The 229,407-nt window shown below is 43.9% G+C and carries 213 protein-coding genes, 1 tRNA gene and 1 other RNA gene (2 of these 215 running past the window's edge); 102 read left to right on the top strand and 113 right to left on the bottom strand.

Annotated elements, in window-relative coordinates; translation table 11 throughout:
• From AC6H1S_RS10725 to AC6H1S_RS10715, 3 genes are all read left to right on the top strand, one after another.
• Window positions 1-209, top strand: partial view of a hypothetical protein gene (locus AC6H1S_RS10725; RefSeq protein ID WP_199138675.1) — the 3' end only. It extends 304 nt beyond the left edge of the window; the window shows 209 of its 513 coding nt (coding positions 305-513); its start codon lies beyond the left edge, outside the window; its stop codon occupies window positions 207-209.
• A 66-nt stretch (window positions 210-275) separates the two neighbouring features.
• On the top strand, window positions 276-641 hold the full coding sequence (locus AC6H1S_RS10720) for a BlaI/MecI/CopY family transcriptional regulator (protein ID WP_497563595.1): 366 nt from the start codon (window positions 276-278) through the stop codon (window positions 639-641).
• 4 nt (window positions 642-645) lie between these two features.
• Window positions 646-2,145, top strand: a complete 1,500-nt coding sequence (locus AC6H1S_RS10715; RefSeq protein ID WP_497563594.1) for a M56 family metallopeptidase — start codon at window positions 646-648, stop codon at window positions 2,143-2,145.
• A 111-nt stretch (window positions 2,146-2,256) separates the two neighbouring features.
• Here AC6H1S_RS10715 and AC6H1S_RS10710 read toward each other — a convergent pair whose 3' ends face one another.
• From AC6H1S_RS10710 to AC6H1S_RS10685, 6 genes are all read right to left on the bottom strand, one after another.
• On the bottom strand, window positions 2,257-4,911 hold the full coding sequence (locus AC6H1S_RS10710; RefSeq protein WP_497563593.1) for a TonB-dependent receptor: 2,655 nt from the start codon (window positions 4,909-4,911) through the stop codon (window positions 2,257-2,259).
• Between the two features lie 23 nt (window positions 4,912-4,934).
• Entirely contained in the window at window positions 4,935-5,891 is a 957-nt protein-coding gene (locus tag AC6H1S_RS10705; protein WP_497563592.1) for a GLPGLI family protein, read from the bottom strand.
• Between the two features lie 88 nt (window positions 5,892-5,979).
• Complete coding sequence (locus tag AC6H1S_RS10700) at window positions 5,980-6,840, bottom strand: GLPGLI family protein (RefSeq protein ID WP_497563591.1); 861 nt, start codon at window positions 6,838-6,840, stop codon at window positions 5,980-5,982.
• Between the two features lie 13 nt (window positions 6,841-6,853).
• Window positions 6,854-7,687, bottom strand: a complete 834-nt coding sequence (locus AC6H1S_RS10695) for a GLPGLI family protein (RefSeq protein ID WP_199138686.1) — start codon at window positions 7,685-7,687, stop codon at window positions 6,854-6,856.
• 12 nt (window positions 7,688-7,699) lie between these two features.
• Window positions 7,700-8,596, bottom strand: coding sequence for a GLPGLI family protein (locus tag AC6H1S_RS10690; RefSeq protein WP_497563590.1), 897 nt, complete (start codon window positions 8,594-8,596; stop codon window positions 7,700-7,702).
• An 86-nt stretch (window positions 8,597-8,682) separates the two neighbouring features.
• Complete coding sequence (locus tag AC6H1S_RS10685; protein WP_497563589.1) at window positions 8,683-9,570, bottom strand: GLPGLI family protein; 888 nt, start codon at window positions 9,568-9,570, stop codon at window positions 8,683-8,685.
• Between the two features lie 630 nt (window positions 9,571-10,200).
• Here AC6H1S_RS10685 and rplU point away from each other — a divergent pair.
• Together rplU and rpmA are read left to right on the top strand one after the other, a co-directional pair.
• The gene (gene rplU / locus AC6H1S_RS10680) at window positions 10,201-10,512 is read left to right on the top strand and encodes a 50S ribosomal protein L21 (RefSeq protein WP_199138690.1); all 312 of its coding nucleotides are present in this window, start codon (window positions 10,201-10,203) and stop codon (window positions 10,510-10,512) included.
• A gap of 59 nt (window positions 10,513-10,571) precedes the next feature.
• Window positions 10,572-11,024, top strand: coding sequence for a 50S ribosomal protein L27 (rpmA, locus tag AC6H1S_RS10675; protein ID WP_199138691.1), 453 nt, complete (start codon window positions 10,572-10,574; stop codon window positions 11,022-11,024).
• A 59-nt stretch (window positions 11,025-11,083) separates the two neighbouring features.
• Here the strand turns inward: rpmA and AC6H1S_RS10670 are convergent, their stop codons facing one another.
• Entirely contained in the window at window positions 11,084-11,533 is a 450-nt protein-coding gene (locus AC6H1S_RS10670; protein WP_497563588.1) for a hypothetical protein, read from the bottom strand.
• Window positions 11,534-11,728: 195 nt separating this feature from the next.
• Between AC6H1S_RS10670 and AC6H1S_RS10665 the strand changes: the two genes are divergently transcribed.
• Window positions 11,729-12,316, top strand: coding sequence for a TetR/AcrR family transcriptional regulator (locus AC6H1S_RS10665; protein ID WP_497563587.1), 588 nt, complete (start codon window positions 11,729-11,731; stop codon window positions 12,314-12,316).
• On the opposite strand, the gene AC6H1S_RS10660 is transcribed toward AC6H1S_RS10665, so the two are convergent.
• From AC6H1S_RS10660 to AC6H1S_RS10620, 9 genes are all read right to left on the bottom strand, one after another.
• Window positions 12,317-13,279: a polyprenyl synthetase family protein gene (locus tag AC6H1S_RS10660; protein WP_497563586.1), complete on the bottom strand. Its 963-nt coding sequence runs from the start codon at window positions 13,277-13,279 to the stop codon at window positions 12,317-12,319.
• A 3-nt stretch (window positions 13,280-13,282) separates the two neighbouring features.
• On the bottom strand, window positions 13,283-14,473 hold the full coding sequence (locus AC6H1S_RS10655) for a carboxypeptidase-like regulatory domain-containing protein (protein ID WP_199138695.1): 1,191 nt from the start codon (window positions 14,471-14,473) through the stop codon (window positions 13,283-13,285).
• Between the two features lie 11 nt (window positions 14,474-14,484).
• A complete protein-coding gene (rnr, locus tag AC6H1S_RS10650) occupies window positions 14,485-16,617 on the bottom strand; it encodes a ribonuclease R (RefSeq protein WP_497563585.1) in 2,133 nt (710 codons plus the stop codon).
• A 141-nt stretch (window positions 16,618-16,758) separates the two neighbouring features.
• Window positions 16,759-18,483, bottom strand: a complete 1,725-nt coding sequence (locus tag AC6H1S_RS10645; RefSeq protein WP_497563584.1) for an ABC transporter ATP-binding protein — start codon at window positions 18,481-18,483, stop codon at window positions 16,759-16,761.
• Window positions 18,484-19,197 carry a 3'-5' exonuclease gene (locus tag AC6H1S_RS10640; RefSeq protein WP_497563583.1) on the bottom strand — a complete coding sequence of 238 codons (714 nt, stop codon included), beginning with the start codon at window positions 19,195-19,197 and terminating at the stop codon, window positions 18,484-18,486.
• 115 nt (window positions 19,198-19,312) lie between these two features.
• Complete coding sequence (locus tag AC6H1S_RS10635) at window positions 19,313-20,704, bottom strand: arginine decarboxylase (protein ID WP_199138704.1); 1,392 nt, start codon at window positions 20,702-20,704, stop codon at window positions 19,313-19,315.
• Between the two features lie 207 nt (window positions 20,705-20,911).
• Entirely contained in the window at window positions 20,912-21,364 is a 453-nt protein-coding gene (locus tag AC6H1S_RS10630) for a hypothetical protein (RefSeq protein WP_199138706.1), read from the bottom strand.
• Window positions 21,365-21,370: 6 nt separating this feature from the next.
• Window positions 21,371-22,285, bottom strand: a complete 915-nt coding sequence (gene ctlX, locus AC6H1S_RS10625) for a citrulline utilization hydrolase CtlX (protein ID WP_199138708.1) — start codon at window positions 22,283-22,285, stop codon at window positions 21,371-21,373.
• A 170-nt stretch (window positions 22,286-22,455) separates the two neighbouring features.
• Window positions 22,456-23,901, bottom strand: a complete 1,446-nt coding sequence (locus AC6H1S_RS10620; protein ID WP_497563582.1) for an arginine deiminase family protein — start codon at window positions 23,899-23,901, stop codon at window positions 22,456-22,458.
• Between the two features lie 321 nt (window positions 23,902-24,222).
• On the opposite strand from AC6H1S_RS10620, the gene AC6H1S_RS10615 reads away from it, so the two are divergent.
• The 3 genes from AC6H1S_RS10615 to AC6H1S_RS10605 all read left to right on the top strand — a co-directional run bounded on the left by AC6H1S_RS10615 (window position 24,223) and on the right by AC6H1S_RS10605 (window position 27,461).
• Complete coding sequence (locus AC6H1S_RS10615) at window positions 24,223-24,555, top strand: hypothetical protein (protein WP_497563581.1); 333 nt, start codon at window positions 24,223-24,225, stop codon at window positions 24,553-24,555.
• A 318-nt stretch (window positions 24,556-24,873) separates the two neighbouring features.
• A complete protein-coding gene (gene argS, locus AC6H1S_RS10610) occupies window positions 24,874-26,649 on the top strand; it encodes an arginine--tRNA ligase (protein WP_497566028.1) in 1,776 nt (591 codons plus the stop codon).
• 47 nt (window positions 26,650-26,696) lie between these two features.
• A complete protein-coding gene (locus tag AC6H1S_RS10605) occupies window positions 26,697-27,461 on the top strand; it encodes a sulfite exporter TauE/SafE family protein (RefSeq protein ID WP_497563580.1) in 765 nt (254 codons plus the stop codon).
• Between the two features lie 145 nt (window positions 27,462-27,606).
• On the opposite strand, the gene AC6H1S_RS10600 is transcribed toward AC6H1S_RS10605, so the two are convergent.
• Window positions 27,607-28,731 (bottom strand): AI-2E family transporter, encoded by a 1,125-nt coding sequence (locus AC6H1S_RS10600; protein ID WP_199138716.1) that lies wholly within the window; start codon window positions 28,729-28,731, stop codon window positions 27,607-27,609.
• A gap of 223 nt (window positions 28,732-28,954) precedes the next feature.
• On the opposite strand from AC6H1S_RS10600, the gene mnmE reads away from it, so the two are divergent.
• Window positions 28,955-30,316 (top strand): tRNA uridine-5-carboxymethylaminomethyl(34) synthesis GTPase MnmE, encoded by a 1,362-nt coding sequence (mnmE, locus tag AC6H1S_RS10595; protein ID WP_497563579.1) that lies wholly within the window; start codon window positions 28,955-28,957, stop codon window positions 30,314-30,316.
• Between the two features lie 131 nt (window positions 30,317-30,447).
• On the opposite strand, the gene AC6H1S_RS10590 is transcribed toward mnmE, so the two are convergent.
• The gene (locus AC6H1S_RS10590) at window positions 30,448-31,521 is read right to left on the bottom strand and encodes an FISUMP domain-containing protein (RefSeq protein ID WP_497563578.1); all 1,074 of its coding nucleotides are present in this window, start codon (window positions 31,519-31,521) and stop codon (window positions 30,448-30,450) included.
• A 276-nt stretch (window positions 31,522-31,797) separates the two neighbouring features.
• Between AC6H1S_RS10590 and AC6H1S_RS10585 the strand changes: the two genes are divergently transcribed.
• Window positions 31,798-32,820, top strand: a complete 1,023-nt coding sequence (locus AC6H1S_RS10585; protein WP_497563577.1) for an LLM class flavin-dependent oxidoreductase — start codon at window positions 31,798-31,800, stop codon at window positions 32,818-32,820.
• A gap of 139 nt (window positions 32,821-32,959) precedes the next feature.
• On the opposite strand, the gene AC6H1S_RS10580 is transcribed toward AC6H1S_RS10585, so the two are convergent.
• Complete coding sequence (locus tag AC6H1S_RS10580) at window positions 32,960-33,466, bottom strand: pyridoxamine 5'-phosphate oxidase family protein (RefSeq protein WP_497563576.1); 507 nt, start codon at window positions 33,464-33,466, stop codon at window positions 32,960-32,962.
• A 303-nt stretch (window positions 33,467-33,769) separates the two neighbouring features.
• Window positions 33,770-34,339: a dihydrofolate reductase family protein gene (locus tag AC6H1S_RS10575; protein WP_497563575.1), complete on the bottom strand. Its 570-nt coding sequence runs from the start codon at window positions 34,337-34,339 to the stop codon at window positions 33,770-33,772.
• Between the two features lie 354 nt (window positions 34,340-34,693).
• Here AC6H1S_RS10575 and arr point away from each other — a divergent pair, with 354 nt between their 5' ends.
• The gene (gene arr, locus AC6H1S_RS10570; RefSeq protein WP_199139391.1) at window positions 34,694-35,134 is read left to right on the top strand and encodes an NAD(+)--rifampin ADP-ribosyltransferase; all 441 of its coding nucleotides are present in this window, start codon (window positions 34,694-34,696) and stop codon (window positions 35,132-35,134) included.
• Window positions 35,135-35,248: 114 nt separating this feature from the next.
• Here arr and AC6H1S_RS10565 read toward each other — a convergent pair whose 3' ends face one another.
• The 4 genes from AC6H1S_RS10565 to AC6H1S_RS10550 all read right to left on the bottom strand — a co-directional run bounded on the left by AC6H1S_RS10565 (window position 35,249) and on the right by AC6H1S_RS10550 (window position 39,228).
• A complete protein-coding gene (locus AC6H1S_RS10565; protein ID WP_497563574.1) occupies window positions 35,249-36,184 on the bottom strand; it encodes a helix-turn-helix domain-containing protein in 936 nt (311 codons plus the stop codon).
• Window positions 36,177-37,118: an NAD-dependent epimerase/dehydratase family protein gene (locus tag AC6H1S_RS10560; RefSeq protein ID WP_497563573.1), complete on the bottom strand. Its 942-nt coding sequence runs from the start codon at window positions 37,116-37,118 to the stop codon at window positions 36,177-36,179. Before AC6H1S_RS10560 ends, AC6H1S_RS10565 begins: the two co-directional genes overlap by 8 nt.
• Window positions 37,119-37,122: 4 nt before the next feature.
• Entirely contained in the window at window positions 37,123-37,827 is a 705-nt protein-coding gene (locus AC6H1S_RS10555; protein WP_497563572.1) for a type 1 glutamine amidotransferase domain-containing protein, read from the bottom strand.
• A gap of 99 nt (window positions 37,828-37,926) precedes the next feature.
• A complete protein-coding gene (locus AC6H1S_RS10550; protein ID WP_199139385.1) occupies window positions 37,927-39,228 on the bottom strand; it encodes an NRAMP family divalent metal transporter in 1,302 nt (433 codons plus the stop codon).
• Between the two features lie 714 nt (window positions 39,229-39,942).
• Between AC6H1S_RS10550 and AC6H1S_RS10545 the strand changes: the two genes are divergently transcribed.
• Both AC6H1S_RS10545 and AC6H1S_RS10540 read left to right on the top strand, forming a co-directional pair.
• Entirely contained in the window at window positions 39,943-40,134 is a 192-nt protein-coding gene (locus AC6H1S_RS10545; RefSeq protein WP_199139383.1) for a cold-shock protein, read from the top strand.
• 112 nt (window positions 40,135-40,246) lie between these two features.
• A complete protein-coding gene (locus AC6H1S_RS10540) occupies window positions 40,247-40,708 on the top strand; it encodes an NUDIX hydrolase (RefSeq protein ID WP_199139381.1) in 462 nt (153 codons plus the stop codon).
• Window positions 40,709-40,898: 190 nt separating this feature from the next.
• Here the strand turns inward: AC6H1S_RS10540 and AC6H1S_RS10535 are convergent, their stop codons facing one another.
• On the bottom strand, window positions 40,899-41,663 hold the full coding sequence (locus tag AC6H1S_RS10535; RefSeq protein WP_497563571.1) for a carboxylesterase family protein: 765 nt from the start codon (window positions 41,661-41,663) through the stop codon (window positions 40,899-40,901).
• A gap of 228 nt (window positions 41,664-41,891) precedes the next feature.
• Window positions 41,892-44,297: an ABC transporter permease gene (locus AC6H1S_RS10530; protein ID WP_497563570.1), complete on the bottom strand. Its 2,406-nt coding sequence runs from the start codon at window positions 44,295-44,297 to the stop codon at window positions 41,892-41,894.
• A gap of 549 nt (window positions 44,298-44,846) precedes the next feature.
• Here AC6H1S_RS10530 and cmoA point away from each other — a divergent pair.
• Both cmoA and AC6H1S_RS10520 read left to right on the top strand, forming a co-directional pair.
• Complete coding sequence (cmoA, locus tag AC6H1S_RS10525) at window positions 44,847-45,587, top strand: carboxy-S-adenosyl-L-methionine synthase CmoA (RefSeq protein ID WP_497563569.1); 741 nt, start codon at window positions 44,847-44,849, stop codon at window positions 45,585-45,587.
• Between the two features lie 9 nt (window positions 45,588-45,596).
• Window positions 45,597-46,319, top strand: a complete 723-nt coding sequence (locus tag AC6H1S_RS10520) for a methyltransferase family protein (RefSeq protein ID WP_497563568.1) — start codon at window positions 45,597-45,599, stop codon at window positions 46,317-46,319.
• 166 nt (window positions 46,320-46,485) lie between these two features.
• On the opposite strand, the gene AC6H1S_RS10515 is transcribed toward AC6H1S_RS10520, so the two are convergent.
• Window positions 46,486-47,925 (bottom strand): alpha/beta fold hydrolase, encoded by a 1,440-nt coding sequence (locus AC6H1S_RS10515; protein WP_497563567.1) that lies wholly within the window; start codon window positions 47,923-47,925, stop codon window positions 46,486-46,488.
• 63 nt (window positions 47,926-47,988) lie between these two features.
• Complete coding sequence (locus AC6H1S_RS10510) at window positions 47,989-48,798, bottom strand: helix-turn-helix domain-containing protein (protein WP_497563566.1); 810 nt, start codon at window positions 48,796-48,798, stop codon at window positions 47,989-47,991.
• Between the two features lie 329 nt (window positions 48,799-49,127).
• Between AC6H1S_RS10510 and AC6H1S_RS10505 the strand changes: the two genes are divergently transcribed.
• From AC6H1S_RS10505 to AC6H1S_RS10480, 6 genes are all read left to right on the top strand, one after another.
• The gene (locus AC6H1S_RS10505; RefSeq protein ID WP_199139369.1) at window positions 49,128-49,505 is read left to right on the top strand and encodes a BlaI/MecI/CopY family transcriptional regulator; all 378 of its coding nucleotides are present in this window, start codon (window positions 49,128-49,130) and stop codon (window positions 49,503-49,505) included.
• 33 nt (window positions 49,506-49,538) lie between these two features.
• Window positions 49,539-51,557: a M56 family metallopeptidase gene (locus AC6H1S_RS10500; RefSeq protein ID WP_497563565.1), complete on the top strand. Its 2,019-nt coding sequence runs from the start codon at window positions 49,539-49,541 to the stop codon at window positions 51,555-51,557.
• Between the two features lie 31 nt (window positions 51,558-51,588).
• Window positions 51,589-54,039, top strand: a complete 2,451-nt coding sequence (locus AC6H1S_RS10495; protein WP_497563564.1) for an outer membrane beta-barrel protein — start codon at window positions 51,589-51,591, stop codon at window positions 54,037-54,039.
• 191 nt (window positions 54,040-54,230) lie between these two features.
• The gene (locus tag AC6H1S_RS10490) at window positions 54,231-55,082 is read left to right on the top strand and encodes an NAD(P)-dependent oxidoreductase (RefSeq protein ID WP_497563563.1); all 852 of its coding nucleotides are present in this window, start codon (window positions 54,231-54,233) and stop codon (window positions 55,080-55,082) included.
• A 176-nt stretch (window positions 55,083-55,258) separates the two neighbouring features.
• Window positions 55,259-55,441, top strand: a complete 183-nt coding sequence (locus tag AC6H1S_RS10485) for a coproporphyrinogen III oxidase (RefSeq protein WP_199139362.1) — start codon at window positions 55,259-55,261, stop codon at window positions 55,439-55,441.
• A gap of 106 nt (window positions 55,442-55,547) precedes the next feature.
• Window positions 55,548-56,642, top strand: a complete 1,095-nt coding sequence (locus AC6H1S_RS10480; protein ID WP_497563562.1) for a serine hydrolase domain-containing protein — start codon at window positions 55,548-55,550, stop codon at window positions 56,640-56,642.
• Here the strand turns inward: AC6H1S_RS10480 and AC6H1S_RS10475 are convergent, their stop codons facing one another.
• A complete protein-coding gene (locus tag AC6H1S_RS10475; protein ID WP_497563561.1) occupies window positions 56,643-57,359 on the bottom strand; it encodes a L,D-transpeptidase family protein in 717 nt (238 codons plus the stop codon).
• A gap of 8 nt (window positions 57,360-57,367) precedes the next feature.
• Window positions 57,368-57,703 carry a MerR family transcriptional regulator gene (locus AC6H1S_RS10470; RefSeq protein ID WP_199139355.1) on the bottom strand — a complete coding sequence of 112 codons (336 nt, stop codon included), beginning with the start codon at window positions 57,701-57,703 and terminating at the stop codon, window positions 57,368-57,370.
• A gap of 118 nt (window positions 57,704-57,821) precedes the next feature.
• Here AC6H1S_RS10470 and alaS point away from each other — a divergent pair, with 118 nt between their 5' ends.
• Window positions 57,822-60,428, top strand: a complete 2,607-nt coding sequence (alaS, locus tag AC6H1S_RS10465) for an alanine--tRNA ligase (protein WP_497563560.1) — start codon at window positions 57,822-57,824, stop codon at window positions 60,426-60,428.
• A 202-nt stretch (window positions 60,429-60,630) separates the two neighbouring features.
• Here alaS and AC6H1S_RS10460 read toward each other — a convergent pair whose 3' ends face one another.
• Entirely contained in the window at window positions 60,631-61,122 is a 492-nt protein-coding gene (locus tag AC6H1S_RS10460) for a hypothetical protein (RefSeq protein WP_497563559.1), read from the bottom strand.
• An 18-nt stretch (window positions 61,123-61,140) separates the two neighbouring features.
• Complete coding sequence (locus AC6H1S_RS10455) at window positions 61,141-61,599, bottom strand: hypothetical protein (RefSeq protein ID WP_497563558.1); 459 nt, start codon at window positions 61,597-61,599, stop codon at window positions 61,141-61,143.
• 141 nt (window positions 61,600-61,740) lie between these two features.
• Here AC6H1S_RS10455 and gatB point away from each other — a divergent pair, with 141 nt between their 5' ends.
• The 5 genes from gatB (at window position 61,741) to AC6H1S_RS10430 (ending at window position 67,887) form a co-directional block, all read left to right on the top strand.
• Window positions 61,741-63,204 carry an Asp-tRNA(Asn)/Glu-tRNA(Gln) amidotransferase subunit GatB gene (gene gatB, locus AC6H1S_RS10450; protein ID WP_497563557.1) on the top strand — a complete coding sequence of 488 codons (1,464 nt, stop codon included), beginning with the start codon at window positions 61,741-61,743 and terminating at the stop codon, window positions 63,202-63,204.
• A gap of 1 nt (window position 63,205) precedes the next feature.
• Window positions 63,206-64,315: a TlpA disulfide reductase family protein gene (locus AC6H1S_RS10445; protein ID WP_199139345.1), complete on the top strand. Its 1,110-nt coding sequence runs from the start codon at window positions 63,206-63,208 to the stop codon at window positions 64,313-64,315.
• A gap of 103 nt (window positions 64,316-64,418) precedes the next feature.
• Window positions 64,419-65,108, top strand: a complete 690-nt coding sequence (locus AC6H1S_RS10440) for a response regulator transcription factor (protein ID WP_199139343.1) — start codon at window positions 64,419-64,421, stop codon at window positions 65,106-65,108.
• 181 nt (window positions 65,109-65,289) lie between these two features.
• The gene (locus AC6H1S_RS10435; protein ID WP_199139341.1) at window positions 65,290-66,012 is read left to right on the top strand and encodes an RluA family pseudouridine synthase; all 723 of its coding nucleotides are present in this window, start codon (window positions 65,290-65,292) and stop codon (window positions 66,010-66,012) included.
• An 84-nt stretch (window positions 66,013-66,096) separates the two neighbouring features.
• Window positions 66,097-67,887, top strand: a complete 1,791-nt coding sequence (locus tag AC6H1S_RS10430) for a chloride channel protein (protein WP_497563556.1) — start codon at window positions 66,097-66,099, stop codon at window positions 67,885-67,887.
• An 87-nt stretch (window positions 67,888-67,974) separates the two neighbouring features.
• On the opposite strand, the gene AC6H1S_RS10425 is transcribed toward AC6H1S_RS10430, so the two are convergent.
• Window positions 67,975-69,378: a sigma-54-dependent transcriptional regulator gene (locus AC6H1S_RS10425; RefSeq protein ID WP_497563555.1), complete on the bottom strand. Its 1,404-nt coding sequence runs from the start codon at window positions 69,376-69,378 to the stop codon at window positions 67,975-67,977.
• Window positions 69,379-69,436: 58 nt separating this feature from the next.
• Window positions 69,437-69,811: RNase P RNA component class A (gene rnpB, locus AC6H1S_RS10420), an RNA gene on the bottom strand.
• 52 nt (window positions 69,812-69,863) lie between these two features.
• Here rnpB and AC6H1S_RS10415 point away from each other — a divergent pair.
• Window positions 69,864-71,072: a hypothetical protein gene (locus AC6H1S_RS10415; RefSeq protein WP_497563554.1), complete on the top strand. Its 1,209-nt coding sequence runs from the start codon at window positions 69,864-69,866 to the stop codon at window positions 71,070-71,072.
• A 37-nt stretch (window positions 71,073-71,109) separates the two neighbouring features.
• On the opposite strand, the gene AC6H1S_RS10410 is transcribed toward AC6H1S_RS10415, so the two are convergent.
• The 6 genes from AC6H1S_RS10410 to AC6H1S_RS10385 all read right to left on the bottom strand — a co-directional run bounded on the left by AC6H1S_RS10410 (window position 71,110) and on the right by AC6H1S_RS10385 (window position 75,550).
• Window positions 71,110-71,532: a c-type cytochrome gene (locus tag AC6H1S_RS10410; RefSeq protein ID WP_497563553.1), complete on the bottom strand. Its 423-nt coding sequence runs from the start codon at window positions 71,530-71,532 to the stop codon at window positions 71,110-71,112.
• Between the two features lies 1 nt (window position 71,533).
• Complete coding sequence (locus AC6H1S_RS10405) at window positions 71,534-72,187, bottom strand: SCO family protein (RefSeq protein ID WP_199139333.1); 654 nt, start codon at window positions 72,185-72,187, stop codon at window positions 71,534-71,536.
• A gap of 70 nt (window positions 72,188-72,257) precedes the next feature.
• Window positions 72,258-73,238, bottom strand: a complete 981-nt coding sequence (locus AC6H1S_RS10400; RefSeq protein ID WP_497563552.1) for a transporter family protein — start codon at window positions 73,236-73,238, stop codon at window positions 72,258-72,260.
• Window positions 73,228-74,259, bottom strand: coding sequence for a cytochrome-c peroxidase (locus AC6H1S_RS10395; protein ID WP_497563551.1), 1,032 nt, complete (start codon window positions 74,257-74,259; stop codon window positions 73,228-73,230). The genes AC6H1S_RS10400 and AC6H1S_RS10395 overlap by 11 nt, the downstream gene beginning before the upstream one ends.
• 3 nt (window positions 74,260-74,262) lie before the next feature.
• Entirely contained in the window at window positions 74,263-75,036 is a 774-nt protein-coding gene (locus tag AC6H1S_RS10390) for an MbnP family protein (RefSeq protein WP_497563550.1), read from the bottom strand.
• A gap of 136 nt (window positions 75,037-75,172) precedes the next feature.
• Complete coding sequence (locus AC6H1S_RS10385; protein WP_199139329.1) at window positions 75,173-75,550, bottom strand: hypothetical protein; 378 nt, start codon at window positions 75,548-75,550, stop codon at window positions 75,173-75,175.
• Window positions 75,551-75,717: 167 nt separating this feature from the next.
• Here AC6H1S_RS10385 and AC6H1S_RS10380 point away from each other — a divergent pair, with 167 nt between their 5' ends.
• From AC6H1S_RS10380 to AC6H1S_RS10370, 3 genes are all read left to right on the top strand, one after another.
• Window positions 75,718-77,712: a beta-mannosidase gene (locus AC6H1S_RS10380; protein WP_497563549.1), complete on the top strand. Its 1,995-nt coding sequence runs from the start codon at window positions 75,718-75,720 to the stop codon at window positions 77,710-77,712.
• Between the two features lie 214 nt (window positions 77,713-77,926).
• Complete coding sequence (locus tag AC6H1S_RS10375) at window positions 77,927-78,286, top strand: hypothetical protein (RefSeq protein WP_497563548.1); 360 nt, start codon at window positions 77,927-77,929, stop codon at window positions 78,284-78,286.
• A gap of 11 nt (window positions 78,287-78,297) precedes the next feature.
• Complete coding sequence (locus AC6H1S_RS10370; RefSeq protein WP_497563547.1) at window positions 78,298-79,467, top strand: hypothetical protein; 1,170 nt, start codon at window positions 78,298-78,300, stop codon at window positions 79,465-79,467.
• Between the two features lie 814 nt (window positions 79,468-80,281).
• Here AC6H1S_RS10370 and AC6H1S_RS10365 read toward each other — a convergent pair.
• Window positions 80,282-82,015, bottom strand: coding sequence for a phospho-sugar mutase (locus tag AC6H1S_RS10365; protein ID WP_497563546.1), 1,734 nt, complete (start codon window positions 82,013-82,015; stop codon window positions 80,282-80,284).
• A 176-nt stretch (window positions 82,016-82,191) separates the two neighbouring features.
• Between AC6H1S_RS10365 and AC6H1S_RS10360 the strand changes: the two genes are divergently transcribed.
• A complete protein-coding gene (locus AC6H1S_RS10360; RefSeq protein WP_497563545.1) occupies window positions 82,192-83,505 on the top strand; it encodes an aspartate kinase in 1,314 nt (437 codons plus the stop codon).
• A 14-nt stretch (window positions 83,506-83,519) separates the two neighbouring features.
• Here the strand turns inward: AC6H1S_RS10360 and AC6H1S_RS10355 are convergent, their stop codons facing one another.
• Window positions 83,520-83,687, bottom strand: coding sequence for a hypothetical protein (locus AC6H1S_RS10355; RefSeq protein ID WP_199140878.1), 168 nt, complete (start codon window positions 83,685-83,687; stop codon window positions 83,520-83,522).
• A 5-nt stretch (window positions 83,688-83,692) separates the two neighbouring features.
• Between AC6H1S_RS10355 and lysA the strand changes: the two genes are divergently transcribed.
• Window positions 83,693-84,859, top strand: coding sequence for a diaminopimelate decarboxylase (gene lysA / locus AC6H1S_RS10350; protein WP_497566027.1), 1,167 nt, complete (start codon window positions 83,693-83,695; stop codon window positions 84,857-84,859).
• Between the two features lie 87 nt (window positions 84,860-84,946).
• On the opposite strand, the gene AC6H1S_RS10345 is transcribed toward lysA, so the two are convergent.
• The 5 genes from AC6H1S_RS10345 to AC6H1S_RS10325 all read right to left on the bottom strand — a co-directional run bounded on the left by AC6H1S_RS10345 (window position 84,947) and on the right by AC6H1S_RS10325 (window position 89,897).
• Complete coding sequence (locus tag AC6H1S_RS10345; RefSeq protein ID WP_199140880.1) at window positions 84,947-85,159, bottom strand: hypothetical protein; 213 nt, start codon at window positions 85,157-85,159, stop codon at window positions 84,947-84,949.
• Between the two features lie 53 nt (window positions 85,160-85,212).
• Entirely contained in the window at window positions 85,213-85,563 is a 351-nt protein-coding gene (locus tag AC6H1S_RS10340) for a DUF1801 domain-containing protein (protein WP_199140881.1), read from the bottom strand.
• 73 nt (window positions 85,564-85,636) lie between these two features.
• A complete protein-coding gene (locus AC6H1S_RS10335) occupies window positions 85,637-86,017 on the bottom strand; it encodes an SRPBCC domain-containing protein (protein ID WP_199140882.1) in 381 nt (126 codons plus the stop codon).
• The gene (locus AC6H1S_RS10330) at window positions 86,004-88,682 is read right to left on the bottom strand and encodes a DUF3857 domain-containing protein (protein WP_497563544.1); all 2,679 of its coding nucleotides are present in this window, start codon (window positions 88,680-88,682) and stop codon (window positions 86,004-86,006) included. The genes AC6H1S_RS10335 and AC6H1S_RS10330 overlap by 14 nt, the downstream gene beginning before the upstream one ends.
• A gap of 24 nt (window positions 88,683-88,706) precedes the next feature.
• A complete protein-coding gene (locus tag AC6H1S_RS10325; protein ID WP_497563543.1) occupies window positions 88,707-89,897 on the bottom strand; it encodes an acyl-CoA dehydrogenase family protein in 1,191 nt (396 codons plus the stop codon).
• Between the two features lie 127 nt (window positions 89,898-90,024).
• Between AC6H1S_RS10325 and folB the strand changes: the two genes are divergently transcribed.
• Both folB and AC6H1S_RS10315 read left to right on the top strand, forming a co-directional pair.
• Complete coding sequence (folB, locus tag AC6H1S_RS10320) at window positions 90,025-90,390, top strand: dihydroneopterin aldolase (RefSeq protein ID WP_497563542.1); 366 nt, start codon at window positions 90,025-90,027, stop codon at window positions 90,388-90,390.
• Window position 90,391: 1 nt separating this feature from the next.
• Window positions 90,392-91,792, top strand: a complete 1,401-nt coding sequence (locus AC6H1S_RS10315; RefSeq protein WP_497563541.1) for an FAD-binding oxidoreductase — start codon at window positions 90,392-90,394, stop codon at window positions 91,790-91,792.
• Window positions 91,793-91,880: 88 nt separating this feature from the next.
• Here AC6H1S_RS10315 and AC6H1S_RS10310 read toward each other — a convergent pair whose 3' ends face one another.
• Window positions 91,881-92,369 (bottom strand): acyl-CoA thioesterase, encoded by a 489-nt coding sequence (locus tag AC6H1S_RS10310; RefSeq protein ID WP_497563540.1) that lies wholly within the window; start codon window positions 92,367-92,369, stop codon window positions 91,881-91,883.
• Window positions 92,370-92,444: 75 nt separating this feature from the next.
• On the opposite strand from AC6H1S_RS10310, the gene AC6H1S_RS10305 reads away from it, so the two are divergent.
• The 3 genes from AC6H1S_RS10305 to AC6H1S_RS10295 all read left to right on the top strand — a co-directional run bounded on the left by AC6H1S_RS10305 (window position 92,445) and on the right by AC6H1S_RS10295 (window position 95,852).
• Window positions 92,445-92,879, top strand: coding sequence for an Hsp20/alpha crystallin family protein (locus AC6H1S_RS10305; protein ID WP_199140888.1), 435 nt, complete (start codon window positions 92,445-92,447; stop codon window positions 92,877-92,879).
• Between the two features lie 335 nt (window positions 92,880-93,214).
• Window positions 93,215-94,528 carry a nicotinamide mononucleotide adenylyltransferase gene (locus AC6H1S_RS10300; RefSeq protein WP_497563539.1) on the top strand — a complete coding sequence of 438 codons (1,314 nt, stop codon included), beginning with the start codon at window positions 93,215-93,217 and terminating at the stop codon, window positions 94,526-94,528.
• Window positions 94,529-94,886: 358 nt separating this feature from the next.
• The gene (locus AC6H1S_RS10295; protein ID WP_497563538.1) at window positions 94,887-95,852 is read left to right on the top strand and encodes a glycoside hydrolase family 43 protein; all 966 of its coding nucleotides are present in this window, start codon (window positions 94,887-94,889) and stop codon (window positions 95,850-95,852) included.
• A 49-nt stretch (window positions 95,853-95,901) separates the two neighbouring features.
• On the opposite strand, the gene AC6H1S_RS10290 is transcribed toward AC6H1S_RS10295, so the two are convergent.
• Both AC6H1S_RS10290 and AC6H1S_RS10285 read right to left on the bottom strand, forming a co-directional pair.
• A complete protein-coding gene (locus tag AC6H1S_RS10290) occupies window positions 95,902-96,339 on the bottom strand; it encodes a GNAT family N-acetyltransferase (RefSeq protein WP_199140891.1) in 438 nt (145 codons plus the stop codon).
• A 119-nt stretch (window positions 96,340-96,458) separates the two neighbouring features.
• On the bottom strand, window positions 96,459-96,950 hold the full coding sequence (locus AC6H1S_RS10285; protein WP_199140892.1) for a YajQ family cyclic di-GMP-binding protein: 492 nt from the start codon (window positions 96,948-96,950) through the stop codon (window positions 96,459-96,461).
• A gap of 212 nt (window positions 96,951-97,162) precedes the next feature.
• Here AC6H1S_RS10285 and AC6H1S_RS10280 point away from each other — a divergent pair, with 212 nt between their 5' ends.
• From AC6H1S_RS10280 to AC6H1S_RS10270, 3 genes are all read left to right on the top strand, one after another.
• A complete protein-coding gene (locus AC6H1S_RS10280; RefSeq protein ID WP_497563537.1) occupies window positions 97,163-97,747 on the top strand; it encodes a hypothetical protein in 585 nt (194 codons plus the stop codon).
• A 113-nt stretch (window positions 97,748-97,860) separates the two neighbouring features.
• Window positions 97,861-99,918 (top strand): polyphosphate kinase 1, encoded by a 2,058-nt coding sequence (gene ppk1, locus AC6H1S_RS10275; RefSeq protein ID WP_199140894.1) that lies wholly within the window; start codon window positions 97,861-97,863, stop codon window positions 99,916-99,918.
• Window positions 99,919-99,922: 4 nt separating this feature from the next.
• Window positions 99,923-100,807 carry a Ppx/GppA phosphatase family protein gene (locus AC6H1S_RS10270; protein ID WP_199140895.1) on the top strand — a complete coding sequence of 295 codons (885 nt, stop codon included), beginning with the start codon at window positions 99,923-99,925 and terminating at the stop codon, window positions 100,805-100,807.
• A gap of 20 nt (window positions 100,808-100,827) precedes the next feature.
• Here AC6H1S_RS10270 and AC6H1S_RS10265 read toward each other — a convergent pair whose 3' ends face one another.
• The 4 genes from AC6H1S_RS10265 to AC6H1S_RS10250 form a co-directional block, all read right to left on the bottom strand.
• Window positions 100,828-101,433: an alpha-ketoglutarate-dependent dioxygenase AlkB family protein gene (locus tag AC6H1S_RS10265; RefSeq protein WP_497563536.1), complete on the bottom strand. Its 606-nt coding sequence runs from the start codon at window positions 101,431-101,433 to the stop codon at window positions 100,828-100,830.
• Complete coding sequence (locus tag AC6H1S_RS10260; RefSeq protein WP_497563535.1) at window positions 101,420-101,683, bottom strand: Ada metal-binding domain-containing protein; 264 nt, start codon at window positions 101,681-101,683, stop codon at window positions 101,420-101,422. The genes AC6H1S_RS10265 and AC6H1S_RS10260 overlap by 14 nt, the downstream gene beginning before the upstream one ends.
• Before the next feature lie 121 nt (window positions 101,684-101,804).
• Window positions 101,805-102,518: a 2OG-Fe(II) oxygenase gene (locus AC6H1S_RS10255; RefSeq protein WP_497563534.1), complete on the bottom strand. Its 714-nt coding sequence runs from the start codon at window positions 102,516-102,518 to the stop codon at window positions 101,805-101,807.
• Complete coding sequence (locus tag AC6H1S_RS10250) at window positions 102,519-103,367, bottom strand: methylated-DNA--[protein]-cysteine S-methyltransferase (RefSeq protein ID WP_497563533.1); 849 nt, start codon at window positions 103,365-103,367, stop codon at window positions 102,519-102,521.
• Window positions 103,368-103,620: 253 nt separating this feature from the next.
• Between AC6H1S_RS10250 and AC6H1S_RS10245 the strand changes: the two genes are divergently transcribed.
• The 7 genes from AC6H1S_RS10245 to AC6H1S_RS10215 all read left to right on the top strand — a co-directional run bounded on the left by AC6H1S_RS10245 (window position 103,621) and on the right by AC6H1S_RS10215 (window position 109,830).
• Complete coding sequence (locus tag AC6H1S_RS10245; protein ID WP_497563532.1) at window positions 103,621-105,504, top strand: DUF7477 domain-containing protein; 1,884 nt, start codon at window positions 103,621-103,623, stop codon at window positions 105,502-105,504.
• Between the two features lie 20 nt (window positions 105,505-105,524).
• Window positions 105,525-106,160, top strand: a complete 636-nt coding sequence (locus AC6H1S_RS10240) for a hypothetical protein (protein ID WP_199140901.1) — start codon at window positions 105,525-105,527, stop codon at window positions 106,158-106,160.
• Window positions 106,161-106,278: 118 nt separating this feature from the next.
• Window positions 106,279-106,914 (top strand): hypothetical protein, encoded by a 636-nt coding sequence (locus AC6H1S_RS10235; RefSeq protein ID WP_497563531.1) that lies wholly within the window; start codon window positions 106,279-106,281, stop codon window positions 106,912-106,914.
• 5 nt (window positions 106,915-106,919) lie between these two features.
• Window positions 106,920-108,677, top strand: coding sequence for a hypothetical protein (locus AC6H1S_RS10230; RefSeq protein WP_497563530.1), 1,758 nt, complete (start codon window positions 106,920-106,922; stop codon window positions 108,675-108,677).
• 75 nt (window positions 108,678-108,752) lie between these two features.
• Window positions 108,753-109,016 (top strand): hotdog family protein, encoded by a 264-nt coding sequence (locus tag AC6H1S_RS10225; RefSeq protein WP_497563529.1) that lies wholly within the window; start codon window positions 108,753-108,755, stop codon window positions 109,014-109,016.
• An 11-nt stretch (window positions 109,017-109,027) separates the two neighbouring features.
• A complete protein-coding gene (locus tag AC6H1S_RS10220) occupies window positions 109,028-109,540 on the top strand; it encodes a GNAT family N-acetyltransferase (protein WP_497563528.1) in 513 nt (170 codons plus the stop codon).
• Window positions 109,537-109,830 carry a SemiSWEET family transporter gene (locus tag AC6H1S_RS10215; protein WP_199141208.1) on the top strand — a complete coding sequence of 98 codons (294 nt, stop codon included), beginning with the start codon at window positions 109,537-109,539 and terminating at the stop codon, window positions 109,828-109,830. The genes AC6H1S_RS10220 and AC6H1S_RS10215 overlap by 4 nt, the downstream gene beginning before the upstream one ends.
• A gap of 57 nt (window positions 109,831-109,887) precedes the next feature.
• Here AC6H1S_RS10215 and pgl read toward each other — a convergent pair whose 3' ends face one another.
• The 8 genes from pgl to AC6H1S_RS10175 form a co-directional block, all read right to left on the bottom strand.
• Window positions 109,888-110,607, bottom strand: a complete 720-nt coding sequence (gene pgl / locus AC6H1S_RS10210; RefSeq protein WP_497563527.1) for a 6-phosphogluconolactonase — start codon at window positions 110,605-110,607, stop codon at window positions 109,888-109,890.
• 53 nt (window positions 110,608-110,660) lie between these two features.
• Window positions 110,661-112,175 (bottom strand): glucose-6-phosphate dehydrogenase, encoded by a 1,515-nt coding sequence (zwf, locus tag AC6H1S_RS10205; RefSeq protein ID WP_199141210.1) that lies wholly within the window; start codon window positions 112,173-112,175, stop codon window positions 110,661-110,663.
• 81 nt (window positions 112,176-112,256) lie between these two features.
• The gene (gene gnd / locus AC6H1S_RS10200; RefSeq protein WP_497563526.1) at window positions 112,257-113,681 is read right to left on the bottom strand and encodes an NADP-dependent phosphogluconate dehydrogenase; all 1,425 of its coding nucleotides are present in this window, start codon (window positions 113,679-113,681) and stop codon (window positions 112,257-112,259) included.
• Window positions 113,674-114,291 (bottom strand): HAD family hydrolase, encoded by a 618-nt coding sequence (locus AC6H1S_RS10195; protein WP_497563525.1) that lies wholly within the window; start codon window positions 114,289-114,291, stop codon window positions 113,674-113,676. Before AC6H1S_RS10195 ends, gnd begins: the two co-directional genes overlap by 8 nt.
• Before the next feature lie 6 nt (window positions 114,292-114,297).
• Window positions 114,298-115,056: an ROK family protein gene (locus AC6H1S_RS10190; protein ID WP_199141213.1), complete on the bottom strand. Its 759-nt coding sequence runs from the start codon at window positions 115,054-115,056 to the stop codon at window positions 114,298-114,300.
• 140 nt (window positions 115,057-115,196) lie between these two features.
• On the bottom strand, window positions 115,197-116,381 hold the full coding sequence (locus AC6H1S_RS10185) for an acetyltransferase domain-containing protein (protein WP_497563524.1): 1,185 nt from the start codon (window positions 116,379-116,381) through the stop codon (window positions 115,197-115,199).
• A gap of 34 nt (window positions 116,382-116,415) precedes the next feature.
• A complete protein-coding gene (locus tag AC6H1S_RS10180) occupies window positions 116,416-116,724 on the bottom strand; it encodes a hypothetical protein (RefSeq protein ID WP_199141215.1) in 309 nt (102 codons plus the stop codon).
• A 16-nt stretch (window positions 116,725-116,740) separates the two neighbouring features.
• Window positions 116,741-117,247: an anthrone oxygenase family protein gene (locus AC6H1S_RS10175; protein ID WP_497563523.1), complete on the bottom strand. Its 507-nt coding sequence runs from the start codon at window positions 117,245-117,247 to the stop codon at window positions 116,741-116,743.
• Window positions 117,248-117,412: 165 nt separating this feature from the next.
• Between AC6H1S_RS10175 and AC6H1S_RS10170 the strand changes: the two genes are divergently transcribed.
• From AC6H1S_RS10170 to AC6H1S_RS10150, 5 genes are all read left to right on the top strand, one after another.
• Entirely contained in the window at window positions 117,413-117,760 is a 348-nt protein-coding gene (locus AC6H1S_RS10170; protein ID WP_199141217.1) for a hypothetical protein, read from the top strand.
• Window positions 117,757-118,767 carry an ATP-binding protein gene (locus tag AC6H1S_RS10165; RefSeq protein WP_497563522.1) on the top strand — a complete coding sequence of 337 codons (1,011 nt, stop codon included), beginning with the start codon at window positions 117,757-117,759 and terminating at the stop codon, window positions 118,765-118,767. Before AC6H1S_RS10170 ends, AC6H1S_RS10165 begins: the two co-directional genes overlap by 4 nt.
• 180 nt (window positions 118,768-118,947) lie before the next feature.
• The gene (locus AC6H1S_RS10160) at window positions 118,948-119,943 is read left to right on the top strand and encodes an SDR family NAD(P)-dependent oxidoreductase (protein ID WP_199141219.1); all 996 of its coding nucleotides are present in this window, start codon (window positions 118,948-118,950) and stop codon (window positions 119,941-119,943) included.
• Between the two features lie 12 nt (window positions 119,944-119,955).
• The gene (locus AC6H1S_RS10155; protein ID WP_497563521.1) at window positions 119,956-120,684 is read left to right on the top strand and encodes an SDR family oxidoreductase; all 729 of its coding nucleotides are present in this window, start codon (window positions 119,956-119,958) and stop codon (window positions 120,682-120,684) included.
• Window positions 120,685-120,739: 55 nt separating this feature from the next.
• A complete protein-coding gene (locus AC6H1S_RS10150; protein ID WP_497563520.1) occupies window positions 120,740-121,555 on the top strand; it encodes a helix-turn-helix domain-containing protein in 816 nt (271 codons plus the stop codon).
• Between the two features lie 218 nt (window positions 121,556-121,773).
• Here AC6H1S_RS10150 and AC6H1S_RS10145 read toward each other — a convergent pair.
• Window positions 121,774-121,858, bottom strand: a tRNA-Ser gene (locus AC6H1S_RS10145).
• Between the two features lie 294 nt (window positions 121,859-122,152).
• Here AC6H1S_RS10145 and AC6H1S_RS10140 point away from each other — a divergent pair.
• A complete protein-coding gene (locus AC6H1S_RS10140) occupies window positions 122,153-123,706 on the top strand; it encodes a PAS domain-containing sensor histidine kinase (protein ID WP_497563519.1) in 1,554 nt (517 codons plus the stop codon).
• Window positions 123,699-124,094, top strand: a complete 396-nt coding sequence (locus tag AC6H1S_RS10135) for a response regulator (RefSeq protein WP_497563518.1) — start codon at window positions 123,699-123,701, stop codon at window positions 124,092-124,094. Before AC6H1S_RS10140 ends, AC6H1S_RS10135 begins: the two co-directional genes overlap by 8 nt.
• On the opposite strand, the gene AC6H1S_RS10130 is transcribed toward AC6H1S_RS10135, so the two are convergent.
• The 5 genes from AC6H1S_RS10130 to AC6H1S_RS10110 all read right to left on the bottom strand — a co-directional run bounded on the left by AC6H1S_RS10130 (window position 124,058) and on the right by AC6H1S_RS10110 (window position 127,894).
• On the bottom strand, window positions 124,058-124,447 hold the full coding sequence (locus AC6H1S_RS10130; protein ID WP_497563517.1) for a hypothetical protein: 390 nt from the start codon (window positions 124,445-124,447) through the stop codon (window positions 124,058-124,060). The genes AC6H1S_RS10135 and AC6H1S_RS10130 overlap by 37 nt on opposite strands.
• Before the next feature lie 206 nt (window positions 124,448-124,653).
• On the bottom strand, window positions 124,654-125,646 hold the full coding sequence (locus tag AC6H1S_RS10125; RefSeq protein ID WP_497563516.1) for a YihY/virulence factor BrkB family protein: 993 nt from the start codon (window positions 125,644-125,646) through the stop codon (window positions 124,654-124,656).
• Between the two features lie 3 nt (window positions 125,647-125,649).
• Complete coding sequence (locus AC6H1S_RS10120; protein ID WP_497563515.1) at window positions 125,650-126,060, bottom strand: acyl-CoA thioesterase; 411 nt, start codon at window positions 126,058-126,060, stop codon at window positions 125,650-125,652.
• Window positions 126,060-127,115 (bottom strand): endolytic transglycosylase MltG, encoded by a 1,056-nt coding sequence (gene mltG / locus AC6H1S_RS10115; protein ID WP_497563514.1) that lies wholly within the window; start codon window positions 127,113-127,115, stop codon window positions 126,060-126,062. The genes AC6H1S_RS10120 and mltG overlap by 1 nt, the downstream gene beginning before the upstream one ends.
• Before the next feature lie 5 nt (window positions 127,116-127,120).
• Complete coding sequence (locus AC6H1S_RS10110; protein ID WP_199141227.1) at window positions 127,121-127,894, bottom strand: PASTA domain-containing protein; 774 nt, start codon at window positions 127,892-127,894, stop codon at window positions 127,121-127,123.
• 262 nt (window positions 127,895-128,156) lie between these two features.
• Between AC6H1S_RS10110 and AC6H1S_RS10105 the strand changes: the two genes are divergently transcribed.
• Window positions 128,157-129,140 (top strand): D-alanine--D-alanine ligase, encoded by a 984-nt coding sequence (locus tag AC6H1S_RS10105; RefSeq protein ID WP_497563513.1) that lies wholly within the window; start codon window positions 128,157-128,159, stop codon window positions 129,138-129,140.
• A gap of 93 nt (window positions 129,141-129,233) precedes the next feature.
• Here the strand turns inward: AC6H1S_RS10105 and AC6H1S_RS10100 are convergent, their stop codons facing one another.
• A complete protein-coding gene (locus AC6H1S_RS10100; protein ID WP_497563512.1) occupies window positions 129,234-130,655 on the bottom strand; it encodes an MATE family efflux transporter in 1,422 nt (473 codons plus the stop codon).
• Between the two features lie 298 nt (window positions 130,656-130,953).
• On the opposite strand from AC6H1S_RS10100, the gene AC6H1S_RS10095 reads away from it, so the two are divergent.
• A complete protein-coding gene (locus AC6H1S_RS10095) occupies window positions 130,954-131,586 on the top strand; it encodes an ATP-binding cassette domain-containing protein (protein WP_497563511.1) in 633 nt (210 codons plus the stop codon).
• A complete protein-coding gene (locus AC6H1S_RS10090) occupies window positions 131,580-132,674 on the top strand; it encodes a hypothetical protein (protein ID WP_497563510.1) in 1,095 nt (364 codons plus the stop codon). Before AC6H1S_RS10095 ends, AC6H1S_RS10090 begins: the two co-directional genes overlap by 7 nt.
• On the opposite strand, the gene AC6H1S_RS10085 is transcribed toward AC6H1S_RS10090, so the two are convergent.
• Complete coding sequence (locus tag AC6H1S_RS10085) at window positions 132,671-133,090, bottom strand: acyl-CoA thioesterase (RefSeq protein ID WP_497563509.1); 420 nt, start codon at window positions 133,088-133,090, stop codon at window positions 132,671-132,673. The genes AC6H1S_RS10090 and AC6H1S_RS10085 overlap by 4 nt on opposite strands.
• A 131-nt stretch (window positions 133,091-133,221) precedes the next feature.
• Between AC6H1S_RS10085 and AC6H1S_RS10080 the strand changes: the two genes are divergently transcribed.
• Both AC6H1S_RS10080 and AC6H1S_RS10075 read left to right on the top strand, forming a co-directional pair.
• Window positions 133,222-133,527, top strand: a complete 306-nt coding sequence (locus AC6H1S_RS10080; protein ID WP_497563508.1) for an ArsR/SmtB family transcription factor — start codon at window positions 133,222-133,224, stop codon at window positions 133,525-133,527.
• Window positions 133,528-133,552: 25 nt separating this feature from the next.
• A complete protein-coding gene (locus tag AC6H1S_RS10075; protein WP_497563507.1) occupies window positions 133,553-134,563 on the top strand; it encodes an LLM class flavin-dependent oxidoreductase in 1,011 nt (336 codons plus the stop codon).
• A gap of 119 nt (window positions 134,564-134,682) precedes the next feature.
• Here AC6H1S_RS10075 and AC6H1S_RS10070 read toward each other — a convergent pair whose 3' ends face one another.
• Window positions 134,683-135,084 (bottom strand): OsmC family protein, encoded by a 402-nt coding sequence (locus tag AC6H1S_RS10070; protein ID WP_497563506.1) that lies wholly within the window; start codon window positions 135,082-135,084, stop codon window positions 134,683-134,685.
• Window positions 135,085-135,126: 42 nt separating this feature from the next.
• On the opposite strand from AC6H1S_RS10070, the gene AC6H1S_RS10065 reads away from it, so the two are divergent.
• The 4 genes from AC6H1S_RS10065 to AC6H1S_RS10050 all read left to right on the top strand — a co-directional run bounded on the left by AC6H1S_RS10065 (window position 135,127) and on the right by AC6H1S_RS10050 (window position 140,669).
• Window positions 135,127-135,570: a PaaI family thioesterase gene (locus AC6H1S_RS10065; protein WP_199141304.1), complete on the top strand. Its 444-nt coding sequence runs from the start codon at window positions 135,127-135,129 to the stop codon at window positions 135,568-135,570.
• A 95-nt stretch (window positions 135,571-135,665) separates the two neighbouring features.
• Window positions 135,666-135,923, top strand: a complete 258-nt coding sequence (locus AC6H1S_RS10060) for a hypothetical protein (protein ID WP_233165964.1) — start codon at window positions 135,666-135,668, stop codon at window positions 135,921-135,923.
• 116 nt (window positions 135,924-136,039) lie between these two features.
• On the top strand, window positions 136,040-139,228 hold the full coding sequence (locus AC6H1S_RS10055; RefSeq protein ID WP_497563505.1) for a SusC/RagA family TonB-linked outer membrane protein: 3,189 nt from the start codon (window positions 136,040-136,042) through the stop codon (window positions 139,226-139,228).
• Between the two features lie 10 nt (window positions 139,229-139,238).
• The gene (locus AC6H1S_RS10050; protein WP_497563504.1) at window positions 139,239-140,669 is read left to right on the top strand and encodes a SusD/RagB family nutrient-binding outer membrane lipoprotein; all 1,431 of its coding nucleotides are present in this window, start codon (window positions 139,239-139,241) and stop codon (window positions 140,667-140,669) included.
• 90 nt (window positions 140,670-140,759) lie between these two features.
• Here the strand turns inward: AC6H1S_RS10050 and AC6H1S_RS10045 are convergent, their stop codons facing one another.
• The 5 genes from AC6H1S_RS10045 to pyrG form a co-directional block, all read right to left on the bottom strand.
• On the bottom strand, window positions 140,760-142,040 hold the full coding sequence (locus AC6H1S_RS10045; protein ID WP_199141308.1) for a nucleoside recognition domain-containing protein: 1,281 nt from the start codon (window positions 142,038-142,040) through the stop codon (window positions 140,760-140,762).
• 120 nt (window positions 142,041-142,160) lie between these two features.
• A complete protein-coding gene (locus tag AC6H1S_RS10040; protein WP_497563503.1) occupies window positions 142,161-143,318 on the bottom strand; it encodes a M14 family zinc carboxypeptidase in 1,158 nt (385 codons plus the stop codon).
• Between the two features lie 98 nt (window positions 143,319-143,416).
• On the bottom strand, window positions 143,417-146,269 hold the full coding sequence (locus AC6H1S_RS10035; protein ID WP_497563502.1) for a S9 family peptidase: 2,853 nt from the start codon (window positions 146,267-146,269) through the stop codon (window positions 143,417-143,419).
• Window positions 146,270-146,512: 243 nt separating this feature from the next.
• A complete protein-coding gene (yidC, locus tag AC6H1S_RS10030; RefSeq protein ID WP_199141311.1) occupies window positions 146,513-148,312 on the bottom strand; it encodes a membrane protein insertase YidC in 1,800 nt (599 codons plus the stop codon).
• A gap of 18 nt (window positions 148,313-148,330) precedes the next feature.
• Complete coding sequence (gene pyrG / locus AC6H1S_RS10025) at window positions 148,331-149,947, bottom strand: CTP synthase (RefSeq protein WP_497563501.1); 1,617 nt, start codon at window positions 149,945-149,947, stop codon at window positions 148,331-148,333.
• Window positions 149,948-150,252: 305 nt separating this feature from the next.
• Here pyrG and AC6H1S_RS10020 point away from each other — a divergent pair, with 305 nt between their 5' ends.
• Complete coding sequence (locus AC6H1S_RS10020) at window positions 150,253-150,606, top strand: four helix bundle protein (RefSeq protein WP_497563500.1); 354 nt, start codon at window positions 150,253-150,255, stop codon at window positions 150,604-150,606.
• Between the two features lie 168 nt (window positions 150,607-150,774).
• Here the strand turns inward: AC6H1S_RS10020 and AC6H1S_RS10015 are convergent, their stop codons facing one another.
• From AC6H1S_RS10015 to AC6H1S_RS09990, 6 genes are all read right to left on the bottom strand, one after another.
• A complete protein-coding gene (locus AC6H1S_RS10015; RefSeq protein ID WP_497563499.1) occupies window positions 150,775-151,539 on the bottom strand; it encodes a GLPGLI family protein in 765 nt (254 codons plus the stop codon).
• Between the two features lie 10 nt (window positions 151,540-151,549).
• Complete coding sequence (locus AC6H1S_RS10010; RefSeq protein ID WP_497563498.1) at window positions 151,550-154,318, bottom strand: outer membrane beta-barrel protein; 2,769 nt, start codon at window positions 154,316-154,318, stop codon at window positions 151,550-151,552.
• A gap of 199 nt (window positions 154,319-154,517) precedes the next feature.
• A complete protein-coding gene (locus AC6H1S_RS10005) occupies window positions 154,518-155,399 on the bottom strand; it encodes a glycoside hydrolase family 16 protein (protein ID WP_497563497.1) in 882 nt (293 codons plus the stop codon).
• A 55-nt stretch (window positions 155,400-155,454) separates the two neighbouring features.
• A complete protein-coding gene (locus AC6H1S_RS10000; protein ID WP_497563496.1) occupies window positions 155,455-156,858 on the bottom strand; it encodes a PKD domain-containing protein in 1,404 nt (467 codons plus the stop codon).
• Between the two features lie 11 nt (window positions 156,859-156,869).
• Window positions 156,870-158,378 (bottom strand): RagB/SusD family nutrient uptake outer membrane protein, encoded by a 1,509-nt coding sequence (locus tag AC6H1S_RS09995; protein ID WP_497563495.1) that lies wholly within the window; start codon window positions 158,376-158,378, stop codon window positions 156,870-156,872.
• Window positions 158,379-158,389: 11 nt separating this feature from the next.
• Window positions 158,390-161,491: a SusC/RagA family TonB-linked outer membrane protein gene (locus tag AC6H1S_RS09990; protein ID WP_199140732.1), complete on the bottom strand. Its 3,102-nt coding sequence runs from the start codon at window positions 161,489-161,491 to the stop codon at window positions 158,390-158,392.
• 267 nt (window positions 161,492-161,758) lie between these two features.
• On the opposite strand from AC6H1S_RS09990, the gene AC6H1S_RS09985 reads away from it, so the two are divergent.
• A complete protein-coding gene (locus AC6H1S_RS09985; protein ID WP_199140731.1) occupies window positions 161,759-164,644 on the top strand; it encodes a triple tyrosine motif-containing protein in 2,886 nt (961 codons plus the stop codon).
• A gap of 20 nt (window positions 164,645-164,664) precedes the next feature.
• Here the strand turns inward: AC6H1S_RS09985 and AC6H1S_RS09980 are convergent, their stop codons facing one another.
• From AC6H1S_RS09980 to trpS, 4 genes are all read right to left on the bottom strand, one after another.
• Window positions 164,665-165,207 (bottom strand): hypothetical protein, encoded by a 543-nt coding sequence (locus AC6H1S_RS09980; RefSeq protein ID WP_497563494.1) that lies wholly within the window; start codon window positions 165,205-165,207, stop codon window positions 164,665-164,667.
• Between the two features lie 37 nt (window positions 165,208-165,244).
• The gene (gene kdsB, locus AC6H1S_RS09975) at window positions 165,245-165,970 is read right to left on the bottom strand and encodes a 3-deoxy-manno-octulosonate cytidylyltransferase (RefSeq protein ID WP_497563493.1); all 726 of its coding nucleotides are present in this window, start codon (window positions 165,968-165,970) and stop codon (window positions 165,245-165,247) included.
• Window positions 165,971-165,977: 7 nt separating this feature from the next.
• Entirely contained in the window at window positions 165,978-166,592 is a 615-nt protein-coding gene (locus AC6H1S_RS09970; protein ID WP_199140728.1) for a deoxynucleoside kinase, read from the bottom strand.
• 78 nt (window positions 166,593-166,670) lie between these two features.
• Complete coding sequence (trpS, locus tag AC6H1S_RS09965; protein ID WP_497563492.1) at window positions 166,671-167,672, bottom strand: tryptophan--tRNA ligase; 1,002 nt, start codon at window positions 167,670-167,672, stop codon at window positions 166,671-166,673.
• Window positions 167,673-167,837: 165 nt separating this feature from the next.
• Here trpS and AC6H1S_RS09960 point away from each other — a divergent pair, with 165 nt between their 5' ends.
• The 6 genes from AC6H1S_RS09960 to AC6H1S_RS09935 all read left to right on the top strand — a co-directional run bounded on the left by AC6H1S_RS09960 (window position 167,838) and on the right by AC6H1S_RS09935 (window position 170,920).
• Complete coding sequence (locus AC6H1S_RS09960) at window positions 167,838-168,560, top strand: lysophospholipid acyltransferase family protein (protein ID WP_199140726.1); 723 nt, start codon at window positions 167,838-167,840, stop codon at window positions 168,558-168,560.
• A 21-nt stretch (window positions 168,561-168,581) separates the two neighbouring features.
• Entirely contained in the window at window positions 168,582-168,872 is a 291-nt protein-coding gene (gene gatC, locus AC6H1S_RS09955) for an Asp-tRNA(Asn)/Glu-tRNA(Gln) amidotransferase subunit GatC (protein ID WP_497563491.1), read from the top strand.
• Window positions 168,873-168,922: 50 nt separating this feature from the next.
• Window positions 168,923-169,681, top strand: coding sequence for an ABC transporter ATP-binding protein (locus tag AC6H1S_RS09950; RefSeq protein WP_199140724.1), 759 nt, complete (start codon window positions 168,923-168,925; stop codon window positions 169,679-169,681).
• Between the two features lie 90 nt (window positions 169,682-169,771).
• Complete coding sequence (locus AC6H1S_RS09945) at window positions 169,772-170,320, top strand: cob(I)yrinic acid a,c-diamide adenosyltransferase (RefSeq protein ID WP_199140723.1); 549 nt, start codon at window positions 169,772-169,774, stop codon at window positions 170,318-170,320.
• A 95-nt stretch (window positions 170,321-170,415) separates the two neighbouring features.
• Window positions 170,416-170,637 (top strand): DUF2795 domain-containing protein, encoded by a 222-nt coding sequence (locus AC6H1S_RS09940; RefSeq protein ID WP_097129232.1) that lies wholly within the window; start codon window positions 170,416-170,418, stop codon window positions 170,635-170,637.
• Between the two features lie 130 nt (window positions 170,638-170,767).
• Window positions 170,768-170,920, top strand: a complete 153-nt coding sequence (locus AC6H1S_RS09935; protein ID WP_199140722.1) for a lmo0937 family membrane protein — start codon at window positions 170,768-170,770, stop codon at window positions 170,918-170,920.
• A gap of 51 nt (window positions 170,921-170,971) precedes the next feature.
• Here AC6H1S_RS09935 and AC6H1S_RS09930 read toward each other — a convergent pair whose 3' ends face one another.
• Window positions 170,972-171,634, bottom strand: a complete 663-nt coding sequence (locus AC6H1S_RS09930) for a 2-C-methyl-D-erythritol 4-phosphate cytidylyltransferase (protein ID WP_199140721.1) — start codon at window positions 171,632-171,634, stop codon at window positions 170,972-170,974.
• Window positions 171,635-171,709: 75 nt separating this feature from the next.
• Entirely contained in the window at window positions 171,710-172,759 is a 1,050-nt protein-coding gene (queA, locus tag AC6H1S_RS09925; RefSeq protein WP_199140720.1) for a tRNA preQ1(34) S-adenosylmethionine ribosyltransferase-isomerase QueA, read from the bottom strand.
• Window positions 172,760-173,000: 241 nt separating this feature from the next.
• Between queA and AC6H1S_RS09920 the strand changes: the two genes are divergently transcribed.
• Together AC6H1S_RS09920 and AC6H1S_RS09915 are read left to right on the top strand one after the other, a co-directional pair.
• The gene (locus AC6H1S_RS09920; protein WP_199140719.1) at window positions 173,001-174,245 is read left to right on the top strand and encodes an ABC transporter permease; all 1,245 of its coding nucleotides are present in this window, start codon (window positions 173,001-173,003) and stop codon (window positions 174,243-174,245) included.
• A 19-nt stretch (window positions 174,246-174,264) separates the two neighbouring features.
• On the top strand, window positions 174,265-174,759 hold the full coding sequence (locus AC6H1S_RS09915) for a hypothetical protein (RefSeq protein ID WP_497563490.1): 495 nt from the start codon (window positions 174,265-174,267) through the stop codon (window positions 174,757-174,759).
• 92 nt (window positions 174,760-174,851) lie between these two features.
• On the opposite strand, the gene AC6H1S_RS09910 is transcribed toward AC6H1S_RS09915, so the two are convergent.
• A complete protein-coding gene (locus AC6H1S_RS09910; protein WP_199140717.1) occupies window positions 174,852-176,045 on the bottom strand; it encodes a pyridoxal phosphate-dependent aminotransferase in 1,194 nt (397 codons plus the stop codon).
• Between the two features lie 115 nt (window positions 176,046-176,160).
• Here AC6H1S_RS09910 and AC6H1S_RS09905 point away from each other — a divergent pair, with 115 nt between their 5' ends.
• The 5 genes from AC6H1S_RS09905 to AC6H1S_RS09885 are packed head-to-tail and all read left to right on the top strand — an operon-like array spanning window position 176,161 to window position 180,327.
• On the top strand, window positions 176,161-177,138 hold the full coding sequence (locus tag AC6H1S_RS09905; protein WP_199140716.1) for a cation diffusion facilitator family transporter: 978 nt from the start codon (window positions 176,161-176,163) through the stop codon (window positions 177,136-177,138).
• Window positions 177,135-177,572 carry an NUDIX domain-containing protein gene (locus tag AC6H1S_RS09900; RefSeq protein ID WP_497563489.1) on the top strand — a complete coding sequence of 146 codons (438 nt, stop codon included), beginning with the start codon at window positions 177,135-177,137 and terminating at the stop codon, window positions 177,570-177,572. Before AC6H1S_RS09905 ends, AC6H1S_RS09900 begins: the two co-directional genes overlap by 4 nt.
• A 1-nt stretch (window position 177,573) precedes the next feature.
• Entirely contained in the window at window positions 177,574-178,452 is an 879-nt protein-coding gene (locus tag AC6H1S_RS09895) for a CPBP family intramembrane glutamic endopeptidase (protein ID WP_497563488.1), read from the top strand.
• Window positions 178,449-179,717, top strand: a complete 1,269-nt coding sequence (gene bioA / locus AC6H1S_RS09890; RefSeq protein WP_497563487.1) for an adenosylmethionine--8-amino-7-oxononanoate transaminase — start codon at window positions 178,449-178,451, stop codon at window positions 179,715-179,717. The genes AC6H1S_RS09895 and bioA overlap by 4 nt, the downstream gene beginning before the upstream one ends.
• A gap of 1 nt (window position 179,718) precedes the next feature.
• Complete coding sequence (locus AC6H1S_RS09885; RefSeq protein WP_497563486.1) at window positions 179,719-180,327, top strand: hypothetical protein; 609 nt, start codon at window positions 179,719-179,721, stop codon at window positions 180,325-180,327.
• Window positions 180,328-180,362: 35 nt separating this feature from the next.
• Here the strand turns inward: AC6H1S_RS09885 and AC6H1S_RS09880 are convergent, their stop codons facing one another.
• The 5 genes from AC6H1S_RS09880 to AC6H1S_RS09860 are packed head-to-tail and all read right to left on the bottom strand — an operon-like array spanning window position 180,363 to window position 187,245.
• Window positions 180,363-181,469 carry a hypothetical protein gene (locus AC6H1S_RS09880; protein ID WP_497563485.1) on the bottom strand — a complete coding sequence of 369 codons (1,107 nt, stop codon included), beginning with the start codon at window positions 181,467-181,469 and terminating at the stop codon, window positions 180,363-180,365.
• A gap of 20 nt (window positions 181,470-181,489) precedes the next feature.
• Window positions 181,490-182,128, bottom strand: coding sequence for a ligase-associated DNA damage response endonuclease PdeM (gene pdeM, locus AC6H1S_RS09875; protein ID WP_497563484.1), 639 nt, complete (start codon window positions 182,126-182,128; stop codon window positions 181,490-181,492).
• A 4-nt stretch (window positions 182,129-182,132) separates the two neighbouring features.
• Window positions 182,133-184,604 carry a ligase-associated DNA damage response DEXH box helicase gene (locus AC6H1S_RS09870; protein WP_497563483.1) on the bottom strand — a complete coding sequence of 824 codons (2,472 nt, stop codon included), beginning with the start codon at window positions 184,602-184,604 and terminating at the stop codon, window positions 182,133-182,135.
• 20 nt (window positions 184,605-184,624) lie between these two features.
• Entirely contained in the window at window positions 184,625-186,229 is a 1,605-nt protein-coding gene (locus AC6H1S_RS09865) for an ATP-dependent DNA ligase (RefSeq protein ID WP_497563482.1), read from the bottom strand.
• Window positions 186,226-187,245 carry a ligase-associated DNA damage response exonuclease gene (locus tag AC6H1S_RS09860; RefSeq protein WP_199140613.1) on the bottom strand — a complete coding sequence of 340 codons (1,020 nt, stop codon included), beginning with the start codon at window positions 187,243-187,245 and terminating at the stop codon, window positions 186,226-186,228. Before AC6H1S_RS09860 ends, AC6H1S_RS09865 begins: the two co-directional genes overlap by 4 nt.
• A gap of 148 nt (window positions 187,246-187,393) precedes the next feature.
• Between AC6H1S_RS09860 and AC6H1S_RS09855 the strand changes: the two genes are divergently transcribed.
• Together AC6H1S_RS09855 and AC6H1S_RS09850 are read left to right on the top strand one after the other, a co-directional pair.
• Window positions 187,394-188,008, top strand: coding sequence for a hypothetical protein (locus AC6H1S_RS09855; RefSeq protein WP_199140614.1), 615 nt, complete (start codon window positions 187,394-187,396; stop codon window positions 188,006-188,008).
• A complete protein-coding gene (locus tag AC6H1S_RS09850) occupies window positions 188,008-188,712 on the top strand; it encodes a DUF3307 domain-containing protein (protein WP_497563481.1) in 705 nt (234 codons plus the stop codon). The genes AC6H1S_RS09855 and AC6H1S_RS09850 overlap by 1 nt, the downstream gene beginning before the upstream one ends.
• 53 nt (window positions 188,713-188,765) lie before the next feature.
• Here AC6H1S_RS09850 and AC6H1S_RS09845 read toward each other — a convergent pair whose 3' ends face one another.
• From AC6H1S_RS09845 to AC6H1S_RS09815, 7 genes are all read right to left on the bottom strand, one after another.
• The gene (locus tag AC6H1S_RS09845; protein ID WP_497563480.1) at window positions 188,766-190,934 is read right to left on the bottom strand and encodes a S9 family peptidase; all 2,169 of its coding nucleotides are present in this window, start codon (window positions 190,932-190,934) and stop codon (window positions 188,766-188,768) included.
• Between the two features lie 24 nt (window positions 190,935-190,958).
• Entirely contained in the window at window positions 190,959-192,824 is a 1,866-nt protein-coding gene (locus AC6H1S_RS09840; RefSeq protein WP_497563479.1) for an LTA synthase family protein, read from the bottom strand.
• 65 nt (window positions 192,825-192,889) lie between these two features.
• Window positions 192,890-193,570 carry a hypothetical protein gene (locus AC6H1S_RS09835; protein ID WP_199140618.1) on the bottom strand — a complete coding sequence of 227 codons (681 nt, stop codon included), beginning with the start codon at window positions 193,568-193,570 and terminating at the stop codon, window positions 192,890-192,892.
• 22 nt (window positions 193,571-193,592) lie between these two features.
• A complete protein-coding gene (locus AC6H1S_RS09830) occupies window positions 193,593-194,372 on the bottom strand; it encodes an enoyl-CoA hydratase/isomerase family protein (RefSeq protein WP_497563478.1) in 780 nt (259 codons plus the stop codon).
• Between the two features lie 14 nt (window positions 194,373-194,386).
• The gene (locus AC6H1S_RS09825) at window positions 194,387-196,471 is read right to left on the bottom strand and encodes a ComEC/Rec2 family competence protein (RefSeq protein ID WP_497563477.1); all 2,085 of its coding nucleotides are present in this window, start codon (window positions 196,469-196,471) and stop codon (window positions 194,387-194,389) included.
• A gap of 5 nt (window positions 196,472-196,476) precedes the next feature.
• On the bottom strand, window positions 196,477-198,492 hold the full coding sequence (locus AC6H1S_RS09820; RefSeq protein WP_497563476.1) for a helix-hairpin-helix domain-containing protein: 2,016 nt from the start codon (window positions 198,490-198,492) through the stop codon (window positions 196,477-196,479).
• Window positions 198,482-199,288 (bottom strand): PorV/PorQ family protein, encoded by an 807-nt coding sequence (locus tag AC6H1S_RS09815; RefSeq protein WP_497563475.1) that lies wholly within the window; start codon window positions 199,286-199,288, stop codon window positions 198,482-198,484. Before AC6H1S_RS09815 ends, AC6H1S_RS09820 begins: the two co-directional genes overlap by 11 nt.
• A gap of 462 nt (window positions 199,289-199,750) precedes the next feature.
• On the opposite strand from AC6H1S_RS09815, the gene AC6H1S_RS09810 reads away from it, so the two are divergent.
• From AC6H1S_RS09810 to AC6H1S_RS09785, 6 genes are all read left to right on the top strand, one after another.
• On the top strand, window positions 199,751-200,911 hold the full coding sequence (locus AC6H1S_RS09810) for an aldose epimerase family protein (protein WP_497563474.1): 1,161 nt from the start codon (window positions 199,751-199,753) through the stop codon (window positions 200,909-200,911).
• A gap of 57 nt (window positions 200,912-200,968) precedes the next feature.
• On the top strand, window positions 200,969-201,754 hold the full coding sequence (locus tag AC6H1S_RS09805; protein ID WP_497563473.1) for a DUF3050 domain-containing protein: 786 nt from the start codon (window positions 200,969-200,971) through the stop codon (window positions 201,752-201,754).
• Window positions 201,755-201,867: 113 nt separating this feature from the next.
• Window positions 201,868-202,545: a DUF4397 domain-containing protein gene (locus tag AC6H1S_RS09800; protein WP_199140625.1), complete on the top strand. Its 678-nt coding sequence runs from the start codon at window positions 201,868-201,870 to the stop codon at window positions 202,543-202,545.
• Window positions 202,546-202,644: 99 nt separating this feature from the next.
• Window positions 202,645-203,442 (top strand): HipA family kinase, encoded by a 798-nt coding sequence (locus AC6H1S_RS09795; protein ID WP_497563472.1) that lies wholly within the window; start codon window positions 202,645-202,647, stop codon window positions 203,440-203,442.
• Window positions 203,420-203,803 carry a DUF3037 domain-containing protein gene (locus AC6H1S_RS09790; protein ID WP_497563471.1) on the top strand — a complete coding sequence of 128 codons (384 nt, stop codon included), beginning with the start codon at window positions 203,420-203,422 and terminating at the stop codon, window positions 203,801-203,803. Before AC6H1S_RS09795 ends, AC6H1S_RS09790 begins: the two co-directional genes overlap by 23 nt.
• Window positions 203,804-203,842: 39 nt before the next feature.
• Window positions 203,843-203,977, top strand: a complete 135-nt coding sequence (locus AC6H1S_RS09785; RefSeq protein WP_497566026.1) for a DUF4199 family protein — start codon at window positions 203,843-203,845, stop codon at window positions 203,975-203,977.
• Window positions 203,978-204,178: 201 nt separating this feature from the next.
• Here AC6H1S_RS09785 and AC6H1S_RS09780 read toward each other — a convergent pair whose 3' ends face one another.
• Window positions 204,179-205,564 (bottom strand): MBL fold metallo-hydrolase RNA specificity domain-containing protein, encoded by a 1,386-nt coding sequence (locus tag AC6H1S_RS09780; RefSeq protein WP_497563470.1) that lies wholly within the window; start codon window positions 205,562-205,564, stop codon window positions 204,179-204,181.
• Window positions 205,565-205,790: 226 nt separating this feature from the next.
• Between AC6H1S_RS09780 and AC6H1S_RS09775 the strand changes: the two genes are divergently transcribed.
• From AC6H1S_RS09775 to AC6H1S_RS09730, 10 genes are all read left to right on the top strand, one after another.
• Window positions 205,791-206,258, top strand: a complete 468-nt coding sequence (locus tag AC6H1S_RS09775; RefSeq protein WP_497563469.1) for a YMGG-like glycine zipper-containing protein — start codon at window positions 205,791-205,793, stop codon at window positions 206,256-206,258.
• A gap of 223 nt (window positions 206,259-206,481) precedes the next feature.
• Complete coding sequence (locus AC6H1S_RS09770) at window positions 206,482-207,483, top strand: MBL fold metallo-hydrolase (RefSeq protein ID WP_497563468.1); 1,002 nt, start codon at window positions 206,482-206,484, stop codon at window positions 207,481-207,483.
• A gap of 62 nt (window positions 207,484-207,545) precedes the next feature.
• Entirely contained in the window at window positions 207,546-207,923 is a 378-nt protein-coding gene (locus AC6H1S_RS09765; protein ID WP_497563467.1) for a hypothetical protein, read from the top strand.
• The gene (locus AC6H1S_RS09760) at window positions 207,914-208,756 is read left to right on the top strand and encodes a hypothetical protein (RefSeq protein ID WP_497563466.1); all 843 of its coding nucleotides are present in this window, start codon (window positions 207,914-207,916) and stop codon (window positions 208,754-208,756) included. Before AC6H1S_RS09765 ends, AC6H1S_RS09760 begins: the two co-directional genes overlap by 10 nt.
• Window positions 208,757-209,689 carry a tRNA (adenosine(37)-N6)-dimethylallyltransferase MiaA gene (miaA, locus tag AC6H1S_RS09755; RefSeq protein WP_497563465.1) on the top strand — a complete coding sequence of 311 codons (933 nt, stop codon included), beginning with the start codon at window positions 208,757-208,759 and terminating at the stop codon, window positions 209,687-209,689.
• Window positions 209,690-209,704: 15 nt separating this feature from the next.
• Entirely contained in the window at window positions 209,705-210,832 is a 1,128-nt protein-coding gene (locus AC6H1S_RS09750) for a DNA adenine methylase (protein ID WP_497563464.1), read from the top strand.
• A gap of 397 nt (window positions 210,833-211,229) precedes the next feature.
• Window positions 211,230-211,736, top strand: coding sequence for an outer membrane beta-barrel protein (locus AC6H1S_RS09745; RefSeq protein ID WP_199140636.1), 507 nt, complete (start codon window positions 211,230-211,232; stop codon window positions 211,734-211,736).
• Between the two features lie 216 nt (window positions 211,737-211,952).
• Window positions 211,953-212,486, top strand: coding sequence for an outer membrane beta-barrel protein (locus AC6H1S_RS09740; RefSeq protein WP_497563463.1), 534 nt, complete (start codon window positions 211,953-211,955; stop codon window positions 212,484-212,486).
• A gap of 180 nt (window positions 212,487-212,666) precedes the next feature.
• Window positions 212,667-213,203: a DUF3347 domain-containing protein gene (locus AC6H1S_RS09735; protein ID WP_497563462.1), complete on the top strand. Its 537-nt coding sequence runs from the start codon at window positions 212,667-212,669 to the stop codon at window positions 213,201-213,203.
• Between the two features lie 122 nt (window positions 213,204-213,325).
• Entirely contained in the window at window positions 213,326-214,612 is a 1,287-nt protein-coding gene (locus AC6H1S_RS09730) for a citrate synthase (RefSeq protein WP_199141857.1), read from the top strand.
• Between the two features lie 72 nt (window positions 214,613-214,684).
• On the opposite strand, the gene AC6H1S_RS09725 is transcribed toward AC6H1S_RS09730, so the two are convergent.
• The 7 genes from AC6H1S_RS09725 to AC6H1S_RS09695 form a co-directional block, all read right to left on the bottom strand.
• Window positions 214,685-215,806, bottom strand: a complete 1,122-nt coding sequence (locus tag AC6H1S_RS09725; protein WP_497563461.1) for a DUF3667 domain-containing protein — start codon at window positions 215,804-215,806, stop codon at window positions 214,685-214,687.
• A 20-nt stretch (window positions 215,807-215,826) separates the two neighbouring features.
• Window positions 215,827-216,918 carry a DUF3667 domain-containing protein gene (locus tag AC6H1S_RS09720; RefSeq protein WP_199141859.1) on the bottom strand — a complete coding sequence of 364 codons (1,092 nt, stop codon included), beginning with the start codon at window positions 216,916-216,918 and terminating at the stop codon, window positions 215,827-215,829.
• Window positions 216,919-216,934: 16 nt separating this feature from the next.
• On the bottom strand, window positions 216,935-218,317 hold the full coding sequence (locus AC6H1S_RS09715; protein ID WP_497563460.1) for a nucleoside permease: 1,383 nt from the start codon (window positions 218,315-218,317) through the stop codon (window positions 216,935-216,937).
• A 127-nt stretch (window positions 218,318-218,444) separates the two neighbouring features.
• Window positions 218,445-219,320, bottom strand: a complete 876-nt coding sequence (locus AC6H1S_RS09710; protein ID WP_497563459.1) for a TraB/GumN family protein — start codon at window positions 219,318-219,320, stop codon at window positions 218,445-218,447.
• Between the two features lie 18 nt (window positions 219,321-219,338).
• Window positions 219,339-219,956 (bottom strand): bifunctional nuclease family protein, encoded by a 618-nt coding sequence (locus AC6H1S_RS09705; RefSeq protein WP_199140339.1) that lies wholly within the window; start codon window positions 219,954-219,956, stop codon window positions 219,339-219,341.
• Between the two features lie 55 nt (window positions 219,957-220,011).
• On the bottom strand, window positions 220,012-220,980 hold the full coding sequence (locus AC6H1S_RS09700; protein ID WP_497563458.1) for an electron transfer flavoprotein subunit alpha/FixB family protein: 969 nt from the start codon (window positions 220,978-220,980) through the stop codon (window positions 220,012-220,014).
• A 66-nt stretch (window positions 220,981-221,046) separates the two neighbouring features.
• On the bottom strand, window positions 221,047-221,784 hold the full coding sequence (locus AC6H1S_RS09695) for an electron transfer flavoprotein subunit beta/FixA family protein (protein ID WP_497563457.1): 738 nt from the start codon (window positions 221,782-221,784) through the stop codon (window positions 221,047-221,049).
• A 134-nt stretch (window positions 221,785-221,918) separates the two neighbouring features.
• On the opposite strand from AC6H1S_RS09695, the gene AC6H1S_RS09690 reads away from it, so the two are divergent.
• Both AC6H1S_RS09690 and chrA read left to right on the top strand, forming a co-directional pair.
• Window positions 221,919-222,239 (top strand): tetratricopeptide repeat protein, encoded by a 321-nt coding sequence (locus AC6H1S_RS09690; RefSeq protein ID WP_370583481.1) that lies wholly within the window; start codon window positions 221,919-221,921, stop codon window positions 222,237-222,239.
• Between the two features lie 11 nt (window positions 222,240-222,250).
• Entirely contained in the window at window positions 222,251-223,450 is a 1,200-nt protein-coding gene (gene chrA / locus AC6H1S_RS09685; protein WP_497563456.1) for a chromate efflux transporter, read from the top strand.
• 49 nt (window positions 223,451-223,499) lie between these two features.
• Here the strand turns inward: chrA and dnaB are convergent, their stop codons facing one another.
• Window positions 223,500-225,053: a replicative DNA helicase gene (gene dnaB, locus AC6H1S_RS09680; RefSeq protein ID WP_497563455.1), complete on the bottom strand. Its 1,554-nt coding sequence runs from the start codon at window positions 225,051-225,053 to the stop codon at window positions 223,500-223,502.
• 177 nt (window positions 225,054-225,230) lie between these two features.
• On the opposite strand from dnaB, the gene rlmB reads away from it, so the two are divergent.
• Window positions 225,231-225,998: a 23S rRNA (guanosine(2251)-2'-O)-methyltransferase RlmB gene (gene rlmB, locus AC6H1S_RS09675; RefSeq protein WP_199140326.1), complete on the top strand. Its 768-nt coding sequence runs from the start codon at window positions 225,231-225,233 to the stop codon at window positions 225,996-225,998.
• A 179-nt stretch (window positions 225,999-226,177) separates the two neighbouring features.
• Here rlmB and AC6H1S_RS09670 read toward each other — a convergent pair whose 3' ends face one another.
• The 3 genes from AC6H1S_RS09670 to AC6H1S_RS09660 form a co-directional block, all read right to left on the bottom strand.
• A complete protein-coding gene (locus AC6H1S_RS09670) occupies window positions 226,178-226,642 on the bottom strand; it encodes a GNAT family N-acetyltransferase (protein ID WP_199140324.1) in 465 nt (154 codons plus the stop codon).
• An 85-nt stretch (window positions 226,643-226,727) separates the two neighbouring features.
• Window positions 226,728-227,819 (bottom strand): mannose-1-phosphate guanylyltransferase, encoded by a 1,092-nt coding sequence (locus AC6H1S_RS09665; protein WP_497563454.1) that lies wholly within the window; start codon window positions 227,817-227,819, stop codon window positions 226,728-226,730.
• A 20-nt stretch (window positions 227,820-227,839) separates the two neighbouring features.
• Window positions 227,840-228,805 carry a KpsF/GutQ family sugar-phosphate isomerase gene (locus AC6H1S_RS09660; RefSeq protein ID WP_497563453.1) on the bottom strand — a complete coding sequence of 322 codons (966 nt, stop codon included), beginning with the start codon at window positions 228,803-228,805 and terminating at the stop codon, window positions 227,840-227,842.
• An 88-nt stretch (window positions 228,806-228,893) separates the two neighbouring features.
• On the opposite strand from AC6H1S_RS09660, the gene recQ reads away from it, so the two are divergent.
• A protein-coding gene (recQ, locus tag AC6H1S_RS09655) for a DNA helicase RecQ (protein ID WP_199140345.1) crosses the window boundary here: on the top strand, window positions 228,894-229,407 show its 5' portion. Its footprint extends 1,676 nt past the window's final position; only the first 514 of its 2,190 coding nucleotides appear in the window; the start codon lies at window positions 228,894-228,896; the stop codon falls past the right edge of the window.

The raw sequence follows: 229,407 nt of genomic DNA, 5'->3' as shown, positions 1-229,407 counted from the left end.
CCGATGTCATTGCCAATCGCGGCGCCGATTTGAAAAGCAAGCGGGTACTGCGCTACGAAATGGTTTTTAATTATGTAAACAAGACCAAAAAAATCGTTTTTATGAGCGATTACGACGAAAATCCCCAAATTGCGCAAACCGCATCTGCCCTGCAAAAACTGGTAGAAAGCACCATTGCCGAGGCCGAAGACCGCTATACAAACCATTAGTTTACAAAGCTTTTCAAAAATTTTTCGGATTACGGTTTATTTCGTATGTTTACGATATATTCGTAAATGATGGAAAAATTAACTGCGCAGGAAGAAGAAGCGATGCTTGCCGTATGGCAGGCCGGCCCGGGTTTTATCAAAGATTTCATGGATGCCATGCCAGAGCCCAAACCTCCCTATACCACTTTGGCTTCGACTATTAAAAACCTCGAACGCAAGGGCTTTCTAAAAAGCGAGCGTTATGCCAATGCCAATCGCTATAGCGCCAAGGTAAAAGAAGCCGAATATAAAAAGCGTTTCATGAGCGGTTTTGTAAACAGTTATTTCCAGAGTTCGTACAAAGAGCTGGTTGCTTTTTTTGCCAAAGACAAAAAAATCAGTGCCGAAGAACTTAAAGAGATTATCAATCTGATCGAAAACCCTGAAAAGTAATGCTATGCCACACTTTTTTGTCATCTTGCTTAAAATAAACCTGGTGCTTATCCTTTTTGGAGCCACTTATTACCTGGTTTTGCGCCGATTGACCTTTTATACGCTCAACCGTATGTTTTTGGTTTTCGGCATCTTGTTTTCGACCATTTACCCCTTCATTAACCTCACCGATTTTTTTCATAACCAGAAAGCAATCAGTCAAAAGGTGGCTTTTGTTTCAGAGCTTAACCAAAAGGCGGCCACGCTGGTGCCCAGTCAATTTATCGCACTCAACTGGCAATTGCTTACGGTTTTGTTTTATGCAGGTGTAGTGCTCATGGCCTTGAGGTTGCTGGTTCAGTTTATATCGCTGTACAGGATGCACCGCAGGTCGGCACCGGGCCAGGTAGCCAATTATCCGGTAAGGGTATTGGAAGAGCCGGTGAGTCCGTTTTCATTTTGGCAAACCGTTTACATCAACCCGGCAATGCACAAGGAAAAAGAGCTGGCCACCATTTTGGAACATGAAAAAGTACATGTAAAGCAATGGCATTCGCTGGATATTATGCTGGCCGAGCTGAGTGTAGTTTTTTACTGGTTTAATCCTGGGGTTTGGCTGATGAAAAAAGCGGTTAAGGAAAACCTTGAGTTTATTACCGACGAAAAGATACTGAAGAAGGGCGTAGACAGAAAAACATATCAATACAGTTTGTTGGATGTAGGCAATTTAACACCTGCTGTGGCCATTGTGAACAATTTTAACCTGTCCGACCTGAAAAAGCGCATCAAGATGATGAATGCTAAACGTTCGTCGCGTTTAACCCTGAGCCGTTATATGTTTGCATTGCCTGTACTTTTGCTAACCACATTGGCCTTTACGGTAAGCAAAAAAGATATTGGCAAACACTTGGCACCCCTAACGACGGCCATTGCCCATACCATTAGTGCCCATGACACTGCCGAAGTTGTACCACAGCAGCAACAGCAAGCAGTTAGAAAAAGAAAACTTCAAACTGTTGCAGCCCCATCCGATAGCACAACAGTAGCTGGTATCATGTTGAGGCGAATTGATCTCAATGCCGATTCGCTAATAGCCGGCCATGTAGATTTACCCGGATTGTTGGCTGACGAAAAGACAAGGGAAATGCTTGTTGAGGCATTAAAAGGAAAAGTACAAGGTAAAAATACCCTGTTGATTCGTAGAGATACCTTGAGTGGAGCCGGACTGGTAAGAAGCGGAGTAAAAAGCGTAAAAATAGAATTTAAAGGCAAAATGGGCCAACCTCTTGATAGAAGCGAATTTCCAAATGACAAGGTAATTGTAGTTAAAGGCTATGCCACCAAGAAAACACCTAGCGATAGCACCACGATCAATGTTAGCGACCGATTGAATTATTATGTAAACGGCGTAAAAGTGAGTGCGGCAGAAATGAAAAAATCGCTCGAACCCAAACTGGTTAAGGGAATTATACTGAAAAAGAACGATACTCAAGAAACTAATTTCATGATAGAGACCAAACACTAAAACTGTTCCTGCCTAAAATTACAACGGGGATTGCCTATGTATCGCAACGATTTATTCCCAAAGAAAAAGCCCCAGATTTGGGGCTTTTTTCATAGTTGTTTGTTTGGTTATTTAGAAATTAAAGGTGGCTTTGAGCATGGCTACACGCCCCGGAATGTAATAAGTTCCAGAGGTAAGCGAGTTGACGCTCAGGTTAATGGCTTCAAATTTCTTGACGTTGGCTAAATTGGTTACGCCAAATTCCAAGTCGGTTTTGATCTTTACAAACCTGTATCTCACGTTAAGATCGGCAAAAATGTACTTCAGGTCTGGCTGACTGGCTTGGTGCGTAAAAATATGCTCGCCGGTAAGGTTTACGAAAAGGCTTCTGAATAGGGTTGCCGTAAGGGCCGATTGTTGCCTCAGTTGTTGGTATTTGGTTGTAATGGCATCGGCTTTAGACGATTTGCTGGTATTAACCGAGTAGTTGGCGTTGTAAGACCAAGTCATGAAACTAGTCAGCTTAGACTCGATACCGGCCTTATATATCATGGTTTCTGAAGTAAAAGGCAAGAGCTCATTGTTCAATAGCTGGTCAAGTTTGGTTTGGCTAAAGCTTACGGCACCATTAATCGTACTGCGCCAGCTAAACAGGTACTTGCTGCTGTTGGCACTTACAGAGAAGCTCTTAAGCTGGTTAGACAAAGGCAGTACTATTCTTTGCTGGATACTGTTGGTTAGGGTATAAGAAGAAATGGTGTTGAGCGTGGTATTGCTGTAGTTTGCATTGACCGAAAAAAAGAACATCTGCATGGCCTTGCGGAAATTAAAGCCTGCACCTGCGAAGTGGGTCTTTTTCTCCGAAATTGGGGCGTCGTTGGCAAACAGCGAACGGTAGTTCTTCAAGATGGTGCCGCGATAAACCTCATCAAGTCCGCCAAGGTCGTTTTTAAAGCCATAGTTGGCAGTTATGTAGTTTTCGATGCCGGTTTGGTACTTGATGTTAAAGACCGGGTTGATAAAAAACTTTTCGAGGTTTTTATCCAGCGCATGGCTGGCATCGTTATAGTCGATGTTGTTGTAGCTAAGCGGCAAAGCCAGTCCAACTTTAAGTTTATCGCCCGCATATTCGTAATTGGCCTCTGCATAGGTCCTAAACTTGGTCCAGTTTAAATCGTTGGTCATGTCGGCCGAAACCAGCTCGGTGGTTTGGTCGTTTTGGATTCGGTACAGTTCGGAGCCTAGTTTTTGGTTTTGCCAATTGAAGCCAGCCTTATAGGTTTGTGTAAACTTGCCGTTTACCAAGGCAAACGAGAAGTAATTGTTGGTAAACCAGGTAGGAAAGCTGATGTATTGGTTTAATCCCGCATAAGGCGTGTTGTTGTTCAGGATGTTTTCGTTCAAGCCCGGCCTGATGTTGAGGGTTTCTGGCTGCGAACTTCTATCAATGTACGAATAGAAGTTAACCATGGTCGATTTCAGCTTCCTGCGGTAATTAAACTCGTTGGAAATATCGAACATCCGCTGCGATAAAAACTGATTGGCCCCAATGCCGTTAATAAAGACTTCAGAGTTGGTTTTAAACGGGTTGTAATCGGCAATAAAGGTGTTGTTCAGGTAATGCATTTCGGCATTGCTGTTCAGGTTTAGCTGTGCATGTAGTTTTTGTGGATTGATGCTGTTGTTTTGCAACTCGGTATACCTGATGGTTTGACCCGGCAGATAAGTTTCAGAAAACTTGTTGTACTGCTGGTTCCTTTGGTCGTATAAATAAGATACGTTGGCTTTCAGCTGCAAGTCTTGGTTAAACTTAAACAAATTGTTGAGGTTAATCAGTCCGGCTTTATTAAACAGCGAACGGTTTTGGGGCAGGGTAGGTACGCCCGCGGCGCCCGCCGACAAAAAGTTGCCAGGCTTGTCGTTTTCCTGTCTTTTAAAGAAATCATTAAAAGAAGTAAGGTCAATCCCCGGATCAATACCGATGTTGTTGCCCTTGATGTTGTTCAGGAACTTGATGTTTTTCTTAAACATCATGGCATTGAGGTTGCCGTCAAAACGATCTGGCGTGCCTAGGCCTGCTTTGATGTCGCCCATTATTTTGAGCCTAGCCTCGTCTTTCATCACCAGGTTCAGGGCCACATCGTCGCTCATGTTGTTTTTGCGTAGCATTTTAATCGGCTGGTCTTTTTCAATAATCTGAACTTTGTCTACTGCGCCATGCGGAACGCTTTTGGTGGCCACTCCATATTTGTCGTCCAATAAGTTGTCGCCGTCAAAGTAGAAATTGGAAATGCTCTTGCCGTTATAGCTGATCTTTCCATTTTCGGCCACCTCAATGCCAGGCATTTTTTTTAGTACGTCGCCAATGCTACGGTCTTGCTTGTCGGCAAAATCAGAAGTCTTGTAGTTCAGCGTATCTCCGTTTGAAGTGAGAGCCGGCCTGTTTTTAACCACAACTGGCTTTAGGTTGATCTCGCTATCCTGCAGCACCAGGTCGTAGCTTTGGCTAAGGCCGTTTATGGCTATGGCTTTTTTTTCATAGCCGATAATAGTGGCTTCGATGCTCAGGTCCTTGATTTCGTCGCCGAGGCTTAGGCTGTACTCGCCTTTGGAGTCGGTTCTGGTAAAGCTGATGATGTTGCCATCTTTGTCTTTCAGGTTTACGTTGGCCGACACAATGGGAGCACCTTTGCTATCCTTAACTTTTCCTTTGAGCTGTTTTTGGGCAAAAGCCGATACGGTGGCAAACAACAGGAAAAGCAAGGCAAGGGTGTATTGCTTTTTCATGGAATTCGGTTTTAGCGGTGAACTTATTTTTTCTCTGGCAGTTCTATCGGGTTGTTGATGGTGGGTTTGGTTGGGCCTCCAATTCCCGAAGTGCCTGCCGGCCTAATTTGGGTATTCATGTTCATTTTTACCGACCCTTGTATGCCGCTATTGGCCAGTTGAGCATTCAGGAAACCCTGTGGATCTTTGTCGCGCGCCTCTTTGAGCTTGTTGTATTCTTTTTGGCTGGTTTTAATCGCATCGGCAGGCAATTTGATTTCGCTTCCCAGATAAGCATCCGCGGCATCCATACCCATAATTTTAACGGCATTGCCTAAAATAGGTTTTTCTTCTATAGTAGCGGTAATGTTTGTCTCGTCAACCTTGTCTATGCCTGCAAATTGAAACTGTACTTCCTTTTTCTCGTCGTAGGCTTCTACAATCAATCCCGGCAGGCCGTTCAGTTTCCATGGCCCGCTCTGGAAAGGCATGTCGGGTGCGTACCAGGCAATCCAGTTTCTGCCCTTAAAGTGGGCGGTCGCTTTTTGGCAGTGCACGCCCGAAAAGCTCGCTGTGTCTTTGGTGATTTTCCAGTTGATTTTTGGCGCTTCCTCTTCAATCAGGTAGTTGTTAAACAGGCGTTCCTTGGTTATGAACTTGTTTTCCTTTACAAAGAAGAAATAATCTAATGAATTGGTAGGCTTAGAAGAGGTTCTTTTAATGCTGATGTTTTGTGGGCCACCAGCATTATTCCTGATCTGTTCCTGTAGTTGCTGGTTCAAGGCTATTGCGTTGTTCAGCTTGTCGTAGCTGGTGTAAACCGAGGCGTTTTTGCCGATGGCCAAAAGCATGTTCTCGGTGTAGGGCTTGTCGCGCTGGGTGGTGTCTTGAATGTGCGAAAAACTGTATCGTACCCTGGCTAGTGCCTTGTCTGGGTTTTGTGCAAAAACTACAGTTGTAATAGCTGTTGCTAGAATAGTGCTTAAAATAGCTTTCATCATGTTAGGTTTGTTTGTAATTAATTATTCGTAAATCTACGATTAATTCGTAGTATTAGTGATGATTTAACATTTTTTAACGAATAGAAATTTAATAGCCAGATTGGGCTTTAATAAAACCTCTTGGGTCTTTTTGAAAAGCAGCTCTGAGGTTATCCAGCTCTTCTTTGGTGGTCTTAATGACGTTTTTTTGCAGTTTGATGATGTTTTCGAAATAGGCGCCAGCCACATCAGTGCCAATTACCTGGTCGATGGCGTTGATATCGGCAGGGTGGGCATTAGGTCTTTTCCTGATATCATCGGCACGCTGAAAATCGCCTTCCTTGGCATCCGTTATGCCTGCAAACCTGAACCAGGTATCTTTGGATTCATCGTAAGCCTCAATAATCAGTCCAGGTAGGCCATTTAGTTTCCAAGGCCCATAGCGAAAGGGCAGGCTGGGTGCAAACCAAGCTATCCAATTCTTGCCTTCGAAAGTAGCGATGGCTTTTTGGCAATGCACTCCCGAAAAGCTGGCGGTATCTTTGGCAATCTGCCATTTGATTTCGGGTACTTTTTCTTCATAGAGGTAACTTTGCAGGGATATGAATTCCTTGCCAAAAAACCTGTTCTCCTGGGCAAAGTAAAAATAAGAGGTGCGGTACATCCAATTGGTGGCGTTGGCGTCGGTTACAAAAGCTACAGGTTTGTTTGAACCGGCCCTATTGGCAATCATAGCCCTAAATTTCTGGTCTTCGGCCACTTCGTGCCTAATCTTGTCGTAGCTCGTATACAAAGAAGCATCTTTGCCTACAAAAAGGAGCATGTTATGATTAATGACTTTTCCGCTTTTTAAAGTGTCTGCTTTTTGGGTATAGGTATAGCTTACACGGGCCAGCACCTGGTCTGCCTTTTGCGCAAAACCATTGGTGCTAATCCATATCAGCAAGAAAGCTATTGATAATTGTTTCATCTGCTGATTGTAGTTATTTTTTTTCGGGAAGTTCTATAGGGTTATTGGTAACGGTTGGGCCCGCAATGCCAGTCATGCTTTTGCCTATGCGAATTTCTTTGCGGTCGATACCCGTCATTGCCGATGCAAAGCCGACCGGATCCTTTACAGAGAATTCTTTTATTCTAGTGTATTCCTTCATGTCGGTTCTCTTAGCATCTTTGGGCAATTTGATATCGCTTTCATAAAAGTAGCTGTCGCTGTTGGTATTGGCAGCGCTTACCTTGTCCATGCCCGCAAAATGGAACTGTACCTGTTGCTTGTCGTCATAGGCCTCTACAATTAATCCTGGCAGGCCATTCAATTTCCACGGACCACTTTGAAAAGGCAATTCTGGCGCATACCAGGCAATCCAGTTGCGGCCCTTGAAATAGGCGGTGGCTTTTTTGCAGGCAATGCCCGAAAAGCTTGCGGTATCTTTGGTGGTTTTCCAATTTATTTTGGGTGCTTTTTCTTCGGCCAGGTATTCGTTATAGATTTTCTCTTTGATAAAAAACAGGTTTTCCTTCACAAAAAAATAATAGTCTTGCTGCGATACAGGCTTGAATGGGGCATTAGGAGCTGCGGGTTCCGCTTTGGCTTTTCCGTCATCTACCAATTTACGGTTTAGTCGGTCGAGGCTGGTATAGACCGAAGCATTTTTGCCAATCACCAAAAGCATGTTCTCGGTGTAGGGATTGTTCTTTTGGGTAGTGTCTTTGATGTGTACAAAACTGTATTTGACACGTGCTAAAGCCCGATCTGGATTTTGTGCAAAGGCCTGAAGCGAAAGTGCAAAGCATAGGCCGGTAATGAAGCTGGTTTTCATGTTGTTTAGGGTTTAATTATGTTCAGGTAATTCTATTGGATTGTTCAGGGCATTTTTTGAGGCAATTTCTGCCAGTTTACTCGTGCTGCTTATGGTTACGCCACTATTGGTCATTTGTGCCTTTGCAAAACCTATAGGATCTTTTGCCCGGGCTTCCTTCAGCTTGTTAAGCTCGGCTATGCTTGTTCTGATGGCGTCTGCAGGCAACTTGATTTCGTTGCCTGCTAATGCACTGGTAGAAACAGTAACGGTATTTTCTGGGTACAATATCGGTTTAGCGGCCGTTTCTTCCTTGATGTTCTCAAAACCTGCGAAGAGGAACTGCACCTCCTTTTTGTCGTCGTAAGCTTGTATGATTAGCCCAGGCAATCCATTGAGTTTCCATGGCCCGCTTTGAAAGGGGAGTTCTGGTGCGAACCAGGCAATCCAATCCCGACCTTTAAAATGTGCTGTGGCTTTTTTGCAGGCAATCCCCGAAAAGCTGGCCGTATCTTTAGTAATCCTCCAGCTGATTTTGGGCAAAGGCTCTTCGGTAAGATAGATGTTGATGATGAGCTCCCGGGTAAAAAGCTTATTCTCTTTGAAGAAGCTGTACAGCTCAATGGCCGTAGTAGGCTTAACTTTGCCTACGTTGATGCGGATAGGTTCGCCTGGCGCAGTGTTTTTTATCTGTTCCTCAATCTGCCTTTTCCGTTCGATGCCTTGAGTTAGTTTGTCATAGCTGGCATAAACCGAAGCATTTTTGCCAATCAGCAGAGCCATATTCTCGGTGTAGGGATTGGCTTTGTTGGTGGTGTCTCTGATATGCGAGAATGAATAGCTGACTTTTGCGAGTGCTTTTTCTGGCGATTGTGCCCAAGCCATGCTGGTGCAAGAGAAGGCAATAAGGGTGATTTTTAGTAATCTCATGTGAGTAGGGGTGGTTTTATGGCGTCCATTTCTACGAATTTTTCGTAGAAATGGACGCGTTTGACATATGGTGCTTTTGCAATAGGCTAAGGAAGTTCTATGGGATTGTTCATGAAAACTACTTTTTTCGGCATATTGGGCTTGTTTTCGAGCAGCTTTCCGAAAGGCGTTCCGGCAAGTTGTGTTTTGGCAAAACCCATAGGGTCTTCGGCATAGGCCATTTTTAGCCGTTGCATCTCGTCCTTGGTGGTTTTAATGGCAATGGCTTTGCTTGGTAGCTTGATTTGGTTTGTGATTTCGCTAATATCCATCATTTCGCCACTTATTTTAGGGGTTTGGCTTGCAGATTCACGATTGACGGTTTCAAAGCCATTAAATAGAAACTGAACGTCTTTTTTGCTGTCGTAGGCTTCCACGATCAATCCGGGCAGGCCGTTTAGTTTCCATGGGCCGTTTGGAAAGGGGATGCTGGGCGCAAACCATGCCGTCCAGTTTCTGCCTTTGAACAATGCCATGGCTTTTTGGCATTGAAGTCCGGAGAAACTGGCTGTATCTTTGGTGATTTCCCAATTGATGTGCGGGATGTCTTCCTCGGTATAATAGAAATTAATCATCCACTCGCCCACATAGAGCTTATTGATAGCGCGAAAGAAATAAAGATCATACATACTGGTGGGTGTTCTTTTTTGTGCCCGAAAAATTACACCGTTGGTAACGCCACCATTGTTCCTGATCAGCTCGTTATCGCGCTCCATGGCAGCCACTTTTTCTTTAAGCCTGGTTTCGCTGGTATACCACGACGAGCTTTTGCCCATCATCAAGATCATGTCTTCGACATAAGGCATGCTGCGCTTGTTGGTGTCTCTCACATGAATAAAATTGTATTTTACCCTGGCCACTACCGGTTCGGCATTTTGGGCCATTGCCAGTGTTGTAAGCAAGAGGGATAATGCTGTAAACAAGAACCTTTTCATGGGCTAAATTATTTGTATTTCGTAAATCTACGAAATATTCGTAATAAAAGAAAATATTTTGGCTTTTTTATCAGGCACAGCGATCTGGCGGGGGTTAGCAATACAGATTAACTGAAATGCGGCAACTGAATACTGCAAAATGTTCCAGAAAAGCTGTTCAGCTCCATGTTTGGCAATGCCTTGTTATAAAGTACCTCTTTGTTGTTGAATTATTTGTTTTTTAGTTCGTCTGGTACATTTGTCCATTTTGTATTATCCGTCAAAGCAAGTTTACAACTGCATTCCGCCATTCTCTTGGGTTTGTCGAATAAAGAAAAAGCCTATTGTGGTCGCAATGATCTTCTGTTGCCGTTCTATAAATCAAAGCAAAGCATTCTTTGTTGGGTTAATGAAAAGCCGCTCTTTGTGGTCGGTGCCAATTTCTAAAATTTTATCTATCGTCATTAGCTTTTTTTGAACTGATCGTTATATGTGATTACGTGATCGGAAACTCTTCTTGAAAAGAGTCTGTTTATCATGGTTTTAACCGGTACAAATTATTTTGTATATCTATTTGTGTTTGAAAATTAATTGTTCTATATTTGCACCTCGATAAAAAAATAAAAACAAGTCTAAAATAATTATTTAACAATGTACGCAATAGTAAATATAGCAGGACAGCAATTCAAAGTTGCAAAAGACCAGCACCTTTTTGTACACCGTTTACAAGGAGATGAGGGCGCTAGTATTGAATTTGACAATGTATTGTTGGTTGATAATGGTGGTAAGATTACAGTAGGCGTTCCTGCGGTAAAAGGTGCATCGGTTACAGCTAAAATCGTGTCTCATTTAAAAGGTGATAAAGTAATCGTTTTCAAAAAGAAACGTAGAAAAGGTTACAAAAAGAAAAATGGTCACCGCCAGTATTTCACCAAAATCCAGATTGAGAATATCACTCTGTAGTTAATTTTTTGTTTAATTCTGAGATTGGGATTTCCAATCTGTAAAAAATATAAAAGAAAATGGCACATAAAAAAGGAGCCGGTAGTTCGAAAAACGGACGTGAATCGCATAGCAAGCGTTTAGGTATCAAAATTTTTGGTGGTCAACAAGCTATCGCTGGTAACATCATCGTTCGTCAACGTGGTACAAAACACCACCCAGACAAAGGTGTAGGTATTGGTAAAGACCATACTTTGTTCGCTTTGGTACCTGGTATCGTATTGTTCAAAAAGAAACGCGACAACAAATCTTATGTTTCTGTACTTCCAGTTGCTGATGATGCTCCAGTAAAAACTGCAGCACCTAAGAAAGCAGCCAAAGCTGCGAAACCAGTTGTTGAAGCTGCTGCTGAAGCACCAGCCAAAAAAGCACCTGCCGCTAAAAAAGAAGCAGCGCCTAAAGCCGCTAAAGCCCCTGCAAAAAAAGCAGCTAAAGCCGATGACGAAGCTCCAGCTGCAGAAACCGCTGAATAATATTTGTAATACAGCATAAAAAAAGCCGAACATCATTTGTTCGGCTTTTTTGTTTTATGTTATTGATGATGTAGGCCTTGCCTTTTTTCGAAAGCACTCTTGATTTTTTTGGAGGTATGATTTTGATGCACAGCATAATAGAATACTCCACCCGCAAAATAGGCCAATATATCATAAAAATCCGCAGTGTTGTAAGGCGTGAAGTAGGGTAGGCAACCTTCAAAAACCAGCGCCGCAAGTAAAGCAATACTCAGGATTTGATAAAGTGGATATTTAAAAGTTCCATCTGGCACAAAAATTAGTGAACCCAGTACAAACGGAATATGGATAAGCAACGGCACAAAAACAAAATCCGTAAGCCAATTATTAATGAGAGGAATGGGCATTTCCAGTTTGCGCGTGTATCTCACCAATATCCACGAACAGCAATAAAATGCCAAATATCTATCAAAGATCAGTACTATTAGTGAGCGAAAGATGCTGCGGTTATAACTCCGGCTGTGGCGCATAGCAACAACATTAAAAACATTAACCACCCAACATTTTTTCCAGCTTTTTTAAATCTTGAGTCGTTAACGTCTTCTGGAAAGATCGTCATTCTGATTTCATGTAAATTCCTAAAGAACCAATTTTTGCTTTTGCCAGTGCGCATACCTAAAATTTAAATTATTTTCAAATTTAGAACATTTGTTCTAAATTTAGGCATGAAAACCAAAGAAAAAATATTGAATGCCGCATTACAGCTTTACAATGAACAGGGAATCAGGAGTGTTACAACAAGGCATATTGCAGCGAGCATTGGCTTGAGCGGTGGTAATTTACATTATCACTTTAAGCACACCGAGGATATTATAAGGGCTTTATTTAATGAACTTGCTTCGGCTTATGATGATTTGATGCTGAATGCGCAACAGGCTTCGATTAATTTAGCCACTATAGATGCCCTAGCAGCAATCTCCTTCCAACTAGTCAATAAATACCGTTTCATATTCATCAACTTTGTGGAAATAGCGAACTGGATTCCGGAGATTAAAGCCAGTTATAATCAGCTGATCCAAAAAAGGGAACAACAGTTTGTAAGCTTTTTCGATGCTTTGGCTCAACATGGAATTTTTAGGGACGATATCCCAACATCCAATAAACTGGGACTGGTTAAGCAGTTTTTTATCATTAGCGATTTCTGGTTGTCACATAACGAACTTACCCGGCAATATCGAGGAGAGGATGCTTTGAACGATTATAAGAAAACGATCAACCTCTTATTGTGGCCTTATACCAAGCGTTTTGAATAGCTAGTTTTCTCTTTCCATGATTTGCTTTACCAATTGCCTGAAATATACTTTTCTGTTTTCGGATACGGTAATTCCATCAAGCGCTTGGTAAGCTTTTGCCAAATATTTTTCCATTTCTAAATTGGCCAGTTCCTTAACTTGGTAATTGTTGTATAGCTGCGTAACGGCTTTTACCTTCATTTCTGTATTTTCTCGGTTCTCTAAAAGGATAGAAAGTTCTTCGGGATTTAATAACTCCTTTGCCGTGAGGTGTAGGAAGGTTTTTTTATTGGAGATGATGTCGCCGCCCACTTGTTTGCCGAATTTCTCCGGATCGCCATAAACATCTAAAATATCATCTTGCAACTGAAAAGCTACGCCTAAATTCTCCCCGAATTGATAAAGTAATTCTGCATTTTTATCATCGGCACCGCCTACAATGGCGCCCAATTTCATGGCGCCACCCAACAGCACTGCGGTTTTTAGGCGAATCATCTCCAGATATTCTGCGATGGCTACATTATCACGAGTTTCAAATTCCATATCGAGCTGCTGGCCTTCGCAAACGCCTTGTGCAGTTGCATTAAAGGTATCGAGCACGGGTTTGAGTACGCTTACGTCTACTTTGGAAAGATGCTTGTTCGATTCGACCATCATCACATCCCCGCTGAGGATAGCATTGTTGCTGCCCCATTTTTCGTGAACGGTTTGTTTGCCTCTGCGCAAAGGAGCATTGTCCATGATGTCATCGTGTACAAGGGTGAAATTATGGAAGGTTTCTATGGCCAGCGCCACATCCAAGGCCTTGTTGATCTCGTCCGTAAAAAGCTCTGTAGCCATGAGCACCATTACCGGTCTTATTCTTTTGCCACCCAGGCTCATGATATAACGGATGGGCTCATACAAATCGGCAGGGTGTGCTGGATATACTATTTTAGGAATGGCGTTTTCTATGATTTCTTGTAGTTGTGTAGGACTTTGCATTACTTAAGGGTTAGTCATGGTACCGAAAGCAGCTTTGCTTTCCATCATTTTGATAAAAGAATCTTCTAAAGTGGTTTGTTTTACAATGGGGTTGTTCCTCCAAAAGTTGGGGTCGTATTTGATGGATTCGATTACCGTTTTGTCTTTTGTTCGGCGATTAAGCGCCTCAAATTGTTGGTCTTTTAAATCGTTGTCTATGTTGTAAACGGTTAGCAGCGAGCTGATGCCCGGATTGATTTCCCGTCCTTTGACGTTGAGGCTGAGGTACATTTTGGTAGAAACGCTTTCCAGTACCGGAATAGGGTGTGCCGTTCCGTTAAAGGTAGCCACGGTGGTAACAATGGGCGGCAGTTTGGCGCTGGCATGGGAAAGCCTGATGGGCAGATTAAATACGCTGTTTTCCAAGCGGTAGATTTTCGAATCGTCGGTACCCACGTAGTAGGTAGAATTTACGTAATACTGGTTTTTCCGTGCCTTTTTGTATTTGCAGGAAACTACTGCTATTTTTTGGTCGGCCTGTTCGATGTATTTCTCTACATTGATTTCGTAATCGGCCAATGTATTCAGGTTCACGAACTTTCCGCCGTTATCCGGAAAAAGATAACCGCTTACCGTGAAGGTATAATAGGATTGGTTATCGAGTGAAAAGGCAGCCTGTTCGTTTAGTTGGGCAAAGCGGCTTTGTTTGGCAATCCAGCCCTGTACACGTTTGGGACTCCACTGCAGGTCGAAAAAGAGTTCGTAAATCTGGCTGGGCTTGCCATTTAAGGTAGTTAATTGCCTGTAAAAAGCGTTTACATAAGAGTTGTTGTTTTCGTAGGCCTTGGCTTTTTCAAAAGCAGCCTTTAAAATCCGCTGACCCTGATAAGGATCAATGGTTACCGTATTCAAACTGATACTGGCCGGCTTTAGCTTGACGATTATCGGCGTACTGCTGCTTTCCTGCAATACCATGTCGCTGGTTAAATAGCTCACGTGGCTGCAACGCAGCTTGGCCGGATAGGTTGGCGCCTTGAGTACAAAATCGCCGTTTTCGTTGCTTACCGAGGCATTGTTGGTCCCTAAAATACCCACCGATACAAAAGGGATGCCTGTACCAGTAGCTTCGTCAACTATACGGCCCTGCAAAAGGTTTTGTGCCTGGGCAGTAACGACAAAAAAGAGCAATACGATAGAGATGGCCAATTTTTTCATAGGCTGCTAAACTATTGTTGTACTAACGAAAAATCTATTTGTCGCTTAGACAGATCCACTTTCTTTACTTTTATTTGTACTTCGTCGCCCAATTGGTATTTTTTCTTTTTGCGCTGGCCAACTATGCAATAGTTCTTTTCGTCCAATACGTAAAAATCGTCCGAAATGTCGCGCAAACGTACCATGCCTTCGCATTTATTTTCGATAATCTCTACATACATTCCCCATTCTGTAACGCCAGAAATAATGCCCATGTAGGTTTTGCCTACGTTTTCTTCTAGATATTCGGCTTGTTTGTATTTTACCGAAGCCCTTTCGGCATCCGCTGCGCGTTTTTCCATGGCCGACGAGTGTACGCTGGCGGCTTCGTATTCTTCGGCATTGGCCGATTTGCCACCGTCGAGGTAGAGCGCCAGCAAGCGATGTACCATGACATCGGGGTAACGCCTAATTGGCGAGGTAAAGTGGGTATAATAATCGAATGCCAATCCGTAGTGGCTTGTTTTTTTGGTGGTGTAAATGGCTTTGGCCATCGAGCGGATTGCCAATTGGGTCAGGATGTTCTGTTCTTTCTTGCCTTCTACGTCTTCCATCAGGTAATTGAGCGATTTGGCTATTTCCTTATCGCTTTTCATATTGATCTTATAACCAAAACGCGATGCAAAACTGGCGAAATTGTTCAGGTTTTCGAGGTTTGGTGCATCGTGAACGCGGTAAACGAAAGTATATTTTTGTTTGCCTTTTCCTTTTTTGGCAATAAATTCGGCTACTTTTCTGTTGGCTAGCAACATGTAGTCTTCGATAAGCTTATGTGCATCCTTGCGTTCTTTTACATATACGCCGATGGGTTTTCCACTTTCGTCGAGCTTGAATTTTACCTCAGTGCTTTCGAAACTGATGGCGCCGTTTTTAAACTTGCGTTCTCTTAAAATATAGGCAAGTTCGTTGAGCTTGAGGATTTCTTCGGCAAAATCTCCGCTTTTGGCTTCAATTACTTCTTGGGCTTCTTCGTAGGTAAAGCGCCGATCAGAATGGATTACCGTGCGGCCAAACCATTCGTTGTGGATGTTGGCATGTTCGTCTAATTCGAAAACCGCGGCAAAGCAGAGCTTGTCTTCGTGCGGGCGTAGCGAACACACGCCATTGCTGAGGCGCTCGGGCAGCATCGGAATAACGCGGTCTACCAAATATACCGAAGTAGCACGTTCGTAAGCCTCCTTGTCGAGCATGCTTTTGGGCAATACGTAATGCGACACGTCGGCAATGTGAATACCGATTTCGTAATTGCCATTGGGCAGTTTTTTAAAGGAAATGGCATCGTCAAAATCCTTGGCATCAATTGGGTCTATGGTAAAGGTTACCGTATTCCTGAAATCCCTTCTTCCATTGATTTCGGCTTCGCTAACCTGTTCGGGAATGGCATTGGCTTCGGCCTCCACTTCTGGCGGAAAACTGAGCGGAAAACCATATTGAGCCAATATGGCATTCATTTCGGTATTGTTTTCGCCTTGTTCGCCTAAAACATTGATGATTTTCCCGATAGGATTTTTGGCACCTTCGGGCCAATCGGTAATGCTTACCTGAACTTTTTGTCCGTTTCTGGCGCCATTAAGGTCGTTTAAAGGCACAAAGATGTCGTGCAGCATCTTGCGGTCGTCGGGAATAACAAAAGCGAAACGCTCCGATACTTTGGCCACGCCAATAAAATCGGTTTTTAAACGGGTAATGATTTCCACGACTTCGCCTTCGTTTTTACGGCCGGTCTTTTTCTTGAAAACGTAAACCTTTACCTTGTCGCCGTGCAGGGCGTTGCGCAGCTTTCTAGGGGCTACATAAATATCTTTTTCAAACTCATCATCTGGTACAATAAACGCAGAGCCGTCGGCGGTCATGTCAACGGTGCCCACCACGAATGTTTTAAGGTCTTTTAAGCGGAATTTGCCTCTTTCGGGTTGTGTAAAAAGCCCTTTGTTTACCTGTTCTTTTAATACTTCGAGAATGGTATCGGTAGAGGCAACGTCTTTGAGGTTTAGCTTGGCCGCAACTTGCTTATGGTTAAGCGGTACATTTTTGTTTTTTTCGAATATATCGCTAATCAATTGGGTAAGAACCTGTTCGATGTGAGCGGATTTGTTTTTTGCCATAGCTTGTATTTGTGTTGTTCACAATATAGCAAATGTATGTTTAGCTTGGGCTATTTTTGGCGAGAAATAACACGGCTATAACATATTGCAGGGCCTTAAGCTTTAGCATTTGGCCTGATTGGGTCTTGAAAAGCAGGAAAACTAACTGGCTAACGGCGCTGCCGTTTTTCCGGGAATGGCATCAATCAGCTTTTGGGTATAGGCGGCTTTTGGATGGTTATAGATCTCATCCGGAAAACCTTCTTCCTCGATTTTTCCTTTGTTCATCACAATCATCCGGTCTGAAATATGTTTAACTACCGCCAAATCATGCGAAATAAAGATGTAGGTTAAGCCAAATTCCTGTTGCAGTTCGCGCAAAAGATTCAATACTTGGGCTTGTACCGATACATCGAGTGCCGAAACGGATTCGTCGCAGATGATGAATTTGGGCTGCAGGGCCAGGGCACGGGCAATGACGATGCGTTGGCGCTGTCCGCCAGAAAATTCGTGCGGGTAGCGGTCGAAGTGCTCGGGTTTGAGGTTTACTTTTTCGAGCAGGTTCAATACGTGAGTCTTTCTTTCTTGGTCGTTTTTAAAGAGGCCATGTACCTGCAGCGGCTCCATAATGGAGTTTCCTACGGTCATTTTGGGGTTGAGCGACGAGTAGGGGTCTTGAAAGATGATCTGGATATCTCTTCGCATTTTACGGAGTTCGTTTCGGCCCAATTGGGTAAGGTCGGTGCCGTTAAAAAGCAACCTTCCCGAGGTCGGCTCTACCAGGCGCAATATGCTTCTGCCCAAAGTGGTTTTGCCACAGCCCGATTCGCCCACCAAACCCAGCGTTTCGCCAGGATAAACCTTTAAGCTGATGTCGTCGACTGCTTTTACATAGTTTTTGCTCTTGCCGAACAATCCTTTGTTGATGGGGTACCAGGTACAAAGATTTTGTACTTCGAGCAAGGGCTTTTGTTGGTATAGCTGTTCGCGCCTTTGCCTGATTTCTGCTTCGGTAAAGCTGTTGATTTCGAGCTGATGCTGGAGGGCGACATCCTTGTTTTCGTTCAGGAAATCGGCTACGGTGGGCAGCTTTTTTAGTCGCCGTTGCGGAGAGGGCCTACAGGCCAGCAAGCCTTTGGTATAGGGGTGTTGCGGATTTTGGAACAGTTTTTTGGCAGGGCCTTGTTCAACGATATCGCCTTTGTACATCACCAAAAGATCGTCGGCAATTTCGCTGATGACGCCCAAATCATGCGAAATGAAGATGAGGCCCATGTTGCGTTCGGTTTTGAGGCGCAACAATAAATCGAGGATGGTTTTTTGTACGGTTACATCCAGGGCGGTAGTCGGCTCGTCGGCAATGAGCAGTTCGGGATTACAGCTCAAGGCCATGGCGATCATGACACGCTGTTTTTGTCCGCCGGAAAGCTGGTGCGGATAACTTTCGAAAATCTGTTCGGGCCTGGGCAACTGCACCTCCTTAAAAAGGGCAATGGTTTTGCTTTTTGCCGTTTGTCTGTCTATTTTTTGGTGGAGCATGATGGCTTCCTGTACCTGATATCCACAAGTGAATACCGGGTTGAGCGAAGTCATGGGTTCTTGAAAGATCATGGAGATTTTGTTGCCCCTGAAGTTTCTGATTTCGTTATCGGAAAGGCTGAGCAGGCTGCTATGCTCAAAGTCTATTTCGCCGTTGATGTGCGTATTCTTCGAATCGTGCAGGCGCATAATAGAAAAAGAGGTAACCGATTTGCCGGAACCTGATTCGCCCACGATACCCAATACTTTGCCCTTGTCGAGTTTAAAGCTGATTTTGTGTACGGCTTCGGTCCAGGTTTTGTCTTCCTGGCTGTAAAATTCGATGGCGAGTTCTTTAACGTTTAGCATTTACTTCACTAAGGTAATGTTTTCTTCGGGAATTGCCTTCAAGCCTTTAAAGCGCAAAAGGATTTGTGCCGTTGTAATGACATCCTTTTGGCAGTAGGTAACGATACGTGGCAGGTCTTTTTCTTCATAATACACCGCTTTAACCATACTGCCGTCCATATCGTCTTTGGGGGTTGGAATGTTGAATATGGCCGCCAAAAGGATTAGTGAGGTATAGTTTTTATAATCGCCAAATTTCCAGAGTTCCATGGTGTCGATGTGGTTAACCTCCCAAGGTTTTTTGCCTGCAATCTGCAACTGTGGCGGAATAGCAATGCCATTGATCAGCATGCGTCGGCATAGGTAGGGGAAATCGAACTCTTTGCCGTTGTGTGCGCAAAGCAGTTGGTCGGTTCCTTGTTCGCCCAACAGTTTGGCAAAGCTGGTTAAGATTTCGGCTTCATCATGTCCGGCAAAAGAACTTACCCTAAAAAACTGCTGTCTGTTTTGCAGGTGGAAAAAGCCAATGCTGATGCAGATGACCTTGCCAAATTCGGCCCAGATGCCCGCACGATCGTAGAATTCGGCGGCCGTAAACTCGTCTTTGCGCTGCAGCCTGGTTTTGTGTTCCCAAAGTTCCTGCAGGGTTGGGGGCATTTCATCAAAATGCCCGTATTGGGGTATGGTTTCGATATCGATAACGAAAACCTTGTTTAAGTTAACTTCTTTTAACATGAGCGTATTGTTTTTGATAGGTTATACAAGTTAACAAAAAAACCGAAGCTTTCTGCTGTACAACAGGCTCTTAAACAAAAAATCCTTCCCGATTGGAGAAGGATTGCCGTATTTTTTAGGTGTAACCCAGGATTTTGAGTACTTGCTTGCTGTTTTGCTCTTCTCCAAATACCTCGAAGTTGAAAGTTTCGTCTCTGTTGCGCCTGATGATCACGTGCTTCGGACTTGGCAACAAGCAATGGTGTATGCCACCGTAACCACTCAATACCTCTTGGTAAGCACCAGTGTTAAAGAAACCGAGGTATTGCACTTTACGGGTTTTGGGCATAAAAACACTGTTCATGTGTGCTTCCTGGTTGTAATAATCCTGGCCATCGCAGGTAATGCCACCCAGGTTTACGCGCTCGTATTCCGCATCCCAATTGTTAATTGGCAATAGGATATATTTTTGGTTCAGGGCCCAAACATCTGGCAGGTTGGTAATGAAAGAACCATCCAGCATCAGCCATTTTTCGCGGTCGTTTTGTTGCTTGCGGCCCAATACCTTGTATAAGATGCCCGAAGCCTCGGCTACGGTGTATTTGCCAAATTCGGTAATGATATCCGGTTCCATCACCTCGTGCTCAGAGCAGATTTCCTTGATCCGTTTCACGATTTCGTTTACCATGTATTCATAATCGAAATCGAATACCAAACTGTCTTTGAATGGCATACCGCCACCAATATCTAGCGTATCGAGATCAGGATTGATTTTCTTGAACTTGCAGTACAAGGTTACGTACTTCTCCAGCTCGTTCCAGTAGTACGGAGAATCGGTAATACCCGAGTTGATGAAGAAATGGAGCAACTTTACCTTAAAGTTAGGGTTGGCCGATATCTTGTTGTTGTAAAAATCGATCACATCTTCTAAACGAACGCCCAAACGTGAGGTATAGAACTGCGAATCAGGCTGTTCTTCGGCTGCGATACGGATGCCCAGGTTGCAAGGCGTATCCATCTCCACCTCGTCGTCGTACAGGTTGAATTCCTCCTTGTTATCGAGTACCGGAATAATATTTTTATAGCCATCGTGCAGCATATCGATAATGTACTGCTTGTACTGGTAGGTTTTAAAACCGTTGCAGATTACGGTAATGCTCTTGTCGAGCACACCTTTTTTCTCCAATGCATCGATCATCGGCATATCGAAGGCAGAAGAGGTTTCCAAGTGGATGCCGTTTTTGAGGGCTTCTTCTACAATGTGTCTAAAATGCGAGCTTTTGGTGCAATAACAGTATTTGTAATCGCCACGATAGTTGTTCTTGATGATAGCCGTCTGGAACAGCAGTTTAGCCTGCTGTATCTTCTTGCTTACCATAGGCAAATAAGTGAAACGCAATGGCGTACCATAGGTTTCTATCATTTCCATTAAATTTAGATCGTGAAAGTATAGCTCATCGTCTATAACGCTGTAGCCTTCTTGTGGAAAGCCTACGCTCAGATCAAGAAATTCGGAATAACTCTGCATTTATTTACGTTAAATAATTTTTGCAAAAATGTAATTTTAAATTGAGAATTATCCGTTAAAAACAAATTTTTTATGCTGCGAAGCAGTCATTAGTTCGCTTGTCCATTGGCTCATCCGCTTGCTGGTTCATTAGTTCGTTTGGCTGTGCAGAGATTGTGAGGCCGAATTGGGAATAAGTTGGAGTGAAGAAAGCACATTTTCCGCGGTTTAACGCTTTAAAGCGCCCGGTTTAAAATATGACGAATTGAGCGGGATAGAGGTGATATCGCGAGCCAAAACAACAATTTCGGCAGGATTTTCAAGATCGTCTTTTGCCCTGAAACTGATTTTGTATTGCTGGTATTGGTTGGTGTCCAACAAAACGGTTTTCACAATAATGCCAATCTTTTTGCCCAAATTGGGCAATTCCTGTTCAAGTGGAATGCGTTCAGCGTTTTTGATCACTACATCGAGTTGCGAAACCATCGAATCCTTGTTGTTGAATTTACTTCCTTTTAGCTGAACATTTTCGTTTTCCATCAGGATATCCTTAAGCTCAAAGGTCAGAACCTGGTTGGCATGCTGAATGAGCACAGGCGGATTGTCTACCGGCGTTTCATTTTTGGAAATGCAGCTCTGCAACAAAATAGCGGACAACAAGGAGTATAAAATCGAGCGCATTTTGGCTTAGGGTTTAAGTGGCAAATGGATTTCGGCCAGCATGCACCGGGCACTGCCGCCACCGTTGGTTTCGATGGTGTATAGCGGCGCATAAACCAGTCTACAGTATTTTTCCAAAACGGTTATTTGGTTTGGGGTAAGCGACAGGTAGGCTTGTTCCGACATCACCAGCAAACTTTCGCCTTCTTTATTGCTGACCTGCAGCATATTGCCGGCGAAATGGTTCATCTGGTCGAAAGTAATGGAAACGATTTCCTTGCCGTTTTGGCTCAAACTGTCTCTGACCAAGGCCTGTTCGCTTGGGTCGGGAATGGAATCGAAACAAACCACGGCAAACTGATCGCCAATGCACATCATCACGTTGGTATGGTAAATGGGGTAGCCGGTCGAATCGACTGCGCTGAAAACAACAGCCTGATAACCGGTTTTTTCGCAGAAATCGGCCAATACTTCTTGATGGGTTCTGAGCGATAGGCAGGCATAGGCAATTTTGTGGTCGCGATCGAGGACCAAACTACCGGTGCCTTCCAAAAACCGTTCGCTGTTTTCGTAAGTGCTGAGGTCGATAATTTTGCTGATGCCAAATGTTTTGCCCAGGCTTTCCATAATGTCTGATCGGCGTTCGGCCCTGCGGTTCACCGAAAACATAGGGTAGAGGATCACCTCGCCATTGTGGTGAAAAGAAACCCAATTGTTGGGAAAGATCGAATCGGGGGTTTCGGGTTGCAGGGTATCGTTAACCACCGTTACTTCTACGCCGTTTGCACGCAAGAGCGCTACAAAGCCATCAAACTCCTGTAATGCTTTTTGCTGTACATCGCTTGCCGAATTGGCCTGCTGAAATTTGTTGTTGCCAGCCGTCTGCTCGTTAAATTTGAAATCGACAGGGCGGATCATTAAAATATGGTTGGTTGTCTGCATTACTCGATTGTTAGCTGGTTTGTTGTTCGTTTTTTAGTATTAGCTGCATGCATCTTTCGATTATTGCTTCACTTGTTAATTATAAATTGCCATGCCGAGCTAAACGAGGAAACTGAACTTTCAATCTTTAAAATCCCGCTCAAAACTCAGCACCCCCAATCCACAACTTCTTAAATATCATCCCTCAAAATAGGCAAACTCATGCAGTGAAAGCCACCTCGGGCCCTCGAAAGCTCTGCCGATGGCATGAGGATCAGGGTATCGGTTAGGGTATCGGCATTTGCCTTGCCGCTTTCCAAATCCTGGATCAGGTCTTGCACTTTAACCACCTTAAAGCCATTGGCCTCAAAGGCCTCTACCGTTTTGTCGTTGCGGTCGTAGCCCAAAACCACGCCTTCCTTAATGGCCAGGAGGTTACATGAATCGGTCCATTGTTCTCTCGAATCGTATGGAAAGGTGTTGTTGCCACTGTAAATGATTTTTGTAGGTTCAGTGCAGCCCAAATCGTTTTGGCTGATGTCGTTCAGCAAAGCTTCTACATGTTCGAAATATTTAGGCTCACCAGGTTTGTTTTTGTTGAACTGGATGGCTGTAGTAGCTTCCAGTCTTTCGGGTTCCTTTAAGAAATTGATCGGCTCTGAAGCATTGTATTTTGGCGAGTGGGCAATCGAGTTGAGAATAACCCAGGTATTGCGTTTGACCTGCGTAAAAACAGTATCTAAGTGCATGTAATCGCGTTTGCTAGGGATTTTTACTACGGTTACTTTCTCCACTACGTTTTGCTCGAACAACAGTTTGATGGCTTCGTTGGCCCCTTCTTCCGAAGTTCTTTCGCTGCAACCGATCAGCACGTGGTTCGGACTGACCATCATCACATCGCCGCCTTCTAACGTGGTGCGGTAATGGGTTTCTTCGCCCGGCCTTAAAAAATGCTGGGTAGGATCTGGTATTTCGATAATGTTGTGCTGATATGCGGCAAAATACGGATGGTTAAAGAAAATATAACGCATCAGCAAGGTTTCGCGTACACGGGCTTTTTTTGCTGGCTTGTTCAGTAAGATATGCTTATTGATGGTGGTGCCCACATCGCGGGTAAAAATAAGGTTGGGGATAGGCGCGAAAATCATGGTATCATCTGCCAACGTACCCGAAATAAAGATTTCCGCCAGTTCTTGTGGCGGCGTATCCACCAGTTTCAGCTGCAGCTTATAGGTACAGCCCTCAATGGCGGCTACGGCAGCCACCAGTTTCTTTCTGATCGATTCGTTTTCTAATACCTCTGCCAGCAGGTTTTGTACTTCTACAACCGCCTTCGAATTATGGAAGCCCGGATCATTGGGCTTGAAGAAGGCACGGTTGGCCTCTTCCGAATCGATATGCGCCAATTTGCCTTTGATTTTATCGGGGTCGAGAAAATACATCAGCAACTTTACGTAGTAATCATATTCGCCTTTGCGGATGGTATCGAGGTGTACAATGTCTTCAAATAACCAGTCTTGCGCTTTCGACGGAACTACTTTTCCCAAGCCGCTATCTGGGCTATGGATGAGTAATTTACGTAGCCTACCGATTTCTGTATTAACTTTTACCTTGAAATTTTCGTTCTGTGCGCTCATATTTTGGTCTGTATAATGCAAAGCTATCAGATTTTTTGAGAAAGAAAAGTGTTGCTTTGCTGTTTCCTTTTTAGGTTTTGACTACATTTTGTGTTGACGAATTAGGCTTTACCATTTAAAAATGAGTAGGTTGCATTTGTTCTTCGCAACCCATTCGCGAGCATAAATATGTACAATTGGTGAAGGTGGCTTTCTTGTCGTTTGCTTCTAACAAAAATCTGGTTTGTCAAAAAATAGAACATCATTTAAAGCCGAAACAGCGTTTAGAATGACTAAATTGTAAGAAAACAAATAAGTGTAACCCTTAAAATCTAAATTACAATGAAAAAAATTATTTTTATGCTCTTGCTCACCTGTGCCTTTGTAGGTACAACTGTGGAAAAATCTAATGCTTTAGTGCTAAAAAGCGATCCGCCACCAGAGCTCACCTGGTATTGCGGCTCGTTTTATTGGCATGGAAGTGCCGGTCTGCCTGCCGGAACTTACCAAGTGCTTTCTGAGTTATACGGCGACCGTTCTAAAGTAATTTACATCTATAATCAATCTACTGATACGACCTATAATTGCTATTTCAGCACTTATGACGAGACCAACAATGTTGCTTATCTCAATGTAGATGTTCCTAGTGGAAACTTAGGCGCGGTATTCTTGTAGATAGAAAAAGCGCTAGACATTATGGTCTGGCGCTTTTATAATCACCTTTAATCTACAACATCAAGAAACTGGCTTATCCACACCAGCTCTTGCTGTCGTCACCGGCCTTAAAGGCTTTGTTGATGGATTTTTTAACCGGTATTTTCTTAACTAGGTTAACATCGGCGCTTGTATTGCCTCAATAGATTTTACCATAGTGGCTGATTTCTGCTTGTGACAAGTTACTTTACTAGGTATTTCGTAAATAAATAATCTCTTTTGTCGGTCGATTTGGCCTCGGGCTCTTTCAGCTTTACGCTTTATTCGCTATTTTTGGGCATGAATTTTATCATTACCGAAACGCTGAAGGCAATCAAGGAACTTTATAACGAAGAAGTTGCCGAAAGCGTAATCAACCTGCAAGAAACACGCAAAGAATTTGAAGGGCAAGTAACCATTGTTGTTTTTCCGATTGTTCGATTCTCGAAGCAATCGCCCGAAGAAACCGCTAATGCCATCGGCAATTATTTGGTAGAACGGGTAGCGGTGGTAAGCAGTTTTAATGTGGTAAAAGGATTTCTGAACCTGAGCATTGCCGATAGTTATTGGCTCAATTTGCTGAACAGCGATTTGTTGAGCGCCGATTTTGGCCAGATCAAGCCAAACGGCAGAAAGGTGATGGTCGAGTATTCTTCGCCAAACACCAATAAACCTTTGCATTTGGGCCATGTGCGCAACAATTTGTTGGGCTATTCGGTAGCCGAATTGCTGGGTGCGGCGGGTTACGAGGTGATCAAGGTAAACCTGGTTAACGATAGGGGCATCCATATCTGCAAATCGATGCTGGCCTGGCAAAAATGGGGCAATGGCGAAACGCCTGAAAGCTCGGGCTTAAAAGGCGACCACCTGGTAGGCAAATATTATGTGGTGTTTGATAAGGAATATAAGAAGGAAATAGAAGCTTTGGTGGCTCAAGGACAGACCGAAGACGAAGCCAAGAAAAATGCACCATTGATTAAGGAAGCGCAACAAATGCTCTTGGCCTGGGAAGCAGGCGACGAAGCGGTAATTGCACTTTGGAGAAAAATGAACGGCTGGGTTTACGATGGCTTTGCCGTAACCTACCAAAAGCTCGGCGTAGATTTTGACAAGTATTATTACGAAAGCAATACTTACCTGTTGGGCAAAGACACGGTTGAAGAGGGCTTGGCCAAAGGCGTTTTCTTTAAAAAAGAAGATGGCTCGGTTTGGATAGACCTGACTGCTGAAGGCCTCGACCAAAAATTGGTACTGCGTGCCGACGGTACTTCAGTGTACATTACCCAAGACTTGGGGACGGCCCAAATGAAGTACGACGATTTCCACATGGACGAGTCGATCTATGTGGTGGGCAACGAACAGGATTACCATTTTAAGGTATTGTTCCTCATTTTGGAGAAATTGGGCAAAAGCTGGGCCAAAGGCCTGCACCACCTGTCGTATGGCATGGTTGATTTGCCAAGCGGCAAAATGAAGAGTAGGGAAGGAACAGTAGTAGATGCCGACGACCTGATTGCCGAAATGGTTGAAACCGCTCGAGAAAAAACCGAAACCCTAGGCAAAACCAACGATTTTACCGATGCCGAAAAAACAGAATTGTACAATAATATAGGTTTAGGCGCTTTAAAATATTTCCTGTTAAAGGTAGAGCCTAAGAAGCGCTTGTTGTTCGATCCGTCAGAATCGATTGATTTTCAGGGCAACACGGGGCCATTTATTCAATATACCCACGCCAGGATCAAATCGTTGTTAAGCAAGGCGAATTATCAACTCACGGCCGACAGTTCGCTGTACAGCGTTGATTTGGCGCCTACCGAATTGGAAATGATCATGCTGTTGGCCAAATATCCTGAAGAATTGGTGAATGCCGCCAAGGCATACAGCCCAGCGTTTATGGCCAACTACCTTTACGAAGTGGCCAAGTTGTTTAATAAGTTCTATCACGAAACTCCACCCATTGTAAGGGAAGAGAACCAATTGCTTAAGCAGCACCGCTTGAATATCTGCAGACTTACCGCCGATGTGCTTAAAAAAGGTACGCAGCTCTTGGGAATCCAGGTGCCAGAAAGAATGTAGTTTATCAGCTGATTGCAAATCAAGAACCGCCAACTGAAAATTGAGAAATGGCTCAAGAATTAGCGCTGCTTTGTTTGGCTGCTTTTGCGGCTGGCTTTATTGATGCCATCGTAGGTGGAGGTGGCCTGTTGCAAACACCTGCCATTCTGCTTGTTTTGCCCCATTATCCGGTTGCTACCTTGTTGGGAACCACCAAGATCCCTTCGTTGGCAGGCACCAGTATTGCCGCCTATAAATACAGCAAACAGGTTAAGTTTAACCTAAAAATATTGGTGGCTTGTGCGTCGATGGCGTTTTTGGCCGCCTTGTTGGGAGCCTATTCGGTAAGTATGATTAACAACCAGGTTATTAAGCCGGTTATTTTGGTGGTGCTTATCGGCGTAGCCGTTTATACTTATTTTAACAAACAGTTTGGTATCCAGCAACACAAGAGTCATTCAACTGCCAAGCAAGTGGCTTTGGCCACAGGTTTTGGACTGATCATTGGCTTTTATGATGGATTAATCGGCCCTGGAACGGGTTCTTTTCTGATCTTGGTGTTCATTGCCGTATTGGGTTTCGATTTTGTTGGGGCCAGTGCCCATGCCAAGATGGTTAACCTGGCTACGAACATGGCGGCTATTCTTTATTTCAGCTCTACCGGGCACATCTTATTCCAGTACGCTTTGCCTATGGCTGTTTTTAATATTGCCGGTGCATTTTTTGGCGCAAGATTGGCCTTACTTAAAGGCAATAAGTTTGTGCGTGTTTTTTTCCTGATTGTGGTATTTGGTACGATATTGAAATTTGCTTTCGAGTTGTTGAAACATTAGCTCGTTTGTTGATTATGCAATATCCAACTGCAAACTGTCAATCCCTTTGTGAATTACCACCTTAAACGCCTAAGTTTAGCTAAGTGCTATGTTACCTATTTGGTGTTCAATGGCAAACTGCCAACTATCAACTGTCAATTGAAAATTACTCTTTATCAATTACACCAGATTTTGTATGCACAAGGCTCTTTTTTCTGAATTTTGGAAAACTCATCGGGCTTTTGCTCGGTCTTTCGTCGCCCAATAAAACACCCCACTGCTTGAATGATTCGGTACGGTCGAAAATGATTTTGAGTACCGCAATGATGGGCAGGGAGAGGAACATGCCAGACACACCCGCTATGGCACCGCCAATCAGCACGCCCAAAATAGAAAACAAGGCATTGATCTTGACTTTAGAGCCCACAATTCGGGGCATCAGGATATTGTTGTCTAAGAATTGAACGGCCGCAATAACGCCCAATACGGTTAGTACCGGCCAAAGCTCGGTTGACGAGGTGAGCGTAAGCAATACGCCTATCACGTTGCCAATCAAGGCCCCCACATAGGGAATAAGGTTTAAAATGGCAAAAATAACCCCAATCAGTAAAGCATGCTTGATGCCGAAAAGCATGAGCAAGCCGCCCAAAAGCACGGTCATATAGGTAATTTGTATCAATAAGCCTACCAAGTAGCTTTTAATGATTGATTCGGTTTCGAAAACCGCTTCCTTCACCTTGGGGTGATCGGCGGGCTTAAACCACATGAAGGTAAAACGGAGCAGAATATCCTTATAAAAGAGAATCAGGTAGATGTAAATAGGCAAGAGGCCTACAAATACGAAAACGCCACTCAGGGTTACGGCAGCACCACTTGCCGCACGGCCGCCAACAGCAAGCAGATCGTCGCTTTTTTCTTTCAAAAAGGCTTCCTGCTTGGTGATTTCTACTCCCGAAATTTCTTTGATCCATTGCTTGAGCGATTGCAGGTGATTGGCTACATTTTGCTTGATCTGCGGAAAATCGTCGACTAAAATGCCGATCTGTGCCGAAAAGAACCATACAATGCCAGCAATGAAAATCAGTACAAAAAGAATGGGTAGGATAATGGAAATGGATTCGGGTACTTTGTACTTTCTCAGAAAGCGGTAGATAGGCAAAAGCATGATGCTGATAAAAAATGCCATGATAACCGGCATGATAATGTCTCGGCCTAGAATTAAGATGGTGGCAACCAGTACAATGCCCAATAATTCGATAGATCGCTTTACAGTTAGTGGTAGTTCCTTCATAGCATAGATAGTTTTGTGTTTTTCCCTTTAAGTAACACGAATATAGCAAATTTGTTTGCGCCTATGGTGCATTGGCTTATCAGTTCATTGGTTCTTTGGATCATTGGTTATTTTAAACTGACGATTGTTATTCTTCCTTAAACCTTCCACCTTTCACCTTCACCTTTGGCCTTTCGGCTTTAGCCTTTAATTTGCCTATCTTTGCATTTTTCTATTCATGCACATGAGCTACACTACAGATACCATTATTGCTTTGTCTACGCCTCCAGGAAGTGGCGCCATTGGCGTGATCCGCTTGTCGGGACCCGATGCCGTTAAGTTGACCAATCAGGTTTTTAAGGGCAAGGATTTGACCCAACAGGCTACGCACACCTTGCATTTTGGACTGATTAAGGATGGCGATAGCATCATAGATGAGGTGGTAGTAGGCTTGTACATTGCGCCTAAATCGTACACCAAAGAAAATGTGGTAGAAATTTCGTGCCATGGTTCCAATTACATTATTCAGCAGATTTTGAATTTGTTGATCAGAAAAGGGGCGAGGGCAGCCAAGCCGGGCGAGTTTACTCTCCGTGCCTTTTTAAACGGCGCTTTCGATTTGAGTCAGGCAGAGGCGGTGGCCGATTTGATTGCTTCTGACAGCAAGGCTTCGCACGATGTGGCCCTGCAGCAGATGCGCGGTGGCTTTGCCAACGAATTGAAGGGTTTGCGCGAACAACTGATCCATTTTGCCTCGATGATTGAACTGGAACTCGATTTTGCCGAAGAAGATGTAGAATTTGCCAACCGTGAGCAATTGCGCAACCTGATTATGCAGATCAATAAGGTCTTGTACCGTTTGATTGCTTCTTTCGAGATGGGCAATGTGTTGAAGAATGGCGTACCTATTGTAATTGCCGGTCGACCAAACGTAGGCAAATCGACCTTGCTCAACGCCTTGCTGAACGAAGAAAGAGCCATTGTGTCTGATATTGCCGGTACTACCCGCGATACCATTGAAGACGAACTGAACATTGAGGGTATGATTTTCCGATTTATCGACACGGCAGGCATCCGCGAAACTGCCGACGTGATTGAAGCCAAAGGAGTAGAGCGTACCTTGGAGCGCATGAAGCAGGCCAAGCTGATCATTTACATGGTCGATGCCCTGCAAAGCTCGGAAGACTTGGAAACGCAGCTTTCAGAGCTGAAGCAACTGAATATTCCTTACCTGCCCCTCATCAATAAGGCCGATTTGCTAACGCCTGAAAAGCGTGAGGCTTTTGAACAGCAGGAAGTATTGTTCCTGGCCGCCAAAGAAGGTGTGGGTATAGACGAATTGAAACAGCAACTATTGGCTAAGGTTAACCTGCATCACATCAATACCAGCGAAACCTTGGTGAGCAACATCCGCCACGTGGAGGCCCTTAAAAATACCGAAGCCGCTTTGCAACGGGTATTGCAGAACATTGACAATCCCGTAACTTCCGATTTCTTGGCCATGGACATTAAACAGGCCTTGCATTACCTCGGCGAAATTACGGGCACCGTTACGACCGATGACTTGCTGGAAAATATTTTTAGCAAGTTTTGTATCGGAAAGTAAACGCACAAAATCAGATAAATGAAAAAAAGTAAAACCGCTTATAAATCAATTATAAGCGGTTTTTTGTGGGTACGATCGGTCGGTAGGTTCTGGTATTTGGCTTCGAATTTAGAACGGTGTGGTAGTAACTATCAGTCTTTCACCAGCCTTACCGCACAGCCGGTCGTCTTGCTATAGTCGGTTACCCGGGGTTCGCTGTATTTGTTGAAGTCAAGATAATAGGCAAAGCTATCGCCCGGTTTGGCGGTTCTCGACCACCAGTAGCTTAGCCATATCCCATATTTGAAAGACTGGCCACCGCCATACTCGTCGCCACCGGCGCTGCCGCTGGTAAGCAGGTTCAGGCCAGATGAGTTATCGCCATTGCCATGTGCAAAATTGTACGAGTCCTTTATGTCCCAGCCAGAGAGACCGCGCATTTTTTTCCCGGCGACCTTTTCGCCTCCCAAGGCATTGATAAGCGTCAGAAATTCCCTTGAGCTAGGTACATGCCAACCCGCCGGAGCCAGGCCACGCGGATCGGAAACGGCATAGAAATTATAGAGTTTTCCGTATTTTTTATCGTTGTTGCTATCGAAATTAAGGTAGCAATAGGCAGGGATCTTTTCGCGGCTTACTTTTTCCCATTCCTTCTGGTTTGCCGCATAATAGATCGGATCTCCGTTCCTATAAGTGCTTACGTTGAGGTTTGTGGTGGTCCAGATCTGGTCGCCGATTTTTACCGGTCCGGTGATTTCTGGAGAGGCGTTATAGATTTCCTTCAGCTGTGCTCCCGGTGCGCTGTTGCAGGCCCACACGAAGTTGGTAGGCTGTATGCCGCCACTTCTTTTCAGAGCCTCTTTGGTTGCGATTTCATCGGCCGCTTCCTTGGTTTTTGCAACTCCCCAACCGAAGGCGGTGCCCACGTTGCCGTTAATGGTACGGTAGGCGGCGCAGCCTGGCCCCGAATAGGTCAGTACAATTGTGCATGCGCCTCCGCGTTTGTTGCATTCGGCCACAGCTCTATTTTCGGCTTCGGCCCTGTTGGGCTGATCGAAAGAAAAGCCATAATAAAAGCCGTTTGACCGATCTACAGCTAGGGCTCCGTATTTGGTCTGGGCGGTGGCTGGCGCTTTTGTCGGCGTTTTTTTGACCTGGGCGATTGAATTTTCCATCAAGAGGAATTGCACGAGCAATGCCATCCATACTAGTTTGCTTATCTTCATACGTGTCGTTTTTTGTTTATTCCGATAAATTTATCAGTCGGCACATTTGTAATCAATACCTAATTTTTGGTATTCTTTTTTGATCCTGGCCATTGTTCTGTCCTGGTCTTTTGGCAAGAACCTTTTGAGCTAAAAGTGGCTTTGATTCGCTGTGAGCGCTTCTGTCGCATGGAGCAGGTTGGTTAGCAGTAAGCTATTTCTTAGTGTTCTTGGTTTTGACTGTCAAGTGACCTCGTTCTCAGGAATGATTGTTTACATTTGAGTAAATTCTTTACCATGAAAAAAATAGGATTTTTATCGTTTGGACATTGGTCTAACCACCCCTCATACCAAACCCGCACTGCGGGAGATACCTTGCTGCAGTCGATCGACCTTGCTGTAGCTGCCGAAGAGATCGGCTTGGATGGCGCCTACTTCCGGGTTCATCATTTTGCCAAGCAGCTCGCTTCTCCATTTCCGTTGCTTTCGGCCATTGGCGCCAAAACGTCGAAGATCGAGATCGGTACGGGAGTGATTGACATGCGCTATGAAAATCCGCTCTATATGGTAGAAGATGCAGGAGCTGCCGACCTGATATCGGGTGGCAGGTTGCAATTGGGCATCAGTAGGGGTTCGCCCGAACAGGTGATCGATGGATGGAGGTATTTCGGATATTCGCCCAATGAAGGAGAGAATGATGCCGACATGGGCAGGCAAAAGGCCTTGGAATTTTTGGAGCGGTTAAAAGGCCAGGGTTTTGCGCAACCCAACCCCAACCCGATGTTTCCCAATCCACCAGGACTTTTAAGGCTCGAACCTTATTCGCGGGGACTGCGTGAACGCATTTGGTGGGGTGCAGCTTCGAATGCCACCGCGGTATGGGCGGCAGAAAACGGGATGTACCTTCAAAGCTCGACCTTGAAATTCGATGAAAATGGCAAACCCTTTCATATCCAACAGGCCGAGCAAATTAGGCTGTATAAAGAAGCCTGGAAGAAAGCAGGCCATGATCGCGAGCCAAGGGTATCGGTGAGCCGTTCGATATTTGCCATCATGAACGAACAGGATAGGTACTATTTTGGCGGACAAGGCAAAGATTCAGACAGTTTCGGCTATATCGAACCTACGCAAAGAGCGGTTTTTGGTAAAAGCTATGCCGCAGAACCTGATGTGCTGCTCAAGGAACTGGCGCTCGATGAGGCGCTACAGGAAGCAGATACTATACTATTAACCATTCCAAATACCTTGGGCGTTGATTACAACGTTCATGTGCTGTCCTCTATTCTTGAGCATGTTGCCCCCGGACTAGGCTGGAGATAGGAATGCAGACAGCTTCCAGCTAAGAATTTTGGAGAACATGATTAGGCGAGAAAGGTTCGCTGCTGATTTTTGCTTTGGGAACTGAAACAAACAACATTTATTTCCGTTCCGGCCCTTAAGGTAAGTTTGTCTTCGATGGCTAAACCGCTAAATCGCCCTCTCGTCCAATGTCCATTTTTGCGCCCGAAATGGCACTGGCCGCCACTTTTAAAAAGGTAACCAATTTGCCTGCTTTGTTATCCCAATAATGGGCTTCTAAGGGGGTTACTTTCAGCACCCTTATATTCGGGTCTTCTTTGCCGCCTTCAAACCAGGCCTCTATAATTTTGTTCCAATATTTGTCTATCCGATTGCGGTCGCTCGAAATTTCCGCAGTGCCACTGAGGCTTAAAAAAGCATAGTTTTTAACGTCGGAGTAAAGCAGGCTGGTTTTATTGTTTTGTAAAAGATTTTGGTGCGACTGGCTTTTGGCCGCAATCAAAAACCATATATTTCCTTCATCGTCAACCTCTTGTCGACTCATTGGGACAGCATGGATATACTCGCTTCCTGATTCGTTGGAACAGAGTATTCCAATGTCGATATCATCTATCATTTTCTTCAGTTTCGAGATGGCTTCTTCGTTTTTTAAGTTTTCTACGCTCATGTTTAGGAGATTGATGTGGCTAATATTTTTTGAATTGGTAGACCCCGGATTTTGAATGTAGCCAAGTCTTATTTCTTGGACAGTCCTTTCGAGGTTTCTTAGGTTAAAAACAGCTAAAACCGAAAATGGTTCTATTCATTGCACGTAAAATTCTAGACCTAGCGAAAGGGGGAGGTCGCCAGTAAGGAAAAAGCGCAGGAAAATCATCCTATTGCTAGGAATAAAATTCTTTTAAAAAGAAATGTGGCGGCATCACTTGGAAGTCGGCAATCCTTAATTTTCAAAAACTTACAAGTTATGTGCCTACTTTTTCATTTCATGATGCAAGCAGACCACTCCCGAACTGAATACTTGTGTTTTTACGAGCTTGAGGGGCTGTTTTGCCTGGATGCCCTCGAAAACAGGAATACCTTCGCCCAAAAGTACCGGATTAACAAATAGCCAGCATTCGTCGATGAGGTTTTCTTTAAGCAAGGCATGGGCCGTACTTGGGCTTCCAAACAACAGGATTTCTCCGCTTGTGTCCTGTTTGATTTTGAGGAGTTCTGCAGCGTAATTTGCTCCGATGACAGTCGTGTTGGCAAATTTGGTCTGGTCTAGGGTGTTTGAAAGGACTATTTTGTGTGCAGTCTTATACCAGGCGGCATGTTCGATGTCATGTTTGCTCGCCCCGGGCTGGTCGGCAGCGGTAGGCCAGTAGCTTTCCATCATCTCAAAAGTGGTTCGGCCGTAAAGCGCGGTATGGGTCGCGGCAATCCTTTCCGCTACATAGTCAAAAATCTCTTGATCTACATGAATCCAGTTCATTTCGCCTTTAGTGCCTGCTGCAAAGCCATCCAGTGAGCTATGCATGAATAGTACAATCTTTCCCATGTTTTTTGTATTTGCTTTGTGTTTGGTACAAATCTCGCATAAATGTAGTAGATTAGATTGGCCTGAAAAAGACAAATTTTGGGGGTGTTCGGGACAAATGCTGTCGTTGTTCTGTTTTGCTCTGTTAATCTTTCACAATATTCTTCAAACATATTTACAGCTAATGGTTGAAAAGGCATGCGATAGAAGTCCTTGCCTTGATAAAGCCATTTTTATAATAGGAAGGTTTTCAAACGGAAGACCCGAAATTATAAAAAAAGACATCTTCAACTTGCTTATAAATTTATGATATATGGTTACAAGTGGTAACTTTATCATGAGCTAATGCCCAAATAAAACATACAAGAATTGCCAATGCATCATCCTCAAAACGAACAATCCTCTGCGCCTACACACAGCCCTTTTGCACAGACTTTTTTTCACGGGACCAAGGCCGATCTTAAAATCGGCGATTACATCAGCCCAGGCTATCCATGCAATTATGCCGACAGGAAGCTGAGCCATGTGTACGTAGCCGCTACGTTAACGGCTGCAATTTGGGGTGCAGAATTGGCCCAAGGCGATGGCAAACAACGCATCTATTTGGTAGAAGCAACAGGAGCGGTTGAAGACGATCCCAACGTAACCGATAAAAAATTTCCGGGAAACCCAACCATGTCTTATCGTTCGGTACATCCTTTCAGAGTAATAGGCGAGGTGGCCAGCTGGATGGCACATACGCCGGAACAGGTTAAGGCCATGCAACACGGTCTCGAAAAATTGACGAGACAAGGGCTAAATCATATTATAGATTGATGGGTCGCCTCGCATAGCCACATATCAAGACTTTTCGCTTTACGTAGTTGAGGGTGGGTTGTTAGGATAAACTCTTAAAAAGCCCTGCCATGAAGTTTTTTATGGAACGGTCGCTCAGTTAAACGACTGTCGAAATGCCAACGGAGAAACAGCCGTTCTGTTTTTGAACAACCGGTGGAAAGATTGCGGATGCTCGAAACCCAACTGATAAGCAATTTCTGATACCGATAGCTGGGTGGTCGACAATAATTCTTTGGCCTTGCCAATCAACCGGTTTTGGATGTGCTGTTGCGTGGTTTGTCCAGTTTGTACCCGAAGCATATCGCTCAGGTAATTGGGACTAAGGTGCAAGTGGTCGGCGATAAGCTGAACCGTTGGGATGCCATTTGTAGCCAGCTTTTCGTGGGTAAAATAATCGTCGAGCAGAATTTCTAGTTTGCTTAGCAAATCGCTGCTGACTTTTTTCCTGGTCAAAAATTGACGGTTATAAAAACGGTCGCAATACTTGAGCAGCAGTTCTAGGTTAGCAATCAGCAGATCCTGCGTAAAAGCATCAATGTTGGCCTCTATTTCCCTGTCTATGTTCGCTATGATATCCATGATAGACTTTTCTTCCTTTTCAGAAAGATGCAACGCTTCGTTGCTGGCGTACGCGAAATAGCCATAGCTTTTAACTTGTGTGGCTAAGGCATAGCCATACAAAAAATCGGGATGTACAGCCAATACAAAGCCCTTTACTTCGGCCAGCAAAATATCATCAAACTGCAAAACCTGTCCTGGAGCAATAAAATACATGATCCCTTCTGCAAAATCATAATATTGCTGCCCGTATCTGCATTTGTTGCCTGCGCAATCCTTTTTCAGTGCTACCACATAAAAATCGGTAGTGATGGCGCTGAGCACTGTTTCTGGAGCAATTTGAATTTGGTTGAAGTCAAATACGCTGATCAGTGGATTTGAAGGCCCTTTCAAATTCAAGAGTCTATGTAGGGCGGTAATTGAGGTGATGTTGCTGGGTACTTTCATGTAATCTAACGCCAATTTACTCATGCTTGCTTGCTTCTTGTTCGTTTTTTATTTGCTTTATACCTTGTATGAAGCTGGTGGGCCTGAAATCGGGAAAATGTTTCCTGAATTTGCTATCGTCAAAAATATTGTTGTGCTCGTATCTCGGCAATAATTCCTGTAGTTCTTTTAGCCGGCTGTTCAATATGGCGCCCATCTTAAAAAAGAATTTGGGGATGACGGTATATTGCAACGGTTTGCCATATACTTCCGATGCCATCGCAATCAGCTGTTTATAAGTGGGCCTGTTCTCGTCGATCGGCAAATGCCAGGTTTGGCCAAACGCATCGGGGGTATTTCCAATCAAAGCCGTGGCCCTGCTGGCATCAGGTGTCCAGATCAGGCTTCTCGCTTTGTCGTCTCTCAACGGAACTTTAAGCTTTTTGTTGGCCTTTGCATTATCAAACAGCAATGAATTGGTGATGCTCTGCGTTTTGCCCGGACCATAAAATTCGGGCGCGCGGCAAATAACGGCTTCCAGCCGGCCAGTCTCCATTGCTTTGAGTAACAGGCTGGCCATTTCGCTTCTTACTTGGCCTTTGCGCCCTACGGGCTCGAATGGCGTTTGCTCGGTCAGCACGCGCCCGTCTTGCGGATACATGTAGGTATTATCGAAAAACACCAGCTTGGCGCCATTGATTATGCAGGCATCGATTACGTTTTGGGTAATTTGCAAAAATTGTTTTTCCCACAAGGCCGAATCCATGGGCAGTCCCAAGGTAAAATAGGCTATTTCGCTGTCTTTAACTGCGGCTATAGCATTTGCTCTTACTGACAGGTCGGCCATCAAAATATGGTCGGTATCGTTTACTTTTTGAGGTTTACGGCCTACAATCCGGATATCGGAAGTAAAGTCTCTTTTTAGCGCCCTGGCCAGTTCTTCGCCAATTTGTCCGTTGGCACCCAGTATGGTTTGCATAGCTTTATCGGTTTGAGTTGTTGTCCAGTTCACGCATCACTACTTTTGCCATTTTCTTAGAGCTGAAGGGGTTTTGTCCGGTTATTAAATTTCCGTCAACCACTACATGAGCGGTCATGGGGATAAAAGCTTTCCTATAATCGGGCCCTCTTTCTTTCAAACTGGCTTCCAAGTTAAAAGGAACTTCCTTTTTCCTGCTGGCCAGGCTTTCTTCAAACCAATTGAAACCCGTTATGGTTTTTCCTTTGATCAACAATGTGTCGTCGGTCAATTTAACATTGAGCAGGCCACAAACCCCATGGCAAATAGCGGCTACCATTTTTCCGTTTTCATATTGTCTGCTAACCAGGGCTTGCAAAGCTTTATTGTTGGGAAAATCGTACATGGTACCATGACCACCGGCCAGGTAAACCAAATCAAATTCGTCGTTTAATACTTCTGTTAAAGGCTTGCTGTGCTTTAAAAGCTCCATAAATCGGCTATCGTTCAGGTAGGCCTTGGTCATGCCATCGAGCATAAAGCTTTTGAGGCTTTCGGGGTCGATGGGTATGGAGCCGCCGTTGGGACTTGCGATGGTCATGGCGTAGCCTTTTGCAATGGCTGCATGGTAAATATGCGTAAGTTCGCTGAGCCATAAACCGGTAGCCAGTTTGCCACTGGCATATTGGCTGGTATTGGTTGCAACCAATAATATTTTTAGCTTGTCCATCTTTCTATTTTATGATAGTACAAAGTTCCGGGCCCATGTTAAGAAATACGTAACCCAATTAACTAAAGTTGTAACACAATCTCTGTTGTGTGCTCGGGTTTAGCTCCAAGTGGTAAAGAATAGGGCAATGGCAGCCGCACCCATGATAAAAAAGGTAATCCACAACAAGGTTTTAGATAGCCAGCCACTTTTGTATTCGCCCATGATTTTATCGCTGGCTGCAATCTTAACAATCAGAAACAACAGCGGAACGGCAGCTACGCCATTGATTACAGCCGTATAAACCAATGCTTTTACGGGGTCAATGCCGATAAAATTGATGGTTAGGCCAATGAGCGTAGAAACAATGATGACCGCATAAAAACCATAGGCTTTCTGAAGCTTGAGGTTGAGGCTGGCGCTCCAGTTAAAAGCTTCTGACACAGCATAGGCTGCTGAGCCCGAAAGCACCGGAACGGCAAGCATGCCAAGCCCGATAATACCCACAGAAAATATCAGTTTGGCCAGATAGCCCGAATGTTCGAAAGAATGGACCAATGGCTCGAGCGCCTTGGCGGCATCGGCGGCATCCTTAATATCGGTTACGCCACTGTTATGCAAAACCGTAGCGCCTACCAAAAGGATGCACCAGGTGGTAAATTCGGAAATGATCATGCCCATATTATTGTCTTTGCGCATGGCATGGATATGTGGCCAGCCAATCCGTGGTTTTCCATCCCTGAATAATCCTTTGGCCTGTTCTTCTTCTACTTCTTGCGAGGCCTGCCAGAAAAACATGTAGGGCGTAATGGTGGTGCCGAATACGCCTGTAATGATAAACAGGAAATCGAAAGAAAACTCGAAGTGTGGCACTATGGTTGCCTTAAGTACCGTTGGCCAAGGCTGGTCGATAATAAATACCGTAATAGGGTAGGCCAACAAGGCCAGTGCCAGCCACTTCAGTATTTTAGAATACGCCCGATAGCTGGTAAAGATTTCGAGCAGGAGCACCGTAGTGGTAAAAAACAAGGTAAGCACCACAAAATGAACCGGAACCAACAACTGCGCAGCCGCGGCCATGGCTCCAATATCGGCCCCAATATTAATGGTATTGGCCACCACCACCAAACCCACTACGGCATAAAGCACCTTTCGGCTATAATGCTCTTTAATAACGGCTGCCAGGCCTTTTCCGGTTACCAAGCCTATTCTGGCACAGGCTTCCTGCACGGCCGTCATAAATGGAAGCATGTACAAAGCGGTCCATAACTGTCCGTAGCCGAATTGTGCGCCTGTTTGCGAATAGGTGGCAATACCCGAAGGATCATCGTCGGCAGCGCCGGTAGTTAATCCAGGCCCCAAGAGGCCAAAGAATTTTTTTATTTTTCTTATCCGGAATTTCGAATTGTGCTTTACAGGCATAAGCAGAAAGTAGTTAAGCTAATGGTTAACTAAATATACTATCTAAATTTCAACAATAACAGATATTTCATTTAAATCAAATTAGTAAGCTATAAGTTAACCATATCGATCTGCTTATGGCAATACATGGCCGGCGGCAAACTGAAACAGTTACATAGTATATAAGCGCTCGGACGTAAATGAAAGTTTAAGCAGTCAACAAAAAAAGGTCCTGTTTTAAAACAGAACCTCATTAATGTTTAAAAAAAACGAAGTTGAAAGCCACAAGGCTTGCTATACGCTTGGCATACCAAAGGTAATTATGAGGTAGCGAATCGATACTTGAGCCCCCAAGCTTATATCTTTAATGTCTAGTGCGCTTTATCGCTAGTGTCTCTTTTGGCGAAGAAAGTTAAAGAAAAGGCAGTAATTAAGATAACTGCACAGATACTGGCCAAAGTTACAAGTAGAATAAGTCCGTCTGTTGATTGTGGTCCCATAGTTGATTTATTGTTTTGATAGGCAAATCTACTAAAACCAGCTTAGCTCCTGAAGAAATTTGTATTTTTTTTAAAATCAGGCTTTGTAGCCATTGTGTTGCCTCAAAGGTGTTTAAAGCCGGTATTTGCTGCAAACGACTGGTGTAAAATTAAAGCGCTGTGGTAGGTTTTGAATAATAAAAAATTGGTTATCAATAAATTATGTTACCTTTGGGTATAATTTAAATAAAATATAATGCAACAAGGAACAGTAAAATTTTTCAATGAGACAAAAGGTTTTGGATTTATCGTGCCAGCAAATGGCGATTCTGAAATCTTTGTTCATGTTTCAGGCCTATTAGATAACATTCGCGAGAATGATACCGTAAGCTATGACGTAGAGCAAGGTAAAAAAGGCCTAAACGCAATTAATGTTAAGATCAGCTAATTAGAATCCTTCATAAATTGGTAAAAGCATCCAGCGTAAAGTTGGATGCTTTTTTTATGGGCTTTATCAAGGAAAAATCATGGTATATGGGGTTAATTGAGTAACTTGGATCATGCAAGAAAGCGCAGGGATATTAGGCTACAAACAAGCTGATAATGGCCTCATGTTTTTTCTCGTCCATCCGGGAGGTCCGTTTTTTGCCAAAAAAGATTTAGGCGCTTGGACCATACCCAAAGGCCTGATCGAAAATGGCGAAGACCCTTTGCAGGCGGCTGTTAGGGAGTTTGCCGAAGAAGTTGGCTTTACACCAGAAGGAGATTTTATGCCATTGGGCAGCGTTAAGCAACAGGGGGGTAAAATAGTCCATGCCTTTGCTCTCGCATTTGAATTCGATGCCAGCCAATTGTCGAGCAATACTTTCAGCCTGGAATGGCCACCACGCTCGGGCAAAATGACCACTTTTGCCGAAGTAGACCGCGCCGACTGGTTTGATTTGGCCACGGCTCAAGAAAAAATCAATCCCGCACAGGCCGATTTCCTCTTGCGTTTGCTCGAACTCGAAAAAAATGGCTAATCGAACCAATTATGGTTCACGTTCCAGGTAATGCGATGGGCTGTCGATGTAATTGGCTCGGGCATCTGTTCCCTTTTCAAATTCGAGGCGTAAACTGTCAGGCAATCGTTCAAATACTTTTTTAAAATAAGCATTCTTGGTTAATTGCTTTGCGTAAAAATTTTAACTTCAAAAAACTAAACACTCAAACTTATTTTTTGCTTTGGGCAAACAGCCAGTCGAATAGTTCGGGCTCGGCATAGGCTTTATCCCAGCTGTTGTGCTTAATGCCGGGATATTCGGTATATTTTGGTTTTCCTCCCCGTTGCCTAAGCGCATCGACCATCATCCGGGTATATTTTACATCGTTTACATCATCTTGGTTGCCATGAAAGGCCCAAATCGGGGTACGGTAAATCCGTCTGGCTGTTGCCGTGTCGGCCACGGCACATATCGGGATTGCGCCAGCAAATAGCTTGGGTTTTCGCGCTAGGAAATCGAAAGTGGCCTCGCCACCCATAGAATTGCCCATCACATAAATTCTGTTGCGGTCTATTGGCAATTGCTGTTGCAAGTTGGCCAATAAAGCCAGAGCCGAAGCCGTGCTTTTGGTAGGCTTGACAGTTGCCGAAAGGCTTTTCGGAAATTCGGGGAATTTTACCCAAACATCATTGCCCGGACATTGAGGCACCAAAATGAAACAATGATAAGCTGCTCGGCCTTGAGCCGTTAACAAAGCTTTCGGAAGGTTAACGATTTGTTTTTGATTGTCGTTGCCCCGAACGCCCATGCCGTGCAGAAAGAGGAGCAAGGGATATTTTTGCTTAGGATTGTAATTTTGAGGGTAAAGCAAGCGGTAGGGCAGACTGTCTTGCCGGGTTTGGTATACTGCTTTTTCAAAAACAGGAAGCTCTTGCGCCTGAAGCAACGAAGCAAAGGCCATCAGCATGAACACCGTGATATAAGATTTCCTCATCTCCAAAAATAGAAAATTAGTTGATGGATTTGTTGATTCGTTTCAAGTGGCCCGACTTTAAATGGGTTTCTGGCTTAGCCAAAAAGCAAAATTGGCTATTTGCACAATATTTCGTTCAAAAGATCGTCTAATAGTAGGAGAGCGTTAATTTGAAAGCGGGAATCGTCTACGGATGGTTACCGCTTTTTTGTGGTCAGGTGGTAATGCTGGAAAGTTGAAATCGTTCACCTATTCGTATTTCAGGGCATTTATTGGGTTTGATACCGCGGTTTTGTAAGCCCTGAAACTTACCGTAACCACCAAGATGAGTACCGACGATAAACCTGCCCAAATAAAAGGCTGCCAAGGAAAATCGATCTTGTAGGCAAAAGTCTGCAACCATTTGGTCAGCAAAATATAAGACAAAGGCCAGGCAATGAGGTTGGCAATCAGCATCATCTTTACAAATGAATGGTTCAGTTGCTTAACCAGCTCGACAGTGGTGGCGCCAAGTACCTTACGAATGGCCATTTCCTTGGTTCGCTGTACAGCTACAAAAGAAATCAGCGAGAAAAGCCCAAAGCAGGAAATAAAGATGGCAATTCCGGTAAACGTGCTGAGCAGGGTGGCCGTTTTTTCTTCTACCAGGTAATAATTGGCAATATACTGGTCGTAAAAGCTTGGCTGTTCGTAAAACTGGTTCGGAAAAAACGAACTGAAGTCGTTGGCAATTGCTTTGAGGGTAGCTTGCATATGCGATGGCGCAAGTTTAACAAACAAGGTTTGGTACTCGTCTTTGCTGGTATAAAGCACAACAGGAGTAATTTCGCCATGCAATGAAAGGTTGTTGAAATTTTGCACCACGCCAATAATTGGCGCATTTGCCCTTTTGTTCAGCTTCAGCATTTTGCCTATGGCTTCATCAGGCTTTTTAAAGTTAAGCTGATGAAGCATGGTTTCGTTCAGGATGTAGCCGGTAGTTGTATCGGTTTTGCTCAATGGCTTTCCGGCAAGAAGCCGCAAGCCAAAGAGTTTAAAGTAATCTTCGTCGGCTGGTTTGTTGCAGACTAAAAAATCTCCTTTCTCTGGCGAATTGTTGAGGTAAAAACTGGTGAAATTATTGGAAGAGGTACTGGGCGCCGTGTAAGCATAGCTAACCATTTCTATGCCGCTATTGGCCATGAGTTTTTGCTTGAACGAGGCAAAGCGCAGCTTGCTCAGGCTGTCGCTCGGCACATTAAGTTGGACGATGGCCCTGTCGTTAAAGCCCAAAGGCTTGTTTTTAAAGAAATTGATCTGTTTAACCACAATCAGCGTGGCAATAATCAGTACCAGCGTTACACTGAATTGCAGCACCACCAATATGTTTCTAAGGCTAAACGCATCAACTTTTTGGGCTCTTATCTTGCTTTTTAGTGCGCTGATAGGGTTGTAGCCCGATATGATAAGCGCTGGGTACGTACCCGCCAAAAAGCTGATACAGACCCACAAAGTAAAAATAAACACCAACAAAACAGGATATTGCTGAACATTGAACGAAATCTGCTGGTCGAGAAAATTGCCGACAATGGGCAGGCAGGTTTCGGTCAGGATGCAGGCTATGATAATGGCTATGAGCGTAATGATAAAAGTCTCGCCCAAAAACCTCACCATTAACTGCTTGCGGGTACTGCCCAATACTTTTCTAACACCTACTTCCTTCGATCGGCTTACGGCCTGTGCCGTAGCCATGTTGATGAAATTGATACAGGCGATGAGCAATAAGAACGCACCGATGATTTTTAGGGCGTTTAACTGGCCATTGGTGTAATGCTTGCCCGAGAAAGTGCCATAGTTATCGTCGGTATGGATGGTTGCAAAGCTTTGGAATTCGTGGGTGTTGGATAAGGGATCTTTCGGATCGTAATATTTCTTGGTAAAGGTACTTAATTGTTGCTGCAGGCTGGCCATATCGGTGCCTGGTTTAGCCAACACATAGCAGTGGTGCCCTTGATCTACCGAATTCCAGCGGGTACTTGTTGCATTGTAATAATTTTGGAACGAAACCGCCACATGAATGGGGAAGTCGGAGTTTGACGGAATATCCTTCATAATGCCCGTTACCTCATAGAGCCGGTCGTCGCCTGCCAACTTGAGTTTTTTGCCCATCGCATTTTGCCAGTTTCCGAAATACTTAACCGCAGTACTCTGGGTAAGCGCCATGTGTAGGGGGGCATTGAGCGAGCTGGGACTGCCCATGAGCCAAGGGAAATTCAAAATTTCGAAAAACGCTGGATCGATATAAAAGAGACTGCCATATTCCCTAAAATGTTGTTTAATAGTGCCGTTGCTTTCTGGAACATCCACCACTTGAAATGATTGGGCAATATTGGCCACTTTTTCCAGTTGCGGAAATTCGGCCCTCAGCGCATTGGCCATTGGCGCAGGAACGCCCATCATTGGATTTCTTACGCCTTTGTTATTGCCAATAGACACTACACGATAAGTGCGGTTGGCTTTGGGATGGAAGTTGTCGGCGCTCAGCCATTGGTGTATAAAAAGGAAGATGATCAATACACAGGTTAGACTGATGGCTAAGCCGATGATGTTAAAAATGGCATATCCTCTATGTTTCCAAAGGTTGCGAAAGGCTATTTTGAGGTTAAGTGCAAACATGTTTGTTTAATTTTTACTGTTTATAGCGAAGCTGATGCCAAATTGATAAAATGTTTTATCTGGTTTATTATGAGTGTTTTAAGGTTGATTTGGGTTGGGGTTGATGTTCGTAATCGGACAATTACTGTGCGCCATCGGACAAACTTGTTTAACCTGTTTTGGTTGTTTTAAAGCATTTGGGCAAGTTATCAAAAAAAATGGCATTGCACTGCCATAAAGCGGTAGGCAGCTTGTTCTTATTTAGAGGCTTAAAACCGGTTTGCTAAAAAAATATTCAGGGCAGCACAATATTTGCCCAAAAGAATCGCTTATGTACATGAGAGCGTTAATTTAAGCGGGAACAGTCTTCGGATCGTTCCCGCTTTCTTGTTGAGACCAGCCACTCGCTTTTCTGTAATATTTATGTTGCAAAATCCGGTTTCTTAAACTATTTAGCCCAGTGTTTGTCAGATGTAGGTATTACGTAAACAGATAGTTAGCAATAGCTTACAGGTCAGGTAATGCACATAAGGGACGGAACCGATTAACTGGAAAAAGATTGACGACTAGATGAGCAAAAACCCGCAGGTAGATAAGGTATTTAGCGAGGAAATCAAAAAACCTTCAGATTTCAAATTTGGTGCAACGGTAGCCAACGCATTCGACGACATGGTAGAACGCTCGGTACCATTTTACAACGAAATACAACGCATGATCATTGAACTGGCGGCCGAACACGCCATGCCGCATACGCAGGTAATCGATTTGGGATGTTCTACCGGAACCACTATGATCGGCCTCGATCCCCATGTAGCAAAAAACATCAGGTTTGTAGGTGTTGACGATTCGGCCGAAATGCTCAAAAAATGTGAAGCCAAGCTTAAAGAAGCCAGGTTTGAACGTAATTATGAACTGGTGCTGGCCGATTTGCACAACGAACTGCAGATTGAGAATGCTTCGGTGGTTATTCTCTGCTTAACCTTACAGTTTGTAAGGCCAATTTATAGAGAACGCCTGCTCAGGAAAATTTACGATGCATTGGTGCCGGGAGGCGTATTGATTATTTCGGAAAAAATATTGGCCGAAGACAGCCTGTTCAACAGAAACTTTATCAAATACTACTACGATTACAAGCGCCGCAACCAATACAGCGAATTGGAGATTTCGCAAAAGCGCGAAGCCCTCGAAAATGTGCTAATTCCTTATAAGTTGAGCGAGAATTTCAAGATTTTAAAGGAAGCTGGCTTTCAGCATGTAGAAAACTTCTTTAAATGGTACAATTTTTCGGGATTTATTGCCATCAAGAACTAATCAACCGATATGATCGCAATTGGCAATTTCTTTTTCAGGTATCGTAATTTCTTGTTTATCTTTCTCTACCTGGCCTTGTTTATTCCTTCGCCAAAAATCTTTAGGGCAAGCGTATTTGGCCCAGATTATTACTTTTATCCGTTAATTATGGGGCTGAGTGTGACTATAATCGGACAGCTCATTCGCGGAGTGACCATTGCATTGGCCTATATTGTACGTGGTGGCAAAGACAAAAAGGTACACGCCGATGGCTTGGTAACCGAAGGCTTTTTTAGCCATTGCCGTAATCCTCTGTATGTAGGTAATATCCTAATGTTGCTTGGCGTAGGTTTGTTGATCAATTCGCTATTGTTTGTGGCTGTTTTGATGCCCTTGTTTCTTTTTATCTACCAAGCCATTGTTCTGGCCGAAGAAAATTTTTTACGCAACAAGTTTGGCGCCCAGTTCGATGAATATTGCAACAGGGTTAGCCGTTGGCTGATTAACTTTCGAGGCATGGGCAAAACCATTTCGAGCATGCGCTTTAACGGCAAGCGTTGGCTCATTAAAGAATACAATACGCAAACCATTTGGCTGTTGGGCATTTTTGTCATCCTGTTGTTCTATTACCCGCAAATAACCCAAGGCAATATCGGGCTAAGAAATGCCTTGGCTGTGGCAGGTGGCGTTTTTTTAGCGGTGTACTACCTGCTGATCCGTTACCTTAAAAAGAGTGGCACCTGGGTTGGCTAGAAAATAATAGTCGACAGTGGTTACAAACGACGAAACAATCTCTTTAAGTTAAGGATAGATGGCACATCCCCACTAGCGATGTTATTTGCTTTCCACTTTCCACCTTTCCACCTTCCACCTTCCTACCTTCCACCCTCTACTTTCTACCTTCCGCCTTCCAACCTCCTCACTCCACCTTAATATTCGGGTCATTCGAAACCAGCTTTTGGTAAGGGTTTTTCAAAAATTGATCGAGAAAATCTGAATTGGCATTTCCAAAACCGGCGCCATGTCCGCGGTTATGCACGATGAGCAATTGCGCATTAGGCATGGTTTTTTTAATTAGACGGTTATAAAACGGCCTGCAAAAAGGATCGGCATCACCAGCCGAAGCCAGTACCGGTATTTTGCTATAAAGCGTTCCTTTCATGTACGAAGGGGCTGGTTTTACCTTCCAGCAGTTGCATAGCGCCTGATTAACGTTGTTAAAAGGATATCCGGCAAACCAGGGCAGGTCTTTTTCTTGTTGCTTAATCAGCTTGGGGTTGGCATAAGCAATCTGCTCGCTGCAGTAAACCGAATAGCGCATGCCTAAAGTGTAGCCTGGATTGCCGGCAAAAACTCCGTCTAATACCGCTTTCACATACGAATCGTGCTTGCCACTGGTAATTTCGTAAATGGCAAAAGGTACGCCCTTGAGTTGGCTGGGGTTCATGCGGGTAAAAATAGCATCCAGCAGTTCGGCTTTGCCATAGGTGATCGTCAGCCTTTCGTTGCTTCCCTTTTCCTGGTAGCTGATGGTAAAGCGCTTGTTGGTTATCGAAGTGAAATAATCCTGAAATCGTTTTTTCAGGTTGCCGTAAAGCGCCTTGTTGGTCGAATCGGCCTCGCAATTGGCAAAAACCTGATCCAAAGCCTCGTTCATGTTAAACAAAGCATGTTCTTCGTAGTTAACATAGCTCGGCAAAGGACTGTTTAAAATCAGGGTTCGCACCATCTCAGGATAGAGGCGCGCTACGGTAAGCATTAGCCCGCCGCTGTACGAAATGCCGACCAAGTTGAGCTGTTTGAGGTGAAGGGCAGCCCTAAGGTCGTTGATGTCGGCCGCGCTTTCTACAGTGTTATAGGCCGAAAGATCGATACCTTGACCAGTCAGTCTTTGCCGCATTTGCTGGGTAGCGATAAGCATCAGGCTGTCTTTGCTGAGGTTTTCGCGGTAAGAACGCTTAAGGGCTTCTTCAATTTCCGGGCTTTCGAGCGCAGGAATTGATTTTTGGGTGCCACGCTGATCAAAGGCAATAAAACCGCCATATTTTAAAAAACCAGAGGTGGCATTGATTTCGGAAATATAGGAAATGGTGCTGTAACCTGGGCCACCAGTGGTATATAAGCTCACGTTTTGTGTAGAATCTGCATCGGCTTTGCGTGCAAATACAAATGGCACCTTTATTTTCCGGCCCTTAGGCTTTTGCCTATTTTCGGGTACCACCAAATAGCCGCATTGGGCAATTACGCCTTCTCCAATTTTTATGGGACACAACATAGGTTCAATTTCAGCCTGATAGCCTTGGGCATTGGCCAATTGAACCATCAGGGAAAGATACAGTAGGACGATGAAAACTCTCATAATATTCTTTTTGAACAAAGAAACGCCAATTGCAAACACCGGTAAAGTAAAAATCGGACAATCTTAATTGAGTTGCCTGCCCAATCGCTGGCCTGTAAAATTGTATACGTCCTTGTAAAAATGGCTGCGGTCATAATAGCCATATGCATAAGGGTTAAAGTTTGGCGTATCTGCAATGTAGGCGGTTAGTGCTGTTCTGGCCCTGAGCATAGCCATGTAGGTTTTGGGACTGGCGCCCACGGTTTGCGTAAAATAACGGTAAAGGCTTTTATCGGTTAAGGCCAGTTGCCGAGCCAGTTCGCTGTTTTTGTTGGCCAGGCCAGAACTGGCAAACAGGGCGATGGCTTTTTGCACATAGGTATAATCATGGCCAACTTTGTTTTTTTGATAGAGCTTGCCTAAAAAGAAAGCTTCCAGCAGTTTGATACGGTCTATAAAATCGCTGAGATTTTTGAGTTTTTGCAGGATGGTGTAGGGGATAAGCTCGGTTGCTTCTAAAATCTGGCTACCGATTTGCGCCTGACTGGTGCCAAATAGGGCTTCGATAGCGCCTGGGAAGAACTTGATGGTGAAAATATTGTCGGTTGGCAGATTTCGACGCTCTATAATTTCGTTGCGCAATACCAGAACGTCTGTCTGCTGGTCTACGTTTTTCCAGTCACTTCCGTTTTTTAAAAAATAGGGCGAACCCAGATTGATCCAAATAGTAGGGGTATAGCTGGGAAAGAGCTTTACGGTAAACTCTTCGCTTGCTACGTAGCTTTGGGTGGCCGCGAGCGAGGTTTCCGAAAAGAACTCGATATAGGTCGAGAGCTCTTCGCATGGTTGTTCAAACTCATAAAGCTTTTTTATGTTTTCGAAAATCTCGGTCATGCTTTAATGCTAATCTACCGTATATGACGCTAAATAAAAAAAATAGTTACGCTACAGCGTAAGAAGGGTCAAAACCAAGGTTTCAATAAAGAGGCAACTTCATTGGGCTAAGGGGGTGCTAATTGATGGCAAAAAGGAAATATTGTGTGGTACATTGAAATAGTTCTTGCCTAAAATTTTCGTTTGGGTGCCCTTGGTTTGTAAGGCTGGGGATATTTTTTTCAAAATAAAATCGCTCTTTAAAATGCCTATTCACATTATTTAAAATTTTTCTCAAAAAAATTCATCCTAATATTTGCATCGTACGAAAAGTATCGTACCTTTGGAATATGGAAAATATATCAACTGGAAAGCAACTGCCTGAACCAACAAAGGCCGAACTTGAGATTTTACAAGTGCTGTGGGAATTCGGTCCGTCGACAGTTCGTTTTGTGAACGAGCAACTAAATCTGCAAAAAGACGTCAATTATACATCGACCCTGAAGCAGATGCAGATCATGACCGAGAAGGGGATATTAAAAAGAGACGAAAGCCAGATGAAGCACATTTATATTCCGGTAGAAGCAGAAGAGAAAACAAAAGACCAATTGTTAGACCGTTTCGTGAACACCTTGTACAAAGGTTCCGCTTCGCGCCTGATGATGCAGCTGTTGGGCAATGAAAAAATCTCTAAAGAAGAAATAGAAGCCATCAAAAAGATGTTGTAACCAATAAACAGATTAAACCTTAAGAACCACACCATGAAATCTCTATTTGTTAACCTTATTCCCGAAAACTGGCTCCATGCCATTGGCGCTTCCTTGTTCCATTCGCTATGGATTGGCGTTGTATTGTCGGTTATTACCGCTTTCTTGCTATCATTTTCACGTAAGTCGAGTTCGGCAATGCGTTATAAGCTTTTGGTAGGTTGCCTGTTGCTTTTTGTAGCGGGTGTTGGCGCCAGCTTTATATACGAACTGGGCAATGGAACAGCCACGTTGGCCACACCTGTTGCAAACCAAACAAGTGCACAGCCCATTGTTGCCCAACAGGTGGCCACCATGGTACCTACAGGCAATCAGTTTGACTTTAAGATCCACAACCTCATGGATTTGTGGAATGCCTATTCGGCACAAATCGTATTGATATGGTTTTTGATTATTTGTGCCAAAAGCATCCATTTATGGGTAGGCTTAAGCGGCATTGCCTTTTTAAAGAAGAACCAGACTTTCGATGCAGGCAAGTTTTGGGAGGTAAAAGTGATAGAGATTGGCCACAAACTGGGCCTGAGCAAAACCATTAAGCTGGTACAGTCGGGCATTGCCAAGGTACCCATGGTGGTTGGCCATTTTAAACCGGTTATCCTTTTGCCGTTGGGCTTGATCAATGGCTTGAGCATTGTAGAAGTAGAAGCTATTTTGGCGCATGAGCTGGCACACGTAAAAAGGCGCGATTATTTGGTAAACCTGTTGCAGAATTTGTTGGAAATCGTGTTTTTCTTCAACCCTGCCGTACTATGGATGTCTAAACTGATCAGAACGGAAAGAGAGCACTGCTGCGACGATTTGGCCCTGCAATGCGTAGGCGACAAAAAGAACTATGTGAATGCCTTGCTGTACTGCCAGGAATTTCAGGCTAGTGCTCCAGGCTATGCCATGGCGCTTACGGGTGGCAAAAACCAATTGTTGGATCGCGTAAAGAGAATGTTGTTCGATACGAGAGCTAGTTTAAACAAGATGGAAAAGGCAATTCTGGCTATGGCCCTGGTAACGGTTTTTTTGTGTTCGGCCGCCTTTACACAGGTACATACGGCTATGGCTGCCGGATCATTAAACAGCATCGGTCTTTTTCAAGACAAGCCTAAAAAACAGCAAAACGCCACCCAAAACCAGAAGAACAATATAAAGCCTAAGGCTGGTTCAAGCCAAAAAACCGTCATCAAAGAACATGAAGTGGTAACTAAGAACGGTGTAGTAGTAAAGAATGAGTATAGAGAAGTTAATGCCGAAGACAAGGCACGATATATAGCCGATAGCCTTCATTACGAAAAAAATAAAGCGCAATACGAGGCACGTTATATAGCCGATAGTCTCAACTACGAGAAACATAAAGCGCTATACAAACAGAACAGCGCCGATTACAAAAGAATGCAGGAAGATGCCAAAAAGCAACGACAATACTATGAGCAGGAAAAGCGCTATAGTAGAAGCCAGCAATTGCTTGACCAACGTGCAAGGTCACAAAGCGAAATAGAACGTAAAGCAGCTGAAATAGATAGAAAAAGGGCTGAGATTGATAAACAAATGGCAGCTGGCTATAGGATGCAAAATACCAATAGCAATAGGAATCACAGGCTCGATTCGGCCAAAAGAAAACTATCGCCGCTTGCCAAGCCCCTGCCAAGCCCAAGAGCCCCGCATACACCAGCCACGCCTTTAACTCCTTTGCATGGAAACCTCAATGTTCCGGCAGCAGTTAATCCACCTGCGGTGCCAGTTGCTCCTAAAACATCAACCAAGGTAGGCAGAACCACCGAAAGTATTTCGGTAACCGATGGTGGCGATATGAGCGGCAAGGAATTTTCTGATCAGGTGAACCGCGAAATGTTAAAAGATGGCATCATCAAAACCACAAACAACTTGAGTTATCGCCTAGATGGAACCAGTTTTATGGTAAATGGACAGGCCATTGATGCAGAAACACATCAAAAATACAAAACCAAATACCTGAAAAAGCCAGGAACGGCACTGGTTTACAATTACGAAGTGCGTTCTAAATAATCACCTTACCCAAACTAACTTTCCTCAATTTATGAAACTGAAATTACTGGCTTTTTTAGCCATCTGGATAAATATTGCCCTAACCGTTCGTGCCCAGCAGCCCGTAGCCAAAATATATGGCACCGTAAAAGACAACGATGGCAAAAAAATTGAATATGCTACCGTGGCCTTGTATCGGGCAAAAGATTCGGTATTGGTCAAAAGCGCCTTTACCGAAGCCGATGGCAAATTTGGCTTTGAGCAATTGGCCTACAATACCTACCTGATCAGGATTGCAGCCATGGGCTATGGCAGCTACAAAAGCGCGCCGTTGCAAATGGATGCCGCCCAGCAAAACATCGACCTTGGCGATATCAGGTTAAGCGCAACGGCCAATACCCTCAAAGAAGTAAACATTACGCAGAAAAAGGCATTTGTAGAACGTAAAATAGACCGGACGGTGGTTAATGTAGATGCATTGATTTCAAATGCGGGCACTACGGCACTCGATGTACTGAGCAAGTCGCCAGGAGTTTTGGTTGATCAAGATGGAGGCATTAGCCTGAAAGGCAAAAAAGGCGTAAATGTTTTTATCGATGACAAACCTGCTTATTTATCCGGTGCCGATTTGGAGAACTACCTCAAATCCCTGCCATCTTCAGCCATCGATCAGATCGAACTCATGACCAATCCGCCAGCCAAGTACGATGCAGCGGGCAATGCGGGCGTGATCAACATCAAAACCAAAAAAAGCAAAGTGGTAGGCTTTAACGGCGGTTTGAACCTAGGTCTGAACCAGGGCGAACTAACCCGCTCTAACAACAGCTTCAATTTCAATTACCGCAACAACAAAATCAACCTGTTTGGCAACCTGAGCTATAACCTGAACAACAGTTTTACCGATCTTGACCTGAACCGCGTTTACAAAAACCCAGATCAAAGCGTAAAATCGTTCTTTAACCAGAACAGTTATTTCAAAAGGCATGGCAATACCTTTAACCTTAAAACAGGCTTAGACTTTTATGCTTCGGAGCAAACCACTTGGGGTGTAGTGCTCAGTGGCATGAACCGGGCTTCGAACCAGGTCAACAACAATACCAGCAACCTTTTTAATCCGGCCATGCAGCCCGATTCGATTATCGTTGCCCGAAATGTAGACGATATCCACTTCAAAAATGGAGGCGTTAACCTCAACATGAGGCACAAATTCAAGAAGGAAGGAAGTGAGCTTACTTTCGATGCCGATTACATTGCCTATCGCAACCAAACCGACCAGGTGTATTACAACTATAGCTATTTTGCCGATAGAACCCTCAAATCGCATGATATTTTGAGTGGCAATCTTCCTTCAAACATCGATATCTATTCGTTAAAAACCGATTACAGCTATCCCCTGGGCAAAACCTGGAAATTGGCATCAGGCCTGAAAACCAGTTATACCAAAACCGACAATACCGCCGATTACCGCAATACGGTAAATGATGTAACTACGCCCGACTACAACAAAAGCAACCACTTTTTGTACAAGGAAAACATCAATGCCGCTTACCTGAACATGAGCAGCGAAGGCAAACGGTTTTCGGTGCAGGCCGGTTTGCGCTTAGAAAATACGGTTTCCGACGGCCATCAGCTGGGCAATGCCATGAAACCCGATTCGAGTTTCAAAAGAAGCTACACCAGTTTGTTTCCTACTTTTTACCTGACCTATAAACTCGATACTTCGGGCCACCACCAATTGGGATTCAATTATGGCAAACGGATAGACAGGCCTTATTATCAGGACTTGAATCCTTTTTTCTCGCCCTTAGACAAGTTTACCTATTACGTAGGAAACCCTTTCCTGAAGCCTGCCTACACGCAGAGTATTGAAATTTCGCACAGCTTTAAAAACATGCTAACCACTACGTTTAGCTTCAGCAGCATTAAAGACGATGTAAACGAAACCATCGAAATTGTGGATGGAACCTATTACAGCAGGCCTGGAAACGTGGGAAAAAAGAAAATCCTGAGTCTTTCGATGGATGGGAATTTTGACCTCACCAAATGGCTCAGCATTCATGCCTATGCCGAATTTTCAAATTTCCGATCCAAAACCGATTTCTATACCGGGTTCTTAAAAACCAACGGAAACCTATTTGCCGGAAATACCAATGTACAGCTCAAATTTACGCCTACCTGGAGCGGCGAATTGAACTACAGGTACCAAAGCAGCTTTCGCGATGTGCAGTTTGATATAGGCTCCTTGCAAGAAGCCGGATTGGCCGTGCAAAAAAAGCTGTCGCAAAAAACCACTTTGAAATTGGCCATGAACGATATTTTCAGGACACGTGTGTTCAATGGCGTAATCAACAACCTGGCTAATACCGAAGCCAATTGGCGCAATAGAAGCGATTCTAGAAATGTGGCCTTGAGCTTGAGTTATCGTTTCGGAAAAAACTTCTCTACCAAGGCTAGAAGTGAACAATCTGGTGCAGAAAGCGAGAAAAACAGGGTTAAAAATTAGTTTAGTTCGTATAAAATCGTCGTGCAGGACTTGGCTTGGGATAAAACCTGGGCCAATGTCTGATGTCGATATACCTGTAGGATGCCGCTTAGGCATTTTTTTATGGTTATCTGTTCAGGTTTGCCGTTGGTGGCGGTTATTGCTTAGACAATCCATAACTTTGCGGTTTCCAGCCTTTCAACACTACAAAAATGGAACAAATACAAATCGGCTGGATAGGCCTGGGTAAAATGGGCATTCCTATGGCCGGTAACTTAATGAGGGCAGGGTATCCCGTTTCGGTATACAATAGAAATCAGGCTAAAGCCGATACCTTATTGCAAGAAGGGGCTATGTGGGCTAATTCGCCCGCCGAGCTCATTCAAAAAGCAACGGTTGTGTTTTTAATGGTAAGCGATGATGCGGCGGTTAAGGAGGTTTTCAGCGCCCAAAACGGATTGCTTTCCAATGATCTAACCGGTAAGGTTGTGGTCAACATGAGCACGGTTTCTCCGCAAATCAGCAGGGAAATGGCCGAATTATGCCAGCAAAATGGGGCTTCCTATCTCGATGCACCGGTATCTGGCAGCGTAAAGCAGGCCCAGGAAGGCTCGTTGGTAATCATGGTGGGCGGCAAGGAGGAAACAACAGCACAAGTAAGACCATTGTTTGATGTGCTGGGCAAAATGGCTTTATGGCTAGGCCCTGCAGGGGCAGAAAACGCGGCCAAATTGGCCATCAATAGTTTGCTGGCACTTTACGCTTTGGGTTTGGCCGAAACCGTTGTATTTGCCCGTAATCAAGGCATTCAAGTTGCCGATTTGCTGCAATTGCTCAATAATGGTGCGTTAAGCAATGTATTTACCAAAATAAAAGGCGATGCCATTCTACAGGATAATTACGAAGCGGCCTTTGCCCTTAAGCACATTGTAAAAGACCTCGGATTGGCCAAAAACGAAGGCCTGCAGTCGCCGTTGGCGCAAACGGCTTTCGCTACGTTTGAAGCTGCCAATAACCAATTGGCAGAAGAAGACCTCATTGCTATTATCAAAAAGCTGGATTAAATAAGTGTAAACCAAATAATTAAAATTCTTTGTTTAATGGCATTTTTTTAAGAAAACCTAATCCTTTCTTTTGAAAGTAGGTTGTAAAATAATTAAAACTTTTTCGAGCCAAAGTTTATTTAATAGATAAGCTGCTATTTAATAAGAGAATAATTATTAACCTTAAAGAAATAACAATGAAATTCAAATTTTTAATAGTACTTGCCATAGCCGGTATGGCTATGGTGGGATGTAGCTCGAGCAAAAGCGGCAACGGAACCATGGATTCGTCGGCAGTAGACAGTTCAAGAAGGGACTCGATGCTGAAAGATACCACTAAAACACCTCCCGATACCACTAAAAAGCAAGGTAATCCATAAATATTTTGCCTATTAAAATAAATGCACCAGTCGCTATCGACTGGTGCATTTATAGTTTATGGCCACCAGATTAAACCTTTTCTGGATTTTGGCATCTTTAATAGTAATGAAAGCATTTAAAATCTCCCTGCTCTGCTTGCTTTGCCTTGGTGCGCTGCAAGGCAAAGCCCAATACAACTTTAGTAAGGTAGACAGTTGGCTTGATGCCAATGTAGACGATCTTGGTGGCCGTGCCTTCATCATGGTTTATAAGGACGGCAAGGTGATCTATTCCAATTCGGCCAACCAGCAAAACCTAAGGCAGAAAATAGCCACACGCATGATGGCGCGCAAACAAAACCTCACCGTTGGTAATGGCGATTACAATGCCCAAACCCAATTGCCCATTGCCAGTTGCAGCAAGTGGCTCAGCGCCGCCTTGGTCATGACCTTTGTTGACGAAGGCAAACTTAAGCTAAGCGATACGGTAGGCCGGTTTTTGCCGGTATTGAGTCAGAACGGAAAGGGGAACATTACCGTTAGCCAATGCCTTTCACACCTCACGGGCATCAAAGCTACTGCTTTACGGGATGATCTTGCGGAGATGAGAAAAGCCAACAGTATGGATGAAACTATCGCCTTTATTGCGGCTTTACCCATGGAGGGCCAACCCGGCAAAGTATTTCATTACAGCAATGTTGGTTTGCAAATAGCAGGAGCTGTGCTGGAAAAAATAAGTGGCAAGAGCTTCGAATCCCTGTTTCAAGAACGAATTGCGCAGCCTTTAGGCATGCAGCATACAACTTATGGCCAGAAAAAGGTGGTTTTGCCCGCAGGTGGCGCCAGCAGTACCGCCGAAGATTACAGCAGCTTTTTGACCATGATCCAAAATAAAGGACTTTATAAGGGCAAAAGGATTTTAAGCGAAGCCAGCATTGCCCAGATGCAGGTAAACCGTATAACGCCCGATGTAAAAGTAGCTTATACCCCTGCAGAAGCTGGCGCCGGTTTGGGTTATGGCTACGGCGAGTGGGTAACCAAAAGCTCTACCTTGGCCAATTTGAGCCCTTATGTCAGCAGTCCGGGTTTGTTTGGCAGTTTTCCGTTATTGGAGAAGGACCATGGCTACATCGCCGTTTTAATGACTTACAACCTGAAAAATAAAGGCAGGCAAGCGCAGTACGAAGCCCTGAGGCAATTGATTAATGAAGCTGTAAAATAGTTATTTCTTGATTTCAATGGGCGTATCTTGGTAAACCAATTCCCTAAATTGGGCCATGTCGGCATTGCTTAAAGCTACGCAGCCATTGGTCCAGTCTTTTTTCTTTTTTTCGCCTTTAGAAGTGCCGTGCACCATGATGTTGCTGCCCGGTGTTAGTCCCTTGGCTTTGGCCCTTGCCGAATCGATTTTGTTAGGGTAGGAAATGTGGAAAGAATGAAAGGTAGAACTGTTCCATTTTTGCCAGTCCAGCGTATAAGTTCCTTCAGGCGTACGGCCATCGCCTTCATATTCTTTTTGGCCTACCGGATTAGGGCCGAGCGCAACAGGAAAGGTTTTTACGGTTTTGCCGTCTTTTAGCAAATACATCTTTCGCTCGCTTTTAACCACCAGTACCTTATTCACCTGATCGCGGCGCCTAAAGTTTTCTTCTGCTAGGGCGATGGCTTCTTCGTAGCTTTTTTTCATTCCCCATTTTAATATCGACTTCACAGAGAAGAGTATCTTGAGGTACTTCTTGGTTTGGCCCGTCGTATCGCCGGTTATTTTTTTATAAGCTAAATAATCGGCTAAATCGCCTTGCGTAACTACAATGTTTTGCTGTTTGGCAAAGGCTGACGAAGTGTCGGCAACCAAAACCTTGGCCCTCGGGTCGTTTTGGGCACCAGAATGGCACGAAACGCATAAGACTGCTATCAAAAACAAAAGGTACCTGAGCATGGCGGTTATTAGATTTCTTCGTTCAATTTAAGCAAAAAATCTTTCAGGCGTTCTAAAGAGGCAATGACCTTCTGGTTTTCCTTCACGTCGCTGCTGTTGTTTTTGAGGTGTTCTTTGGCCCCTTTTAGGGTAAAGCCTTTTTCGTCTACCAGGTGGAAGATGATCTTCAGGTTTTCAATATCTTCAGGTGTAAAAAGCCGGTTTCCCTTCTTGTTTTTCTTGGGCTGCAGCACGTCGAATTCCTTTTCGTAGAACCTGATTTGCGAAGCATTTACGCCAAACATTTCGGTAACCTCGCCCATGGTATAATACATTTTATTGATTTCTCTCTCTTTGTACGGCATGTTCTAAACTGATAATGAGTAATTTGTGGCTTTTATTTGAAGTGTTCAAATGTAAAGGGATTTTAGTAGAATACCGCAATAAAATTTTAATTTTGTTCTCCTAAATTTTCTACACGAGATGACAGCAAAAGAAATAAGACAAACCTATCTGAGTTTTTTCAAAAGCAAACAACATCATATTGTTCCGTCGGCGCCCATCGTGGTTAAAAACGATCCAACCCTCATGTTTACCAACGCCGGCATGAACCAGTTTAAAGATTTGTTTTTGGGCGAGGCTGCCATCAAATATCCGCGCGTTGCCGATACCCAACGCTGTTTACGCGTTTCGGGCAAGCACAACGATTTAGAGGAGGTGGGTATCGATACCTACCACCATACCATGTTCGAAATGCTGGGCAACTGGAGCTTTGGCGATTATTTCAAAAAAGAAGCCATTGCCTGGAGCTGGGAACTGCTGACCGAAGTCTACAAAATTCCGAAAGACCAATTGTACGTGTCTATTTTTGAAGGCGATGAGAAGGAAGGCCTGCCACGCGATACAGAAGCTTACGAGCTTTGGAAGCAATATGTACCCGAAGACCGCATCATTTTAGGCAATAAGAAAGATAATTTCTGGGAAATGGGCGATACAGGGCCTTGCGGACCTTGCTCTGAAATCCACGTCGATTGCCGCGGTGCCGAAGAACGTATGGATGGCAAGGGCAAAGACCTCGTTAATGCCGACCATCCCCAGGTTATCGAAATCTGGAACAATGTATTTATGCAGTTTAACCGCTTAAAAGATGGTTCGTTAAAACCGCTTCCGGCACAACATGTAGATACCGGCATGGGTTTTGAGCGTTTGGTACGCGTGCTGCAAGGCAAATCGTCAAACTACGATACCGATGTTTTCCAGCCATTGATCCAGTTTGTGGCCGATAAATGTGGTATCGCCTATGGCAATGCCGAACAAACCGATATCGCCATGCGCGTAATGGCCGATCATATCCGTGCCATTTCTTTTGTTATAGCCGATGGCCAATTGCCATCAAACAACAAGGCAGGCTATGTGATCCGTCGCATTTTGCGCAGGGCCGTTCGCTATGCCTATACTTTCTTGAACCTTAAGGAGCCTTTCCTTAACCAGTTGGTACCCGTATTGGCCGAACAGTTTAAGGGTGTTTTTGATGAGCTTTACCTGCAAAAAGACTTTGTACAAAAAGTGGTTTTAGAAGAGGAAGTTTCCTTCTTGAGAACTTTAGCCACAGGTATACAACGATTTGAGCGTTACGAAACTAAAGATACTATTGATGGCGATTTTGCTTTCGAGTTATATGATACTTTTGGCTTCCCGATCGATTTAACCGAACTCATGGCCAGAGAAAAAGGCTGGTCGGTAGATATGGAAGGCTTTAACAAAGCCCTAGAAGCGCAAAAGAACCGGTCGCGTGCGGCAACGGCCATCGATACCGAAGATTGGGTCATTGTTAATGAAGGCAACGACACCGAATTTGTAGGCTACGACGATTTTGAGGCTGAAACCGAAATTTTAAAATACAGAAAGATCAATGCCAAAGGCAAGGAGCAATACCAGATCGTGTTGCGCCAAACGCCATTTTATGCCGAAAGTGGTGGTCAGGTAGGCGATACCGGCCGTTTGGAAGACCACAGCCGCCTGTTTTCGGTAGCCATTACCGACACAAAAAAAGAAAACGGCATTGTTGTGCATTATGCCGATACCTTACCAACCGATGTAGAAGGCAGGTTTTGGGCCGTAATTGACGAAGACAAACGCGCTCTGACGGAAGATAACCACTCGGCTACGCACTTGTTGCACGCCGCGCTTAAAAAAGTATTGGGTACACATGTAAACCAGAAAGGAAGTTTGGTTAATGCCGATTACCTGCGTTTCGATTTTTCTCATTTTGCCAAAATCGGCGACGAAGATTTACAAGCTATAGAGCATATCGTAAATGGAAAAATAAGAGAGAACATTGTGCTTAAAGAGCAAAGAAACGTACCTTACGATGAGGCCATTAGTTCGGGCGTAACGGCGCTGTTTGGCGAAAAATACGGCGATTTTGTACGGATGATTACCTTCGATGACCATTTTTCAAAAGAGCTTTGCGGCGGTACGCACGTAAAGGCCACCGGACAGATCGGTTATTTCAAAATTGTGTCAGAAAGCGCCGTAGCGGCAGGTGTTCGTCGTATTGAGGCCATTACGGCGGCTAAAGCCGAAGAGTTCATTGTTAACCAAAGCAAGGAAATCAATCAATTAAAAGGACTCCTAAAGGGCAACCAGAGCATGAGCGCTGCGGTGCAGGCTTTGATTGATGAAAATGCCAAACTGAAAAAAGAAGTAGAGAAAAGCATTTTGGCCAAAGCCGGCGATATGAAACAAGACATCGCAGCCAAAGCTGAAAACATCAACGGAGTTAATTTCATTGCAGCGCATGTAGATTTGCCCAACGCCGAAGCCGTAAAAAACCTGGCTTTCGAAGTAAAAGCCATGGTGCCACATCTTTATTTGGTGTTAACTACGCTGATTGATGCCAAGCCCGGTATTACCGTCATGATTTCAGAAGATACCGTAAGTGAACAGCTAAACGCAGCCAAAATTGTACGCGAATTAGGCAAGGAAATCCAGGGTGGCGGCGGCGGGCAACCGTTTTATGCAACTGCAGGTGGTAAAAATGCCGAAGGATTAGAGCAAGTATTAATTAAGGCCAAAACCTTTTTATAAAATAACCCAACAGTCGAAGGTCTCTTTTTTCGTGCATTATTTTTATTTGCTCAACATATGAGTAAATTATAAATCATGATAAAAGTATTGAAATACAGATGTTTATATATTTTTTTGGGTATATGGCCTTCGCAATTGTGTTAACCAGCATAGAAATCAAAAGGGCTTCAATAATTTGAAGCCCTTTTGATTTGATTTAGGGTTAATGTTTGCCTTTGCCATGGCCTTTTCCATGTCCATTGTTTCCGTTGCCATAAAGCTTTTTGGCTTGTCCGGGAGGCATACCATGCGGATGACCCTTTACAACGTAGTACTTTTTGTCGTTGCTGTTTCTGATGACCATTTGTCTGCCACCCCAGTTTTTGTACTTCACATATTTAACCCGGTCATCGTTAAAGTTTAAATAAGGCCTGTCTCTGTTAATGACTACCTTATAGCCATTATAAAGATCGTAATTGTTATATCGGGCAGGTAAGGCAGTACTGAAGATCCAGCGACCACCATCCAAATAAACGAATTGGCGCTTAGGTACGTAATAGTAGCTCTCTATATCGGGCAAATAGTAATATTCGGCATAATCATAGCCCGTTGGGCCCCATAAAGGTTGCGAGCCGATATTGATGTTTACGTTTATCTGTGCCTTGGCGCTTACTGATGCAATTCCGAGCATGAGTAAGAATATTAGCTTTTTCATGTTTGTTCTATTTAAAGATTAGTGTCTATGGCCTTTGCCGCCTCCATGGTTGCCACGGCCGTGTTTGTCGAACCTTTGCTCGTGTCTTTCGTAGCTAACGCTACGGTATTGTGGTCGGCCGAATGCCAAATGCCTGGCTACTGGCCTCGAATAATTTGTATAAACACGACGTTCTAAATAAGGATGTGGCCTGTTGATGACTATTTTTCTGGCATTATAAAGGTTATAGCTGCGGTACCTGCTAGGCAAATAAGCTCTATGCACCCATCTGTTTCGTTCCAGGTAAACAAACTGGCGGGTTGGCACATAATAGTAGCTGTTGATTTCTGGCAGGTAATAGTAATCTACATAATCGTAGCCTCGAGGACCCCATTGTGGCTGTGCGCCAATGTTGATGCTTACGCTAACTTGTGCTTTTGCAGGTTGGTACAGGGCACTGGCCAAGCCAACTGCTGCGATTAGGATGAACTTTTTCATAATTTTCGATTTTGCGTGTACCAACGTAAATCCAATTCTGTGCCACAACCAGAATATTACCTTATTTCAATAAAATTGATACATTTTTCATTTATATTTGGCAAGCATTCAATGCCCATTTAAACAGAAAATTGCCTATTAATGAGTACAAAAACTGCCACGGAAAGTGTAAGCTATGAATTGGTTTCTGGACTGGAAATCCATGTACAGTTAAATACACAATCTAAGATCTTTTCATCAGATAGTGCTGTTTTTGGGGCTGGTCCGAACCAGCATATTTCGGCAGTTTCCTTGGCTTTGCCGGGCGCTTTGCCCAAGCTCAACAAAGAGGTAGTGGCCAAAGCCATCAGGATAGGCCTGGCGCTCAATTGCCAGATCAATCAATACAATTTCTTCGATCGCAAGAATTATTTCTATGCCGATTTGCCCAAGGGCTACCAGATTACCCAGGATAACAGTCCGATTTGTAAAAATGGCCATCTGGATGTGGTATTGGCCAATGGCGAAGAAAAACGTATTGGCATTAATCGAATCCACTTGGAAGAAGATGCCGGAAAAAGCCTGCACGATCAGGATCCGCAGTATTCTTATGTTGATCTGAATAGGGCAGGCGTACCGCTGATCGAAATTGTAACCGAACCTGATGTGCGTTCGGCAGAAGAGGCGGCGGCCTTGCTAACCGAAATCAGGAAACTGGTGCGCCACCTGGATGTGAGCGATGGCAATATGGAAGAAGGTTCCCTGCGCTGCGATGCCAATATCTCTATCCGCAAAAAAGGAGAAAACAGTTTTGGAACACGTTGCGAAGTAAAAAACTTAAATTCAATACGTAATGTGCGCCGTGCCATGGATTTTGAATTTGGCCGTCAGGTTGAGGTGCTTAAAGCCGGCGGAGTCATTAAGCAAAGCACCTTGAATTTTGACGCAGATGCGGGTACTACTTCGCCGATGCGTACCAAGGAAGAAGCCAACGACTACCGTTATTTTCCCGATCCAGACCTGCCTCCTGTAGTCATTTCCGACGAGTGGCTTAGCGAAATCAAGGCCAATATGCCTGCTTTGCCCAATGAAATAGCCAAACGGTTGATGGCCGAACTTAACCTGAATAAAGCCGAAGCCAACATGCTGGCCGAAGACAGCGAGCTGTTGCAGTATTTTGAACAGGGCAGGGCCGCGGTCAATCAGCCCAAAAGTTTAATCAATTGGTTGCTTGGCGCCATCAGGTCTTTGCTAAGCGAACAGGAGATTGGTATAGCCGATTATCCGGTAATGCCCCAGCAGCTGGCGCAGGTAATCAACCTGGTTGATGCCAAAAAAATCAGTCAGCAAAATGCCTTGCAGCAGTTATTGCCGGCCTTGGCCAAGCAGCCGGGGCAGGATGCAGCCAACCTTGCCGAACAGCTCAATTTGCTGATCGTTGAAAATACCGACGAGTTAAACCTGTTTATCGAAGAAGTATTGGCCAAATATGCACCACAGGTACAGGCATACAAAACCGGTAAAAAAGGCGTTTTAGGATTGTTTGTTGGCGAGGTCATGAAATTGGCCAAAGGAAAGGCAGATGCCAAGAAAATCAGTGACCTAATTATAGAAAAATTAAAATAACATGAAGAAATTAAGCTACGTCTTGGGTTTAGCCCTGGCCTTAACCGCCTGTAAAGACAATACCAAGTTTGTAATTGATGGGAAGATAGAAAACCCGGGAGCCGAGAAAAAAGTATTTCTCTATGGCATGGGCGACAATAACATGAAAGTGTTGGATTCGACCACGCTTTCCGAAAAAGGAGAATTCAAATTCAGCAGCGTATCGCCCGAAGCCAACTTTTTTAGGGTAAACATCGGTACCAGCGAATATATTTTGGTAGCCAAGAATGGCGATAAAGTTGATTTTAAGGCCGATTTGAACAATCAAAAGCACGATTATACCATGAGTGGCGCAGAAGATGCCGATAAGCTGATGGAATTTAACAAGCTAAAAACAAGCTATAGCGACAAAATAGAAGTCATTAAAGCCGATTTTGAGAAAAAAGTGGCCGCCAATCCGGCCGAGCGCGAGGCTTTGGTAGCGCAACTTTCGCCAGTATACATGAAGGCGGTTGATGATTTGAACAAGGCGATCGTAAAGTTTGCTTTAGACAATACCAAATCGCTGGTAAGTTTTTATGCCATCAGCCTGATCAATCCAACTGGAAACGAAGATTCGATGGTTGCCTATGCTGAAAAGGTTGACGAAAACCTGAAAAAGAACAACAGTGCAGTTAAAAACTTTGTTGAGAAGGTAAGCAAGCTCAAAGCCGTACAGATAGGGCAGCAAGCTCCTGATTTTACCATTAACGGATTAGACGGCAAGCCTGTGCATTTGGCCGATTTTAAAGGAAAATATGTATTGCTCGATTTCTGGGCATCGTGGTGCGGACCATGCAGGAATGAAAATCCAAATGTGGTTAAAGCCTACAACAAATACAAAAACAGGAACTTTACCATCTTGGGCATTTCCCTCGATAAGGACAAGAGCGCTTGGGAACAGGCCATTAAACAAGACGGGTTGACTTGGAACCATGCCGGCGAATTGAAGGATTTTGAAGGTCCAACGGTAAGATTGTACCAAGTAGAAGCCATTCCAAGTTCGTTCCTTTTAGATCCCAATGGCAAAATCGTGGCCAAGAATCTCAGAGGCGAGGAATTGGATGCTTTCTTAAACAAAACCTTACCTTAAGCCTAAATCAATGTTAAAAATATTACATGTATTAACAATTTGTTAACTTCGCTTTAACGTTGTAGTACAATTGTATTCTTACTTTCGTAATAAAAAATAAACGATGAGTACAGCCAAACAAAAGATATTAATTGTTGATGATGAGCCGGATATTTTAGAGCTGATCGAATATAATTTAAAGAAGGAAGGGTACCAGGTATTTTTAGCAAGCAACGGCCAAGATGGCATTTCAGTAGCTAAAAAGGTACATCCCGATTTGATTATCCTCGATATCATGATGCCTAAAATGGACGGGATTGAGGCTTGCCGTTTAATGCGGGCCATTCCGGAATTCAAAAATACTTTTATGGTGTTTTTAACTGCGAGAAGCGAAGAATACTCAGAGATTGCTGGTTTTAACGTAGGTGCCGACGATTATATTGCCAAGCCGATTAAACCAAGGGCTTTGGTGAGCCGTATCAATGCCATATTGCGCAGAAATGCCAGTGGCGACGAGGTTTCTGATAACAAAGTAGAAATTGGCGATTTGGTGATCGATAGAGAAGCCTATTTGGTATTTAAAGATGGCGAAAAGGTAATCTTGGCCAAAAAGGAATTCGAATTGTTGTACCTGTTGGCCTCTAAGCCAGGCAAGGTTTACACCCGCGAGGCTATTCTGAAAAACATTTGGGAAGATTCGGTGGTGGTAACCAACCGCACCATCGACGTGCATATCCGTAAATTGAGAGAAAAATTAGGCGAGAACTATGTAGCAACCGTAAAAGGGGTGGGCTATAAGTTCGAACTTTCTTAAGGCATAACATATTCTGTAATGAAAAGCCTTGGCCTTAAAGCCAAGGCTTTTTTGTTTTCCATTACGGTGAACAGGAATAACAAAGCCTATTTGAAAGAGGGCATGCCAACGAATGAACCAAAGCCTAATGAGCCAATGAACAGATAAAATTCGTACTTTTGCAGAAATATTCAATTACTGAGTGAAATATCCTGCATTTAAAGACCTGATCCTTTTTGAAAACGATGATTACATCGTGGTAAATAAACCTCCGTTTATAGCTTCGCTTGACGAGCGCAGCGCGGCCGGCGAAATCAACATTTTGCGCATGGCCAAGCAATACGTAGACGATGCGCAGGTTTGCCATCGACTGGATAAGGAAACTTCAGGTGCCATTGTTATCGCCAAGCACCCCGAGGCCTATCGGTCGCTTTCTATGCAGTTTGAACGCAGAAAGGTAAACAAGATTTACCATGCCGTAGTCGATGGGCAGTTTCAGTTCGATAACCTTTTTGTCGATTTGCCTATTTTGAACGACGGCAATAAAAACGTAACCATCGATAGGCAAGAAGGTAAGCGTGCCGAAACCTATTTCAACTCTTTAAAATACTATAAGCATTATACTTTGGTAGAATGTAAGCCTGTTACCGGCAGGATGCACCAGATACGCATCCACCTGGCTACGCAGCGTGCGGCCATTTGTGGCGATTCCATGTACCGTGGCAAACCGGTATTTCTATCGAACATTAAAAAAGGCTACCGCTTGGCAAAAGACGAAGAAGAACAGCCCATTATGAAGCGTTTTGCGTTGCATGCCAAGCAGATTACCTTTAAGGGCTTAGACGGTCAGGACATTACGGTAGAGGCGTCCTATCCGAAAGATTTTGCCACGCTGTTGAAGCTGCTCGATAAATTCGACGCGTAAAAAAGCATGGTAAAAATAGGCTGTCAGTAAATGGCTCTATCATACGCTCTATATTTATTTGATAACCCAAATCAACCTTGTCTGATGTATGCAGGATTTATAACCAATATTAATCGGCTTAATGAGTATAGAAAAAGCAAAATCTCCAACAGGAATTTCCTGGTTGTTGCGGCCCTGATCGTTGGCGTTTTGGCCGGCTTGGCAGCGGCGCTGCTCAAAACGATTACCCACCATATCGAAAAATTTTTACAAACAGACCTGCATTGGCAATACAAGTACTATTTATACTTGCTGTTTCCCCTAATCGGTATTTTTCTTTCGGTGGCTTATGTACGCCGCTTTATCAGAAAAGGCAAGTTCGAAACCGGTTTAACGCCATTGCTGTATACCATTTCCAGAAATTCGAGCAAGTTGGAGCTCCATAATTCCTATTCGCAGATTATTACCGCGGCGTTAACCGTAGGTTTTGGTGGTTCTACCGGACTGGAGGCGCCTATCGTAACCAGTGGTTCTACCATAGGCTCGGCAGTGGGCCGTTTTTTAGGCCTTTCTTACCGCGAGATTACGCTTTTGCTGGCTTGTGGCGCAGCAGGGGCCATAGCAGGGGCTTTTAACAGCCCCATTGCGGGAATTGTATTTGCCATAGAAATCCTATTGCCCGAATTCACCATTCCGGCGTTTATACCTTTGCTTTTATCGGCGGCTACGGCAGCGGTTGTGGCCAGGTTCTTTTACAACGAACAATTGTTCTACCTGGTAACCGAAGGCTGGGAGGTAAACGCATTGGGGTTTTATGTGGTTTTGGCAGGCCTAATCGGCTTGTTCTCAATTTATTTTGGCAAGGCCAATTATGCCATCAAGGGCTTTTTCTATAAAATCAAGCATCCCTACAAAAAGGTGGTTATTGGCGGATTGATGCTGGGTGCCTTGGTCTTTCTGTTTCCAACCTTATACGGCGAAGGCTATATCACCATCAAAAGCCTTTTAAAAGGCGATACTACAGCGGTGATCAACAACAGTATATTTGCAGATTATAGTGTTTTTCCAGCTGTTATTCTTCTTTTTACAGTTGTTACCGTGTTTGCCAAGTCGGTGGCTACGCTGGTTACCTTGGGTGCTGGCGGTAATGGAGGTATTTTTGCACCTAGTTTGATTATCGGCGGATTGATCGGCTTTAGTGTGGCTTTTAGTATCAATACGTTGGGGATAGCCCAGGTAAATACCGCCAATTTTATCGTGGCTGGCATGGCGGCATCGTTGGGGTCGATTATGCATGCGCCTTTAACGGGTATCTTTTTGATTGCCGAAATTACTGGAGGCTATGTGCTGATGGTGCCTTTAATGATTACTACGGCTATTGCCTATCTCATTAACCGCAGTGCCAATAAGTATTCCATTTATACCAAGCCTTTGGCTGATAAAGGCCAGCTTTCGCACCACGAAGACAAAGACACTACGGTATTGAACATGATGAAATTGCGTTACCTGATCGAAAAGGATTACCTGGTGTTAAAGCAGGGCGATTTGATCAAAGATAGGATGGGGGAAGTGCTGCAATCGAAGCGCAACCTGTTTCCGGTAGTTGATGCGCATGGAAAACTCTTTGGCTTGCTGTATGTGGAAGATATCCTGAAGGTAGCTGTTGGACAATCTATAGACGAAACCTTAACTATTGACGAATTGGTACGGCCCGCACCACAATTATTGCCCATTGATGCCGATATGAAGCAGGTGCTTCAGCTGATGGAAAATGAAAACCTGTGGATTTTGCCAGTAGTTGACCACCAGGAACAATATGTTGGCTTTGTTTCTAAAACGGCCATATTCAATAAATACAGGGCCATGTTGAGCCGTCAGGCCGATTATTTAAGTTAACAGGAGCTAAGCTAAAGCGGCCAAAATAAAAAAGCCAGTAATTTTAAATTTAAAACTACTGGCTTTTGACTTCGGACTAATGCTTGTTTATTCGCTTCTTTTTAAGCCGAATTTTTCAATTTTGCTATAGAGGTGACTTCGTTGGATTTCGATGTCGTCGGCTGTTTTAGAAACGTTCCAGTTGTTTTTTTCCAGCTTGAACTTGATAAATTCTTTCTCGGCGTGGTCTTTATAATCCTGAAAGTTCGAAAACTTGTCGTAATCTATTGCCGAGCCTCCATGCGTAGCGGTGGCGTGTCCATTGCCGTTTGCGGCGCCTATATTGGTGCCTCCAGTGGGGTTGGCAAAGGCCACAACATCATTCTCGGTGATGACTTTATCGCTTAAGATGATCAAACGCTCAATCATGTTGTGCAGTTCGCGTACGTTACCGGTCCATGGCAGGCCTTTAAGCGCGTTCATGGCGGCATCGTTTATTTTCTTTACCGGCATACCGTAGTCGTTGCAGATTTCTTCTAAGAAGTGTTGTGCAATAACCGGAATATCATCGGTACGTTCTGTTAGGTGCGGTACGTGGATATTGATTACGTTGAGGCGATGATAAAGGTCCATCCTAAAATTGCCGTCTTCAATTTCTTTTAAGAGGTCTTTGTTGGTGGCGGCAATTACGCGTACGTTTACATCCAATTCTTTTTCGCCGCCCACACGGGTTATTTTATGCTCCTGCAGGGCTCGCAATACCTTGGCTTGGGCCGAAAGGCTCATGTCGCCGATTTCATCTAAAAACAAGGTGCCACCATTGGCCAGCTCGAATTTGCCGATACGTTGTTTAACGGCAGAAGTAAACGAGCCTTTCTCGTGGCCAAACAATTCGCTTTCGATGAGCTCTGAAGGTATAGCCGCACAGTTCACCTCAATTAAAGGGCTTTCTGCACGGTTCGATTTTTCATGGATCCATCTCGCCACCAGCTCTTTTCCACTTCCGTTGGCACCGGTAATCAATACGCGGGCTTCGGTAGGGGCTACACGGTCGATGGTTTCCTTGATTCGGCTGATGCTTTCAGAATCGCCAAGGATATGACGGGTTTTGCTTACTTTTCGCTTTAAAACCTTGGTTTCGGTAACCAAAGTACCGCGGTCTAAGGCATTGCGAACCGTAATTAAAAGCCTGTTAAGATCAGGTGGTTTGGACACAAAGTCGAACGCGCCTTTTTTGCTGGCTTCTATGGCTGTTTCTACGGTTCCATGGCCAGATATCATGATAAACGGCAGGTCTGGCTTTAAGGCAAGTGCATTTTCAAGCACTTCCATACCGTCCATTTTGTTCATTTTGATGTCGCAAAGGACAAGGTCGTAGTTGTTCTTTTTGATGAGCTCCAGTCCGTCTATGCCGTTGTCTATATCGTCAACGTCGTAGCTTTCGTATTCCAAAATTTCGCGCAAGGTACTCCTTATCGCCCGCTCATCATCAATTATCAGCAATTTTGCCATAGGTGTGTTCTTCTTTTTAACTTTTCGCTAATATATTGTTTTTATTTAATCGTCAAATAAAAAATGCAAACCGGTAAGCCGGGTTCTGTCCCCGATAAATCGGGTTTCTATCATTAATCTAGTATAAATGTTGCCATTTATCTCTAACGACCTACCCACTAACATCAGGCGAGCAGCCCTACATGCGTTAGCCTATTTGGTCTTTCAACTCCCGGGGTTTACCAAAACGCTAATCACTTAGCGAGCTCGTGAGCTCTTACCTCACGTTTTCACCCTTATCCCGATCAGATCGGGACGGTATATTTTCTGTGGCACTTTCCGTCACTCAGGTCTTCAATCCCAAGTTCCTTCCCGTTAGGAAGCGAGATGCTCTATGTTGCCCGGACTTTCCTCCTTTCTATTTAACTAGAACGGCGATAGAATGGTTTGCATTTATGCAAAGATAACCATTATATTTAATGATAATATCATAACGCTCATCCCAAATGGAAGGTTTAGCCACTGAAAAAGCCAAATTGGCTTCGCAATCCAATACCGTCTCGCCCCAGCACAGCACCAATGGAGCCTATCTGGTTGATAACAGGCCAAGTTCTGGCCATGCGGTTATACAGAGGGTTAAGGGCCTCGAAAAGGGAAAGCATGTGCAGGTAAATAATGGTAGAGTACCTTGGTACGGACAGATTGTTGACGTTAAAGGCGATAAATATGTGATACGTTTAGGTGGTGGAGGCGAACACGATCTGCACGAAGTTGCACAGGAATACGTAGAGCTTCACCCCATTTTTGCGGCCATGAGCAAGAAGAGAACCTTGGATCTTGATGGGCAGCATGGCACTAATTCGCCTGGAAACGTGAAATCGTTGGCCCAAGGTTTAGATTACCAGAAGCAGTTGGCTGGTGGTGGCGATGCCACGCAGTATAGCGGACCTGGATTTTATTATTTCCCGAAAACGGCTTCGATGGACAAAGATGCCAAGGGATATGGCCATAGCCATAAGCTGGATATCTATACAACCGGTCTCCACGCGGAAACCCAGTTAAATGATGATTCATCGGAGGTTTTAAGAGACAGTGCCAGCTTGAAAACCGGTTTAAGAGGCTTGCAGGCCCGTACATTGGAGCTAACCTCGACTAATCATCCGATGAACATGTGGACCCATCGTGATAGCGATCAAGGAACAGAGAAAGTAATCAGACCTCATCTTTATGATCGTGGAGAGCTGATCAACGCCTTAAAAGTGGCGGCTGCGTTGCCGGTAGCTGGTCATGCCAAGGATTATTTGGACAGCAGGAAAAAACATGATGAAGAGTTTTCGCTCAGATTGAACGACGAGGGTACTGCTTATGGAAATAGTGAAGCACCCGCAGATGACGTAGAGAAGATGGATCTAGCCGGAAACCATAAGTTTGCGGATTGGGAGAATGAAAATAGGCCTGGCCACTTCATTATAGAAAAGAAGTATGGCGATTTAAAAATGCCTTATGCCGTTTTTAAAGTGTTGGTTAATGTAGCCGAATTTGATTTTAAGGCCCGGCCACACGATCCATCAAAAGCCTCAGCTCCTCAGGTCATGAGTATGGGCGATAGCCTTGGCGAATCTATCCTGCCTTCAAAATCGGAATTGGATGCTATTATTAAGGCCGCGGTAAAGGCCAATCCCAATTGGTATCATGCAGATGACCATGAAAAATAATAACACTTGCTAAGCTTTTAAAACTTAGCAAGTATGATTATTTACAGTTCTGCAGGTCGGCGGTAACCTTTTGGTAATCGTACATGCCTTGGTTGTTGCCAAACGAGTTGGTAATGTAAACTATCACCTGAGCCAAATCGATATCGTGCAAGTTCGGAAAATCGGGCATTTTGCCTTGGTAAGCTTTGCCGTTGATGGTCATAGCTTCGTTGGTGCCGTTTTTGATGATACAGGCCAGTTTAGCCTTGTTTTGTTTTAAAAACACGGTATCGGTTAATGGTGGCGCCAGTTGGCCCAAACCCTCGCCGTTTTCGCCATGGCAGTTTTGGCAATAGGTTTTATACAGATCCTTGCCGTTGGACATATACTTGGCTTTTTCTATTTCGCTGGCATCTTGGCAGGAATAAACGATAGCGACTACAGTAAGCCAGAAAACGGTAAATAGAATGGTTTTACGCATGTTATTCTTTTTCGGCCAATAAAGTAGCAATGTCTTTTTTCAGCTTTTCTACCTCTTCGGTTTTCGTGCCGTCGTAAGCGCCACGCATGCGTTTGTGCTTGTCGACCAATACCAGCCAACCTTGGTGGATGTAGCCGTCTTTGGCTGTGCTGTCTTCTTGTACGGCTACCAGGTAATTATGTTCGGCCAGGTGATAGATTTCGTCTTTGCTGCCATAAACAAAAGTCCATTTTTGGGTATTTACACCCAGTTTTTCGGCATATTTTTTCAATACGGAAGGTTTATCGTATTTAAAATCAATGGTATGCGACAAGAAAGCCACTTCGGGATTGTCTTTGTAGGCCTCGTAAACTGTTTTAAGGTTACGGTGCATGGTTGGGCAAATGGTAGTGCACGAGGTAAAGAAGAAATCGGCCACATAAATTTTATCCTTAAACTGGTCTTGCGTAATGACTACACTGTCCTGGTTAAGCAATTTGAAATCAGGAATGGTTTGGTATACGGTATCTATGCTTTCGTGGCCATCTTTGTCCTTGATCACCTTTGCTTCCCGCTGACCATAAAAAGGCAATTTCTTATTGTTGTTGCAGGCGGCTAAGCCAAAGGCAAGTGCTATAGAAAAACCTGCAATGGCGATGTTTTTAAATTTGATCATGATGATTAAAATTTAGTTTACAAACATACGCTAAACGTGTAAGATGTTCAGCGTATGCCTGACGATTTGTTTAAGATTTTAATAAATAATACAATTGGTTGATGTTATAGGTAATGCCCAAGTAAATCTTGGCTGCGCTTTGTGGATGGTCGGTTTTGGCCTGCCACATATTGGTTTGCATGCCCAGGTTCAACGCAATATTTTTGTAGTACAGGTCGGCGCCGATGCCGCCCATCAGGTTGTTCATTTCGTGCTCTCCGGTTTTGATTCCCTTATAGGTTTCGCCGGCCGAATTTTCGTAGAAGAACTGTACCGATGGCATAACCTGCCAGTTTTTGCTCAACTTTTGGGTGTAAAAGAAGTTGAGAAAAGTAGTACTGCTATTGGCAATTCCTTCGCGTTCGCTGTTTTCTCCATTTATTTTGTACGAAGTATTCAGGCTCATGCCGAATTTTTTGAAGCCCAACAGGTAATTGGCGTAAATAAAGCCATCGGTACTGCCGGTTCCGGGTTGCATCAGGGCCGAATAACGGATACCGTCTAAGGTCTTGATGTTGTTTTTCCCGGTAGGCAACTTGAGGCCTGCACCTACAATTAAACGCTGGTTAAGCACAGGCTGATCCAGTTTTCTGATCAGGTGATAACCCGCATACAGGTTGATGTCGCCCATGCCCGAAATGGAAGAAGTATAGCCGTTATAGCGCTCGCTGTTCGAATTGTAGGGAATGATGGCATTTAATTCGATACGTTTGTGCAAAAAATAACGGCCTCGCAGTTCCATGGTGCGGTATGCTTCATAATCTTCCGGATTGTTGTTGTGACCGGTTAACGGTTGACTTCTGTCGTCTTTCGGTATAAAGAAACTGCTTCCCCGTGGAAAAAACTGATGGCTTTGGCCTCGATAACCGTTAAATGAACGGTAGCGGTACAGCAAGCCAAAACTGCTCTGGTTATCGTAAGGCGTTAGCCCCATAAAGCAGCCGCAGATATCGCAGGCAAAAGCACTGGTGCTGCTCAGACATAAGGCGAGAAGCAGAAATTTACTCCTCACTAAAGATTTTATTTTTGATGAATTCATCGTCGCTTAGTGTTTTTAGAAAAGAAATGATTTGTTGTTTTTGCGTAACCGACAGGGCTATACCCGTTTTGAGCAAAGGATCTAAGTTTGGCGCCCGTTGTATGCCACTGTTATAGTGTTCCAAAACCTTTTCTAGGGTGTTGAAACGGCCATCGTGCATGTAAGGCGCTGATAACTCGATGTTTCTCAAGGTTGGAACCCTGAATTTGCCTTTGTCGCTCTCCAATCCGATAATAATTTTACGCCCTTCGTCGGCACCGTTTATATCCAGGCCATTGCTTCGGTAGCTGAGGTCGGTAAACAAGGGCTCTTGATGGCAACTGGCGCATTTAGCCTTAAATAGCTCGTAACCCTGTTGCTCGTCGGCTGTAAAGGCATATTGTTGCGGATTGCGCATGATTTTGTCGTACTTGCTGTTGGCCGATACCATTGTTGCCGTAAATTGAGCAAGGGCTCTTAACAGGTTTTGCGAAGTGATAGAATTTTGCCCAAAAGCATCGGTAAAAAGCTGTGGATAAGGGTTGGTTCCCTTCAAAAAGCTCACAATGGTATTCAGGTCGGTTGCCATTTCGCAGGCATCGGTAATGGCGTTTACAGGTACAATTTCGAGATTTTTGGCACCGCCATCCCAGAAAAATTCTTTTTGCCAAGCCAAGTTGAACAACACCGGTGCATTGCGTTTGCCTAAACAATTGTTAACGCCATGGCTTACATTATGGTCAAGCTGGGCAAAAGCCGCAAACTGCTGATGGCAACTCCCGCACGATACGCTTTTATCGGCCGAGAGCCTGACATCGTAAAACAGCTTTTTGCCCAATGCAAACGCTTTATTGCTTAATGGGTTACCCTCAAAGTTGTAGGTTGGCGAAGGGAAATTGGCCGGCTTTACAAAAACGATTGGTTCTTCTGCCGGCTTGCTGGCTTCCCGTTTGCTGCAGGCATAAAGCAGCACCAAACCCGCCAGCAGGCCAAGATATATTTTAATATGCTTCATAGCCTAATTATGGATATGGTCTAACTGAAATAGGCCATCTGCATAATTATCGGCTACAATAACCGAGTTGGCACCACCCATGGTAAAGTTCAGGTTGCCGAATTTGATGTTTTGTTTGCCGGTAAATAAACTGGCCACATTAACTTTAAAATGGAGCTGTGGTTTTTTGTCTGCCCTGATCCTCAGCGGATTGGCTGCGCTAAACGAGGTGCTGAACGTTCTGATGGTGTTATTCGGGTCCACAATGCCTCCAATGTGGAAAGTAAGGCTTTTATTGGTTGCGGTCGATTGTGGCGAAGTGCCCTCAAACTTAACGAAGATATAGCCGCTGTTCCAGGTCCAGAACATGCCTAGTGCCGGATCTAGGGCGCCGGTTTGCGCACCAGCCAGGTTTCTTTCCTTGTCTACGCCGATGAGGAAGGAAATTTTGGTATAATCGCCGACAGGGACGTTGTTAAGGCTGTTGAGCAGGCTTGCGGGTTTAGAAGCATCAACCAGCATATAGCTTTCGGGTGCACTGTAAACCGAGCCGTCGGCTTTGGTCAGTTTGATATTGCTGACGTAATATTTGAATACCGACACATTAAAGCTGTCGCCATTGGCATTGGTGTAGTTTTGGGTTTCCAATACAAGCGGATTGCCGTTTACGACGTTGTCGAACTCGAGGGTAAAAGCGCCTTTTTCGTCAGCTGGCGTAACGGTTTCGTTTTTTTTGCAAGAAGTCAATACAAGGGTAAAAAGCGCAACAAATGCGATGGATATATTTTTGATATTCATTTTTTAAAAGTTAATAAGGTTAAGGCATGAAATGCCCATCAATTGAGTTGTAAAATCAATAGGTAGCATGGGCTGGTTGCATAGCAAAGCCATCTCGCCAAAACGGGCGACTGCAATTAGCCAGAAAATGATGGGATTAGCCCAACTGGGGCGGATGGAAGATGGATACAGCCGTTTGAATAGGCTTTTTCTGCAAATAGTTAGGTACGGCCGTGGCCAAACGAACTTCTACAACCGGCGCTAAAAAAGCAACGGTTTCTGGAGCCAGGCTTTCGATCATCCTTTTTAGGGTTTCCTGATCCTGCTTGTTCTTTTGCTCCAGTTCTTTCAATTTAATGTCCATAAAACACTTACCTTCACAATGCAGTTCGGGCTTGTCTTTGTTGGTACATAAAACGGAGGAAATGTAGGCCTTGTTAAAGGCATAAGAAGTGGCCAACAGCCAATAGTTGAAGCAGTTGGTGCTTATACCAACGACTAAAAAAATTGCGATGAGTTTTCTGTAGCCAGCCATTGGGCGCAAAAGTAGGAATTAATTCGTTGCTAAGCCATAAAAAAATGGATGTTTTTGAGGTGGTTTGCAATACATGTATTTGGGTTCCCGTCCGGCCATCAAACCTTAGGCCATCTAGTAGTTTAACCTTTGTCATAAATCTCCAGAATTTTGCCATCTTTAAGGCTATGAAAAACAAGTACACCCAATTTGCTTTGATGTTGCTCCTTGCGTTTTTTGTTTGCAGGGCAGATGCACAGGTAATTGTCCAAAAACTCAATGCCAACTGGCAGTTTCAGGAGCAGGACGAGGCCAAATGGTACCCGGCAAAGGTTCCGGGCGAAGTGCATACCGATTTGTTGCGCAACCAGCTCATTCCCGATCCCTTTTATCGTGACAATGAGAAAAAGGTGCAATGGATAGAGCGAGAAAATTGGGATTACAAAAGCAGTTTTGGGGTTGAAGCGCGGGTTTTCGGTCAAAAGCAGGTCGAGTTGGTTTTTGATGGCTTAGATACCTATGCTGATGTATATTTAAACGGAAAACTTATTTTGCAGGCCGATAACATGTTCCGCCAATGGCGTATAGACGTTAAAAAATGGCTCAAGGCTAAAGATAATCAACTGCGCATTAGGTTTTATTCGGCCCAGAACAAAGTCGATTCGATGGCCAAAGCCGATTTGCCTTTTGTTATTCCAGACAATCCGCGGGCCTATGTGCGCAAGGCCCAATTTCATTTTGGCTGGGACTGGGGTCCGAAGCTGACCGGTTGTGGCATTTGGAAAGAAGTTCGCCTGGAGGCCTATAACCAAAAACCTGCCGAAAAGCCTTTTGTGGCCCCGGTTCAGGTAGAATTGGTCCAAAAACCTGATGACAAAGGCAGTTCATTTTATTTTAGCATCAACGGAAAGCCAACTTACATGAAAGGGGCCAACTATATTCCCTCGGATGCCTTTGTAACGCGGATGAAAAAATCTGATTATCGGAAAATGTTATTGATGGCCAAAGATGCCCATATGAACATGTTGCGCGTTTGGGGAGGTGGCATTTACGAATCAGACGATTTTTATAACCTCTGCGATTCGCTGGGCATTTACGTTTGGCAGGATTTTATGTTTGCGGGTACTATGGTGCCGGGCGACAAGCATTTTATCGATAATGTGCGGGAAGAGGTGAAATATCAGGTAAAGCGGCTGAGGCATCATAAAAGTATTGTGGTATGGTGTGGCAACAACGAAATTGACGAAGCTTTTAACCGTTGGGGTTGGCAAAGCCAGTTCAGGCTACGGCCAAAAGATTCGGTTAAGCTTTGGCAGGATTATACCCAGTTATTCAGAGACAGCATTCCGAAATGGATTAAGGAAGCGGGCGATGCAAGACCTTATGTCAGTACCTCGCCAAAATATGGGTGGGGTGTTAAAACCAGCATTACCGAAGGCGACAGCCATTATTGGGGCACTTGGTGGGGTGGCGAAGATTTTGAAGTGTTTGAAAATAAAACCGGCCGTTTTGTTAGCGAATACGGCATGCAGGCCATGCCCAACTATTCAAGTATCCTGGCCTTTACGCAATCGCAAGACAGGTATTTGGCTTCCGATGTGATGCAAAGCCACCAAAAGGCGGGAAATGGCTATCAAAAATTGAATGGCTACCTCAAAAATTACATGATCGATGAAAGTCGGATTGGCAAACTGTCGGTGGAGGACTATACCTACCTGACCCAATGCGTGCAGTATTATGGCTTTAAAAACATGATTTTGATCCACCGGAGCAAAGAACCTTATAACATGGGTACTTTGCTGTGGCAATTGAACGATTGCTGGCCAGTAGCCAGTTGGAGTATTACCGATTACTACCACCGTGCGCCCAAAGCGGCCTGGTATGCCGTAAAAGAGGCTTATCGCGACGATGTGAGACCAGCCAGAGATACCGTTAGGCCTAAAGATTTAAAATTGAGCGATCCACAAATCACGTATCGGGTTAAGGGCAACCAGATCGTGCTAAGAGCCAAGGCCTTTGCCAAATATGTTTTTGTAGATATAGCAGGCTATACAGGCAAATTGAGCGATAACTATTTCGATTTGGAACCTGGTAAAGAAAAGGTCATCACCTTCGACGCGAAGGATTTGGTTGGTCAAAAGCCTGTTGTAAAGATCAAATCGCTTTGGGAAGTAGTGAGGTAATTTGTCAATCCTCCTCATCGCGGTCCTGAACACCAACACAGGGTCTGTCTCGATTGAGATCCACATTGACTATTAATATGATTATAAAAGATTGCCCGAATGCCAACTCATGCACAATATATTTGTCTATATTTAAATATAAATTTAAGCGATGCGGTTCACTCTTCTCATGGTATGCTGTTTGTTTTGTTTGGCAAGTTTCGGACAAACAAAATTGATTTCTTTTAAAAGTCACAGTGGCAACAGCCGAAATTTTAGAACTACAGTTGAAAAGGATCTTTTTGATATTGGGAGGTCTAATTTTGGAATTGTAGAAAGAAACATCAATAAGATAGATACTGTTGTAAAGAAGAATAATAAGCTGATTGTTTTTAAAAGCGAAACCAAAGAAGTAAACGGAAGGGTGTGGCGGACCGCTTTTAAAAAAGATACCTTAAGCCTGTCGAAAACTTTTTTGGAGATAAAGAGCATCGATTCGCTAAAAAATGCATTAAAGAAGAAATACGTTGGCTACCTGGTCAATAACCTACAATTTATAGATCTTGACAAAGAGAATAAGCTAAACAAAAAGTAGGGCAAGGGGATATGAATGCTTTTAAAAAAGGCTTTACAGAGATATTGGCTTTGTTTTCTTTACTGGCATTTGTTTTTATTCCCTTAACTTTTAACGGTAAGGATTTTCAGTTCCGCCTTACACTGTTTTTATTTCAAAAGCCTGTAGAACTTATACAGGAACAGCTATTCGCAAATGGAATCAGAAATATAGATTTTTCTTCTGATACGATAGGGCTTAATCTTTTATTGCTCTTGCTTTTTTTGCTGGCAATAATTGTAGTTGTTGGGCAAAAGCTGCTAAAAATAAAAACTTCTGTTTTTGTACGCCTATTTTATGCTTGCTCGCCTTACTACATAGGCCTTGTTTTATTGAAATACGGAATTGATAAAGTGCTGTTGCAACAATTTTCTACACCAGAAGCCAACATCCTTTACACGCCTTTTGGCAATTTAGACAAGGATATTTTGTTATGGAGTACCTTTGGCACTTCTAAATTTTATAACGTTGCCATAGGATTTGTTGAAGTTTTTGTAGCCCTGCTTTTATTTTTTAGAAGCACCAGGCTTGTTGGCTTCTACATGTCGCTTGCTTTATTTTTAAATATCTGCATCATTAATTTTGGTTTTGACATATCGGTTAAAACCTTTTCGTTGTTTTTGCTTTTGGTAATTACGATTAATATTTCACCATCGCTTAAACAGGTATATGCCTTTTTTGTAAGGCAGCAATTCGTTCAGCTCAAATCAGATCAGGAGGCTTTAAAACTACCTAATCATCACTTTGTCAAGCCTGTTTTATTGTTGTGCATTGGCTGGTATATCCTATCGCCCATAGCATGGGCTTTTAACAGTAGCACTCAACTAAGCCCTTTTAACGGAGCCTATGAGGTAATTAACAAAACAGGAGAGAGGAACAGGTTTAAAAAGGTTTTCTTTCATAAAAACAATTACATCATCTTTCAGGCTGAAAACGATACAATGATAGACTATCATTATCAACTCGATACTGCTTCTAAATCGCTGGTGTTGCAAGACTACCACAATAATCAGGTTAATGTTGGCTATTCAGCTGACGAAAAAGCCCACCTCATTCTTCGATTTAAGGATTGTGACCAAGAATTTGTGCTTAACCCAATTAATTGGCAAACTTTGCCAGCGTTAAAAGACGGTATCCACTATACGATTGACGAAATTAAATAAGGGCTTATCTTTTTTTGTTTTGCAAATTTATTGGTGCCGGAATCGAGGCAATTGCAGTTGTTTTTGTAGGTTCTTTTAAACCTGCATGTATGAACCGTTAAAGTTTACTTTTCAAGCACACGGACTTTTTGTGGTTTTTATCTCCTTTTTTCGTAGGCATCATCAATTTCTTTAGAGCGCTGGTCAGGTTCAGTCCACGCTTCACACTCAGATTAGACGGTAATGGCAAGATAAGAAAGCTCAACAAAATTTACCATAACAAAATCATTATTGGAATAGGTGGTTTGTCTTGCTGCTCCACAAAAATGTAATAAAAATACATTTTATGGCTATATCGCCTTCAGGTTCTCTGCCAATGGCAACAGTGAGGTCCAAAACAATCCAATTGTTTTGGATTTTCTTAGCCAAGAATAAACCAGTTGCCTTTTTGTAAGCTTTGATGAAGAAAAGGCCTTTGTTTAAGGTTTGGATTTCTTCATCGTAAGCTTTCTTGTTAAAGGTTTTAAGGTGCAAATTGCCTCTAATTGCCCTTTATGGCAGTAAGGTAAAGGGGAAAAGCGTTGGCTGTTTCAAGGGGTAATTGATAAGAAGAGGCATTTAGGAAGATTGCTAAATAAGAAAATAATGTAATTGCATATTGTTAGTGAAGAATACCAACAATAGCGTTAAAGATGGCTTTACTCAATTACCCTAAATTATATCGGACCATTGGTGATGATTACAAAAAAGGTTGGCATAAAGACCAACCTTGAGATAGTTTTAAAGAAAAATGCCGGGTCGGTGTCCGGTATGATGTTTCTATAGGACTTTTATTTTACGCCTGCAGATCCTCCATAATGGTTTTGATCTTGGCATTGAGTTTTTCTTCCGTGGCTTTAAATTCTGCCTTATTGGCCAAGGGCTCATTTACGCTGCAGTAGAACTTGATTTTAGGCTCAGTGCCACTCGGACGGGCCGAAATAATGCTGCCGTCGGCAGTAATGAACTGCAATACATCCGATTTAGGGAAACCTAATTCCTTGCTCGATCCGGCCTTAATGTCGGTTTCCTTGTTCAGTTCATAGTCTTTGAGGGTTACTACGTCAGAACCACCCAATTTGGCAGGCGGGTTGTTCCTGAATTTCTCCATCATGGCCTTGATTTCTTCGGCTCCGGTTTTGCCTTTTTTGGTGATTGATACCAAATCTTCCTTGTACATACCATAAGTAACATACATATCGATCATAGCTTGGTATAAGCTGCTGCCTTTGTCTTTGTAAAAAGCAGTCATTTCGGCAATAAAAGCACAAGAAACCACCGCATCCTTATCCCTTACCAAATCGCCCACCAAATAGCCATAGCTTTCTTCGCCACCGGCGATAAACGTTTTTTGGCCTTCTAAGCTGGTCATTACCTGGCCAATCCATTTAAATCCGGTTAAGGTGTTGAAATACTCTACGTTTTTGGCATCGCAAATGGCTTTAATCAGGCTGGTGGTTACAATCGTACTCACTACATATTCCTTGCCCGTTAACTTGCCTTTTTCCTGCCAAGCGGTTAAGATGTAGTTGATGAGCAAGCTTCCCGTTTGGTTGCCGTTAAGCAATACAAATTCGCCATCGTTGTTTTTTACGGCAATACCCACGCGGTCGGCATCAGGGTCGGTAGCCAATACCAGGTCGGCATCAATTTCAGCCGCTTTTTTCAGGGCTAACGTCAAGGCCTCCTTTTCTTCGGGATTAGGATAAACCACGGTAGGGAAGTTGCCGTCGGGCTTGCTCTGCTCTTCTACAATGGTTACATTGGTAAAGCCAAACTGCGCCAAGGCTTTGGGTACCAGGGTAATCCCCGTTCCGTGGATGGGAGAATATACGATTTTAAGGTCGTGCTCACGCTGAATAGCATCTGGCGAAACCGAAAGCGCGGTGATTTTATCTAAGTAAAGCTGATCGATGGCTTCACCAATCAGTTCGATATTGCTGTCTATACGTTCAAATTTTACTTCGTCAATGTTTTGGATGGCGGCTACTTCGGCCATCACCATTTTATCGTCGGGCGAAGTAAACTGGCCACCGTCGTTGCCATAAGCCTTATAACCGTTATACTCTTTCGGGTTGTGCGAGGCCGTGAGCATTACACCGCTTTTGCAGCCTAAGTGACGAATGGCAAAAGAAAGCTCAGGCGTTGGCCTCAAAGCTTCGAAAAAATAAACATGGATGCCGTTTGCCGAAAACACATCGGCTGTAATTTGGGCAAAGTAGTCAGAGTTGTTGCGGCTGTCGTGTGCAATGGCTACACTGATTTTCTCGTCCGGATATTTTTTGTTCAGGTAATTGGAAAGCCCTTGGGTGGCTGTTCCTATGGTGTACTTGTTGATCCGGTTAGAGCCTGGTCCCATGATTCCACGCAGGCCTCCGGTGCCAAATTCGAGGCTTTTGTAAAAAGAGTCGGTCAGTTCGGTAAAAGCTTCGCTATCAAGCAACGATTGGATGTTATCCTTGGTGGCCTGGTCGTAATTGCCCTTAAGCCATTGATTAATAGTGTTTAATGTAGATTGTTCTAGTTGCATACACAAATCTGGTTGATGTTTGATATAAGACAAAACAAAATTAAAATTGTTCGTTCTGGGTTAAAACGCTTCATAGTCAGAATTTTATTTTGTGAGTTTAGCGGAAATTAGCCGTCTTTTCTTTAATTTCACGCCCCGTTACAATATTAAGAAAAATACCTATTCTAAAAATTAAAATGAAAATATTAAAATTCGGAGGCACGTCTGTTGGAAGCCCTGAGCGCATGAAAAAACTGTTGGATATCATCAATCCGGCAGAGGAGCAAATCGTCGTATTATCAGCCATGTCTGGTACTACCAATAGTTTGGTTGAAATTTCAGGAAAGCTGCTCAAGGGTGATAAGAAGGAGGCCATCGAATTAATCAACAGCCTGCACCAAAAATACAACGAAGTGGTGGAAGAGCTTTTGCCGGCAGGCGATTTTAGGGAGCAGGGACAGGAAGTAGTCGATTATCATTTCAATTTCCTGACCGGTTTGTCCAACGATCTGTTTACCCATATCGAAGACAAAGTGGTATTGGCGCAAGGCGAGTTGTTGTCGACCACCTTGTACCACATCTATTTAAAATCCATCGGCGTGCCATCGGTTTTGTTGCCGGCACTCGATTTTATGAAAATAGACGAAGACAACGAACCCGATATTCCGTTTACCACCGCCCATTTAGCCCCGTTGCTAGAGAAACATAAAGGCAATCAGCTTTTCATTACCCAAGGCTTTATTTGTCGCAATAGTTTTGGCGAGGTAGACAACCTGCGCCGTGGTGGCAGCGACTATACCGCCTCTTTGCTGGGTGCCGCCATTATGGCCGAAGAAGTGCAGATCTGGACCGACATTGACGGCATGCACAACAACGATCCCCGTATTGTAAAAGGTACCAAGCCCATTTCGCATCTGTCGTTTGACGAGGCGGCCGAGCTGGCTTATTTCGGTGCCAAAATCCTGCATCCGCAATCGGTTTTTCCGGCACAGAAATACAAAATTCCGGTTCGTTTGCTCAATACCATGGAGCCTAAGGCTGCGGGAACGGTGATCAGTACCGAAAGCGAAAAAGGAAAAATCAAGTCTATCGCCGCTAAAGATGGCATTACGGCCATCAAGATCCAGTCGAGCCGCATGTTGTTGGCTTATGGTTTCTTGAGAAGGATTTTCGAAATCTTCGAGCGCTTTAAAACCCCGATTGATATGATTACCACCTCTGAGGTAGCCGTATCGTTGACCATTGATTTTACGGACAACCTGGATGAAATTGTAAAAGAACTGAATTCTTTTGGCAGCGTAGAGATTGATAAAGACCAAACCATCGTTTGTGTAGTGGGCGATTTTGGTGCAGAGAAACACGGCTATGCGGCCAAGGTGCTGGATTCGATCAAGCATATTCCGGTAAGGATGATCTCTTACGGTGGCAGCGCCTATAACATTTCGTTGCTGGTAGGGACCGAAAACAAAACCGAAGCTTTAAGAAGCCTGCACGACCGTATTTTCGAATAATCGATGCCGATGCCTTACTTGAAGAAATAATAAACAAAAATAATAAACAACAAAAGCAGGATAGAAAGCCTGACCCTTCTTTCAAATTCGCGTCGTGTGATGTTTTTTACCCGATAATCGAGGTAATTGATGGCATATATGCCGGCTAAGAAGATGAGGAATACTGTGAATAGAAATTTCAACGATGATGTTTTCCGATAAAGATAGAGCACATTTTTCTAATTTAGAAACGCCGTTTTATTATTACGACCTTAATTTGCTGCAAAGCACTTTAACGGCCTGTGCAACAGCGGCCAGCGCTTATCGGTTTCATGTGCACTATGCCATGAAAGCCAATTTTAATCCTAAGGTCTTAGCCAAAATCAAAGATGCGGGCTTTGGCGCCGATTGCGTGAGCGGAGGCGAGGTGAAAAAAGCCATCGAAGTGGGCTTTGCCAAAGAAAAGGTAGTGTTTGCAGGCGTGGGCAAATCAGACAGGGAAATTAACGATGCCCTTGACCTAGATATTTTTTGCTTCAATGTCGAATCGATCCAGGAACTGCAGGTCATTAACGAGCTGGCCGAAAAGAAGCAGAAAAAAGCCAAGGTGGCTATCCGTATCAATCCCAATGTAGACGCGCATACGCATGCCAACATTACAACCGGGTTGGACGAGAACAAATTCGGCATCAATTCGTGGGATATGCCGGCCTGTGCCAATATCCTGAATATTTCGGCCAATTTAGAGTTTGTGGGAATCCATTTTCATATCGGCTCGCAGATTACCAATTTAGATGTTTATAAAAACCTTTGTACACGCGTAAACGAATTTGCTGCCTGGTTTGAAGACCATGGCTTTAAAGTGAGCATACTTAACGTGGGTGGGGGGTTAGGTATCGATTATTATTATCCTGATCAACAAATTCCCGATTTTGAGGCTTATTTTAAGATTTTTGCTGATTTCTTGGAAGTAAAACCTTACCAAGAAGTACACTTTGAACTGGGTAGGGCATTGGTAGGACAAAGTGCTTCGCTCGTTTCGAGAGTGTTGTATGTGAAGAATGGCAAAAAGAAAAATTTTATCGTGCTGGATGCCGGCATGACCGAGCTGATGCGACCGGCTTTATATCAAGCCTATCACAAAATAGAGAATATATCACAAGCTAAAATCGAAAATCAGCCGGCTAAAATCAAATACGATGTAGTTGGACCAATTTGCGAAAGCACCGATTGCTTTGGCAAAGAAGTAGAATTGCCAGAAAGCTTCAGGAATGACTTGATTGCCATTAGGAGTGCTGGTGCCTATGGCGAAGTAATGGCATCGCATTATAACCTGCGCGAAACCATAGCTACGGTTACCAACGAAGACTTGTAAGCAAATACACTTGCGAAGTTTTAAAACTTCGCAAGTGCATTTCAATAAATTTCGAAATCAAGTAGGCTCGTTCTACACCTTCTACCTTTACTTCTTCTTTGATCCTACAAAAACAACGACGCCTGCAATCAGTACAATGCCGCCTACATAAGGAGGCCAGTTTACGGTTTTTTGTTTGTCGGCCGAAACCTGAATTGGGCCAGCGTCTATCACTTTTTCTTTTTTGGTATAGGTGAAACCTGTCCACGCCAGCATGATAATACCTATGATCATTAAAATAACTCCAATTGTTCTTCCCATAATGTAATTAGCTTAATTAATTAGCTATAGAACAGTTGGAAGCCGTTAAGGTTTTATTTATTACGAATGGCGATGGCCTGGGTTAGGATATCGCTGATGTATTGCATGGGCAGGTCTGCGTTAGGGTCAATAGGCAGGATTTTGATTTTGCTCCTGTTTTCTTGGATCAGTGCGGGATGGCTCATCAGGCTGCCATCCATAAAACCAAGGTAAGGTTGCCCGGTTTTTTTGTCTATCCGGGTATAACAAAACATTTTGCCTTTGTAGTAAAAGAAGGGAAAATTGAATTTCCATTCTTTGGTAATCTGCCGATCGTGACCAGCGATGACGTCTCTGAGCGCGAGCAGGCAGCTTCTCAGCGGTTCATCCTTACTGAGGTAGTATTTGTCGAGCTTGCTGATCATGGTCAATGGTTGGAGTCTAACAGCGGCAGGCTATAGTAAATAGCTAACCGCTAAAATCACTTTCGAGACCAAGCTATTCATTTTCGAAAAAATCGGCAAGCCCGCCTAGGAAATATTCTTGAATGCCTTCGGTAAAATCCTCAAAATCCTCATCTGGAATGTTGGTTTGCCTAAACTCCAACGATGTTCCCTTGCCATCGGGATGCAATTTGATGGTTACGATAGAAGGTTCTCCATCGCCAAAATACCATTGCTGTACAATTTTCTTGTTGGGTTCAAACTCCAGGTTTTTGCCTACGATATCGCCATCCCAAAAAGAAAACTCGGTGTTCGGCTCTTCTGTAAATTCTACTTCGGCACCAGTCCATAGCTGGATGCTCTGTGCTTTGGTCAAGGCCAAATAAACCTCGTCTGGCGGTGCAGGCAGAGGTTGGTATTTTTTAAAGTCTTTCATTGTTTTCTTGTTGTGTTTGTTCGTTCGCTTTTGGTATGCTTTGTCCCTCTGGGTTGGCCATTGGCACATTAATATTACGCGAAAGATCCATAATTAGTGCGTTGCGCCATTCGGAGGCTGGGTAAGTAAATACAAAAGTCTGTTTTACCCTGCTCGATTTGATAAAATAGGCAATCCAGAGCGCCGACATGATCAGCTGAAAAACAAGCGTTCTGATGTTTTTAAATACGTCGTAATCCAAAGTTGTTTTGGCATTCAGCATTGCAATTAAAATCACATCGATGAAAATAACCACCAAATAAACCGTTCTGTAAATAATAAAATAGCTAGGAAATGACTTCATGCGTTTAAAGAACATAATCAGCATAAAAATGCTAAATACGAAAGCAAATACATTCATGATGCATTCGAAAATATTGGTCGCTTTATATAGCAGAGCTCCACTGCCGTTCAGGCTTTTGGCGATATCCCATGTGCTTTGGTCGAAAGTTCCTGAACTGAATATGGCAAAAAGCAACCCTATTGGTCCAGAAACCATACCTATGGCCAACAAAACCAGCCATCCCCCGATAGGCAAGGCGTTTTTGATTTCTTCCAGCTGATAGGTTCCCTTTCTGTAATACAAAAACAGGCCAAGTAAGGTAGCCAGAATCAAGGTAAAAAGGCCTATTGCTACCATTAGGCCATTAACGTCGGCATTATCTGCGCTTGTAGCGCCACCGTTCCAATACAAACTATAGCTGCTGTTGTTGATGATGCTCGTACGGTCCTTGATGTATTGTTGGATAGCCGTTGCGGGAATCTCTTCGGCCAGGTTGCTGTAGTCGTAATCGAAAGTGAGTGTATCGCCTTCATGCCTGATATCGTATTTAAAACTGTAGTAAGGCTGGCTGATGTCTCCCTTTTCGTCGTCCAGTTTCCATTTGTCAGGCAAAATCACTTTTAAAGTCTGATGGACATTTAAAGGATATTTGAGCGCCATTGGAAAATTTCTGCTCCTGTTTAGTTTTCTCAACTCGCCCGATATCAAGTCGCCATAGAAATTGGCATTGAATTTTGTGGGTGTTTCTGGGTCTTTCTGCCAAAAATTCTCTATCTCATACTTTTCGACCAGCTTAACGACATTATTTTTCTCATCGTCGATGATTTCCATGTTTTTAACCGATACAATGCCTGGATAGAATTTGGCATAGTACGCCGCAAAGTTTTTTTCCAACTCGTCGGCACCTGAGGAACTGATTTCGCTCCGGATATCGTCGGCACAATTGGCTGTGTAAGTTGTTCTGATTTCGAACTCAGACTTGCTGCCGTCTAAAGTATCCGCCAGTTTAATGGTCGACTGCGAATTGATTTTTCCTTTGGGATTGCTTTTAACCAACTCGAGCCTGTCGTTGCCCGGTTTTACCACCAGTACATTGGCCGTATAAGGAAAGTAAATGTCTTTAATTGGTCCACGCTGCTCGGAAATGGTAGGATCTATCCAAATTTTCCGCCCTTCAAATTCAACCACAACTATGGCATGGTTAAATGCACCAGGTGTAGGCAACAGGTTTTTAGTTTTTTCTTTGAGGTAGGTGCTCAAATAAACGGGGTAAGCCGTAATGCCATTTGATTTGAGCAGGTTGATCAATAAAATGGATTTGTCTTTGCAATCGCCATAGCGTTGCTTTAGTACTTTTTCAGGCGAATTGGGCCGATGCGAATATTCGCCCATCTCTATTCCCATATACCTTACCTGATCTTGCACAAACCTGGTAGCTAACTCTAAATAAGTTGTCGCATTGCCTTTTGCTGCTTCTTTGAGCTCTTTGACCTTGCTGTTGAAAGCAGGCGCAGCGCTGAGGTCGTAGGCATTGATTTGCAGGGCCCAATCCACAATGTCTTTCCAGCTTTTGTATTCACTTACCTGCACGCGACCCAAAGGGTCATACCACGTTGGCTCAAAATCCTGTGTTTGGAAGGTATTGGTGAGCTGGCCTTGCCATTCGTATACTTTTAAATCGCCTTTGGTTTTCGTTTTTAATGCAGGTACCTTATTGTAGTCCCTGAACTGGAGTGCCCGATCTTTGTGTGCGATGAGGTTGGTATAAATGTTCACAATTTTGCTGCCACCCTCAAAATAGAAATGATTGTAATAATTATTGCCAAAAACAGGGTTCTCTCCCTTTAAGGTATAGGCATATTCGATGCGATCGCCTTTTCTTACATCGTCTAAAATAAGATAGGCATTAAAAGTGCCGCTATAAATAAATCTCGAAAGCTCCTTTTCGTTTTGAATAACCTTGAAAGCACTGGCTTTGAGCTTATCGATGGGCTGGTTATTGCGCCAAACGATTACTTTATGGAAAGTGAGTTGCTGGTAGGAGGGGTCGTAGGTTACACTGATTTCGGAACCGTTTTGTGCACCATTATCAGCAGCAATTTCCCTCATTAGGTGGGTATACTGTTGCTTGGTTTCTATATTTTGCTGCAACTCGTACAACGACAGGTAATAGCCGCCCTGAATATCCCTACTGGCCAGTTTTTGGTCAGAAACGGTTATTTTCTCGAGCCATTCGGGTTCTTTTTTATCAACAGAAAAGCCTTGCCGTTGGGCAAAGCTAGTTAGGTTTATAAATATTAATAGGGCTGCAAGTAAGACTTTTCGAGGCGTAATATTTAGCATTAGTTGTTAAAGGTAGGTGGTTTTTTATTTAAAGGCGTTTAATCCGGTTACGTCCATACCGGTAATGAGTAGGTGTACATCGTGCGTACCTTCGTAGGTGACCACCGATTCGAGGTTCATCATGTGGCGCATAATCGAGTATTCGCCGGTAATGCCCATGCCACCCAACATCTGGCGTGCGTTGCGGGCGATATCCAAGGCAATTTCCACGCTGTTGCGTTTGGCCATCGAAATTTGTTCGGCACTGGCCCTGTTTTCGCTTTTCAACATGCCCAATCGCCATACCAGCAATTGGCCTTTGGTAATTTCGGTAATCATTTCGGCCAGTTTCTTTTGTTGCAACTGAAAGCCTCCAATGGGCTTGCCGAACTGGATACGCTCTTTCGAATAACGCAGCGCAGTGTCATAACAGTCCATAGCGGCGCCCAAGGCACCCCAAGCAATGCCGTAACGGGCCTGGTTGAGACAACCTAACGGACCTTTCAATCCCTTAATATCTGGAAACACGTTTTCTTTGGGAACCTTCACGTTGTCGAATACCAATTCGCCGGTAGCCGATGCCCTTAGGCTCCACTTGCCATGGGTTTCTGGCGTGGTAAAGCCTTCCATGCCGCGTTCCAAAATCATGCCTCTTATTTTGCCTTCCTCGTCTTTGGCCCAAACCACGGCAATATCGGCAAAAGGCGCATTGGAAATCCACATTTTGGCGCCGTTCAGTACAAAATGGTCGCCTTTGTCTTTGATGTTGCTCACCATGCCGCCGGGGTTAGAGCCAAAATCAGGCTCGGTTAAGCCAAAACAGCCCATCAGTTCGCCCGTGGCCAATTTGGGGAGGTATTTTTTGCGTTGTTCTTCTGTGCCGTAAGCATAAATAGGGTACATCACCAAAGAGCCCTGCACCGAAGCTGTTGAACGGATGCCCGAGTCGCCACGTTCAATTTCCTGCATAATGATTCCGTAGGCCGTGTAATCAAGTCCGGCGCCACCATACTCAACCGGAATGGTCGGGCCAAAGGCGCCAATTTCGCCAAGTCCTTTGATCAGGTGTTTGGGAAATTCGGCACGTTGTGCAAAATCCTCGATAATAGGGCTCACTTCTTTCTTTACCCAATCTCTTACCGTTGAACGGATTAGCAGGTGTTCTTCAGATAAAAGTTCGTCCAATTGGTAATAATCTGGTGCTTCGTAAAGGTCTTTTTTGGCTGATTTGTTCATGCTTTACACTATATTTGGTTATACGATGTGATGAAACCAAAGGTAATAATTTAAAGAATTGAGTAGTTAAAACCGTTCAAAAAATTAATTTTGCCCAGTATTTGTTGCTTTAAATCGTTTAAACCTCATGTTTGTACAGACCGTAGCCTTAAGAGACGTCAAATTTTATGCTTTTCACGGGTTCTATCCCGAAGAACAGCTCATCGGAAACCACTTTTTGGTAGATGTTGAGGCTACATTTGTTCCGCAGGAAGGCCATACGGAAGACCTGTCCAATACCGTAAATTACGAAGTAATAAATACCATAGTTGGGTACGAAATGCAGCGTACCCAAAAACTGCTGGAAACGGTAGTCAAAAATATCATAGCCACTTTGATCGAAACCTATCCGTTTGTGCAAACCTTAACGGTGGGCATCAGAAAGCTGCACCCGCCCATGCCTGGCGAAATAGGCCATTCGTTTGTTCAGTTAAGTTATACTTCGCCCCAATAAAATGCAATACACTCCAATTACCAGTTCAATTTTAGCCGCTATTGAAGAAGCTGTTGGCGCAGCTAATGTTTTTGTGGATCAAGAATCGCTGCAGCACTATGCGCACGACGAAACCGAAGATCTTCGCTATTTTCCGGAAGTAGTGGTTAAACCCAAAGATACGGCCAGTATTTCGGCTTTGCTTAAGCTGTGCAACGAAAACCATGTTCCGGTTACGCCAAGAGGCGGAGGTACCGGATTAAGTGGTGGCGCCTTGCCGGTTTACGGAGGCGTTTTGCTGTCGATGGAGCGTTTCAATTCGATTATAGCCATTGATATGGAAAACCTGCAGGCCACGGTTGAGCCTGGGGTAATTACCGAGGTGTTTATGAACGCCGTTGCTGAAAAAGGCCTGTTGTATCCCGTTGATCCGAGCAGCAAAGGCTCTTGCTTTATTGGAGGCAATGTAGCACATGGTTCTGGCGGACCAAGGGTGGTGAAATACGGAACCATTAGGGAATATATCCTTAACCTGGAAGTGGTATTGGCCAATGGCGATGTGATTTGGACGGGTGCCAATACGCTTAAATATGCCTCAGGCTATAACCTTACCCAATTGATGATCGGCTCTGAAGGCACGTTGGGGGTGGTTACCAAGATTGTAACCAAATTAATTCCGGCCAGTACCCAAAGTGTGCTTATGTTGGGTTCTTTTGCCACCAACGAATCGGCCTGTGCCGCGGTTTCGGCTATTTTTAGGGCCGGCATTACACCATCGGCTTTAGAGTTTATGGAACGCAAGGGCGTGGAGTGGGTTATTCAGTTTGACGACATCAAGTTTGATCTTCAAGATGGAGCGAATGCCTTTTTGATGATCGAGTTTGACGGCGATGATTTGGATACGATATTCAAGGATTGCGAAAAGGTAAACCTGGTGCTCGAAGAACACGGCTGTACCGAAGTGCTCTTTGCCGATACTGCTCAGCAAAAAGAAGATTTATGGCGCATGCGCAGAACCATGGCCGAGTCTGTGAAGTCTAATTCGGTTTATAAAGAGGAAGATACGGTGGTGCCAAGGGCAGCTTTGCCTCAATTGATCAATGGCATTAAGGAAATTGGAGGCAAATATGGTTTTGAGAGCGTTTGTTATGGACATGCTGGCGATGGTAACCTGCACATCAATATCATAAAAGCCGGTATGAGCGATGAAGACTGGAAATACAAGCTCAAAGACGGAATTGTAGAAATATTCGAACTGACTACGGCCTTGGGAGGCACTATTTCGGGCGAGCATGGCATTGGTTTGGTACAAAAAGACTATATGCCCATTAAGTACAGCGAAATCCATTTGAACCTGATGCGCAATATCAAAAAGGTTTTTGATCCGAACGGAATTTTAAATCCTGGTAAAATGACGCCTTGATTCGGTTTTCAGTTGTCAGTTTCCGGTTTCCAGTTGACGGGTGACTAGTCCTCCAGTCAGCTAATGAACCAGTGACGCCAATGGACAATTATACCGAGAGCTGTTCAAATTCAATCATTTTGCTTCTTTCTTTGTCTGGTATGGCGGTAGGGCTTTTGGTGGCATAGTCAAAGGTTACGCATACCGTTTTGCCTTTGCTACACAGGATTTCCTTTCCATTTACGGTTTTAACAATCAGGTATTCGAGATCGAAGCTCTTGTTGCCTATTCTTGAAGTGCGTACATACATGCTCACTTTGTCTTCCAGGAAAATAGGGGCAATATAGTCTATCGAAGCCTGACCTATCACCACACCGGTGCTTTGCCAATCCCAGTTAATTGCATGTTTCCAGTATTTGGTGCGTCCAATTTCCATATAAGTAAAATAGATGGCATTGTTGACATGGCCCATCACATCGAGGTCGGCAAAACGAAGCTCGAGGTTCGTTTTGTACTTGAAACTGTCGAGATTACCGAATGTTTCTGACTTTTTGTCTTGTTGTTTTTCTTTTTTGTGCCAAAATGTCTTAAAAAACATAAATATAAGGTTTGGAATAGGGTTTGAATAAGGACAGTTATAATTTGAAATACAAAATAAACGGAGGAATATAAAATGACTTTAGTAAAATTCAACAACAAAACCAGAAACACCGCACCTTATTTTAACAATGTATTCGACTCTTTGTTTAACGATGCCTTAAATAAAAACTATGGCGTAAACAAGGTGCCTCATGTAAACATTTATGAAGGTGCCAACGAATACAAAATCGAATTGGCGGCTCCAGGCTTGAGCAAGGAAGATTTTAAAATCGATTTGAAAAAAGACAACCTTTCGGTTTGGGTAGAGAAAAAGACCGAAAATACCGACGTGCAAAAAGATTTCACCCGTAAAGAATTTGAATATACCTCATTTGCAAGGTCGTTCGTGTTGCCAGAAGGCGTTGATGCCGACCAGATTACAGCAACTTATGTGGATGGCATCTTAACCATCACCATCGGTAAAAAAGACGAAGCTAAATTGGCACACAAAGAAATTGTAGTTTCATAATACAATAGTTTGATTTTGAGTTTAAGGTTGATAAGGGCACACCGGATGGTGTAGCCCTTATCTTTTTTATTGGCCTGCTCGTTTTGCCAACTTGATCTGGAGTGTTGTATAAAAAAGGTCCTTCAGCTTCGGGCTTCCGGCTATTGCTTTCAACTTTTAGTCGTTTTTCTTTCTCATGGACATCAATAAGGGTGACACCCGGACATCCTGCAAGTTGCGGCCTTAAAACTTCAGCTTTGAGCTTTATGCGCTCAGCATTCTACGTTCCTTTCCGTTCTGTGTATTTAGAACCGTTATTAGTTGATTTTCGGTATAATTTCTTATATTTTTGCAGCATGGAAAGAGAAATCCTTGATACCAAGCGTAAAGCCTTAAAAATAAACCTCAACGAACAGATTTACGGCACGTTTGCAGAGATAGGAGCCGGGCAGGAGGTGGCCCGAAACTTTTTTACGGCAGGGGCGGCTTCAGGTACCGTTGCCAAAACCATGTCGGCCTACGACATGACTTTTAGCGATGCCATTTATGGGGCAGAGCCATCCGGGCGCTATGTGAGCCAAAACAGGCTGCAACGCATGCTCGATCATGAATTTGGCTTGTTGAACGAACGCCTTTCTGGCGAAAAATATGAAAGCCGTACCTTCTTTGCTTTCGCCAATACCGTTACTACCCTCAATTTTAAGCGTACAAACGAACCCCATGGCTGGATAGGAATACGTTTTCAAACCGAACCTGGAGGCTTGCCCAACGAAATCTTTTTCCACGTGCGCCTGCTCGATACCGATGTGAATATGCAGCAACGCGTATTGGGCATTATTGGCGTAAACCTGGTTTATGCGGCGTTTTATCACTTTGAAGACCCTAAGCTGATGATCGAATCGTTGGCAGACAACCTTACGGTCGGATCGGTAGAAATTGATCTGATTTCGGTAAAAGGACCTGCTTTTGGCGAGGTGAACAATATTTTGCTCAACCTGTACCTGATCATGAAGGATTTTTCGGCTGCTGCGATTTTCGATGCCGAAGGACATCCCCGCCAGGCCAAAGACCTGCTTTATAAAAAAGATATTATGATTTTGCGGACCAAATACGGTCAAAAGTCCAACCCCAACTTTAATCTTTTTAACAAAGCTACCGAACAGTTTATCCGTACCAACGATGTGGAGTCGGGCAATTTGAGCGTGCTGATCGAAGTGCTGCTCACCAATGTACTGACCGACGAGCAGGAAACGCCCGACGATATCGACCTGGAAGCCGTAGCCAAAAGGGCCGAAGACATGTGCAATACCGGTAACCTGGTTATTGTGTCTAATTTTACCCGTCATAACAGGTTAGCCAAGTACCTGGATCGTTGCCGACCAAAAAGCGTGGGGATTTCGACCAATATCAACAACCTTAAATTCGTATTCAACTCGACCAATTTTGGCGAGAACTACTCTAGTCAATTATTGGCTTATGTAAGCGACATGTTTACCAAGAACGTAAAGCTTTTTGCCTATCCATTTATGGACAAAAAAAGCAATACGGTAATTACCACGTGCAACATGCCCGTAACACCAGAAGCCAAGCCTCTATTCGATTTCCTGTTGGTTAACGGCTATATCACCGATATCAAAGACTACAGCGAAGAAGATGTGAAAACAGCTTAGAAGATAACATCGCGTACCTGAAATCAAGCATACATAGGCCACAGATTACCCAATTAACGTCGGGCAGGCCCAATCCGTCCATCTTTTTGGCCAAGTCCATCACACTACGCAAATCGCTGTACGCACTTCGATGAATATAAGTTACAGATTAAAAATCCTGTTGCTCGCTTAAACTATATTAAGCCATAGATTAACAGATTTATTTGGTGGGAATGGATACGCCTAGCCCAATTACCCTTGGGCCGGTCTAATCTGTGGCTCATCACACTACGCAAATCGCTATACGCACTATTATAAAATATAAGTTACCAATCGAAATTCTGTTGTTTGCTTAAATAGGATGTCGTATCTTGGTAAAATGAGACTAAATCGATTTATTATTGCTCTTCTCTTCGCATTCCCAGTTTTGGTTAATGCCCAAACTTCCGGCAATCCTGTTTTTCCAGGATGGTATGCTGATCCAGAAGCCGTTATCTTTGGCAAAACCTATTGGATTTATCCTACCTATTCGGCTAAATACAGAGAGCAGGTTTTTATGGATGCCTTTTCATCTAAGGATTTGATTACCTGGACTAAACATCCGCGCATTATCGATACGGCTGCCATTAAATGGGCCAACAAGGCCATGTGGGCGCCTTCCATTACCCAAAAAGACGGCAAGTACTACCTGTTTTTTGGTGCCAACGATATTCAAAGCGATCAAGAAGTGGGCGGCATAGGCGTAGCGGTAGCCGATAAACCCGAAGGCCCGTACAAAGACCACCTGGGCAAGCCCTTGGTCGATAAGTTTTATAACAAGGCACAGCCGATTGACCAGTTTGTGTTTAAAGATAAAGACGGGCAGTACTACCTCATTTACGGAGGCTGGTCGCATTGCAATATAGCCAAGCTGAATAGCGATTTCAGTGGTTTTGTGCCTTTTGCCGATGGCACTACCTTTAAGGAAATTACCCCAGAGGGCTATACAGAAGGCCCTTTCATGTTCATCAGAAACGGCAAGTACTATTTCATGTGGTCTGAAGGCGGCTGGACGGGGCCCGATTATTTTGTGGCCTATGCCGTGGCCGATTCGCCGATGGGACCTTTCAAGCGCGTTGGCAGAATATTGAAGCAAGATCCGGCAATAGCCACAGGAGCAGGCCATCATTCGATTATGCACGATGCCAAGAAAGACTTATGGTACATTGTTTACCACAGGAGGCCATTGGGCGAAACCGACGGCAACCACCGGGTTACCTGTATTGATTTGATGACTTTTGACAAAGACGGGATGATCAATCCGGTAAAGATTAGCAAAGAAGGGGTGAAGAAGAATAAGTTGTAGGCTAGAAAGCTAAAAGACTAAAGCTAAAAGGCAATAGACCAAAGGCTTTTTACTCCCCATAAATATTTGGCACTACAATAGCCATTTGTCTTTCGGGATTTTCGAGGGCTTTGAAACCGAACTGTTCATAAAGTCCGTGGGCGTCTAAAGTCGCTAGGTGATAGCGTCTCAAGCCTTGCAAATCGGGATGAAAAAGCATCAGCGACATCAGTTTTTTAGACAGCCCTAAGCCCCGGTAATCGTTTTTTACATAGACATCACAGAGGTAGGCGTAGGTAGCCTTGTCGGTTACCCAACGTGCAAAGCCTGCCTGGGCTCCGTCTTTATAAATGCCAAAACAGAGCGAATTTTCGATTGCCCTTTTAACGATCTCGAACGGAATGTTTTTGGCCCAATAAGATTCCTGGCTCAGGTATTGGTGTACCGCTTTGATGTCGACCAAATTCCTGTCGTCCGAAAAAATAAAGCCATTTTCTTGAATTTCCATGTTTGAGAAGGTGGAAGGTTAAAGGGATGAAGATGAAATGGGAATAGAGAATAGGTAAATCAGGGAATAGTTCTTTTAACCTAAAACGTATAACCTACAACTCATAACACACAACTCAATTAATTCCTCATGTTAATAAACTGTAGGGGCTGGCCAAAATCCTCGCCACGGCACAAAGAAATCACGCTCTGCAAATCGTCGATGTTTTTGCCTTGTACGCGAACTTGATCATCCATCATAGAAGCCTGCACCTTGAGCTTGCTGTCTTTGATTTTGGCAACGATTTTCTTGGCGGCTTCCTTGTCAATTCCCTCCTTGATCTTGATCTCTTTTCTGATCATATTGCCCGATGCGATATGTTCTTTTCCAAAATCCAAACTTTTAGGATCTAAATTTTGTTTCATCATGCGAGAGATGATCGAATCGGTGATGGCTTTTAAGCGCATGTCATCTTCGGTTACAATGGTAACCTGATTGGTTTTTTTATCCAAGTCGATGGTGCTTTTAGAACCGTTGAAATCGTAGCGGTTTAAGATCTCTTTTTTGGCATTGTTGATGGCGTTGTCTAAGGTCTGCGCGTCTACTTTGCTTACAATATCAAAACTGGGCATAGGGTTAGCTTTAGTTAAAGAAATTAGTTAGATTTAATACATCAATAAGATGAGGCTACAAAAAACGCTAAAAAATAGGTGAAACCATCATGATTTTACAATAAAATCGAAAAAGATGGTCGGTAGCCGGTAAAAATCGGCAAATTTAGAGGAGCCAAAGATCTCGTAGATATAAATAAAAACAAAAAATACCTTACATAACTCCAAAACAAATGAAAGTCAGTAAAACCAAAGCTAAGAAAAAGACGGCTAAGAAAGTTGTCAAAAAACAAATAGAGCAAAGTTTAACCGAAAAATTCCTGGAAGCGGTTAAAGGCCTGGGCCATAACGCCGAACTTATTGCCGATGATATCGCCAAGGCCAGTAAGGTAGCGGCCAGAAAGCTCTCTAAAAAGTTTAAGGAAGTAAAGGAAACCGTAGCGCATAAAATAGAAGACTTGAAAGCACCCGAAGTTGCAGCACCGGTAAAAACCGCAAAAAAAGCAGTGGCCAAAACGGTTAAAAAAGCAACCAAGCCAGTTGCAAAGACTGTTAAAAAAGCCGTAGCCAAGGCAAGCCCAGCGGTAAGCAGCGTAAAAGTAGAGAGCATCGCCAGTGAGCAAAAAGTGGCGGCAGCCATGACAAAGCCACCGGTAAAGCAAGCCACAGTTCAACCCAAAGCTACGGAAAGTAAAACAGCCGCCAACAAGGCTAAAGATACGCAAAAGGCAGTGGTAAAGGCAGTTACCAATAATCCGGTAAAAAAAGTGGCGGCCAAAGCCATCCCCGCCAAGAAAAATACCACGGCCAAGAAATAGCCTTGGTTAATTCTTTTGGAGAGATTAGTTTATAATTAACACTAACTTAACACTGAAATTCGCAGATTTGAAAATCCGCTGATTAATTCGGGGGATTTTTTTGATTCGACTACATGGCTAAAAAAAAGCTACCATTTTTAAATAGAGAGATCAGTTGGCTATATTTTAATGAAAGAGTATTGCAAGAGGCTGCCGATGAGACAGTTCCTTTAATTGAGCGCATTAAATTCCTGTCTATCTTTTCTTCTAACCTGGAAGAGTTTTACCGGGTAAGGGTAGCAACGCTAAGTCGTTTGGTTAACCTGAACGAAAAAGCCAAGGCCTTGCTGGGCTTTAACCCCAAAAAGGTGCTCAATGAAATCAAAAACATTGTAGTAAAACACGAGCGTAAGTTCGAAGCCCTGTTTCAGGCTACTTTGATCAACGAGCTGGCCCAAAACCGTATTTTTATTTTAAACGATACCCAGCTGAATGTGGCCAGGGGCGAGTTTGTAAGGAACCATTTCAGGGACAAGATCCTGTCTAACCTGGTTCCGATCATGATCGATCTGAACGATCCTTTTCCTGAGCTCAAGGACCGCTATCTTTATTTTTTTGTAAGACTGAAGAAAAAAGGGGCCAAGAAAGGCGAAAAGTATGCCCTGATTGAATTGCCTGAAAACCTGCCCCGCTTTTTGGTGCTGCCAGAAACCAACGGACTAAAGTTCATCATCCTGGCCGAAGACATTATCAAATATTGCTTAGATGATATCTTTTATGTGTTCAACTACAACCAGATCGAAGCTTTTTCCATCCAGCTTACCCGAGATGCCGAATTGGATATAGACAAAAACGTGAGCGATAAATTTATCGAAGAGCTCAAAAACAGTTTGGATAAACGTAGAAAAGGAAAGCCGATGCGTCTGCTGTACGATGCCGAAATGCCTTTCGAAATGTTGAGCGTTTTGGTCAACAAGATGAAAATAGAAGCCGAAGGCCTTATTCCCGGCAACCGCTATCATCGTTTCGGCGATTTTATTGCTTTTCCTAACGTAGGCTCGAGCGATTTGGAGTATGCGCCCACCATTCCGTTAAAAGTTCATGGCCTGCATCGTACCGAAAGTATTTTCAATAAGCTGCACAGCAGGGATTACGTGGTTAACCTGCCTTACCAATCGTACGATTACATCATTCTGTTTCTAAGAGAGGCGGCCATCGACCCTAAAGTAACCGAAATCAACATTACGCTGTATCGTTTAGCCGAAAATTCGAAGGTAGTCAATGCCCTGATCAATGCTGCCAAAAACGGGAAGAAAGTAAATTGCCTGGTCGAGCTGAAGGCCAGGTTCGACGAAAAGGCCAACATTTTTTGGACCAACCGCCTGATGGAAGAAGGCGTAAACGTAAACTATGGCCTCACCGATTACAAGGTGCACTCTAAAATTTGCCTGGTTAAGCGCATGGAAAAGGGCAAGGCCGTTTATTACGCCAATTTGGCCACCGGCAACTTTAACGAAAAAACTGCCCGCATTTATTGCGATCATAGCATATTTACCGCCAAGAAAGAAATTACGCAAGATCTGCTCAAACTGTTCAATGCCTTGAACAAACGTACGGTGGTTAAGGATTTCAAACACCTGATTGTATCGCCCTTGGAATCCAGAAACAAAATGTATGCGCTTATTAATCGCGAAATGCGTTTTGCCAAAGCTGGCAAGCCGGCTTATATGATTTTAAAGGTCAATAGCCTGGCTGATGAGGGCATCGTGCAGAAACTTTACGACGCCAGCAATGCCGGTGTACAGATCAGGCTGATTGTGCGCGGCATTTGCTGCCTGGTTCCTGGAATACCTGGTTTTAGCGAAAACATCACGGTAATCAGCATTATCGATAAGTTTTTGGAACATGCCCGCGTTTTTATTTTTGGCAATAATGGCAAGGAAGAAATGTTCCTTTCGTCGGCCGATTTAATGAGCCGCAATTTCGAACACCGGGTAGAAGTAGGATTTCCGGTACTTGACGAGAGCGTAAGGCAGGAAATTAGGGATATTATCGAATTCCAGTTGCAAGACAATGTAAAGGCCCGCGACATTACCAAGCTAAACAATAACAAATACCATAAAAACCGTTTGAGCACCAAAATAAGGGCTCAGGTTCAAACCTATAACTACCTCAAAAACAAACACCAGTAAATCCATGCTAAGATACGCCGCCATCGATATAGGTTCTAATGCCGTTAGACTGCTCATTGCCGACATTACCCAAAACGAAAAGGGTTACGGATTTAAGAAGAATACCTTGGTTAGGGTGCCTTTGCGCCTTGGCGACGATGCTTTTTTGGATCACAAAATCTCGCCGAAAAAAATCGACGACCTGATCAAAACCATGAGCGCCTTTAAAAACCTGATGGACGTTTATCATGTGTCTTCGTATTTGGCTTGTGCAACTTCTGCCATGCGCGAAGCCGAAAACGGGGCAGAGATTATCAAAACCATCAAAGCCAAAACAGATATCGATCTTGAAATTATAGAAGGGCAACGCGAGGCGAATATCATCTACTCCAACCATATCGAACAAAACCTCGATAGCAAAAAAAACTACCTCTATATTGATGTAGGTGGTGGCAGTACCGAGCTTTCGGTGTTTGTAAACAAGCAACCCTTGGCTTCTAAGTCTTTCAATATTGGTACCATCCGCATTTTGGATAACCAAGATAAGGACGAAACCTGGGACGAAATGAAAGACTGGGTAAAGGCCAATACTAAAGACCTGAAAAATCTGGCCGGCATTGGTACCGGAGGCAATATCAACAAGCTTTTCCGCATGTCGGGCGAGAAAGAAGACCTGCCGCTAACCTTTTTAAAGCTTAAAACCATGTACAACGAGTTGAATTCGTATTCGTTGAAAGAGCGCATCAGCCTGCTCAAATTGAACCAAGACCGGGCTGATGTAATTATTCCGGCCTGCGAAATCTACCTCACCCTGATGAAATGGACGGGCATTAAGCAAATTTATGTGCCCAAAGTAGGTATGGTTGATGGAATTATCAATTTGCTGATCGAAGAGAACCTGGAATTGTAAAGCGGCTTCGCACCGGCATCTTAAACAATCATCCTGAATGTAAGGTTGATCCTGGCCCTGTTCACCAGTTTGGTAGGGGGCAACCGATGCAACCAGTGGGTTTGTGTGGTGCCTTTCATCACCAGTAAACTGCCGTTTTCTAATAATAGCGATACTGTTTCCTTGCTCTGCTTATGCTTGAAGGCAAATTTGCGTTCGGCACCAAAGCTTAAAGAGGCAATGGCTCCGTCTTTTTTCAGGTCCTTTTCTGCGTCGCTATGCCAAGCCATCCCCTCATCGCCGTTATGGTAAAGGTTAAGCAGGCACGAATTGAATTGTTCGCCTGATTTCTCCTCAACCAAGGCTTTAAGTACCAGCAATTCGCTTGTCCAGGGCAATGCCTGTTTGGTTACTTTAGAGTAGGTGTATGCAAAAGGCTTATCGCCATACCAGGCCACCTTGCGTTTGGTTAAAATGTGTTTGCCATAGATGATGGCTTCGTCATTTTTCCAGTCGATGCTTTGTAACAGGATTTGAAAGTATTCCTTTGCCTTATGGGGAGGCAAAACCTTGCCATAGTAATTAACGATGCCATCTTTTGGCAGCCAATTGGTTTTGGTATCGATTGAGGGGCTAAACAAGTCCATTTTTCCAGTTTTGGTAGTCGCGCAACAGGCAACGTGCGCAAGGCCGATAGCCCAAATTTACGGCTTCTGTTGCAGATTGAAAGAAAACACGGTTCTCGCTTTTCATTCTTTTACCCGATGGGCAGGTGAGCAATCCGTAGATTTTCAGTTTTTTATGGCCAGCCAGTTTGATATCGCCATTTATGCGCAATTCGGCCAGTTTTTTAAGTTGCGCATAAGGAGAATTTCCAAGAGATAAGTGTTCCTTCATTGGCTAATTAGAGGATTGGTTTATTGGTGAGTGTATTCGTGATCATTTTCTTCCCCATGCCTCCTCCAAGGGGACAAGATTTATCCTAGCCCAACCATGGACTATCAGCTATAGACTAAAACTAGCTAAGCGCATCGTGAAAAATGATGCCCAAGGTATGCCGTTCGCCATGATGTACTTCGCTTACGCCATGGCGCATAGCCGTACGGTAATAGCCCCTGTTGCCTTTGGTTGGCCTAAAATTAGTGGTGAAGGCAAGTATGTCGCCCCTTTTAGGCTTCAATACAATGGCTTTAGATTGTGCCCGCAGGTTTTGTTGGGTCAGCACAAATTCGCCACCTGTATAATCCTGTTCGGGTTCGTTAAGGAACAACAAAATCTGGATGGGGAAGAAGGTATCGCCGTAAAGATCCTGATGCAGGGTATTGAAACCGCCTTTTCCATATTTTAAAATTAAAGCTGTGGCTTTTTGTTGTCCGTTTTCGTGGCAGCTGCTTAAAAAATCTTCATGTCGGGTGGGATAATGAATGTCGATATTCAAGGCCCGCATCCAAGTATTGGCAATGGGCGCCAGCAATTGATAAAAATGTGTTCTTATTGTTTGGATAGCTTCTGGCAAGGGATAGTCAAAGTATTTGTATTCGCCCAAACCAAAACGGTAACGTTCCATAATAACCGTTTTTCGGTAATGCTCTTTTTGGGGATATAAATCAATTAAATCTTTACACATTTTAGCCGATAAAAGCGCTGGGATCAAGGCATAGCCTCGTTCGTTCATGTCTTCCGTCAGTTTGTTGGCATTGATATCCGCCAGTTTTTTCAGTAGACTTTCCATTTAGTTTGCCGTTTCGATTTGTGCGGCTTCCCAACCCAGCATGGCGTTTTTCCTGATCTGCCCCCAGTGGTATTGGCCAAAATGGCCCGACGATTGGATAACGCGGTGGCAGGGAATGAGAAAAGCAATCGGATTGTCGCCAACAGCAGAACCGACAGCCCTCGAGGCATTGGGATGGCCAATGGCCTTTGCCAAATTGCCATAGGTGGTGAGCTGGCCAAGAGGCACTTTGAGTAGGGTTTCCCATACTTTGAGCTGAAAAGGCGTGCCTTTCAGGTGCAGTTTGATTTTTGAAGGCTCGCTCCAGTTCTGTTCGAAAATTTGCAAGGCTGATTCCTGTATTTCGTCCTTTTTGAGTTGATAACCGGCCAAAGGAAATTGTTTTTTCAGCTCGTCAAATGCTTGGGATTCATTATCGGCAAAGGCCATGTAGCATACGCCTTTTGTGGTGGAGGCAATGAGTAGCTGCCCGAATGGCGTTTGGGCGTAGCTGTAATTGATGTGCAGGTTTTCGCCTCCGTTTTTAAATTCGCCAGGAGTCATGCCTTCTACATTGACAAAAAGATCGTGCAAACGCCCGGTACCCGATAAGCCGGTTTGTAAGGCCACCTCGAACAAGGTAGACTGCTGGTCTTTCAATACCTGCTTGGCATAATTGAGGTTGAGATACTGCAGGAATTTTTTCGGACTTACCCCGGCCCATTCGCTAAACAATCGCTGGAAATGAAAAGGGCTCAGGTTTACTTTTTCGGCCACCTCGTCTAAATCGGGTTGCGATTTGAAGTTCTCTTTCAGGTAGCTGATGGCTTTGGCTATGCGGTAGTAATTGATATGGGCTTGCGTATTCATTTTTCTCATTTTTTGATTACTCAAATTTAGCTCATGCTGTGCTGGCCTGAAACCCGAAACTTGCTGACTTGAACTTTAAGCTGCCGTAAAATCACCCTCAAAATAACGCTTTTTTACGGTTAAGCATTACACAATGGCTGATTAATTTTGGGGGTGATTGAGGTACAGACCCCGAAAAATACAAACTAGTTTGTATTTTATTTATTGAGGTGGGTGTCTAGCTTTGATTGTTTTAAAAACCTGTGTTACGCTCATGAAAAAGATATTTTATCTTTTGCTGGTTCTCGGCTTTGCCCAATTGGCCAATGCGCAGAATTGCCCTCAAGGTACGGTTCAATTAACCTTTAGTCCGGCCCAAAATGTACAGGTTGTGGCTTGCAAGCAAAGCGAGGTAAGCTTGGGCAAACAAAGTGTGTTTTGGGGCGTGAAAAACCTAACCAACGATAAGCTTTATGTGAAGTTTGTGAAAGTGGTAACCACCACTTGTGGCAAGGTATTAAGGTCTAACGGCGATACTTACCTTAAACCTGGCGAATTTGTAGGTGGAACTACTTTCTCTGGCGAAATTACCTTCGAAACACAAGTTTGGAAGGAAGATTGCAACGCACCGAAAAACCGTATCCAGTCTATTGCCTACGAAGGCCTAACGGTTCGAAATATTGCTGAGGAAGAACGTAAAAAGGAACAGCAGCAACGTACGGCCGATATACCCAAAACCAATCAGAGCCCGGCCACAGCCCCTAAAACTGCCGTTAGCCAAGCTGCAGCGCCTGGTGGCAGTGCGCCTAGGCCACAAGAACAGCCCCGACAGCCACAGGTATCGCCACAGCAACTTGCCCAACAGCAGCAAAGGCAACAACTTGTACAGCAGCAGTTAAACCAGCTGAGCCAAAAAAGCCAGGCCCAGGCCAATGTAGCCAATAGTTTGCTGAGTGGCTTGGCTTCGGTTTTAAACAGCAGCCAGGTTAGAAATGCTAAGCGGAATATTGCATCAGACAACGACGAAAGGGATAGGAGGTTCAACGAGTTAAAAAATCTGTTGAAAGAAGGCAATGGCCATTTGATAGAATGCAGCAGCTGCGATGGCGAAGGATATACCGAATGCAGGGTTTGCGATGGCGAAGGAGAAAAAAAATGCTCGAGCTGCAATGGCAAAGGCGGAGAGACCTGTCCGGTTTGCAAAGGTTCTGGTAAAGGAGCTTTTAACATGGCCTGTACTTATTGTTTTGGCAAAGGCAGCAAAGACTGCCTGATTTGTGGCAATACGGGAAAAGAACTGTGTACCACCTGCAACGGCTTGGGCAAGAGATTTTGTACGTCTTGCAGTGGCACCGGACAAAAGTTTGAACGCGAATATGGGCAACCCAGCGAGCCTAGTCCGGCGTACAACCCTGTAGCTGCAGCGCCTACGCCCAGTTACAGCGCACCGGTTGCCAGGGTGGTTCCTTTTGAAATGCAGACTTTTCAACTCGATTTTAGTCAAGATTGGCTAAAGAAAAAATGGAACGAAGAGCAGTACAATATTACCAATATCCTGTCTAAAAACGGCAAGTATACTTTGGTCATGTCAACCAATTCAGGTTATACAGCACAGCTCTACCGTACCAAAAAAGCATTTCCTGCAGATACGATTAAGAAATACTGGGGTTTGGGCTACCATATTACCGATTTAACCGCCGACCCCACCAATGGCTGGCGAGTGGTACTTTCTAAAAACTCTGGGCTAAACGGCCAATCTTACAAATACGATACTACGATACCAGCTGCCTACATCAAGCAATATTGGGATAAGGATTATTACATTACCTCGCTCGCTTCAGATAAAAATGGAACTTGGGCAGTGGTCATGTCAACTGCAGCACCATATACCGCACAGTATTATCAATACGAAAAATCAATTCCAACCACATTCATCAAAACCTATTGGGACAAGAACTACTACATCACCAGCGCCACGGCGAATAAAGGAACATGGCTGGTAGTTGTATCGCAAACGCCCTTATACAAGGGTCAGGTTTATCGAATAAGCGATGCTTTTCCTGCCGATTGGGTAAAGGAATATTGGGACAAAGGTTATCGGATTACCACGATTGCGGAGTCGGGCAAATGGTTTGTGGTAATGTCGCTGTTTAACTAGGTAAATCAAAAAACATGAACATGAAAAAGATGTGGATAGGGCTGTTTATCGTAATGGCCATTTCTTGCAAAAAAGACAACAAGGAAGAGGAGCAGGCTGTGGCAACAGATCCTATCATCTCCTTTTACAATACCGATGCTGCCGTAGCCTTGCCGGTTAAGGTTTACATCGATGACCAGTTTGTGGGCAACAGCAATTCGGTATATATGCCGCAACATGTGCCTGATTGTGGCAAAATGGATATCAACTTTAAAGCATCGGCAGGCAATCATACTTTTGCCTTGGTAGCGAACGATGGCTATTTTACTACGGGTACTTTTAAAGCCACAGCCAATAGCTGCTTAAAGATCGAATATCGTGGCAGCAATTTTACCAGCATCAATTATGGGACAAAAAATGGCACGCTGAGCATTATGAGTGGCATTTTAAATGCCAATCCGATTGATGTGTGGATTGATAACAGCTTTGTAGGCCGATTGCAGAGTGCGGCCATTGCCTACAGGTGCGGCGAAAATAGGTCGGGGGTAGTAATCAGCCTGCAGTTGGCGCCTGGCACGCATACTTTCAAAGCTGTAGAAAGCGGTACGAATAGAACATGGACAGGCAGTCGTAACATCATTGCCAATGCCTGCCAGCCTTTGTCTTTTGGATTGTAATCTTTTGACCGGGCAAACAGAATGTATTTGATTTCTTAAAAGGCCGAAAGCTACTTGCAACTTAGCAGTAATATTAGCAACACTAATTAAGCAACGATAATATAAATCTCAAAACAAAATGAAAAAACGCGTTACTTTCCTATCAATTATTGTTTTCATGAGTGCGATGTATGGTGCATTTGCCCAAGAACGCACTACTTCCAATTCCAGCACACAAAAGAAACAGGATGAACTGATGAAGGTGAACTATCAGCCTGTTCATTTGATTGCCAATATTGGCAAAACCGATGAAAATACCTATACCAACTTTGGGATTGAACTTAATGCTTCCAGACGGCTGATCAACTATGTGAATTATGGGGTAGGTTTGGCCTATTACCGTTTCGAATGGAGCAATAATGGTGGTTTTGACAATGTTCCCTATCCCTATGTGGCCACACAATCCAATTCTTTTGAACCAAGCGCCTTTTTATCTGCATACCTGCCGCTCAATAAAGTGTTGGGCAATGCCGATCGCAGCAGCGTGGGCTTCTTCCCTTATGTGAGTGCGGGTGCTTTTTTTAGAAGTTCAAGCATTAACACAGATACGAGAACTTCTACCACGTCGGGTACTACATCTTCTGCTGATAGTGCAACCGATTTTGGGTTTTACAATATTGTTGGGGTCGACTATAAATTTAAGAAAAGTATAGGCCTATCATTGGCTACCCAAAAATTCAATTCGTTTTGGTTTGGTGTTAATTTTCAGTTCTGAAACAAATGAAAAATGGTAATTGGATAAAAAGGATATGTTTTGTATTGCTGTTGTTCGCTTCTTTAGGAGCAAGAGCGCAGCAGCTTAAAATGCCGGAAGTACCCAAGGGCGATACCAAGGGTTGTACGATAAATGGCAATTACACGCCTGTAGGGGCATTTCAGAAGAACTTTCCAAATTTTTTGAATGATGGAAAGTATGATTTCGATAGTGAAACCATAATTAAAGGCAAAGGTCTTGATGATGAGTGTTTTTATGGCGATTATGAAAAGTTATTGAAATTCGACAACCTCCAATACCCGGCTAGAGCTTTTGAAACAAATGGCGACCTCTCTAAATTTGGCAAGTTAAGGGTTAAGCTCTGTACAAGCCTCGAAACCGGGGCCAAATTTCATTTAGACGATAAAAATTACATTCGTACAAATTTTGAGCTACAGTATCAGAAAGCATATGAACTTAACGACAATGCCAATGCGGCTTATGCCAAAACGAACGAGTTTTATAAGAATACTGTAGGCAACTACCTCCGATCAAAAAAGGCAAATGCGATTGTGTTTTCTGAATTAGGTACCACAGTGAATGCCGATACTATCATCAGCGAAGATGAGGTTATCCTTCAATTCGAATATATACAAAGTAGCGTATGGTTGCAGAAAGCCACTGCAGAACGTTTTCCTTCTTACTCGTTATACAAGTTGCTCATTAAGAATACAGATGGAGATACCTTAAAAACTTATGGGCAGGCTGTTTTTTTTGATGCCAATCATTCCAAGTTCTCTAGGCCAAAATTAACCGAGCACTTGGTGTTTGCAACTACTTTTGGCCCTGCAGTAGCAAATCTGATCAATCAATTTATAGCTGATGAAGCCCTCAAGCAGAAGATTTATGCGGAGCATGAAGCCAAGTCGAAAAAGATGAAAGCAAATAGTTATTATGCGGGCCTTGTAGCCTTGAAAAATAAGTATTGCGCCTTGCAGGACAGAAAAAATATGCTGAATATCATATTGGCAGATATTGGCTTTAAACAAGATATGCTAAATGCAGGCATTCAAGGTTCGCAACAAGGCTTAACCGACATGTCTACTTTAAACGGCAATTCTGGAGGTTCGATGCTCGCAGGATTGATTACCGGAATGATAACCAAATCGTCGGAGAAAAAGCAATTGGAAAAGACAAAATCCATTACTGGTTTTGCAAAAAAAGAGCTGAACGATATTATGGCAAAAGAAGATCTCTTTATTAAAGATATTTCGGCATCATTGCTTTACCCGTCTGATTTTTTTGCCTTGTTAAAAAACAAGGACAAGGCTACTGTGCAGTTAAAGCATATTCTTGATAATATTCTAGAGAGTTCAACAAACATCGATTATAACTTAAATGCAACGTATAAGAGCTTGAACAATACCTATATCAATGGATTGGCCAATAGTTTTCAGGCTGCAATGCAAAGTTCGGTTGCAAGTGCTATTTCAAACGGTCCATCTGTTGCCAATGGCGGCCATGCGGCACCCAATGCCGATTGCAGCAAACAATCGGAAGCCGAGTGGAAAGCAACACAGGAATATGCCAAGTGTAAAAATCAAACCATGGTCAATACAAGTCAGGCCAGTTGCGAAAGGGCCAAAGCAAAACTTATAGAAATTACGTTGAAAAATTGCAGGTCTAAGTTGCCTCCCAATGAAATAAAGGCATTGGAGCAGACCAGGCAGCAACTTTTGCAAAGAGCTGCTCAAATGGACAGTGGGGCATTCAGGATGAATTAAAGATGAGGAAGGCGCCAAGAATAGGGGATGTTTTTAGGCACGATTTCATGTTTGCCGACGATCAGGTATTGGCTTATGCTGCGTTGTTCCATCAGTGTCTTTTCCAAGATCTACGGAACGCTTCTTTATCCCGAAGGGCATATTTTAATTAGCCAATCGACCAAATATATTAAGCCCGTGTTTACGGCAACCAGCTATACCGCGGTAATGACAACAAAAGAACTGTTGCCGGCAAAAAACAGGGTAGTTTATCAAAATGATATTATCGACAGGTACACGGGCGAACTAAAAGTAACAGGCGAGGCTGTTTTAATGAATAAACTGTACTATAACTGGTAAGTACGATAGCCATGGACAACAAATTAGACACCATCAGCATCAGGTTGGCGCTCGACGAGGATTTTGAAACGATTTATGCCATCTGGCTCGATGGAATTGAAAATTCATTTGATAAGAAAGCCATCGACGAACAAGCCGTCAGGCAGAAATTCAGGTCCAATTTTCAAGAACGTCAGGGTATTTTTAATTATTGGCTTGCTGTTGATGGCGAACAGAACATCTTGGGCTGGCAATCGCTCATCAGGTACTCTAACAATCCTTTTAGGCAAGATACCTATGCCGAGAGCAGCACCTATATTGCCAAGCACACCAGAACCCAGGGCATAGGAAAACTATTGCTCGAACACATGTTAAAAGAAGCGGAAAAAAGCAAATTGGAATATGTGATTGGCTTTGTTTCGCTAACCAACGCGGCCGCCAGAAAGATTACTGAAGAAACCGGATGGATGGAGGTCGGCATTATTCCACCCCCAAAAAAGGGAGATTATATTTTTCCTAAATCTTTTTTAGTAAGGCCGGTATGACACGAGAGGTACTGATCCAGTTGGTTGGGGCGCTTACGCTTATCGCGTCTTATGCAATTAAACTCATCGGCTTTCCTGAACAGATCCAAAAAATCAGAAAATCCAAATCAACGAGCGGTATTTCAAAATCATTATTCGTCACCTCTTTCGTCTCTTTTGTGCTTTGGACCATCTATGGCCTGTTAAAGAATGATTGGGTAATTGTTTGGGCGCAAGGCTTAGGCGCTTTGGTTGGCGGAATTCTTTTGTTCTATATGTGGAAGTACGGCAACAGAAAGAGTGATTTTTAAATCAGACATCATCAAAAAGCCAAACAAATTATTTGTTTGGCTTTGAGTTAAACGCAATTAGAGTAAGCTAGTAGCCGCTTTGTCGGTAAACCAATCTAAATGGCCGTTTACTGGTGCAATGAGTTGCGAAGGATAAAGGTCGTAGTTTTTTTCGCCTTTGCCCAATACATGGCTCAAGGCATTGGCTTTGCCTTCGCCAAAAGTAAGGAAAGCCACATTTTTGGCTTGGTTGATCAGTGGAGCTGTAAAGCTCACGCGATAGGTATCGAGTTTTTCTACAAATACGGCCGCTACAGTTTTGGCCGTGTTTTTTACCAAATCGGTATGCGGGAAGATTGATGCTGTGTGTGCATCATCGCCCATGCCCAGCAAAATCAGGTCGAAAATGATTTCCTGGCCATCAAAATGCTCATCCAGGGCTTTTTTATACGCTCCTGCGGCTTCGGCTGGTGGCAAAGTGGTGTCTACATAAAAAATATGCGATTCTGGCGTCTGCAAGTTGTCGAAAAGATTTTCTTTGGCCATTAAGCCGTTGTAGTCCTTATGGTTGGGCAGTACGGCTCTTTCGTCGCCAAAAAAGAAATAAACTTTGCTCCAGTCTATCTGGTCTTTGTAAGTAGTTGAAAGCGCCTGATATAATGTTTTTGGCGAATTGCCACCCGTTAGCACAAAATCGAATCTGCCTTTGGCCACAATAGCTTCATTGGCGATTTTGATGATGTAATGGGACAGCTTTTCGAACAGCTCGGCGGTGGTATCGTAAATATGTAGCTTCATTTGATCTTGGTTTAGCCATGGCAAGTCCAAAACTGACCTGCCATGCCGTTGAATTATTCTTTTTCTTTGATGGGTAGCGTAAACCAGTGAAAACCATCTCTTGCAATCAGGGCTTCTGCTTCTTCCGGACCCCAGCTATCGGCTGGATAATTAGGGAAGTTTAACGAAGTTTTATTTTCCCAAGTATTGATAATCGGCATCACCAATTCCCAAGCGGCTTCTACCTGATCGCCACGCATAAACAAGGTCTGATCGCCTTCCATGGCATCAAGCAATAAGGTTTCGTAGGCTTCGGGGGTATCGGTATCGTAAGTGCCTTTGTAATCGAACACCATATCCACAGGGTTCAGCACCATATCAACGCCAGGTCTCTTGGCCTGTACCTGCAAGCGGATGCTCATTTCGGGTTGCAAACTGATGATCAAACGGTTTTGTTGCCAGATTTCGGCCACATTAGAAGAAAAAATATGGTGTGGTACGTCCTTAAACTGGATGGTAATGAGCGAAGAAGTTTGGTTCAGGCGTTTTCCGGTTCTGAGGTAAAAAGGAACGCCTTGCCAGCGCCAATTGTCGATGTGGAATTTAATGGCCGCAAAAGTTTCGGTATTCGAGTGTGGATCAACGGCATTTTCATGGCGATAGCTTGGTACTTCCTTGCCGGCTACCCAGCCTTTGCCATATTGGCCGCGAACCGCATTGTAGCTTACTTCTTCAGGCCTAAACGGACGCATGGCTTTCAGTACCTCCACTTTTCTATCCCTGATTTCGTCGGCATCAAAAGAAATAGGTGCTTCCATACCTACCAAGCACAATAATTGCAACAAGTGGTTCTGGATCATGTCTCTCAAAGCGCCAGAACCTTCGTAATAGCCTCCACGGTCGCCTACGCCCAATTGCTCGGTTACCGAAATCTGCACATGGTCGATGTAGTTGCGGTTCCAAAGCGGTTCGAACAGCGAGTTGGCAAAGCGGAAAGCCATCATGTTTTGTACGGTTTCCTTGCCCAGGTAATGGTCTATACGGTAAATCTGCTTTTCGGTAAAAATGCCGTCCAGCAGCAGGTTAAGCTCTTTGGCGCTCTCCAAATCGTGGCCAAATGGTTTTTCTACCACAATGCGGCTGTTGCTTTCGTTGCCGGTTAGCTTGTATTTTTTGAGACATTCGGCGATGAGCGGAAAGAAGTTAGGCGCTACAGCCAAGTAATAGATAACCTGGGTATCTTCGCCAAATTCGCCCTTATACTTTTCGATGTTTTCTTTCAGGTCTTCGAAAGTTTTTTGCGAGGTAATGTCGATTGGGCAATAGTGGATGTTAACCACAAATTTCTCCCATTGATCGGCCTTTACCTTGCCGTTTCTCGAAAACTCGTTAATGCTGTCGAGCAGTTCCTGCTGATATTTCTCATCAGTAAATTCAGTTCTTCCGGTTCCAATGATGGAGAACTTTTCGGGCATGTACCCCTCGGTGTACAAGTTGTACAGGGCAGGGGCCAGCTTGCGTTTGTTTAAGTCGCCAGTACCACCAAAAATGATAAATATGGTTGGTTTTAGATTACTTGCTTTTTTCATTGTTTTTGAGTTGTGATGAATCGATTGTGTGCCTGTTCGGCCACAAGGGTTCATGATATATCGTGCTTTCGCTGTCGTCTGTTAGTCGTTCTTTTGGTTCCAATCGGCATGGAAAATGCCTTCGCTATCAATTCTTTCAAAAGTATGGGCACCAAAAAAATCGCGTTGGGCCTGGGTTAGGTTAGATGGCATGCGACCGGTTTTCAAAGTATCGAAATAGGTAAGTGCCGAGGCGAAGGCCGGGATGCCAATACCTGCTTCAACTGCGGCGCTGATCACGGTACGCGTACCTTTTAAACTCTGCTTAATCTTGGTTTGAATGGCCGGATCGGCATATAAATGTGCCAATTCGGGGTTTTTGCTGTAGGCCTGGTAAATGTCTTCCAAAAATTCGGCCCTGATGATGCAGCCGCCTCTCCATATTTTGGCAATCTCGGCCAGGTTAAGCTCATATTTGTATTCGATAGAAGCCTGGGTAAGCAGGTGCATGCCTTGTGCGTAGGCAGCCACCATGGCAAAATAGAAAGCTTCTTCCAGGTGCGCAATAAAATCGCCCTCGGCTTTGATGGGGCTTGATGGGCCGAAGGCCTCGCCAAGTGCTACCCGAAGTGTTTTAAGCTTAGAAAGGTTTCTGGTCGAAACAGCCGCATCAATGGTCGGAATAGGCACCTCAATGTCCATCGCCACCTGCGAAGTCCATTTGCCGGTTCCTTTTGATTTGGCTTCGTCTTTGATCTCGTCGACCAACAAGTTGCCCGTTTTTACATCTTTAAACAAGAAGACATCTTTGGTAATTTCCATTAAGAACGATTGCAAACGGCCTTTGTTCCAATTGTCGAATACCTTTTGGATTTGTTGGTTATCGTAGTTCAACCCGTTTTTCAGGATTTCGTAAGTTTCGGCCAATAGCTCCATAATGGCGTACTCGATGCCGTTATGGGTCATTTTAACAAAGTGGCCAGAAGCACCCGGACCGATATAGGTTACGCAGGGATCGCCATTTACTTTTGCCGAAACGGCTTCCAGCATCTCCTTGACTACGGCATAAGCCTGTTTGTCGCCACCTGGCATTAGGCTAGGTCCAAATCTGGCGCCTTCTTCGCCACCAGAAATACCCATGCCGAAAAAGTGCAGGCCTTTGTCTTTCAGTTCCAACGATCTTCTGCTGGTATCTGTAAAATGCGAGTTTCCGCTGTCTATAATGATGTCGCCTTTGTCTAAAAGTGGTTCCAATTCCAAAATCACACTGTCAACAATAGGGCCGGCAGGCACTAAAAGGATAACCGTTCGCGGAGTTTGCAAACTTTGTACAAATGCCTTGATGTCTGAAAATCCCTTGAGGTTATGGGCTTTGCCATCCTCTTCAAAGATCTGGATCATCTTTTCGCTTTTGTCGTATCCGGTTACCGCAAAGCCGTGATCGGCCATATTCAAGAGCAAATTACGTCCCATGGTGCCTAGGCCAACCATGCCAAAAGCGTAGGGTGCTGTTTTGTCGTTATTCATGTGTGGATTGATTTATACTTTCTAAAATTGTTTTACTTTGTTCAAAGCCTTCGTGCACAAAGGCATGAATGCCCATTTGTTTGGCAATGGCCACGTGGATGGCCCTGTCGTCGAAATAAAGGCAGTGTTTGGGCTCTACATGGGCAATGCCCAAGGCCAGTTTGAAGATACATGGGTCGGGTTTAGAATAACCCACTTCGCAAGAAGAAATAAAGGCATCGAAAAGTTGGTCGAGCCCAAATTTGTCTATCCGGTAATCGTTAAATTCCTTGCCCTCGTTGTTGACCGCAAAAACCCTGATCTGGCTTTTTTGTTTCCATTCGATGAGCCAGGGCAAAAAATGGGGCAGCAAGGTTGATTTGGAAAACATAAATGCCCTGAAATCAGCTTTGCTAAATGAGCGTGTCTTGTTAAAAACAACCGAATCCAAATATTGCTCAAGGTTTAATTTTCCGTTTTCGAAAAGCGGAAAAGCCACCGAATGGTCTTTTTCGAAAGGGATGGGGTCTAGCCCGAACCGGTCTACCGCTTCCATTCTGGCTTGGTGGTTCCAGCCATCGCTTAACAGCACGCCCCCAATATCCAAGAAGAGCAGCTTAATGTCTTTCATCAGTGTTTATTTTTTATCGGGATAAGTAGTATGAACATGGTATTTTTCTTTGGCCTGCCACAATTTGGCGCCACCTTTAATGCCATCCTTGTTAGAAACCAGTTTAATGTTGTCGTCTAGCTTGAAGTTGATTTCGTTGGAATTGCCTCCGCCTATATACAGCATATCGTAGTTAAATACGGTTTTATAGGTAGCAATGATGTTTTGCAAACGCTTGTTCCATTTTTTCTTGCCAACTTTTTCAAATCCGCGGTCGCCAATATAGTCGTCATAGTCTTCTTTTTTGGTAACCGGCAGATGCGAAAGCTCCAAATGGGGCAGTAGTTCGCCATCAAAGAGCAAAGAAGTGCCAAAGCCGGTACCCAGGGTAAATACGATTTCGAAGCCTTTGCCACTTACAATGCCCAATCCCTGCTGGTCGGCATCGTTAATGAGGCGGACGGGCTTGCCAAACAGGTTGCTTACCTTTTGGGCCAGGTCTACCTTGTTCCATTGGTCTGGCGCCAAGTTTGGTGCCGTTTGTACTACGCCACATTTTACATAGCCCGGAAAACCGATGGATATCTTGCCAAAATCAGACAAGTCTTTGGTCAGGCTTTCGATAGCCTCTAAAACGGCCTGTGGCGTAGATTTTTTTGGAGTAGGGGTCTTTTTAAAATCGGTTAGCAATTTGCCCTGCTGACTAAGGATACAAGCCTTGATGTTGGTGCCACCGATATCGATAGATAAAATATTGCCTTGAGGTACTTTGTTTTGTTGAGGCATAAGCGCTGCTGTTTGATATGTTTTGATCAAAAACCGTTATTGGTATCAAACAAACAAAAATACAACCATTAAGTTAGCTATACGATAATATTTGTGTAATAAGTTGGGGTTAATTATTAACAAAAATGAACAATTGTGGATTAAAGATAGCGCAGCCACCACTGTTTGTGGTTAGCCTTGTATTTTTTGAACCAAACACATGGCCGATAAAGAAATGCCACTACATTAAGCCAAATGAAGTAAACGATTGGCAGGCCAAAACCAAAATCGAGCGGCCTGAACAAAAATGGTATTTGTGGCGTAACGATATCCTTTGCGCCATAGCCACTTGCGAAGAAAACTATAACTACCAAAAAATGAATCACATAAAAATGCAAAACATAATAGAAAAATGGTACGCTGCCATATACGGTCATTATTCGAGCAAACCAATTTTTGGCGTTTTCTATGCCTGATAGCAACATTAAAGCAGGGCCAAGCGTCATGCCGTAATATTGTAAGGAAGGCGGGTACTTGCTTACGTTAAAAAAGGAGAAAATGGTTTGCAATGCGTTGCTGTAGATTATCCGTGGCGCTGGGTTGCCATATAAATTGAAGTAGCGAAGAAAGAGAAACAATGCGAAAAGTCCCAATCCCGTATAAAACAAGAGGCGTTTTCTCCGTTGTGCATCAAATTGGGCATTGTACCATTGTCCAATCGAAAAACCAAGAAACATGGCGCTCGTCCAAGGCAACACGGCATACAGTATGCCTAAAGTATGGTTGCTGCCGACGGGCACAAACATGGCGCTTGTAGTGAAAAAGGCTGCAAATAGGCCACCCCCTAAAGTATGGATGTCGGGTGCAGCTATATAATTGAATAGATTAAGGCCAAAGAAAAGCAACAAGCCAACGATCAGTACTAATCGATGCGAAATCCGGCTGCAAATGCCCAACAAAATCATGCTCCAGCCAATGGCCCAAATAACCTGCAGGATAATGAAATTGTAAAAAGGATTAAAAGTCAAGCCTAAAGTAATGACAAGTACTTCTACCACAATAAGCCATAGGCCCCGCTTGATGAGAAAGGAACTGGCTTCTTTGGGGCTTTTGTTTTTTGCAGACAAATAGGCCGAAACCCCCGAAAGAAAAACGAAAGTTGGGGCACAGAAATGGGTAATCCAGCGGGTAAAGAAAAGGAAAATATGGGTGTTTTCCGGATTCATCGGATCGGTAGTGATGCCTCCATTGTGAAAGAAATCACGTGTATGGTCCAAGGCCATGATCACCATTACCAGCCCTCTTAAAATATCGATAGAAAGGATACGTTTACTGTCTGCAGTCATGAGCGCGTGGCATTTATCAACTAAGATAGGCTATTTAGCTAAAAATTAAAACCTTAGGTTTTTTGCTGACCATGCTGCCTATCAGTTCGTTGGTTTCGATGTGCTTGAAATAAAGCGGTTGACCGTCCTTGATTTTCTTTTTGAGGCAGCAATATAGATAAAGGCATTTGATCCAATTGAGTGCAGAGGCCTTGTCTTTCCAAATTTGAGGATAAAGCCACACCTCGTTGTTTACAATGTTGATCAGGTTTTTGGCTTCCAACTCCTTTACATTGGCTATAATTTGCGCGGTTTGTTGCGCAATATTGGTTTTTACGGCTACCTTTTTATTGGCGTAAATCATGTCCAAATATAGGCAATCATTTGCTTTGGTTAAAAATGCAGGCTATAGCCGTTAGGGAAAAGCAGGCAATCGATGCCCAGGTACGCAGGGCATGCCAGGCAGTCCAGCTGGTTTCGAACAGGGCTCTTTGCTTGGCCAGTTGTTCGGGCGTAGCAGTACCAAGGTCAAATTTGGCTAAGGCATCGTTTAAGGGTACATTGCCCAAGGCAGTTACGCCAAAAACGGCAATGATATACAGCAAGCTGGCGCTGAGCAAAAGCCAAAATCTTAGGGATGGTGCTGGTGTATAGCTGAAATAGGTACTTAAAGGCAACAGTATCAATGTGCCAATAAAACTGCAAAAGAATGCCGGATTGAGGATGGCGCGGTTAATAGCCTGCATGGCCGATAAATAGCCGAAATCGTTCAAGGCCTTTAAACCCGGATTTACCGAGCAGGAATAGCCGTAAAACAAACCCGCAATCAAACCGCAGGCAATGGTGGTCAAGGCCAAAATTAAGATGCTCATGCTTGTTCCTTTCATGCTTTGTCAAACTTAGCGAATTTAATGCGCGGCTACAAGATGTACCTTTTCCAAAACCGGTTTCGGAAGCGGGTGGATGTTCATAATTTTTACATTTGATTTGGTGAACCTATTTAGGGATATATTTGCGAAACCGGCATGGGAAAACCAAAATAAATAAATTTTATGAAAGATGGCGTTAAATATACAGTTAGCCTAAGCTTTGAGGAAATCAAATTGCCTCCGTTTCAAGACATCCTGATTTTGGGCCGGGATGGGGCGCAGGGGCGAATAGGCCTTTCAAGATCTTTCGAGTTGCTTATTCCCAACGGTTTTGAAACTATTCTGATAGACGAAGACAACGTAGAGGCCATTTTTGTTAACAAAAAAATCCTACGGAAACTTCCTATCGACCGCTTAGTTGCCCTGCTTCAAGAAAAAGTATTCCCCTTTGTGTCAAAAGAAGAATTGATTAGGGTCGACTGCCGAATAAACATCGCTCTCAATAATATTGAATTAGAACATCGAACATGATCAGTCAGCTATTTAGAAGAGAATTTAAAACCGTTGGTGCCTACGATGGAACGGTAACGGCCAAAAAAATGGTTCAGGAAAGCGGTGCGGTAATTGTAATGGAAGACAATGTGCCCCTGGGTTTGTTGTCGACTGAAGATTTGGCCGCCAAACAATATAACCTGGTTATCGATTGTTTGTCGGAAAAACCAAAAATCGATATCGATCAGCCCTTGGCCGAGGTAATCGATCTGATGAAGAAATGCCGGGTAGATGCGCTGCCTGTTTACGATGGCGGTAAATTGATTGGCATTATCCATAAAAACGATATCCTCGATTATTTTGTACAGTCGATAGAAATGCAGCAGGCTGCGGTTCAGCAAATCGTTCACGATCTTAAAAACCCGATTTCCAATATCAGCGGCCTGCACGAGCTTCTCGGGCAAAATATTCGGAAGGATGAGAACAAGGCCTTGCTGGCCTACTCGCAACAGGCTTGCGATCATGCTACAGAAATCTTGAACAACATCCTGCTTGCCGAACGCAATAACAATGGTACGGCAAGCAAAGATAAAATAGAGCTTGGCAGCTTTTTAACCGATTGTTTCGCCGAAATAAAAGGCAATGCAAGCCTAAAGGAAATCAAATTGGTGAACCATATTGCTCAGGAGCCTTATTGGGTGCTAACCGACCGCAGAAAATTGGCACGTGTTATCCATAACCTGCTATCCAATGCCTTGAAGTTTACCTCGGAGGGAGGAGAAATTGCCCTATCTTTGGCAATCGAGGCCAAACAATACACCATTGCCATTGCCGATACCGGCGTAGGCATTCCATTGGTTATCCAACCTTTTATTTTTCAGAAATTTACGTTGGCCAACCGCTTAGGCACCTGTGGCGAAAATTCAACCGGCCTGGGCTTGTTTATTACCAAAGAACTCGTTGAGCAATTGGGCGGCCATATCGACTTTAAGAGCATGGAGGGTGCGGGTACCACTTTCTTCCTTCAGTTTAATTTGCAAGATTAAGGACCTAGAATTAGCCTTTCAGATGTTGAATGGCTAGTTGCCAATAGGGTGGTCGCAGCTTTTTAAAGGCCATGCTTCTTAATGGTATGACATTTTCAGCAAAGTAAATTGACATTTACAACAAAACATACTTGCCAATTCCAAGGTAATTTTGTCTTATAACATTAAATCATAAAAAAAATGAGACAAAGTAATTATCAAGGAGCGTTGCAGCAACCGGTAGGTTCTGGATTTAACGCCAAATCAACTGCAGCAGAAGTGATGCAAGGCCTAAATCTTTCAGGTAAAACCGCAATCGTAACAGGAGGCCATACCGGCATCGGCCTGGAGACTACAAAAAGGCTTGCCGAGGCTGGGGCATCAGTTGTTGTGCTGGCAAGAGACATTGAAAAAGCGAGACAGAATCTAGCCGGAATTAAGGATGTAACCATCGCGGAGATGGACTTTATGGTTCCTGATTCTATCGACGCATTTGCTGACCAATTCATTGCCTCGGCAAAGCCCCTACACCTGCTTATCAACAATGCAGGCATCATGTGGGTGCCCTTGCGCAGGGATGCACGTGGCATTGAATCGCAACTGGCTACCAATTACCTGGGCCATTATCACCTTACAGCGAGATTGTTTCCGGCACTAAAAAAAGCCAATGGAGCCAGGGTAATCAATCTTTCTTCGCTTGGCCACCAGTTTGGCGATTTCAATTTTGAAGATCCGAATTTTCTGCATCACGCGTACGAAACCCTACAGGCTTACGGCCAATCGAAAACAGCAACCAACCTTTTTTCGCTTGAGCTCGACCAGCTGGCCAAAGAATTTAAGGTAAGGGCCTATGCGGTTCATCCAGGCTCGATCGGTGGCACCGAGCTGGCCAGAGAAGCTTCGTTGGAACAGTTTCAGCAGCTGGGCTATCTGGATGCTAACGGTAACATGAAGCCAGAGGTAGCAGCACAGCTCAAAACCATACCACAAGGCGCGGCAACAACCGTTTGGTGTGCCACAAGCGCGCTACTCGATGAAATAGGTGGCGTTTATTGCGAAGATGTAGAAGTGGCAAAATTGGCCACAGGAGATTCTGTCGAGGCCTCGGGCGTTAAAGCCTACTCGCTCGACGAACATCGCGCCAAGAAGCTTTGGCGGTTAAGCGAAGAACTTACAGGGGTATATTTTGAATTTTAACATCGCCACATCATGAAAAAATTTGAAGGAAAAATAGCCCTGATAACCGGAGGTAACAGCGGCATAGGTTATGCAACAGCAAAAGAACTTATTGCCGAAGGCGCAACCGTAATTATAACCGGCCGACGAAAGGAAGCCGTTGAAAAAGCCGCACTTGAACTGAATGCCATTGCCATGGTGGCCGACCAGTCTGATGTGGCCGCGATTAAAAGCTTGGCCGAAAAGGTAGGGCATCAATTTGGAAAGCTGGACATCGTGTTGGTCAATGCCGGAATTACCAAAACTGCGCTGATCGAGTCGACCTCGGAAGAATTGTTTGACGAGGTGATGAATGTAAATTTTAAAGGCGCTTTCTTTACGCTGAGCAGCTTTATTCCCTTGCTCAACCATCATGCTTCGGTCATTCTGCTGTCTTCCAGTTCGGCACACATTTCGCCAAGAACCGCCTCGGTGTATGCGGCAAGCAAATCGGCGCTGAATACCTTGATGAAAATTGCGGCACTAGAGCTTGCAGATCGAAAAATCAGGGTCAACGCCGTAAGTCCAGGTCCGGTAAGTACCGAAATTATGCAGAAGATGGGGCTTGACAATAAGCGTGAACAGCTCATGCTAAATTCAATTCCTTTGCAACGGTTCGGCACGGCCAACGAAGTAGCCAAACTGATTTGCTACATAGCCAGCCAGGATGCTGCCTTTATAACAGGATCAGAATTTTTGATTGATGGCGGACAAAGCGCCTGAGGCCTTTAGCCTAGCAAGCGCCATAAATCTTTTTTATATTTACAGAAATACCAGTATGGAACACATCTCGAAATACCTCACCAAAGAAATCAAGCTATCCAGTTATGAAGACAAGCTTTTCAAGTCCGACCTGATGTTTGATGACCACATGCTGGTATGGTTCATTTCTGGCGAGACCAAGATTATCCAGGCCGACAAAACCTATCATTTTCAAACTGGCGACATTTTCTTGATCCCACGCAACCTATTGGCCACGATTATCAATTATCCAAAAGGAGGCTTGCCCCATCAAACAGTGGTCATGCATTTGTCTGCCGAGCGCTTGAAGCATTTTTATGAGAAGGTAGAGTTCTCCCAAAATATTATTCCAGAGCAGCGTTTATACCGATTCAGCAATCATCCCTTGTTGCAGAGCTGCATGGCCTCGCTTGTCCCTTATTTTGATGTAAGGGGCGAATTTCCGGAAGAAATAGCCTCGCTGAAGATTACCGAGGCTATTTCAATTCTCCGGTCTATTGATCGGAGCGTTGATAACGTACTGGCTAATTTTAACGAGCCCGGCAAGGTTGATCTGGTAGGTTTTATGGAGAAGAACTTCATGTTTAACCTGCCTTTAGAAAAATTGGGTTACTTAACCGGTAGGAGCCTTTCTACCTTTAACCGCGATTTTAAAAAGCATTATAGGACAACGCCACAAAAGTGGATGATTGATAAAAGACTCGAATTGGCCTATTATCACTTGGCAGAAAGAAAGAAAAAAGCGAAGGATGTTTACCTGGAAGTTGGATTTGAAGACCTGTCGCATTTTTCGTTTGCCTTTAAAAAGAAATACGGGATAGCACCCACGCAATTGAGGCCGGTCTTGGACTGAATATCGCAAGAATTAAGGTGAAATAAAGTTAATCTTTTTTCGATGCGACAATAAGATTGGCGTGAAATATTTCGATTCAATCGTCATCAAATGAATGCCTGCTTGTATATTGTCCGATTTATTTTGAAGAAAAAAGCCTGATTTATGCAATTTGCTGAAGGCGAATAGGGAATATTTTTGGCAAAAAAAAGAGGGCCTTTTGATAAAGACCCTCTCGGCGGAGAGTGAGGGATTCGAACCCCCGGACCTGTTACAGTCAACAGTTTTCAAGACTGCCGCAATCGACCACTCTGCCAACTCTCCGGCGCAAAAGTACAAACTCTAATTAATTCTACAAACTCCGATGTAATCTTTTTTGTGTTGTATGGCTAAGCGCCTATAAATGAAGCAGAAAATTTTAAGATTTTTTTAACCTGGGCTTAACAAATCCTTGTTTCTACTAAAAAAAAATGCCGGTTAAAAAAAATAAAAAAAATCTGTTAGGCATCTAAATCCGCCGATGAATCGTAGATATCTACGGTACAAAGCAAACAAAATAGTTATAATACCAGTTTATACACCTAGAAAAAATTAGTATAAATTAATATTCGATACCTTTTGAAATCACCTAACAACCATGGATTCTCCCTTAGCAAGGAAACACTGAGGCAGGATTTCGAGCTGCTGACCAAAGCGCTCAATTCGTCTACATCTGGAATTATCATTACCGACAATACGCAACCGGATAACCCTATTATTTTCTGCAATGCCGCTTTTGAAAAGATCAGCGGCTACACTAGGTCGGAGATTATAGGTCACAACTGCAGGTTTTTGCAGCAGCAAGATCGCGCCCAACCGGCCAGGGCCGTAATTGCCGAGGCCGTGAAGGAAGGTAAAGAGTGCACGATAGAAATACGCAATTACCATAAAAACGGAAATCTGTTTTGGAATGAGCTTTACATGTCGCCCGTAACCGACGAGAACGGTGCAATAACCCACTTCATAGGTATTCAGAACGACATTACGGCCAGGAAGAAAATTGAACTCGACCTGCAGGACCAAAAAGACAGCATGGAAAGGAAGATTGCCGAACGCACTTCGGAACTGCGAGACAGCGAGGCCTTCCTAACCAGTATCATCCAAACCGTGCGCGAAGGCCTGCTGGTACTCGATCGCAATTTCAAAGTCATCAGCGCCAACGATCACTTTTTGCGTACGTTTAAGGTAAGTGCTCAAGAAACCATAGGCAAAATGCTTTACGACCTCGGTAACGGACAGTGGAACATAGAGCGTTTAAAAGAATTGCTGATTAGGATTTTGCCTACCAACAATCCTGTAATCGATTTTGAAGTAGCGCACGATTTTCCCCATATCGGTAAAAAATTGATGTTGCTCAATGCCTACCGTATTGAATTGGAAGGCCAATATAAAGACCAGATTTTGCTGGCCATTGAAGATATTACCGAGAGAAGGGAGATCGAAAGGAGAAAAGACGATTTTCTATCTATCGCCAGCCACGAACTTAAAACGCCACTCACCACCATCAAGGGTTTTGTACAGGCCTTAGAACGCATGAAACCGGCCAACGCCAGCGAAAAATATAGCCAAACCCTGCAAAAGGTAGCGCTTTATGTAGACCGGCTCAATAGCTTGATCACCGATCTGTTGGATGTATCGCGGATCCAATCGGGCAATATTGAATTGCATAACGAGCTTTTCGATTTCGACAAAATGGTAAAGGAGGCGGTTGAAAATCTACAGGCTTCCACGGGGTCGCACCAAATCAAGATCAAGGGAACTGCAGGAACCGAAGTTTTAGGCGACGAGGGACACATTATTCAGGTGATCAATAACCTGATCTCCAACGCCATCAAATATGCGCCTAATTCGTCAGAAGTTTTGGTCTATGTGTCTAAAGTGAGCGATTATGTGAAAGTATCTGTAACCGACTACGGCTTGGGTATCAGCGCCGAAGACCAGCAGAGTGTATTTGAAAGGTTTTTTAGGGGTGGCGACATCCAAAAGCGCTTTCCAGGTATGGGTATAGGACTTTACATCTGTGAGCAAATTGTGAAAAACCATGACGGTACCATATGGGTGGAGAGTGAAAAGGGCAAGGGGTCGACGTTCAGTTTTACCTTACCGATTAGCAGGGAGGTGAATAATGGATAGGAAAAAAATCTTGATTTGCGATGATGATGAAGGCATCACCGATATGCTTGAGCTGGTTTTGGAAGAAACAGGCCATGAAATCATCACCGAAACCAATAGCCTTAATATCAAGTCGATTTTAAAGGAGGATTTGCCAGACCTCATCCTGCTCGATTTGTGGATGCCGGTTCTTTCTGGAGATCAGGTGCTTAAAACCTTGCGCGCCGATGAAAACACGAAACAGCTGCCCGTAATTGTGATATCGGCCAGTCGCGATGGAAAGGAAATTGCATTGGATGCCGGAGCGACGGATTTTGTGGCCAAACCATTTGATATCGACGAGCTGCTTCATAAAATTGAAAAATACCTTAACTACGATTTTTTAAAGATCGAAAATAAAAATCCGTAACCTAAAGCGGTAAGGAGCAGGAAAAGCATGATTTGTTGGTCTAGAAAGACCTCGGCATAGCCAATGGATTGGATATCGGGGTCGCTAGACAAAGTAAGTATGGCAACGATAACAATTGCAATGGCGAGCAAGGTGAGCACAGCATAGGAAACAACATTGTGCAACCATTTCTTTTTGGCTATAATCGATTGAAGGATAAAGCCCCACAACAAAAAGGCAACCCATACGAGGGGACTGATCATTAAAAAGAATAAGCCTCCATAGCCACTTGAGGCACCAGGACCGGCCACAAGCGCAATGGTCAGCAAAATGGTGATGATAAGCGCCAGGAAAAGATGTTGTTTGAGTTTCATTGGTTTATTTAAGGCAAATTTATCTTCAACGGCAAAGGCCGTAATTCCTAAAGGGTAAAGCCATAAGTTTGCACGCTCTTTGTTCGTGAAGAACGGCAATGGTTCATCAGTTCATTGGCTGATTAGTCGTGAGCTGATAAATGGTTCAATTGCTCAGCTGTTTAATTGCAAACTGCCTACCTATCCAATTTTAACTGAAACTGGTTTTAGGACTTCTCCAGCTTCTCTTCAACAGGCATGTTTTTCTTAAACAGGTTGAAATTCGGCCTGATAATCTTTACGCTCCGCTTAGAAAGGTCTACACTGGCATTGAGCTCAAAGCCAATCAGCAGGATCAACGAATTCAGGTAAAGCCAGATCATCACCACAATTAAAGTGCCGATAGAGCCGTATATCTTGTTGTAGGCGCTAAAATTATTGATGTAGAAGGAAAATCCCCAAATGGTAAGAAAAGCGAGTATGGTGGCCAGCCAAGAGCCTGCACTAAAGAATTTCCATTTTTTAGCGTGTGCCGGACCATAACGGTACAGAATCGAGACCGTCAAGAAATACAACGTTCCCAGTAAAGTCCACTGCGTGAGCTGTATGGCGTAAGCAGTAAGGTTGCCCTTGTAATGGAGCTCGTTTTTTAAATAGGTCAGCAAGATTTCTCCAAGTGCCATCGCGATGATGCAAACAATTACGGAGAAAGCGATAATCACAGTCAAAAGCACCGCAACCAACCGGCGTTTAAGCCAGCTGCGGGTCTCTACAATAAGCGACGACTTGTTAAAGGCTTTCATCAAATTATGTACGCCATTGGTGGCAAAAAAGAGCGATAGTACAAAACCGATAGACAACAATCGACCATTTTGGATATTTACGATTTCATTCAGTGTGTTTTCGAAAGCCAAAAAGGCATTTTCGGGCAAAACCAGGGCAATGAGCGCCATCAGTTGTCCCTGAAAGCCAATTCGCTTCGGGATGTAGGGAATGAGCGTAAACAGGAAGATAATGGCCGGGAAGATGGCCAGCAAAAAATTATAGGCCAACGATGAAGCCTTGTTCACCAAAGTGTCTTTGCCAATTTCCCTAAAAAAGAAAGTAGCCACGGTGTAGATAGGCAAGGGGCTAAAACCAGGCAATACACAGACTTTGGTCCATTCGATAAATAAAGAATAGAACTGCAGTTTTAACAATTGTCTGTGTATCCAGTTCATGGGCTAGGTAAAATATGGCCTTACGTTTTTCATGAAGCTTTCGGGTGGCGGGCAGGGCCTGCGCGTTTGCTTGTTCACAAAAACCAATAAGGTGCTGCCGGTATTGATCAGTTCATTGGCTTCATTATAAATCTCGTATTCAACATTCAATCTCACGGTTGGCAATGTCTTTACAATAGATTTGATGGTAAGCACCTGATTGTAAAGTGCCGGCTTGATAAATTTGGCATGCATCTCTGAAATCGGCAACATAACGCCATCAGCTTCCATCGATTCATAGCTCATGCCCGAGCAGGCCTCAAAACATTCGGTTCTGGCCAGCTCATAATACTGGGCATAATTGCCATGATGTACCACGCCCATTTGGTCGGTTTCGGCGTAACGGACCCTTACTTTGCTCTCGTATACGAACATTATTTGAAGATATTACGTTTGTTTAAAGCCTCTCTGTATTTCTTGGCATTGATTTCGTGCTGTGCCTGCGTTTCGGCAAAATTGTGGTAGCCGGAAAAGTCTTCTTTGGCGCACATGTAAATGTAGTTGTTCTTTTCTGGGTTCAAAACCGCATCAATCGCCTTAATACTAGGCATGGTGATGGGCCCAGGGGGCAGACCGGCATATTTGTAGGTATTGTATTTCGAATTTACCGCCAATAGCGCATTGGTTACCCTTTTTACCGTAAAATCGTCGTTGGCAAAAATTACCGTAGGGTCTGCCTGCAACAAAATGCCACGGTTTAAGCGGTTGAGGTACAAACCGGCAATTGTAGGCATTTCTTTGTCGTAAAGGGCTTCAGAATCTACAATAGAGGCCAAGATGGTAACCTGGATGGGGTTGAGGTTAAGGGCGGCTGCTTTGCGCTTGCGCTCGTCGTTCCAAAATTTGACATATTCCTTTTGCATTTTTTCAAAGAAATCCATCGGACTGATATTCCAATACAGCTCGTAAGTATTGGGAATGAACATGGTGTAGATGTTATCGCTATTGAAACCGTATTTTGCGATCAGATCGGCCGAATCGATAACCTTGATGAAAGCCAGGGAGTCGGACTCCATGTTTTTGGCCAGGTAGGCCGCGAAGTTTTCTTTTTTCCTGATGTTCTGGAATTTTAGTTTCACGGCATCTTGATTGCCCGCTTTGATTTTGTTGATCAACGTACGGTTATTCATGCCTTCTTTTACGGCATAGCGACCCGGTTTCAGGTTGTTGGCCAAATTCATCTTTTCGGCTGCGGTTTTAAATGAGCCGATGTTGTTCAACGCTTCTTTTTCTTCTAGTTCTTTGAGCAATTGGTCGAAAGAACTACCGGTTCTCACAAAAACATAGGCCGTTTTGCCGCTTACGTTTGGTGCAAAATAGGTAGAATACAGTTTGATGCCATAAAATCCGGCAATAAGCAATACAACTAGGGCAATGCCTAGTAAAATTTTGGTGTTCTTTTTCACTGGTTTTTTATTTTCGGTGCTCATTAGGCTTATTGTTTAGGTTTGTTAGATAGGATGATATTGATTGGCGTGCCGATTTTTACTTTGGTTAGGGTATCGGCCACCGCCGGATACTGGCTCACGATCACTGCATTTGCGGTATCGGTAATGGCACCTTCGTAGGTAATTGTTCCGAGGCTTAGCATGAGACCTTTGAGCGAGAAGCGCGCTTCGTCTATGGTAAGTCCGTTCAGGTTGGGCAGCTCGATGTCTTCATTGCCCCGGCCGTCGCCAAGGATCAGGCTTACCCTCGACCCGGTAGGCAGTATTTCTCCTGCCTTTATTGGCTGGCCCCCAAATAAGGCGCCGAGCACTACGTCTCTGGCAACGTCTGGTTTGTAGGTGGTGTCGCCCAGTTTTAAGCGATAGCTTTCTAAAATGGCCTGGGCCTCTCTCAACGATTTGGCTTCTATATCGGGAAATTTCACATTCGGAGCCTGCGAAGTATTAATGGTCAGGTAAATGGTTCTGTTGGCCTTTACAAAAGTGTTGGCATCAGGGTCTTGATCGGTTACAATGCCTGGGGGTTTGTCCATCATGTACACCGAATCGAGCTCGTAGCGCAGGCCTAGTTCTTCCAGTTTGCTAACCGCTTGTGCGACGGTAAGCCCCTTAACCTCCGGCACGTTCAAGCCTTCGCCATGCTTGGTGTAGAAACGCAGACTAAAAAAAGCGATCAGCAACAGGCCGACAACGGTACCAATGGCACCCAATAAATTATTCCTAAAAGATCTTGTTTTAAGGTACGCAGTAAAATTGCCCATTTATGTTGTTAAGTGATGGAATGTATAATGCCCAAATTTAGCTTAAAAAAATATTTTATCTCAATTAAAATCGAAACAGCCTAAAGTGAACGGACAATCCGTAAAATTAATTGTTCCATTACTAAACTGTTTTATATTTTTGGAGCAAATTCCAAGCCTAATTTTCAATTTGGCATGAATTTGTCATGATTTTGCCTGTTTCGGAAAATAAGATAAGAAATAAGGGCTGCTCCATGGCCATTGAAATACAAATGATAAACTGATGAAAAAAACGATCGCATTATTAACAGGAGGTACAACCGGCGAATGGGTGGTATCTGTGAAAAGCGCCGCTACCATAGCGCAAAACCTCGACCCTCAAAAATATGAGGTCTATAAAATAATGCTTTCCGAAAACGGGTGGTTCTACGAGCCTGCCGATTCCGTAAAAATTGAAGTCGACAAGAACGATTTCTCGCTGACTCTGAATGGCAGGAAAATAAAATTTGATGGGGTTTTTATCGCCATTCACGGTTCGCCGGGCGAGGACGGCAAGCTGCAGGGTTATTTCGACATGATTGGTTTGCCTTATACCACCTGCAATGCCCTTACTTCGGCCATTACCATGAACAAAGGCTATACCAAGGCTATTGTAAACGGCATCAGGCATTTGCACGTGGCCAAATCTGTACAGATTTTTAAAGATGGCGATTATAGCCTAGACGATATCAAAAAACAGCTTAAGCTGCCCTATTTTGTAAAGCCCAACAATGGCGGCAGCAGCATTGGCATGAGCAAGGTAAAACACGCCGATGATCTGGAAGAGGCCTTGGTGAAGGCATTTAAAGAAGACAGCCAAATCCTGATTGAAGAATTTGTGGAAGGCAGGGAATTTTCGGTAGGTGTTTTTCGAGCCAAAGGGAAAATAACCGTACTGCCTGCTACCGAGGTTATTCCGGCTAATGAGTTTTTCGATTTTGAAGCCAAATATACGCCAGGCGCCACCGAAGAAATTACGCCGGGCCGAATGACCGAAGAAGAGCAAAGCAGGGTAGAAGAAGTGGTAGCATCGGTTTACGAGCGGTTAAACTGTAGAGGCGTAGTTCGTATCGACTATTTCTTGGAGCACCAAACGGGTAATTTTTACTTCATCGAAATCAATACCATCCCGGGACAAACCGCTACCAGCTTTATTCCGCAACAAGTAGCGGCCATGGGCATGCAATTGAAAGATTTCTACACCCAAATTATCGAAGAGACGGTTTAAAACTGATTTAATCAAAAAGGCCTGGAAATTTTCCAGGCCTTTTTTAGCGAATGAATCGCTTTACGCCAAATGCCTAATCAAATTTCCGGCCTCCTAAACCATCGTTTTCTTCCATTTGCCACGCTTAAACAAGATAAAGGCGGCTATGGTGATGCCTACTTCGGCTACTGGGATGGCAATAAATACGCCTGTTGGGCCCATTTCGAGGTATTTTGCCAAAAAGAAGGCAAAAGGAATCTGGAACAGCCAAAAAGCTACCACATTGATTTTGGTTGGTGTCCAGGTATCGCCTGCACCGTTAAATGCACTGGTCAGCACCATGCCTACGCCATATAAAACAAAACCATAGCTTAAAATTCTTAAGGCTTCTGTAGTAACGCGTTTAACCTGCTCATCTATTGTAAAAAATGAAGCGAAGATCGATCCGCAGGTCAAGAAAAGCACCATAACTAAGCCCATAAAAACAACAATATATTTCATGGTTACAAATACCGAGCGCTCCGCGCGGTCTAAATGCCCGGCACCCATGTTTTGTCCAACCAAAGTGGCGGCTGCGTTGCTTAGTCCCCAGGCTGGTAGCATGAAGAACATCATGAGCCTTAGCGCGGTTTGATAGCCCGCCGAACCATGGTCGCCACCAGTTGTTGCTACCAATTCGGCCAGGAAGATCCAGCTGCAAGAGGCAATGACGAATTGTAAGATACCTGGTGCCGCAACTTTAATGATGGCGCGAATCTGTTCCCAATCGGGAGTAAAGTAGGCCAATTTTACTTTTAAGGCGCTGCTGCCGCGTGCCAGCCTGAATACCTGATAGGCTACGCCCAAACCACGCCCAATTGCAGTAGCCATGGCGGCGCCGGTTAAGCCAAATGCGGGAATTGGTCCCCAGCCCCTGATCAGAAGCGGACAAAGCAAAATATTGGCCGCGTTGGCAATCATTAAGCTCTGCATGGCGATAGAAGCATTGCCTGCACCTCTAAAAATGCCATTAATTAGAAACAGGAGCATGATAACGGTGCTGCTGCCCATCATAATGCGAACAAAGGTTATCCCCTGTTGGGCAGTCGCATCGCTGGCCCCCATGAGCAATAGGATTTCTTTGGCAAAGATGAAGCCCAACACGCTGATGATTACATTGACCAGCATGGCAATAATGATAGTTTGCATACCGGCTTTGGCGGCTGCGGCCGGATTTTTCTCGCCGATGCGCCTAGCCACTACTGCAGTAGCGGCCATGCTCATGCCTATGGCCAAAGAATAAATAATGGTCAACACCGACTCGGTTAAGCCTACCGTTTGAATGGCATTGCTGCTATTGGGCAAATGCCCCACAAAGTAAAGGTCGACCAAGGCAAATACCGATTCCATCATCATCTCGAGCATCATCGGAATGGCCAACAACACAATGGCCTTGCGTATGCTGATGCTTGTATAATCGGTTTCCTTGCCAATAATGGCCTGCCATAAAATGGTTAAAAAATTAGAAAAACCACTAGTCTTAGTAGATTCTGACATAAAATATGAAGTGAAAATGTAAGTGTAAAACCATGAAGCACAAAAAGATGTGCCTAGTTAATAGATTTGCCGAGAAATAGAGTCCTTGCTTGTAAAGCTAACGGGTGCGGACTACGGAAGCTATCATGGTTCTGTAGGTTTATGGAACAAAAATAGAAAAAAAACAGAACTTGCAAATAAAATTAGCAAAATCAAAGGATTAAGTTTGCGTAAAGCCAGGCCGAAGTTAAGTTTGTGCTTCTCAACCTGGTTTTTGTAACAATTTTTGGTTTCTGCCATCAAATTTTAAAATTAAACCTTGACTAAGCTCGTACTTCAGCACATCCGAAAGCCATATGGGAGCCATGTGGTACTTCAGTTTGATCATTGGGAAATCGATAAGGGTGTTTATTGGCTTAAAGGTGGAAACGGAACTGGAAAAACGACGCTTTTTAGGGTTATTACCGGTCAAACTCCTTTTAGTGGAACGGTAAAGCTGAACAATATCGATTTACGGCAAGATCCGGTTGCTTTCCGCTCGCAAATCAGTTATGCCGAAGCAGAGCCCCAATATCCCTTGTTTATTACCGGAAAGGAGCTATTGGACTTTTATTGCGAAACCAGAAAGGGTACCCAGGCTGAGGCCATAGAACTGGCCAAGCTTTTCGAACTGGAAATCTTTCTGCTACAACCAATAGGAGGCTATTCGAGTGGCATGCTTAAAAAACTCTCCCTGGTTTGTGCCTTTATTGGCGATGTTGATTTTTACATCCTCGACGAGCCTTTGATTACCATAGATGTGGCCTCGGCGCATAAGCTCTACGAACTGATCAAAACCAAAGTGGCTCAAGGCAAGAGCTTTTTGCTTTCGTCGCATCAGCAAATCGATCCCGAAAAATTGAGCCCAGATGGAGTTTTCGAAATCCGAGGCAAACAAATCGTGGCATGCTAAAACTTCTGTACAAAACCATAGGCCGTGCTTTTTACCAGCAACATGCCGGACTTTTTTTGGTCGTTTTTTACCTGTTGTTTGGTGCTGTTGAAGGTTCACAACTGATTAGCTACCATAAGGCCTTATTGCTGGCCTTTTGTACCTCGCCATTGGCTTTGTTGCTGTTACTGGGCATCTGGATTTTATATGCGCTTAAATGTGAGTTTTTTGTAAAGCAAAAGCTTAAACAGGAAAACTTTCTATTTGCAAACAACCTGACCGTATTGCCTAAAAACAATCAGATTTGGGTTTGGCTAAAAATGTATGTCTTGTTGCTTTTGCCTATTTTAGGCTATGCTTTGCTCTTGTTACTGATGGCGTTAAGCCATGGCCATTACTTAACGTTTATGGCTGTTGCGCTATTCTTGCCATTGCTGTTGCTGCTCCTTGCTCTTTCCGCTTTTAACCACCATAATTATGCTTTTAGGATAACCAAAAGGTGGGTAAAGTTGCCCATGCTTAAGATTAAAAGGCCTTTTTGGACCTGGCCGTTGTTTTACCTGCTTAACGAACAACGCCTCATGCTGGTTTTGTGCAAAGTGGTATCGTTTGTGTTTTTAAAAGGCATGCTGTGGATGTTTGCCGATGTAGGTCCAGATAGCCGCGTTTACCTTACTGCTGCTATGACGGTGGTACTGAGTCATTCGGTGGTATTGCTCAATTTGGTGAAATTTGAAGCCAATTACCTTTCTTTTGCCAAAGGATTGCCTATTAGTGCCTTTAGCAAGCTGGGGCAGTGGCTTGGCGTGGTGTGTTTGCTGTTATCGCCCGAAATGATCTTGTTTGTTTGGCTAGTTAAGTTCGATTGGGCACAGTGTTTTGCCATTCTGTTTTACCTTTTGAGTGCCATGCTCTGCCTGCTTGCCTTGGTTTATTGGCTCAAGGCAAATATGGACAATTACCTCAAATGCTTGCTGTTTTTCTTTTTTGTCAGCATGTGGATGATACTGGCGGGCCAATTCCTGGTTTTCAGCCTATTGTTGTTGGGTTTGGGCAATTGGGGTTTGGTATGGAAATATAACAGGACAGATCTGCGCGAAATAGCTTAAATACTATAGGTAGCGATCATTTCTTCGTTTACCTTGCACGAGCGTTGAGTAGTCAAATCGATCATTACGTAATCGAAAACGCCATCTGAAGCTATCTTGCCCGTTTTTTGGTTAACGATTTCGAACTGTACGCTGCAGCCTTTTTCGTTGATTTCGAGAATTCCGGTTCTGATCAGCATTTTATCGCCCATCACCAATGGACGCTTAAAGGCGATATTTACGTTGCTTACGACCCAGCCATAACCTTGCTCGGCAAATTTCTCCCAACTCATGCCATAAAAACGGTCCATCTGTTCGTAACGAGCCGCCAATACGTAATCGAGGTATTTGCTGTTGTGCACGTGGTTAAACATGTCAATGTCGTCTGGACGAACGCTAAGCTCGCTTTCGAAGATGCTGTATTGGTTTTTTTCCATCCCTGCAAAAATAAGTTAAAGGTATTGATATTTAAACTTTGGTTTTGCGTTTAAGGCCTATATTGATCAGATTCCTGTCATCTAATCAGGTTAAATAGAAATATCGAGAAAACCCGATATATATTTGTGCCATGGATCAGGTAGAGATATTCAAAGCCCTTGCTAACAAAGCCCGTTTACAGATATTGAACTGGCTCAAAGAACCCGAAAAGCATTTTCCCGACTACAAGGCCTCTTGTGGCGACAACAGCGTTGGTGTTTGCGTGGGCCATATTCAGCGTAAAAGCGGTTTGACCCAATCTACCGTTTCCGAATATTTGGCCGTATTGCAAAGGGCTGGATTGGTTAATGCTACTCGCATAGGCCAGTGGACCTATTATCAAAGAAATGAAATTGCCATTAAGGCCTTGGGCCAGTTGATTGCAACATCACTTTAATGTGTTGTGATTTAAATAAACGAATATGAGTACAAGAGAATTAGCAAAGCTTCCTTTTTCGGTTTTGGATTTAGCGACGGTTGTAGAAGGCAAAACCATAGCCGATACTTTTAAAAATAGCGTTGAACTGGCGCAACATACAGAAAAACTAGGCTATCTGCGTTATTGGCTAGCCGAACACCATAACATGATCAGTGTGGCCAGCTCGGCAACATCGGTATTGATCGGACATATTGCTGACCATACCCGTACAATTAGGGTAGGTTCGGGAGGGATCATGCTGCCCAACCATTCGCCATTGATTGTGGCCGAACAGTTTGGAACGCTGGCTACGCTTTATCCCGGACGGATAGATTTGGGATTGGGTAGGGCTCCCGGTACAGATCAGCTGACTTCGATGGAAATTAGGGGCGAACGTTTTGCGGCACCACATCATTTTCCGCAAGACGTGATGAAGCTGCAAAGATATCTTTCGAGCACCAATAGCAATAGCAAAGTACGCGCCATACCTGGCGAGGGCACAGAAGTGCCGATTTGGATTTTGGGCTCGAGTACCGAAAGTGCACATTTGGCTGCTTCTTATGGCTTGCCATATGCCTTTGCCAGTCATTTTGCACCCACTTATTTTTTGGAGGCGCTACAGCTTTACAAACAGAATTTCCGTCCTTCGGCTGTGCTTAAAGAGCCTTATGTGATTTCCTGCGTGAATGTAATTGCAGCGCCAACCGATGAAGAAGCCGAATATTTATCTACCTCGTTAAAGCAACTTTTCATGGGCATTGTAACCGGAAAACGCAGGTTGTTACAGCCTCCGGTAGCCACTATGGACGACATCTGGGATCCGATGGAAGAACAGGCCGTAAACCAGATGTTGGCAGTCGCTTTTATCGGAGGACCAGCAACTTTGGCTACGCAAATGCGATCGTTTTTGGCCCAGACCCAAATTGACGAAGTGATGGTAACCTCGCATATCTACGATCATGAGGCAAGGTTAAGGTCGTATCAGTTGTTTGCCGAGGTGCTTAAGAAAGGCTAGATCGATAGTCTGTATAGTCGATTGTTGGTTGGTTGGCCGTTGGTGAAGAACACCAATGGCTGCTTTGTCAGTTTGGCGCGAGAACTTTGCAACATTCAACTTTACAGCCTACAAAATTTTTAACTGGTTAAGATTCGGATAGGATTGCTTAACAGCTTATGGATGGGGCATTTGTCGGCAATTTGCATCAGGCGTTCCCTTTGCTCATGCGTTAAGGCGCCTGTAAATTCTATTTTTCGGCTAATGGTGGTTTCTTGGCTCATCTGCTCTTCCTTGCAAATGGCCAGGTCTACTTTAATGGCTTCCAAAGGAAATTCCTTACGGTCGGCATACATTCTGATGGTAATGGCTGTACAGCTACCCAAACTAGCCAAAAGCAGGGCGCCCGGTTGCATGCCCTCATCGGTGCCGCCCAGTTCGGCTGGTTCGTCGGCGTAGATCAGGTGTCCGTTAGCAAATACCTTTGTTTTATATTTTGATCGGTCTAATTCGGTGATGGCTGTAATTTGCGCGCTGCTCATATTTGTAGTTTAATGCCTAAATTTACCGTAAACATAGCATAAATGGAAAAACAAAGTGAAGCACAGCAACGATTATTGATATTTCAGTCGTTTACCGGAAAAGAAATCAGCCAGTCTCCCTCTCATTTTATGAACTGGCTCAAGCCCACCTTAATCAGCGCCGAAAAAGGCAGCCTGCATTGCAGCTATGTGGTAAGAAAGGAAATGACTAATCCCTACGGTATTTTGCATGGCGGTATTACAGCAGGCATCATCGACGATTTAATCGGTGCTACGGTATACATTTTAGGCCTCAATGATCGTTATACTACTGTTAACAACAGCATCGATTATTTTGCCCCCGCTAGTGAAGGCGATACCGTGACCGCCAAAACAGCCATCGTGAAACAGGGCAGGTCCATTATCAATCTGCAGTGCGAAATATGGCTGCCTGCTAAAAACCGCCTTATGGCCAAAGGTTATTCCAATATGCTAAATATTGGTTAAGCGAATGTAAATCAGTTTTTTAGCGTAGATTTAACTTTGGCTAAACATTTAGGTCGTAGATTTGTTGTACAGTTATCCCTAAACTAAATATAGCCATGTTGAACGATTATTTAAACCTCCAGTTTGATGTTAAAGGCAAGACCTTTAAAGGCTTTTGCATGAGAATCCACGACGATTTTCATTTAACCTATGCCGTTATTCTTGAAGATTGCCATTCGTTCTGCGTTTGGCTCGACAATAAAACTTCGAAATGGTATTCTTCTAAATTCACTAACCTCGACCAGAGTATTTTAGATCAAATCATCAATAAGATCGACGTGAAGGAAGAAACCAGCCATTTGAGCTTTTCTTAAGCTCAAAACTATGGCTATTATTTGGATTTGTTTTGATTCTCAATAGGCCTGTTGCTTGAGGTTAAGTTAACGGAATTTCTTAATTTCCTTACAACTTAAACTTTAATTAACAGACTATGAACAGAAAATCTATTCTTTTTCTCATTGGATTTTTGCTGTTCGCTTTGGTAAGCTATGCCCAAAAAATCGTAAAGGGCAAAGTAACCGATAGCGAAGGAGGCACTCCAATTCCCGGGGTAAGCGTGCTGGTAAAAGGCACGGCCACCGGCGTAACTACCCAGCCCGATGGCGGCTTCGTGGTTAATGTACCCGCCGGGGGTACGACCTTGATTTTTAAATACCTCGGCTTCGAAACACAGGAAATTGTTATTGGCAACCGCACCGAAATTAATGTGGCAATGGTGGGCAGTGCCCAAACCCTCGAAGGTGTGGTTGTAACTGCCCTGGGCATTAAGCGCAGCGAAAAATCGGTAGGTTACGCCACGCAACAGGTAAAAGGCGATAACCTGACCATGACCAAGGAACAGAACGTAATTGGCTCGCTGGCCGGAAAGGTAGCCGGCGTGCAAGTGACAGGTTCGTCGGGCGCCAATATGGGCGGTACGCAAAAAATCAAGATCAGGAGCGTAAATTCTATTACTGGTGGCGGCCAGGCATTGATGGTGGTTGATGGTACGCCGATTGCCCAGAGCAATTTTGGAGGCGATGCCAACGGCGTTGATTATGGCAACGTTTCGCAAGACATTAATCCAGAGGATATCGACAATATCAGTATCCTCAAAGGCCCTGCGGCCGCGGCACTGTATGGAATCAGAGGCCAATACGGTGTGATTTTAATTACCACCAAAAAAGGAGCCAAGGGAGCCAAAAAGGTGAGTATCAGTGTTAATTCTGCTTTTACGGTTGATAAAGTCGCCAATTTTCTTCCCCTTCAAAATGTTTACGGCGTAGGTAATAACCAAACCTTCCAAACGCTGTCGAACGGCCAGAAATATGTAAACGGAAACGACGAAAGCTGGGGACCAAAAATGGACGGCACACCGGTGCGCATGTTCTTTAGTTTCTATCCGCAAGATCCGGAATTTGGCCAGCTCATGCCTTTTGTGCCACAACCCAACAACATCAAGGACTTTTATGAAACCGGGCAGAACATCAACAATGGCATTTCGGTTACCGGTGGCAACGAAAACATGAATTACAGGCTGAGCTATAACAACGCCTATACCAACGGAGTAATTCCGAATACCTGGCTGAAGCGAAATAATTTGAGCCTGAGTTCGTCCCTCAATGTTACGGACAAATTTAGCGTAGGCGCCAATGTCAATTATGCCAACAACAAGGGCCAACGTCCTACACAAGGCTACCAGGGCTCGTTTACGGGGGCTACGCAATGGTTTCAGCGTAATATCGACATCAACAGGCTGCGCAACTACAAATATGCCGATGGTACCATTTTAAACTGGAACGTTAACCCGAATACAACTACAGGTATTATTACCAACAACAGGCCAAGCGATTGGAACAACCCATTTTTTGATGCTTATGAAGTATTGAACAACGACGACCGCGACCGTTTGTTCGGCGACGTTAATGCTTCGTATCAGGTTTTGCCAGAATTGAAACTGAGCGGTTTTGTGCGTTCGGATATGTATACGCAAAATATCACACACAAAGAGGCCTTGGGAGGCAGGTTGGTTGATGGTTATCAGGTAGGCAAATACCAGAACACCGAAAACAACTATGAGTTTTTGGCGCAGTACAACAAAAACATCGATGATTTTTCGATGAATGTAAATTTGGGTGCGAACTTGTATACCCTTAAATATTCGCAACAGTACCAAGCTACAGTAGGTGGCTTGTCGAGCCCGGGATTTTACTCGGCAGCGGCCTCTGTCGATCGTCCGGTAAGCACCTCATTTATCAGGCAGAAACAGGTAAGAAGTGTGTATGCCATGGGATCTTTTGGCTACAAAGACACTTATTTTATCGATGCCTCTATTCGTAACGATATTTCTTCGGCATTGCCCGACAACAACAATTCGTATTGGTACCCATCGGTATCTGGAAGTTTTGTATTTAGCGAATTGGCCAAATGGAAGCCATTGAGCTTTGGTAAGCTTAGGGCCAGCTATGCTATTGCAGGGTCAGACCTCAGTCCTTATCAAACCATATTTACCTACAGTCCAGGAGCCAATTATCCTTCTACTTCAGGTTCGATCAATACGCTATTTGTTCCCGATAAGCTTAAAAACCCTTTAATCAAGCCCTCTTTTGCCAATTCTTTTGAAGTGGGTTTAGACCTCAAGTTTTTCAGCAACCGCTTAGGAATGGAGTTTACTTATTACAACCAGGCCAACAAAAACCAGATTATCGACCTGTCTGTTTCTGGAGCTAGTGGTTTCGATCAAACCGTGGTTAATGCGGGCTTGATCAGGAACAAAGGTATTGAGCTTTCGTTGAACGGACGCCCGATACAATCGAAGTTCTTTGCCTGGGAAACCAGCATCAACCTGGCTCGAAACAAGAACAAAATTGAAGAGCTTTATCCAGGAATTAATGTATTGCAGAATGATTTGGCTACTTATTCGAGCCAAACCATTTACCTCAATTCGACCGTGGGCAGGTCTTTTGGCAATTTGGTTGGGCCGGGTTATAAAATCGATCCGGGAACCGGAAAAGTGCTTTTGGGTACCGATAACATGCCTTTGTTTGATACGGCGAAGGATTTTGGTAGCGTAATCCCTGATTTTACCGGCGGTTTTCAGAATACCTTTAAGATCTGGAGGTTTGATTTGGGCGCCATGATCGATTTCCAAAAAGGCGGACAGTTTTTCAGCTGGTCTAAAATGCTTTCGGCCAAATCGGGCCAGGCTTTTGAAACCGCGGCGCTTAACGATAAAGGCTTTAACGTTCGCGATGCCATTGCTGCCGGAGGCGGCGTAAAAATAAATGGTATTTCGCAGGCAACCGGACAGGAAGTAACGGCTTATGTGGATGCCAGAACCTATTTCAGAACCAATTTGGGCACGCGTATTTACGACGAATGGATTTATAGCGCTTCTTACATCAAGCTGCGCGAAATAAGCGTAGGCTATAATTTCGAACCGCAACTGTTGGCCAAAACACCTTTTAAAACAGCTAAAATTTCTTTCATTGCACGTAATCCGGTTATGATTTGGCAAAAGGCGCCAAAGGGAGTTGATCCGTCCGAATTATCGTCGGGTAGTGCATCCATTAGCTGGATTGAAAAGGGAGAACTACAAACCGTACGTTCTTTCGGTGTTAACCTTAACCTTACCTTCTAATTTTAAGTTTATGAAAAATAGCTATAAATCAATTTGCAGCGGCTTGTTAATGGCCTTAGCGCTGAGCAGCTGCGAAAAATTTGATAAATCCATCAATACCGATCCCAATAGCCCAACCAAGGCATCGGGAACACAGCTGATTGCCAATGCAGAGCTTTACCTGCCCGGCCTCAGCTCGTCGCCTTACGGCGTACATTATCCGCAGTACCTTTCCAATACTTCGTTTACCGACAACAGCAGGTACGTAACGGTTAATTTTAATTTTTCTGGCCTATATACCGGTCCGCTGATGAATCTGGAAAATGTAATCAACAATACTACCTTAGATGCCAACGAAGGCCCAGTAGTGAACCAGATAGCGGTGGCCAAAATTCTAAAAGCCTATTTTTTCTGGCACATGACCGATAGGTGGGGCGATTTGCCTTATTCGGAAGCTTTAAAGGGAGATGCCAATTTCACGCCTAAATACGATAAGCAGCAAATCATTTACAGCCGTATGTTTACCTTATTGGACGAAGCCAATGCTGCCATTGTAGCCGGAGGCAATATCAAAAACGATATCGTCTATGGTGGCGATGTTGGCAAATGGAAAAGATTGGGCAATACCATCCATGCCTTGATGGCGCTGCGCCTGAGCAAGGTAGACCCTGCAACGGGAGCCACAGAATTTAACAAGGCAGTAACCAATGGTATGATGACGGCCAATACCGATAACCTTGCTTATCCGCATTTGGCCGACCAGAATAACGAAAATTATTGGTACAACCAGTTTACACGCTTGGGCCGGAATTGGTACGCGGTAAGTAAACCGCTGGTAGATTATATGTTGGCTGTAAACGATCCGCGTTTGCCGGTATTTGCCAATAAAAACAGCGCCGGAAACTATGTAGGGCTTGATTATGGCTTGCCGGGCTCGGTAACCGTGGTTATTAACAACTATTCGTTACTGGGCAGCAATTTGCGTTTACAGAATTCGCCCGTGACGTTGGTTACCTATGCGCAGTCGCTGTTTGCCTTGGCAGAAGCGGCCAAAATTGGCTGGATTACCGGAAGCGATGTAACGGCCAAAGCCAATTACGATAAAGCCATCGAGTTTTCTATCCGCCAGTGGAACAACAACGATATCAGTGTCCTGCCTGCCTATATGGCCAATGCCGAGGTAGCTTATACACCAGCAGATGCCTTGCGCAAAATAGGCAACCAGCGTTGGGTACATCTGTTCTTACATGGCTACGAAGGCTGGGCCGAATGGAGGAGAACTGGTTTTCCGAACTTTTTGGCACCAGCACCCAACAACAACGGCATACAGATCCCAAGGAGGGAGGGCTATCCAACGCAAGAAAGATCGATCAATACAGCAAGTTATAATAATGCGGTAAGTGGCTTTCCTTATGGCGGTGCCGACGACCTGAATGCAAGGGTATGGTGGGATAAACCCTAACGAAGAATAAAGACCATAGTCTATAAGTCTTATGCTAATTAAAAAAGCCGTTCTCGACCAAGAACGGCTTTTTTTAGGATTGATATTTAATTACTTGAAATTCCCGAAGAAAAGATAAGCTAGTCCTATTGCAGTACAAACGCCAACCAAATCGGCCAACAACATGGCACCAACTGCGTAACGGGTATTTTTGATGCTCACCGAGCCAAAGTAAACCGCTATGACATAGAAAGTAGTGTCAGAAGCGCCCTGAAAAACGCCGGAAAGCTTGCTGGCAAAAGAATCGGCGCCATAGGCCGTCATTGTGTCTACCATCATGCCCCGGGCAGCACCACCACTCAAAGGCCTGATCAAAGCTGTAGGCAAGGCGTTTACAAAGCGGGTATCAGCACCCACCCAAACAAAAAATTGGGTAATACCATTCATAATTACATCAAACGTGCCACTGGTTCTCAGCATACTTACAGCAACCAATATGCCCACCAGGTAAGGAACGATTTTAATGGCAGTGTCAAAACCATTTTTGGCACCTTCGATGAAAGCATCGAAAATGTCGATTTTTTTATAAACACCACCAAGTACAATCAGCAAGAATATGAGCAAAATCATGCCATTGCTCAATATGCCCGAAAATGATTTGATGCCGGTCGAATCCAGCGAAGCTACGTACAATACCAACGCGGCAATGATAACCGACAAGCCTAATACCCAGGCAATAATGGCCGGTTGCAGCAAATTGATTTTCTGTTTAAAGGAAACAATGAGCATGGCAGCCATAGTGCCTATAAAGGTTACAATGAGGCAGGGAATGAAGATATCGGTTGGATCACTGGCATTTTGCGATGCCCGTATGGCGATAACGCTTACCGGAATTAGGTTTAAACCGGCGGCATGCAAACACAAAAACATGATTTGCGAATTGCTTGCCACATCTTTATTCGGGTTAAGTTCTTGCAGACTGGCCATGGCTTTTAGGCCGAAAGGTGTAGCGGCGTTGTCCAAGCCCAGCAAATTGGCCGAAAAATTCATGATCATGTGCCCCATAGAAGGATGGTCTTTCGGAATTTCTGGAAAAAGCTTCGAAAAGAATGGTGCCACAATCCTCGATAACAACCTGATGCCTCCTGCTTTCTCGGCAATGCTCATAAAGCCGATAAAAAGGGCAAGCACGCCAATCAGCTTTAAACAGAGCTCTACGGCAGTCCAACAAGTTGGAATGATGCCATCAACTTTGGTCAGGTTGGTCGGGTCGTCGGCTTTGCCGGTTACCATCCAGCTGAATATTTCGGTTTGTCCAAAAAAGAAACACTTGATGCAAGCCACCACAATGGCAACAATGATAAATCCCGACCAAATTCTGCTTAATGCCATTAATCTGTTTGTTTAGTTTGTTATGGTTTAGCCATTTTGATAAACGGCGTGGTTAAATTTAGATACTTTACCGAAATATCTGAAATAAATACGCAAATCGCACAAAAGTGGTACAAATAACTAGGCTTGTTGAATTTTTCCGTCAGTAAAAGCTAAGATCAAGGTCGAATTTTCGAACAATTGAAACGAAGCATTTTCGTATAAACGCACATCGCCCCGTAACTGTAGGTTAGGCTGGTTAAACACGGTATAGGCATCGCAGTAGCTTAAATCGCCAATGTCTTGGATGCTGTAGGTTTTCACAGTGCTTTGGCCATCACTTGCCGGGCATTCGTCGTAATTAATGCCTATGCTCACTTCAATTCCATCGAGTATCAGTCCATGGATGAGGATATGAAAAATCTGCTTGTTGTTTTTGGGGATGGCAAAATAGTTGTCGAGCGCCTGTTTTTGATAATCGCCACTGGCTATGGCCGATAAACCGGCGAGGATGGCCCCGAAATAGAATTTCCGGATTTCCTGTTTTTCGAAATCGTCTTTATAACCTCCTGCTTCTATCAAAATGGTTGAGGTACCTAGTTTTTGGAAGTTATCGCCAAAAGCACGGGGTTCAAACTCATCATCAAACAGGCCAATATGCCGAGGCACAATTTGATCCAGGTGTTTGTACATTTCGGCAATCACCAGCATGGCGTTTTTCCGGGTTTCGTCAATGCTCAGTTCTTGATCAAAAGCGGGTGCCAAAAAAGAGAGGGTTGCAGGCTTGAGGCTGCCGCTTACGCTCCACAGCGTGAGCTGATCGTGCAGGTTAAAGCCAAAATGGGGTTGGATTGTAGCCTGGCAGGTTTTCAGGATTTTGGCTTCGGCGGTAGCTTCTTTTAAAAAATCGCGGTTAATGTCTATCTGCTGCGCATTTCTTCTGGTAAAGGCTGCTGCGCCATCGGGATTAACCATGGGGATGATGTGCAGTTGGCAATTTTCAGCAATCTGTTGTACAACAGGATTATCGCTTTGCAGGAAATTAAACAAATCGAACAAAGCCATGGTACCCGTAGCCTCGTCGCCGTGCATTTGGCTCCACAACATGACCTTAATCGGCCCATGCCCCCAAGTAATTTGGTTAATGCTTCGGCCCTTCACCGAAAGGCCAATTTGCTTTTGTTCAAACTGTTTGGGCAACTGTGCAAGCAATCGGCTCACATCGCCATGCTTGAAGAAGCGGTTTGACAATTCTTTTTCTTTAAACTGATCGAAATTTTGGAGGATTGGTGCTATCATGGTCGTTCAATCAAAATTACATAAAAAAGAGGCAATCCTTTTTAAAGATTGTCTCTTTTGGTTCATTGGTGATGAACTCATAGGAGCCGAGCACCAAACTAAGGTTTTTCGTCGGTTAACTCAAAGCCCCAGGTTTTTCCTTTTTCTGTAGCAGGAATGCCGCTTACCATCCATACCGGTGCTTTTGCACCTTTTAAATAGTAATCAAAAAATTGCTGCTCACGGATTTGGATATCTTTTCTGTTTTGGCGTTGTACCAGGTTGTGGGCTTCATTGTTGTAGTTTAACAACCAGGCTGGTTTGCCCAAACGCTTAAGTCCGGTAAACATTTCAATGCCTTGGTACCATGGCACGGCGCCATCGGCATCGTTAGACATGATGACCACCGGTGTAGTTACTTTTGGCAAATTGAACAACGGAGAGTTCTCGATGTACAGTTCTGGTTTTTCCCAAAGTGTAGCACCGATACGGCTTTGCGTTTTTTCGTATTGGAACTGTCTGTTCATGCCGCTTTCCCAACGGATGCCACCATAGGCAGAAGTCATGTTTACTACTGGTGCACCAGCCCAAGCCGCGGCATACATGTTGGTAGCTGTAATGAGATGGGCAACTTGGTAACCACCCCAGCTTTGACCCTGAATACCGATTTTGCTGCCGTCAACCCATGCATTTTTCTTTAGGCTCTCCACGCCAGAGTTGATGAACTCTTCGGCCGATTTGCCCGGGTGTCCCGTCTCGTAGCTAATGTCTGGTGCGAAAACCAAGTAGCCATTGCTTACAAAGAAAGGAATGTTTAAGCGCGATGGGGTAGGCGAAGGTGCATTGTAGGTATATAATCCGTCAGAAAGTTTTTCGTAGAAATAAACGATCATCGGATATTTTTTATTCGGATCGAAGTTTTCTGGCTTATACAGAATGCCTTCAGATTTATAGCCTTTTGGCGTAGTCCATTTAACCAGTTCGGCAGTTCCCCAGTTGTAGTTGGCCTGTTGCGGGTTGGTGTTGCTTAACTTGGTTGCGGTTTTAAGCTGGTCTTTAGAAATGTAAACATCAGGAGAGTTTACGTAGCTGCCTTTGTCGAAAATATAGACCTCGGCATCTTTGGCTTTAACCAGGTTTGAGTATTTGGCTGGTGCCATCACCACCAACTCTGGTGCCTTCTCGTTGTTGATGGCTTTGCGGTAAAAACCATTTTCTTTAGTGGTATTGTTAAAGGCATCTAACCACAGCACATCTTTTTTGGTAAAGAATCGGGCTTCTGGATCAACCCTTTCGGCACGGAAAGTAATGTTGTTTTGGCGACCAAAACCATTGGTGATGTTTTTAGGCGCTGTTTTTCCGTCTGGAGAAAACGCCCATATATCATAACGATCGTATAAATACACCAATTTGTCTTCTTCCAGCCATCCGGCCGAGCCATAGCTGTTTGGCAAATCTGGAACATCGTTATCTTCATCGTAGAATTTAACGGTCATACCGGCGTTGAGTGCCACGGTTTTGCCTGTTGCAATTTGGTAGCTGTTCCAAAGTGCTGTTTTCTTATCGAAATAAAGGATATAATTGCCGCCTGGCGAAGGAGCAGCAATGCCGTTAAGGCCTTCCAGGATTTTTTTGCGCGCACCTGTTTTGGTATCAACCAGGTAATAATCGCGTTGCGAACCGCCGGTCCATTGCGAGGCAATGCGGTTGCCATAATCTGTAGAAGCCAATACAAAATTGGCATCGCCTTCTTTAACCAAGCTGGCATCTGGTAATTTAACGTCGGTTAAGGGCACAATCTTGGCATCAGCGCTATAGATATCGATTACGGTCAGGTAGTTTTTCTTGAGGTCTCTATCCAGGTTTTTCAACTGCATAGGCTGCAAATAATCGTCTTTGTAGCCCCAGATATCAAGCTTCGCGTTTTCGAAATCTACCAAGGTGGTATCTTTTGGTTTTTTGATTGGTGCAATGCCGAAGAACAATTTATTGCCGTCTTTGCTGAAGTTTAATCGGCTGTCGCCACTTACGGCAAATTTAGTTGGCATGCCTGGCATGTCTTCGTCAACCAAAATCTGTGCGGTATCTAAAGTAAGCGAGTTGTAATACACATTGAAATCCTTGATTTCGGCTTTTTCTGGACTAGTTTCGCCTAAAAATGCCAAGTGCTCACTGTCATCGTCGAAAGTAAAGCCTTTAAAGTTGCCTTTGCCTTTAACCAAGGTTTTCAGAATGCCTTTTTCGGTATTCAACAAAAACACGCCCTGAGGTGCATTTTTTTCTTTTTTGGAGCCGGTACAGGCAAAAACCAATAGTTTGCCGTCTTTGCTAAAGCTAAAGTCGCTTACAAACTTGTACACGCGCTCTTGTCCAGTGGCCAGGTTTTTGACAATCAGGTCGGTACCTTCTTTAGCCGCGCCTCCGGCAGGCTCGTCGTCGGCAAAAAAGTAGTCCTGGTCATTTTTATTTGATTCGCCTCCCTGTGTGGCAGGTTTGGCTTTTTTGCTGGTGTCGGGTGCTTTTTCTAGGCTATAAGCCAACAATGGAGCACCATTTTCAGGAAACTTGAACGATTTAACGCGAGGGATTTTGGTTACGGCCAAGGTAGTGAGGTTGGCTATGCCCAAAGTATCTTTGGTCATTTCGTCTGGTTTTTTCTTTTTGATCTTTGCCATTCTGGTATCCTTGAAAAAAGGTTTGATGGCAAAAGCAGCAAACTTAGAATCGGCACTAAACTGCGCAAAGCTTGCCCTTGGCACTTTTATTTTTTGTGCAGTTACGGTTTCCTGTAGGTAGAGGTTGGCGTCGCCTTCTTGTTGGTTAACGCTATAGGCAGCCCACAGCCCATTTTTTGTCAGCTGTTTGGCACCTATGTTTTCCCAAGTGTCGTAAACCGAATGGTCTAATGGTCTTTTTTGGGCGTAAGCCACGCTGGCAAACAATAAAAAAAGTAAGGTTAGTTTTTTTTGCATAATTTAAATCAGTTATAGGGTGTTTGGCCTTATCGAAACTTAAAAATTGTAAAATTTATGCACATTATTGAATCTGTACGTCAAATTTTACAAAAAATCATACACCTGCCGAATTTCGCCTTTTGCTTTTGGCAGTTTGAAGACAGGTAGCCTTTGACCGATCGTTGTTTTTAACTTGAGGTTGATGGCCCAGTACAAAAAAAAAGCATCCCGGAGGATGCTTTTTTTTAAATATAATGAAGCTTATTTTTTGTTTTTTTGTTGAGCCTGCGCTTGTTGCTGTGCTCTCATGTATTCGTCTAAACGAGCTTGGAACTTAGATTTTTTCTTCTCGGCTTGAGGCTTTGTTTTGTTTTCCTGCAAAATAGCATGGATTTTTTCGTCGTTAACCATTCTTCTGATCAAGAATTGTTGCAAGAAGGTTAACATGTTAGCCAAGAAATAATAATAGTTCAAACCTGATGGGTAGCTGTTCAACACGCCCAAGAAAATAATCGGCATAATGTAGCCAATGTATTTCATCTGACCGGTTGCACCCGAAATCTGGTTGTTGAAGTAGGTATAGATCAGTGTCGAAATCGTCATCAAGATACACATCAAGCTCAAGTGGTCGCCAATGAATGGTACGTTAAAGCCGAATTTGATGAAATCGTCGTACGTAGAAAGATCCTTCATCCATAAAAAGCTTTCGCCCCTCAATTCGAACAAGTTCGGGAAGAAGAAGAAGAAAGCCATTACAAAAGGCAACTGCAGCAACATTGGCAAACAACCACCCAACGGATTTACGCCTACCTTTTTGTACAGCTTCAGGTATTCCTGTTGCAATAGGGTAGGATTGTCTTCGCCTACTTTGGCTTTGATTTCGTCCATTTCTGGTTTCAAAATCCTCATTTTAGCCATCGAGATATACGATTTGTAGGTTAATGGCGACATGGCCAGCTTAAGCAGGATAGTCAGTACCAAAATAATCAGTCCGTAGCCCCAGCCAAAACTTTCCAGCAAGTTGAAAACCGGCAATACAATAAACCTGTTGATGTATTTTAATGGCCAGTAGCCCATGTCAACTTGTTTTTCCAATTCGTGGCCTTGTTCTTTTAGGGTAGAGAACTTGTTGTCGCCGAAATAGAAAGTCATCGGATAGCTCTGGGTGGCCAATTGACTAAAAGGCAATTGCATATTGGCGCCGTACCATTTTATTTTTCCTGGCTCGGTACTTACTTTCACCTCTAGGTTTCCTTTTTCGAAGGCTGTTTGTGGAATAAGTACAGCCGAGAAGAAGTGCTCCTTGAATGAAAACCACTCGATTTTGCCTTCTTTCAGCTCAAGCTTCTCGTCTTTGTGCAAACTCAGGTGGTCGGGCGTTTTTTCTACATACTTGAAATAAGGGCCAGAATGCTCTTGTTCTTTTTTGGCAGATTTTTCCTGCTCCAGTAAAGTAGCTTCCCAGTTCAGGCTGATGTTGTTGCCTTGAACTACTTGGTTTAAGCCGTTGAGGTTGATGTTGAAGTCTACATTGTTGCCTTTTGGCTTTAAGCTATAGCTGAACTCGATGTATTTGTCGCCACTATAGTTGGCACGCATGGTGATGTTGCCTGCGTTTTGTGTAGCGGTAAAATATAAATTGTTGGTGTTTACGATTTTGCCATCAATGTTGAGGTTAAGGCCGAATTTGTTGTCGTTGCCATCAAACAAGATCAGTGGCTTGCCACCATAAGTATGTTCGCCTTTAATTTCTACCGACTGGATTTTACCACCCAAGTTGGTCAATGTCAATTTCAGGTTTTCGTTTTCCAATACCGAAGTTTGGGCAGTGCCACTGATGTTGGCGCCAAACGGGCCTTTAAGCGCGGCCGAATCTGGTTTTGCAGGACTTGTTTCAACTTTATTTTGGGCAGCAGCCTTAGCGCCAACTTTCTTGAGCGAGTCTGCTGTTATTTTTTCTCTTTCCTTCTTGATTTCGGCCTCACTAGGCTTCATGAAAAAAACAGCTGCTCCCAAAATTACCATGATCAGGAACAGACCTGTAAATGTATTTCTATCCATTATGTTGTTTTAAACGTATTAATTTGCTTTTTTCTTGGCATGCTCCATTGCAGCGGCGACAAATTTAACAAAAAGTGGGTGAGGATTTGCAACTGTTGACTTTAATTCTGGATGAAACTGTCCACCGATAAAGAAAGGATGGTTTTTAAGTTCGATAATTTCTACCAAATTGCTGTCTGGATTGATGCCAGAAGCTACCATTCCGGCCTCTTCATATTGGTTCAGGTAGGCATTGTTAAATTCGTAACGATGTCTGTGTCTTTCGGTAATGTGCTGCTTGCCATAGGCGTTGTAGGCCTTGGTGCCTTTTTTGATATCGCATGGATAGGCGCCCAAACGCATGGTGCCACCTTTGGTGGTGATGTTTTTTTGGTCTTCCATCATGTTGATGACCGGATGTTCGGTGTTTTCGTCGATTTCGGTGGTATTGGCGTTTTCTAGGCCCAATACATGTCGACCATACTCGATAACGGCACATTGCATGCCCAAGCAGATACCAAAGAAAGGAATTTCGTTTTCGCGAACGTATTTAATGGCTTCTATTTTGCCTTCAATGCCACGGCTGCCAAATCCAGGAGCTACCAATACACCTTGCAAGTGGCCCAGTTTTTCTTTTACATTTTCTGGATAGATACTTTCAGAAGGAATAAATTCTACACGCACCTTGCACTCGTTTTTGGCGCCGGCATGAATAAAGGCCTCGCTGATTGATTTGTAGGCATCAGGTAGTTCTACGTATTTACCTACCAGTCCAATCCTTACCTCGGCAGTAGGATTTTTTAAGCGGCCTAGGAAATCTTTCCAGCTTTCCATGTCGGGCTCGTGCTTTTGAGGCAGCTTTAATTTGGTCAATACCGTTTTGTCCAGTTGTTCTTTCATCATCAACAGAGGCACGCTGTAAATAGAGGATGCATCTATCGATTCGATGACGGCATTGATGTTAACGTTACAGAAAAGAGCGATTTTTTTTCTGATATCGGCGCTGATGTGGTGTTCGGTACGGCAAACCAGGATATCCGGCTGAATTCCGTATTCCAATAAGGCCTTAACCGAGTGTTGTGTAGGCTTGGTTTTAAGCTCGCCGGCAGCTGCCAGGAAAGGAATCAAGGTGAGGTGGATAACGATGGCGTTTGAAGAGCCTTCTTCCCATTTAAACTGGCGTACAGCCTCGATAAACGGCAAGGATTCGATGTCGCCTACGGTACCGCCAAGTTCGGTAATCACAATGTCGTAATTGCCGCTTTCGCCCAATATGCGCATGTTGCGTTTAATCTCGTCGGTAATGTGGGGCACTACTTGTACGGTTTTGCCCAAATAATCGCCCTGACGTTCTTTGTTGATCACATTTTGGTAAATGCGCCCAGTGGTGATGTTGTTGGCTTGTGAGGTAGGCGTATTGAGGAAACGTTCATAATGGCCTAAGTCTAAGTCTGTTTCCGCACCATCTTCGGTTACATAACACTCGCCGTGCTCATAAGGGTTCAATGTACCCGGATCGATGTTGATGTAAGGGTCGAATTTTTGGATGGTTACCCGGTAACCTCTGGCTTGTAAAAGTTTGGCCAATGAAGCGGAGATGATGCCCTTACCTAATGAGGAAGTAACACCGCCCGTAACAAAAATATACTTAGTCATGTTTGAGAATTTGTGAAATTAATAGGGCTTTATGGCCTTTTTAATTGTTTTTGTACGGGATACAAAGGTACATAAAATTCTGATTTCGGAGCGCAAATATTGTAAATAAATTATTTTGGTCGAATGGTCCATTGTCCATGGTTGATGGTTCTGATTCGCAAGTAAACATTGATTAAACAGTTAAAAATAATACTTAAACGGAAAAAAATTCTTATGTGGTTTTATGCCTTTTAGCTGATGGTTAATTATTTAAAAGTTTCTAAAAAAGAGATTTTGGATTTTTATATTTAATAAAAATCGATGGCATGCCTTTCAAATTTGAGACCTTAAAAGTGTGGGAAGTTTCCTTAAACTTGAGTAATGAGATTGATTTGCTAGCCAAAAAAATTCCAAAAATTGAATGGTTTAGCTTGAGTAAACAAATCAAGAAAGCAGCTGATTCTGTTAATTTGAATATTGCAGAAGGATGTATTGGTCAGTCTAATGTGGAATTTAAACGATTTCTTACCTATTCGCTTCGTTCGGCATTTGAAGTGGTGAGCTGTTTGTTTATGGCTTTAAAGAGAAGTTATATCTCTGATTCTGAATTCGGGAAGTTTTATAAGGAATATGATGAACTCTGCAGAATGATTTCTAAACTGAGATCCTCCTTGTCATAATATAGGTTATTGGCGATAGTTAGAATAGTCTATAGCTAGTAGCTTATAGTCCATGTTTACCTTTATGTCAATTCAATCCTAACAATTGGACCATCGACTATAGACTATAGACCATTGACCATAGACTATCAACTAGGGGCCATCGACCATGGACTAATTATTTATCAGCTACAAAATCAATCCATAAATCTCCTTTTTGATTTCTTCTATCTTGCGCGGATTTTTCTTGTCGTCGTAGCGGGTATAAAGGTCTACCAGTTTCTTGAAGTCTTTTTCGTTATCCGCTTTTTTGCCTTTACTGGGCTCAGTAATGCTCATCACGGGTACATTTACGGCTTCTACCTTGGTGGCAAACCAGGTGGTATTGTAACGTGGAATAGCTAACCCCAAAATCATGCCCGGCAAACCGGTAAATCCTTCTGGACCGCCTTTGAACAAAATATCGTCGGTATAAAAAGCCACCACATACACGGTATCGTTAATGACGCCGATGGCTTTGCGGCAATCGTAACCAGCTATTTTGCGTACATCGTGCATAATTTTCCAATTCACATGGGGTACAGTGTCGGTCAGGATGTAGTCTTCGCCCATGATTGGTTTTTTGATGATCCTGGTGCCTTTGCTCAAGTCGGTATACATTTGAGCGGTATTCTCTCCCGAAGCAAACATGAACATGTTGTCGCTTATCTGGCTCTCTTTTTTCTGCGCCTTGTACAGCGAAGTGGTTTCGTTAAAAGCATATTCCCAAAATGAGCTGACGTATTTTTTCATTTTATCCTTGGCATCGTCTGATAGCCAGGTGTTGTCGGCCATTTGTCGCTGCAGGTTCACTTTTTTCTCGAAGGTAACCTTGGCACTGCTAACAAAAACCTGTTGGGCTTTAACGCCAAGCAGGCCCAAGGTCAATAAGGTAGTTATGATTGCTGTTTTCATTTGTGTACTGTTATTTGGCGGCTTTGGCAAAGTTGCCGCTCAGGTTGTAGGTTAAACCAATCAGGATGTATCTCGGAATGTAGCTGAAAGTGGTTTCGTTAATATAGTTGCCACCAACATAGCGGTTGTAGCCTATTTTTTGGTTCAGGATGTCGGATACGGAAAGCTTCATTTCAAGCGCATCGGTTGGCAGCATCTTTTTGGAGATATAGCAGTTCCAAAGCGCTACGTTAAGCGGCGTATTGAACGATTGGTTGGCCGGTCTGTACGACAACGAAATGCTGGTGTTGAACTCGGTTTTATAAGGCAATTGGATGGTGCCGCTAATTTCGTGGTTGTGGGTATAGCTTTTGCCATTGTTGATAGATCCCAACGAAGCATTGCTGTTGAGGAAAGTAACCGACGGATTATAATTAACCTGAACCTTATCAGTATAGTAGCTGAAGCCTGGCCTTATGTTCAGCTGACCGTTAAAGTTCTTGTTCAGCTTGTTGTTGAGGATAGACACGTAGTTGGAACTGTTATAGCTGACGCTGAAACTGGTTCGGAAATGCAACTTGCTGAAACCTTTTTGATAAGAGGCGCTGGCATAGATGCTGTTATTGCCGTTAAGGTTGGTATAGCTGCTGATGGTTTTGTTAAACTCATCTACCGTTTGGGTGCTTGCAATGGCATTTCTGGTAAAATTATAGCTCACGTAACCATAAATAAACTGTTCCGACTTAAACTGATACGAATTGAAATTGAGCCCGATGCTATTGTTGAACGATGGCTTGAGGTTTAGATTTCCTACCACCTGGTACAAAGGATTGTTGATTTGCCTGATCGGCTGCAACTGATCAAGGCTCGGCTGACTGGTATAGCCGTTGTAATTGAGCGAGAGACTGGTGCTTTTGCTGATTTTATAATTGAAATTTCCTCTGGGTGCCCAGTTCAGGTAATTCCTGTTAAACTTGTTGTTGCGGTCTATATCGTCTAGCTCAAAGCTGGTTTGGGTAGCTTCAACGCCGCCAGAAATAGAGAATTTTTGTGCGCGGTACTGCAGTACCACTTTGCCGATGTTGGAGAAATTGTTAAAATCGAAATTGTTGCTAAGCGAATCGATGGGCTTTCTGTTTTGTAAATTGTCGTAAACCATACGGTTGCTGCTCGAAATAACGGTTTTAAAGCTGTAGGCGGTTTGCAGTTGCCATTTCTTGCCCAAAGGTTCGGTATACGATATACGCGTACCCAACGAAGTTTGCTTACTGGCGTTATCCTTAAACAAGTCGAGGTTTTCGGTTCGGTTCATTTGGCCTTGGTCGTTGTAGTAATTGGTTACGTTGAGGCTGTTTTCGATGCCTTGGCTATTTTGTGTTTCGGGTTGCAGGTCAACAGATAAGGTTCTGCCTTTTTTCTTCGATTTGCGGGTGTAGTTAATGTTGCCGTTAAACAGCTCGCTATCGGTATCGGTACTGTTTTGCTGGTTGTTTTTGCTTACGAACAAGCCCTGGTCATTAAGCGATTGGTTGTAATTGGTCGAATTGTTCTTGTTGAAATTGGTTTTGCCCGAAAAAGAGATTTTCATGGTCGATAGCGAATCCAAAGTAATATCTACGTTTCCTTTGACCGATTGCCCACCCTTATTGCTGTTTTCGGTCGAAGTGCCCGAACTGAAAAAGCTGGTGCCATTGGGCAATAAACGCTGACCGTTAGAGGTTCTGTTGTCGGTAACCTTGGTATCGGTGTTTTTATAGTTGAGCTTGAGACCCAGTTTGTTCTGGTTCCATTTATCAGAAAAGTGTGCGCCATAGGCACTGTAGTTGGGCAGGCCATTGGTAGGAGAGAAGTAGTCGTCGTCGTCGCCACCATAAGAAATCATCATCGTGCTGCCATCATCGCCTACTTCAATAACATCGTAATCGTTGCCTTTGAGCTTTGACATGGCCGAAGTAACCTTCGAATCCTGGTTAAGGTTGGTGGTATTGCCATAAACGGCGGCCTTGAGCTTGCCTTTGTAAACGCCAAGCATGCCGCCCAGGTTTTTGTAGTGGTCGAGATCGCTATTGGCATCGAGGGTGGAGAGATAACCGTTTTTGGCATTTTCTTTCAGCTTGATGTTGATGATTTTGTCTTTTTTTCCATCGTCTATTCCGGTAAGCTCGGCCTCCTTGCTTTTCTTGTCGTAAACCTGCACCTCCGATACTGCGCTTGCCTTGAGGTACTTGGTGGCCAGCAACGGATCATCGCCAAAAAATTCTTCGCCTTCTACCAATACGGTGTTTACCTCTTCTCCGGCGGCCTTGATGGCGCCATTTTTGTCGACTTCGATGCCGGGCAACCTGCGCAGAAGATCCTGTACATTGGCATTGGGCTTAACGGCAAAACTATCGGCTTGGTAAACAATGGTGTCGCCCTTCATCCTGATGGCTTCTTTTTGCGCCCTTACAATAACCTCGTTCAGCAAAAAGGTTTTGGTTTCCATGTGGATGGGACCCAAGTTGAATTTGGAGCTATCGGTTAGTCGGATATCCCGTATAAAATCGGCCATTTTGGGATAAGAGATGAGCAGGCTGTAATCGCCTTTCTGAAGGTTGGTCAATTCGAACTCGCCCTGGGCATTGGCCCTTACCGATTTGACAAGAATTGAATCCTTGCTGCTGATCAGTAGAATTGAGCTGTTTTGAAGCTTCCTTTTTTCGATGGTATCTACAACAGCTCCCTTAATGCTGGCTTTTTGGGCAAATGCTTGGCATACGGAAAGCGCTAGTAAAACTAACAGAAGTAGTTTTTTTGACATAAGAAGACGTTAATTGGTAGGTTGTTTTTTTGCTTGGTTAAGCGAAAGTAGCTGAAAAAAAGTCGCTTAATTGTTAAAAACTGTTAATTCTTAAATTCTTAGTTCAAATGCTTTCAAAATGCAGTTTTATTGAGGCGATGTAAAAAAAATGCCCGGCGCAAAGTCCGGGCATGAATTGGGATGATTTAAATGGGGAGAATTATTTATCGATCATTTTGTAGTAGCGCACATAGTCTACATCCAGTTTTTGCGGAAAAATGGTATCGTCTATGCCCTGTGCGCCACCCCAATCGCCACCAATGGCCAAATTCATGAGCAGGTGGAAGCGCTTGTCGAAAGGCCAAACCTTGTAGCCGGTACCTTCGTTTACAAATTCGAATACCAACACATTGTCATAGTAGCCCCTAACGGCATAAGGAGTCCAGTCTACACGGTAAAGGTGAAAGGCTGTACTGGCATCTGGGATCATCTTGGTACTTGTTTTCTGCGTATTGATTTTAAAGTAATAGGCTTCGGTATGCGTAGTGAAATGCACATTGTTTTGGTCGTAGCCTACATGCTCCATAATATCTATTTCGCCAGATTTTGGCCAATCGCCATAGGCACGGTCGGTAGGTAGCATCCAAATGGCCGGCCAGGTTCCTCTGCCGGTTGGCAGCTTGGCTTTGATTTCAAAACGGCCATAAAGCACATCGAGTTTGTTCCGGCTCACCAAACGGGCTGAGGTATAGCTCATGCCATTCATATTTTCTTTGCGTGCGGTGATGCTGAGCAGGCCATTGCCAACGCTTACGTTGTTGATCGAGTTGGTATAGTACTGCTTTTCGTTGTTGCCCCAGCCGCTTCCGCCAAGGTCGTAATCCCATTTGTCTGTAGCCGGCAAACCGGTATAGTCGAATTCGTCGGCCCAGGTCGGTGTACTTTCAAAAGACCAGTTCTTGTCTTCAACCGTTACGGGTTTTGGCGGAATAATGATAGCTTCTTCAACATCTTTGCCCGACGAGCACGACTGGCACGACATGATCGAGCCGACGGAAAGCGCCATCAGGAAATATCCCTTTTTTATTTTTTTTATCATCATAATGGGTAGGATTAGTACTGTCTGGCCCTTTGCTTAAGACCAGACAGTAATTTTGTTATTTAAATTCGAAGTCGTCGATATAGAAAATACCTGGATTTGGATGTCCTTCGCCACCCAGCTGTACCACGATCTTGTCGTATAAAGTTTGGCTTGCCCAGCCCGAATAGTCGAATTCCAACTGTACCCAGGTGTTATACTGGGCAGGTGTAATGGTTTTAACCACTTCGAGCTGTGTTTGCCAAGCATTGCCACCCAACAACGAATTCTGGAGCTTGATGGAAACGGTAGGGGCTACTTTTGTAAAATCGTTGCCACCCGGGAAGAATACCTTCAATCTGATTTTGTTTTTGGTGCTTAAATCGAAGCGATATGGCAAGGTAATGTTCAAATTGCCGTATTGGCCATCGTTGCCGGTTCTTTTTTCGTAATAGCCCACCTTGGCCGAAGTATTTACAGGGAATTTAGCCGGGTTGTCGTAAGCCCTGGTATAGTCCATGTTTTCTGCTGTCCATGCCATTCCTGGTGTGCTTTGAAAATCGTCTTCCAAATTGGCGGCCTGCAGTGGTTTTTGCACCACTGGCCTCACATAGCCTTTTCTGATGAGCTTGAGGTACCATGCGTTGCCTGGATTGGCTTTGTCTAAGCACCTGAGCCACATTTCATCATCGGTTAAGCTTAAAATCTGGTATTGCGATACACCTAAGTAGTAGGCAATAAAGCCATTGTTGCTAATGGTGATGTATTTTACGCCATTAACGGTGGTTACCAGCCAGGTCATGTTGGTTGGTGGGGTATAGTTTACGGTTGGATCGTTGCTTCCTGTCGGACCGCCAATGCCTGGTGCGTTCGAAGCATTGGCAAAGGTAGTTCCATTATTGGCATAGGTGTATTTAAGCCCATTCATGTTAAAGGTCATTTCGTCATCGTAAAAACCAGTACCATTTTTCTCGTTCGGGCCTGCCTGATACCAGTTTGGAGTTTGCAATCCGATTTCGCCCACGCCCAAGTGTCCCTGTTGGGTTTGGTCTATTACCCAGGTTTTACCATTGGTATTGGATAAGCCTCCCGATAGGGTAGTGAAGGCAGGATCGGTAAGCATGGCCGGATTGGTAGCCGCAATGGTGATGGTTTTGGTGCTCGAAGCATAGCCGCCATCGGTTACAATGGTTAATTTAACCGTGTAGGTTCCGGCCAAAGGATAGGAAGCCTGGGCCGTATTGCCTTCGGCGGTGGCGCCATTGCCAAAATCCCAAATGGCTTTAAAGCCCGGAGAGGCATTTTTAAAGTCGATGATATTGGGATTACCTGCCGTTGGCGTAAAGGTAAATTGTACCTGATCGCTGGTTGGCGGCGTTCCCAATTGCTTGTTATCGTCGTTTTTCTTACAGGCACTGAGTGTTAACATCAAGGCCAAACCTAGCCAAAGCGATGTTTTTATCATGTTTTTTATTGATTTCATTTTGCTAGCGATTAATTATAACCTGGATTTTGTTTGATAATGCCCTTGGTCACATCGATTTCTGTTTGTGGGATAGGCAAATATTCGCTCTTGTTGGCTTTAAAACCCACCGGACCCAATACGGCAACCGCCTTGCCGGTGCGTACCAAATCGAAGAAGCGGTGGCCTTCGGTAGCCAGTTCCAATCTGCGCTCGTTGTAGATATTGTCTAGCGTAGCTGGTACCGAAGCCAGGCCAACTCTGGCTCTTACGGCATCGAGCAGCTCTTTGGCTCGGGTAGGGTTGCTGCCTGCTTTAACCAAGGCTTCAGCTTCCATCAGGTAAGTATCGGCCAGGCGCATTTCTATTTCGTTAATCGGCCAGTTTTGTTCGGCCACGCCACTTGCCGAACGATAGGCTTTTAACGGTGCATATTTTTTAATGAAATAATCGGTGTTTTGGTAACGGGCGTTGTAGGTGGCACCGGCGGCTTTTAGCGCTTTGCCATCAATAATGGTGGCATCAAAGCGGGGATCAGTTTTCAAGGCATTAACCAAATCCAGGGTAACCGGGCAAAAGCCCCAACCGCTCGAATAAGTGTCGCCGTTGTAGCTGTCCATACCTACAAATTGGGTGCCTACGTTGCCTTCGCCACCGTTGATCCAACCCCAATCGGTCCAAGCAGCATTGTTCGAATGCGGGATTTCCAAAATCGATTCCGAATTGAATTTATTGGCTGGATTAAAGATGTCGGCATAGTTAGGCATTAACGAATAACCATAAACATTGCCGATTTTGTTTACGTCTTCAAAAAGCGTGATGGCTTCGGCTAGCTTGGCATTGTCGTTTTGGTAAAGCAATACCTTGGCCAGTTGTGCCTTGGCTGCGCCTTGCGATATCCTACCTTTTTCTGCGGCCGAGATGGTAGCCGGAAGGCCTGGATAGGCTTCTCTAAGGTCTTTTTCAATTTGGGCATAGATTTGTGCCGGCGAAGCCTGGGTTTGCGTATACAGCTCGCTGGTGGCCAACACATTGGTGATGAGCGGCACCCTACCAAACCATCTTACCAAATCGAAGTAAAAATAGGCTCTTAAAAATTTCGCTTCGGCTATTACTCTCGTTTTAAAGGCCGGGCTCAGGGTAGTCGATTTGTCGATTTTGCTCAAAATAAGGTTGGCCCTGTTAATTCCGGTGAAGTTCTTAGACCAAAGGCCGCCTTGCGGGCCAACCCTCGAATCCATGTTGAAATTATCGTAAGCTACCCAGTTTGGCTGATCGGAAGCATTACTGCCACCAGCCCAACAATCGTCTGATGCGGCGCTGAGCAGCGGCATTTTCATGGTGTAGCCACCTGTTGTGCCCCATTGCATCACGTCGTAAACGGCAATTACGCCCTGCATCACTTCGGTTTCGTTCCTGTAAAAATTGTCTTCAAGTGCTGTGCCTTTTGGGGTCAGTTCTAAGAAGTCCTTTTTGCATGCACTAAAAACCAGCATCATTGCAACTATTGCAATTGTACTTTTGAAATATCTTTTTTTCATTGTTCTTCTCGTTAAAATCCAACATTAATACCTGCAAAAAACGTTCTGGCTTGTGGATAGAAGCCACGGTCTACGCCATAGCTGCCACCGCCAATTTCTGGGTCATAGCCAGTGTATTTGGTTAGGGTGAGCAAGTTGTTGGCCATTACATAGAACCTCACTTTGTTCAAGCTCGCTTTTTTAACCAAGTTGGTTGGCAAGGTATAGCCGATTTGAAGGGTTTTGATCCTGAAGTAAGAACCGCTTTCTAAAAATAGGCTAGACACACGGCTGTAGTTTTTGTTGTCGTCTTGTAAGGTCAGCCTTGGCATGCTGTTGCTGGTGCCTTCGCCGGTCCATCGGTCTAAAATGGCCGTGGTGTAGTTGGCGGTAGGCAAGTCGAACCTTCTCAAGGCATTAAAGATCTGGTTGCCCGCTACGCCAGTTCCCAAAAGTACCATATCAAAGCCTTTGTACGATGCGTTGAAAGTAAAGCCATAAGTGAAATCAGGGGTTGGATCGCCAATGATCTCGCGGTCGTTATCGCTGATTACGCCATCGCCATTCAGGTCGATGAATTTGATGTCGCCTGGTTTGGCATTGGGCTGGATCAGGTTGCCTGCACTGTTTTTGTAATTGTTGATTTGTGCCTGGTTTTGGAACAAGCCGTCGCTTCTATAGCCATAGAACGAACCGATGGCATAGCCCACTTTGGTACGGGTCACTTCCAATCCCTGTGGCGTTACGGTTTGTCCGCCCAAGAAGTCTTTGTCGGCCCCCAGGTAATCGATTCTGTTTTTCAGGAAAGCACCATTAGCCGCCACCCTGAAAGAAAAATCGCCAATTTTCTTGTTGTAGCCCAGTTCCAGTTCGAAACCTTTGTTAGAAAGATCGGCAATGTTGCCAATAGGACCGGTGTTGCCCACATAGCCCGGAACGGCAATTTGCAGCAACATGCCAGTGGTTTTTTTATGATACCAATCGGCAGTCAAGGTGAAATCGCGGAATAGGGTAGCATCTAAGCCAATATCCAGAGAAGAGGTTTGTTCCCATTTCAAGTCTGGATTAGACAAGGCATCGGGACTTACCCCATTGGTCAAGCCTGCAGAGGTTCCCAAAGTGTAGTTGCGGCCACCGCTTACGGTTGATAAATACCTGAAATCGCCGATATTATCGTTACCGGTTACGCCGTAAGAACCCCTTAATTTCAAGAAGCTTACATAAGGATTTTGCGGAAAGAAGCTTTCCCTACTGGCTACCCAACCCACAGAACCTCCAGGAAAATAGCCGTACTTGTTGTTCGGTCCAAAGCGCGACGAACCGTCTCTACGGATGATCCCCGTAAACAGATATTTTTGATCAAAATCGTAGGTAACGCGAGCAAACATCGAGTTGAGGGTATTTAAATATTCGCCTCCATAAAATACATCGTTTGCCCTAGGTACTGGAAACTGTAAGGAAGCATCCTTAATATTGTTAACCGGAATGCCTTCTTTGCTGCCTCCCTGGGTTTGGCCTTTGTTTTTCTGCGCCGAATAGCCCAACAATACCGTGAAATTATGCTTGTCGATGGCTTTGGTATAGCTCAGTGTGTTTTCTAGCGACCAAAATAAACCTCTATTTGAGTTCCTGGTGTAGGAAGTAATGGTTCTTTGGTTGATAGAATTGAGGTAATAAATAGGCGAGAAGGATTCGTCGCCCCAGAAAGCCAAATCTACGCCGCCTTGCGAACGGGCTTTTAAACCTTTGATGATTTCGATTTCTGCAAAGGCATTGGCCACTACTTTATCCGACCAGCCGTTGCCCTGTGCAACAGCCAAAGCGGCAATCGGGTTTAAAATTTCAGATTGCGCATAGTCTGAAATGCCATAAGGAAAGCCTTGCGCATTTCTAACTACCGGATTGTTTACATAAACAGGCAGGTTATACCTCGCCGGATTGGTTTCTACAATAGGGGTTAAAGGATCCATGTTGATGGCCCTGTTCAATGGCGAACCGTATTCGGTATTGGTGCCTACTCCCACAGAATTGGTACGGGTATAGCCAATGGTTTGGCCAAACTTGAGCACCTTGGTTAGTTGGTGCTCGGAATTGAAACGGGCGGTAAACCTTTTGTATTTCGAATTGCTGGTGGCTACAATACCATCTTGGTCTAAATAGCCGAATGAACTGTAATAGGTTGATTTGTCGTTGCCGCCGCTAATGCTCAATTCGTGGTTCTGGATTTTTGCACTGTTGTTAAATACGGCGGCCTGCCAGTTGGTGCCTTCGCCATATTGCGCCGGGTTTGGAAAACGAGGCGCATTGCTAGGATTGGCGGCAAACTGGGCTTCGTTATACAAAGTGGCATATTGCGTGGCATTGAGCAAAGAAAGCTTTCTTGATGGGGCCTGCGTACCTAAATAGGTATTGTAATTTACCGCCATGCGACCGTTTTTTGCTCCTTTTTTGGTAGTCACAATAACAACGCCATTGGCTGCTCTTGCACCATAGATGGCTGCCGAGGCGGCATCTTTCAGTACTTCGATCGATTCGATATCAGCTTGGTTCAGGTAATCGATACCACCGCCAATCTGCACACCGTCAACGATGTATAAAGCATCGCTGTTATTGATGGAAGTGGTACCCCTAACACGCAAGGTGGCTCCGTCGCCAGGCTGGCCCGAACTGGTGGTAATGGTTAAACCAGCTGTACGGCCTTGCAACGATTGTTCTAAACGCTGCACAGGCATGTTTTCGAGGTCGGAACCCTTTACCTGCGATATGGCACCGGTTACAATGCTTTTCTTTTGGGTGCCGTAGCCCACCACTACCACCTGCTCCAAATCGTTTTGCGATTCGGTTAAGGCTATGTTGATAGGCTGGTTGCTGTTAACGGCAACGGTTTGTGTAGCCATGCCGATTTGGGAGAATTCGAGGATGGTGCCAGCCTTTGGTACCTTGATCCTGAAATTTCCATTTTGGTCGGTAGCTACACCGGTGTTTGTACCTTGGATTTTCACGGAAACACCAGGAATAGGAGATCCATCACTTTTGGAAGTAACCTTTCCTGATACATCAATTTCCTGTGCACGCACGCTCAAGGCAAAGAGCATGGAAAACAGCAGAAGAATGAACGTAGATTTTCCTTTCATAACAAATAAATTAAGTTTACAATTTGGTTAGTTGATGGCCGTCGTTGTGGGATGATTAAAAGCCTGTTATGGCGACGGTCATTGTAACAAATATATAGGGTGCAGTTGCCTAGAAGGAAAAAAGCGTCCACTACAATACCCATACAAAAGCAACTTTTTTCTTTAAAAACAGCAAGAATGGGCAATATGACACCACAACAAGGAGATTTTTCTTATCTTGAAGATTGTTGTTAACCAAATAAATTTACTCGAGCTGATTTGAAAGATATGAGAAAGTCTTTTTTTGTCTTTTGGATAATTTTTTCATCTGTTTTCTGTTTAAGGGCACAGGACCGGATCGGCCTGCCACAGGTAATAAGCTATAGCAATCTTACCTACAAGGGCGGTACGCAAAACTGGGATATTGCCCAAGATAAATTGGGCATATTGTACTTTGCCAATAATGAAGGCCTCATTACCTTTAACGGGTCTTATTGGAAGCACTATTCATTGCCCAACCAAACCATTGTACGTTCGGTCAAAATCGGTGCCGATGGAAAAATCTATGTAGGCGGACAAGACGAGATCGGCTATTTTTCGCCCAATGCCAACGGTGCATTGGTTTATCATTCGCTCAAGAAGTTTATTCCTATTGGAGAAAAGCAATTTGCCGACGTATGGAATATCGTAATTAATGGTCAGGAGGTTTATTTCCGCACGGTTAATAAGATTTTCCGGCTAAAGAACAATAAAATAGATGTTTATACCAGTTACACCACTTGGGTATACATGGGCTTGGCTAATAACGAAGTGATGGCCCACGACGTGAAAATAGGGCTTAAGGTATTCAAGAATGGCCAATGGGATATCAGGTGCAGGGATAAACGGCTTTTAAACACCAGTATTACTTCCATACTCCCATACCGCGGAGATACGCTGTTGCTGACTACGCTCAAAGACGGCCTGTTTTTGCTGAAGGATTCAATATTGATTCCTAAAAAAACGCCGCTCGACAAGACCTTTTACAACGACAGGATCAATGGTGCCATCCAAATCAATCAAGATCTTTATGCCTTGGGCACCACCTCATCGGCTTTGATGATCATCAATAAGAAAGGAGAGCTTAACCAGCAATTTTCTTATGCGGAAGGCCTGAATAACAACAACATCAGAAGCATCTTATTAGATCAGCACCAGAACCTATGGCTGGGGTTAGACGATGGCATTGCGTTTATCGCCTTTAACAGTGCCATCAAGCACATCTATCCCGATAAGAACAAGCAAGTGTCTAGCTATGCCAGCAGGATTTTTGACAATAAACTATATATTGGTACTTCCAATGGACTGTTTGCAGCGCCCATAGAAGCCAAACAACAGGATTTGAGCGAATCGCATGCCCAGTTTAAGGAAGTAAGCAATACCAAGGGGCAAACCTGGGGCCTTAGCGAAGTTTATAACCATTTGCTGCTGGCAAATGAAGACGGTGCTTCGGTAATTGAAGGCTACCAGGCAAAATCGCTTTACCGCGAACTGGGCACCTGGCTCTATGCGCCTTTAGGCTACAGCAGCGATCGCTTGCTGGCCGTAGCAGGCACTTACACAGGCCTGCAACTGCTGGGCTACCAAAACAACGAATTTAGCCTGCTTTCTACCTTGTCGGCCATTAACGAACCGTTGCGGTTCATTTCCATAGACGACAAACTGAATTGCGTATGGGCATCGCACCCTTACCGGGGCATATTTAAACTCGATCTTTCGGCAGATAGACGGAAAATCGTAAAAACTACCTTGTTTACCCAAAATGAGGGATTGCCACGTGCTTTGTACAATTATATTTTCTGGTTTAGGGGCCGACCTGTTGCCACCACCATAGATGGCGTATACGAGTTCGATGCCCAAAAGAACAGGTTTTATCCAAGTCCTTTTTTCAGGCCTATTTTTAAGCACATTTCCATTCAGTACCTGAAAGAAGACTTGGATGGCAATTTGTGGTATGTTACCTTAAAAAAAGTGGGGGTAGTCGATTTTAAGAAAAAATCGGGCAACCGTAATTTCAGCATTGTAGAATTTCCGGAACTGACCACTAAAATCGTGGCAGGCTTCGAGCATATTTACCCTTATAACGAACGCAATATCTTCATGGGAGGCAACAAAGGCCTTATCCATTTGGATTACAAGAAATACGCCGCTAATATTTACCGGCCCAATGTACTTTTGGGACAGATCAGTTTTCCGGGCAAAGCCGATAGCATTTTATTTGGCGGCTACTTTGCAAATGGTACGCAATCCCAGTTGAAGGGTAGAAAACGATTGGGCTACGATTACAATTCCCTACATTTCGAATATGCTTCTACCTTGTTCGAACAAAGGGAGAATATCGAATTCAGCTACCAGCTCAAAGGCTACGACGAAGCGTGGTCGGCCTGGAGCAGCAAAAGCGAAAAAGACTACACCAATTTGGGGCCGGGCAGCTATATTTTTAAGGTGAAGGCCCGTAACAACCTGGGCAACGAATCGGAGGTGGCCAGCTATAGCTTTACCATTGCACCTGCTTGGTACCGAAGCAATTTAGCCTATGTGTTTTATTTTATCCTGTTTATTTTCCTTTTGTACTTGCTCATTAAATACCAGGAAAAAGAGCATCAGAAACAGCAAGACAAGCTCAGACAGCAACACCAGCTGGAGATAGAACGAAACGAACAGCAGATTACGAAACTTCAAAAGAAACAGCTGGAAGCCGAAGTGGAGTTTAAAAATAAGGAACTGGCCTCGGCTACCATGCACCTGGTGCAAAGGGGCAAGCTGTTGTCGAAAATAGGCGACGAGCTTTTGCCTTTGGTACAGCAAACTACAAACAAAGATAGCGCCGATGATATCAAGAAAGTAATTCGCCTGCTGAACGAGGCCAAAAAACTAGATCACGACTGGGAGCAGTTTGCTATTCACTTTGACCATGTGCATGCCAATTTTTTAAGCAACCTGAAAGAAAAATATCCGAACCTCAGTCCAAGCGATTTGAAGCTTTGTGCCTATTTAAAACTTAACTTATCTTCAAAAGAAATTGCTCAATTGCTAAATATTACGCCGAGAGCGGTAGAGGTAAGCCGTTATCGCTTGCGTAAGAAACTAGGACTTACCCCCGATGTAAATCTTTTCGATTTTTTATTTAAATAAATGGATTAAATAACTGAATGTTATTTTTTTAACTGGCAACAGTTGTAGTAAATCTTTACCTTTTTATCTTTTGCCGACCAGGCAATGTATACTTTGTCGTCTTTACCGGTACTGTAATCGAAACCGTTGAGGCCGCTTTGTTTCAGCTCCTCGTAAAAGGCTTTGTCGGGTACGTTTTCGTCTGGCTTTTCGTCGGGCATTACGGCCGGCACCAAAAAGTGTTCTTCTTCAAAAAAATCATTTACCTCGTCTTGCAAAAACTTGATTTTATCGTCTTCTTTTTTGAGTTCGGCACTGGCCAGGAAACCTTTGAGCAGGTCGGCAGCCTTCATTTCTTTCTCGTAGATTTTTTCGCCCTTAAAATTGGTAATGGTGAAGAAAAGGCTCATGTCTTTAGAGGTTTTGCCTTTGAGCACAATCTTGAAAGTATCTTGCTGCAGTGTATCGGTAAAAGGCTGCAGGGAGGTTTTTTCCAGATTTCCAGTTACCTGTTTGGCAGATTCGGACGTGCAGCTGGCAAAAGCCACGATCAGCACCAAAAGAGAAAGCGATGCAAGTTTCATAGTTGAAAAGTTTGGGGCCTAAGATAAAAAATTAGCTTTAAAAAACTATTTTTTGCAGGTCTTCAGGCGTATCGATGGCAATGGTTTCGAGTGCTGTTGTTTTGGTTTGGATGGCGTATCCATTTTCTATCCAGCGCAGCTGCTCTAAGCTTTCGGCAAGTTCTAAGCTAGAGGGTGGCAGTTGCGTAATGGCCAGCAAAGTAGCGATGCGATAGCCATAAATACCAATATGCTTGTAAAACTGATGGGCTTTGGTCCAGTTTTCTCTTTCAGCGCCACGGATAAAGGGAATGGGGTTGCGACTGAAATAAATCGCTTTGCCTTGTGCGTTAAGCACTACCTTGGGCAGATTGGCGTTAAAAAGCTCTTCTTCGGAATGGATCTCTTTAATTAGCGTGGCCAGTTCTACTTTTTCATCGTCAAAACAAGAGGCTACCAGGGCAATCTGGGCAGGATCTATAAAAGGTTCGTCGCCTTGGATATTGATCACCACATCAAAGCCAGTGACCTGTTGGGCAACTTCGGCACAACGATCGGTACCGCTTTGGTGCTGCGAACCTGTAAGCACGTATTGGCCGCCAAAGCGTTCTACTTCCTTGGCTATCCGTTCATCGTCGGTTGCAACCACTACCTTGGCCAAATTGGCCAAGGAGGCCTGTTCGTAAACCCGCTGGATCATCGTTTTGCCGTTGATGTCGGCCAAGGGCTTGCCCGGAAAGCGGGTAGAGGCGTAACGTGCTGGTATGATGCCTAGGATTTTCATGGACAGCTTAAAACAACCCGTTGATTTCGGCTTCTATCGATTGGATAACCGTACCCAAATCTTCAGGATTGTTGGTGAAATCCAATTTATCTTTATCCAAGATGAGCAGTTTACCCAAATTATAGCCTTTAATCCAAGCCTCGTATTTTTCGTTTAGTTTAGAAAGATAGTCGATACGGATGCTGGCTTCGTATTCGCGGCCACGGCGTTGGATATTGTTGACCAAAGTAGGCACCGAAGCCCTCAAATACACCAACAAATCAGGTGGCTTGATAAAAGAGGTAATGTTATCGAAAATAGCCCGGTAGTTTTCGTGGTCCCTGCTGGTCATCAGGCCCATTTCATGCAGGTTTTCGGCAAAAATATGCGCGTCCTCATAAATGGTGCGGTCTTGGATTACATTGCGTTTATTGGCTTCGATCTCTACGATCTGCTGAAAACGGCTGTTCAGGAAATAGATCTGCAGGTTAAAGCTCCAGCGTTTCATGTCGCTGTAAAAATCTTCCAGGTAAGGATTGTTGTCTACTGCCTCGTACAGTGCTTCCCAACCGTAGTTTTTGGCCAGCAGACCTGTTAACGTAGTTTTTCCGGCACCTATATTTCCAACTATTGCTATATGCATATTTCTTGATGTGAGATTTTAGATAGGAGAGGCTAGGCTTTTTTGGAAGCCGATGTCTCGTAGCTCAAATCTATTAAATTAAAAACTTTTAAATCCAATTATTTCGCGTACTTCCCTGATTGTTTTTTGGGCGCTTTCCCTGGCCTTTAAAGCACCATGCTTGGCCACCTGACGCAAATAGGCCGTGTCGGCCGCAATTTCGTTGATGCGTTCGCGCATCGGAGCCGTGGTCACGATCATATCTTCGGCCAGCTGTTTTTTGAAATCGCCATAGCGGATGGCCATTCTGTTGTACTGCTCTTCAAAATGGGCCAAGGTATCAGCCGACGAAACGATCTTCATCAAATCGAACAGGTTTTGGATAGCTTCTGGCTTCTCCTGGTTTTCGGCAGTAGGGCCGCTATCGGTCACTGCCCTCGAAACTTTTTTGCGGATTACCTCCGGACTGTCCGATAAATAAACCGCATTGCCTTCACCCTCAGATTTGCCCATTTTGCCTTTGCCGTCTAACCCGGGTACCTTAACCAGGTTGTTCGAATAGCTGAACGCGTAAGGCTCAGGGAAATATTCGTTGCTGTACAAACGGTTAAATCGGTTGCCAAAAGTACGGGCCATTTCCAAGTGCTGCTCCTGGTCTTTGCCTACTGGCACCTTGGTGGCACGGTGGATCAGGATATCGGCAGCCATGAGTACCGGATAGGTAAGCAAGCCGGCATTTACATTGTCGGGGTTGGCACGAACCTTATCCTTAAACGAAGTGGCACGCTCCAGTTCGCCCAAATAAGCATTCATGTTCAGGTACAAATAAAGCTCGGAAACTTCTGGAACGTCAGATTGGATATAAATGGTGGTGGTTTCTGGGTCGATACCACAAGCCAAATACTCAACCAACACCTGTTTAATATTGCCATGCAGATCCTGTGGCGTAGGGTGCGTGGTTAAAGAGTGCAGATCGGCGATAAAAAAATAGCAATTGTACTCGTGTTGCATCTGTACAAAGTTTTTTACCGCACCATAATAATTTCCTATATGTAATTTTCCTGTAGAGCGGATACCGCTTACAACCGTTTCTTTGATCATGGCCCGAAATTAAGAAAAAACCTTAAAAGTTTAGGGGTTCATTGCCTAACTGTTTTATTGTTGAATAATTTAATTGTAGACTGGTAAGCTGATTGGTTGCTTGGCTTAGTCGAGAACTGAAAACTAATTTTAGAACTATTCGCTAAAATTGTATTTTTGGTTTCCATGATAAAATTGCTCAAAAAGATCCACCAGGTTTATTTTTCCTGTAGCCTTCTGTTTTTCTATTTCCTTTTTTGGCCGTTTTATTATTTAACCAGCCGCAGCCCCAAATACTATGGCATCCTCAATAAATTCAGGACTGCGCACAGCTTTTTATGCTGTGCCTTGGCAGGCGTTTTCTTTAAGTTTGATCTAGCGCAACAGCTAGATGAAAAACAGACCTATATTTTTTGTGCCAACCATAGCTCCAACCTCGATATCATGGCGCTTTGCGTGTTGGCCAAAGGGCGCTATCATTTTATGGGCAAGGAGGAATTGTTGAAAAACCCGATTTTGGGGCTCTTTTTTCGCACCATAGATATTGCGGTAAACAGGGAGAGCAAGATTTCCTCGTTCAGGGCATTTAAAAGGGCCGGCGATAATCTAGAAAACGGCATGAGCCTTATCATCTTTCCAGAAGGCAGGATTGACGACCGTTATCCTCCGCAGTTGCAGGAGTTTAAGAATGGCCCTTTCAGGTTGGCCATCGAGAAAAATATTCCAATCGTGCCGGTAAGCATAACCAACATTTGGAAGGTGCTGTGGGACAACGGCATGAAATATGGCACCAGGCCGGGTATTGTAAATATTTATGTGCACCAGCCCATATTAACCAACAGCTTGGTGGCCGAAGGCGCCGATGCGTTAAAAGAAGAAGTGTTTAAGAAAATAGGAAGCAAACTTTAAAAATCTTAATATAACTAAAGGATGAAGATAGATCAGCAAACAGTGTATAAGGTGGCAGATTTGGCGCGCATTGAAATTGCAGCTAACGAAGTTGATACATTGACGGTAGAGATGAACAAGATTCTTACTTTTATGGAAAAGCTGAACGAACTCGACACCACAGGCGTAAAACCTCTGGTTTACATGAACGAAAGTGCAAACGTGTGGAGAGAAGACGTGGTGAAACAGGAAATCGACACTGCCGATGGACTGAAAAACGCAGCCAGGCATAACGAAAGTTTTTTCTTTGTGCCTAAAATCATAGAAAAATAAGTAGAGGCTGTAACATTGCATAGACAAAGCAGGTCTAAAAAGAAAAAACGATGGAGAAATCACTCATTATCATCAATGACATAGGACGTAAATACGTTATCGGTTCAGAAGTAATTCATGCGTTAAAATCAGTAAGCCTTACCATAGAAAAAGGAGAGTTTGTAGCCTTGATGGGCCCATCTGGTTCTGGTAAATCGACCTTGATGAATATTTTGGGCTGTTTAGATACGCCCAGCAAAGGCGATTATATCTTGAACGGGGTTAACGTAAGCCACATGTCTGATAATGAACTGGCCGAAGTACGTAACAAAGAAATCGGCTTTGTTTTCCAGACTTTTAACCTTTTGCCACGTTCAACTTCCTTGGATAATGTGGCCCTGCCTCTGATTTATGCAGGTGCCAGCAAAAGAGAGCGCGACGAACGGGCAACCAAGGCGCTCGAAAACGTAGGCCTAGGCAATCGGATTACCCACAAGCCCAACGAGCTTTCGGGGGGGCAGCGCCAGCGTGTGGCTGTAGCAAGGGCCTTGATCAATAATCCTTCTATTATCCTGGCCGATGAGCCAACGGGTAACCTAGATACCAAAACCTCAATCGAAATCATGGGGCTTTTAGAAGAGATCCATAGCAAAGGTAACACCATTATTCTGGTAACCCACGAGGAGGATATTGCACAACATGCTCATCGTATCGTGCGTATGCGCGATGGCCTGATCGAAAAGGACTACATCAATGAGGATATCAAAACCGTTTCGCCGCGTTTAAGCAATTTAGAGGCTAAAGGCGACGATTTCGAGAGCATACAATAAGGTTTTTAAGGAATGAGGCAAAAGGCATGAAGTGACAAGCTCGCGCCTTCGACCTTCAACCTTCGACCTTCGACCTTCAACCTTACAGCAATGAAAATCTATACCAAAACCGGCGATAAGGGCCAAACGTCGCTCATTGGCGGTACCAGGGTACCCAAATATCACGTACGCATCGAGAGCTACGGAACAGTTGATGAGCTGAATTCCTACATCGGACTGATCAGGTGTCAGGCTATTGATGCCCACCATCAGCAGATTTTAAAGGAGATCCAAGACAGGTTATTCACAATTGGCTCGTCGTTGGCTTCAGACCCCGAACGTTCGAAAATGAAAATCCCCGATCTTTTAGAAAGCGATATCACGCTTTTGGAGCGGGAGATGGACCAAATGAACGAAGTGCTGCCCGAATTGAAACATTTTATACTGCCGGGTGGAAATACCGTGGTATCTTATTGTCATTTAGCACGTTGCGTGTGCAGGCGGGCCGAAAGACTGGCGGTGCAACTGGCGGCCGACAGTTTTGTTGACAGCAATATTACAATTTATTTGAACAGATTGAGCGATTATTTATTTGTTTTGGCCAGAAAACTGAATGCTGATGCTAAAACAGAAGAAAACATCTGGATACCACGGATTTAAATTGGTGGAAAAAAATATTTGTTTTGCTCATTTTTTTTAGCATACTTTTGCCAACTCAGAAAGTTGAATTATAAATATTAAGTAATATAAGTAATATGTATTGGACATTAGAACTCGCATCGCACTTGGAAGACGCTCCATGGCCTGCAACAAAAGACGAATTAATTGATTACGCTATTCGTTCAGGTGCACCTGTTGAGGTGATTGAAAATTTACAAGCCTTGGAAGATGATGGCGAGCCTTACGAAACGATCGAAGAGATTTGGCCAGACTATCCTACCAAAGACGACTTCTTTTTTAACGAAGACGAATATTAAAGTGCTTAACAGAAACATTTAAAAGCCCCCGATATCATCGGGGGCTTTTTATTTTTTAGAACAATTTTAGTTTACTTGTTGTTAATGCTATAAAATCAAAAGAATTAACAATCACTTAAAAACTAAAACTATGGGAAATCTACTTTATGTTATAGCAGTTATTCTGGTTATTATTTGGGCCATTAGCTTCTTGGGAGGCTATTATACTGGTGGCATTATCCATGCCTTGCTGGTTATCGCTATTATTGCAATTATCCTAAGGGTTATCAAAGGCGCCGCCTAATGACTAAAGTATACTTTGGCAATGCCGACAAAGGTGTTGCCAAAGTTATGGCTACCTAAGCAGAAAGTGGGCTAGCTCCAGGTCTTCCGGAAACGTGATCTTTAAATTGTTGCGTTCGCCTTCGATCAAATTGATTTTAAATCCGGCTTTTTCCACCACCGAAGCATCGTCAGTAAACTTGGCCCGATAAGACTGTTGGTAGGCTTTGCGCAACTGGCTGATTTCGAAAGTTTGTGGTGTTTGCACCAATACCAGCTCATCGCGGTTAATGATTTTGCTCTGGTCGCCTTTTAGCCTCCTTACCGAATCGCTGGGCTTGATACAACATACGGCGTTGCCGTTTTCTTCGGCTTCTTCAAAAGTGCGTGTAATCAGTTTTTGGCTTACCAAAGGCCTTACGGCATCGTGTATGGCAATAATTCCATCACCTTTAATGGCCATCAAGCCATTGCGTACCGAATGGAATCGTTGTTCGCCTCCTCTTACCAACAGGTGGGGTATGTCAAAATTGTATTGCGTACAAAGGTCGTCCCATTGCTGGTGCAGGTCGGGATGCAATACTAAAATAAGTTCGGGTTTGAAGTTTGAATGATGGAAAGCCGAAAGGGTGTGCATAAGCACAGGCTGATTGCCCAGCAACAAAAACTGCTTGGCTACGGGGTTCTGCATTCTTTTGCCAGAACCACCTCCGACAATTATTGCATAATATTTCATCAGCCAGATTTGAGATTAAGAAATGAGATATGAGGTATAACGCTCAAATCCCACTTCTCAATACCAATGTCTTTTTTAAATAATCAACATGGCATCGCCATAGCTGTAGAAACGGTATTTCTCTTTTACGGCAACGTTATAGGCATTCATTACGTTTTCGTAGCCGCCAAATGCACTTACCATCATCAATAAAGTAGATTCAGGCGTGTGGAAGTTGGTAATCATACAATTGGCAATGCTAAAATCGTAAGGAGGGAAGATGAACTTGCTGGTCCAGTCGTTGGCTTCTTTCAGTCTTCTGTTGGCCGAAACCGCCGATTCGATGGCACGCATTGAAGTGGTACCTACCGCACAAACCCTTCTCTTATCGTCGAGTGCCTTGTTTACGGTATTTACTGCGGCCGATTCGATAATGAACTGTTCCGAATCCATCTTGTGCTTGGTCAGATCTTCAACTTCTACCGGCCTGAAAGTACCCAAGCCTACGTGCAAGGTTACTTCGGCAAAATTAACGCCTTTCAGTTCTAGGCGCTTCATCAGTTCGCGGCTAAAGTGCAAGCCTGCGGTAGGAGCCGCCACTGCACCTTCGTGTTTGGCGAAAATCGTTTGGTAACGCTCTTTGTCTTGCGCCGTTGCTTTGCGTTTGATGTATTTTGGAAGTGGGGTTTCGCCCAATATTTCTACGTTTTTTCTGAATTCTTCATCAGTTCCGTCAAAAAGGAAACGAATGGTGCGGCCACGGGAAGTCGTGTTGTCAACTACCTCGGCAACCAAAAGGTCGTCATCGCCAAAATAAAGCTTGTTGCCTACGCGTATTTTACGGGCAGGGTCAACCAATACATCCCAAAGGCGTAGTTCTTTGTTCAGCTCACGTAACAAAAATACCTCGATGGTGGCACCGGTTTTTTCCTTGTTGCCATACAAACGGGCAGGAAATACCTTAGTGTTGTTCAAGATCATTACGTCCTTGTCATCAAAATAGCCTAAAATATCTTTAAAAATTTTGTGCTCAATTTGGCCAGTGTCTTTATGTAAAACCATTAATCTGGCTTCGTCCCTTTGTTCGGCAGGGGTGTTGGCTAAAAGCGAATCTGGTAAATTGAACTTAAATTGAGATAACTTCATATTTTCTTGGATGTAAATTAGGGCGCAAATTTACGAAATATAATTTTGTTTTTACAATATAATAATTATGGATGGGCGTAATAGAATGATAGAATGAGGGAATGATTGGGTTAATGAATGACAGAATGATAGAATGTTGGACTTAGCGTCAAGAACCTTTGGTGTGCCGTTGCAAATGTATTTTTTATAATATACTCGCACAACTGTAACCTTTTATGGTATTTTTGGTCTAAATAGCATGATGATGATTTTTAGACTAATAGGCGAGAGCTTCAGGTTTGCCTGGGATGCACTCCGCCAGAACAAACTGAGGACCGCACTTTCCCTATTGGGGATCACTATTGGTATATTTCTCATCATTGCCGTATTAACCGGCGTTGATACAATGCGCAATAAAATCCAGGCCAGTGTTGACAAACTGGGGTCCAATACGCTGTTTGTGCAGAAGTGGCCATGGCTATTCGGCGATAATTATCCTTGGTGGAAATACATGAACCGTCCGCAGCCTTCGCTAAGGGATTACGAATCGCTTAAAGACCGCATGGAAATGGCCAAGGGCGTTTGTTTCGAAACATCGGCCAGTAACCGGACCATTAAATACCATAGCAATTCTGTAGAAGGAGCCAGTCTTAATGCCGCCAGTCAGGAGTACGACCGCACTTGGAACCTCGAATTTCAGGACGGCCGTTATTTTACCGATAACGAAGGACGCAACGGCTCGCCAGTTTGTGTTTTAGGCGCCGATATTGCCGATGGTTTGTTTAATGGAGAAGAGCCTTTAGGCAAGCAGATCAAGGTAATGGGGCGCCGCTTAACCGTGGTTGGCGTATTTAAAAAAGAGGGCGACGATATGCTCGGCATGTCGCAAGATAAAAACGTATTGATTCCGCTTAACCTGGCCAAAGGTCTGTTCGATGTGCAAGACGACCGCTACAATCCGCAGGTAACGGTAAGGGGCAAGGATAATATCAGCCTGGATGAGGTTGAGGCTGAATTAAGGGGGCAGATGCGCTCTATACACAGGCTCAGGCCAGGCGAAGAAGACGATTTTTCTTTGAATAAAACCACCATGCTGTCTAACCAGCTGGATATTATGTTTGGCGTGGTTAAGGTTGCCGGCTGGGTAATCGGAGGGTTCTCTATCCTGGTTGGCGGTTTCGGTATTGCCAACATCATGTTCGTTTCGGTAAAAGAGCGGACCAACATCATCGGTATCCAAAAATCGCTGGGCGCCAAAAATTATTTTATCTTATTGCAGTTTATATTCGAATCGGTAGTGTTGTGCCTGTTGGGCGGGGCGTTTGGCCTCGGACTGGTGTACCTGCTCACCCTGGTGTTTACCTACGGGGCCAAGGTAGAGGTCATTTTGTATATGAGCAACATCGTGCTCGGTATAGGCGTATCGGTAATTATCGGATTGATTTCCGGATTTTGGCCGGCCTATTCAGCTTCGAGGTTAGATCCGGTAGAGGCGATCAGATCTTAATTTTGAATACTTATTTAAAATGGAAGAACTTCGTTATAGCTTAATGGGTGTTGAGAAGTTGAGTACTATCACCCAGCAGCTTATAGAATGGGATTTTTCTGAGCTATATGGGATAGGCTTTTATAGGGGACATGATAAATACGCTCATATCGAAATAAAGGTATATCCAACAGATGCCAATGTTGATTACCTACATTGGAACGTTATTCATGCCTTGCTCCCTAATCAAGAAATAAAAAGTGCACAAGATGCGTTAAATCCATATGTAAAATTTATCGGAAATTATTTAAGCGCAATCAAAAATAAAAGAGTGAATCTTGTTTTTGAAATAGCCAGAGTTGGTTTTTCAGCAACAGATAGCTGGACAAAGGCTTGTGGAACAGCATATATTGACGCATTTGTTAGTGCATTTGATCAAGACAAGTTCAATAGGGCAAAAGAAATAAGCGATTTATATTTCGCCGATGAAACACAGATTAGAAACGCTGTAAATTCTGCAAATAAACCTTGGTAGACTACTATGTTAAAAATTTAGTATCAAAAAACTAAAAAAAGAGGCCCGCAATTGCAGGCCTCTTTTTTGTTATAATTAAATTAATGGTTTGCTTAAACCAATTGAGCCAAAGCTTCACCAATTCTTTTAACGGCTAGCCTCAATTGCTCTTCAGATGCGGCATAAGAAATACGGATGCAGTCTTCGTTGCCAAAAGCCTCGCCGGTTACCAGCGAAACGTGCGCTTCGTTTAAAAGGTAAAGGCACAATTCTTCGGCGTTGTTGATAGGCGTTCCGTTAAAGCTTTTGCCAAAATAGCTTTTCACTTCTGGGAAGAAATAAAAAGCACCATCTGGCAGGTTCACTTTTACATTCGGAATGGCTTTCAACAAATCGTAAACGATGTCTCTGCGTTTCCTGAATTCTTCGCGCATGCTCAAAACGGTTTCTAGTCCGCCTTCGTAAGCAGCAAGCGCTGCGCGTTGGCTGATAGAAGAAGTTCCAGAAGTGATCTGCCCCTGCATTTTGTCGCAGGCCGCGGCAATTTCTTTGTTGGCGGCCATGTAACCTACTCTCCATCCAGTCATGGCGTACGATTTAGAAAAACCGTTGATTACCACTACACGGTCTTTGATCGAATCGAACGATGCGATAGAAGCGTGCTCGTTTACGAAGTTGATGTGCTCGTAAATTTCGTCGGAGATGATGAAGATATTGGGGTGCTTTTCGAACACGGCCACCAAGGCAGCCAGCTCTTCCTTGCTGTATACCGAGCCGGTTGGGTTGCAAGGCGAAGAGAACATGAACAATTTGGTTTTTGGCGTAATGGCCTCTTCCAATTGTTGTGCGGTTATTTTAAAGTTCTGTTCTACGGTGGCGTTGATGAATACGGTTTTGCCTTCGGCCAGTTTGATCATTTCTGAGTAAGATACCCAATAAGGTGTAGGTACGATCACTTCGTCGTCTGGATCGATGAGGCACATGACGGCATTAGCCAAGCTTTGTTTGGCACCAGTAGAAACCACAATCTGGTCGATTTCATAACTCAGGCCATTTTCTCTTTGAAGCTTCGCTGTAATTGCCTTTCGCAAATCTGGATAGCCGGAAACCGGTGTGTAGTAGGAGTAGTTTTCGTCGATTGCTTTTTTAGCAGCGGCCTTTACATTGTCCGGCGTAAAAAAGTCGGGTTCTCCAAAGCTTAAATTGATTACATCAATCCCTTTGGCAGCTAATTCTCTACCTAACTTTGCCATTTTGATGGTCTGAGATTCGGATAGGTTACGGATTCTTCTAGATAAAAATGTCATAATGATTTGAGTGAAAGCGCAAATATAAAAACCTGAGCGAATTTTGGGTCAAAAAATAACAATTTTCATAAAACCTGAGCATTAAACTGTAATTTTGGGTCTAAAATTTCCTCAATTGCAACCAAAAAAGAAGGCTATACTGATTTCGCTATGTGTAAGCATTGCTTTGATGCTGGCCAAATTTGTAGCTTATTTTCTCACAGGTTCTAACGCCATCCTTACCGATGCGGCCGAAAGTATCGTCAATGTATTGGCCAGTTCCTTTGCTTTTTACAGTATTTACCTGGCTACCTTGCCCAAAGACGAAAATCATCCCTATGGACATGGCAAAGTTGAATTTTTTTCGGCTTTTTTAGAGGGCATTCTCATCGGCCTTGCAGGAATTATCATCATCTTCAAGTCAACTTACGACCTCATTTATCCGAATGAAATCAAACAGTTGGTTGATGGAGCCATTATCATCGGTGCCACTGGCGTCATCAATGCTTTGGTGGGCTATTACCTCATCAATACTGGCAAAAAGAACAATTCGATTACTTTGGAGGCCGATGGCAAGCACCTGCTTACCGATTCGGTGAGCAGCGCCGGACTGGTGGTGGGCATTATCCTGATCCAGCTAACGGGTTTTTATTGGCTGGATGGCGTAATTTCTATTGGTCTGGGTTTGTATATCATTTTTAACGGCTACAAGCTGACCCGGAAATCGGTAGGCGGGCTTATGGACGAAAGCAATATGGAGCTGGTGAAGGATATTGTAGTTATTCTACAAAATAACCGTCAGGATAGCTGGATAGACATCCATAATTTGAGGGCGCAGCAATACGGGGCCGATTTGCACATCGATTGCCATGTTACGTTGCCCTATTATTTTGATCTTACTGCCGTGCATCAGGAAATTTCGAACATAGATCAACTCATCAACGTTTCGGGCTCTCGCCAAACCGAACTTTTTATCCATGCCGACCCTTGTTTGCCGGCCTGCTGCAATTATTGCAAAATGCAGAACTGCGGCGTAAGGCAAGAGGCTTTCAGGGCAGAAATTGCCTGGAACATGGAAAATGTAACCAAAAACCAAAAGCACTTTAATCAATGAGTTATTTTAACGTAAGGGTATATGGCCTGCTCATTAACGAAAGCAATGAGGTGCTGCTGAGCGACGAATATGAATACGGACAGTACTTTACGAAATTTCCGGGTGGTGGCGTAGAGCTGGGCGAAGGATTGATCGATGCCTTGAAACGCGAGTTTGTGGAAGAATGCAATGCGGCCATAGAGGTTGTAAGCCATTTTTATACCACCGATTTCTACGAAAAATCGTCGTTTAACGAAAGCCAGCTCATCAGCGTCTATTATATTGTAAAGGCGGTAAATTCGTTGGCACTGGATATTAAAACAACCGTTTTTGATTTCTCGGCCGGTAGCACGCAGTCTTTCAGGTGGGCAAACATCAGCACCCTCAGCTTAGACGAGATTACTTTCAAAACCGACAAAACGGTGGTTGCCTTACTCAAAAATACGCTCGCCTAAAATGCAAAGACCTGTTTTATACTACCTGGCACCGATTATAAAAATTATACTGTTCCTGTTTTTTATTGTTTTGTGGGTAATCCCCGTTGCCATGGTTTTTGGATTTAGCTTTCTTCCTTTGGCCGGGAGTGGCTTTGACATTGAGCTTTATTGGGAGCTTGGTATGGTACTGGCTATTTTAGGCAGTTTACAAATGGTCTTTTTTATATTTAAAATTGATTTTTGGACTGTCTTTGTCAGGAAAATAGGCGCATTTTCAGGTTTTTTAAAGGGAACGTTGATCGGGTTTTTGCTCATTGCGTTTTGTGGAGGTATTTTATGGGCCAATGGTAATGTTCGCTTTGCTATGGGCAGCATCAGTTTCATTACCTTGGCGGTCTATTTGTTTTATTTCATACTGGTCGCCGTTTTTGAAGAGCTGATGTTCCGTACCTATCCCTTGTTTGTGTTAGCCGAAAGCTATCGCATAGCTGTTGCAATAATCATTAACAGCATTGGTTTTGGACTGGTACACCTGGCCAATCCGGGTTATACGCCCCTGGCGTTTCTCAATATCGTGTTGGCTGGAACGCTGTTTGCTGTTTTTACCCTGATAAAACGAAATGTAAGCTGGGCCATCGGCATCCATTTCGGATGGAATTTTGCCCAAGGCGTATTATTGGGCTATAAAGTAAGCGGATTAGCTACAGAACGGGCCTTGATAGCCCAGCCCATTGGCAAAGCCTATCTTTCGGGAGGGGATTTTGGCATAGAGGGTTCTGTTTTTTGTACCCTAATCTTGTCGATTTTAATAAGCTGGATGTTGTACCGTTATCGGATTGCACCAGTAGTAACTTGGGCTTTTGAAGAAGTCCATGAAGAAAAGGAGCGAATAGCATGAATTTAGTAGAAAGAGACCAAAAAGTAATATGGCATCCTTATACCCAGATGAAGAATGCCTTGACACCCATTTCCATTACCCATGGCGAAGGTGTTTACCTGTATGCCGAAGATGGCAAAAAATATATAGATGCCGTTTCATCGTGGTGGGTAACTATTCACGGCCATGCGCATCCACATATTGCGCAAAAAGTAGCCGCACAGCTGCAAACCCTCGAACACGTCATTTTTGCGGGCTTTACGCACGAACCAGCCGTAACCCTGGCCGAGCGGTTGTTGCCTTTGTTGCCAGGCCAGCAAGAAAAGGCTTTTTACAGCGACAACGGCTCTACAGCGGTAGAAGTAGCCCTGAAAATGTGTTTGCAATACTGGAACAATAAAGGCAATACCACCAAGAAAAAAGTGCTGGCCTTTAAAGATGCTTACCATGGCGATACTTTTGGGGCGATGTCGGTTAGTGGCCGGAGCATTTTTACACATCCTTTTGCCGAACTGCTTTTTGATGTGGAGTTTATCGACCTGCCAACGGCCGAAAACATGGCAGCCCTACAAGCTAAAATCCAAAACTTAAAATCCCAGCTGGCTTGTTTTATCTTCGAACCTTTGATATTAGGTGCCGGTGGCATGTTGATGTACGAAGCTGAGCATTTGGATCAATTGTTGGCTACCTGTGCCGAAAACGAAGTACTGACCATTGCCGACGAGGTAATGACTGGTTTTGGTCGAACCGGAACCTTTTTCGCTACCGAACAGCTAAGCAACAGGCCCGATATTTTCTGTTTGAGCAAAGGCCTAACCGGAGGCACCATGCCTATGGGGCTTACTACCTGCAATGCCAAAATATTCGAGGCTTTTTTAAGCGAAGACAAATTGAAAACGCTTTACCATGGACACTCGTTTACGGCCAATCCGGTGGCCTGCGCCGCTTCATTGGCCAGCTTGGATATTTTGCTGGAACCGGCAACTTTGGCCAACATCAAAAGGGTAGAAGCCCAGCATCGCCAGTTTTTTGAAAAGGTCAAGGACCATCCCAAACTGCGCAATGTGCGCCAAACCGGAACCATTATTGCGCTGGAGTGGGAAACCGGCAACGATACGTCTTACCTCAGTGGCTTGAGAGATCGCTTGTACACCTACTTTTTAGTTAAGGGAATTATCTTGAGACCCTTAGGCAATATTATTTACATCTTACCTCCGTATGTCATTTCTAACGATGATTTGGCGTACATTTACCGCACTATTCAACAAGCTTTAGACGAAATATAACATGCAACTTTCTTCGATTTTAGAAAATATAGTTAACGATAACCAACTGCATTCCAAATGGTTGAATACTTTGTCGTACATGGAAAATGCAGGTGCTAAAAAGATATCGGCTTCTGAGCACAAAGAAGAAGTCACGCTGCTGATTTTGAAGCATGCGGCTGAAGAACACCGTCATGCCTACTACCTGAAAAAGCAATTGGCCAAGCTCGACGAGAATTTATGCAAAACCTATACCAATGCCGAATTGCTGGTGCCCGATCACACCCGTTTTTACCTCAATACGCTCGACGTACAAGTGTGCAGGTATTTGAAAAAACATTTCAGCTTGAGTGGTTTCGACCTGAAGTTTGCCGCCTATCTTTTTGTAACCTATGCTATTGAAGTTAGGGCAGATGAGCTTTACCCGATTTATCAGCAGATTTTGACAGCTAAGGCAAGCAAGGTGACCGTAAAATCGATTATTTTGGAAGAAGAAGGCCACTTGGAAGAAATGCTGAACCAATTACGCGAATTTTCGCCAGACTGGGAACAGCATGCCGAAGCCATTATCCAAATTGAGCAGCAAATGTTTAATGACTGGATGCAGAGCTTGGCAAAAGTGGTCAATTAATCAGCTAGTTAGCCACAGCCTAAGTAAAATTGATTTTACTGATTTTCAATCAGCTCTCTCAGTCCATGGTTGAGGTTTTTAAGGTCGAGCTTAAATTCCTTTTCGTACACTTCGTTCATATCGGTATAAGCCATTAGGCGCTTCAAACCCTTTATGCCGTCTTTTTTATAAATGACGTTGCACAACAGGCCCTGTATAGAACTTAAAGGATTGGTGTAGTTATCCATAAAGTAAAATTCTTGGGGTTTGTTCAAGTTAATTTCGGGGTGGTTTTTCAGGTATGCCTTAACCCGCCTGATGTGCCACGAAAGGCTTTGCCCCATAGAACCACCGTAAAATACAGCCAAGCCTTCGTTTAACGGTGATTTGGGATGTAGAGGGTTGAGGTAAATATGCACAATTTCGTGGAAGTAGTTTTCGCCATTGCCGGCGCCGTACACGATATTGTCTGTTTGGTTTGAAAGACCAGAGGGTTTCTCCCTGTTACCTAGGCCTAATGTAAAATCGAAACCCCTGATCTGTTGTATTTCATCGTAGGTAGGAGCAAAAACATACTCGATTTGTATGGGCTTGAGCTCCCAGTCCTTCTCTAGTCTTTCTATTTGCCTAATCAGGCTATCGGCTCTTTTTTGATTGAAAATATGCTTTTTGGGAAAAGTATAATGGATATTTCGGAGGTCTTTGTGTTGCCAGCCCTGTTTGTAGAAAGTAATGGGTTTTACAAAATGCAATTGCTGGTTCTTGTCTTTTTTGATGATGTGATTAGAGATATACATCACATTCAAAATCTTTAGGGTATCAATCCAGCCGCCAACAGATTTTAGGATGACTATGTCGTTTGCCAAGGGCTTGACATAAGTAATGGTTTTGATGGGTGCCATGGCGTAGATCGGATAATCGCCACCGATGCCATAAATAGAAAGATCTGGTATTTTGTACCTTTTGCAATCTTCTTCGCTCCAATATTTCTTAAAATCGGGCAGTTTTTTGCCTTTAAATTCGCTCATGTAGTCCGCATAGAATTTAAGGGCCGATTTAATCGTAAGGTCTGTAGTGTCTACTCCGGGATTGATATTGAGCTGCGCGTCTGCCTGTAAGCCGCAAACAATCGAAAAGAATAAAATAGCGAAGATTTTTCTCATGGGGCCAAATATATAAATAACTATACTTTAATCACTTTTGAAGGTGTAATGGCAAATATTTGGTCGTTAGTTTTGGGCCTGATCATGCTGAGGCCTGTAAAGGCGCTAAAGGCTGGCAGTACGGCATAATCTGCGCCGAAATAAAAGCAGGGAAAACGCAGGCTTTGCTTGGCTTTGCCCAATAGGGTTATTCCTGGGTGGATATGCCCGCTGATGGGATAAAGCGCTTCTTCCTTGCACTTTACAAAATCGTGGATGAAACAAAACTTAGTGGTACAATAGCTCGGGTCGTAGATTTTGATGCCCAGATGATGATAGCTTTGTTCGTCAAGCTGATCATGATTGCCCTTTACCAGTACAAATTCGATTGGGTTATATTGCTGTTTCCAATGTGCAAAATCGTCTACTTCGGTGTTGTGGTCGTGGTGAAACATATCGCCGTTAATGAGCAGTATTTTGGGCTGGAATTTTTCGAGCAAGCTGCTGAGCCTCTGCAGGTCGCTTTGCGCCAAGGTGGTAGGCACCTGTATGCCGGCTTTTCTAAAATGCGCCGATTTGCCCAAATGAAGGTCGCTGATAGCCAAGAGCTGTTCTTTTGGAAAAAAAACGGCCCGTTCTTTGGTTAATATCAATTCTTCTTCTTTGAGGGTAATGATCATGTTTTTACTTGAAAACTTCGCCTTTCATCCGCTCGATGCGCTGTTCTAATTCTTCCGAACTCATGTTTGCCCTCAGGCTGTCGACCTTGATGGGGAAAGACAAGGGGGTAAACCTCTGTGGATAAGTAATTACAATTAGACTTTGCTGTATACGATGTAGGGCGGCCGCCAAACGGGGTTCTTCCAATTGCTGGTAAAACACTTCGTCGTAAGCTTGGCGCAAAAGTAGGTTATGCCTGTCAAAATCGCTAAATACGTTGAAAAATAGGCCCGCCGACGATTGCAGGTGCCTGTTGGCGACGTATTTGCCCGGATAGCCCTGAAAAACCAGGCCTGCAATGCAGGCAATATCCCTGAACTTGCGACGAGCCATTTCTGTGGCGTTGATACTCAGGGCAATATCTTCGGTAAGGTTGTTGGGCGAGAAAACTTCGTAGGCAATCGCATCGTCCATCGGGATTTCGATGTCGCTCAACAGCTCGAAGCCGTAATCGTTCATGGCTATAGAAAAGGTAATTGGGACCAATTTGCCCAAGCGATAGGCTACCAGAGCGGCCAATATTTCGTGTACCAGCCGGCCTTCGAAAGGATAGGCAAAAAGGTGGAAGCCTTCTTTGTTGTTGATCATTTCGATGAGCAGTTCGTTGTTTTGGGGCACATGCGAACGTTCCTGCTGGACCAAGAATAAGGGGCGTACCACGTCAAGCTCTTCTTCCGGCTGGCTGGGTTCGAGTACCTCATTGTATTTTTTGCGCAAAACCATACCTAAATTCGAAGAAAGGGGCAACCGTCCGCCCATCCAACTGGGAGAAATGGCTTTATTTCTTTTGCTTTTGCGCACCATTACGGTCATGTCTTTTAGCTGGATAAACTCTAAAATCCGTCCAGCTAAAGTAAAGCTGTCTCCGGGTTTAAGTTTCGATATAAAATATTCTTCAACCATGCCAACATAGCCTCCGGTCAGAAATTTGACTTTGAGCATGGCTTCGCTCACAATGGTACCGATATGCAGGCGGTGCCTCATGGCAATCTGTCGGCTTTTTACTTTCCAAAGCCCGTCTTTTTCGTCTCTCACCACTTTTTTAAACTCCTGGTAGGCGCTCAAACTATCGCCGCCAGAAGTGATGAACTGCATTATCCAGGCCCATTCTTCGGGCAGCAGCAGCTTGAAGGCATTGGTTTGCTTGATTTCTTCGTAAATGGTTTGGTCGTCGAAACCATCGCCTATGGCCAAGGTAACCAGGTATTGGATCAGCGTATCGAACACCATAATTACGGGCTCCCTGCTTTCGATGTTGTGGTATTTGGCGGCTTCCTTAATGGCGGCGGCTTCTACCAGTTCGAGGGCATGGGTGGGCAAAAAATAGATTTTGGAAGTTTGGCCGGGCGAGTGGCCCGAACGGCCGGCCCTTTGCAGGAAACGGGCTACACCTTTGGGCGATCCTACCTGTACAACGGTATCGACAGGCTTAAAATCTACGCCCAAATCGAGTGACGAGGTGGCGATAACGGCTTTGAGCAGGCCGGTATGCAGCGATTCTTCGATCCAGTTTCGCAGCTCGAAATCTATCGATCCGTGGTGGATGGCAATACGCCCGGCTAAGTCTGGCTCGATGTTGAGCAGGTGCTGGTACCACATTTCCGCCTGTCCGCGTGTATTGGTAAAAATGAGCGTGGTTTTGCTCTTTGCTATAATGGGTAGGAGCTTGTAAGCCAGTTTGAGGCCTAAATGCCCAGCCCAGGGCAAGGTTTCGATATCGTCGGGCAAAATAGATTTAATGGCGATTTTCTTTTCCAGCCTGGCCCTGACGATTACTTTCTTGGCCCCGGCTTCAGGCGCGATTACTTCGAGTGCTTCTTCAATATTGCCAATGGTAGCCGATATACCCCAAACCCTCAGCTTCTCATTGTTGCTAGCTTTCTGCAGCCCCTTGATGCGCGATATGGCCAATTCTACCAATACGCCTCTTTTGCTGCCCAATAGTTCATGCCATTCGTCGGCTACAATGCATTTTAGGTTTTTGAACAGGGAAGTTGAGCCTTTTTGGGCCAACATGAGGTGCAGGCTTTCGGGGGTGATGAGCAGAACTTCGGGCAGGTTTTTCTTCTGTTGCAGTTTTTCGGCCTGCGTGGTATCGCCATTTCTGACGCCAACGGTCCAATCCAACTCCAATTCGAACAGTACTTCGCGCATGGCCCGGGCAATATCCTTGGCTAGTGAACGCAGGGGCGTAATCCAAATGAGCTGCAGGCCTTTGCTATACTTAGAATCTATGGGGTCGGCTTCGGCATTAAGCCCTGCTATTACTGCTGCCAAAAACAATGAAAAGGTTTTGCCAAAGCCGGTTGGTGCGTTTACCAAGCCGCTATAGCCCTGCAGGTAATAGTTCCAGGCCTCTTGCTGAAAATCGAAAGGCTTCTTTTTGCTCGCTTTGAGCCAGGCAACTATTTTCTGGTAACCTACTGTTTTTTGCATCGCAATACGAATATAAGACTTTAAGGCTTTAACGTTTCGGCAGCCACCAATAATTGCTTCAAATCTTCCAGGGTATTGATTTCGTCTGCTTTTTTGTCTTTTCGCCACCTGGCGATACGCGGAAAACGGAGAGCCAATCCGGCTTTGTGGCGTTTGCTTTCGGCTATACCTTCAAAAGCGATTTCGAACACAAGTTCGGGCTTTACGGTGCGTACGGGACCAAATTTCTCGATGGCATTTTTGTTCACAAAGCTGTTTACTTCCTTAATTTCCTTGTCGGTAAGGCCAGAATAAGCCTTGGCTATGGTAATGAGCTGATTGCCATCACGCACGGCAAAGGTATAGTCGGTGTAGAAATTGGCGCGTCTGCCACTTCCTTTTTGGGCGTAAATCATCACGGTATCTACGGTGTATGGGTTGATTTTCCATTTCCACCAATCGCCACGCTTACGGCCGGTGTGAAAAACAGAATCCAGTTTTTTGAGCATGATACCCTCGCTATTGATGGCTCTCGAATTTAACCTTTGCTCAGCCAGTTCTTCCCAAGTGGCAAACGCTACAAGCGGAGACAGCATGACGATTTGTTTGGTTTCGAGCTTTTCAACCAGGCTGGCAAGCAGGGTACGCCTTTGTGCCAGGGGATATTGCCTGATGTCTTCGCCTTGGTATTCTAAAATGTCGTAAGTGAAAAATCCGATGGGCGCGTGTTGCAATTGCGTTTTGCTGATGGTTTTCCGGTTTAGCCGTTGCTGCAGCGTACTGAATGATTGTACCTTGCCTTCTTTTACCGAGAGGATTTCGCCATCCAACACGATGCCGTCTTCCAATTCGTCTTTTAAAAAATGAAGTTCGGGAAACTGTTCGGTAACCAGTTCTTCGCCCCGCGACCATATAAACAGTTCGCCATTGCGCTTCACAATTTGTCCGCGGATGCCATCCCATTTCCATTCGGCCTGCCAGGCTGCCGGATCGCCCAGGTTTTCGGGTTCTGTATCTAAGGCATAAGCCAGGCAAAAAGGATAGGGCCAGGAGTTGTCGGTATTGACGTGGCTTCCCGAAGTCAGTACTTCATAAGTGATTTTGTGGGGTTGCCATTTGCCCATGATGCTGTGCATGATTTTGCTGCTCTCTTGTCTGGTTTGCTTGGCAATGGCATTAACGAGCATTTTATTGGAAACCCCGATGCGGAAATTTCCGGAAATAAGCTTGTTGAAGATGAAACGTTCTTGGGTATTGAGGCTGTTCCAGGCATTAGTAACGTATGTTTTTTTGGCTTCATCGTCTTTTTGAGCCAATTCGGCCAGTTCGGCCACCCATTGGTGCAAGGGTTTGGCTATGTTTTGGGCAGCTGGTGGCAAAACAAGGGCAATGGTTTCGCTTAGGTCGCCTACGTTGTGGTAGCTTTCGGTAAAAAGCCATTCGGGCAACTGGCTCAATTCAATGGCCCATTGCTTAATCAAGGCGGTATTTACCGGTCTTTTTGGCTTTTTTCCGGTAAACATAGCAATCACATAGGGCTTGTCCCTGTCATCAGCTTCGTTAAAATAGGCTACTAAGGCTTCTATTTTATCGTTGGTTTTGTTGCTGAGCTCGAGTTCTTGTATCAGTTGGGCAAAACGTTTCAATTCGTGTTTTCTATCAGGTTAATCAGGCTTTCGTCGTCGTCGCTGCCATACTTGGTGGTTACTTCTTCGGCACCGATTCCAATTTCGTTCAGGTATTTGGCAAAAACCGCCGACGAGCCATGGGTAACAAATACTTTTTCGGCACCCGTGGCCTTAATTGCGGTCAATAGGCCGGGCCAGTCGGCATGATCGCTCAGGGCAAAACCTGCATCCGCGCTTCGCCATCTTCTGCCTGCACGTACCATCATCCAGCCCGAGCAGATACCTGTAGCGGGTTGTTGCAGGCTTTTGATCCATTTGCCATCGGCCAAGGCTGGTGGAACGATTACGACTCCCTTTTGCATTTCTTCTTTTTTGGTTTCGGAGGTTATTCTGATGGTGTTGGGCAGGTCTACGCCGGCCGCTTTAAAGCCGTCGTTCAAATTGGCAATGGATTGATGCACATAAATTGGGTAGTTACCGGCCAGGTTTTTGATGAGCCGTTGTGCCTTGCCCAAGCTGTAGGCTATCAGGATACTTGTTTTGCCTTTGAGGTGGTTAATAGCTATCCAGTCTCTCATCTGTTCGAAAATCAGTTCCTGAGGCTGCCAGTGGTAAATGGGTAGGCCAAAAGTACTCTCGGTTACAAAAGTATGGCATTTTACAGGTTCGAAAGCAGTACTGATGCCATCGTATTCTATTTTGTAATCGCCCGAAACCACGCATATTTCGCCTTTGTAGGCCAATTTGACTTGTGCTGAACCTATGACGTGTCCAGCTGGATGCAGGCTTAGTTTAACCCCGTTAATGTCTATTTCTTCGTGGTAAGGCAATGTTTGTACATTATCGCTCAGGCCATAACGTTGTTGTAGTATAGGCTTGGTTAGTTCGTGGCAGAGGTAGTTTTTATTGCCCCATTTCACATGGTCGGCATGGCCGTGGGTTGTTACCGCATAATCAACCGGATGCCAAGGATCGATGTAGAAATTGCCTTGGGGGCAATAAATGCCTTTATTGGTAAATTTGATTATTGCCATAGCTATATTAACGTATATTGTCCATACAAAGTTTGGGGTCGGGCATGGGGCCGATTACATTTATTATCGGGTATTTAGCCGATAAATTAAAATATCGGGTATTTAGCCGATAATTGGAAATATCGGGTATTTAGCCGATATTAGTAAAATGATAGCAGTAATTACAGGAGATATAGTCAATTCGAGGGTATTGCCCGACGAATGGATCGGTACCTTGAAATCGGCTTTAGAGCATCTATTGGGCAAAAAAAAGCCAAAATGGGAAATTTTTAGAGGCGATAGCTTTCAGGTAGAACTGAGCCCCGAAGATGCCTTGCTTAATGCCATTTACATTAAGGCTTGTATCAAAACCCTGAAAAAGGCAGATGTGCGCATTGGCATTGGCTTGGGCAAGAAAAGTATTGATTCGGCTAAGGTTACAGAAGCCAATGGCGAGGCTTTTATCAGCTCGGGTATGGCTTTTGATAACCTCAAGCTCTATAAAACCAATATGGCCATTAAAACACCTTGGCCTGATTTTGACGATGATTTTAACTTTTCCATCCGCTTGGCGCTGATTGCGATGGATAACTGGGGGCAGATAGGTGCCGAAATGGTAAAATATGCCATCGAAAATCAGGAAACCAAGCAAGACCAGATTGCCAAGATATCGGGGAGGAGCCAATCGTCGGTTAGCGAAGCCTTAAAAAGGGCCCATTACACAGAAATTATGGAGCTCGAAAACAGATATAGAAACCGGATTGTTCAACTCATTAAAAGATAATGGAAATAGCCTTGCTTAAACTTTTGCTGGCACATGTACTGGGCGATTTTGTGCTGCAACCCGATGCCTGGGTGGCAGAAAAGGAACGCATCAAGCTCAAATCGCCGAAGCTTTACCTGCATGTTGCCATCCACATGGCCTTGATTTTTGTGGTTTTTATGTCTTTTGCCGTTTGGCCATTGGCTTTGCTTATCGGTTTGCTGCACGGAATAATAGATGCGATTAAGCTGCTTTTTCAGAAAGCCGGCACCAAAAGAATTTGGTTCTTTGCCGATCAGGCTTTGCATATCGCTGTCATTTTAGGCTGTTGGAATTATTTCTACCAGCCCCACGTGAGCCTTGCTTTCTTGCAAAGCAACCAATTTTGGCTGTTGTTGCTTGGCGCTTTGTTCTTAACTACGCCAGCTGCGGTATTGATTAGGGTAATCATTGCCAAATGGATACCCACGGGTGGCGGAACGGCTTCGCTGCAAAATGCGGGCAAGTTTATCGGCATTTTAGAAAGATTGCTGATTTATCTTTTCGTATGTACCAACCATTTTGAAGCGGTAGGCTTTTTGCTGGCCGCCAAATCTATTTTCAGGTTTGGCGATTTAAAGGATGCCCACGATATCAAACTTACCGAATATGTGCTGATTGGCACGTTGCTAAGTTTCGGTACGGCACTGCTTGTAGCCATGGCCGTGCTTCATATCGAAATTTAACTTTACAAAAAAAGGCCTCTACGTTTAGCAGAGGCCTTTTTTAGGGTAGTTGTTTATCTTCCTCCCGGAGGACAGTTTTCTTTTAAGAATTTGGTATAGGTTAAAGAAAGGTGTTCGCTGGTGCCCGGACCTTCAGAAATGCTGTGGGTACGGTTAGGGTAGCTCATCATTTGAAATACTTTCTTGTTTTTGATCAGTTCGTTGATCAGCATTTCGGCGTTTTGGTAGTGTACGTTATCATCGCCGGTGCCATGGATATACAATAAATTGCCTTGCAGATTTTTGGCATAGGTAATTGGCGATCCCTTTACATAAGCCTCGGTGCTCGGAAATGGCGTACCCATGTAACGCTCTTGGTAAATGTTATCGTAGGTAAGCTGGTTGCCCACGGCCGCAATGGCGATTCCTGTTTTGTAGATCTCAGGATATTGGAACATGAGGTTAAGGGTAGAAGAACCGCCGCCACTCCAGCCCCAAACCGCCACACGGTCTTTATCCATAAAAGCATTGGTAGCCAAGAGTTTTTTAGCGGCCATTGCCTGATCGCGGATATTGATAACGCCAATGTTTTTGTAAATGCTTTTGCGCCAGTTAGCTCCTTTGGGCACGGGTGCGCCACGGTTGTCCATCGAAATGTAGATGTAGCCGTCTTTGGCCATATCGCCGGCATACAAGAAGTTTCTGCCTGCGCCAAACGTATCGCCAGCGGTTTGCGAAGCAGGCTCGCCATAAACATAAAATACAACAGGGTATTTTTTGGTAGCATCGAAATTGTCAGGTTTTTTCATCCATCCGTCCATTTCCACACCATCTTCGGTAGTTACTTTAAAGAATTCTACCTTGTTTTTTGAAGGTTGTTGCTTAGCCAACTGGTTGGTAATGCTGCCCTCCATGGTTAAAGGGTTGTTGGTTTTAAAATTCATCCACTCGGTAACAGGGCTTACAGTAGCACTGTTGTAGCTGTGGCGGGCAAATAAGCCATTAGGCGAAATAGAATAGCTGTGCGTACCCGGTAAAACCGATGGTGTAACCATTTCTAGTTTGCCTTTGCCATCCAATTTGGTTTTATAAAGGTATTTTTGGGTCGCATTGGTAGGCGAGGCCATGAAATAAACGGTGTTCTCTTTTTCGTCTATCAGGCTTACGCTGATTACATCATAGTTGCCTTTGGTAATCAACGATTTTTTTTTGCCGTCCTTGCTGATGCGGTAAAGGTGTGTCCAGCCGTCTTTTTCGCTTTGCCAAACAAACTCCTTGTTGCCGTTAAGCCAAACCCAGCCATCGGTAGCATCGATCCAAGCTTTGTCGTTTTCTTTGTAAACCTGGCTTACTTTGCCTGTTCCGGCATCGGCAACAAACAAAATGCTTTCGTTTTGCTGACGGTTCAGTTGTTGCAAAATTACTTCGTTGCTGTTCGGAATCCATTCCATGCGTGGAATGTAATGCTGCACATTGTCGCCCGGGATGGCCAGCCAATTGGTTTTCGCCGTTGCAATGTCTACAATTCCGATTTTGCAGGCTGAAGGATCTTGGCCAACTTTTGGATATTCAACCGGAATGGTGAAAGAATAGATCGAATCGGTGTTGTTGATCATCAAAAAGTTTTTGATTTTGGTGGCATCTATTTGCCAGTAGGCGATAGATTTTCCATCAGGGCTCCACCTAAAACCATCCAAACAGGCAAACTCTTCTTCGTAAACCCAATCAAAGGTACCGTTAATCATTCTTGAAGTGCCGTCGGTAGTTAAGGCTTTCGAAGTGCCGGTTGCCAAATCTTCTACATACAGGTTGTGTCCGCTTACATAGGCTACTTTCGAGCCGTCGGGCGAGAATTTGGCAAACATGAGCGAAGAGGCGGGCTTGTCTTTGCCAATCTGGGTCAGTTTGTTGTTGGCTATATCGGCTACCCAATAATCGCCACGGCTATCCTGGCGCCAAACTTTTTTGGTATTGGTGTAAATCAGCGCCTTGGTGCCATCGTCGCTCAGCTGAAAGCTTCGTACCGGAATTGTCTTGCCGTTTGTGGTTAGCAATTCTCTGCTGATTACTGTTTTCCTGTCGCTTTTGGGCAAGGTAATCATTACGATTTCTCCACCAGCGTTCTGGTAATAGCCACTGCCGTCTTTGGTCCAGTTAATACCGCCACGGCCTTGTGCCTTTGCCTGGTAGTTGCCCAACAAAGCAACAACCGCTACGGCCATTAAATACTTGGTTATTTTCATATATAATTTATAGTTGTGTGCATTTTAGAGTTTGATAAATTGCTGATAAACAGTTTGTAGGTAGGATTGGCCTAATTTAAGATTTTTATCGGTCTGCGCTGTGTTCTTCGGATCGTCGTTATACAAAATGCTTTTGCCGATGTTGTCGAAAGTAACGCAGTGCCCCTCGTTAACAAAGCCCAGCCCGTTGTCCCAGCTGAAGAATGCAAAATGTGGCGAATAGGGGTTGAGCAGGTTTTTACTCCAGGTAAAATCCTTTGCATTGATGCCTAACTGTGCCAATAAGGTAGCTGCAATATCCTGCTGGCTTCCAGTTTGGTTAAAGGCTTTTCCCTTAAATTCGTCTTTAATCACATCGCCATAAAAAAGCAAGGGAATGTGATAGCGTTGTGGCTCAAAAACTTCGAACTTGTTTTTCGGATACAAGTGTCCATGATCGGCCACAAAAATAAAGAGGGTATTGGCGTACCAAGGCTGTTTTTTGGCATTGAGCAGGTAGGCGTTGATACAAGAATCGGTATAGTAGGCCGTGCTCTTAAATTTTTGGATGATGTCTTTATCCCCGAATTTTTGCCTAACCGGCAATTCAAAAGGCTCGTGGTTGGTTAACGAAAGAATGGTAGAAAAAAACGGCTGTTTTTCCTGGTTCATGGCTTGCAGCTGTTTGTTGAAAACCAGGGCGTCGTAAGCGCCCCATTTAGAGTTCATGTCTTTTTTGTCGAAGCTGTTCTTGTCGGTCAGTTTTTGGTAATTATGGCTCAGAATAAAAGCCTTGTAATTATCGAACTCTGATTCGCCACCATAAAAAAACGAAGTCTGATAGCCATTTTGAAATAGTTTTTGACTAATGGCTGGTATTTTTTGCATTTTTTCGGGCCATTTCACAATGCTTCCGGTTCCGAGGGTAGGAAAGCCCGTTAACGTGCCGATTAGTCCTTTGTCCGTACGGTTGCCCGCCGCGTAAATCTGGCTAAACAATACGCCGTCCTTGATCATGTTGTCGAAGTTGGGCGTAATTCCATCTTCGTTGCCCAAAGTCTTGGTAAGATCTGCAGTAAAGCTCTCGAGTATAAAGAGAACAATGTTTGGCTTGTTGTTTTTGAGGATAGCAACGGTAGTGTCTTTGGGTACCTTGTACAATTCGGCTACGGTTTGCTGAGCTTGGGCATCATCAAAATAGCGGTATGGATTTTTGTTGGTTTTGGTAGAGGCCAAAATGCTCGATACCAAATTCCATTCGGTATTGAGAGAGGCATGGTTCAAAATCTCGTTTTTAGAGAAATAGGCCATGCTTTGGCTGTTCGGAGCAACATCTACACCACCTCTGATGATGAGGAAGTTAACACCCAAAAGTAAAACAGCTACCACAACTTTAAGCCAGATTGGCGTTTGAACGAAAGTAATTTTCTCTCTGATGAGCACCCGATGCAGGTAAAGGCCAACCAGCAGCAAAGCAGTGAATACGATAGCACTCAGCAACAATGGCGATGAAGCGCTTGAAGCCAGGGCCTCATTCGGCGTATCGAAAACAAAAGCAAGTACCTTGGCATTGATTTTACTGCCCCATTCGCGGTAAACGTTAAAGTTGATGGTGGCTAACAGACTGAACAACGCTAGGAGCACGATATCGTATATCCTCAGCCATTTCAATTCCACTTGGCGTTTCTTGCCCAGATACCAAAAAATAAAGACTAGCAAAGGAATGATGGTGATGTAGGCGGCCATAGAAAAATCAAGCCGCAGGGCATGGTAAAAGGTGGCTAGCTTCTCATCGAGAGGGATGTCGCGCAGTTTTTTGTGGAAGATGAACAGAAAGATAAATCTTTCGAAGGCAAAAAACAGGAGCCACAAAATAAAAAAACGGACAAAAAAAATCAGGCTTTTAAACATTGGCCACTAATTTAGTAAAAAAGCCAATATAAAAGCCTGATTTGAACAAATGCGTTGCTTAGCGACTATTCGCCACCGCCATTTTGCATGGCCATAATTTCTTCCATGGTTTTTACTTCGTAACCGCTAGGAACATCTAAAGTAAGCGGACCAACTTTTTCTTCGGCTGCATTTTTCAGGGTTAAAGTGGTTTTAACACCATTTTGGAAACGAGTAAATTTCAACAAAGCGCCTTTTACATCTTTAAAGTCTTCGCCAGAGAAACCTGCAGGCAATTCAAGTTCTGTAGTAGCCCAAAGCTCATAATTTCCACCTTTATCGTCTTTGTAGGTGTATTTTTCGGCGTTATAGGCCCCAATCATTTTTTTCTCGCCAGTGGCTTTGAAATCGCTCAGTTTTGGAGAGTTTGCTTTTGCTTTTTCGTAATCTTCTTTGCCTTGTTTCACGGCGAACTGCATTTGCGCTACAGGAACGTCAATCAAAATCAACCCGTTGTTGGTGGTGCCATCGCGCAATACCGTAATGGTAGCCGGACCTTGTTCCAGTTCCATTTTAGAAATGGTACCGTTAAATTTAACTTTGGTTTCCTTAGGCAACTGAGCGGCCATCGGCTCTTGCTCTGGAGTGAGGCCATACTCTAAAGTATAGGTGATCGAGCCTTCGTTTATTTTTTTCTGGGCGTGGGCACCAACTGCGGTAGCGATTAAAATTGCGGCCAAAACGCCCGTTTTCATGAATTTGAACATAGTATTAGTTTTAGAATTTATTTTACCATTTAATTTTTTCTTTATTCAGGAAAGAAGCCACTCCTTTTTTGAAATCGTCGCTTTCTCTCACCCTGGCATTTAGCTGTACCGCTTTTTCCAAGCTTTGGTCTAGCCAAGGATTTGTCGTTCTATTGATCAGCTCCTTGGTCACTGCCAAGGAATTTGCCGATGTGTTGTTACACAAATCTAATGCAAAATCATTTACCTTTTGAGCAATCTCTTCCTTTTTTGTTACAAAAGTTATCAAATTAAAGGCAAGGGCCTGCTCGGCCGAAAAGAGCTCGCCGGTTAGTAATAGGCGTTTGGCAATGGTTTCGCTTGTTTTGCGCATCAGAAAGCAGGCTACAATGGCCGGAACAAAACCCAGCTTCACTTCCGTATAACCAAAATTAGCCTCAGGAACCGAAAAAATAACATCGCATACGGCAGCCAATCCACAACCTCCGGCTATGGCATGGCCTTCAACCTGTGCAATAACTATTTTGGGCAACTCGTAGATGGTGGTAAAAAGCTTTTTGAGGTGATTAGAATCAGCCAGATTTTCTTCATAGCTGTTCTGCTGTAGCTGTTGCAGGTAGGCCAAATCGGCACCGGCACTAAATACAGCCCCGTTTGCTTTGAGTACCACTACTTTTACATCCTCCTCTTCGGCGGCGCGCAGCAAACAGGCAGTCAGTTCGCTCACCAGCTCCGGATTTAGAGCATTTCGCTTCTCCGTTCGGTTTAAGGTAATGGTGGCAATCCTGTTGGCTGTTTGGTATAAAACAAGTGCTTCGTTCATATTTTTTTGGTCAGCTAAAAGTCGATCAAATATGAATTATTTTTCTTTAAAATATGGACGGATAGGCCAATTTTATTTGCTTCGGCCTCATAGCGCCTGATTTGGTCGTCTTTAAGGCTGGCATCGATAAGAAGTTCGGAAAAGACGAGCTCCTGCCTCAACTCTACCAATTTTCGATTGAAACCCCGATGAATCCATACCAGGTCGAACCGGGGCAATTGGCCGATTTTTTTGGAGTTAAATGAAGAATCGAGCAATAGCAGTTGATAAGAGCCAAAGCGTAGCTGATGTTCTTTTTTTGTCCAATATTTCATAGCGGTATCTTGGTCGAATTTCAGGAATGTAAGCTTGTTGAGCTGCAATTGTTCAAGAGCCGGCCCGACGTAGAATTTAAAGGACTTGTCGGTTGTGTTCAAATCGCTAACCACTAATGCGTTTTTACCTTTAATAAAGGCCATGGCATAGTTTTTTCGGAGGCTGAAGCCTATGATTTTTTGCTGTTGAGCTGTTTGGATGTGCCGGTAAACAAAGGTCGACTGCAAGACTATGCTCAAGGCCAAGGCTACAAATAGTCCTTGTTTTTGGTAACGTGCCAAGGCAAAGACTAGGCTTCCGAGCGCGAAACTGAGCAGCACCAATTGCCCTTGGCTGATCCAAATTCCATTAATGCCGGCAAAGGGCAGGTGGGCAATCCACTGGAGACCATGGTTGGTAAAATTGATGAGCCATTCGAACAAAGGAGCCAGAAAGTACAGCCTGAGCATCAAAATTATAATGCCCAAGTACATCAATACGGTAATGGGCAAGAGGATAAACAGGTTACTGATGATGAAATACAAGGGAAACTGATGGAAATAATAGATGCTGGACGGAAAAGTAGCCAGCTGTGCGGCTAAACTAATAGCCGTGGCCGACCATAGTTTGTCTAGCCATTTATTTTTAAAATAAAACCATCGGTAGATTTTGGGTTGCAGATAAATCAAGCCAAAAACGGCTAAAAAGGAAAGCTCAAAGCCTACATCCCAAAGTAGCAAAGGGTCGTAAACGAGTAAACAAAAAGCGGTAAAAGCTATGATGTTGTAAGCATTGGTGCTTCTATTGAGCGATTTGGCAATAATGTAAATGCTCAGCATCACGGCCGATCTGAGCACGGAAGGCGAAAGGCCTGTTAATAGCGCATAGTACCAGATAAGTAGGCAGATGAGCAATAGTTTAACGATTTTTAAAATTGGTTTGCGTTCTAAAAAGAACAAGGCCCAATTCAGAAAAATGTAGATAATTCCTACATGCATGCCTGAAACAGAGAGCGCATGTATAGTTCCGGTTTTGCTGTAGGCCGCTAGGGTTTCTGGACTCAGATCAGATCGATAACCCAAAATCAGGGTAGAAGCTACAGCAAAGGCTTCATCGTTATGGATAAGGTTTCGGTATACCGATACTTGTTTTTGCCTCAGGGTAATGGCGTATTTTAGTATGGGATTTCCACCTTGGCTATGGAGCTGAACCAACTGATTCTGATTCATAAAAACCTGATGATAGATGTTTTGATGGGCTAGCCAAGCCTTAAAGTTAAATTCGGCGGGGTTATAAGGCGGTTCTATTTCCTGATGTTGCGAAAATAGAAGTATCTCGTCTCCATAATTGAGCTTGATGGGCCGGTTTTTGTTCAGCCTCAGTCCAACCAGTAATTTGCCGTTTCGCAACTGCCAGCTGTTTTGCTGATAGCCCTGGCCAACGGTTAACTGAAAGCGCATGATGAAGCCGTTTGTTTGAGGCTCGTTGCTGATATGCCCCTTAAGGTAGGTGGGGCTATATTTGCCAAAATAATGCCTGTTTAAAGATTGTTTGTTGAGCAAAAAAACCGAAATGCCAAAAAAACAACAGAAAACATAAAATAACAAGCCCGTAATGCCCTTGTAATGGTATATTCTCCATTTTTTATAAAACAGATGGGTAAGCCATAGCCCAGTTAACAAGGCAATGGCCAATATGACCGGCAAATAACTAGGAAACCAATCGGGCAAATGGTAGCCTAGTACTAGTCCGGCCAGGAAAGGGAAAAGCACCCTCACAAAAACGATTTCGCCTTTAAAAGTCAAAACAATCAGAATTGGTAGCGAAATTGCAGTTTAATATCGCTTTTTTTGTTGCCTTCAATTTCATCTAGACCGGAGCCAACAGTGCCTGCTCTGGGGTAAAATGAAAAGGCATACCTGCCCCAAATGTCCAGGCGCTTGAGCAGTTTGTACTTCAGGTTCAGGTAGTTTCTCCAACCTTTGCCACTATACATGCCAAAGCTGAAGCTGTACAGCACATCATCTTCATAAGCATATATTCGGCTGTTAAAAGAGGGGATATTGAAATAGGCAATCCTTATGTTTCCTGATAATCTGGTTCTCAGTGGCTTATAACTCATATCCTGGTAGGCGAGATAGCCAAATTCTGCACCGCTTGCGCCCTTGTGATATTGCGATACCTCCAAGCGATTTTGAAAGCCAATCGATCTGTTCAGTTGCCAGTTTACATCTGCCCTGTACGATTCCTTTTTTACCTCGTCGAGGTAATTGATGGGAACAGCCAGGTCTGTATTTTGCTGTTTCAGCTCGCTCTTGTAGCGCAGCTGGATTTTGAAGGTTTTGCTCGGCATATAGCTCAACTGCCCCAAAACCTCATACCCATCTGATGGTGCATCAATCCTGAATTTTAGCCAAGGAAATTTAAAATAATCGGCATAGACTGCAATGGCCCACGATTTGGCAGGATATAAGTTTAATCCAACATACAAACCCCTTTCATTCGTGGCGCGGGTTGCTTCGGCCATTGCCTGGTTAAAAAAGTTGTGGTAGTTGCTGGCATAGTTGCGGTAAAGTACAACTGCCGACGCTTTTGCCGACAGGCTGATCAAAGCACCATTTACATAAGCCAGGCCACTTTGCAGGCTTTTGGCAATTTCGCCAAAAAGATAAAAGTTTCGATAAATGTACGTGTAGTGCAAGCCTAGGTTGGTCAGTGTTTTTCCCGAAAAATCATCATAGCGATATGGAGATGTTTCGGCTGTAAAAGCACGGTTGTAATTGGTACGGTGGGCAATCAGGCCAATATTGAGGTTGTTTCTTTGGTACTGTAATGCGCCACCAAAAAACAATTGGGTTAAACGGTTCCTGTTTTTGATTTCACTCTCCGTTCGATGATAGCCCGTTTCATTGATGGTGGTAAGCACTTCTTCGCCTTCGTTGTTCAGGCTTAAACTGGCATCGAGCTTTCTGTAAGATAAAAATCCGGTAAAAACCAGGTACTTGGTTAATGTAACGGTTGTTGCCAGTCCGCGTAAGAAAGCATATTCGTTGGCCGAGTGATAAGGTCTCAATCCGAGGTCTTTTTTGGCAACACTGGTTACATCAGGAGCCTTGCCAAATGCAAATCCCGACCAAAGGGTTAATCCCTGGCCAAATTGCAGGCTATAATCGCCTAAAACTATTTTGTTAAACCTCCAGGTATTAAAAATTGCCAAGTGGGCCGATTTAAAGTCGGCACCCCACTTTTCTCCCGCATCTTTTTCAGCAATCAAGCCGGCGTCTATCCGTTGGGCAAAATTGTATTTGTAACGCAGCAGCAAACGTTCTGGCGTGCCCAAATATTTGCTTCCGGTTAGCTTGGAGAAGCCCTTTGGCATGTCTAATGTCCGTCCGGCTCGAATAAATAGGTCGTTTTCGCCAAATAAGCGTAGGTTCTTCAAAGTAGGTTTCCTCATCAGGCTATTATTTGCTATAGCAACAAAAGGCAATAGCCGTGTTATGGTTTCCGCATCAAAATTGGGAATACTTTGCAGTTCGAGTACGTCAATGAAAGGCCCATTGGCTTTGAGGTAGGCGAAGAAATTACTGATTTGCAGGGGCGAAAGAAAAACCAGGCTTTTTAATTCTTCTGCATGGGTTTGGTTCAGGTTGATGGGATGTTTGCTGAAATAGATCAAGCGGTCTTCCAGTTCAAAAAGGTCGTAATCTTCAGGTAGGTTTTCTGCCAGGCTCTCCATCAAGTCTTTGATAAAACCCGCTTCGGCCGTTTGCGCCCTAACGATATTGCTATACAAGAAAAGCATCAATAAAACTCTAAAATACATAACCCAAAGTAATTTGAGGCGAGTAGCCCAGGTAAGGATCGCTGGCTACGGCCATGTCTAACATGAATTTTTTATAGTGGAGGCCAAAGCCGGCATACTGCTTAAAGGGCTTGGCCGTTAAACCGCCACGCAGGCTGAATAGCGCTAGCAGTTGGTAATCTATACCGATGGCCACATCAATCGGAAGATGCAGTGTCTTGCTCAAATCACTAGTAAGCAGCACCTTATCGCTGACGAGATACGAGAACCCCAGATGAAAAGAGGTCGGAATAATGAGCTTAACCGCTGGGCCCTTGTATGCCTGAAGCGCCGGATTATCGATGTAAAAACCAAGCAAAAGCTGCTTATTGAAGCGATAAAGAAAGCCTACATCCAAAGAAAATGCCGAAGTTGCGCCATAGTTGTCGATTTTAAGCTGATGGTAATTCCCCTTGAGTCCAATGGCCAGTTGTCGGCCGAACTTTTTAACCATGGCCAAGCTGGCCCTGATTTCGTTGTATTCGGCAATGCCATAGCGGTCTAAGCCAATCCCAATGCTGTTTTTTTGAAAAGGAATGGCAATGGCAATGGCCTGTCGACTGAGTTCGGTGGCAAAAAGATACTTGGTGTAATCAATGGCCGCCACTATTTTCGGAATCCCAGAGATGCCTGCCGGATTGCCCTGTATGCTCCAAACATCTTCAATGGCATTGCCGTTATTGCCCATGGCAGCCAGCCTTGCGCCTAAATGGGCTTGCGCAAGGCCATTAGCAACACTACCTTGTAGCATTGCTAGGCATAGTAATATTCTGTTCATAGGTAAGGTAAGCCTAATTTACAGAATATAAATGATATAAAAATTAAATATTTAAAATTTTATTCTTTTAAAACTTAATATTCAAAATTAAATTTTTAATTCTTTCCCATCCACGCATGTGTCCACATGCGCTTGTGCACCGGAATGGCGATTAGCCGATCGATCGTGATGTTTTTAACTGTCCACTATTGCTGCGTAATAGGATTTGGGCGGCTCAAATCCAGATTGATCCTGCTTAAAATATATTTAATTTAATGCCTTTATAATTAGCAAGTTAGTTTAATAGAATTTCTCTATTCTTTAATTTGTTTATCCGTATGAAATGTTTTTTGGTCCAAATCATGAAAGCCAAGGACTTAAGCTGGCGTTATGGATAAATAAATCGATTTAGTTTTGCTATTTAAGCTCGTACTGCCTACATTTAATTTATATTTAATCCTCCCAACCAAATTTATTCCTGATATGAATATTAAAAAACATCATTTTTTTGTTTTCCTGATTCTTGGGGCCTTGGCGGCCTGTCATTCATCAAATCGGGAAACTGCTAACGAGCAGCCAACAGCAGGCAATGGCTTAACGGCCGATTCTTTTAAAACGACCATTGATGGCAAAGCGGTTGCACTTTACAGGTTGGTTAACGCCAAGCATATGGAAGCCAATTTTACCAATTATGGTGGACGTTTGGTTGGTTTACTAGTACCCAATAAAGCTGGAAAACTGGTTGATGTAGTGGTGGGAATGCCGAGTGCAAAAGCCTATCAAGAAGCCACAGAGCCTTATTTTGGGGCTACCATTGGCCGCTATGGCAATCGTATTGCCAAAGGTAGATTTAAACTGGATGGCCAAGTTTATACCTTGTTTGCTAATAATGGACCTAATACCCTGCATGGCGGCAAAAAAGGGTTTCAATATGTAGTTTGGGATGCCAAGCAGCCCAATGCCCATACGCTGGAGCTTAGCTATCTTTCAAAAGATATGGAGGAGGGCTTTCCGGGCAATTTAAAAGTCAAAGTAACCTATACTTTGACAGATGATAACGAGTTGAAAATGGATTATGAGGCTACGACCGATAAAAATACGGTTGTAAACTTGACCAATCATGCTTTTTTCAACCTTAATGGCGAGGGCAGTGGCGATATCCTCAAACACAGCCTGCAGCTTTATGCCAATTATTTCCTGCCAGTCGATTCAACTTTGATCCCATCTGGCAAATTACAGCAGGTAGCCGGTACACCTTTCGATTTTACGCAGCCGCAGCCTATCGGCAGCCGTATCAACCAGCAAAACGAACAGCTGGCTTTTGGCAAAGGCTATGACCATAACTATGTGCTCAACAAAACCAAAGCCTTGGGCATGTATCACGCCGCAACGGTTAAAGGCGATAAATCTGGAATCGTTATGGATATTTATACCCAAGAGCCTGGTTTGCAGTTTTATAGCGGTAATTTTATGCAAAGTAAAAATACCTTTAAATCGGGTGCAAAAGACGGTTTTAGGACGGCATTTTGTCTAGAAACGCAACATTTTCCTGATTCGCCCAACCAGTCCAACTTTCCGAGCACCATGCTTGGGCCTGCTCAGGTTTATCGGACGAGTTCCGTTTATAAATTTTCGAATAATTGATTTTTGGCTGACATCAGGCCCGGCAAAGAAGCTTAGCTTTGCGGTTTTAGTCGAGTTATGAACAAACACATCGAACGTATCCAGGTTGCCATCGAACCGTTGAGGCAACAAATTGTGAACCATCCGGTTTATGGTGTAATCGAAAGCGTGGAAGACCTGCGCCTGTTTATGCAGTACCATATTTTTGCCGTATGGGATTTTATGTCGCTTTTAAAGGCGCTGCAAAATAATTTGACTTGTACCTCCGTACCTTGGTTTCCTACCGGCAACGCGGCCACAAGGCATCTCATTAACGAGATTGTGGTAGGCGAGGAGTCGGATGTGGACGAGCATGGCCAACGCAAAAGCCATTTTGAGCTTTATTTGGAAGCCATGGAACAGTGTGGCGCAAGTACAGCCAGCATCAATCAGTTTATTGGCTCGTTAAAGGCCGATGGAGACTTCGAAAAAGCCTATGCCACATCGGATACACCAATGGCTGCCCGTCAGTTTGTAGATTTTACCTTTAGCGTAATCCATAGCCAGAAAGCCTACCTACAGGCCGGTATTTTCACTTTCGGTCGCGAAGACCTGATCCCGTCGATGTTCTTGGCTATTATTAAAGATATGGCGCTCGATTTTCCGGAGCAGATCAGCATCTTTAAATACTATTTGGAAAGACATATCGAAGTTGACGGTGACCACCATAGCCATTTGGCTCTGGAAATGACAGCTTTGCTTTGTGGAGACGACGAACAGAAATGGACCGAAGTTGGTGCGGCCATCAGCGAATCATTGCAGCAACGCATTCAGCTCTGGAATGAAGTGCACAAAGAAATTTGTAAAACGAAAGCCATTGCGTAAATTGCAGGAGCAAAGCTTTAGCACTTATAGTAATAAAAAGATGTTTTTGAGTGCTATTGGCTTGGTATTTGAGGCATAAAATTGCTTAATGATTAAAAATTATGAAAACATTTATGAATAGGACATCATCCGGTCTGCTGGCAGCAGTCTGTATGGTTGCAGTATTGGTTTCGTCTTGTAAAAAGAACGATGACCCTGTAGTGGTTAGTGGCGATGCCAAAATCAAAGTTGTAAATGCGGTACAAGGCTCCAACGCCCAGGATTTTTATCAAGGGAGTACCAAATTAACCACTACAGCCTTGGCTTATGGAGATGCCAGTGATTACTTTACGGTAAAAGCAGGTTCAAGTACCATTTCTTTTAAGGATGCAACTACCGCTACTTTAAAAGCTTCGGCCAATGTAGGCATGAATACCAATGGCTCTTATACTGCATTTTATTATACCGATGCTTCTGGCGCTGGTCAAATTACAGGTTTTGGCGACGATAATACGGCTCCGGCATCAGGTAAGGCTAAAGTAAGGTTTATGAACTTGGGCTCGGCTTTCAACAACTCGGTCAATATTATCATTAGCGGAGGGTCGGCTTTAATCAATGGCCTGCAATATGGCAATGTATCGGCTTATAACTTAATAGATGCCAATGTCAATGCCTTAACGGTATCAATTGTAGGTTCGGGAACCACAACTGTTATTCCAGCTTCCACTTTCCAATCGGGTAAGGTTTACACGGTTTGGTTTGATGCCGCTAATTCGACAACAGCGAACTATCACGTGATTTTACACAACTAAAATTCTTTTTTTGAAAGAAGAAAGCATTGCCATTCCGGCAATGCTTTTTTTATGCCGGAGCCATTTAAAATTTGTTATTTTTGGTCCTTATCATTTCAAATGGATCAGCAACAATCCTTACAGTTAAGAACCGTCAATGTGACCCGCTATGTAACGCCATTACGCGAGGGAGGTTCTATGCCTGCCATTGCCGAAGCAGACGACGGCTTTTTGTATGTGCTTAAGTTTAGGGGTGCCGGACAGGGCCATAAAGCGCTCATCTCCGAAATTATTGGTGGAGAATTGGCCAGGGCTTTGGGCCTTAAGGTACCAGAACTTGTTTTTGCCAACCTCGACGAGGCTTTTGGCAGAACCGAACCTGACGAAGAGATACAAGACCTGCTGAAGGCAAGCGTAGGCCTTAACCTGGCCTTACATTACCTTTCAGGCGCAATCACTTACGACCCGACAGTGGCCACGATTGACCCGTTGCTGGCTTCGAAAATCGTGTGGCTCGATTGTCTGCTCACCAATATGGACAGAACTGCACGCAATACCAATATGCTTTTCTGGCATAAGGAGCTTTGGCTTATCGATCATGGCGCATCGCTCTATTTCCACCATTCGTGGCAAAATTGGGAAGAACAGGCCAAACGGCCATTTGTATTAGTTAAAGACCATGTTTTGTTGCCACAGGCCAGTTTGCTGGAGGAGGTTGATGCCGAATTGCGCAGGCTGCTGCATCCAGCACTGATTAACGAAGTTTTGCGCCTCATCCCTGATGCATGGCTTGACGAAAGGACTTTCGAAAGCAGCGAGGCCCAAAGAGCAGCTTATGCCTCGTTTTTAAATACCCGAATAGAAAATTCTTCCATTTTTGTAAAAGAAGCACAACATGCAAGAGCTGCACTTATTTGAATATGCCGTTATTCGCGTAGTGCCCAAGGTAGAGCGCGAAGAATTTTTGAATGTTGGGATTATTCTGTATTGTGCCAAACAGAAATTCCTGAAGAGCCTTTTTCACCTGAACGAAGCGCGCCTGAATGCCTTTGCTTGCGAAACGGAAACCGATTTCATTTGGAGCAATCTATTGGCTATCGAAAAGATTTGTGAAGGTAAGGCAGGTTCAGGGCCTATTGGCCAGTTAGATATGGCCTCGCGTTTTCGTTGGCTTACGGCCACCCGGAGCACCGTTGTACAGGCTTCTAAAGTACATCCAGGCTTCTGTACCGATGCGCAGGAAACATTAGAGAGATTGCACCAGCAATTGGTTTTATAGCATGTTAGCAAAGGCCAGGAAATATAAGTTTAATGGTGGCTGATTAGTTTTGGCAATGCCTTTAAAATAGGTGGCTTAATTGCTTTGATCGCCTCAACCATGTATGTTATCGCCTGGCTTATAGTGTATTACAACTTTATCCCCGATTTTATGGAGAATATTCGGCCCATGTAATCAATCAGGCTAAGGAAGCCAAGGTGTCGCAAGCTGAACTCAATAAGCAGATTGCCCAGATGGATTCTTTCAAGGAGATTTATAAGAGTCCCTTTGGGCATCATTTTAATGACATCTGGAAATCCTGCCACTTGGACTAATCGTTGCACTCATCAGCTCATTAAACTTAAAGAAAAAAGAAATAAAAATTGTTGCCCAGACTTAAAGTTCAAACGTTTCGCCCCGCTCGGGAATGGCCACTTGGTAGCCTTCCTGTTGTAAGGCATTGGCAAAGGCAAGCATGCTTTTGGTTTCGCCATGAACCAAAAATACCTTTTTGAGCTGCTGCACGGGTTGTTGCCTTACGGTTTCCATCAAGTCGTTGTGGTCGCCGTGTCCGCTTAGCAGGTCGGTTTGTTTAATGGTAGCATAAACCATGAGGTCGCGGTTGCGCAAACGCACAATAGGATCGCCCCGCAATAGCCTGTCGCCCAAAGTACCTTTGGCACAAAATCCTATAAAAAGAATTGTGCAGTAATAGTTTTGGATGTTGTAGTAAAGGTGGTCTTGAATGCGGCCACCTTCCAGCATTCCGGCAGAAGAAATGATGATGCAGGGTTCTAAATAATTGCTGATCGACTTGCTTTCCTTCTGATCGTGTGTATAGGTGAGGTTCTCGAATTCAAATTCATCGCCTTTGAGCTGGTAAAATGTTTTGGCTTCGTTGCTCACCAGCTCATGATGCTTGCGATAAACATCGGTGGCGTAATTGGCCAGCGGGCTATCTACAAAAATCTGTACCGGAGGCAACAGGCCCTTGCTAAAAATCTGGTTCAGTGTAAATACCAACGATTGGGTACGGCCAATGCTGAAGGCAGGAATAATAAGCCGGCCAGGGTTTTTGATACAGGTTTCCGTTATCGTTTCGATCAGTTTTTGTTCAATGGTCGTTCCCGTCGAATGCAGGCGTCCGCCATAAGTAGATTCACAAACCAGGTAATCAACCGGTGGCAAGGGCATCGGATCGGGGAGGACAGGGTAGTTTTTTCGGCCGATATCGCCGGTAAAGGCAATTGTTTTGGTGGTTCCATGTTCGGTTATGCTCAGTACTACGGCGGCAGCGCCCAGTAAGTGGCCAACGGGAACAAAAGTGAGGGCTATATGGCCGTTAATTTGGAACGTTTTGTTAAAACCGATGGTGACGAAGCGATCTACGGTTTCCATCACGTGTTTCTGGAGGTAAAGCGGTGCAGGACCTGAACGCTTTTTGCGGCCATGCGATTTTTTCTTTTGTTTGCTTAAAAAGATATTTACCGAATCCAACAGCAAAAGTTCGCTCAAATCGGCTGTGGGTGGCGTGCACAGGATCTGGCCCTCAAAGCCCATCCTGATTAAAGTGGGCAGGTTACCTGAATGGTCGATATGGGCATGGGTCAGAATCACCACGTCGATGTTGCTGGGGTCGAAGGGAAAATGCTGGTTTTCGTCTAAATAAGTACCTTTTTCATAATCCAGTCCACAATCTATCAATATATTGTAGCCTTCGGTCTGCAACAAACTCATGCTGCCCGTTACTTGCTGGGCAGCGCCCCATACGCTTAATTTCATCTCAGTAGATTCTCCGCTAAAGTGGACAAGATATTCATTTTTGTGGTTCAAACAAAACCTTGAAGGCCAACTGATTTAACTATGGGTAAAAAAAATGACTAAACAAAAACGCCCTTGTTGCTGTTTTTGAATGGAATTGAGCCTGTATTTTTTGAATTGGCGTTGCCTCGGTTTCTGTTTTGGCATCATTTTTTCATTAGTTGGGTATAAATTAAATCTAAATATTATGAAAAGGATAATCGCAATAGTTGCTTTGGCAACAGTTTTAGCTTCTTGTGGCAATAGGGCCAAAGAAGAGGCATTGGCCAAACAGCAGGCCATCGCTGCCGTAAAAGACAGCTTAAAATTAGATAGTTTTAAAAGGGTGGAAGAAGCCAATAAGCAACGCCTGATCGAAGAAAAACACCAGGCAGAATTGGCCGCGGCCAGAAGAAGTGCCACAACCAGCTACTCGTCTAGCGGCACCACCACTACCTCGTCGGCCGGAACCACTGCCGCAGCCAAGAAAAAAGGCTGGAGCGATGCGGCCAAAGGTACAGCTATTGGTGCAGGTGTTGGCGCTTTAGGCGGTATTTTGATTGATAAAAACAATGCCAGGGGCGCTATTATCGGTGGTTTGGCAGGTGCAGGTGCCGGTTATGCCATTGGTAGGGCCGAAGACAGAAAAAGCGGCAGGGTACAGAAAAAACAATAATATATTATCTAGCTATGTTAAAGCCCAGTTTGTAAAAGAACTGGGCTTTTTTGTGAATAAAAAAAAAGACATTGCGCTAACCATCCTGACATTGTACCCTAATGAAATTGTATCTATCATTGCATGTAATTTCAAACCGACCAACATGTATCTGCTGCTTATTGTCGTTTTAACGCTTGTTATATTTATTTGCTTCGTACTCCAACTCCCAGTTTTTGGGCGTTTGCCAAAGGGAAAGCGACCCGAAAAACTAAGGCAACTGCCTAATTATGGCCGTGGGGCTATCGAAAATCTTTCGCCAACACCAACCAAGCCAGAAGATGTTTCATGGTGGCAAATGCTGTCTAAAGTAATCAAAGGCAATACGAATGGTGTGCCTCCAAGGGCTATTTCGCCACTTGTTCCAGACTTTTCGGCTTCAGAATCGTTCAAAATTACCTGGTTTGGGCATTCGTCATACCTGATCCAGGTAGATGGTCTGAATTTGTTGGTCGATCCTGTTTTCAGTGCCAGAACGTCGCCTTTTCAGTTCATCGGTACCCAAAACTTTCCGGGCACCGGTTTTATCAAGGCCGAAGACCTGCCACCTTTGGATATCGTGCTGATTACGCACGATCATTACGACCATTTGGATTACGGAACGATTTTAAAGCTAAAAGACAAAACCAAGCATTTTATAACTTCTTTGGGCGCAGGCAGCCATTTAGAGCGATGGGGCATCAAGCCCGGCCAATTAACCGAATTGGCTTGGGGCGAGACCGCCGAGCTGATGGGGCTACGCTTTACTGCAGCGCCCGCCAGGCATTTTACCGGACGAAAATTTAAGCGTAACCAAACCCTATGGTCGTCTTTTATACTTAAAACCAAGACCCAGCAGCTTTATTTGGGAGGAGACTCGGGCTATGATACCCATTTCAAGAACATCGGACAAACTTATGGGCCTTTTGACCTGGCTATTCTCGAATGTGGCCAATATAATGACATGTGGCCCTATATCCATATGTTTCCCGAAGAAGTGGTACAGGCCAGTATCGATCTTGGTGCGCAATGTTTGCTGCCGGTACATTGGGGCAAATTCAAATTGGCTCTCCACGATTGGGACGATCCGATTAAAAGAGTAAAGGCCAAAGCCGACGAGCTGGGTGTGCAATTGGTTACGCCACAATTAGGACAAACCTTTAACCTGCAAAGCAAACCGCAGACAGCTTGGTGGAAAGAATTATAAATTGTTTAAATGAACAATTGCCCCTAAATTAGTGTTTGTTAAAAAAAGCTAAACCATAGACCATGAAAACCGATCTTGTCGAAATATTCCAAACCATTAGGGCTTCGTTGCAGCCTTATGCGGCCAAAGGTTTCGCCGTTCGAAACAATACCGATTCAGTTTATGAACTTTGGAGCGAGCAGGAGGTGGAGATAGCGGGCAAAAAGTACGATGAGGTATTTTTTGTCAGTGTCTGCATCTTGAAGAATAGTGTTGGTTTTTATTTTATGCCGGTTTATATCGAACCTGAGCTAAAAAAATTGTTGCAGCCCGATCTGCTTAAGTTGCTCAAAGGCAAATCGTGCTTCCATGTCACCAAGTTAAGCGACGAATTATTAAATCACCTTGTAAATGCCCTCGAAACAGGTTTTACGCTTTATAAACAAAAAGGGTGGGTTTAAATCCGTTTTGGCAGGAAGATGTTTTTTTAACTGTACAGGCATTTCAACACGATATCAAATGGCTGCACCCGGCACCTTACTGTATTTTGCAGTGCAACGGGCAGTTTTTTATTCATTTGGTGTCTTTAACAAATCAGTTTGAACCCAAAGAGCTAATCGCCTTGCAGTTTCAATACCAACAAGAAGGCAAGCAGTTGGTGCATTTGTGGGAAGATGTTTGGTTGGCCAGGAGGGCGCAAGTACTGATGCGCGTCAGGTCTTTTCTCGGTTTAAACCAGATTTATCATGGCAGGCAGTCCCAAATCGTTGAAATCGATTCGAAAACCGCTCAGCGCTTTTTAGATATGCATCATTTGCAAGGCTATATCCATGCCAAATACCATTATGGTTTAACTTATCATGATGAATTGTTGGCTGTAGCAAGCTTTAGTAGCGCAAGGCCCATGAAGTCAAAAGGAGTTGCTTACCAATCGGCAGAGCTGGTTAGGTTTGCCTCGGCCAACGGACTAACCATTGCAGGTGGTTTGAGCAAGCTGATCAGGCATTTTACCAAACAGCTCAAATTAAACGACCTGATGACCTATGCAGACAGAGATTGGTCGCTGGGCAAGGGCTACGATAAACTAGGGTTTAGTTATGCCAACGAAACCGAACCTGCCTATTTGTACGTAAACAGCTCAACACTGGTCAGGTATTTTCCGCATCGCCTGCCCGCCAAAATCGTATTGGATTTTGAAGCTCAAAAAGACTTAAATTTGGACGATTTTTTGGCTTTTAACGGCTATATCAAGTTATTTAACACGGGCAACTTAAAATATTACCTTTACTTTTAAATGCAGGCACATCCATTATTGATCATTTTGGGGCCAACGGCTTCTGGCAAAACCAAATTGGCTGTTGCGGTAGCCGACCGGTTAAACGGCGAAATCATCAGTGCTGATAGCAGGCAGGTTTTTAAAGGAATGGATATTGGTACGGGAAAAGACCTTAACGAATACCAAATCAACGGAAATCATATTCCTTATCATTTAATAGACATCAAAAACGCTGGCGAAAAATACCAGGTCAATGCTTTTAAGGATGATTTTTACCAGGCCTTGGCGCATATTGTTCAACGTAGGCATTTGCCTGTTTTGTGTGGCGGTACCGGCATGTATATCCATAGTTTGTTGCAAAACCACGAACTGACCGCTGTTCCGGTTAACGAAGCGCTGCGAACTGCGCTTTTGCCCTTGTCCAAAGCCGAATTGCAAGCTAGAATTAACCAATACCCCGAAAGTTTAAGAGCCCAGGCTGATTATTCGTCGGCCAAGAGACTGATCAGGGCGATAGAAATTGCCGACTATCTCCAAAATAACCCTTTGCCGCGGCGGTCCAGGCCAATGCTTAAGCCTTTGGTTATTGGTTTGGATAGCGAGGTCGCATTGCGGAGGAATAGGATTATAGACCGCTTGCAACTGCGGCTAAACCATGGACTGATTGCAGAGGTTGAAGGCCTGCTCCACGATGGCGTATCGGCAGCAATGCTTTCTTTTTATGGGCTTGAATATAAGTTCGTAGGTGCTTATCTGCAAGGCGAAATGGATTTGGCCACCCTGCAGGAGAGGCTGGGAACTGCAATTTGCCAGTTTGCCAAAAGGCAGATGACTTTTTTCAGGAAAATGGAGAAGGACGGCGTAAATATCCATTGGCTGAAGGCCGAAAAAGGGACAGCCCAACTCCAAAAGGAAGTTGTCGATTTATTTATGGCGTTTAATTCAAAATAATCGCATATTCGCTCCATGAACAAAAAAATGAGGCCACTGATCAAATGGACGGGAGGTAAGTATAAGGAATTTGCCCTGTTTGCCCACCACATCCCTGAATTTGAACGCTATGTTGAGCCTTTTTTTGGAGGGGGAGGCGTGTTTTTCGCCTTGCAACCCCGTGTTCCCGCCTTCATTAATGATAAGAGTGCCGACCTCGTTAATTTTTACCGGCAGCTTGGACAGCAAGATTTCAAAGCCGAGCTTATTAGATATGCCGATGCCTGGACTGCTTTGGCCAAATTATCGGCACAGCTTTGGGAGCGTTGCGGAGAGATTTTTACGAGGTTTATCCATACGGATTTGCCCATAAACGAGTTGCAACAATGGCTTGAAGAGACTTTGACGAAACAACTTGCTGAAAACGGTCTGCTCACCGACAAGTTTTTTTTGATAGATGCCGAAGGATTTCGAAGCATTCTCTTAAACAGCTTAACCGATAAGGCTAAGCGCATTAAACGGATTGAGCAAAGAGAGCATCGCCAGTTTAGTGCCTCAGAATTGGCCGTGCATTTCGAAACGGGATTAAGGAGCGGCACTTATCTATTTTTCAGAAAGCTATTAAATCAATATTATAAGCAAACTTTAAACTTGCCGATGGCCAAGGCTGTGGCCAATTGGTATTTTGTGCGCGAGCTTTGCTATGGAGCCATGTTCAGGTTTAATGCCAAAGGCGAGTTTAACATCCCGTATGGAGGCATCGCGTATAATAAAAAGAACCTGCATCAGAAAATCCAGCATATTTTCAGCAAAGAAACTGCCGGGTTGTTTGAAGCCACGAAAATAGCCAACGACGATTTCGAGTCTTTTTTAAATGGACTGGATTTAATGCCCAGCGATTTTATTTTCCTGGATCCGCCATACGACAGCGAATTTTCGGAGTACGACCAAAATGCCTTTACACCATACGATCAGGAGCGACTGGCCAATTTTTTAATAGGTTGCAAGGCCAAGTGGATGGTGGTTATCAAGGAGACTGGATTTATCCGAAAAATCTATACCCATCCTCAAATAAAAATTGTAAATTTCAATAAGCGTTATAGTTATAATGTAAGAGGCAGAAACAAAAGGGCAGTAACGCACCTGATTATTACCAATTATTAGTTTTTTGCCTGTTAAACTGGTCGGCAAGCAAGAATCCGTGGCTGGTAAAGGTATTGCCGAGGGGCTCCAAAACAAGCAAAAATCATAATTTACATTTCCTTAACAATTGCATTGGCGGGTTTTGGCCAGTTATCGCAAGCCTTTCTGATTTTTTCGTGTAGATTGTATTTGTTTAATTTTCAGTTAATTGTATTGGTTTTCATGAGGTGTGCTTAACTTATAGTACTCATGATACTATCTAATTACATTTGCTACGAACAAATGCCTTGCAAGAATGTTAATATGTTATTAACTATTCAAAATTTGGTTTTGTCATGTGGCACACAATTTGTTTAAATTTGAGTAGACGGCCAATAAAGGCTGTCCACAACAAAACTTAACCAAAGTATTTTTAACAATGAAAAATTCTACAAAATTTTTAGCTTCTGCAGTAGCTGCACTGGCTTTATTCTTCACAAGTACTCATGTTAATGCGCAATCAGCTCCAAAATTCGGCATCGGTTTAAATGTTGGTATTCCAACTACAACTGGTTATAGCTTCGCTATTGGTGGCGATTTGCGTTATCAGTTCGACATCGACAAACAATTGTCGGTTCCAATTACTGCTGGTTACACTAATTTCTCGTTAAAAGACACTTATGGTGGTGGCAGCTTTGGATTTATTCCAGTTAAAGCTGGTCTTAAATATTTCTTCAACGATAGCGGTGCTGGCGCTTACGGTTTAGCCGAAGCTGGTGCTGGATTTAGCACAACTTCAGGTGGTGGTACTGCATTTGTTTACTCGCCAGCTGTTGGCTATGCTTGGAGCAATGGTTTAGACCTTGGCTTGAAATATGAAGGCTATTCTAACAACGGAAGCATTGGCTACGTAGGTTTGCGTTTGGCTTATGGCTTTAAATTGTAAGAAACCGTCTTAAAAAAAAAGCCCCGATGAATTCATCGGGGCTTTTTTTTGGCTAAAATTTTCGGGAAAGTAAGCAGGATTTTGCTTGCAATTCACAAAAAAGCAACATGTCTTAAGGCTTGAATATTGATTTGTTTGAGCTATCCAAAAACCATTTGTTGCTGGGCTACGTAAATAAGGGTAATCAACTAATCGATCAACCTTAACAAAAACAACATGAAAACAATTACAAAACTGTTCGCGATCACGGCAATAGCCACATTGGTACTTGCTTTTACAGCTAAAGCCCAAGAAACTACAAATCAGGGTAACGGTATGGCGTTTAAGATAGGAGTAGGTGCATTTGGAGGTTTGTTTCCTGATCAATCTGAAATGGATTATGGCTTTGGCGGCAGCTTGCGTTTGCAGTACGATTTGAGCAAAAATGTGGCATTAACGGCTTCGGGTGGCTATACCAAGCTTAAATGGAAAAACAGTCCTTTAGACTTTTCTTTTATTCCTTTAATGGGCGGCGTTAAGGTATTTGCCATCGAAAGAATGTACCTAAGTACAGGTTTGGGCACTGGTTTAGCCATTAAGGATGGCGCCAAAATGAATTTCATTTATACGGGAGGCTTGGGCTATGAATTTGCCAAGGGCTTTGATATTGCTGCAAGATATGAAGGTTACGTCAACGATAGTTCGTCATCTCTCTACTTTATGAAAACCGGCCAATACGCACTTAGTTTAGGCTATAATTTCAAATTGTAGCCGTTTTCTAATCTCATTTTAATTAAAATCTAATTTAAAAGTCAAGCCTTCAAAATTTTGAAGGCTTTTTTGCTATTTTAGAATTATAAATGCTATTTTGAGCAAAAAACAAAATCTATGCAATTACGCCTCTGTTTCCAACAAAACATGGTGTAATCGTTAACCAAATAGAAACATCAGATGAGAAATTATTTCGGGGTTGCAGCCCTTATGGTATTGGCGGCTTGCCAAACCAATACCAATTCATCAGGCACTACCACCAAAGACAGCACAGCCAAAACAGTTGCCGTAGCTACTGCGGCCACCATCACTTTCAAAGATGCAAAGCTACAGGATATCTATCATGACTATATCGTATTGAAAGATGCTTTGGTAGCCACTAAAATGACTGATGCCCAAACAGCCGCGCAAAAGCTGGCAGGCTCGTTAAAAACCTTTAATGGTTGCGAGAATACAGCCGTAACGGCCCAAAAAATTGCCGATGCCAAAGATATTGTTGTCCAGCGGAAAGAGTTTACGGCTCTGAGTTCAGACGTTATCGCCTTGTTTAAGCATGCCGCATTGACCAAAGGAACCATTTTTGTACAGCATTGCCCTATGGCCAACAAAGGCGATGGGGGAGATTGGCTTTCGTCTGAAAAGAAAATCCAAAATCCATACTATGGCAGCGAAATGTTGGAGTGCGGTGCGGTAACCGAAGAAATCAAAACCAAATAATTTCAGTGTAAAAACCTTGGTTTTTGGCCTAAATTAACAATAACTTAACAGTTTTGTTAGGTTAGGAACCCTCAATTTAAATTCAGATTAACTATTTTTGTTATTTATAAATTATAAGATATATGTCAGCTATTGCAGAAATTAAGATAGACGGTAAGACCTACGAATTTCCGGTTATTACTGGAACCGAAGGAGAGAAGGCCATCGATATTTCAAAATTAAGAGACCTTACAGGTCACATTACTTTAGATTTAGGTTATAAGAACACAGGTTCTACCAAAAGTGCCATTACTTTTTTGGATGGCGAAGAAGGCATTTTGAAATACCGTGGCTACCCGATTGAGCAATTGGCGGAAAAATCTACTTTTTTGGAAGTAGCCTATTTGTTGATTTATGGTGTTTTGCCTAAAAAAGAAGAACTGGAAGATTTCCAAAAGCAGATCAGCAGACACACCCTGATCCATGAGGATATGAAAAAATTCTTAGACGGCTATCCGTCTAAATCGCATCCGATGGCTCAGTTGGCTTCGTTGGTTTGTTCGTTGTCTACTTTCTACCCCGAGTCGCTTAACGCCAACTCATCTAAAGAGGAAATGAACCTGACCATGATCAAGTTGCTGGCCAAGTTCCCAACTATTGTGTCTTTCATCTATAAAAAATCGTTAGGCCATCCGCTGATCTACCCTAAAAACAAGTTCGATTATGTAACCAACTTCCTGCACATGATTTTTGGTCAGCGCACAGAAGACGTAGAAATCGATCCTGTGGTAGTAAGCGCCATGAATACCCTGCTTATTTTGCACGCAGACCACGAACAAAACTGTTCGGCCTCTACGGTTAGGATGGTAGGTTCTTCTGATTGTAACCTTTACGCTTCGATATCAGCTGGTATTTCGGCGCTTTGGGGTCCGTTGCATGGCGGGGCCAACCAGGCGGTAATCGAAATGCTAGAACTGATTAAAGCCGACGGTGGCGATACCGAAAAATGGATCAATAAAGCCAAAGACAAAAACGATCCTTTCCGTATGATGGGCTTTGGACACCGCGTTTATAAAAACTTCGATCCTAGGGCAAGAATCATTAAAAAGGCCTGCGACGATATCCTGGAGAAATTAGGCATCAACGATCCGGTACTGGAAATTGCCAAAAAACTGGAAGAGGCAGCCCTGAACGATCCTTACTTCATCGACCGCAAGCTTTACCCTAACGTAGATTTCTATTCGGGCATTATCTACAGGGCTTTAGGCTTCCCAACCGATATGTTTACCGTATTGTTTGCCTTGGGTCGTTTACCGGGATGGATTGCGCAGTGGAAAGAAATGCACGAAAACAAAGAGCCAATCGGCCGTCCGCGCCAAGTATACGTAGGCGACGTGAACATGGAGTTTGTACCAATCGACAAAAGATAAAATCGAGAAATAGATCCATCAAAAAGGCCGATGCAATTTGCATCGGCCTTTTTGATTTTTGGTACCAGCCAATTACATGGCCAGGTAGTAGATCACGTTGACGATGATAACCTCCGTAATTTTAATGGAAATGCCATAAAGTACAAAAATCCAGATCATCCGCCAAATGGTGGTTTTGCGCTTTCTTTGGTAAAATAACGTGAGGGCCTTGTACATATACCACAAGATCCAGCCCAGCATGGCTACGTTGATCAAATCGCTGATGGTTGAATGTGGTCCGAAGATGTATTTGGTTAAGGTTTGCGTAATGATAGAGATCAAAAAGAACGCCGTCATGCCATGGATGGTAAAAATGAGGTGGTCCATGTAATAAATATGGTTCTTCCTAAAATTGACCATGATAAAAAGCGCCATCAAAGGCATCAGCAAAAAGTACTGCTTGGGCCTGTTGTGTTCGAGTTTTTCGTTAATGAGCTCAGAGTTCTCGCCAATGCCGATGCTTCTCTTTTTAACGAAGCGCTGAAACCAGCCGTCGCGCTGTAGCAGGGGAAGCTTGTTTTGGCGCGCCAGGTAGGCTTCGTAGGTGCTATCGTTGCGTACGGTGTGTATTTCCTTGTATTTGTCGATTGTTTTGGCCAGCACATCTGATTTGTTCGCTTTGTATTGCGAGTCAAGTCTTTGCAACACAAATTCCTGGTTTTTGAAACTCATTTTCCTGAATTGTTCCCGCTCCAGTTGTGCCGCAATGGTTTGGGTTGCCTTTTTACCAATAGCTTTGTCAAGACCGGCATCGGCCAATACATTGTTGATGCTGTCGACGGTATTGTCGTTCTCCCCAATGGCTTTTTCGGTTTGTGTTTCCGCTTCGGGCTTTTCGTGTCGTTTTGGCGAATAGGCGACCAAAAAATAAATAATCGACACAAAGATGTACATGTTTACCGGGTTGATGTACCTGGCCCGTTTGCCAGCCAAATAATCGAGCGTTACCTGTCCCGGCTTGGTAAGCAGGGGACTCAGCGTCTTGAAAAACTTGTTGTCGAAATGGAAATAGTGGGCAATGCTATGGGTAATGAAATGCCATAAATTTTCCTTGAGTTCCAGGTTGGCTTGCCCGCATCTGCTGCAGTAATGTTCTTCTACATGGAAGCCACAGTTGAGGCAGGTATGATCTTTTCTATATTTTCCGGCAGACATTTAACGTTATTTAAGGAGTATTAAGCCATAGCAAAGCTAACAGCTATAATGATCAAGAAACAAAGGGTAAATACAAAAGTATAACAGAAGCTTAAGAAGAATATTTTGAGCACCGTTATCCATCTGCTGCTGTTGTAGAAGGTACGCAACGAGCGGTATACATACCAGATGATATAGATGGTGCAACCAAATTCCAGCCAGCCACTGATGTCGTAAACAAAGCCGAACAGCCACCTAAGCAGCATCGTAATCAGGACACTCAGAAAAATAGCCGAATGCAGGTGAAAGGAATAAATGAGGTGTTCGTAATAGTATTTGTTCTTGTTGATGTAGACCAGTTTGAGGATCAGCGCAAACATAGGCAACAACAAGAACATCATTTTAGGAATGTTATGCATCAGATCCTCCATGAATTTCTTTTGCGGATCTTCATATTGGTTCAGCTCTATGCTTCTTTTTACAAAATAGTGCTTGATAAAGCCGTCTCTCTTTGCAGCTGGCAGGGCCGCTTGGTGTTTTTCGTAGTCGGCTACGGTAGAGTCTTTTCCAGACAATTTGGAAAATCCCCATTTCCCCTTTTTTCTGCCTTCGTCGAGGTTGATTTCGATATTTTCGTCTTTATCGGCATCAATATTCTTTTTGGCTTCCTTCATGATGCTGTCTTTTATGCTCGCATTCATCGGAACGTACTGGATGGCATCTTCAACTGCCTTTAATTTATCTTTTTGCAGGCTGTCTTTTTTGCTGAGTGGCACTGTAGCCGTTGCTTTTTTGGGTGCCGGCTCTTTTTTCTCCTTTTCGCCTCCCCCTAAAATAAACAGGAAGAAAACAATACTGACAAAAATATACAGACGGATAGGGTGGATAAACGAAACCCTTTTGCCGGCTACGTATTCCTTGGTCAGCTGGCCCGGTTTAAGCAATAGCGGTTTTAGGGTCTTGAAAAACTTATGCTCAAAGTGAAAATAATCTGCTATGGCATGGGAGACCATGTGAAAGGCATCTTCCTTGACCACAATGTTTTCCTGGCCGCAATGCGGGCAGAAATGCTCTTCTACAATATGGCCACAATTTAAACAGTCTTTTTCTTTTCTGAGTTTTACGGATGACATCTGCTGGGTAGGGATATTAGTGGGTAATGGCTTCGATTACTTTGGCCTCGGCTTTGGTATGTTTATGTTTAAAGAAGATGACAAACAGCACGGTAATTACTAAGGCATAAATGGTAAATGAAAGCCAGATGTCATGCCAGTTTTTTACTTCAATGGCTTTGCTCAGGTTACCGTTGGCAAGCACTTCGATACCTTGGTTTTTTAAGAATTGGATCAAATGCGAATCCTTGACATCGGAGCCTACCAGATTGGCCAAAGGCTGAACGGCGGTGAAGCTGGTGGTAAAGTACTTCTGGATCATCCAGCCCGAAACCAAGCTGCCCAAAATGGCACCGAAGCCATTGGTCATCATCATGAACAGGCCTTGTGCAGAAGAACGCGTTTTAGCGGTTGTTGAGCTTTCTACAAACAAAGAACCCGAAATGTTAAAGAAATCGAAGGCCATGCCGTATACAATGCACGATAGGATAATCATCCAAAGTCCACCTGTTGGGTTGCCATAGGCAAACAAACCAAACCTGAATACCCAAGCTACCATTGCTATTACCATTACCTTTTTGATGCCATAACGTTTTAAAAAGAATGGAATGGCCAAGATGAATAGGGTTTCAGAAATCTGCGAAATCGACAAAATGATGGTCGAGTACTTGATTACGAACGACTCTGCATAGGCAGGAAACATCTTAAATTCATCTAAAAATACGTCGCCATAAGCGTTGGTCAATTGCAAAGCGCCACCCAGAAACATCGAAAAGATAAAGAAAACAGCCATTTTATAGGTGCCAAACAATTTGAAGGCTTCCAAGCCGATCTTTTGGACAAATGATTTTTTTTCACTGGTTCTTTGAGGCGGACATTTAGGCAGGGAAAACGAATAGATGCCCAATGCCAAGGCGCTGATACCTGCAATGTAAAACTGGTTTACGCTAGCTTTATTGCCGGTAAGATTGGTGATCCACATAGCCACAATAAAGCCAATGGTACCCCAAACACGGATGGGCGGAAAATCTTTGACCACATCGAGGCCACCCGATTTGAGCGTAGTATAGGATATGGAATTGCTTAATGCAATGGTTGGCATATAGAAGCACATGGCAATGAGTATGATCCAGAAAAAGGTATGCGGGTCGTTTACCTGTGGAAGGTAAAACATGGCTCCGGCATAAAGAATATGCAGAATGGCATATAGTTTTTCGGCATTGAGCCATTTGTCGGCAATAATACCCGTAATGGTTGGCATAAAGAGCGAGGAAATCCCCATGGTAGAGAAAATGATCCCAAAATCAGCGCCAGCCCATTGTTTGGTGCCGAACCAATAGTTTCCAATGGTAATGAGCCAGGCCGCCCACACAAAAAATTGGAAAAAACTCATTATGGTCAAACGAATTTTAATATTCATAAATACGGTTTAGTTGCTTAGTTTTAAATTAGCTGTAAGTTATAATTATTTTAAAACATTAGCTACAATGCAGCTAAAATTTGTCGAAAAAGAAAAGGCGTATTCAATAGTGTAGTGTGTTTTTGAGTTAGATTTTAACAGGTTCAACGGTGTAGCCTAATTTTCGTAATTGCTGAATTAACCCGTTTTTTAACGTCAAATGCCTAAAGCCAACGGCTATAAAGCAAGGTTTAGCAGTCAAGTAATCTGGAATGGCTTTCATCCAATTGTTATTTCTTGCAGTGAGAAACTGTTCAGTTGAATCTGAGATGACCTGGAAGTGGTAGTCGACATCGAATTTCTTGTAGTCAAATAGCACTTTGGCAATTTCGGTGCGGGTATTGGCGGTGCTGATGTAATCCATCAGCTTGAGGATCATGTTCGTACTCGATGTATCAGACAAAGCAATATCTGTTTTAAAGCTAGTATTGATCATGTTGATCTGATTCATCTCCAAACCTTTCACTTCCAATTTACTTTTTAGCGCAATATCGATAATCCGATTGTCCATTACTTCAAAAGATTTTCTGTTTACCGTATCGCAAATGCCCTGAAAATAGTTTCGTAACAATAAGAAAGTCAGTAGTTGAGGAGAAGATTTATACATTTCTTCGTCGCCGTACATGCTTTTGGTATAGGCATCGAATTTTTCTTGTTGCGTAGTGTTGAGCAAGGAATCCCATTTGGCTTTGTTCCAAGTACATATGGGTGTTTTCCGTTCGCCATTGATGTTTGGCTCGTAGGCTTCTACCAACAGGAGTTTGCTTTTTATCAAGTATTCATTTGCGATTTTAATGGAATCGAAAAAATCGGGATTAACCTCATGAAAAGTACCAAACAAATACGATTTGTTGGTTTGTCCCTTTTTGGAGACCTCCCATAATAAAGTATGCGGATTGTTTTGCGCTGAAGCCGGTAAAAACCAAAAGAGAAAGATTGCAATGCCGGCAACGATATTTTTCATGAGGAAAATATGGGGATGTTACTGGCTGTTTCTCTTGTTGATTTCGTCCCTGATTCGGGCTGCTTTTTCATAGGCTTCTTCGGCCAAAGCTTCTTCCAGTTTCTGCTGCAGTTCTTCCAAGCTTAGCGAATGGTAGCCTCCGGCATTCGGAATGGAAGTGGGCACATCTTCAGAACTGTGTTCCTTGGCAATCGAATCCATGTTTTCGAGAAAGAGAAAATCGTTTCCTTCAATTACAATTCCTGCCGAAGAAAGGATAAACTCATAGGTATAAATAGCCGCATTGAACCTGACGGCCAAGGCGATGGCATCAGAAGTACGCGCATCAATTTCTTGAGTGGTTTTACCATCTGTACAGATCAGTTTGGCAAAGAAAACGCCGTCGACCAGGTTATAAATAATGATTTCGGTAATTTCTACTTGGTAAGCCTGGGCAAACGATTTGAACAGGTCGTGCGTTAACGGGCGGGTAGGGGTCATCTTTTCGATTTCGATGGCAATGGCCTGTGCCTCAAAAGCACCAATAATAATCGGCAACCGCCTGCGTCCGTTCACCTCGCCAAGCACCAATGCATAAGCTCCAGACTGGGTTTGGCTATAAGACAAACCAACAATATCAAGTTTTACTTTTTTCATATATAAACAAACCTAACAAGCTTTTTGCAAGCCTGTTAGGTTCTTTTATTTAATGTTATCCTTTATGGGCTTTCAATGCAGCAATAATTTTGGGCACCACTTCAAAGGCATCGCCTACAATACCATAGTCGGCCACTTTGAAGAACGGCGCTTCTGGATCTTTATTGATGACCACGATCACTTTTGAAGAACTTACGCCTGCCAAGTGCTGGATAGCGCCAGAAATGCCAATGGCGATGTACAAGTTAGGACTGATGGCAATACCGGTTTGGCCTACGTGTTCAGAATGTGGCCTCCAATCGGCATCAGAAACGGGCTTAGAACAAGCGGTAGCGGCGCCCAACAAATCGGCCAGTTCTTCGATCATTCCCCAGTTTTCAGGACCTTTTAAGCCACGGCCACCCGATACCACCAATTCGGCATCAGGTAACGATACTTTATCGGTTGCCCTTACGATTTCCTTCACTATAGCAGTCAGGTCTGTAGGCTTGATTGCCGGGCTATAGGCTTCGATGGCGGCATCCACGGGATTTTCTTTTATGCCAAATGCGTTCGGATTTAAAGCGATAATCTTATTGGCCGAAGTTAAGGTGGTAATGGCAAAAGCCTTGCCCGAGAAAGCGGTTTTCTTTACCGAAAAGCCACCGTCAAAATTTGGCAGCTCTACTGCGCCATCAATTAATCCGGCTTGAAGCTTTACTGCAATTCTAGGCGCTAACCCCTTGCCTGAAAAAGAGTTGGATAATACCACAATGTCGGCATTTTCTTTTTTGGCCGCTTCGGCGATAACAGCGCCGTAAGCTTGGTTAACAAAGTTTTTCAACTGATCGGCAGTTACATTCAAAACCTTGCTTGCGCCATATTTGCCCAGTTCCTTCAATTCGCTTTCGGCTACATTGCCAATAGAAATGGCGGTAAGGTTGGTGTTTTGTTGGTTAGCAATCGCTTTGGCATAAGATACCGCTTCGTAAACAGATTTTTTGAATTTGCCGTCGGCGTGTTCTACATATACTAATACTGACATAGTGTTATGGTTGAAATCTCTTGGAGATTAATTTTAAATGTTATAATTCAGTTAATTAGGCGTGGTTTAGATAACTTTGGCTTCGGAGTGCAACAAAGCGATTAATTCTTCGGCATTTTCGGCCGGAATTAATTTTACCGCGCCGCGAGGAGCAGGGGTTTCAAACTTGGTTACTTTGCCCAGTTCTTCGATTTCTTTGGCTTCTACCACTTGCAAAGGCTTGGTTCTGGCCGACATGATGCCTCTCATGTTAGGGATTTTGGCTTCGGCCGTGCCCTCTGCGCAACTGGCTACAAATTTGCCACTTACGCTCAGTACTTCCTTGCCGCCTTCAATTTCGCGCTCTAGGGTGGCCGTAGTGCCGTCGTAATCTAATTTCTTAATGATAGAAATAGAAGGGATATCTAAAAACTCGCCGATCATGGCCGCTACTTGAGATCCATTGTAATCGATAGACTCCCTGCCACACAAAATCATATCAAATTCGTTACTCTTGGCATATTCGGCAATCTGAAATGCGGTGAAATAAGCATCTCTGGGTGCCGCGTTTATCCTTACTGCATCGTCGGCTCCAATGGCCAATGCCTTTCTAATTGTAGGTTCTGTAGCACTTTCGCCTACATTAATAACGGTTACGGTACCCTTGCCACCTTCGCAAAGTTCTATGGCTCTCGACAGTGCAATCTCGTCGTAAGGGTTGACAATAAACTGTACGCCTGCGGTATTGAATTGTGTATTATCGTTAGTAAAAGTTATTTTTGTAGTGGTGTCGGGCACGTTACTGATACAAACTAATATTTTCATACGTTTACATTTGTTTTAAGGGTAATGAACCTATATTTAGCCAGATTTTTACAATTAGCGAAGTATAGATTCTTTAAATTGTCTTTTTGCAAATCTAATTAAAAAAGCAGGGATTTAAAATGCAAAACGCGCGTTTGACCAAGTTATTGGAATTTTTAGAGCAGGAACCTAACGACAGCTTTATATTATACGCTTTGGCTACCGAGTATAACTCACAAAATGACATAGAAAATGCTTTTTTCTATTACCTGAAACTGGTAAACGAACATCCGAGCTATGTTGGTACCTATTACCACCTGGGCAAGCTGTACGAAAAACAGGGAGAAAAAGACAAGGCGATAGCCATTTATCAGCAGGGGATGCAAACGGCAAGGAGCAAACGCGATATGCATGCACTTTCGGAGCTGCAAGGCGCCTACAACAGCGCGGCAGGTCTTGATTACGAAGATGATTAACTGAACATACATTGGCAAAAAGGCAACTTTTATTTTTAAGGAGTGTAATTGTTTTCACCTTTACCGCCTTTGGTGGCGCCCAGGCACATATTTCGCTCTTGTTGCGCTATTTTGTTAAAAACACCCAATACATTACCGAAGAAGAGCTCCTGGAACTCAATGCCTTGGCCCAAGTACTGCCCGGGCCGGCCTCTACGCAAACATTGGTGGGCATTGCCTATAAAGTAGGCGGGCTAAAACTGGCCATCATTTCCTTTTTGATCTGGATTTTGCCCTCGGCAGCCATCATGACCTTGGCGGCTATTAGTTATGGCTTTCTGGATCAAAAGCAGCAATTTGTCGAAATCCTCAAATATATCCATCCCATTGCCCTGGGCATTGTGGCCTATGGGGCTTTTAACTTGGCCAAAAAAGTGCTAACTACAGAGCTGTCTGTATTTTTGGCCTTTTCGGCAGTGGTGGCTACCCTGGTATTGAGAAACGCCTATGTTTTTCCGATGGCCATTTTAATTGGCGGCATGGTTTCGTCGGCTATTGGTACGCCAAGTGAAGAAACCCAAATCAGGGTAAGGTTATTATCAAATATCAATCCACGCAAACTGACTTATTTTATTGGTTTTATGGTGTTTATGGCCCTGCTAGGTGCCATTATTAACCGTACGTCGCCGTTCAGTTTGCCGATTAGGCTGTTCGAGAACTTTTACCGTAACGGTATTTTTGTGTTTGGCGGCGGACAGGTTCTGGTGCCTTTGATGTTTACGGAATTTGTACAGTCGAAACATTACCTGCTGCAATCTGATTTTATTTCGGGCTATGCCTTGCAACAGGTTTTGCCAGGGCCAACATTTTCGTTTACGAGCTATCTGGGCGCCCTGAGCATGAAGCATGGCCATTATGGCGTAACCGGACAGGCTTTGGGTGGCGTATTGGCCGTGCTGGGCATTAATTTGCCTGGATTGATCTTGGTGTTGTTTATTGTTCCCTTTTGGGACGATTTAAAGAAGATAGGCCGCATTAAGCATTCGCTTTCGGGCATTAATGCCGTAAGTGTGGGCTTTATTATCGCCGCTTTTATGTTGCTGGTCAAGCCGGTCGGATTTAACGCATTGCCTATTTCTATCTTGATAGGAACCTTTTTGGTGCTCAATTTTACCAAGATAAGCCCGCCGATTATTGTGCTGGTAGGGATTGTACTGGGGTATTTTATCTAATGTCTTTTCTAAGGATCGAAGAAAAAATCTTTTAATCCATGGCTAGTTGCTAGAAAGGCGGTTCGTCGTCGTGCATGTCGTTCATGCTCGAAGGCCTGATGATTACGTTGCCAGCTGGTTTATCAAAGTTTTGTGATGGCGCCATGCTGTCGGAGAAACTGCTCGGAGGCGCAAAACTGTCTTCCAAATCGGCAAATTTCACGTATTTACCGATAAAGCGAAGCGGTACGATACCGGTTTCACCATTACGGTGCTTGGCAATGATTACTTCGCCCACGCCTGCCATCGATCTGCCGTTTTCGTCTTCGGTAATGCCGTAATACTCTGGTCTGTACAAGAAAAGTACCATATCGGCATCCTGCTCAATAGATCCCGATTCACGCAAATCGGATAGCATTGGCCTTTTGCCGTTTGGTCCAGGTCTGCTCTCCACGGCACGGCTCAGCTGCGAAAGCGCCAATACCGGTACGTCCAATTCTTTGGCTACCGATTTAAGTGCCCTCGAAATACTGCCAATTTCCTGCTCGCGGTTACCGCCGCCTTCGCCTTTACCGTGCATCAACTGCAAATAATCGATAATAATCATTTGGATATCGTATTGCGATTTGAGCCTACGGCATTTGGCGCGGAATTCGAAAATATTCAGTGCTGGAGTATCGTCGATGAGGAGAGGGGCTTCGCTTAAACTGCCAATTTTGCTGTGCAGCTGCTGCCATTCCCATTCGGCCAGGTTTCCTTTCCTGATTTTCTCTTGTTCGATCTCGGTTTCGCCAGAAATCAAACGATTAACCAACTGTACCGACGACATCTCTAGCGAGAAAACTACGGCGGGCTTTTTAAACTCGACGGTAGCATTACGGGCACAGCTCAATACAAAGGCTGTTTTACCCATTGCCGGCCTTGCCGCAATAATCACCAAATCCGATTTTTGCCAGCCACCGGTAATCCTGTCCAGATCGGTAAAGCCCGAAGGTACGCCGGTTAAACCATCGGTTTTGGTACGCAACTCTTCTAAAGTAGCCAAAGACTGCTTGATGATCTCGTCCATTTTTTGCGTATCTCTGCGCAAGTTGTTTTGGGCAATATCAAAAAGGCCTTTCTCGGCCTGGTCCAGCAAATCGAAAATATCGGTGGTATCTTCGTAGGCATTGGTAATGATATCGGTAGAAATCCTGATCAGTTCGCGCTGGATGTATTTTTGCGAAATGATACGGGCGTGGAACTCGATATTGGCCGAAGAGGCCACACGATTGGTTAAATTGGTAATGTAAAATGCACCGCCAACAAGTTCTAGTGTTCCATTTTGGCGCATTTCTGTTGTTACGGTCAATATATCAACCGGTTTCGACTTTTGGAAAAGCGTTTGGATGGCTTCGAAAATCTTTTTGTGGGCCTCGTGATAAAAAACCTCAGGCTTCAGGATGTCGATTACGGTTGAAAGTGCATCTTTTTCCAGCATCAAAGCACCTAAAACGGCTTCTTCCAAATCGGTAGCCTGTGGTGGTATTTTGCCCATTGTACTTACCGATGGTGTTGTAAACCTGTTTTTTCTTGCCGAAGTTGAAAATTTCCCCTGACCTTGTGATTCGTTATCGAGACTCATAGCAACAAAAATAGACAAAACTTTGCCTTTTGTTTGTACAAGTTTTCAGTTGTTTGTTAACAAGTTGAAGCTAAATATGTTGATTTTTTTGCCTAAATTATTTTTGAACAATTTATTGTGGATAAGCCCGGCGCCGATTCATTTATTTAGCGTACTTTTGTGCCTTTATTAATCACTATGGACAATTTTAGAAGACCGCAAAGAGCAAAAGAAAACAACGAATTCGTATTTGGCATAAGGGCCGTTATCGAAGCCATCAAGGCTGGCCGTGATATAGAAACCATTTACGTGCAGCGAGGCTTGAGCGGTCCTTTGTTCCTGGAGCTTAAGTCGTTGCTTATTGGATCGCTTATTCCGCTAAGCTCGGTTCCGATCGAAAAATTGAACAGAATGACCACCAAAAATCACCAAGGGGTGATTGCGGTAATTTCGCCAATAACTTACCAGAACATAGAAGACCTTATTCCCGCTATTTTCGAAAAAGGGGAGACGCCGCTCATTTTGGTGCTCGATAGCGTGACCGATGTGCGCAACATGGGGGCTATTGCCCGTACGGCGGCCTGCGTGGGGGTGCATGCCATTGTAGTGCCTTTAAAAAATGCGGCCCAAATCAATGCCGATGCGATAAAGACTTCAGCAGGGGCATTGTTCAGCATTCCGATTTGCAGGCATTCGAATCTGCATAAAACCTGTTTGTTTTTGCAGGATAGTGGCCTGCAGCTGGTGGCTTGTACCGAAAAAACCAACGATCTGATTTATGTGCCCGATTATACCTTGCCAACAGCGATTATCATGGGGTCGGAAGATGAGGGGATTGCTAACGACTTGTTAAGGGTAGCCAACCATTTGGCCAAAATCCCGATGGCAGGTAAAATAGAATCATTAAACGTATCAGTGGCAGCTGGAGTGATTTTGTACGAAGCAGTGAGGCAGCGAACGGTTTAGTGAGGTTTCTTTGGGTTGGATTTTTACCACCTTATACGTCTAAGAGCAGCAAAGGGGCTGTTGTACGGAATGCCTTAATATTGAGTTGAACGCTGGCTAAGGAGTTAAGCGTTTCGTTTTTTTGCGGTTAACTGATCATTGCCAACTGTAAGCTGAAAACTGCCAACTCCACCTTCCATCTAGACATCCATCACCATTTCGAGCATATGGTTGTTAAAGCCGAATTTTTTGTAGGCATTAATGGCGTTTTGGTTTTCAGCATAAACCTCTAGCTTAAGCTTGGAAATGTTTCTTTCTTTTGCCCAGTTTTTTAAATGGTTTAAAATCTGGCTGTTCAGTCCCTTGCCACGATGAGCCGGATCTACGTACATAAAACCCAAGTAGGCGTAGTAGTCGGGTTGGTGCTGGGGCTTGGATTTTTCAATTCTGATGTACCCACTGGCTACTGCAATACCCTTGAGGTAACCAATTACCAAATGGCTATTTTCGCTTTCTATTAAGGTTTTAAGGTCGTAGTAATATACTTTTTCGGGCCTGATGTTATTGGTAAAAGGTCTCTCGGCTGCAATTACTTGCTGTTCAAAAAGTTGTAAAGTAGCTACATCGTCCAAGCTAGCGGGTTTAATAACGAGCTGGTTTTCCATTTGATCATGTTAAATGTTAAGCGCATTCCTAACCTTGAAGACAAAAGTGGCGAAAGCACTTAGCGAATACGCTGAGGTTAAAATGCTAAATAAACTTATTGGCAAATTTCGCTTTGACGTCGGCCACAATGTTTTTTACATTTTGTTCTTCCGAACGCGGGCAGATGAGCAAAGTGTTGTTCGCCTCGACCACAATGTAGTTGTGCAGGCCCTGTAAAATCACGAGTTTTTCTTCAGGCACATTGACCATGCAGTTGGATGAATCGAACATCATGACCTGTTTAGAAGGGATTACGGCGTTGCCTACATAATCTTTTTCGGCCATTTCGTAAATAGAGGCCCAAGTGCCCAGGTCAGACCAGCCAAAATCGGCAGGCAGTACATACACATTGTCTGCTTTTTCCATGATTCCGAAATCGATCGAAATATTGGTGCACTGCAGGTAGGCATTGGCGATAAAGGTAATTTCGTTGGCGGTATTGTAAAAAGGCGTACCCTGTTTAAAAATGTCGTGCATATCGGGCAAATGCTTTTCGAAAGCACTGGCAATGGCTTTGGCCGACCAGATGAAAATGCCTGCATTCCAGAGAAAATCGCCGCTTTGAATAAACGACTGCGCCAGTTCTAAATTGGGCTTCTCTGTAAAGGTTTTCACTTTGTGAATGCTGCCGTCGCTTTCCAACACTTCGTCGATGTATTGGATATATCCATAGCCGGTATCGGGCCTGTTGGGCTTAATGCCTAGCGTGATGAGGCATTTGTTTTGGGCAGCGGCCTCCATCGATTGTTCGATGGCCCGCACAAATTCCTTTTGGTTGGCTATGGTATGGTCGGACGGGGCTACTACGATGACGGCATCAGGATTGAGTTCGGCGATCTTCATCGATCCATAGGCAATGCAGGGTGCCGTATTGCGCATAATGGGTTCTGCCAAAATCTGGTTCTCGCTTAAGGCAGGCAACTGTTCCTTGATCAGGTCTACATAAAGCTCGTTGGTTACGATAAATATGTTTTCCGCTGGACATATCTGTAAAAATCGATCGTAAGTACTTTGAATAAGCGTTTTTCCTACGCCGAAAAAATCAATGAACTGTTTAGGGAATTCGGTTCTGCTGACTGGCCAAAAACGGCTACCAACGCCACCAGCCATGATTAATGCGTAGTTGTTTTTATTCATGTAGCTAAGATAGACTTTAATTAAATAATTCCTTCCTGCAAAAGGTCATGTAAATGTATCATTCCATAATAATGCCCGTTTTCGGTAACGAGCAATTGCGTAATGTTGTTCTTTTTGATTACCTCTAAAGCAAGCAGGGCCAATTCGTTTTTGTCAATTTTCTTGGGATTGCGGTTCATCAGGTCGGCGGCCGTAATGTTTTCGATGTTGGTATGCTTTTCTAACATCCTTCTGATATCGCCATCGGTGATCACACCCAAGATATTGTCATCGGCAATAACAACAACGGCGCCCAAACGGTTTTTGCTAATTTCAATAATGACATCTTTTACAGATGCCGAAGGCGAAATGCTTGGTTTTTCGTTTTTAAGCGCCAGATCTCCGGCCTTGAGGTACAAACGCTTGCCCAGTGAGCCACCGGGATGGTAACGCGCAAAATCTTCGGTGTTGAATTCCCTGGCTTCCAATAAGCAGATGGCCAGGGCATCGCCCATAGCTAACTGTGCCGTAGTACTGGTGGTTGGAGCCAAATTATGCGGACAGGCTTCTTTTTCTACGCTGGTATTAAGGATAAGGTCTGCCTGTTTGGCCAAATCAGAATCCACCGAACCTAGCATGCCGATCAACACATTGCCCGACTGTTTTAACAAGGGAGCCAATAGCTTGATTTCGGGCGTGTTGCCACTTTTGGAAAGGCACATCACGATATCGTCTTTTTGGATCATGCCCAGGTCGCCGTGTACGGCATCGGCGGCGTGCATGAAGATAGCAGGAGTTCCCGTAGAATTAAATGTTGCAACAATTTTTTGGGCAATGATGGCGCTTTTGCCTATTCCTGTAACAATTACCCTTCCTTTACTCTCTAAAATCAGGTCAACAATCTTTACAAAATCTTCGTTAACGTGTTGTAAAAGGTTTAAAATGGCATCTGATTCTAACTTAAGTGTTGAAACAGCTATTTCGATAATCGATTTTTTACTTTTCAAAGAGAATTTATTAGTATATTAATGCTTTCAATTACTGCAAAATTATGTTATTTTGAACAATAATAGCACAGAATATTTGACACAAAAAATGGACGTGAAAAAGTCGTTGTTTGATAACCTGCAAACTTTTTTCGGTTTCGACAATTTTAAGGGAGATCAGGAACCCATTATTACCAATATCTTAGAAGGCAAAAACACATTTGTAATCATGCCTACGGGCGGAGGCAAATCAATTTGCTACCAGTTGCCGGCTTTAATGAGCGAGGGTACCGCCATCGTGATTTCGCCACTGATTGCCCTGATGAAAAACCAGGTGGATCAGTTGAGGGCCTTTGGTGGCAGCGATAGTATTGCGCATTTTCTGAATTCTTCTCTCAACAAAACCGAAATTACCCAGGTAAAAAGCGATTTGCTGAACGGACAGACCAAATTATTATATGTAGCCCCAGAATCATTGGCCAAACAGGAAAACGTAGAGTTTTTGCGTTTGCTCAAAATTTCTTTTGTGGCGGTTGACGAAGCCCACTGTATTTCGGAATGGGGCCACGATTTTAGGCCCGAGTACCGAAAAATCAGACAGGTGATTACAGGCTTGGGAGAAG

It is taken from the genome of Pedobacter sp. TM02 (assembly GCF_059705275.1).
The sequence above is the reverse complement of the archived record's forward strand: the minus strand, read 5'-3'. Positions and strand labels throughout refer to the sequence as shown.

Excerpts from the sequence above, each read along its gene's own strand:
- AC6H1S_RS10010 (WP_497563498.1), bottom strand. The coding sequence starts at position 154,318 with ATGTCAAAAAAACTACTTCTGTTAGTTTTACTAGCGCTTTCCGTATGC.
- AC6H1S_RS10260 (WP_497563535.1), bottom strand. The coding sequence starts at position 101,683 with ATGAAGGAACACTTATCTCTTGGAAATTCTCCTTATGCGCAACTTAAA.
- AC6H1S_RS09695 (WP_497563457.1), bottom strand. The coding sequence starts at position 221,784 with ATGAAAATATTAGTTTGTATCAGTAACGTGCCCGACACCACTACAAAA.
- AC6H1S_RS10630 (WP_199138706.1), bottom strand. The coding sequence starts at position 21,364 with ATGCGCTCGATTTTATACTCCTTGTTGTCCGCTATTTTGTTGCAGAGC.
- AC6H1S_RS10495 (WP_497563564.1), top strand. The coding sequence starts at position 51,589 with ATGAAACTGAAATTACTGGCTTTTTTAGCCATCTGGATAAATATTGCC.
- AC6H1S_RS10230 (WP_497563530.1), top strand. The coding sequence starts at position 106,920 with ATGAAAAATGGTAATTGGATAAAAAGGATATGTTTTGTATTGCTGTTG.
- cmoA (WP_497563569.1), top strand. The coding sequence starts at position 44,847 with ATGAGCAAAAACCCGCAGGTAGATAAGGTATTTAGCGAGGAAATCAAA.
- AC6H1S_RS10300 (WP_497563539.1), top strand. The coding sequence starts at position 93,215 with ATGGAAAGAGAAATCCTTGATACCAAGCGTAAAGCCTTAAAAATAAAC.
- AC6H1S_RS10340 (WP_199140881.1), bottom strand. The coding sequence starts at position 85,563 with ATGATCAGCAAGCTCGACAAATACTACCTCAGTAAGGATGAACCGCTG.
- AC6H1S_RS09705 (WP_199140339.1), bottom strand. The coding sequence starts at position 219,956 with ATGAAAAAAGTAAAACTTGATATTGTTGGTTTGTCTTATAGCCAAACC.
- AC6H1S_RS10515 (WP_497563567.1), bottom strand. The coding sequence starts at position 47,925 with ATGAGAGTTTTCATCGTCCTACTGTATCTTTCCCTGATGGTTCAATTG.
- folB (WP_497563542.1), top strand. The coding sequence starts at position 90,025 with ATGTTTGTACAGACCGTAGCCTTAAGAGACGTCAAATTTTATGCTTTT.
- AC6H1S_RS09710 (WP_497563459.1), bottom strand. The coding sequence starts at position 219,320 with ATGAAAAATATCGTTGCCGGCATTGCAATCTTTCTCTTTTGGTTTTTA.
- AC6H1S_RS10055 (WP_497563505.1), top strand. The coding sequence starts at position 136,040 with ATGAACAGAAAATCTATTCTTTTTCTCATTGGATTTTTGCTGTTCGCT.
- rplU (WP_199138690.1), top strand. The coding sequence starts at position 10,201 with ATGTACGCAATAGTAAATATAGCAGGACAGCAATTCAAAGTTGCAAAA.
- AC6H1S_RS10545 (WP_199139383.1), top strand. The coding sequence starts at position 39,943 with ATGCAACAAGGAACAGTAAAATTTTTCAATGAGACAAAAGGTTTTGGA.
- AC6H1S_RS09815 (WP_497563475.1), bottom strand. The coding sequence starts at position 199,288 with ATGAACAGAATATTACTATGCCTAGCAATGCTACAAGGTAGTGTTGCT.
- AC6H1S_RS09960 (WP_199140726.1), top strand. The coding sequence starts at position 167,838 with ATGATAAAATTGCTCAAAAAGATCCACCAGGTTTATTTTTCCTGTAGC.
- AC6H1S_RS10560 (WP_497563573.1), bottom strand. The coding sequence starts at position 37,118 with ATGCAAACCATACTGGGTGCCAACGGACAAATTGGCGAAGAACTGGCC.
- AC6H1S_RS10690 (WP_497563590.1), bottom strand. The coding sequence starts at position 8,596 with ATGAGATTACTAAAAATCACCCTTATTGCCTTCTCTTGCACCAGCATG.
- AC6H1S_RS10040 (WP_497563503.1), bottom strand. The coding sequence starts at position 143,318 with ATGATAGCACCAATCCTCCAAAATTTCGATCAGTTTAAAGAAAAAGAA.
- AC6H1S_RS09870 (WP_497563483.1), bottom strand. The coding sequence starts at position 184,604 with ATGCAAAAAACAGTAGGTTACCAGAAAATAGTTGCCTGGCTCAAAGCG.
- AC6H1S_RS09790 (WP_497563471.1), top strand. The coding sequence starts at position 203,420 with ATGCAAGAGCTGCACTTATTTGAATATGCCGTTATTCGCGTAGTGCCC.
- AC6H1S_RS10580 (WP_497563576.1), bottom strand. The coding sequence starts at position 33,466 with ATGAGCGTAGAAAACTTAAAAAACGAAGAAGCCATCTCGAAACTGAAG.
- AC6H1S_RS10385 (WP_199139329.1), bottom strand. The coding sequence starts at position 75,550 with ATGGCTGGCTACAGAAAACTCATCGCAATTTTTTTAGTCGTTGGTATA.
- AC6H1S_RS10240 (WP_199140901.1), top strand. The coding sequence starts at position 105,525 with ATGAAAAAGATGTGGATAGGGCTGTTTATCGTAATGGCCATTTCTTGC.
- AC6H1S_RS10295 (WP_497563538.1), top strand. The coding sequence starts at position 94,887 with ATGAGACTAAATCGATTTATTATTGCTCTTCTCTTCGCATTCCCAGTT.
- AC6H1S_RS09775 (WP_497563469.1), top strand. The coding sequence starts at position 205,791 with ATGAAAAGGATAATCGCAATAGTTGCTTTGGCAACAGTTTTAGCTTCT.
- AC6H1S_RS10180 (WP_199141215.1), bottom strand. The coding sequence starts at position 116,724 with ATGATTTACGCCAATAAAAAGGTAGCCGTAAAAACCAATATTGCGCAA.
- AC6H1S_RS10225 (WP_497563529.1), top strand. The coding sequence starts at position 108,753 with ATGCTGCGTTGTTCCATCAGTGTCTTTTCCAAGATCTACGGAACGCTT.
- AC6H1S_RS10195 (WP_497563525.1), bottom strand. The coding sequence starts at position 114,291 with ATGAAAGACATTAAGCTGCTCTTCTTGGATATTGGGGGCGTGCTGTTA.
- AC6H1S_RS09970 (WP_199140728.1), bottom strand. The coding sequence starts at position 166,592 with ATGCATATAGCAATAGTTGGAAATATAGGTGCCGGAAAAACTACGTTA.
- AC6H1S_RS10045 (WP_199141308.1), bottom strand. The coding sequence starts at position 142,040 with ATGGCATTAAGCAGAATTTGGTCGGGATTTATCATTGTTGCCATTGTG.
- AC6H1S_RS10640 (WP_497563583.1), bottom strand. The coding sequence starts at position 19,197 with ATGTTAAAAGAAGTTAACTTAAACAAGGTTTTCGTTATCGATATCGAA.
- AC6H1S_RS09830 (WP_497563478.1), bottom strand. The coding sequence starts at position 194,372 with ATGAACGAAGCACTTGTTTTATACCAAACAGCCAACAGGATTGCCACC.
- AC6H1S_RS09670 (WP_199140324.1), bottom strand. The coding sequence starts at position 226,642 with ATGGAAAACCAGCTCGTTATTAAACCCGCTAGCTTGGACGATGTAGCT.
- AC6H1S_RS09930 (WP_199140721.1), bottom strand. The coding sequence starts at position 171,634 with ATGAAATATTATGCAATAATTGTCGGAGGTGGTTCTGGCAAAAGAATG.
- AC6H1S_RS10670 (WP_497563588.1), bottom strand. The coding sequence starts at position 11,533 with ATGCGCCACAGCCGGAGTTATAACCGCAGCATCTTTCGCTCACTAATA.
- AC6H1S_RS10085 (WP_497563509.1), bottom strand. The coding sequence starts at position 133,090 with ATGGAAAAAAACCAATACAGCATCTTCGAAAGCGAGCTTAGCGTTCGT.
- AC6H1S_RS10530 (WP_497563570.1), bottom strand. The coding sequence starts at position 44,297 with ATGTTTGCACTTAACCTCAAAATAGCCTTTCGCAACCTTTGGAAACAT.
- AC6H1S_RS10005 (WP_497563497.1), bottom strand. The coding sequence starts at position 155,399 with ATGATGATAAAAAAAATAAAAAAGGGATATTTCCTGATGGCGCTTTCC.
- AC6H1S_RS10015 (WP_497563499.1), bottom strand. The coding sequence starts at position 151,539 with ATGAAAACAGCAATCATAACTACCTTATTGACCTTGGGCCTGCTTGGC.
- AC6H1S_RS10390 (WP_497563550.1), bottom strand. The coding sequence starts at position 75,036 with ATGAATATCAAAAATATATCCATCGCATTTGTTGCGCTTTTTACCCTT.
- AC6H1S_RS09820 (WP_497563476.1), bottom strand. The coding sequence starts at position 198,492 with ATGTATTTTAGAGTTTTATTGATGCTTTTCTTGTATAGCAATATCGTT.
- AC6H1S_RS09910 (WP_199140717.1), bottom strand. The coding sequence starts at position 176,045 with ATGACATTTTTATCTAGAAGAATCCGTAACCTATCCGAATCTCAGACC.
- AC6H1S_RS10090 (WP_497563510.1), top strand. The coding sequence starts at position 131,580 with ATGCTAAAACTTCTGTACAAAACCATAGGCCGTGCTTTTTACCAGCAA.
- AC6H1S_RS09800 (WP_199140625.1), top strand. The coding sequence starts at position 201,868 with ATGAATAGGACATCATCCGGTCTGCTGGCAGCAGTCTGTATGGTTGCA.
- pdeM (WP_497563484.1), bottom strand. The coding sequence starts at position 182,128 with ATGATCATTACCCTCAAAGAAGAAGAATTGATATTAACCAAAGAACGG.
- AC6H1S_RS10175 (WP_497563523.1), bottom strand. The coding sequence starts at position 117,247 with ATGAAAGGAACAAGCATGAGCATCTTAATTTTGGCCTTGACCACCATT.
- AC6H1S_RS10710 (WP_497563593.1), bottom strand. The coding sequence starts at position 4,911 with ATGAAAAAGCAATACACCCTTGCCTTGCTTTTCCTGTTGTTTGCCACC.
- AC6H1S_RS10615 (WP_497563581.1), top strand. The coding sequence starts at position 24,223 with ATGAAAAAAATTATTTTTATGCTCTTGCTCACCTGTGCCTTTGTAGGT.
- AC6H1S_RS10105 (WP_497563513.1), top strand. The coding sequence starts at position 128,157 with ATGAAAAAAACGATCGCATTATTAACAGGAGGTACAACCGGCGAATGG.
- AC6H1S_RS09915 (WP_497563490.1), top strand. The coding sequence starts at position 174,265 with ATGGAAGAACTTCGTTATAGCTTAATGGGTGTTGAGAAGTTGAGTACT.
- AC6H1S_RS09855 (WP_199140614.1), top strand. The coding sequence starts at position 187,394 with ATGATAGCAGTAATTACAGGAGATATAGTCAATTCGAGGGTATTGCCC.
- AC6H1S_RS09980 (WP_497563494.1), bottom strand. The coding sequence starts at position 165,207 with ATGAAACTTGCATCGCTTTCTCTTTTGGTGCTGATCGTGGCTTTTGCC.
- mltG (WP_497563514.1), bottom strand. The coding sequence starts at position 127,115 with ATGAGCACCGAAAATAAAAAACCAGTGAAAAAGAACACCAAAATTTTA.
- AC6H1S_RS09945 (WP_199140723.1), top strand. The coding sequence starts at position 169,772 with ATGAAAATCTATACCAAAACCGGCGATAAGGGCCAAACGTCGCTCATT.
- AC6H1S_RS10270 (WP_199140895.1), top strand. The coding sequence starts at position 99,923 with ATGCTAAGATACGCCGCCATCGATATAGGTTCTAATGCCGTTAGACTG.
- AC6H1S_RS10075 (WP_497563507.1), top strand. The coding sequence starts at position 133,553 with ATGAGTACAAGAGAATTAGCAAAGCTTCCTTTTTCGGTTTTGGATTTA.
- trpS (WP_497563492.1), bottom strand. The coding sequence starts at position 167,672 with ATGATCAAAGAAACGGTTGTAAGCGGTATCCGCTCTACAGGAAAATTA.
- AC6H1S_RS10410 (WP_497563553.1), bottom strand. The coding sequence starts at position 71,532 with ATGCGTAAAACCATTCTATTTACCGTTTTCTGGCTTACTGTAGTCGCT.
- AC6H1S_RS09850 (WP_497563481.1), top strand. The coding sequence starts at position 188,008 with ATGGAAATAGCCTTGCTTAAACTTTTGCTGGCACATGTACTGGGCGAT.
- AC6H1S_RS09780 (WP_497563470.1), bottom strand. The coding sequence starts at position 205,564 with ATGAAATTAAGCGTATGGGGCGCTGCCCAGCAAGTAACGGGCAGCATG.
- AC6H1S_RS09950 (WP_199140724.1), top strand. The coding sequence starts at position 168,923 with ATGGAGAAATCACTCATTATCATCAATGACATAGGACGTAAATACGTT.
- dnaB (WP_497563455.1), bottom strand. The coding sequence starts at position 225,053 with ATGAGTCTCGATAACGAATCACAAGGTCAGGGGAAATTTTCAACTTCG.
- AC6H1S_RS09895 (WP_497563488.1), top strand. The coding sequence starts at position 177,574 with ATGCAAAGACCTGTTTTATACTACCTGGCACCGATTATAAAAATTATA.
- AC6H1S_RS10590 (WP_497563578.1), bottom strand. The coding sequence starts at position 31,521 with ATGAAGATAAGCAAACTAGTATGGATGGCATTGCTCGTGCAATTCCTC.
- AC6H1S_RS10165 (WP_497563522.1), top strand. The coding sequence starts at position 117,757 with ATGATCAGTCAGCTATTTAGAAGAGAATTTAAAACCGTTGGTGCCTAC.
- AC6H1S_RS10550 (WP_199139385.1), bottom strand. The coding sequence starts at position 39,228 with ATGCCTGTAAAGCACAATTCGAAATTCCGGATAAGAAAAATAAAAAAA.
- AC6H1S_RS10290 (WP_199140891.1), bottom strand. The coding sequence starts at position 96,339 with ATGGAAATTCAAGAAAATGGCTTTATTTTTTCGGACGACAGGAATTTG.
- AC6H1S_RS10695 (WP_199138686.1), bottom strand. The coding sequence starts at position 7,687 with ATGAAAACCAGCTTCATTACCGGCCTATGCTTTGCACTTTCGCTTCAG.
- AC6H1S_RS09900 (WP_497563489.1), top strand. The coding sequence starts at position 177,135 with ATGAGTTATTTTAACGTAAGGGTATATGGCCTGCTCATTAACGAAAGC.
- AC6H1S_RS09715 (WP_497563460.1), bottom strand. The coding sequence starts at position 218,317 with ATGAATATTAAAATTCGTTTGACCATAATGAGTTTTTTCCAATTTTTT.
- AC6H1S_RS10430 (WP_497563556.1), top strand. The coding sequence starts at position 66,097 with ATGTATGCAGGATTTATAACCAATATTAATCGGCTTAATGAGTATAGA.
- AC6H1S_RS10060 (WP_233165964.1), top strand. The coding sequence starts at position 135,666 with ATGTTGAACGATTATTTAAACCTCCAGTTTGATGTTAAAGGCAAGACC.
- AC6H1S_RS10255 (WP_497563534.1), bottom strand. The coding sequence starts at position 102,518 with ATGGAAAGTCTACTGAAAAAACTGGCGGATATCAATGCCAACAAACTG.
- AC6H1S_RS10440 (WP_199139343.1), top strand. The coding sequence starts at position 64,419 with ATGAGTACAGCCAAACAAAAGATATTAATTGTTGATGATGAGCCGGAT.
- ctlX (WP_199138708.1), bottom strand. The coding sequence starts at position 22,285 with ATGCAGACAACCAACCATATTTTAATGATCCGCCCTGTCGATTTCAAA.
- AC6H1S_RS09985 (WP_199140731.1), top strand. The coding sequence starts at position 161,759 with ATGAGAAAGTCTTTTTTTGTCTTTTGGATAATTTTTTCATCTGTTTTC.
- AC6H1S_RS10415 (WP_497563554.1), top strand. The coding sequence starts at position 69,864 with ATGGAAGGTTTAGCCACTGAAAAAGCCAAATTGGCTTCGCAATCCAAT.
- AC6H1S_RS10485 (WP_199139362.1), top strand. The coding sequence starts at position 55,259 with ATGAAATTCAAATTTTTAATAGTACTTGCCATAGCCGGTATGGCTATG.
- AC6H1S_RS10190 (WP_199141213.1), bottom strand. The coding sequence starts at position 115,056 with ATGCCTCAACAAAACAAAGTACCTCAAGGCAATATTTTATCTATCGAT.
- AC6H1S_RS10370 (WP_497563547.1), top strand. The coding sequence starts at position 78,298 with ATGAATGCTTTTAAAAAAGGCTTTACAGAGATATTGGCTTTGTTTTCT.
- AC6H1S_RS10425 (WP_497563555.1), bottom strand. The coding sequence starts at position 69,378 with ATGGCAAAATTGCTGATAATTGATGATGAGCGGGCGATAAGGAGTACC.
- AC6H1S_RS10000 (WP_497563496.1), bottom strand. The coding sequence starts at position 156,858 with ATGAAATCAATAAAAAACATGATAAAAACATCGCTTTGGCTAGGTTTG.
- AC6H1S_RS09730 (WP_199141857.1), top strand. The coding sequence starts at position 213,326 with ATGTCAGCTATTGCAGAAATTAAGATAGACGGTAAGACCTACGAATTT.
- lysA (WP_497566027.1), top strand. The coding sequence starts at position 83,693 with ATGTTTTCCGATAAAGATAGAGCACATTTTTCTAATTTAGAAACGCCG.
- AC6H1S_RS10130 (WP_497563517.1), bottom strand. The coding sequence starts at position 124,447 with ATGAAACTCAAACAACATCTTTTCCTGGCGCTTATCATCACCATTTTG.
- AC6H1S_RS10620 (WP_497563582.1), bottom strand. The coding sequence starts at position 23,901 with ATGAGCGCACAGAACGAAAATTTCAAGGTAAAAGTTAATACAGAAATC.
- AC6H1S_RS09860 (WP_199140613.1), bottom strand. The coding sequence starts at position 187,245 with ATGGCAATAATCAAATTTACCAATAAAGGCATTTATTGCCCCCAAGGC.
- AC6H1S_RS10685 (WP_497563589.1), bottom strand. The coding sequence starts at position 9,570 with ATGAAAAGGTTCTTGTTTACAGCATTATCCCTCTTGCTTACAACACTG.
- AC6H1S_RS09835 (WP_199140618.1), bottom strand. The coding sequence starts at position 193,570 with ATGTTCAAATTCATGAAAACGGGCGTTTTGGCCGCAATTTTAATCGCT.
- AC6H1S_RS10360 (WP_497563545.1), top strand. The coding sequence starts at position 82,192 with ATGAAAATATTAAAATTCGGAGGCACGTCTGTTGGAAGCCCTGAGCGC.
- bioA (WP_497563487.1), top strand. The coding sequence starts at position 178,449 with ATGAATTTAGTAGAAAGAGACCAAAAAGTAATATGGCATCCTTATACC.
- AC6H1S_RS10535 (WP_497563571.1), bottom strand. The coding sequence starts at position 41,663 with ATGAGGAAATCTTATATCACGGTGTTCATGCTGATGGCCTTTGCTTCG.
- AC6H1S_RS09995 (WP_497563495.1), bottom strand. The coding sequence starts at position 158,378 with ATGAAAAAAAGATATTTCAAAAGTACAATTGCAATAGTTGCAATGATG.
- AC6H1S_RS10635 (WP_199138704.1), bottom strand. The coding sequence starts at position 20,704 with ATGCAGAGTTATTCCGAATTTCTTGATCTGAGCGTAGGCTTTCCACAA.
- AC6H1S_RS10235 (WP_497563531.1), top strand. The coding sequence starts at position 106,279 with ATGAAAAAACGCGTTACTTTCCTATCAATTATTGTTTTCATGAGTGCG.
- AC6H1S_RS10500 (WP_497563565.1), top strand. The coding sequence starts at position 49,539 with ATGAAATCTCTATTTGTTAACCTTATTCCCGAAAACTGGCTCCATGCC.
- AC6H1S_RS09840 (WP_497563479.1), bottom strand. The coding sequence starts at position 192,824 with ATGTTTAAAAGCCTGATTTTTTTTGTCCGTTTTTTTATTTTGTGGCTC.
- AC6H1S_RS10120 (WP_497563515.1), bottom strand. The coding sequence starts at position 126,060 with ATGTTCGTATACGAGAGCAAAGTAAGGGTCCGTTACGCCGAAACCGAC.
- AC6H1S_RS10575 (WP_497563575.1), bottom strand. The coding sequence starts at position 34,339 with ATGGGAAAGATTGTACTATTCATGCATAGCTCACTGGATGGCTTTGCA.
- AC6H1S_RS10600 (WP_199138716.1), bottom strand. The coding sequence starts at position 28,731 with ATGAAGGAACTACCACTAACTGTAAAGCGATCTATCGAATTATTGGGC.
- AC6H1S_RS10315 (WP_497563541.1), top strand. The coding sequence starts at position 90,392 with ATGCAATACACTCCAATTACCAGTTCAATTTTAGCCGCTATTGAAGAA.
- AC6H1S_RS10470 (WP_199139355.1), bottom strand. The coding sequence starts at position 57,703 with ATGCCGTACAAAGAGAGAGAAATCAATAAAATGTATTATACCATGGGC.
- AC6H1S_RS10065 (WP_199141304.1), top strand. The coding sequence starts at position 135,127 with ATGGAAAAACAAAGTGAAGCACAGCAACGATTATTGATATTTCAGTCG.
- AC6H1S_RS09880 (WP_497563485.1), bottom strand. The coding sequence starts at position 181,469 with ATGAGAAAAATCTTCGCTATTTTATTCTTTTCGATTGTTTGCGGCTTA.
- AC6H1S_RS10220 (WP_497563528.1), top strand. The coding sequence starts at position 109,028 with ATGGACAACAAATTAGACACCATCAGCATCAGGTTGGCGCTCGACGAG.
- arr (WP_199139391.1), top strand. The coding sequence starts at position 34,694 with ATGCATCATCCTCAAAACGAACAATCCTCTGCGCCTACACACAGCCCT.
- gnd (WP_497563526.1), bottom strand. The coding sequence starts at position 113,681 with ATGAATAACGACAAAACAGCACCCTACGCTTTTGGCATGGTTGGCCTA.
- AC6H1S_RS10265 (WP_497563536.1), bottom strand. The coding sequence starts at position 101,433 with ATGGACTTGTTTAGCCCCTCAATCGATACCAAAACCAATTGGCTGCCA.
- AC6H1S_RS10510 (WP_497563566.1), bottom strand. The coding sequence starts at position 48,798 with ATGACCGAGATTTTCGAAAACATAAAAAAGCTTTATGAGTTTGAACAA.
- AC6H1S_RS10720 (WP_497563595.1), top strand. The coding sequence starts at position 276 with ATGATGGAAAAATTAACTGCGCAGGAAGAAGAAGCGATGCTTGCCGTA.
- AC6H1S_RS09665 (WP_497563454.1), bottom strand. The coding sequence starts at position 227,819 with ATGAATAAAAACAACTACGCATTAATCATGGCTGGTGGCGTTGGTAGC.
- AC6H1S_RS10455 (WP_497563558.1), bottom strand. The coding sequence starts at position 61,599 with ATGAAAAAGTTCATCCTAATCGCAGCAGTTGGCTTGGCCAGTGCCCTG.
- AC6H1S_RS09940 (WP_097129232.1), top strand. The coding sequence starts at position 170,416 with ATGTATTGGACATTAGAACTCGCATCGCACTTGGAAGACGCTCCATGG.
- rpmA (WP_199138691.1), top strand. The coding sequence starts at position 10,572 with ATGGCACATAAAAAAGGAGCCGGTAGTTCGAAAAACGGACGTGAATCG.
- AC6H1S_RS10480 (WP_497563562.1), top strand. The coding sequence starts at position 55,548 with ATGAAAGCATTTAAAATCTCCCTGCTCTGCTTGCTTTGCCTTGGTGCG.
- AC6H1S_RS09935 (WP_199140722.1), top strand. The coding sequence starts at position 170,768 with ATGGGAAATCTACTTTATGTTATAGCAGTTATTCTGGTTATTATTTGG.
- AC6H1S_RS10160 (WP_199141219.1), top strand. The coding sequence starts at position 118,948 with ATGAGACAAAGTAATTATCAAGGAGCGTTGCAGCAACCGGTAGGTTCT.
- AC6H1S_RS10070 (WP_497563506.1), bottom strand. The coding sequence starts at position 135,084 with ATGAGCAGCGCGCAAATTACAGCCATCACCGAATTAGACCGATCAAAA.
- AC6H1S_RS10215 (WP_199141208.1), top strand. The coding sequence starts at position 109,537 with ATGACACGAGAGGTACTGATCCAGTTGGTTGGGGCGCTTACGCTTATC.
- zwf (WP_199141210.1), bottom strand. The coding sequence starts at position 112,175 with ATGAAAAAAGCAAGTAATCTAAAACCAACCATATTTATCATTTTTGGT.
- AC6H1S_RS10365 (WP_497563546.1), bottom strand. The coding sequence starts at position 82,015 with ATGCAACTAGAACAATCTACATTAAACACTATTAATCAATGGCTTAAG.
- AC6H1S_RS10520 (WP_497563568.1), top strand. The coding sequence starts at position 45,597 with ATGATCGCAATTGGCAATTTCTTTTTCAGGTATCGTAATTTCTTGTTT.
- AC6H1S_RS10380 (WP_497563549.1), top strand. The coding sequence starts at position 75,718 with ATGAAAAACAAGTACACCCAATTTGCTTTGATGTTGCTCCTTGCGTTT.
- AC6H1S_RS10715 (WP_497563594.1), top strand. The coding sequence starts at position 646 with ATGCCACACTTTTTTGTCATCTTGCTTAAAATAAACCTGGTGCTTATC.
- AC6H1S_RS10330 (WP_497563544.1), bottom strand. The coding sequence starts at position 88,682 with ATGCTAAATATTACGCCTCGAAAAGTCTTACTTGCAGCCCTATTAATA.
- AC6H1S_RS10405 (WP_199139333.1), bottom strand. The coding sequence starts at position 72,187 with ATGATCAAATTTAAAAACATCGCCATTGCAGGTTTTTCTATAGCACTT.
- AC6H1S_RS10395 (WP_497563551.1), bottom strand. The coding sequence starts at position 74,259 with ATGAAGCATATTAAAATATATCTTGGCCTGCTGGCGGGTTTGGTGCTG.
- ppk1 (WP_199140894.1), top strand. The coding sequence starts at position 97,861 with ATGGCTAAAAAAAAGCTACCATTTTTAAATAGAGAGATCAGTTGGCTA.
- AC6H1S_RS10100 (WP_497563512.1), bottom strand. The coding sequence starts at position 130,655 with ATGTCAGAATCTACTAAGACTAGTGGTTTTTCTAATTTTTTAACCATT.
- AC6H1S_RS10475 (WP_497563561.1), bottom strand. The coding sequence starts at position 57,359 with ATGCTCAGGTACCTTTTGTTTTTGATAGCAGTCTTATGCGTTTCGTGC.
- miaA (WP_497563465.1), top strand. The coding sequence starts at position 208,757 with ATGCAGGCACATCCATTATTGATCATTTTGGGGCCAACGGCTTCTGGC.
- pgl (WP_497563527.1), bottom strand. The coding sequence starts at position 110,607 with ATGAAGCTACATATTTACGATACCACCGCCGAGCTGTTCGAAAAGCTG.
- queA (WP_199140720.1), bottom strand. The coding sequence starts at position 172,759 with ATGAAGTTATCTCAATTTAAGTTCAATTTACCAGATTCGCTTTTAGCC.
- AC6H1S_RS10150 (WP_497563520.1), top strand. The coding sequence starts at position 120,740 with ATGGAACACATCTCGAAATACCTCACCAAAGAAATCAAGCTATCCAGT.
- AC6H1S_RS10540 (WP_199139381.1), top strand. The coding sequence starts at position 40,247 with ATGCAAGAAAGCGCAGGGATATTAGGCTACAAACAAGCTGATAATGGC.
- AC6H1S_RS09740 (WP_497563463.1), top strand. The coding sequence starts at position 211,953 with ATGAAAACAATTACAAAACTGTTCGCGATCACGGCAATAGCCACATTG.
- AC6H1S_RS10020 (WP_497563500.1), top strand. The coding sequence starts at position 150,253 with ATGCCTTTCAAATTTGAGACCTTAAAAGTGTGGGAAGTTTCCTTAAAC.
- AC6H1S_RS10460 (WP_497563559.1), bottom strand. The coding sequence starts at position 61,122 with ATGAAAAAGCTAATATTCTTACTCATGCTCGGAATTGCATCAGTAAGC.
- argS (WP_497566028.1), top strand. The coding sequence starts at position 24,874 with ATGAATTTTATCATTACCGAAACGCTGAAGGCAATCAAGGAACTTTAT.
- AC6H1S_RS10170 (WP_199141217.1), top strand. The coding sequence starts at position 117,413 with ATGAAAGATGGCGTTAAATATACAGTTAGCCTAAGCTTTGAGGAAATC.
- AC6H1S_RS10325 (WP_497563543.1), bottom strand. The coding sequence starts at position 89,897 with ATGAACAAATCAGCCAAAAAAGACCTTTACGAAGCACCAGATTATTAC.
- AC6H1S_RS10285 (WP_199140892.1), bottom strand. The coding sequence starts at position 96,950 with ATGCCCAGTTTTGATATTGTAAGCAAAGTAGACGCGCAGACCTTAGAC.
- pyrG (WP_497563501.1), bottom strand. The coding sequence starts at position 149,947 with ATGACTAAGTATATTTTTGTTACGGGCGGTGTTACTTCCTCATTAGGT.
- gatB (WP_497563557.1), top strand. The coding sequence starts at position 61,741 with ATGAGTACAAAAACTGCCACGGAAAGTGTAAGCTATGAATTGGTTTCT.
- AC6H1S_RS10585 (WP_497563577.1), top strand. The coding sequence starts at position 31,798 with ATGAAAAAAATAGGATTTTTATCGTTTGGACATTGGTCTAACCACCCC.
- AC6H1S_RS10050 (WP_497563504.1), top strand. The coding sequence starts at position 139,239 with ATGAAAAATAGCTATAAATCAATTTGCAGCGGCTTGTTAATGGCCTTA.
- AC6H1S_RS09720 (WP_199141859.1), bottom strand. The coding sequence starts at position 216,918 with ATGTCATCCGTAAAACTCAGAAAAGAAAAAGACTGTTTAAATTGTGGC.
- AC6H1S_RS10505 (WP_199139369.1), top strand. The coding sequence starts at position 49,128 with ATGGAAAATATATCAACTGGAAAGCAACTGCCTGAACCAACAAAGGCC.
- gatC (WP_497563491.1), top strand. The coding sequence starts at position 168,582 with ATGAAGATAGATCAGCAAACAGTGTATAAGGTGGCAGATTTGGCGCGC.
- AC6H1S_RS10605 (WP_497563580.1), top strand. The coding sequence starts at position 26,697 with ATGGCTCAAGAATTAGCGCTGCTTTGTTTGGCTGCTTTTGCGGCTGGC.
- AC6H1S_RS09805 (WP_497563473.1), top strand. The coding sequence starts at position 200,969 with ATGAACAAACACATCGAACGTATCCAGGTTGCCATCGAACCGTTGAGG.
- AC6H1S_RS10335 (WP_199140882.1), bottom strand. The coding sequence starts at position 86,017 with ATGAAAGACTTTAAAAAATACCAACCTCTGCCTGCACCGCCAGACGAG.
- mnmE (WP_497563579.1), top strand. The coding sequence starts at position 28,955 with ATGAGCTACACTACAGATACCATTATTGCTTTGTCTACGCCTCCAGGA.
- AC6H1S_RS10185 (WP_497563524.1), bottom strand. The coding sequence starts at position 116,381 with ATGACTGCAGACAGTAAACGTATCCTTTCTATCGATATTTTAAGAGGG.
- rlmB (WP_199140326.1), top strand. The coding sequence starts at position 225,231 with ATGGACAATTTTAGAAGACCGCAAAGAGCAAAAGAAAACAACGAATTC.
- AC6H1S_RS10490 (WP_497563563.1), top strand. The coding sequence starts at position 54,231 with ATGGAACAAATACAAATCGGCTGGATAGGCCTGGGTAAAATGGGCATT.
- alaS (WP_497563560.1), top strand. The coding sequence starts at position 57,822 with ATGACAGCAAAAGAAATAAGACAAACCTATCTGAGTTTTTTCAAAAGC.
- AC6H1S_RS10660 (WP_497563586.1), bottom strand. The coding sequence starts at position 13,279 with ATGCAAAGTCCTACACAACTACAAGAAATCATAGAAAACGCCATTCCT.
- AC6H1S_RS10310 (WP_497563540.1), bottom strand. The coding sequence starts at position 92,369 with ATGTTTTTTAAGACATTTTGGCACAAAAAAGAAAAACAACAAGACAAA.
- rnr (WP_497563585.1), bottom strand. The coding sequence starts at position 16,617 with ATGGCAAAAAACAAATCCGCTCACATCGAACAGGTTCTTACCCAATTG.
- AC6H1S_RS10555 (WP_497563572.1), bottom strand. The coding sequence starts at position 37,827 with ATGGACAAGCTAAAAATATTATTGGTTGCAACCAATACCAGCCAATAT.
- AC6H1S_RS10645 (WP_497563584.1), bottom strand. The coding sequence starts at position 18,483 with ATGCTAAACGTTAAAGAACTCGCCATCGAATTTTACAGCCAGGAAGAC.
- AC6H1S_RS09795 (WP_497563472.1), top strand. The coding sequence starts at position 202,645 with ATGGATCAGCAACAATCCTTACAGTTAAGAACCGTCAATGTGACCCGC.
- yidC (WP_199141311.1), bottom strand. The coding sequence starts at position 148,312 with ATGGATAGAAATACATTTACAGGTCTGTTCCTGATCATGGTAATTTTG.
- AC6H1S_RS09845 (WP_497563480.1), bottom strand. The coding sequence starts at position 190,934 with ATGAAAATAACCAAGTATTTAATGGCCGTAGCGGTTGTTGCTTTGTTG.
- AC6H1S_RS09765 (WP_497563467.1), top strand. The coding sequence starts at position 207,546 with ATGAAAACCGATCTTGTCGAAATATTCCAAACCATTAGGGCTTCGTTG.
- AC6H1S_RS10110 (WP_199141227.1), bottom strand. The coding sequence starts at position 127,894 with ATGGGCAATTTTACTGCGTACCTTAAAACAAGATCTTTTAGGAATAAT.
- AC6H1S_RS10655 (WP_199138695.1), bottom strand. The coding sequence starts at position 14,473 with ATGAAAAAATTGGCCATCTCTATCGTATTGCTCTTTTTTGTCGTTACT.
- AC6H1S_RS10155 (WP_497563521.1), top strand. The coding sequence starts at position 119,956 with ATGAAAAAATTTGAAGGAAAAATAGCCCTGATAACCGGAGGTAACAGC.
- AC6H1S_RS09885 (WP_497563486.1), top strand. The coding sequence starts at position 179,719 with ATGCAACTTTCTTCGATTTTAGAAAATATAGTTAACGATAACCAACTG.
- AC6H1S_RS09920 (WP_199140719.1), top strand. The coding sequence starts at position 173,001 with ATGATGATTTTTAGACTAATAGGCGAGAGCTTCAGGTTTGCCTGGGAT.
- AC6H1S_RS09725 (WP_497563461.1), bottom strand. The coding sequence starts at position 215,806 with ATGTCTGCCGGAAAATATAGAAAAGATCATACCTGCCTCAACTGTGGC.
- AC6H1S_RS09810 (WP_497563474.1), top strand. The coding sequence starts at position 199,751 with ATGAATATTAAAAAACATCATTTTTTTGTTTTCCTGATTCTTGGGGCC.
- AC6H1S_RS09990 (WP_199140732.1), bottom strand. The coding sequence starts at position 161,491 with ATGAAAGGAAAATCTACGTTCATTCTTCTGCTGTTTTCCATGCTCTTT.
- AC6H1S_RS10565 (WP_497563574.1), bottom strand. The coding sequence starts at position 36,184 with ATGAGTAAATTGGCGTTAGATTACATGAAAGTACCCAGCAACATCACC.
- AC6H1S_RS10080 (WP_497563508.1), top strand. The coding sequence starts at position 133,222 with ATGGATCAGGTAGAGATATTCAAAGCCCTTGCTAACAAAGCCCGTTTA.
- AC6H1S_RS09745 (WP_199140636.1), top strand. The coding sequence starts at position 211,230 with ATGAAAAATTCTACAAAATTTTTAGCTTCTGCAGTAGCTGCACTGGCT.
- AC6H1S_RS09700 (WP_497563458.1), bottom strand. The coding sequence starts at position 220,980 with ATGTCAGTATTAGTATATGTAGAACACGCCGACGGCAAATTCAAAAAA.
- AC6H1S_RS10280 (WP_497563537.1), top strand. The coding sequence starts at position 97,163 with ATGAAAGTCAGTAAAACCAAAGCTAAGAAAAAGACGGCTAAGAAAGTT.
- AC6H1S_RS10705 (WP_497563592.1), bottom strand. The coding sequence starts at position 5,891 with ATGATGAAAGCTATTTTAAGCACTATTCTAGCAACAGCTATTACAACT.
- AC6H1S_RS10445 (WP_199139345.1), top strand. The coding sequence starts at position 63,206 with ATGAAGAAATTAAGCTACGTCTTGGGTTTAGCCCTGGCCTTAACCGCC.
- AC6H1S_RS10135 (WP_497563518.1), top strand. The coding sequence starts at position 123,699 with ATGGATAGGAAAAAAATCTTGATTTGCGATGATGATGAAGGCATCACC.
- AC6H1S_RS10035 (WP_497563502.1), bottom strand. The coding sequence starts at position 146,269 with ATGCAAAAAAAACTAACCTTACTTTTTTTATTGTTTGCCAGCGTGGCT.
- AC6H1S_RS10305 (WP_199140888.1), top strand. The coding sequence starts at position 92,445 with ATGACTTTAGTAAAATTCAACAACAAAACCAGAAACACCGCACCTTAT.
- AC6H1S_RS10250 (WP_497563533.1), bottom strand. The coding sequence starts at position 103,367 with ATGAATACGCAAGCCCATATCAATTACTACCGCATAGCCAAAGCCATC.
- AC6H1S_RS10345 (WP_199140880.1), bottom strand. The coding sequence starts at position 85,159 with ATGGGAAGAACAATTGGAGTTATTTTAATGATCATAGGTATTATCATG.
- AC6H1S_RS09750 (WP_497563464.1), top strand. The coding sequence starts at position 209,705 with ATGAACAAAAAAATGAGGCCACTGATCAAATGGACGGGAGGTAAGTAT.
- AC6H1S_RS10700 (WP_497563591.1), bottom strand. The coding sequence starts at position 6,840 with ATGAAACAATTATCAATAGCTTTCTTGCTGATATGGATTAGCACCAAT.
- AC6H1S_RS10125 (WP_497563516.1), bottom strand. The coding sequence starts at position 125,646 with ATGAACTGGATACACAGACAATTGTTAAAACTGCAGTTCTATTCTTTA.
- AC6H1S_RS10245 (WP_497563532.1), top strand. The coding sequence starts at position 103,621 with ATGAAAAAGATATTTTATCTTTTGCTGGTTCTCGGCTTTGCCCAATTG.
- AC6H1S_RS09735 (WP_497563462.1), top strand. The coding sequence starts at position 212,667 with ATGAGAAATTATTTCGGGGTTGCAGCCCTTATGGTATTGGCGGCTTGC.
- kdsB (WP_497563493.1), bottom strand. The coding sequence starts at position 165,970 with ATGAAAATCCTAGGCATCATACCAGCACGTTACGCCTCTACCCGCTTT.
- AC6H1S_RS10665 (WP_497563587.1), top strand. The coding sequence starts at position 11,729 with ATGAAAACCAAAGAAAAAATATTGAATGCCGCATTACAGCTTTACAAT.